A 224073-nucleotide genomic window follows, 5' to 3' on the forward strand; every position below is an offset into this window, starting at 1 on the left:
GCCGATGATCACCACGTCATAGGCGGACTTCGGTTCGGGATCGCGCCAGACCGGTGCCCAGCCCCGGTTGCCGGTCAGCGCCTCGCGTATGATCCGCCAGCCCGAGTAGCGCATGGTCCCTCCGGCGGCATCCGGCGCCGCAGCGACAGTGAACCGGCCCCGGACGCGAAATGCAACGCATGGCCCGCCGCGGCGCGGCCCGTCCGCGACATCCTGCAGCCGCCGCGCCGCCCTGGGCCGTTTTCCGCTGCACCCGGCGGCGCCCGGCTGCTACATCTGCGGCCGACGCAGACGAAGGACCCGCCATGACCCGCCTTCCCCTTGCCCTCCTCCTTTCCGCCGCCCTCTCCGGATGCGGCGGCGGCGCGCCCTCCGGGATCGCGGGCGACAGGGCGGTCGTCTCCGGGGCCGGCGCGGACCTCCTGAAACTCCGCGCCGGGCCCGGCCTCGGCTACGAGGTGCGCCTCGGCCTGCCCGACGGCACCGCGCTCCTCCGCCGCGACTGCGTGACCGAACTGGGTCAGACCTGGTGCCGCGTCGCCCTGGCCGGAGCGCCCAACCTCACCGGCTACGTCGCCGCCGACTACCTCGTCCCCCGCTGACGGCGCCCGGCGGGTCGCCGCGCCCCTGCCTTCGACCTTTTCTGGCCGGAAATATCCCGGGGGAGTCGGCCGCAGGCCGGCGGGGGCAGCGCCCCCGGATCGCCGCGTGCAGCGCGGCGACACCCTTTCTCCCCGCCGCACCCGGCCGGGCCGGGCGCGCAGCCCCCGGCGGGTCGCCCCGGCGCAGCCGGGGCGAAACCGTTACAGCCCCTTCGCCCGGTAGCTCGCCGCGACGCGCTCGATCGCCACGATATAGGCCGCGGTCCGCAGGTCGCCGACATCGTCGCGGCGGCGCCAGACCTCGGCCATGGACTGGTAGGCGCCGCGCATCGTGTCGTCGAGACCCGAGCGCACCAGTTCGAGCTCGCCCGCGCCGCGCAGGTATTTGCCCTTGAAATCGGGCGAGAGCGTCCACTTGATCGACGCGTCCGAGGAGATCCGCTCCAGTTCGTCCACGATCAGCTGGTGGCGCGACTCCTCCTGCCGGCGCTGCATCCGGCCGAAGCGGATATGGCTCAGGTTCTTGACCCATTCGAAATAGCTGACGGTCACGCCGCCGGCATTGGCATACATGTCGGGAATGATCACGCAGCCGCGCTGGCGCAGGATCTCGTCGGCGCCCGCCGTCACCGGGCCGTTCGCCGCCTCGATGATCAGCGGCGCCCTGATGCGCGCGGCGTTGCCGAGGTGGATCACGCCTTCCATCGCCGCCGGGATCAGGATGTCGCAGTCCGACTCCAGCACCGCCGCCGGGTCGGCCCTGCACCCGGCCTCGGGATAGTCCGTGACCCCGCCGTGGCGCGTGATCCAGTCCTTGACCGACCGGACGTCGAGCCCCGCCTCGTCGAAGAGCGCGCCGTCGTGCTCGATGATGCCGGTGATCCGCGCGCCGTCCTCCTGCGCGAGGAACAGCGCCGCGTGATAGCCGACGTTGCCCAGCCCCTGCACGATCACGCGCTTGCCGTCGAGCGTGCCCGACAGCCCCGCCTTCGCCACGTCCTCCCGGTGGCGAAAGAACTCCTGCAGCGCGTATTGCACCCCGCGACCGGTCGCCTCGACCCGGCCCTGGATGCCCCCCGCGTGGGTCGGCTTTCCCGTGACGCAGGCATTGGCGTTGATGTCGGTGGTGTTCATCCGCCGGTACTGGTCCGCGATCCAGGCCATCTCGCGCTCGGACGTGCCCATGTCCGGGGCGGGCACGTTCTGCGCGGGGTGGATCAGGTCGCGCTTGGCGAGCTCGTAGGCGAAGCGGCGGGTGATCTGCTCGATCTCGTGCTCCTCCCAGGCGCGCGGGTCGATGCAGAGCCCGCCTTTGGCGCCGCCGAAGGGCGTCTCCACCAGCGCGCACTTGTAGGTCATCAGCGCGGCAAGCGCCTCCACCTCGTCCTGGTTCACGGCAAGCGAATAGCGGATGCCGCCCTTGACCGGCTCCATGTGTTCGGAATGGTTCGACCGGTAGCCGGTGAACGTGTGGATCGCCCCCCTGAGCCGCACGCCGAAGCGCACCGTGTAGGTCGCGTTGCAGACCCGGATCTTCTCCTCGAGTCCGGGCGAGAGATCCATCAGGGCCATGGCCCGGTTGACCATGATGTTGACGCTCTCGCGGAAGCTGGGTTCGCCGTCTGGGCGCAGGGTGGCGGTCATTGGAACCTCGGATATCGCATTGGTCTGTGCTCCGACCCTAACCGGGAATTGCAAACGATATAGCCGCAGCGCGGTTTTTTTTGGCATGACCCCGCGCCGTCTCCGGCTGAGGGACGCAGCGTCGCGTCCACCCGGACAGGAGCGGCGTCGGTTTCCCATCGCGTGACAATACCGGCTCCCATAGGAAGATTGCGCCGCCATTGCATTGCAATGATTGAAAGAATTTCGATCTCTGCCCTAACGTCGCCATATTCCGGTGATCAAAGATGCAACGCGGGATTCCGTGACGCGCGCCGACCTGCTCCGGCCGGGCGACGCGGACGTCCGAGGTCGAAAGGTGATCCGATGTGCGAGCTGCCACTTGCCACATGTCCCGCACTGTGGGGCCCTCGGGGTGATCCTGCCGCCCCGCGGCCGCGTGCGGACATGACCTGCCGACTCCTGGTGCTGCGCCGCGACGAGAGCGGCGGGTTCGTCATCTTCGGTCTCTTCCTCTTCGTTGCCATGCTCATCGTCACCGGCCTCGCGGTGGACATGATGCGCACGGAAAACACGCGCTCCAAGCTGCAGAATGCGCTGGACCGCGCGGTCATCGCCGCCGCCGACCTGGACCAGATGCTCGATCCCGAGGCGGTGGTCGAGGACTACATGACGAAGGCCGGCCTCGCCTCGAACCTCGTGAGCGTCTCGGTCACCGATACGGCCACGAGCCGGATCGTGTCGGCCGAGGCAAAGGCCGATGTCCCGATGTTCTTCATTCGCATGGTCGGGATCGACCGGATAAGCGCGCCCGCGGCCTCCGTCGCGACGGAGGCGATCTCGGACCTCGAGGTCAGCCTCGTCGTCGATGTCTCCGGGTCCATGAGCGGCTCCAAGATCGCGGCGCTGCAGGACGCGGCCAACTCCTTTGCGACCGTCCTGCTCGAGACGATGGGCCCGGAGCGCATCTCGATCAACATCGTCCCCTACTCGACCCAGGTTGCGGCGCCCGCCGGGCTGCTGGACCTGATGCCGGGCTTCGCGCGGGACCACGGCCGGTCGAACTGCATCTCCTTCGACGGCGCCGATTTCGGCGACGTGCCCTTCGCCGGCTCCGCCGACCTCGCCCAGGCGGCCCATTTCGACCCCTTCTACAGCTGGGGTCCGCTCAGCAACGAGACCCGCCGGGCCTTCGTCTGCAATCCGCAGGACTGGGCGGAACTCGCGCTGATGCAGAACGATCTGGACGACATCGAGGCGTTCATCGGCAGGCTGGAGGCCGGGGGGAACACCTCCATCGACGTGGGCCTCAAATGGGGCGCGGCCCTTCTGGATCCGTCCATGGGTCCGATCCTGTCGCTCCACGAGAACGGCGTCTCGGGCCTCGTCAATCCCGTCGCGGCCTATGACGATCCCGAGGCGGACAAGATCATCGTGCTGATGACGGACGGAATGAACACGGTGGAACACCGGCTCCGCGGCATCGACATGTCCGCCCTGTCGGACGTCTACATCGACGACTCGCGCAACGAGCTCTGGGTTCGGGAAGTCGACACCTTCGACGCAGACGGCGACGGCCGCCGCTCCTCGGACGAGTGGTTCAACCCCCGGTTCCGCATCAACAACTGGGCGAATTTCTGGCGCCGTGACACCGAATGGCCCTACGGCAGCGGCCGGATCTCCGAGAACGTCCGCCAGCTCACCTACGAAGAACTCTTCAGCCGGGTCTCGGTCTACTACAATGCCTATTACCACCACTACATTCAGGAATACCGCTACGACGACTGGTACGACTGGTATCACGGCATTCTCGACTCGAGCATCGGCACCACCGAGAAGAACGCCCGCCTCTCCCGCATCTGCGACGAGACCAAGGAAAAGGGCATCCGGATCTTCTCCGTGGGATTCGAGGTGAACGACGACGCCGCCCTCGTCATGGCCGATTGCGCCTCGTCCGACAGCCATTTCTACCGGGTCGCGGGCAACGACCTGATCACCACCTTCGAACAGATCGCCCGAACGATCACTGAACTGAGGCTGACGCAATGATACTGAAGCTCCTGGCGCGTCTGCGCCGTCTGCGCCGCTCCGAACGCGGCAGCGCCACCGTCGAATTCGTGATCCTGTTCCCGCTGTTCTTCACCCTGCTGCTGTCGTCCGTCGAAAGCGGGGTGGTGATGGTTCGTCAGATGATGCTCGAGCGCGGGCTCGACATTTCGGTGCGGGCGGTCCGTCTCGGCACCAGCCACCAGGTGTCCGACGAGGAACTGCGCGAGATGATCTGCAGGGTCACGGGCGTGATCCCGAACTGCATGTCGGAACTCAAGGTGGAGATGATCATCCTCAATCCCTGGGCCTTCAACCAGCCGGATCCCAATGCCGATTGCGTGAACCGCAGCGAAGAGGTGCAGGTGAACCGGAACTTCCAGAACGGCGCGAGCCACCAGGTGATGATGCTCCGGGCCTGTGCGCTCTTCGATACGATGCTGCCCAACATCGGGCTGGGAAAGCGTCTGTCGGACGATGGCGAGAAGCCCTATGCGCTCGTCTCGACCTCGATCTTCGTGATGGAACCCGGCTGATCACCGAAGGACAGTCGCGCCGGTCCCGGGGCCGCGCTCCGCAGGGGGCGCGGCCCCGCCGCCTTATTGCCATTCTTCCGCCGCGACTTGTCTCCTCCGCTCCCAATTCGCGCCGCGAAGTCCGGGCATCTTCACAGGTCAATTGGACGTGGAAGGGAACATGGGATGGCGGTGCGTATGCGGTCCATGTCAGTCGGAGCGGTGGCCGGTTTCCGCAGCCGTGAAGACGGTGGTTTTGCCATCTTCAGCCTGTTCCTCTTCATCGCGATGATGGCCGTCACGGGGATGGCCGTGGATCTCATGCGGCTCGAGACCCAGCGGACGCGGCTGCAGGCCACGCTCGACCGCGCCGCTCTGGCGGCGGCCGACCTCGATCAGACGCTCGATCCGCGGGCGGTCGCCGAGGACTATCTCGATAGGGCGGGTCTGTCGCACCAGCTCCTGAGCGTGGCCGTCGAGGAGGGCCTCAACTTCCGGACGGTGACCCTCGAGGGCAAGGTGGACATGGGGGGACCCTTCTTCAACATCCTCAATACCGCCAACATGATCCAGCCGGCCTCGGCAACGGCGACAGAACGCGTGGACAACCTCGAGATCAGCCTCGTGGTCGACATTTCCGCGTCGATGGGCGGCTCGAAACTGACCGAGCTGAAGAACGCGGCGACCGCGTTCGTCAACACGATCTTCGCCAAGGCCGAATGGGGCGACGTGACGATCTCGCTGGTGCCCTATTCGACCCAGGTCGCGCTGCCCGCCGAGATGGCCGATCTCTATGCCGGCTTCAACCGCATCCACGGTTACACGAGCTGCGTGGATTTCAACGCGTCCGATTTCACCACCACGGCCATCAGCCCGGCGGCGAACAACCCGCTCAGGCAGAGCCAGCATTTCGACCCCTTCGCGACCTGGGGCGAGCTCGACAGCTCGAACGAGCGGCTCTTCGTCTGCCCCGAAGGCTCCCAGGCCGAGATCCTGCCCTATGCGGACAATGCCGCCGCGCTGCTGACGGCGATCTCCCAACTGGAGATCGAGTCGAACACGTCCATCGATATCGGAATGAAATGGGGCGCGGCGATGCTCGACCCGAGCTTCGGGCCCGTGCTCGACGGCCTGATCGCCGAGGGGACGGTCGACGCGGGATTCAGCGACCGTCCCTTCGCCTTCGACGACGACGAGGCGATCAAGGTCATCGTCCTGATGACCGACGGCGAGAACACGACCGAGTTCCGGGTCGATGACTCGCTCCGGGGGATGTCCAACATCTACCGGGAGAACAACGGCGAGATCTGGGTCCATGCGACCGAACACCGCCGGAACGGCACGGACGGCGACAACAACCACCACGAACGCTGGTTCAACTCCAAGCGGGAGCGCTACGGCTGGTCCAACTTCTGGCGCTATACCTGGCATTTCTCCCAGAGCTGGAACCTCGGCTATGACGACATTCCACGGGAATTCACCCGACTGTCCTGGGCCGAGGTCTTCGACTTCACCTCGCTCTATTACAACGCGTGGTATTATCAGTACGCGCGGGAGTGGAACGCCAACGACTTCTGGCGCCACAGGGACTGGGCCTACCAGAACGTCTCCGGCTCCGAGAAGGACAGCCGTCTTGCCGCGATCTGCAACGCGTCCAAGGCGCAGGGGATCATCATCTACGCGGTCGGTTTCGAAGTGAGCAACCACGCCGCGAACGTGATGGGACAATGCGCGTCCTCGCCCGCCCATTTCTTCCGCGTCGCCGGAGCCGAACTGACCCAGGCCTTCAATGCCATCGCCCGGAACATCACCGACCTGCGTCTGACCCAATAATGCCACATTTCGGGTTTACGCAACGTCCTGACGTGTCTAGCAGGGGATCACCGCGATGAGTAGTCGCAGAAAGCTGGTTCCGCGCCTCCGCCGGTTCGGATCTTCCGAAACCGGAAGCCTGACCGTCGAGGCCGTTCTCGTGCTGCCCCTTCTGCTCTGGGTCTACCTGGCGAGCTTCATCTTCTTCGACGCCTTCCGCGCGCAGTCGCTCAACGACAAGGCGGCGTTCGCCATCGCCGACGCCATGAGCCGCGAGACCCGCTCGATCAACGCCGCCTACATCAGCTCCATGCGCGACATTCACCGGGCCATGACCTTCGCCCGGTTGCCCACCAAGCTCCGCATCTCGGTGCTGCGCTACGACGGCGCGGCGGACCGGCACCACGTCGTCTGGTCGCAGGCGCGCGGGCCGAACCTGTCCATCCTCAAGGATACCGACCTCACAGGGTCCTCCGGCGTCCGGGAGTCCATCCCGATGATGTCCGACGGCGAGCGGATCATCCTGGTCGAGGCGGGCCTGCCCTACGAGCCGATCTTCAATGTGGGCGTCGATGCGATCACGATGCAGGCGATCACGCCGATCAGCCCGCGCTACGCCTCGCAGCTCTGCTGGGACGTGAACAACGACTCGAACCCGACGAATGACGCCTGCTAGTCCGGCCTGATCCCGGTCCCTGGCCGTCGTCCTTCGATTGCCGATCCGGCGCCGCGGCCGTCACTGCCCGGTCTCCAGCAACAGGCTCAGGCGGTCCGCCATGGCCCGCGCCTCCGCCCCGGCGACGACCCCGCCGATGCCCACGCGCCGCCCGATGCGCCACCACAGGCCGGGCGACCAGACAGCGGGCGCCGAACCCGACAGATGCACGAGAAAGCCGTTCGTCGGCTTGAAGGCAAAGAGGCTCCGGTCGACCCGCAGCATCTCCGCGCGCCGCGCGATCACCCGGCCTCCGCTCTCGAAGAGTCCCTCTCCGGTCAGGACCACCGCGACCGCCGTCCCCCGCCGCATCCGCTCCGCCTGCCAGAGGATCAGGCCCCCCAGCCCCAGAAGCGCCAGCCGCGCGGCCAGCCCCGGCACCGGGCCGAAGGCGAGAAGCAGCACCAGCGCGCCGAGCCCGTAGAGCACGCCCAGCGCGAAGAGCCGCCGCGGGGGCGAGGACTCGAGCCGCAAGAGCTCGCCGGGAAGGGGGGCGGAGGATCGCATGGCCGGTCCATATCGCCGGGCGACCGGACGCACCACCGGCTTTCGCGCGCGGCGCGGGCGGCCTAGGATGCCTCAGCCCTGCCCGCCTTACGGAGCCCCGCCATGGCCCCCCCCGCCCGCGCCCGTCCCGGCGGAGCCGCCGCCGTCCTCGCCGCCCTCCTTGCCCTGGCGGCCTGCGCCGCGCCGCCCGGCGTGGCGATCCCGGTCCCTCCCGCCGAGGCCCTCGGTCCGCCGCCCGATCTCGTGCCCCTGTCCCCGCTTCTCGCCGCCGCCGACGCGCAGCAGGCAGCCGCGCGCACCGCGCCCGGGGTCTCCTCGGCCCTCGAGGCTCGGGCCGCCGCGCTGCGCGCCCGCGCCGCCGGCCTGCGCGGCGACGTGGTGCCCGCGCCTCTGCGCGACCGTCTCGACGCCGGGGTGCCTCGCGCCGCGTTGCCCTGAGGCCGCTTTCCGGCTAAGGCCGCCACGGCCCCGCCACAGGAGACCTCGCGCCCCATGACCGACACCGCCGCATCCTCCGCCGAACCCGCGCCGCTCCGCCTCGGCATCGCCGGTCTCGGGACGGTGGGCGCGGGCGTGCTCAAGATCCTGCGCGACCAGTCCGACCTGATCGCCGCCCGCGCCGGCCGTCCGGTCACCGTCTCGGCGGTCTCCGCCCGTTCGCGCGAGCGGGACCGCGGCGTCGACATCTCCGCCTTCGCCTGGGAGGACGATCCCGTGGCGCTCGCCACCCGGGACGACATCGACGTCTTCGTGGAGCTCATGGGCGGCACCGACGGTCCCGCCAAGGCCGGCACCGAGGCCGCCATCGCCGCGGGCAAGGACGTGGTCACCGCCAACAAGGCCATGCTCGCCCATCACGGCCAGGCCCTCGCCGAGGCCGCCGAGGCCCGGGGCCACGTCATCCGCTTCGAGGCCGCCGTCGCCGGCGGCATCCCGGTGATCAAGACGCTGACCGAGGGCCTGTCGGCCAACCGGGTGGAGCGGGTGATGGGCGTGATGAACGGCACCTGCAACTACATCCTGACCCGGATGCAGTCCTCGGGCCTGCCCTACGAGACCGTCTTCGACGAGGCCGACAAGCTCGGCTATCTCGAGGCCGACCCCGAGCTCGACGTGGGCGGCATCGACGCCGGCCACAAGCTCGCGCTGCTGTCGTCCATCGCCTTCGGCTGCCAGGTCGATTTCGACGGCGTCGCGCTCGAGGGGATCGGCAGCGTGACCATCGACGACATCCGCCAGGCCGCCGACATGGGCTTCCGGATCAAGCTTCTGGGCGTGGCGCAGCTCACGGGCCGCGGGCTCGAGCAGCGGATGCAGCCCTGCCTCGTGCCCGCGGCCTCGCCGCTGGGGCAGCTCGAGGGCGGCACCAACATGGTGGTGATCGAGGGCGATGCCGTGGGCCAGATCGTGCTGCGCGGAGCCGGCGCCGGAGAGGGGCCGACCGCCTCGGCGGTGCTCGCCGATGTCATCGACATCGCCCGCGGCATCCGCGTGTCCACCTTCGGCCAGCCCGCCGCCAGCCTGCGGGCGGTGCGCCCCGCGCAATCGGCGGTGCCCGCGCCCTACTACCTCAGGATGGCGCTCGTCGACCGCCCCGGCGCTCTCGCCAAGGTCGCGGCGGCGCTCGGCGATGCCGGCGTGTCGATCGACCGGATGCGCCAGTACGGCCACGAGGACACGACCGCGCCCGTGCTGATCGTGACCCACCGCACCACCCGCTCCGCGATCGACGCCGCCGTCGAGGGCATGTCGGCCACCGGGGTCGTCGCCGGGCAGCCCGTCGTCCTGCGCATCGAGCAGGTCTGACCGCCCGCCGCCCCCCGGCGCCCCGGCCCGGCGGACAGGCCCCGCCTTCCCCTTTTCTGGCCGGAAATATCCCGGGGGGAGGCGGCCGCAGGCCGCCCGGGGGGCAGCGCCCCCCGGCGGGTCGCCGCGCGGCACGCGCGGCGAAACCGCATGGCCCCGTTAGCGCCCCCAGTCTTGTTCCCGTCATCGTGACGGTCCAAGAACCGGGGCATACCGCACAAAGGACCCTGCCCATGACCCACCCGGTGCCCGAGTTCCACGACCGCATGCTCTCCCTGGGCCTCGCCCGGGTTTCCGAGGCCGCCGCCATCGCCTGCACCGATCTGATCGGCCGCGGAGACGAGAAGGCCGCGGACCAGGCGGCGGTGGACGCCATGCGCCGGCAGCTCAACCAGCTCGAGATCCGCGGCGTCGTGGTCATCGGCGAGGGCGAGCGCGACGAGGCGCCCATGCTCTACATCGGCGAGGAAGTGGGCACCGGCGAGGGGCCGGAGGTCGACATCGCCCTCGACCCGCTCGAGGGCACCACGCTGACCGCCAAGGACATGCCCAACGCCCTCGCGGTGATCGCCATGGGCCCGCGCGGCACGATGCTCCACGCCCCCGACGTCTACATGGAGAAGCTCGCCATCGGCCCCGGCTTCAAGCCCGGGACGGTGACGCTGGCCATGTCGCCCGCCGAGCGGGTCTCGGCGCTTGCCGCGGCCAAGGGCTGCTCGGTGACCGACATCACCGTCTGCGTCCTCGAACGGCCCCGCCACGAGGAGATGATCGCCGAGATCCGCTCCACCGGCGCCGCGATCCGGCTGATCACCGACGGCGACGTGGCGGGCGTGATGCACTGCGCCCAGCCCGAGGTCACGGGGATCGACATGTACATGGGCTCGGGCGGCGCGCCGGAGGGCGTGCTGGCCGCCGCGGCGCTGAAATGCATGGGCGGGCAGATCTACGGCAAGCTTCTCTTCCGCAACGATGACGAGAAGGCCCGGGCGAAGAAGGCCGGGATCACCAATCTCGACCGCGTCTACACCCGCGACGACATGGTGACCGGCGACGTGATCTTCTCGGCCACCGGCGTGACCGACGGCAGCCTCGTTCCCGGGCTGAAGCGCGAGCCGGAGCACATCACAGCGGAGACCATCCTGATGCGCTCGAAGACCGGTTCGGTCCGGCGCATGATCTACCGCAACCCCATGAGCCAGATCCGCAAGTAGGCCCCGAGCCTCCGCCCGCGGCGGAGCCTGCAGGCCCGCCCCGCGCCCGATCGGCCCTGGACCGCGCGGGGCCTCTCTCGCGCCGGCCCCGAAAGACGGCGGCCCCGGAGACAGGTCCCCGGGGCCGCTCCCCGAAATCCGCCGGATCACCGTGTGGGTGGGTGGGTATGGCGGCAACCCTGCGTTTCCCGGGATCTCGGGACGGCCTCGGCGTCAGCCTCCGCCGCGCGCCAGAGCGCCTTCGGCCTGTCCGGACCCCGCCCCCTTCCGGGCGGCCTCCGGGGCCGTTTGCCGGGGCGGGCGGGCGTGGGCCCGCGACGCCACGGCGTCGTCGTCGAGCCATTCCCCGAGGTTCGAGGTCTGGAACACCGACGACGCGCGCAGCCAGAGCCAAGGGGTCATCCGCCCCTCCGGCCCGGCGCTCCGAACGGGGAGACCGTGCGCGCGAGGGTGCGCAGGATTCCCTCGTAGCGCTGGATCTCCTCCGAAAGATGACGCCGGTCGGCCGCCAGCTGCTGCAGCGTGGCGAGGTCGGGCACCGCGCGGGACTGCTCGAGCCGCGTCGTGCGCTCCGCAGACCGCATCTGATGGCGCAGTGCCGCGAGCCGCGCCTCGGTCGACTGGATGAACGGGTCCTGTTGCATGGTCTCGGTCTCCCCCCTGCCCCTGCGCACCATAGGTGGGATGTCCCGGGCCAAAGGAGAAGCCTAACCGATCTTTCATTTCGATAGGAAAAACCTATAGTGGGTTCCATGGCCGTCCCCCCGCTCACCCTGCGCCAGATCCGGTACTTCGTGACCCTCGCGGAAACCGGTCATTTCGGCCGCGCGGCAGAGCGCGAGGGGGTCAGCCAGCCCTCCCTCAGCCAACAGATCTCCCTCCTCGAATCGGCGCTCGGCGTGACTCTCGTCGAAAGGGGACGCGCCGGCGCGATGCTCACCCCGGCGGGGCGGGAGGCCCTCGCCCGCGGGCAGCGCCTGCTCGACGAGGCCGAGGGACTGGCCGATCTCCGGGCCGGTTTCCGCGCCGGCCTCGGCGGGACGGTGCGGCTCGGCTCCACCGGCACGCTCGGTCCCTACGTCCTGCCCCAGGCCGTCCGGCGGCTGCACGCCGCCCATCCGGAACTCAAGCTGGTGATCCGGGACGGCGCTCCGCGGGATCTCGTCGACGGGTTGAGGACCGGAGTCCATGACCTCGTGCTCACCCAGCTTCCGGTCACCGCTCCGGATGTCGCGGTGGAGCGTCTGTTCCGCGAACCGCTGTTCCTGGCCGTCTCGCGCGAGCACATCCTCGCCGACCGTGCCGAAGTGACCGACGCCGACCTCGCGGGCGAGGGCGTCCTGTCGCTGAACCCCGCCTACATGCTGCACCGCCAGATCGGCGCGCTCGCCGACGAGGTGGGCGCGCGGCTCCTGCCCGAGTACGAGGGCACCAGTCTCGACGCCCTGCGCCAGATGGTGGCAATGAACATGGGCGTGACCTTTCTGCCCGCCCTCTACGCGCGCTCTGAGATCACCGGCAAGGGCGACGACGTCCGGCTGATCCCGTTCCGCCGGGGGCGCCTGATGCGCGACATCGGCCTCCTCGCGCGCCGCTCCTCGGGAGGGCGCACCGGCCTCGGCCGGCTCGCCGACGTGCTGCGCTCGGTGGTCGCCGAGGAATTCTCGGGCCTCGTCATCCCCCTGCCCGGCAGCGGCGGCCGGTCAGGCTAGGACGGCAGGAGGGCCGGCAGCCTCAGCGCAACCCGGCGAAGAAGGCCCTCAGCAGGGCCTCCGCTTCCTCCGCCGCGATCCCGCCATAGACCTCGGGCGCGTGATGCGCCTGGGGATGGGCGAAGATGCGCGGCCCGTGGGCCACCCCGCCCGATTTCGGGTCCTCGGCTCCATAGTAGAGACGGGCGATCCGCGCCGCGGCGATGGCGGCGGCGCACATCGGACAGGGTTCCAGCGTCACCGTCAGCGCGTATCCCGGGAGCCGCTCGGACCCGGCGGCGCGGCAGGCCTCGCGCAGCGCGAGGATTTCCGCATGCGCCGTGGGATCGGCGCGTTCCCGCGTGCGGTTGCCCGCCGTCGCGACGACGGCGCCTCCGGGCGCCGAGACCACCGCCCCCACGGGCACCTCGCCCCGGGCAGCGGCGGCCCGCGCCTCGGCAAGGGCAAGGTCCATGTGACTGCGAAAGCTCATGCCCCTTCCTGTCCCCCCGCCGTGGCCGTGACAAGCGCGGACGCTCGCGGTCCGGTGCGGGGATCCCGCCTGTCGCCCGTGCCGCGGAAGGTATCTTCTTGAGCCACGGGGAGGTTTCAACTACCAGCGCCCCCCACAGCCTTCTCTACCGACGCAGGTTCATGACAGTGCAGCGACGCGTCCTTCGGGCGCTGGAATCCGGACGACAGCACGCCGTGCCCCGGTTCGAAGGCCAGGAGTCGCACCGGCACGAGCGCCGGGATCTGCTGCACCTCGCGATCTCTGCGGAGCGCGCGGCCCTGACCCGTGGCAGCTGGGGCAAGGCCGACACTCTGGTGCTCTTCGTCGGGTTTCCGCGGTCGGGACACTCGCTCGTCGGGGCCGCCCTCGACTCGCATCCCGCCGCGGTCGTCTCCCATGAACTCGATGCCTTCGGCCTCTTCCAGGCGGGGTTCTCTCCGCGGCAGATCGCGGCGCTGATCCGGCTCTATGCCGAGGCCTTCCGGGACAGCGGACAGGTCTGGAACGGGCAGTCCTATGCCGTGCCGGACCGGCCACCGAAGAGGGAGGCGCGCGTTCTCGGCGACAAGAAGGGCGACTGGATGGCACGCCGGGCGCTGTCCGATCCCGATCTCGTGGCGCGGCTTCGGGCGCGTCTCGCGCCGCGCCGCCTCGCGATCGTCAACGTGGTCCGCAATCCCTACGACAACATCGCCACGATGAGCCTGCGCAAGGGGGGCCACTACGACCGGCTGAGGATCCGCGCGCGCGCGGAAGGCGGGCCGACGGACGCCGCCGCGCTGTTCGCCGCCGACCGGGACGGGCGCATCCCGCGGCAGGTCCTGCCCGAGATGGTCGAGGATTACGCGCAGCTCTGCCGCGGGATCGAGACCGTCCGCGATGCGGTGCCGCCCCGGGACTGGGCCGAACTGCGCCACGAAGACCTCGTCGCCGATCCCGAGCGCGAGTTCACCCGTCTCTTCGGGTTCCTTGGTCTGGATCCTGCCGCGGACCCCGCTCGCCGGGCGGCGGCGATCGTCAGTCGCGAGAGCAGGCCGACCCGGCATGTCGTGGACTGGACAGCGGAGGCCCGCGACCGCGTCGCGGCGCTGACCGAAGAGCACGCCTTCCTGGCGGGGTACCGTTTCGAGACCCCGCGTGCCCGGCGCGCGGGGCCGGCCCCGGCGCCTCTGGGAAATGTCCATCTCGTGACCGCCGTCGGCGTCACCGGGGATCTCGCGCTTCTTCCCCACTTTCTCGACCATTACACCGGGCTCGGCATCCCGGCAGCCAATATCCACGCGATCCTGAACGCGCCGGTGGCTTCCGTGCCGGAGCTCGACGCCGCGCGCGCCTGCCTTGCGGGCCGGGGCTGCGCCGACCCCGCGATCTGGATCGGGCCCTATTCGAGCCGCGAGATGTGGCAGCGGCGGCGTGCGCTGCAAGGCGCGCGGACGGGGGCCGGCGACTGGCTCGTGAGCGCCGATGTCGACGAGCTGCACGTCTATCCGGACGGCCTGTCCCCCGTGATCGACACGATGGAGGCCGAGGCGGCGGACGTGCTGCAGGGGCCGATGATCGACCGGCTGGCGCCGCACGGCCGGCTGGCTCCGGTTGCGGCGACGCCGGGCCTGTTCGAACAGTTCCCGCTGGAGGGCGACCTGATGTGCCAGGTCAGCCGTCGTCCGGAGCTGGCGGACCACGGCGGGACGGTGAAGGTCATGCTGTGCTCCGCGGCGGTGCTGCCCGGGCTTGGCGGACACGGGATCGAGCGGCCGGAGACCGTCGCCCGGGCGAAGGCGCTGGCCGCGCACGAGGGGCCCGACCCCGCGGCGCCTGGGCCGTCCCCCGATGCCGGCCCGGCCCGGCGGCTCGCGCGCCTGGCGGCGGGCGACATCCGGCAGCTTGTGCCGTTTCTCGGGGATCCGCGGATCAAGGACCCGGCCTTCAGGCTGTCGTTTCCGGTTCATGTGGCGCATTTCAAGTGGCATGCCGGGCTTCCGGCGGAGCTCGACCGGCGGCGGGCCAGCGGCCTGCAGACCGCCGCCGCGGAACGCTACAGCGACGCTCTGCAGGCGATGCTGTATCGGGACGGCGGCGGGCCGCGCGTCGATCTCGGCCTATTCGCCCCGCTCCGTCCCTGGCACCGGACGCGGCTCTGGCACAGCCATCTGGCCGAGCTGCAGGCCCGGGCCTCGGCGCGCGTGGCCCGTCGCCGGCGCGGGCCCGGCCCGGGCGCCGGGACGGCCGTGGCCGAACCCGGCTGGCGCCTGCGCCAGCTCACCTTCGGGTCGGCCACGGGGACGGGGCACTTCCACAGCTATTACGATATTCCCGTCCTCGACGCCGCTGCCGCGCGGATCGCGGCCGTCCGCTGCGACACCCCGGCCCGCGCCCTGACCCCCGACGACAAGGTCGCGGTCGGAGTCATCGATGCCGAATCCGGCGGCTTTCGCCCCGTCGCGGAGACGCAGGCCTGGTCCTGGCAGCAGGGGCCGATGCTGCAATGGCTGCGTGACGGGGACACCGAAAGTCTGGTCTGGAACGATCGCGAGGGGGACCGCTTCGTCGCCCGGATCGCAGACCCCGCCGGCGATTCCGACGCAGCCCGCGTCCTCGACCGTCCGGTCTACGCGATCGCTCCCGGCGGCCGGGTGGCCCTCAGCCTGAACTTCAGCCGGCTCGACCGGCTGCGCCCCGGCTACGGCTATGCCGGCGGAGGCGCCCCCGGCCTCGAGGAGGCGGCTCCCGCGGATGACGGCATCTGGTCGATCGACCTCGGGACCGGCCGGAGCCGGCTGACGCTGTCGCTCGCAGAGGGGGTCGAGGTGCTGAACCGGGTGCTCACGCCCGACGAACGGCGCGACCATGCCGAACAGCGCTACCTGTACTGGTTCAACCATTGCAAGATCGCGCCCGACGGCCGCCGCTTCACCGTGAAGCTGCGCTGGCGCCGCGAGGACGGACCCTGGACCGGACTGATGGGGGTGTCGCTGACCTGCGGGATGGACGGACGCGCGCCGCGGGTCATCGCCCGTGCCGCGAGCCATGTGATGTGGCACGACGCGGGACATCTCTACTTCTGGAACCAGCGGGACGGGTACCTCGCGCGCAAGCCCGATGTCGAGGTGACCGAACCGCCCGGAGGCGAACGGCTCGCGCCTTCGGAGTTCGTCAGCAACGTGCACCTTCGGCACCTGCCCTCGGCGCCGTCCCGGATGATCTACGACGTGCCCTACAAGCCGGTCGTCGCGCTCCGCGAGATCGATCTGGAGACGGGGATCGTCGCACCCGTCGCGACCTTCCCGAACCACGAACCGGCGCGCGGGATGTTCCGCTGCGACCTCCATCCGGTGCCCGACGACGACGGCCGCCGGATCGTCGTGAGTTCGCTCTCGGACGGCGCGCGGCAGGTCTATGTGCTCGACCGGGAGGACCCGGCATGAGCGGCCCGCGCATCGTCATGACGCTTCTCGTGCGGGACGAGGTCGACATCGTCTTCGACACGCTCGCCTGGCATCTCGGTCAGGGTGTCGACCACGTCATCGCGACGGACAACGGGTCGAGCGACGGGACCACGGAGATCCTCGAGGATTTCGCCGCGGCGGGCGCGCTGACGCTGCTCCACGAGCCCTCGTCCGACTACCGGCAGGGGATCTGGCACACCCGGATGGCCGAGCTGGCCCGCGACAGGCACGGCGCCGACTGGGTGCTGCCGACCGATGCCGACGAGTTCTGGATGACGACCGGGGACCGACCGCTGCGCGCGGCGCTCGCGGCCATCCCGGCCGACGTCGATCTCGTCCGGTGCGGCCGCCGCAACCTGATGGGCTCGCGCGAGGACGTCGCGGCGATGGACTGGCCCGACGCCCTCGTCTGGCGCGCCGATCCGGTGCTCGAGCTTGCCGAGCCGCGCAAGCTCGACCCGGCACCCCTCGATCCGCCGCTCCTCTACTACGGGCTTCCGTCGAAGCTGATCCTCAACCCCGCCCGGCTCGTGGAGATCGGACGCGGCGCCCACGAGGCGGATGTCGCAGGCGAGGCCCGCGGCATCCGGACCGACGAGATCGTTCTCTATCATGCGCCGTTCCGCGACCGGGCAGAGTTCGAGGCTTCCAACGCCCGGATCGCGGACGCCGTCGAGCGCGATCCGGCTGCAGGCCGCATGACCTCGTGGAAGTCGCGGCGCTGGCAGAAGATGAGCCCGGAAGAGGCCTTCGCCGAGGCGCTTCCGGATGCCGGGACGCTCTCCCGCGATATCCGGTCGGGGCGGGTCCGGCTCGATACCCGCCTGCGGGACGCGGTGGCCGCCGGACGCGCCGGAAACGAGGGCCGGCTCGCGGTCTATGGCGTCGAGCGGCATCCGGAACCGCTGCGGCGCGATCCCCTGGCGCCGCCGGTGCCCGTTCTCGTCGCCGGAGGCGATGCAGGGGAGACCGCCGCCGTGGCGGAGCGCCTGCGGCGGCTCGGCTGCAGGCGGCCCCCGCCGGCCGACGGGTCCGATCCGGGGGTCCGCATCGCCGCGTTGCACCGGGCGCGGCTTGCCGCGCCGGACGACCCGGTGACGGCCCGGACGATCGCCGCGGAACTGCGGTCGGTGCTCGAGCGCTACGGGTCGGGCGGACACGGCGCGCTGATCGCCGATCCCGGTCTCGGCGCGAACCTCGATCTGTGGCGAGCGCTGTCGGAGGCCGGCGACCTCGCGCCGGTCCTCGTCCGGCTGACGCCACGGGGCGCGCCGCAGGAGCTGGGCGACGAGACAGGCGGCTTGCCGACGCTCGCCATGAGCGCGGAGCGGCTGCTGGCCGCTTCCCCTGTGGCGCTGCACAGCGGGCTCGCCCGCCTCGGCCTGTGGCTGCCGCTCCATCTCGTCGCGGAGGACGCGGCGCCTCAGTCCTAGCCCGCGCTTCCGGCAGGGCCGAGGCCGCACCCGGTGCGAGGCGGAACGGGAATTTTCTGGCAGGACCGGGTCGGTTGATGCTAGGCGCGTTTCATGGACAGGCGGCAGTTTTTGGCTTTGGCGTGCGGCGCTCTGGTGACACCGGGCGGCAAGGCCATGGGCCAGACGGGCCCCGGGCCCGCGGCGCTCGACGCGGCCCGGACCTACCTCGAAGGGCGGACCGTCCGCGCCATCATCCCCTCGGCGGCCGGGTCGGGCACCGACCGCAGCTCGCGCCTCTTCATCTCCGCGCTGGAGCCGCTCCTGCCGCGCACGCGCTTCAGGGTCGAGAACAACGACCGGGCCGGCGGCCAGATCGGCGCCTCGGAACTCTGGCGCGGGCGCGCCGACGGCACGGTCATAGGCTTTCCGCGCAACAACCTCTTCTATGCCCAGTTGATGGAGCGCGACACGCTCGATTTCAGCTTCTCCGACTTCACCTTCTTCGGCTCCGTGACCCGCGGGCACCGGGTCCTCGTCCTCGGAACCGGGAGCAGCATCGACGGGGTGGAGGAGATTCTCGCAGGCCGCAGGATCGTCCTCAAGTCGGCGGATTCCGTCACGTCCAGCCACTTCGTCGAGGCCATGCTGATGAATGCGCTGAGCGGCAGCCGGATCCGGCCGGTGCCCGGTTTCTCCGGCGGATCGCGGAACATGGCGGTGATCTCCGGCGAGGTCGATTGCCAGATCGGCTCGATAGAGGCCGTGCAGCCGATCGTCGAATCGGGCGCCGGGCGGATCGTGTTCCGCCTGACTTCCGATCCGCTGCCCGAGGGCCTGCCCGAGGTCCCGCGCCTTGCCGATCACCTGCGCGATCCCGGTCTCGAGTGGGCCGTCGGCATCATAGATGCCGCGGCCGATCTCGGCCGCCCGTTCGCCGGGCCGCCCGGCATGGCGCCCGAGGTGGCGGCGCACTGGACGGCCCTCTTCGAGGCCGTGGTGGGCGACGCGGGGTTCAGGGAAAAGGCCTTCGCGGAAGAAGGCGTGGTCATCGACCCCGCCCCGGCCGGCGCGATCGCCGCCCGCCTCGGCCGGCTCTCGAGCCTCGGCGACGGCCTTCGGGACGAGGTGGACGCGCTGCTCGGATGCGGCAGGCTGCTGGCCGAGAGCACAGAAGGAACCTGCGGCTAGCGGGCCCGACCACCGCGCGTCCGGCCGCCCGAACACATCGCGATGGCTGGCATTCCCGACGCATTCCTTCCCGCGATCGAATTCGGCCCGGTGCTCCTGGCGGGGCTCCTCTTCGGTCTGGTCGGAGGGCTGATTCCCGGCATCAGCGGCCGCATCGGCCTGCTGATCGCCCTCCCCGTCGCGCTCTGGTTCGAACCGGCCTCCGCAGCGGTGTTCCTCATCGCCATGCATGCGGTCGTCCACACCACCGGGTCCGTTCCGGCGGTTCTCATGGGCCTTCCGACCTCCAGTTCCGAGGCGGCGACGGTCATCGACGGCTGGCCGATGATGCAGAAGGGCCGTGGCGGCGAGGCCGTCGGCGCGATCCTGGCGGCCTCGCTCGCGGGGGGCGTCCTGGGCGCGATCGCCCTGCTCGCGCTGGCCCCGCTCGGCGGCCTCATCGCCCGGCAGTTCACCTCCGCCGAAGTGGCGGCGCTCTCGGCTTCGGGCCTCGTCGCCATTGCGGCGCTGTCGGGCAGGAGCTTCGCGCTGGGGCTCGTGGTCGCCGCGCTGGGTCTGCTTGCGGCGACCGTGGGCGTGGACGATCATACCGCGGCCCGGCGCTTCACGCTCGGCTCGCTCGAACTCTGGGACGGCCTGAACATCGCCGCGGTGGTCGCCGGGCTCTTCGTGGTGCCGGAGATGCTGCGCGGGGACGGATCGGACATCGCCACCCGCAGCGGCGGCACGCCCCGCGCGGAGCGGCCGCGGGTCCGGATGGCGGACGTCCTCGCCGGGTGCAGGGAGACGGTCCGCAACGGATGGCTCACCCTGCGGTCGGCCGTGCTCGGCATCGTCGTGGGGTTCGTGCCGGGCCTCGGGGCGAGCGTGGCGGTGTGGCTCGCCTACGGCCACGCCAGCGCCTCGACCCGCTCCCGGATCCCCTTCGGAGAAGGCGCGGTCGAGGGCGTCATCGCGCCGGAGGCCGCCAACAATTCCAAGGAGGGCGGGGCGATGCTGCCCACGCTCCTCTTCGCGGTTCCGGGGACGACGAGCATGGCCATCCTTCTCGGCGCCTTCGCCCTGATCGGGATCGAGGTCGGGCCGGGCATGGCGGCACGGGATCCCTGGATCATCGAGACCGCCGGCTGGGTGATCCTGATCGCAAACCTGCTCGCCTTTCCGCTCTGCCTGCTCATCGCGCCCTTCGTGACCCATCTTGCGACGCTGCACCGGGCGCTGGTCATCCCTTTCGCCCTGATGGCGGCGACGGTCGCGGCTCTCGCGCTCTCGGGCAGCGCCGAAACGCTCGTCCAGATCGTCGTCTTCGGGCTGCTGGGCACCGCCCTCGCCCGGCTGAACTGGCCGCGCGCGCCCTTCGTGCTTGGCTTCGTGATCGGACCGATCCTCGAGGGCGCCCTGTCGCGCACGATGCTTACCGTGGGCGTCGAGGCGCTCTGGCGGCCCATGGTTCTTGTCATCCTCGGGCTGACGGTCGCGGCTGCCGTCCTTCCCCATCTGCGTCCGGGACGGCGCGGGGCGCGCCGCGGCGAGTCGCGGGCGGCGGCCGGGCCGGAGGGGGCGGACCCGTCCGCCAACCGCGCCTTCTTCGTCTTTCTGATCGCCCTCTTTCTGGCGGCGCTGGCCATGGGCTCCCGCTTCCCGGGACAGGCGGCCACGATGCCCCTGCTGGCCGCGGCCGTGGGGCTCGTCGCGACCCTTGCCGCCATGGCGACGGTCCGGCGCCAGCGACGGCTGACGGGGTCGGGCCTGCCGCACCGGGCGCTGGTCTATGGCGCCTATCTCGCCGCGATCTGGCTCGTCGGCCCGCCCCTCGCCTCGGCCGCCTATGCGATCGCCGCCTACAGCCTGTTCACCCCCCTCCGGCGTCGGTGGCTTCTGCCGGCCGGCCTCGGGTTCGCCGCTTTCGCCGGCTTCCTGGCCGGCGAGGCGCCCGGCCTCTGGCGCCCCCTGACCCTGCTCAGCGACCTTTACTTTCTCTGGCTTTCATGACGCGGGCCACGCGCTCCGCGACGCGCCTGGCCAGCGGATACCCCCAGAGCGCGCGACCGATGTCCTGGAACGGCGCCGGCGGGCACAGGTCATGGCTGAAGCGCCTCGGAAGGCGGATCTCTATCGGGTTGTCCTTCGCCAGCGGGGTGTCGACCGCGGACAGCGCGTCGATCAGCCGGCCGCGGACGATGGACCGGCGATCCTGGCGCGCGTCCTGACGGTCGGGGCCGGGAAAGGACGGGTTGGAATTGATCTCGAAGACGACGATCCGCCCGCCGAGCACCGCATAGTCGATCCGCCCGAAATCCGCCCCGCCCAGGTCCATGATGCCGAGGAGCGCCTCCCGGTGCGGGTTGTCGCGGACATAGGCCTCCTCCTCCGCGACATGCGCCGGCGTCACCTGCTTGAACCGGCTCTTCACGATCCAGTCCCGCGAGATCTGGATGTGCTGCGGGAGGATCTGCGCGCCGACCCGGAACGCCCCGTACTTGCGGTAGAGACCCTCAGCGTCGCGGCAGTCGCAGTATTCCACCGCGAGCCTGCCGCGGAGGGGGATGCCCCGGTCCCGCAGCCCCGCAATGCTCGCGTGGAGCTCGTCGGGGGTCTGCAGGAGCCCCGTCTCGGGCCCCCGCGCGTCGCCCTCGCGTCGCAGGAAGACGGGAAACCTGAGTTCGGGAAGCGGCAGGTCCAGCCGCGCGGAGCGGAACGGGTTCAGGCCCCTGCTCCAGAGCAACTCGAGCAGCTCGTGGCGCTGCAGGAAGCGGGCGGGATGATTGAGGACCCGGGCGTCGGGATGCGTCTCGTGCAGCGACTGGGCGACGGAGGCGGCGATCTCGAGCTCGAACGGCGACAGCCTGTCGAAATCGGTGAAGATCATGTGCGACGGGGAAAGCTCCCGCGTCGCGAACAGCTCCTCGTAGGTGAGGATCTGCAGCATCCCGCGCTTGTCCGGAGGCAGCGTCGTCAGGAAGCGGTCCATCGTGTATCGGTGCCAGGCCCGGCAGATGTAACGGATCACCCGGTCCGGCCCTTCCGCGCCACGACGAGCGCCCCCGACCCGTCCCGGCTCACGGGTGCCCCGTCCCGGCCGAAGCCGCTGCCCCGCCGGAGATCCCGCATCGTCTCCAGCTCGAGCCCCGCCTCCGCGAGCCACCGGCACAGCCCCTCGCGGTCCGGAAAGGGGCTGGCGCGGCGCGACCGTTGCCGCGCGTAGTCGTCAAGAAGAACGCCGAACGCCGCCTCGCTCTCCGGAAGCGCGATCGACGCCGCCGCGAAGCGTGAGAGGGAATGACGGCCGAAGGTATCGGCGTCGAAGGACGGTGCCGCGCGTCCGAGTCCCGTCGTCAGGACGAGACGCCCGCCCGGCAACAGGCTCTCGCCCAGCGCCGCCCCCGCCGCGGCGAGGTCGGAGGCCGGAAGGAAGGAGAGCACGGAATGGGCCACGATCAGATCGGCATCGGGCGCTTCGGGCGCGACGCAGATCGACCCGCGGCGCGTGGTCAGGCCGCCCCGGGCCCGCCCGTGCAGCAGCGTTTCGCACTGCAGGAGGGGCGTCGCGCATAGGTCCATCACCGTGAGGGCGATCGCCCTCTCCCCGGCGATCTCCAGCACGCAATCCGCAAGCCCGGCATCCGCGCTTCCGGCCAGCAGGACCCGGGCGCCGTCGAAGAGCAGCGGATCGAGAACTGCCTCGAGGACGGGCCGGTCCGCGTCGACGCCGCGGGGCGGGTCGAGCAGCCGCAGGTAGGGCCAGACGGCATGATAGGACAGGCAGGCTCCGCAATGGGATCGCGCCAGGACGTGCCCGACCCCGGCCGCCATCGCCGATCGGGTCCTGAGTGTCTCGACCAAGGTCGCCCGCGCTCCTCTTGTCTGCCGGACGAAACCTAGTCCCGGGACAGTCGCCGACGCAATCGGGAGAAGGAGCGATTCCGCATGTCCTTGCCAACCCCTTCCGTGCGCCCGCGACCGGCTGGCCCTCGATGGGCCGAGGCGCTAGAGAAACGGCGACGCAGTACAGGACGACCATGGCCCGCCACCTGATCACCTCCGCGATTCCCTATATCAACGGGATCAAGCACCTCGGGAACCTCGTGGGCAGCCAGCTGCCCGCGGATGTCTACGCGCGCTACCTGCGCGCACGCGGCCATGAGGTGCTGTTTCTTTGCGCCACGGACGAACACGGCACGCCCGCCGAACTCGCCGCCGCCAAGGCGGGAAAGCCCGTGGCCGAGTACTGCGCCGAGATGTGGGCCGTCCAGCGCGACCTCGCCGAGGGGTTCGGGCTCTCGTTCGACCATTTCGGGCGGTCCTCCTCGCCCCAGAACCACCGGCTCACGCAGCATTTCGCGGGGGTTCTGGCGGACAACGGCCTGATCCGCGAGGTGACGGAAAAACAGATGTACTCGCCCGCCGACGGCCGCTTCCTGCCCGACCGGTACATCGAGGGCACCTGTCCCAACTGCGGCTTCGACAGCGCCCGCGGCGACCAGTGCGACAACTGCACGAAACAGCTCGACCCGGTGGACCTGATCGACCCGCGCTCGACCATCTCGGGCTCCACGGAACTCGAACTTCGCGAGACGACCCATCTCTACCTGCGCCAGTCCGCCATGCGCGACCGGCTCGAGAAGTGGATCGACACGCGCGAGGGCTGGCCGGTGCTGACCACCTCCATCGCCAAGAAATGGCTGACGGATGGCGACGGGCTTCAGGACCGGGGGATCACCCGCGATCTCGACTGGGGCATCCCGGTGAAGCGCGGGACCGAGGACTGGCCCGGGATGGAGGGCAAGGTCTTCTACGTCTGGTTCGACGCGCCCGTCGAATACATCGCCTGCGCGCAGGAATGGGTGGACACGGGCAAGGGCGACGACTGGGAACGCTGGTGGCGCACCGACAAGGGGGCCGCGGACGTGCGCTACACGCAGTTCATGGGCAAGGACAACGTGCCCTTCCACACCCTCAGCTTTCCCGCCACGATCCTCGGATCGGGCGAGCCGTGGAAACTCGTCGACTACATCAAGTCGTTCAATTACCTCAACTACGACGGCGGCCAGTTCTCCACGTCGCGCGGGCGCGGGGTGTTCATGGACCAGGCCCTGGCGCTCCTGCCCGCCGATTACTGGCGCTGGTGGCTCCTGTCCCATGTCCCCGAGACCTCGGACGCCGAATTCACCTGGGAGAGCTTCCAGTCCGGCGTGAACAAGGACCTCGCCGACGTGCTGGGCAATTTCGTCAGCCGGGTGACGAAGTTCTGCCGCTCGAAATTCGGCGACACCCTTCCCGAGGGCGGCGAGGACATTCCTGTCGAGGCCGACGCGCTGGCCGAGTTCGAGGCGAAGCTGCGCGCCTATGAGGCCGCCATGGAGGCGGTGGAGATCCGCCGCGCCGCGACCGCGCTTCGGGCGCTCTGGGTCTGGGGCAACGAATACCTCCAGTCCGCGGCGCCGTGGTCCACGATCAAGGAGGACGAGGCGAAGGCCGCCGGCCAGATCCGCTTCGCGCTGAACCTGATCCGGGTCTACGCGGTGCTGTCGACGCCCTTCATTCCGATGACCTCGGCACGGATGCTCTCGGCGCTGAACACGCTCGACACGGACTGGCCCGACAATCTCTCCGCGGCCCTGACCGCTCTGCCCGCGGGCCATGCCTTCTCCGTGCCCGACAACCTGTTCCGCAAGATCACCGACGAGGAGCGGGAGGACTGGCAGGCGCGCTTCGCCGGCACGAGGGACTGACGGCGCGCGCTCAGGCGGTCCGCGGTTCGGCGTCCGCCCGTTCGAGGCAGACCGCGTCCAGCCCCTCGTGCGTGGTCTGGTCCGACAGGAACAGCGCCAGCGACCGGGTCGGACCCATATGCGCCGCGCCCACGGTTACCGCGATCATCACCGGCACGCCGAGGATGGCCCCCAGGGCGCCCCACATCCAGCCGAAGAGCAGGACCGACACGAGGATCACGATGGGCGCCAGCGACACCTGGTTTCCCTGGACATGCGGATCGACGAAATTGCCAAGGACCTGCTCGATGACCACGAGCCCGCCGAAGATCACCAGCGGGTTCGCCCCGTCGCCGGTCAGCGCGGCATAGCTCACCGGCAGAAGCGACGAGATCACCGAGCCGATGTTGGGCACGAAGCTGAAGAGAAAGGTCATCAGCGCCCAGACAAGCACGAGGTCGACGTCGCACCACCAGAGCCACGCCGTGTAGAGGCTCGAGGTCAGCAGGCCCAGCGCCGCCCGCGCCAGCAGGTAGAGCCGGAGCTTCCGCGCGATCTGGCGCACGGCGCTGCGCCAGCGGCTGCTGTCCTCCTCGTCGCTGACCGCCCGCAGCTTCGCGACCGCCCGCGGCGCCTCGGTCAGCATCAGCAGCGTCAGGAAGAGCGTGATGATCAGCGTCAGCACCGTGCTCGCCGACTGGTTGATCACCTGGGTCAGGGTGGAGGACAGCATGTTGACGCCGCGGTCCCCCACGAGGTTCAGCAACTGCTCGATGTCCCGGCCGAAGACCGACCAGTCCGAGAGATCGGCCTCGCCCACCAGCGCGTCGATCCGCCGCGACATCGCCCCGATGGCGCCGGCGATCCGTCGGGCGCCGACCCAGAAGGCCCCCAGAAACAGCGCGAAGACCGCGACGATCACCAGCATCGCCGCGAGGATGCCGGGCCAGCGGATATGGCGCGGCACGAGATCGGCGATCCGCCGCTCCACGGGTGAGACCACCAGCGTGATGAAGAGCGCGAGGAAGACCGGCACGATGACCGGCCGCATCATGATCAGCGCGAAGCCCACGAGCACCAGCGCGACGATCCCCAGGAACCAGGTGCGCAGGGTCGAAAGGGAGACCTGCCGGTCGTCGGCCGGAGGTATCTGCATCGTCCGCTCCTCTTCGGTCCTGCCCGCCTGTCTCCCGGGCCCGGACATCTGGCCATGACGAGGCGACCCCTGCAAGACGCTCCCGGAGCGGACGTGACTGCCCGTGACCGCCTGCGCGCCTCTCCGGCGGCGCGAGCCCGGCCCGGCGGCCGGCGATCCGGAAGACGGCCATGCGGCGGTGACCCGGCACAGGCGGACGGCGGAGAGCTCCGGGCTATTCCTCCGCGCGCAGACCGGAGTGCGGCCGCTCCTAGATCGTCCGTTCCAGCTCGATGGACAGCGCGCGCTCCTCGCGTCCCCGGCGGAGCATGAGCCGGACGACATCGCCCTCTGCGCGCCGGTCGAACTGCGCCAGAAGGTCGTCCACCGTCCGCACCGGCTCGCCATCGACCGAGACGATCACATCCCCCGGCACGATCCGCCCCGCCCGGTCGATCCGCGCCGGCTCGAGCCCGGCCCGAGCGGCGGGGCCGCCGGGCCGCAGGCCGAGGATCAGCACGCCGTCGAGCCCCTGCCGGTTCACCGCCGCGTTCACCCGCGCATCCACCTCGATCCCGATGCCGGGCGGACGATAGCGCCCGGTCTCGATCAGCTGCGGCACCACCCGCCGCACCGTGCCCACGGGCACGGCGAAACCGATCCCGGCGCTGGCCCCCGACGGCGAGAAGATCGCCGTGTTGACCCCGATGATCCGCCCCGCGCTGTCGAGAAGCGGACCGCCGGAATTGCCCGGGTTGATGGCGGCATCGGTCTGGATCAGCCCCCGGATCGTGCCGCGCTCACCCGGCAGTTCGCGGTCGAGCGCCGAGACGATGCCCGTGGTCAGCGTCCAGTCCAGCCCGAAGGGATTGCCGATCGCCAGCACCTCCTGCCCCACCTGCAGATCGCGGGAATGGCCCATGGGCAGGGGCGCCGGCAGCTCCCTCCCCTCGATCCGGAGCACCGCGAGATCGTTGGCCGGATCCCGCCCAACGAGTCGCGCCGGAAAGCTCCTCCCGTCGGCCAGCGCGACGGTGGCGGAGGAGCGCCCGCGGATCACATGATCGTTGGTGACGATGTGGCCCGCCGTGTCGTAGATGAAGCCCGACCCGGTGCCGGCCGGCTGGTCGTAGCTGCGCCGTGTCCAGGGATCGACGACCCGGTCGGCCGTGGAGATCGCGACCACCGCCTCCCGCGCCGCCTGGAAAAGCTGGATGGTCGAGCGTTCCTCCTCCGTCAGGACGAGCGGCGGCGGCGTTTCCTCCGCGGTGGCCTGGCCGAAGAGGTAGCCCGCGACCCCGCTCGCGCCGAGCCCCACCGCTCCCGCAGCGCCCAGCCGCAGGATGCCGCGGCGTCCGATCCTGAAACCCTCCTGTCGCATTGCGCGTACACATGGGTATGCTGGATCGAGGCGCCAACCCATGCTAGCGTCCGATGATTTCGTATGACTGGAGACCACAATGCGAAAAGCCGCCATCGCCATTGCCCTGATATCCGCATCCGCCGCGGGGGCGGCACCCTGCATCACCAGCCAGGGTCAGTTCGGGGCCTACAAGCAGGCCCTGAGGCAGGAGGCGGCAGCGGCAGGCATTGGCCCGAGCGGGCTGCAGGCGCTCGATGCGGCACAGCTTTCGGGCATCACCTGGCGGTTCGAGAGCGATCCGTCGTCCCAGTCCGGCACCCGCTATCGCAGCCCCGAGCAGTTCCTCACCGCGCGCTTCGCCAGCGTCAATTCCTTCGTCTCCAGCGCGCAGCAGCGCCTGAACCAGAACCGCGCCTTCTTCGACGCGATCGAGCGTCAATATGGCGTGCCGGGCTCGATCCTCGTGTCGATCTGGGGCTACGAGACCTCCTGGGGCGGCTTCACCGGCGACACGCCCATCGTCGGCGGTGCGGTCACCCTCGCCTCCTACTGCCGCCGTCACCCCCGGTTCGAGGACGACGCGCTCGCCGCGCTCCAGCTCGTCGACCAGGGCGTGATCACCGGCAACAGCCGCGGCGGCCCGTCCGGCGAGCTCGGCCACATGCAGTTCCTCGCCGGGAACTGGGTCCGCTTCGGCGTCGATGCCAACGGCGACGGCCGCAGGGACCCCAACAACGTCGCCGACGCGCTGGCGACCGCCGCGAACATGCTGCGGGCGAACGGCTGGCGCGCGGGCCAGCCCTACAGCGAAGGCACGGCGAACTTCGGCGTCCTGTCGGCCTGGAACGACAGCGGCAACTACCAGCGCGCCATCGCCTATGCCGCCGGCCTGATCGACGGCGGGTCCTGACCCCCGGCCCCGCAGGCCGGGCTTCAGCCCGGCCAACCTCACTGTAGGCCGGGCCTCGGCCCGGCACGCCCCATGGCCCGCAAGCCGGGGACAAGCCCGGCAAACCTCACTGTAGGCCGGGCCTCGGCCCGGCACGCCCCATGGCCCGCAAGCCGGGGACAAGCCCGGCAAACCTCACTGTAGGCCGGGCCTCGGCCCGGCACGCCCACGGCCCGCAAGCCGGGGACAAGCCCGGCAAACCTCACTGTAGGCCGGGCCTCGGCCCGGCACGCCCCATGGCCCGCAAGCCGGGGACAAGCCCGGCAATCCCCATTCGCAATGACCCTAGGCCCAGTCGGATTCGAACCGACACTGTAGGGAGTTTAAGTCCCTTCTCTCTACCGGTTGGAGTATGGGCCCGGGTGCCGCCTCTCTAGCGCCTCGGGCACCGGGCGGGCAAGGCGATCACTCGGCATCCGGATCCGGGATCGGCGTGCCGCGCAGCACGACCCGGCCACCCGACAGCATCTGCAGCACCCCCTCCGACACGAGCCCCGCTGCCTGTGCGGACTCGAGTGCCGCGAAGAGTGCCTGCTCCTGCGCCATCAGCGGGTCGGAGCAGGCCATCATCGTGGACGCGAGCGGCCCGATCTCGACCCGTGCGTCGGCCTCGACGGTGATCTGGCCCATGAACCGGTTGCAGCCGCTGCTGCCCGCGATGCGCCCGTCCTCCGTCAGGGTCAGATGAGGCAACCGACCCTCGAACGACGGGATCGTCGGCGCGCCGTCGATCTGGTCGATCTGCCAGGTTCCGGCGGTCGGGGCCTCGAAGGGCTCGGACGTGGCGCGCAGCTCTGCGCTCCACAGGACAGAGGCCGCGGCTGCGGCGGCAAGGGCGGTCAGGGCGGTACGACGGATCATGGCGGGGTCCTCGGCGGTTTCGGGTGTGGTCGCTTGCCTTGACGCACGGGGCCGCCCCCTCCTTGGCAGAATTACGCCACGTCATCCTTCAGATCGGCTCACCCGGGGGCTCCCGCAGCAAGGCGCGTTCGGACAGCCAGGGGTTCAGCGCCAGGGCCGCCCGCAGCGCCGCCTGCCCCTCCTCCATCCGCCCCATGCCGAGCAGCGTCAGCGCCTTGCCCGACAGCGCCCCCACATGGCGCGGGTTCAGCTCCAGCGTCCGCTCGAGATCCCACAGGGCGGCGCCATAGTCCCGGCGGAGGAAGCTCGCGAAGGCCCTCTGGTTGTAGCCCTCCGCGTAGTCCGGACAGTAGTCCACGAGGAGGTCGAACACCTCCCGCGCCTCGAGAAAGGCATGGCTCTCCCGCAGCGCCATCCCCCGGTCCAGCAGCTCCTGCGCCTCAGCGTCCGGCGCGTCGGTCCAGAGCGCCCAGAGATCGTCCGACAGGATCCGCGCGGTGCGCTCGTCGGGCGCGGCCTGAATCTCGGCGAGGATCGACTCGAGTTCCGCGGCATGATCCGGCGGATCGGGACAAGTCTCCTGGGCCGCCGCGAGGCCGGCGCCCAGGGCGAAGACGGGGACAAGCAGCAGGACCGGTTTCATGGGACGCAGCGTGACAGCCGCCCTGCGCCCCCGCCAAGTCACGTCGCCGTGAACCCCTCCTCCTTCACCGCCTGCATCGCCACGTAGGTCGAGGTCTGCGCCAGGTGCGGCAGCGCCGAGATCCGCTCCGCCAGGACCCGCCGGTAGTCCGCCATCGAGCGCGTCCGTACCTTCAGCAGGTAGTCGAAATTCCCCGCGATCAGGTGGCACTGCTCCACCTCGGGGATCGCCAGGACCCCCGCGTTGAACGCCGCCAGCGCCGCCTCCCGCGTGTCCGTCAGCTTCACCTCGACGAAGGCCACGTGATCCCGCCCCAGCCGGATCGGATCCATCAGCGCCCGGTATCCGCGGATCACCCCCGCCGCCTCCAGCCGCTTCAGCCGCGCCTGTGCCGGCGATTTCGTCAGGCCCACCCGGCGCCCAAGTTCCGTGAGGCTGATCCGCCCCTCCACCGCCAGCACCTCGAGAATCGCCCTGTCGAACCGGTCGAGCCCGCTCCCGTCATCCATCGTCCCGCTCCATGCCGCCAATCAAGGACATCGTCCTTCGAATACCTTGCTTCCCGTCGAATGTCCCGCCGGTTCCGGTGTAGAGTCACGCAACCCCCACAGGAGCCCGCCATGCCCCGCGACGACAGCCCCGACCTCCGCACGCGCCTCGACGCCGCCACCTACGCGGACGAGCGCGCCACGCTCGAGCGCCTCGCCGCCGAGGCCGCCCTGTCCCCCGAGGACCGCGCCCGCATCGCGGACCGCGGCGCGGATCTCGTCCGCCGCATCCGCGCGACGTCCCGCCCCGGCCTGATGGAGGTGTTCCTCGCCGAATACGGCCTCTCCACCGACGAGGGCATCGCCCTCATGTGCCTCGCCGAGGCGCTGCTGCGCGTGCCCGACGCCCCCACGATCGACGCCCTCATCGAGGACAAGATCGCGCCCTCGGACTGGGGCCGCCACCTCGGCCACTCCTCCTCCAGCCTCGTCAATGCCTCCACCTGGGCGCTGATGCTGACGGGCCGCGTGCTGGACGAGGACCGCCCAGCGCCCTTCCGCGCCCTCCGCGGCGCCGTCAAACGCCTCGGAGAGCCCGTGATCCGCAGCGCCGTGGGCCGGGCGATGCGCGAGATGGGCCGCCAGTTCGTCCTCGGCCAGGACATCGAGGCCGCCATGGACCGCGCCTCGAAGATTGAGGCGAAGGGCTACACCTACAGCTACGACATGCTGGGCGAGGCCGCGCGCAGCTGGGCCGATGCCCACCGCTACGCCGCCGATTACGCCCGCGCCATCGACGCGATCTCCGCCGCCGCGACCCACGGCGACATCGCCGCGAACCCCGGCATCTCGGTGAAGCTCTCCGCGCTCCACCCCCGCTACGAGGAGGCCCGCCGCACCCGCGTGGTGACAGAACTCTCCCCCCGCCTCGCCGATCTCTGCGCCGCCGCCGCAGAGGCCGGCATGGGTCTCAACGTGGACGCAGAGGAGGCCGACCGCCTCGCCCTGTCCCTCGACGTGATCGAGGCGGCCCTCGCCGATCCCCGCCTTGCAGGCTGGCAGGGCTTCGGCATCGTGGTGCAGGCCTATGGCCAGCGCGCCGGCCACACCATCGACTGGGCCGCGGACCTTGCCCGGCGGCAGGACCGCCGCATCATGGTCCGCCTCGTCAAGGGCGCCTACTGGGACACCGAGATCAAGCGCGCCCAGGTCATGGGGCTCGACGCCTTCCCGGTCTTCACCGACAAGGCCGCCACGGATGTCAGCTACATCGCCTGCGCGAAGAAGCTGCTCGGCCTCACGGACCGGCTCTATCCGCAGTTCGCCACCCACAACGCCCATACCATGGCGGCCGTGCTGCACATGGCCGAGGGCCTGCCCCCCACGGCCTGGGAATTCCAGCGCCTGCACGGCATGGGCGAGACCCTGCACGAGATCGTCCGCAAGGATCACGGTACGCGGCACCGCATCTACGCCCCCGTGGGCGCCCATGCCGATCTTCTCGCCTATCTCGTCCGCCGCCTTCTCGAGAACGGCGCCAATTCCTCCTTCGTCAACCAGATCGTGGACGAGACCGTCCCGCCGGAGACCGTCGCCGCCGATCCCTTCGACGCCCTCGGCCGGGCCGCGCCCCTGCGGAGGGGCACCGACCTCTTCCACCCCGAACGCCCCAACTCCCGGGGCTGGGACCTGACCCACCGCCCGACGCTCGAGGCCCTCGACGCCGCCCGGGGCGCCCACCGCCGGACCCGGTGGACCGCCGCCCCCTCCTCATCTGGCCAAAAATACTCAAGAAAAGATGAACACGCGCCGCTCGAGGTGAAAAACCCCGCCGATCCCTCCGACATCGTCGGACAGGTCCGCTGGGCCGACGAAGCCGACGTGCAACGCGCCCTCGACGCCGCGACCCCCTGGTCAGCCCCGCCCGAAACCCGCCGCGCCACCCTCGACGCCGTGGCCGACGCCTACGAGGCCCATGCCGGCGAGCTCTTCGCCATCCTCCACCGCGAGGCGGGCAAGTCCCTCCCCGATGCCGTGGCCGAACTGCGCGAGGCCGTCGATTTCCTGCGCTACTACGCCGTTCGCGCCAGCGACGACGGCGGCGCGCCGGGCACATGGGCCTGCATCAGCCCCTGGAACTTCCCGCTCGCCATCTTCACCGGCCAGATCGCCGCGGCCCTCGCCACGGGCAACGCGGTCCTGTCGAAACCCGCCGAACAGACGCCCCTCGTCGCCGCCCGCGCCATCGCGCTGATGCACGGGGCGGGCGTGCCCGACACCGCTCTTCAGCTCCTGCCCGGGGACGGCACCGTGGGCGCCGCCCTCACCGGCTCGGGCCGCCTCTCGGGGGTCGCCTTCACCGGCTCGACGGACACCGCCCGGCGCATCCGCACCAGCCTTGCCGAAACCCATCCCCCCGGCACGCCGCTCGTGGCCGAAACCGGCGGGCTCAATGCGATGATCGTCGATTCCACCGCCCTGCCCGAACATGCGGTGCGCGACATCCTCGCCTCCTCCTTCCAGTCCGCGGGCCAGCGCTGTTCCGCCCTGCGCTGCCTCTATGTGCAGAAGGACATCGCGCCGGCCCTGATCGAGCTTCTCAAGGGCGCCATGGACACGCTGATCGCCGGCGATCCCTGGGAGCACGAGACCGACCTCGGCCCGGTGATCGACGCCGAGGCGCAGGAGGGCATCCGCGCGCATGTGGACGCCGCCCGCGCCGAGGGCCGCCTCCTGCACGAGACCCCCGTCCCCGGCACCGGCACCTTCGTCGCCCCGGCCCTGATAAGGGTCGGCGGCATAGGGGATCTCGAGCGGGAGATCTTCGGCCCCGTGCTCCATGTGGCCACCTTCGGGGCGCACGAGGTCGACGCCGTCATCGACCGGATCAACGCCACCGGCTACGGGCTCACCTTCGGCCTGCACACCCGCATCGACGACCGCGTGCAGCAGGTCATGGACCGGATCGAGGTGGGGAACGCCTATGTGAACCGCAACCAGATCGGCGCCATCGTGGGCAGTCAGCCCTTCGGTGGCGAGGGTCTCTCCGGCACCGGGCCCAAGGCGGGCGGTCCGCACTACCTCGCCCGCTTCCGCCCCGCGCCCGCGCCGATGCAGGGCGAGGCCTGGACCCGCCCGGACGATCCGGACCGCCTTGCCGAAGCCCTCGTCGCCACGCGGCCCCAGGGCAAGGGGCCGGTGCTGGACCTGCCCGGTCCCACGGGCGAATCGAACCGCCTCACGCTCGCCGCCCGCGGACCGCTTCTCTGCCTCGGCCCGGGGGCGGAGGCCGCCAATGCCCAGGCCACCGCGATCCGCGCCCTGGGAGGCATCGCGGTGGCGGCGGAGGGCCATCTGGCCCCCGAGGCCCTGACCCGCCTTCCGTCCCTTGCAGGCGTGCTCTGGTGGGGGCCGGAGGCCGAGGCCCGCGCCATGGAGCGCGCCCTCGCCGCCCGGCCCGGTCCCCTCGTACCGCTCGTGACCGGTGCGCCCGACACGGGACACGCCTGCCACGAGCGTCACGTCTGCATCGACACGACCGCCGCCGGCGGCAACGCCCAGCTCCTCGCCGAGGTCTCCACCCGTCCCCCCGCCGCCGCCTGAGGCCGCCCGCCTCGCACCGCGCGCCGCGCACCCGAAAAGTCGCTCTCTAAATAAATTATTCAAATCAATAGCTTACGAAGCGTTACATCGTGTAACGCCGCCACGCCCGGCCAATCCCCCTTGACCCGGCCCGCCGGCCCGGCACCTATCGGGCATGTTTCCGATCCGAGACCACAACCCGTCAGAGAAGACCCCCGTCGTCGTCTTCGCCCTCATCGCGATCAACGTGGCGGTCTTTCTCTACGATTTCCTCCTCGTCCCCGACGGGATGCCCCAGGGCCAGTTCTACTACGACTACGCCCTCGTCCCGGCCCTCGTCTCGAACGGCGAGGGCCTCACCGGCCTTCTCACCCACATGTTCCTCCACGGCGGCCCGCTCCACCTCGCCGGAAACATGCTCTTCCTCTGGGTCTTCGGCGACAACCTCGAGGAGGAGATGGGCCACGTCGGCTTCATCGTCTTCTACCTTCTCGCCGGTTTCGGCGCCGCCTTCTTCCAGTATATCGCCGAACCCTTCAGCCAGATCCCCATGGTCGGCGCCTCGGGCGCGATCGCGGGCGTCATGGGCGGCTATCTCCTGATGTTCCCCAAGGCGCGGGTCGACGTGCTGATCTGGATCATCTTCTTCATCCGCATCATCCCGATCCCCGCCTGGATCATGCTGATGATCTGGTTCGCCCTGCAGATCGGGGGCGGCCTCGGCACGCCGCTCGACGGCGGCGGGGTGGCCTACTGGGCCCATGCCGGCGGCTTCGTCGCGGGGCTCGCCATGGTCGTCCCGCTCTGGCTGCGTCGCGGCGGGCCGCGCTACTGGGACGCCGTGAACGGCCATCCGCCCCACCCCGAGGCCCGCTACCGGTTCGAGTCGAGCCGCGTCCCGACGGTCCGCCGGCGCCGCTGACCCCGGTCAGCCGTTCCGGATGACGGCCGCGAACTTCGAGAACACCCCGTCGCCCGCGCAGATCAGCGTGCCGTCCTCGAAGACGTCCGCATCGGGCGTGATCGCCTCCACGAACCCGCCCGCCTCGCGCACGATCACGATGCCTGCGGCACTGTCCCAGGGGTTCAGGCGCCGCTCCCAGTAGCCGTCGAACCGCCCCGCCGCGACATAGGCGAGGTCGAGCGCCGCCGAGCCCCAGCGCCGCACCCCGGCGGTGGCGGGCAGGAGCCGCGCAAGGTCCTGCAGGCTCTCGGGCAGGTCCGTGCGCCCGCCAAAGGGAAGACCCGTGGCGAACAGGCTCTCGATCAGACGCGTCCGCCCCGAAACCCGCAGGCGCGCGCGGTTCATCCAGGCCCCCTCGCCCTTCTCGGCATGGAACATCTCGTCCTTCACCGGGTCGTAGACCACGCCCGAGACGATCTGCCCCTTGTGCTCCAGCGCGATGGAGATCGACCAGTGCGGCAGGCCGTGCAGGTAGTTCGAGGTCCCGTCCAGCGGATCGACGATCCAGCGCCGGGTCGGGTCCTCGCCCGGCTCCTCGCCGCCCTCCTCGCCGAAGAACCCGTAGGTCGGCCGCGCCGCCTTCAGCGCCTCGCGGATCAGCTTCTCGGCCTGCCGGTCGGCGCGGGTGACGAAATCGCCGGGCCCCTTGGCCGAGACCTGGAGGTTCTCCACCTCGGCGAAATCCTTGAGCAGCCCCCGCGCGGCCTTGCGGGCGGTCTGCTGCATCACGGTCATGTTCGCGGAAAAGGCCATGGGGTGGCTCCTGACAGGCGGGGCGGGCGGGTTCCTCTAACGGCGCAAGGCCGGACTGGCAAGGGGCGGGCGCCGAGGCGTCCACACGTGGACGCCCCATCAAGCCATTGAAATAATTATGAAAGACAAGATAAGCCCATATTGCGCCCCGCCCCCTGCTCATCTGGCCGGGAATACTCCGGGGAGGTCCGGAGGGGCGGAGCCCCTCCGGCGGGTCGCCGGGCCGAAGGCCCGGCGAAACCTCTCAGCCGCGCTGGAGCTTGACTGCCTCCTGGCGGGCGAGGCGGATCAGGTGGGCCATGTAGGGCTTCGGGACATCCTCCGTCCGCGTCGCCGCATAGAGCCGCTTCGTGACGCCCGTCGCCGTGAGCGGGCGGGTAACATAATCGGAATTGTACCGCACCTCGCGCACGACCCAGTCCGGCAGAACCGCGACGCCACGGTTCGAGGCCACGAGGAGCAGGATCACCGCCGTCAATTCCGCCTGGCGCACCGCGGCGGGCTCCACCCGCGCCGGGGTCAGAAGCTCTGTGAAGACGTCGAGACGGGAACGGTCCACGGGGTAGGTGATCAGCGTCTGGTCGCGGAAATCCTCCGCCTCCACGAAGGACTTCGCGGCCAGTGGATTGGCGGACGAGCAGACGAAGACCGGCGCGTAGTCGAAGAGCGGCGTGAAGGTGATCCCCGGCAGGTTCTCTGGGTCCGAGGAGACCACGAGATCGACCTTCTCCCGATCGAGCGCCGGCAGCGCGTCGAAGGCGAGGCCCGGGCGGATGTCCACATCCACGTCGGGCCAGGCCTTGCGGAAGCCCTCGAGCACAGGGAACAGCCATTCGAAACAGGCATGGCACTCGATGGCGATATGGAGCCGTCCCGCCGAGCCCTGCACCAGCCCTGCGAATTCCGCTTCGAGCGCCGCGACCCGGGGCAGGATGTCTTCGGCGGCGGCCAGGAGGCGCTGGCCCGCGGCCGACAGTTTCAGCGGCTTCGAGCGGCGCACGAAAAGCTCGACCCCGGCCTGCTCCTCGATCCCCTTGATCTGGTGGCTCAGCGCCGACTGGGTGATGTTGAGCCTCTCGGCGGCGCGCGCGAGGCCTCCGGTGTCGTTGATCGCCTTGATCGTGCGGAGGTGTCGGAACTCGATATGCATTTCCCGAACCGAACTCATGATCGTCGTGAAGAACATGAGTTTGTCTCACGTCGCGGACCATGAGACAAGGGAGGGCAAGACAGAGATCCCGCAGCATCCCTTCGCCCGAGGTGCCCCATGCCCGCCCCAGCCGTCTCCTTCGAGTTCTTCCCGCCCAAGACGCTCGAGGCGTCGTTCCGGCTCTGGGAAACCGTTCAGACCCTGGCGCCGCTCGATCCGCGCTTCGTGTCGGTGACCTATGGCGCGGGCGGCACCACGCGCAAGCTGACCCACGAGGCGGTCTCCGCGATCCACAAGACCTCGGGCCTGCCGGTTGCGGCGCATCTCACCTGCGTCGACGCCTCCCGCGAAGAGACGCTGGAGATCGCGCGCGGCTATGCCGAGGCGGGGGTGAAGGGCATCGTGGCGCTGCGCGGCGACCCGCCGAAGGGCTCCGGCGGGTTTACCGCCCATCGCGACGGCTTCGCGAGCTCGGTGGAGCTGATCGAGGCGCTGGCGGAGATGAACGCCTTCGACCTGCATGTGGGCGCCTATCCCGAGAAGCATCCGGAGGCCGCCGATACCACGGCCGATGTCGCCTGGCTCAAGCGCAAGATCGACGCGGGAGCGACCAGCGCGATCACCCAGTTCTTCTTCGAGGCGGACACGTTCTTCCGGTTCCGGGACGCCTGCGTCGCGGCGGGCATCGACGCGCCCATCGTGCCGGGCATCCTGCCGGTGGAGAACTGGAAGGGGGTGCAGAAATTCGCTGCCTCCTGCGGCACATCGATCCCTGCGGAGCTGTGCGACTCCTTCGAGAAGGCGGCGCGCGACGGGCGGACGGATCTGCTCGCCACGGTGGTGGCGACGGAACTCTGCGACGAACTGATCCGCGGCGGCGTGGAGCAGCTCCATTTCTACACGCTGAACAAGCCCGAACTGACCCGTGACGTGTGCCACGCGCTCGGCGTCACGCCGAAATCGCAGCTTCAGGAAGTCGCCTGAGGCGACACGGCGCCTCGCCTCAGGCGGCGGCGTTCCCACCGGGGTGGGCCGGGACCGACGTGTCGGGGTCCGGCTTGGGGGCATGGAACCGTTCCGAAGGATCCCGTCCGATGACGCGCGCATGGCGCGACACGAGCACCTTGGACCAGCCGCGCCAGAGACCCAGGGACGGCGCCTCGGGATCGGCGGGGAATCGTTCGCGCCATCCGGCCGGCAGCGGCAGGCCCGCGCCCTCGAGCCGGTCGAGCATCCAGACCAGCGACACGTTCGCCAGGGGCCGCGCCGGGGCATAGCCTTCGAGCTGGCCGCCGATGTCGCCATGGGTGCCGCGGAACCAGACCTGTTCGAGATGGCCCCGGAAGCCCGGCGGCGTGTGCCACAGGACCGGCGCATAGGCGTCGCGGGTCTCGTCCCGGGCGAGGGCGTGAAAGTTGTGGCGCGCGACGGCGGTTGGAAACTGGTTGTGCATCCGGTGCTTGGGGTCGATCCATGTCCCGAGACCCGGCAGGCGAAGGCCCAGCGTCTTGACGGTGTCCCAGACCCCCACCGCCTCGATCCGGACTTCGGGATGGCAGAAGCGCCGCCGGAACGCCTCGGCCACGGGACCGCGCGCGCCGGAGCGGTAGTGGCGACAGGCCTGCCGGATCGTGCGGACGGTCGCATGTTCGGTGCGGACGAGGCCCACGAGGTCGATCACCCCCGCCAGCGCCCGAACCGCGTAGGCGCCGCGGGAGAAGCCCAGAAGGAAGATCCGGTCGCCGGGCCGGTAGCGGGAGGCGAGCACACCGTAGGCCCGCTCGATCTGCCGGTTGATACCGCGGCCCGCCGCCACGTCGAGGGCCGAGGACCAGTCGCGCCACTGCACGCCCGCCTCGTAATGGACGGTCAGATTGGCCGAAAGACCGGCCTCGCGGAGCAGCAGGTACGTCAGCCCGGCGTTGCTCTCGAAGCCCGGCGCGAGGGACGACATGGTCCCGTCGAGGACCACCACATGGACCGCGGCGCCCCGGTGGCGCCCGCGCCCCTCGGCCCGGACGGGCCGGCGTCCGAGGAGCGCAAGGAGGCGGTCACGCAGCGGCACCCGGGCGTGTCTCCTGCAGCATCCGCCAGACCCGTTCCGGCGTGAAGGGCGCCTGCACCCCGCGCACGCCGAGGTCCCAGAGCGCATCCTGCACCGCATTCGACACCGCGGCGAGCGCGCCCACGGTTCCGGCCTCGCCGCAGCCCTTCATGCCCATGGGGTTGTTCACGGAGGGCGTGGGTTCCGAATGGAACGTGATCCACGGCATGTCGTAGGCCCGCGGCATGGCGTAATCCATGTAGCTCGCGGTCAGGAGCTGGCCGGTCTCGTCGTGGACCACGCGTTCGGTGATGGTCTGGCCGATGCCCTGGGCCACGCCGCCATGGACCTGGCCCTCGGCCAGCATGGGGTTGATGAGATTGCCGAAATCGTCGACCACCGTGTACCGGACCACCTTCGTGACGCCTGTCTCCGGGTCGATCTCGACCTCGGCGACATGGCAACCGTTGGGGAAGGACATCTGTTCCAGCTCGCCGGTCTCGGCGATGGTCAGGAGATCCTCGCGGCCTTTCCCGCGGGCAAGTTCCGCCACCTCGAGCATGGTGGGCGTCTGGTTCGAGCCCGGGATGCGGAAGGTCTCGTCGTCGAAGCTCACCTCGGCGGCATCGACGCCGTTCTCCTCGGCGAGGAATGCGGCGAAGCGGGTCTTCATGGTGCCGACGGCCACCAGCGTGGCGTTGTTCTGCGTGGTCACCGAGCGGGAGCCGCCGGTGCCGCCGCCGCGCGCGATGAGGTCGCTGTCGCCCTGCACGACGCGGATGCGGTCGGCGGGGATGCCGGTGTGGTCGGCGAGGAACTGGGCATAGACCGTCTCGTGCCCCTGCCCGTTCGACTGGGTGCCGACGTAGAGCGCGACGCCGCCGTCCTCCTCGAAGACGACCTTCACCCGCTCGTCCTTGTCGCCGAGAATGCTCTCGATGTAGTAGCAGAGCCCAAGGCCGCGCAGGAGGCCCTGCGCCTGCGAGGCCTCGCGGCGGGCGGCGAAACCCGCGAGATCGGCCTCGGCCTCGGTCCGGGTCAGGACCTTGTCGAAATCGCCCACGTCGTAGGTGACGCCGGTCGCGGAGGTGTAGGGAAACTTCGCGGGCGGGATGAAGTTGCGGCGGCGGAGATCGCGCGGATCGACACCGAGTTCGCGGGCGGCGTGGTCCATGGCGCGTTCGAGCACGAAGATCGCCTCGGGCCGGCCTGCGCCGCGATAGGCGTCGGTCTGGGTGGTGTTGGTGTAGATGCCCTTCACATGGAGCCATGCGGTGGGGATGTCGTAGACCCCCGGCATGACCTTGGAGAAGAGCTCGGTCTGGATGTGCTGGCTGAATTCGGAGTTGTAGGCGCCCTGGTTGGCCATGCTCTCCACCCTGTAGGCGGTCAGCCGCAGATCGGCGTCGAAGGCGAGCGTCGCGGTGGAGACAAGGTCGCGGCCCGCGTTGTCCGACAGCATCGACTCGGTCCGGTCGGCGGTCCAGCGGACGGGCTTGCCCAGCATCCGCGTGGCCTGGGCGGTGAGGATATACTCGGGGTAGTCGAAGCCCTTCATCCCGAAACCGCCGCCCACGTCGGGCGTCGTCACCCGCACGTCCGCGCGGTCGAGGCCCAGCATCCGCGCCAGCCGCTTCTTCGTGCCCCAGACCCCCTGCCCGTTCACGCAGAAATGCAGGCGGTTGCCGTCGAGCTCGGCAAAGCAGCCGCGCGGCTCCATGGAATTGACGATGACCCGGTTGTCCTCGACGTCGACGGTCACGACATGGGTCGCGGCAGCAATGGCGGCCTCGGTCGCCTCCCGGTCGCCCTTGCCGTATTCGAAGGCCAGATTGCCGGGCGCCTCGGGGTGGATCGCCTCGCCGCCCTCGACCAGCGCCATGTGAACGGGCAGGTCGTCGATCTCGACCTCGATCAGTTCGGCCGCGTCCTTGGCCTGCGCCAGCGTCTCGGCCACGATGAAGGCGATGGGCTCTCCGACGAAGCGGACGCGATCGCGCGCGAGGATCGGGCGTTCGGGCTGCGCGCCCTCACCGCCATCCACGGTGTCGATGGGGTCGCTGTCCATGCCGACCTCGATGCCCTCGGCCTCGAGGTCCGCCAGCGTCAGCACCAGGTGCACGCCCTCGGCCTCGCGCGCGGCGGAGACATCGAGCGTCGTGATCTCGCCATGGGCGACGGTCGAGCGCAGGACGTAGCCGAAGAGCGCGCCCTTCGGGGCGATGTCATCGACATACCGCCCGTGACCCGTCAGGAAACGCTGATCCTCGAACCGCTTCACCGGCTGGGACTTGCCGAACTTCTCCATCGCGGGACTCCCTTGTTCTGCGTTGCGCATAGGGTAGCCGGTGCGCAGGGCTTGTCCAAGGGCGCGCGGTCGTCTGCCGCGCTCAATGCGGGGCGAGCTCCGCCTCCGTCTCGGGGGCGAAGAGATGCGCCTCGGCGGGATCGAAGTCGAAGCCCACGGGCTGGCCGCGCTCGAAGACCTTGTCCTCTGCCACGGTGGCGATGAGCTTCGAGCCGTCGCGGAGCGTGACGTCGATCACCGTTTCGGCCCCCAGCCGTTCGGTCAGCGCGACGGTGCCGTGGAGCATCCCTTCCTCGTCCCGGGTGGGATGGAGGTATTGGGGCCGTACGCCGAGGATGCCCTTGCCGCCGGCGACGAGATCGCGGCCCTTCGTGGCGACGGTGATGGGCTCCAGCGCAGGCGCGGAGACACGGGCCATGCCGTTCGAGACCTCGGTCACCGAGACCTCGATGAAATTCATCGAGGGCGAACCGAGAAAACCCGCGACGAAGAGGTTCGCCGGCTGGTGGTAGAGGTCCATGGGGGAGCCCACCTGCATCACCTCCCCTCCCCTCAGCACGACGATCTTGTCGGCGAGCGTCATCGCCTCGACCTGGTCGTGGGTGACGTAGACCATGGTGGCGCCCAGCGTCTGGTGCAGCTTGCCGATCTCCATGCGCATGTCCATGCGCAGCGCCGCGTCCAGGTTCGACAGCGGTTCGTCGAACAGGAACACGGTGGGGTCGCGCACGATGGCGCGGCCGATGGCGACGCGCTGGCGCTGGCCACCCGAGAGCTGCGAGGGGCGGCGGTCCAGAAGATGCTCCATCTGCAGGATGCGCGCGGCCTCGGCGACCTTCTTCTCCTTTTCCGCCCTGGAGGCCCCGGCGATGGTCAGCCCGAATGCCACGTTCTCGCGCACGGTCATGTGCGGGAAGATGGCGTAGGACTGGAAGACCATGGCCACGCCCCGCTCGCGCGGCTGGATGTCGTTCACGACCCGGCCCCCGATCTCGAGCGTGCCAGCGGTGATGTCCTCGAGCCCCGCGATCATCCGCAGGAGCGTGGACTTCCCGCAGCCCGAGGGGCCGACGAAGACGACGAATTCGCCGTCCTCGATGTCGATGTCGACGCCCTTGATCACCTCGACCGTGCCGAAGCTCTTCGTCACGTTCTTCAGCCTGACGTCCGCCATTGTGCTACTCCGCTGCCTGTCGCGCGGGGACGACCCGCAGGAGACCGTCTCCGGTCAGCTCCACCGGTTCGGGGTCCATCACATGCCCCACGAAGGTCGTGCCGTCGGGATGGTCGGCGAAGCCCATGATCACCATGCCGTCGTCGGTCTGCACGATCCGCCCGGCATAGCGGCGGCAGGGCAGCGCTCCGTCGAGAAAGCCGGGTGCTATGCGCCACGGCCCGCGCGGACTGTCGGCCATGAGGTAATGGTTGCCGGTGACGGGGCCGCCCTCGGTGGCCTCGGCCTGCTCCTTCGAGAAATGCTCGGCCGCGGTGCAGAAGAGGCAGAACCACTTGCCGCCGGCCTGGAACACCTGCGGCACCTCGAGCTGACCGTAGCCGCCGGTGAAGACGGGGGGCTGGAGCGTCCACTCGAAAAGGTCGGGCGAGGTGGCGAAGCCGATGGCGCCGCCGGCGTTGGCCTCGGCGATCCCGGGCGCGCGGGCGGTGAAGAACATCAGCCAGCCCTCGCCCTCGGGGTCCTTCATGACCCAGGGGTCGCGCATGGCGCGGTCGTGCCACACGCTGGTGGCGTGGTCGGCCTCGTAGTGCTCCGCCGTCGGCCCCACGAGGTCGAGGCAGAGGCCGTCGCCCACGCGGGTCCAGTCGTGCAGGTTCTCCGAGGTGGCGTGGCCGATGCGCTGGTAGAGCCCCTCCTCCGATTTCCGCGCGCCCGTGTAGAAGAGATGCCAGAGCCCGTCCGGGCCCTTCACGATGGAGCCGGTCCAGGTGGTGTAGTCGTCCCAGGCGGGGCCTTCCACGGGCTGGAAGGTCGTGCCCAGATGCTCCCAGGTCACGAGGTCATGGCTGGTGGCGTGGCCGTAGCTCACATTGAAGTGTCGCAGGTGCGGATCGCCGAGGGATTTCGGTGCCTTGAGGAAGAACCCGTGCCAGAGATCGCGATCGCGGACGTACCACGAATCCCAGATCCAGTCGTGTTCGAGGGCGAGAACCATGTGATTTATCCTTTCACGCCGGTCGAGGCGATGGAGGCGATGAAGGCCCGTTGCAGGACCAGGTAGAAGGCGAGCACCGGGACGGTGATCATGGTGAGGTAGGCCATGATCTCCCCCCAGGCGGTATCGAGCTGGAAGAAGTACTGCAGGCCGACCATCACGGGACGGTACTGTTCCTGCTGCACCACGATGAGCGGCCAGAGGTACTGGTTGTACATGACGAGAAACTTCAGGATCGCGGCGGTGGCGATGACGGGGCCGGCGAGCGGCATGACCACGCGCCAGTAGATCTGGAACCAGGAGGCGCCCTCCACCCGGCTGGCCTCGATCAGTTCGCCGGGCAGGTCCTTGAAATACTGCACGAAGAGGAAGATCGTCAGCCCGTCCGCGACCCAGGGGATGATCTGCACCCGGTAGGTGTTGAGCCAGGTCGTCTCGATGCCGTCGAGGCCGATCCACGGCAGTTGCGAGACGAGCAGCAGGAGCGGGATGGCGATGGTCTCGAAGGGCACGATGAGGGTGGCGAGGATGATCGACAGGATCAGCTCGCGGCCCCTCCAGCGCAGGTAGACGAAGCTGAAGGCGGCGAGCGAGCAGACGACAAGGCTGAGGAGCACGGTGACGCCCGTGACGAGGACCGAGTTGAAGACGAAGAGCCCCACCGGCGCGCGCTGGAAGGCGGCACGGTAGTTGTCGAGGCTGAGGTCGCCCACCGGCAGGAAGGCGCGCAGCGACGAGGTGTGGGACAGCAGTTGCCCCGTCGGCTTGAAGCTCGACATCACCATGAAGAGGAGCGGCAGGACGAAGATCGCCGCGATGAGGATCAGGACCGCATAGCGCACCGCGAGGCGCAGGCCGTGGTTGTCGGGGTTGATGGTGGCCATGGCTCAGCGCTCCCGGGTCAGCCAGCGCTGGATCAGCGAGATCGTCAGCACCAGAAGGAAGAGGATGACGGAGATCGTGGACCCGCCGGAGATGTCCTGTCTGCCGTAGCCCCGTTCCACCGCCTGGAAGACCAGCGTCTGGGTGGAGTCGAGCGGCCCGCCGTTGGTCATCACGTCAATCTGCGCAAAAAGCGCGAAGGCCTGCATGGTGATCACGATCAGGATCAGGACGGCCGTGTTCCTGAGGCCGGGCCAGGTCACATAGCGGAACTTCTGCCACGCCGACGCGCCCTCGATGTCGGCGGCCTCGTAGAGTGTGGGGCTGATGGTCTGCAGCCCGGCGAGCCAGATCACCATGTGAAAGCCCACGGCCTGCCAGATCGACATGGCCATGATCGCGCCCAGCGCCGTGTCGGGGTTTCCGAGCCAGTCCCGACCCTCGAAGGCGCCGAAGGTCAGGAAGGCGAGCATGTTGTTCAGAAGTCCGTCGTCGCCGTCGTAGATGAACCGCCAGAGCAGCGACACCACGACGATGGAGACCACGACGGGCATGAAGTAGATCGCGCGGAAGACGTTTATGCCGCGCAGTTTCTGGTTGATCAGCAGCGCGAGGCACAGGGCGAGGCCCGCCTGTGTGGGAGCCACGATCAGCACGAAGAGGAGCGTGTTCGTCAGCGCCTTCCAGAACACCACGTCCGAGGCGACGACGACGCGGGCGGTGTCGCCCGACTGCCAGCGGAACCATTCGCGCATGCCGCGATACTGGGGAAAGTCGTCGGAGCGGGTGATGTCGCGGACGCGGGGGTACTGGATGGCGCCCGTGTCGTCGCGGAGGATGTCGCCGGCCTCGTCCCGCTCGGGGTCGAGGTCGATGACCGCTAGGCTGAGCATGTCGCTGTAGTTCTGGAGGCCCACGAACTCGGTGGGATTGGGCGAGATCAGCCGCTGGTTCGTGAGCGACAGCCCGAAGGCGAAGAAGAAGGGCAGGATGATGAAGGTCGCGATCAGCAGGAACCCGGGGCCGGCGAAGAGCCAGCCGGCGCGGTTCGATGTCGTGAGCTTGCTGGCCATGCCGCATTCCCTCCCCTTCTGGCGCCGCGCGTTTCGTCCGCGGACCGGACGCAGGTGACCGGGGCCCCGGGCGCGCCGGGGCCCCGACCGCGATCACTCGTGACCGTAGCCCTGGTTGTTGGCGATATCGGCCTCGATCTCGTCCACCGCCGCGTCGAGCGTGTCCACGACATCGGCGCCGTTGGCGATGTCGGCCATCGCCTTGGTGAAGATCTCCGACTGCACGACGTAGCCGGGTGTCACCGGCCGCAGGCGCGCCTGCTCGTTCGACAGATCGAAGAAGACAGCGAGCGCCCCGCCTTCACCGTAGTTCTCGGTCATTTCCGCCGCGCTCGGGGTCGAGGGGATCAGGCCGATGCCGTCGGAGAAGGCGGCGAGATACTCGTCCTGCAGCGCGTGCTCGATGAAGGCATTGGCGCCCTCGGGGGTTTCGCAGGTCGCAGAGACGCCGAACTGCCAGGAGCCGCCGCCGATGTAGTTGCCGGCGCCGAAATCGGGGGCGGGCAGGAAGATCACGTCATCGACCTCTTCCATCGTCGCCACGGCGCGCCAGTTGCCGTTCCACTGGAACGCGAAGTCGCCCTCGATGAAGCCCCGCTGCTGGGAAGCGGGGTCCTGGCTCGTGCCCGGCGCATAGCCCTCGGTGAAGAGCGACTGCCACCACTGCCCGAAGGCGATCCCGGCCTCGCCGTTCAGCGCACCCTCGGCGGAGGTGTAGCTCTCGCGGTCGACGAGGCTGCCGCCATGGGACCACAGGAACGGCAGGAAGGCATAGGGATACCATTCGCCCTGATCGTTCATGCCGAGGTCGAGCGGATACTCGAAATCGCCGCTGGCCTTGGCCGCATCGAGAGCGGCCATGAATTCCTCGCCGGTCCATGGCTCTTCCAGCGTCGGACGGCGCAGGCCGAGCGCCTCGAGCGTCGACTCCCGCGCATAGAGCGCAACGGCGGCATCCCAGAGACCGATCGAATAGAGTTCGCCGTCCCAGATGCCCTTGGTGCCGGGCAGGAAGTCCTCGATCAGGCTTTCGTCGATATCGAGCGGCTGCATGTAGCCGGACCAGGCCCAGTTGGGCATGATCGGGCCGTCCACGTCGAGGATGCAGGGCAGGTTTCCGGCCAGCGCCGCGGCGACGACGGAGGCGTTGTAGCTCGATTGCGGGAAGCTCTCGATGGTCACGGCCCAGTCGGACTGGCTGGCGTTGAAGTCGTCCACGATCTGGTTGATGATCCGGCTTTCGACCTCGTTGCCGGCGCCGTGATACCACATCGAAACCTCGGTCTGGGCATGGGCGCCCGTTCCGGCAAGTGCCGTGGCGCAGGCGAGCAGTGTCGTGCGTGTCATCTGATGGTCCTCCCTGATGACGGTGAGTTCTCGGGGTTGGCGGACAGGTCGGCGACGCTGTCGCGCCAGTACACCTCGCCGCCGACCAGGATCGGGTCGGGCGGCGGGGATGCGTCGGACCCGCGCGTCATCGACACGAGCAGCCGGGCCGCCTCCTCGCCCATGCGGGCGTAGGGCAGCTCGACCGACGAGAGCGCGGGGTCGAGGGTTTCGGCGATGAGCCGGTAGTTGTCGAACCCGGCGACGGAGATGTCGCCGGGTACCGAGAGGCCGCGGTCGCGCAGCATGGAATAAAGGCGGATCGCCATGCGGTCGTTGCCGCAGAGGAGCACGGTCGGGGGCCGCGGCAGCGCCAGCACCCGGTCGAGCGCTGCTGAGAGCGCGGCCAGTTCGCGGTCGGAGTCATCCGCGAGGACATCGGCCTCGAGAATGAGCTCGGGATCGGCGGCGAGGCCCGCCTGCGCGAGCGCGGCGCGGTAGCCCTCGACGCGCAGGGGCGTCGCGGCCATGCCCCTGGCCAGGGTCAGGTAGGCGATGCGCCGGTGGCCGCTGGCGATCACGCGCTCGGTCACGGCGCGCTGAAGGGCGGCCTCGTCGGGCAGGATCGCGGGCGAGGCGCCGCCGTCGTGACAGTTGACCAGCACCACCGGCAGGCCCGGCGCCGGGGGGCGCTCGACCACCTGGTGATAGCTGGAGACGAAGAGCACGCCCTCCACCCGGTGTTCGGCGAAGGTGCGCATCAGGCCGGGGGCCGCGTCCTGCCGGCCGCCGGTATCGGCGATCAGAACGGTGAGCCCCGCATCGGCCAGCGCCTTCTGGACCCCGCGCACGATGACGATTTCCGGCAGACCGGCGGGGCCGCTTTCCTGAAGTCCCTCGGAGATGGCCCCGGTGATCAGGCCGACGAGGCCGGAGCGGTTCGAGCGCATGGCGCGGGCCGCCGACGAGGGGACGTAGCCAAGTTCGGCGATGGCCTTGCGCACGGTCTCGCGGGTCGGTTCCCGGACGGCGGCATCGCCGTTCAGGACCCGGCTCACGGTCTTCGGCGACACGCCGGCCGCACGGGCGACATCGTAGATCGTCGACATGGTCCTCCCCTGCACCGAGGTGGCTCGAACCGCCATGACATCGGTGTCATCCACGAGGGTGCCCGATTCTGCAGCATCATGTCAACGATGTCATACGCTGCAGCGCGGAAAACGGGCAGCTTCAGGACGGGTGACGCCAGGGGCGTGCGAGCGCGTTTCAGGCGGCGCACGCCCCCGTCCAGCGGCGTGAGGAGTGCAGCTCAAGATCCGGAAATGTCGGGATTTTCGGGCCGGTTATCCGGGCGTCAGAAAGGCGTCTCGACGGGGGCGAAGGGGGCAAGGTCCTGCGCCTCGACCTGTCGCAGCAGCGCGATCATGTCGGCGACCATCTTGTCGGCGGCCCGCGCGCCCTTCTCGGCCGTGGCGAGATGCGCCTCGCCGGACACGCCGTGCGGGTTCACATCCGAGGCGATCCAGCCGTAGGCCACGGGGCCGATTGGCTGGATGGCCCGGGTTTCGGCGGTGGAGCGGAAATCCTCGGCGGCCTCCATGTCCACCGTCTCGGGGCGGAAGTGGAGCACCAGCGACGTTTCCGCGTCTCCGCCATGGATGCCGTGTTTCGCCTCCTGCTCGCTCCAGAGCCCCTCGGGCGGGCCGAAGGCGCCCCAGCCGAGGCGGACGCAGAACATGCCCGCCCGGACCCGCAGTTCGCGCGAGACGATGGAGATGAGATCGACGTTGCCGCCGTGGCTGTTGACGATGACCATCTTGCGGATGCCGGCGCGGGCGACCGATAGGCCGATTTCCGTCCAGGCCTTCAGCGCGGTTTCCGCAGTGAGGGTCACGGTGCCCGCGGCCCAGAGGTGCTCGTTCGACTTGCCCACGGCCATCACGGGCAGGATACGCAGGTCCATGTCCTCGGGCGCGCGCTCTTTCAGCAGCGCCAGCAGACCCTCGTTGATGATCGTGTCGGTGCCCACCGGCAGGTGCGGCCCGTGCTGCTCGATGGCGGCGGTGGGCAGGATGGCGATGGTCTTGTCGGGGTCGATCGCGCGGAACTCGGGGGCGCGGTAGTCTTTCCAGTCGCGTCTCATGCCTTGGATTCCTTCATCGGGGCGGCGGGGGCGCGGGCGCCAGTGAGACGGTCCATCCGGGCGGCCACGCGAGAGAGGTGTTTCGCGCGGCTTTCGGGCGTGGAGCTGTCCATCAGGTAATGGGCGGCGAAGACCTTTCTCGCCCGGGGATGCAGCAGGAGGCCCACGCCGCGGATCAGCGTGCGGCGGCCCGGCGCGCCGATCATGCGGGTGAGCCACCACGAGGCTCCGCAGGTGGTGAAGACACCGAGCCGGGTGATGTGGTGCAGGCCGGGGCGGATCGTCCTGTTCTGGCCGTCGGGCATCAGGAAGGCCACGTCGGGCAGGAGCACACGGTCGAGCCAGCCCTTCAGCATGGCGGGCAGACCGTACCACCACGTCGGATAGACGAAGATCAGCGTGTCGCACCATTCGATGTCGGCGCAATGCGCCTCGACCGGCGCGCGGTTGGCGGGGCTGTCGAGATAGGCCTGGAGTTCGGGACCGGTGAGGCAGGCCTGGAAACCTTCGGCATAGAGGTCGCGGAGGCGGATCTCGGCGCCGGCCGCGCGCAGCTTGTCGAGCACGAGGTCGCGGATGGCGGCGTTGAAGCTGCCCGCGACGGGATGGGCGTAGACGACGAGGGCGCGCATCAGAACCGCTCCATTTCCTTGCCGACCTTCGCGAGGAAGGCCTTACGCCGGGCCTCGGTGACGTTGTTCATGTCGTTGAGGGCGAGGTACTTGACCTTGGCGAATTTCGTCACGCCCCAGACCGCGCGGGTGATCAGCTTGCGCGGGGGGTCGCCGATGAGGAAAGCGCGCCATTTCGTGGAGCCGTAGGTGGTGACGGCGGCGAGCTTGCGGATGTTGTCGAGGCTCCCGGTGAGCGTGCCGTCCTTGAGGTCGAAGGAGACGCCGGGCAGGAAGACGCGGTCGAAGAACCCCTTGAGGATCGCGGGATAGCCGAAGTTCCAGACGGGGAAGACGAAGACCACCGCATCCGCGGCGCGGAGCCGGTCGACGTAGCCCTGGACGGGGGCGGTGTTGATGGCCGTGTCGTGGTAATCACGCCGCTCCTGCGCAGTCAGGACGGGATCGAAGCCTTCGGCGTAGAGGTCGCAGTCGTCCACCTCCCAGCCGCCGCGGGTCAGCGCGGCGACGGTTTCCCGGTGCAGGGCGGCGTTGAAGCTCTCCTCGCAGGGATGGGCGTAGACGACGAGCGCGCGTGGCATCTATTCCGCGGCCTTCGTCATCCCCGGCCAGGCGTACATGCGGTCGTAGGTCCAGTCGGGATCGTCCCAGGCGATCATCTTGCCGGGGTTCAGGAGGCCCTTGGGATCGGCCTGGCGCTTGAATTCGAGCTGGCGGGCATCGACGGACTGCCGCCCGCCCTCCTCCAGCGTGTAGCGGTGCGGGTTGAAGTTTGGCGCGCCCATCGCCTCGTGGATGCGGACGATCTCGTCGAGCCGCTCCTCGGTGGTGAACTTCACGAGGGAGAGGCTGCCGAAGCCGACCTTGCCGTTCTGGCGCGTGACCTCGATGTGCAGCAGGACCTCGGGGCTGAATTCCTCGCGCAACCTCAACGCGCGGCCCACGGGGTCCTCGGTGCCGATGCCCACCTGCAGGTAGGTGATCGAGGGATCGACCTTGAGCGCGCGCAGCGTGGTGTGGTTCCAGCCGTATTCGAAGATCAGGCCCGGATCCCGAGGCCAGTCGGTATGGCCCTTTCGGTAGATCACCTCGCCCGACCAGTGCGCCAGATGGGTCTCGAAGCCGGGCATGGACTGCGGCGCGACCATCAGCGCCAGCACGGTCTTTTCCGGCGTCACATGGGGTTTGACGCGCTGGAAGTAATCGTGAGCGATGGGCGGCTCGAACAGCGTCACGAGCTTCAGCAGGAGGCCGTCGCAGGAGGCGAGATCGTAGGAATAGCGCAGGGCCTCCTCGAAATCGTCGAAGGTGACGAAAAGCTCTTCCCAGTCGTAGGCGGCGGCCAGCGGGATCTCGAGTTCGGTGATGATCCCGTTGGTGCCGTAGGCATGGCTGACGCGGTGCAGGTCCTCGCCGGTGATCTCGATGATCTGGGGCTCCTCCTCCATGGTCACGACGCGCAAGCGGATGATGTTGCCCACGTCGCGCAGAGCGCCCCAGTGGACCGAGCCCACACCGCCCGATCCGCCGGCGATGAAGCCGCCGATGGTCGCGGTGGCCCAGGTGGAGGAGAACATGCGCAGCTCCTGCCCGGAATGCGCCTTCGTGGCGGCGTCGATGTCCTTCAGGAGCGCGCCGGGTTCGACCACGAGGCGGCCGGGGGAGATATCCTTGATGGCGTTCATCTGGTTCAGGTGCAGCACGCAGCCGCCGGCCAGCGGCATGGCCTGGCCGTAGTTGCCGGTGCCGGTGCCGCGGGCGGTGACGGGCACGTCGTGGGCATAGCAGACCTTCAGAACCTCGATCACCTCCGCCTCGGATTTCGGAGAGACGGCGAAATCGGCCATGACGTGATCGAGCCGGTCCTTCAGCACCGGCGAATACCAGAAGAAATCGCGGCTGCGCGCCTTGAGGGAGGCAGGCTTGGTGTCGATGTCGAGATGGCTCAGCGCCGAGATGGCGGCCTCGATGTTCGCGGTCATGCGGTCCTCATCAGCGGGTCGAGTTCGGAATAATCGGGCAAGGTCCGGTTGATCGCCCTGCCCTTTCGGATCACGATGCGGTCGGCCTGCGGACGCGACAGGAATTCCGACCAGCTGCGGGCGTTGCAGATCACGAGATCGGCGGGCGCGCCCGGGTCGAGCGACGGCGGCGCGAAGCCGCAGGCGACGGCGGGATTGGTGACGAATGACAGGGGCCAGTCGATGTCGGAATGGTCGAGATGGCCGATGCGGGTCGCCTCCCGCCAGACCTCGATCATGTCCATGTCGCCATAGGCATAAAAGGGATCGCGGTTGTTGTCCGAGGCGAAGCTGATGGAAATGCCGCGGGCGGCCATCTCGTGCACCAGCGTGATGCCGCGGTTGCGCGGGGTGCGGGCCGCGTGGCGGTCCTGCAGGTAGAGGTTGCACATGGGCAGGCTGACGACGTTCAGTCCCGCACGAGCCACCAGATCGAGCGTCGCCAGAGCCTCGTCCTCCGGCATGGTCGAAAGCGAGCAGAGGTGGCCCACGGTCACGGGCCGCTCGAACCCGCGGTCGATCACCGTCTGCGCGATGCTGCGCAGAGTGTTGGAGGCCGGATCCAGCGTTTCGTCCACATGGAAATCCACGTCGAGGCCCCGCGCCTCGGCGGCGGTGAAGAAGGCCTGAAGCTGCATCGGCAGTTCGTCGTTCGGATAGGTCACCATGCCGAGAACGCCGCGCAGGCTCGCCACGATGTCGGCGGTGCGCAGGAATTCGGGGGTCGTCGCATGGTCGCAGGAGACGAGGCAGGCGGCCTGAAGGTCGATCCGCCCGGCCCACTCGTCCCGGACCTCGGCGAAGACGGGCCAGGAGATGGCATCCTGCGGCGGGTGGCTGTCGAGATGGGTGCGGATGGCGCGGGTGCCGTTGGCCCAGGCGCACCGGAGGGAGAAGTCCATCCGCGTGCGGACGTCCTCGGCGGCCCAGCGCGCGGCGGTGTCGCCCCGCACCGCCTCGATGGCGCCGTCGAAGGTGCCGTCGGGATTGGGGGTGCGCGGCCAGATATGGCTCTTGTCGAGATGGGTGTGCATGTCGACCAGCGCCGGCAGCACCATGGCGCCTTTCATGTCGAGCACAGTGTCGGCGGCGCCCGCCCCGATCGTTTCTCCCGAGAGGGTCAGGTCGATGGTCGTCATCTTGTCCGCGAGGCCCATGAGGCAGCCCGGCACGGTCAGGTTCTCCAGACGGACGGGCCCGTCCGGGATCTTCGGCAGCGGCATTCGGTTATTCTCTTTTCAGGGCACTCTCATGCCATTTCCGAAGGGCGAGATGGGCGATCAGCGAGGTTGTCGCAAAGATGATCACGCCCGTGAGCGCGATCAGAAACAGCGCCGCGAACATCCGCGGGATCTGCAGCCGGTAGCCCGCCTCGAGGATGCGGAAGGCGAGACCCGACCCGATGCCGCCCGTGCCCGCCACATATTCCGCGACGACGGCGCCGATCAGCGCGAGGCCCCCTGCGATCTTGAGCCCGCCGAGGAAATAGGGCAGCGCCGAGGGGATCTGCAGGTAGCGCAATCGCTGCCAGCGGTTCGCGCGGTAGATCGTCATGAGATCGCTCAGGTTGTGATCGGCCGACTTCAGACCCAGCGTCGTGTTGGCGAGGATCGGGAAGAAGGCCACGATCCACGCGCACATCAAGAGGCCCACGAGCCGGCTTTCGACATAGATGAAGATCAGCGGCGCGATGGCCACGATGGGCGTCACCTGCAGGATCACGGCGAAGGGCGAGAAGGACATCTCGGCGAAGCGCGAGAGCGAAAAGATGATGGCGAGCCCCACGCCGCCGATCACGGCGACGGCAAGGGCCATGCCGGTGATCTGGAGCGTCACCAGGAGAGACTGGGAGAGCGTGCCCCAGTCCTCGAACAGCGTCCGCATGACCAGGCCCGGCCGGGGCAGGATGTAGGGCTCGATCCCGTTCCACACCACGATCCGGTCCCAGTACCAGATCGCAATGGCCATGACCGTGATCGGGATGACCCACTGTGCGATGGCCTCCACCCGTTTCTTGCGGGCGCGGCGTTCCTCGTCGGCGTCGTACATGGGACCTGAGCCGGTCTCGGCGCGGGTGGAGGCTGAGGTTTCGGAGACGGTCATTCGGCGGCCTCTCTGGTGTACAGGGTGCCTTGCAGGGCGTCGGAGGTCTGACGCGCAATGCGGCCGTATTCGGGAGCGGTGCGCCACGCGATGCCGCGCGGATAGGGCTCGTCCACGACGATCTCCTGCACCACGCGTCCGGGCCGGGCGGCCATCACGAGGATGCGGTCGCTGAGGAACACGCTTTCGAAGACGGAGTGGGTGACGAAGATCACCGTCGCGCCGATCTGTGCCTTGAGCTCCAGCAGGTCGTCGTTGAGCTTCTGGCGGGTGATCTCGTCGAGCGCGGCGAACGGCTCGTCCATCAGGATCAGGCGGGGGTTCGTGACCAGCGCGCGGGCGATGGAAACGCGCATCTTCATGCCACCCGAAAGCTCCCTCGGGTAGGCGTTCCCGAATTTCTCGAGCCCGACCATGGCGAGGGCTTCCTCGATCCTGTCCCGGACCGACCGGTAGCTGTGGCCCCGCAGGCGGAACGGCAGCCAGACATTCTTGGCCACCGTCGCCCATGGCATCAGCGTGGGTTCCTGGAACACCACGCCGAGGTCGTCGGCCCCCTGCCCGCCTTCCCACTCGATGCGGCCGACCGTGGGCGGCATGAGCCCCGCGATCAGCCGCAGCGCCGTGGACTTGCCGCAGCCCGACGGCCCGAGAAGCGAGATGAAGTCGCCCTCGTTGACTGTCAGGGACATCCGGCGCAGCGCCACCACCTCCCCGCCGAAGGTCTTGTCGACCTCCCGCATGTGCAGGATCGGCGCGCGTTCGGCCAGGCGGGCGACCCTCATTCCGGCGTCATTCCGGCCGCAGGTCGAGGCCGACGCCCTGGTTGATGAACTGGGTCGTGTAGGCCCGGGTGTAGTCGAGCCCTTCGGGAAGCACGCCCGCCTCGACCATGGAGGTGTAGAACTCCTCCATCCGGGCGTCGGTCATGGCGCCGATGCCGAGCTCCAGCGTGTCGCCCGAATCGACGATGCCGTTCTCGATCATTGCGGCGATGGCGAAGTCGATCTTGTCCTGGGTCATGTCCGGATTGTCGCTGAGGATCAGCTCGTTCGCGGCCGAGTTGTCGCCGTAGAGGTAGTTGTACCAGCCAAGAATCGAGCCGTTCACGAAGCATTCCACGACCTCGGGGCTCTCCTCCACTGTCTGGCGCAGGGTCTGGATCGTGGTCGAATAGGGGGAGTGGCCCGCGTCGGCGATCAGCCAGACGTCGGGTTTCCACCCGGTTTCCAGTTCCACAGCATAGGGTTCGGAGGACAGGTAGCCCTGCATCGCGCTGTCCTCGTTCACGATGAAGGGCGCGGCGTTGAACGTGTACGGTTGCCGCTGCTCGTCGGTGAAGCCGTAGGCCGCTTTCATCCAGTCATAGTAGGTGGCGGCGTCCTGGACGATCATCGTCAGCTCTTTCATGCCTTCGAAGCTGTCGACACGGCCGGGATGGGTCAGCAGAACCTGCGGGCCCTTCTGGAAGGAGGCGGCCACGTCGATCAGCGGCAGGTCCTCCTGCACGGCGAACATCGCGCTGAGCGTGCCGCCCATGTAGAAGTCGATGCGACCCGCGAGCAGCAGCGCCTGGTTGTTCACCTGCGGTCCGCCCGGGAGGATCGTGACGTCGAGACCGCATTCGGCATAGGTGCCGTTGGCAACCGACTGGTAGAAACCGCCGTGCTCGGCCTGGGCGACCCAGTTGGTGCCGAAGGTCACCTCGGTCAGGTCCTGTGCGAAGGCGGGAGCGGCGGCCGCCGGAAGGGCGGCGAGGATCGTCGCGCAACGGGCAGCGCGCATCGAGACGAGGTTCATGGGTGGATCTCCTGACAAACTGACCGGATTGTCGCGTGAACTTCCCGGGATGGGAAATCTCGCGCGGGGATTGCTGCGGCTGCACGGATGATCGCACAGAAAAGCGCCGGAACCAAAGCATGAATGCCGCGTTCCTGTGCGCTCTGCGGGTCCGCGAGGTCGCACGCGCCGCGCGCTCTGGACGGGGCGTCCGGCCGGTGGGACAGAATGGCGCGGCCAAGGGAGACGACCATGCTGACCCGCGTGACCTGCGACCGCATCCACCCGTCCTTCGGCGCCTATGCGCAGGGCATCTCGGTACCCGCCGGGGCGCGGCTCGTGATGACCTCGGGCCAGCTCGGCATCGCTCCGGACGGCTCGGTGCCGGGCTCGGTCTACGACCAGGCGGGACTGTGCCTCGCCAACGCGCTCGCCATCGTCGAGGCGGCCGGCCTCGGGATCGCGAACGTGGTCCGGCTGAACACCTTCGTCACCGACCGCGCCCACATGGCCGAGTACATGCGCGCCCGGGACGACTGGCTGGCCGGATCGGACCACCTGCCGGCCTCGACTCTCGTCATCGTCTCGGGCTTCACGAGGCCCGAGTTCCTCGTCGAGGTCGAGATGACCGCCGCGGGCTGACCGCTCCCACCGGGTCCCGCCCCGCATCGGCGCAATCCGTCCCCTGCCCGCCACCGTTCGGGGAACGCGGGAGCAAGTCGCCCCCGTGCGCGCCTCTTGCGGCCCCGGCACAGGCGCCAGGCATTTCGCCTTGTGGCCCGGTCGCAGGCGCGGTTATACCCGTCGGCGGAGACGTGGCCGAGTGGTCGAAGGCGCTCCCCTGCTAAGGGAGTAGGCGGGAAACCGTCTCGAGGGTTCGAATCCCTTCGTCTCCGCCACTTCTGTCACACAGGGCGCCGTGTCCATGCCTGAGACCGTGATCTCGGGTGGATCATGTCGGCACCGGTTCGCGGGTTGGGCCGCTGCTGCACCGCCCCGTCACGGACGAAACCGGCGTTCTCGCGCTCCGTGAGGTGGGATTGGAGCGCGTCGTTCCGGACCATCATGGCGATGCCTCGGGCGCTCGGTTCCGCGTGGGTCACGTCGCGGCCGCCTTGCCCGATGGTGCCCTGCCCTGCAGGACCCAGATGGTGGGGACCACCTGGGGCGGAGAACGGACGGGGACGGCATGGCGGAACCGGGCGGGCAGCAGCAGGGCAAGGCGAAGACCGCTGCCAGAGCGACATTCACCCGATCCGGTTCATCGATCCGCCGAAGGTCCGCGGGTCGACATGCCCGGGCCACTGGCGATCATCGGCTACGACAACGGGCCTGCGGCGGGCTATCCGATGATCTGCCTCTCGAGCATCGAACGGCACGGCGACCAGCTCGGGCGCCGCGCCGCAGAAGCGTTGCTGTCGCGCATTGGCGGAGGCCGTGCAGCCGATCATGGCATGTTGAGACCGGACCTTGTCCTGCGCGCGAGCACCTGACCAGCCTTGGCGTGACCGGTTGGCCGGCTTCCCGGCTGCCGCTACGGGATGGCCGGATCTGCGGGCACCCGGTCCGCACGGCGAGCAACTAGGGCTTGGACACGCGGATCATCGCAACTATCAGTTTGTCTGATAAAGCTGTGCGAAGATGATGCGAACCGGAACCAACATCAAGTCTGAGCTCTCGGGGCGGATCGAGGTTCGCGGCATTCTCGGGGGCGCCGTCAACGAGCTCGGAGCCCGCATCGTGAGCGGAGAATGGCCCGAGGGAGGGGTGATCTCGCGCGAAGCGGACCTCGTCGAGGAGATGAAGGTCAGCCGTTCCGTCGTGCGTGAGGCGGTGCGCATACTGTCGGCCAAGGGGATGCTGCGCTCGCGCACCTCGGACGGAACGCGCGTTCAGCCGAGAGCCGCCTGGCGGCTGCTCGATCCCGACGTCATGGAATGGCGCATCCGGGCGGGCGACCGGAAGGGCCTGCTTCAGGATCTGCTGCGTCTGCGGCTGGTCATCGAGCCGGGGGTCGCCTATGCCGCGACGCTGGAGGCGACGGAGGCCGCACGCGCCCGGATGTCGGAGGCCTGGGCCGCGAAGCGGGAAGTCTTCGCGGATTCGGATCTTCCGCGCGATCTCAGGCGCCGGCGCTTCATCGAGACCGACCTCGATTTTCATCGGGCGTTGATCGGGGCCGTGCGGTCGCAGCTTCTCGACCAGCTGTTCTCCGTCATCGAGGCCGCGCTGGAGTTGCTGATCGATCTGCAGATGCGCGCGCGTGGGTATACCAGCGACATGATCGGGATGGATGAGAGCCAGGCGATGCACGAGGCGGTCTTCGACGCCTTCATTGCCCGGGACGCCGAAGGCGCGGAGCGGGCCATGCGGCGGCTCATCCAGCGCGCGATCGACGACGCCCACGACGGGTTCGCGTTGCTCCGGGAGGACTGACGGGCGCCCCGGCTCACTCGTACATCCTGATCGACACGCCGCCGTCGATGACCACGTTCTCTCCGATCATGAACCGCGCCTCATGGCTGGCCAGAAGCGCCGCGATCGCAGCGATCTCGTCGGGGTAGCAGAGGCGGCCCACGGGCTGTTTCGCCTCTGTCTCCGCCCGGGCGCGAACCGGGTCCTCCGCCCTGGCGAACTCGGCCTCCGCGAGAGCGGTATCGGTATAGCCGGGCGAGATCGCGTTGATAGCGATACCGGCAGACGCGTATTCCAGCGCCAGCGCCCGCGTGAGCCCGAGCAGCCCGTGCTTTGCCACCGGGTAAGGGAAGGTGCCCGGAATCACCGAGAAACTGTGGTTCGAGATGATGTTTATGATGGCGCCGTCGCCTGCGGCGACCATCGCCGGGAGCACCGCCCGACAACAGATCCAGGCCCCGTCCAGATCCACCGCGAAACAGCGTCGCCAGTCCTCGTCCGTCAGGTCGAGCGGCCTGTGAAACACGTTGATCCCGGCATTGTTCACGAGGACCGAAGCGTGGCCGAACCGCCGTTCGGTGGCCGCCGCCATGCGCGCGACGCTGTCGGGGTCCGAGACATCTGTGGCGACGAAACATGTCTCGGCGCCGGTCTCCTCGGCGATCTCCCCGGCGGCCTTGTCCCCGGTCTCGCGGTCCAGTTCCGCGATCACCACCCGCGCTCCCTCCTGTGCAAAACGGCGGGCGATCGCCCGTCCGATCCCCTGCCCCGCCCCCGTGACGATGGCTGTCTGCCGCTCCAGTCGGCGCATGTGGTTCTCCCTCTCGTCAGCCGGTTGACTTAATAAGATAAACAGATGATCAACGTCAGGCCAGCCTGCCCGAGGAGGGGCACAGGCACCATAGGGAGGACACCATGAGGAAACTGAGGACAGTCAGCCTGGCCGCCGTCGCGCTCGGGCTGTGGGGAGGCGCCGCCGCCGCGCAGGAGATCGTGGCGATCTACAAGAGCGGCACTCAGCAGTATTTCATCGACCAGGCCGAAGGGTTTCAGGCCGCGGCAGAGGCTCGGGGCTACGACAGCCGCGTGATCAACGTCGAGCTCGACTCCAACCTCGCGATCAGTGCCATGTCCGACGCCATCGCCGGCGGGGCCTCCGGCATCGCGATCACCGCGCCGGACCAGGCGCTCGGTCCGGCGCTCGCCACCGCGGCCGCCGATGCGGGCATCCCGCTCATTGCCACGGACGACCCCCTGATGGACGAGGGCGGCAACCCCGTGCCCTTTGCCGGCTTCGACGGCGTGGCCATGGGGACGAGCGTGGGCGAGAAGGCCGCCGAACTGCTGGTCGAAAGCGGGTGGCTCGATGGCGAAAGCTACGGCATTCTCAGCGTCGAGGTTCAGACCCTGTCGGTCTGCGAAGACCGCACCAATGCCGCGAAGGAGCAACTGACTGCGGCAGGCGCGTCGCCCGACGCCATCGTGCAGGTCCCCTATGATGGCACGACCGATGCCTCCCTGACCGCGGCGGGGCCGCTCATCACCGCCAATCCGCAGGTCGATCGCTGGGTCGTCGTGGCCTGCAACGACGAGGGCGTTCTCGGCGCTGTCAACGCGCTTGGCAACGCCGGCTTCCAGCCCGACGAGATCATCGCCGTGGGTCTCGGCGCCTACGAGGCCTGTCGTCCCTGGGCCGCCGGACTGCCCACCGGCTTCAAGGCCGCGCTCTACCTGAGCGGCACCGATGTGGGCGCGGCGGCGGCGAACGCCCTGATCGACTCCATCGAGTCGGGCGAGCCGCTGCCGCTCAACACGGTGGCCGACACCACGATCGTCGATCCCACGACCTATGCAGACGTCATGCCCTGCGAGTGACGCAAGGCCGTGACCGCGCGGGCCGCTTCTCCCAGCGGCGGCCCGCGTCCCTTCCGACGTCCCGAACCAGGTCTCCATGTCCGTTCATCTGAGCATCAAGTCGGTGGGAAAGTCCTTCCCCGGCGTCCGCGCCCTGGGCAACGTCTCGGTCGAGCTCAAGGGCGGCGAGATCGTCGCCATCGTGGGCGAGAACGGGGCCGGCAAGTCCACCCTGCTGAAGATCCTGTCCGGCGATTACGCGCTCGACGAGGGGCATGTGTCCCTGGACGGCACCTCGCTCGACGGCGGGACGCCGCTCGAGGCGCGGGAGGCCGGGTTCCGGCTGGTGCGGCAGGAACCGGAGATCGTGCCCTTCGTCAGCGTGCTGGAGAACATCTACATCGGCGAGATGCCCGCCGGCCGCGGCGGACGGGTGGATTTCGCCCGGATGCGCCGCGAGGCGACGGCGATGCTCGCACGGTACGGGTTCGCCGGGCTCATCGACCTCGATCAGGAAGGACGCACGCTGTCCCCGGCGCAGATGCAGCTCGTGGAGATCCTGCGCGCGCTGAAACCGGGCGCCAAGGTCGTGGCCTTCGACGAACCGACCTCCTCTCTGACCCAGCGCGAGACGGAGCGACTCTTCGACCTGATCCGCCAGCTCAAGGCCGATGGCCTCGCGGTGATCTACGTCAGTCACCGCCTGCACGAGATCATGGAAATCGCCGAACGGGTCTTCATCCTCAAGGACGGCGCGCCCACGGGCGACCTGCAGATCGACGCCACTTCGGAGGAGGAGATCGTCCGTCTGATGGTCGGCCGGGACCTCGACGCCCACGGCATGCGCCGCAAGCCTGTGGAGCCGGGCGAGGTCGTGCTCGAGGTCGAAGGGCTCTCGAGCCGCTGGCATCGCGACATCAGCTTCTCGATCCGCGCCGGAGAGATCGTCGGCTTCGCCGGTCTCGTCGGCGCCGGGCGCACTGAACTCGCGAAGGTGATCTTCGGCGAGTATCCCCGAACCTCGGGCACGATCCGCATCGACGGCGAGACCCGCACCATCCGCACCCCTTCGGACGCGATCCGCGCCAACATGGGCCTCGCCCCCGAGGACCGGAAGGGCGAGGGGCTGATCCTCGTCCGCTCGGTGATGGAGAACGCGAGCATGGCGGTGTTTCACAAGCTGTCGCGATGGGGCATCCTGCGGCAGGCGGAAATGCTGGAGACCGTCGAACCGCTGGTGCGCCGGCTCGATATCAAGACGCCCTCGCTCGAGACCGAGGTGGGCAAGCTGTCGGGCGGCAACCAGCAGAAGGTCGTCCTCGCCCGCTGGCTCGCCGCCTCCCCGCGCCTGCTGATCCTCGACGAGCCCACCCGCGCGGTGGACGTGGGCGCCAAGGCCGAAATCTATCGCCTGATCGACGATCTCGCCCGCTCGGGCCTCGCCATCATGATGATCTCCTCGGAGATGCCCGAGCTTCTGTCGATGTCCGACCGGATCATCGTGATGAAGGACGGCCGCATCTCCGAGCCGGTCCCCAGACACGAAGCCACCGAGGAGCGGATCGTCAATCTCGCCCTCGGAACGGCCGCATGACGACACAAGAGAGGTTTCCGTGACCACCACCGATACTCCGAGACCGCCGTCGCAGGACGGGGCGCTGAAACGGATCACCGCCTTCGTGGGGGCCGAGAACCTGTCGCTGATCATCGCTCTGATCATCCTCGTGGCCCTGATCGCCTCGCAGTCGGAGTTCTTCTTCTCCGCCCGCAACATCCTGAACATCGGGCAGAACATGGCGGTGGTGGGCCTGCTCGCCGTGGGCATGACCCTGGTCATCGTCTCCGCCGGCCTCGACATTTCCGTGGGCTCCATGGCGGGGGCGGCCTCCGTCGTGTGCGCTCTGGTCGTGAACGCCACGGACATGGTGGGCCTCGGCATCGCCGGGGGCATGGCCCTCGGAACGGTCCTGGGGCTGGTGAACGCCACGATCATCACCGTGCTGCGCGTCAACCCGGTCGTGGCCACGCTCGCGACGTTCTCGGCCTTCCGCGGCCTGGCCTTCCTGATCGCGCCCGGAGGCCGCCCCGTCGGCGTGCTCGATCCCGAACTGCGCTTCCTCGGCTCGGGCCGCGTCTTCGAGACCGAGGGCTTTCCGGGCATCCCCGTGTCCTTCCTGATCCTGCTCTTCGTGGCCGTCGTCGCCCATATCGTGATGAAGACCACGGTCTTCGGCCGCTCCATCTATTCCATGGGCGGCAATCCCGCTGCGGCGCGGCTCGCCGGGATCAACCTCACGTCGATGAAGTTCCGCATCTATGCCATCTCCGGTGCGCTGGCGGGGCTCGCCGGCGTGATCGTCACCGCCCGCACCAGCTCGGGCCAGCCCGCCTCCGGGACACAGGGGCTGGAGCTCGAGGCGATCACCGCGGTGTTCCTCGGCGGCGCGCTGCTGTCGGGCGGCAAGGGCACGATCGTGGGCACGATGCTCGCCGTCATGCTGATCGCGGTGCTGGCCAACGGGATGAACCTCCTCGGCATCCCCACCTTCTACCAGCTCGTCGCCAAGGGCCTTCTCCTCGTCGCGGCGGTCGCCATCGGCCAGTGGCGCCTCGCCCGGTCCGAGCGCCAGCAGGCGCAGGCCGCCGCGGCGGGCTCGCAGTGACGCCCGAAGCGACAGGAGCCCCCGCATGAAGATCACCGCGCTCAGGACCTTCGCCGTCCCGCCCCGCTGGCTGTTCCTGAAGATCGAGACCGACGAGGGCATCTCGGGCTGGGGCGAGCCGGTGCTCGAGGGCCATGCCGCAACCCTCGCCGCCAAGATCGCGGAATACGCGCCCATGCTGATCGGTCGCGACCCGGGCCGGATCACCGACATCTGGCAGATGCTCTACCGCAACGGCTGCTATCGGGACGGCCCGGTCCTGATGAGCGCGATCTCGGGCATCGACATGGCGCTCTGGGACATCAAGGGGAAGGCGCTGGGCCAGCCTGTCCACGCCCTTCTGGGCGGGCGGGTCCGCGACCGCATCCGCGCCTATACCTGGATCGGCGGCGACCGGGCCGAGACCCTGATCGAGGATGCCCACCGCGCGCGCGCCCAAGGATATACCGCGGCGAAGTTCAACGTCGCGGGCGAAGTGCCGATGATCGCCTCCCATGCCCAGGTCGACGCGATCCTCGCCAACATCGGCGCGCTGCGCGACGCCGTCGGCCCCGACTTCGACCTCGCCGTCGACTTTCATGGCCGGGTCAGCGTGCCGATGGCCCGGGTCCTGCTGGCGGAGCTGACGCCGATCCGCCCGCTCTTCGTCGAGGACCCCGTTTTGCCTGGCCAGCTCCCCGCCATGGCGGACCTGGCGCGCGGCACGCCGATCACCCTGGCCTGCGGCGAGCGGATGCACAGCCGCGCCGAATTCCGACAGCTCTTCGAGCTGCGCGCCGCAGGGATCGTCAACCCCGACACCGCCCATGTCGGCGGCATCTCCGAGATGCTGCGCATCGGCGCGCAGGCGGAGGCCCATGACGTAGCGCTGGCCCCCCATTGCCCGCTGGGGCCCATCGCGTTCGCCGCCTGCCTGCAGATCGACGCGCTCTGCCACAACGCCGTGCTGCAGGAGCACGCCACGGCCATCCATTACAACGGCACCATCGGCCAGCACGATTACGTTGCGGACCGGGCAGCGGTGGCTCTCGAGGACGGCTACCTGGCCATTCCCGAGGGACCGGGGCTTTCCGTCGAGGTGGACGAAGAGGCGGTGATCCGCCTTTCGGAAACCGGCCACGACTGGCGCGCGCCGGTCTGGCGCCACGCGGACGGGTCCGTCGCGGAATGGTAGCCGCCCCGGCGACCCGCGTGCAGGGCGTTCACTGCGTCCTCTACGCCTTCTTCGACGCGCGCGGCCAACTCGACCGGGGCGCGATGCGCGCGCAGGTGGAGGCCGTTCTGGCGTGCGGCGTGGACGGGATCACGGTTCTCGGCCTCGCCACCGAAGGCCCGAAGCTTTCCGTCGAAGAGGCACGAGACGTCGTCGACTGGGCGGCGGAGGACATCGCCGACCGGTGCCCGCTGTCCGTCACGATCATGGGCGACACCGTCGCCGACCAACGCGCGGCGCTGCATCACGCCATCGACCGAGGCGCGGCCTTCGCGGTTCTGCAGCCGCCCCGGGCCGGAGCGGCGGACCTGCTCGACTTCTTCGCCCGTGTTGGCGAGGGTATCGACCTGCCCCTCGGCATTCAGAACGCGCCGCAATACCTGGGCCGGTCCCTCTCTGCCGAGGATGTGGCCTGGCTGCGCGGACGGCTCGTCCGGCTGGAGCTCATGAAGGCCGAAAGCTCCGCCGTGGACATGGCGGCGCTGATCGAGCGGTGCGGCCCGGACATCGCCTGCCTCGGAGGGCGCGGCGGGCTGGAGATGACCGACTGCCTGCGCGTCGGCGCCTCGGGTTTCGTGCTCGCCCCCGATGCCGTGGACCATGCCTGCCGGGTCCACGACCTGTGGCTCGCCGGAGAGACCGAAGCGGCCGAGGCGGCCCATGCGGAGGTGCTGCCGGCGCTCGTCTTCATGATGCAGTCCGTCGATCATCTGATCTGCTACGGCAAACGCATATTCGGCCAGCGAGCCGGACTTGCCGTTCGAGACCGACAGCCGGCACAGACCCCGACAGACGCCGGGCTGCGCCTTGCCATGCGATGGGCAGAACGTCTCGGCCCCCTGCGTCAGCGGGGATCGTGACAGGACGCCGGGAGCCTTCGGCGTCCCGAAGGCTGGTCCGACGGCGGCCGGCGGCACGGAACAGGCCCGACCGTTCCTCCGTTTGGTGGACGACGCGCACGTCCGCACATGGTTATCCGAATGAAGTTCTCATCGACCCGGCCTCGACCGCCGGACGAGACGACATCCTGCGCCCCGGATCATCCGCCACCTCGCGAGGAGGCCGGGAGCGCGGCACGCGGGGGCGAGACGGAGGGGACCGCGGCCGGGACGGGGGACGAGGATCCCCAGCCGGCCGCCGGGTCGACCGACGTCTCCCACGAGGCCGTCCGGCGCGGCGAGCAGCCCGCCGCGGCCTGGTCCTCGGAACGCGCGTTCGTCCTGTCGACGGCCGCCGCCGGGGTGGGGCTCGGTAACCTCTGGCGGTTTCCGACACTGGCCGGCGAGAACGGCGGCGGCGCGTTCCTCATGGCCTATGCCGTGGCCGTCCTGTGTTTCGCCCTGCCCTTCGCCGCCCTCGAGATCGTCGCCGGCCGCCAGGCGCACGGGTCGGTCGTTGCCAGTTTCCGCAAGCTCGGCCGCCGCTTCGTCCCCGTGGGGATCGGCGTCGTCCTGCTGACGCTCGCCATCGACAGCTACTACTTCGTCATCACGGGCTGGACCCTGGGCTTCGCCGTGGAAGCCACGGTCTCCGCCACGCCGGACTTCGCGGAGTTCACCTCCGGATACGAGTCCGTCTGGTGGCTCCTGGCGACATCCGCTCTCGTCGGGGGAATTCTCGCCCTGGGACTCTCCGGGATCGAACGGGCGGCGCAGTTCCTGATGCCGGTACTGGGTCTCGTGATCGTCGGCATCGCCGTCTACGGCCTGACGGACGGCGCGGCGGGAGAGGCTCTCGAATTCCTCTTCCGCCCGGATTTCACCCGGATGTCCGACCTCGACCTGTGGCGCGCCGCTTTCGGCCAGGCCTTCTTCTCGATGACGATCGGCCAGGGCTACCTGATCACCTACGGAAGCTACCTGCCGCAGCATGTGAACGTGCCGAGGGCGATCGCCTCCATCGCCGCGATCAACTCCTCGGTCGCGATCCTCGCGGGGCTCGCGATCTTTCCCTTCGTCTTCGCGGCCGGGCTCGATCCTGGGGCCGGCTCCGAGCTTGCCTTCGTCGCGATGCCCACGGCCTTCGAGGAGATGGCCGGGGGCGGCCTCCTCGCGCCGGCCTTCTTCTGGCTCCTCTTCCTCGCGGCCCTGTCGTCCTGCATAGGAGGCGCAAAGGTCGTGACGGCGGCCCTGCGCGAGCAGTGGTCCCGTTTCGACAGTGTCCGGGCCGTCATCGCCGGGATCGGAGCCATCACGCTTCTCGGGGTGCCGTCCGCGCTGTCCTACGCCGCCCCGGAATGGCAGATCGCGGGGCGTCCCGTGCTCGACGCCCTGAACGAGGCAGTCGGCTCGAACGGAACCGTTCTCGCGGCTCTCGCGACCTCCATGATCCTCGGCTGGAAGTTCCCGCCGTCCCGCCTGAGTCGGGCGTTCAACCTCCGGCGCCGGACCGCAACCGCGCTCGGGTGGCTCCTCCGCATCGCGCCGATCGGCCTCGCGGCGGTCTTCGGACTGAGCCTTCTCGCCTGAGCCGCGACCGGGCACCGGCCCCGGTCGGCGGAGGCCCGCGCGCCGAACTCTTCCCCGCAAGCCGCTCCTCCAGCGCCGGACCGGACGCAAGGGCAGCGGGCGCCAGTCATCCTGTCGCTACACTGGGCAGGTAGCTGCGAGGCAATCGACCTGTGCAGGAGACCGAGAATGGCGAACACCACCACGATCATCAGCATGACCCTTGCGGCCGCGATGCTGTCCACCGCGGCCAGCGCCGAGTTCGCGCTCGACGCCCGCTATACCGACGCCGACGGGGACATGATCGCGGACATCCCGACGGATGCCTCCGAACTCACGGACCCCGACACCCTGATCTTCGCCTACACGCCCGTGGAGGACCCCTCCGTCTACGCCGCGGCCTGGGCCGACTTCCTGACGCATATGGAAGAGGCGACCGGCAAGACGGTCCAGTTCTTCCCGGTGCAGTCGAACGCGGCGCAGATCGAGGCGATGCGGGCCGGCCGTCTGCACATCGCCGGCTTCAACACCGGCTCGAACCCGCTGGCCGTCGCCTGCGCCGGCTTCCGTCCCTTCGCGATGATGGCCGCCGCGGACGGCTCGTTCGGCTACGAGATGGAGATCATCACCCATCCCGGGTCGGGCATCGAGGAAGTGGCCGATCTCGCCGGAAGCCAGCTCGCCTTCACCTCCGAAACGTCCAACTCGGGCTTCAAGGCTCCCTCGGCCCTGCTCTCTTCCGAGTTCGGGCTGGTGGCCGGCACCGATTTCGAGCCGGTCTTCTCCGGGGCGCACGACGCCTCGATCCTCGGCGTGGCCAACATGGACTATCCCGCCGCCGCCATCGCCAATTCTGTCAAGGCCCGCATGCTGGATCGGGACGTGGTCTCCGAGGATCAGCTCACGGTGATCTACACCTCGCAGACCTTTCCGACCACGGGCTACGGCACCGCGCACAACCTGACCCCGGAACTGCAGGAGACGATCCGCGAGGCGTTCTTCAGCTTCGAATGGGAAGGCACGACGCTGGAGGAGGAATTCTCCAAGTCGGGCGAAGCGCAGTTCATCCCGATCACCTTCGCCGAGGACTGGGCGGTCATCCGCCAGATCGACGAGGCGAACGGCGTGTCCTACGCCTGCCAGTAACCTGTTCTTGATCTGGGCGGGATGCGGGCGAGAGATCGCCCGCATCCGTCGCGTTTCGGCGAAAGGCTCATCATGCTCGAACTCCGGGGCCTGACGAAGGTCTACAGGACCGGCGACAAGGCGTTGACCGACGTGTCCCTGACAGTGCCCAAGGGCCAGGTCGTCGGGCTGATCGGTCCCTCGGGCGCCGGCAAGTCGACGCTGATCCGGTGCATCAACCGGCTCGTGGAGCCCTCGTCGGGCCGGATCCTGCTCGGTGAGGTCGATCTCGCCCGCCTGCCGCCGAGGGCGCTCCGCCGGGAACGCCGGCGGATCGGCATGATCTTCCAGGAATACGCGCTGGTCGAACGGCTGACGGTGATGGAGAACGTCCTGTCCGGGCGGCTCGGCTATGTCGGCTTCTGGCAGAGCTTCATGCGGCGCTTTCCCGGCAGCGACATCGAGCGCGCCTATCGCCTGCTCGACCGCGTCGGGCTGATCGACCAGGCCGACAAGCGGGCCGATGCCCTGTCGGGCGGGCAGCGCCAGCGCGTCGGGATCGCCCGGGCGCTGAGTCAGGAACCCGAGCTCTTGCTGGTGGACGAGCCGACCGCGAGCCTCGATCCGAAGACGAGCCGCCAGATCATGCGCCTGCTGATCGAGGTCTGCGGAGAGCGCGGGCTGCCGGCCATCGTCAACATCCACGACGTGCCGCTGGCACAGCAGTTCATGCAGCGCATCGTCGGGCTGCGCGCGGGACGCGTCGTGTTCGATGGCTCACCGGAAGAGCTGACCGAGGCCGAGCTGACCACGATCTACGGCGAAGAAGACTGGACCGCGATGCGCAAGGACGGCGAGGACGACCGCGAGGCCGAGGCCGAGACGGCCCGCAGGCTCGCCGCGCTGTCCGCATGACGGCCTATCCCACCACCTGGCGCCGCCCGCCGCAGATCCTGACCCACCGGGGATGGCGCTACGCCATCCAGCTGGGTGTTCTCGTCTACCTGATCCTCGCCATCGGTACCGTCGAGGTGAACTGGGCGCGCGTCTCGGTCGGCATGGAGCGCGGGCTGAGGTTCGTGCAGGGGTTCCTGCAACCGGATTTCATCTCGCGTTGGACCGATATCTCGCGGGGGCTCGTCGAAAGCCTGACGATGACACTGACCTCCACGGTGGTGGGTGTCGCCCTGTCGGTTCCCATCGGCATCGGCGCCGCGCGCAATTTCGCGCCGGCCTGGGTCTATTACATCTGCCGCAGCATCATCGCCGTCAGCCGCGCATTGCAGGAGGTGATCATCGCGATCTTCTTCGTCGCGATGTTCGGCTTCGGCCCGTTCGCGGGCTTCCTCACGCTCAGCTTCGCGACCATCGGGTTCATCGGCAAGCTTCTTGCCGAGGACATCGAGGACATCGACGAGGCGCAGGCCGAGGCGATCCGGTCCACGGGCGGGTCGTGGATGCAGGTGCTAAACTACGGCATCCAGCCACAGGTGATGCCGCGGCTGATCGGCCTCTCGCTCTACCGGCTCGACATCAACTTCCGCGAAAGCGCGGTGATCGGCATCGTCGGCGCGGGCGGCATCGGCGCCACGCTCAACACCGCGATGGACCGCTACGAATACGACAGTGCGGGGGCGATCCTGCTGATCATCATCGGCTGCGTGATGGTGGCCGAATACGGCTCGTCCTACCTGCGAAAGTTCCTGCAATGACCGAGACCGCTTTCCCGGCCCGATGGGAGCACCGCAGCCGCGGGGCCCGGCTGGCGCTCTGGTTCGGCTGGCTCGGGCTGGTGGCGCTGTTCGTGTGGTGCTGGCAGGTGATGACCGAGACGACGATCTGGACTTTCGTCGCAGACGCCCCCCGGCAGGCCGCCGACATCGGGGACCGCATGTTCCCGCCGCGCTTGTCCTACCTGCCCGAACTTCTGGTGCCGCTCTGGGACACCCTGAACATGGCGACCCTCGGAACGCTGCTCGGCGTGATCCTCGCCGTTCCGACGGCCTTCCTTGCGGCCCGCAACACCACGCCCTCGGCCCTCCTCCTGCGGCCCGTCGCCCTCTTCGTCATCGTGGCGTCGCGCTCGATCAACTCGCTGATCTGGGCGCTGCTTCTCGTGGCGATCCTCGGTCCCGGCATCCTCGCCGGGATCGTCGCGATCGGGCTGCGGTCGGTCGGCTTCATCGGCAAGCTGCTCTACGAGGCGATCGAGGAGACCGATGTCCGGCAGATCGAGGCCGTCCGCGCGACGGGGGCGTCGCCGTCCCAGGTGCTCGACTACGGGATCGTGCCGCAGATCCTCCCGGCCTTCTGGGGCATCACCGTCTTCCGATGGGACATCAACATCCGCGAGAGCGCGATCCTCGGGCTCGTCGGGGCCGGCGGCCTCGGGCTGAAGCTCAACGCATCGCTCAACGTGCTCGCATGGCCGCAGGTCACGATGATCCTGCTCGTGATCCTCGCGACCGTCGTGCTGTCCGAATGGGTGTCGGCACGGGTCAGGGCGGCGGTCATCTGACCGCGCCGCCCCGTCCGCGCGATCCGCACCGATCCGTTCTCGAGCCGCTCCGAGGACCGCGGCCGCTCTCCTAGAAATAGGCGAGGCGCTCGGCGGTGTGCCGGTCGACCGCTTCCCGATAAAGGTCGACATCCTCCGCACAAAGGCCGAAGACCTTCTTTCGGTGGCTTTCGGTCACGTCAATGAAGGACGTGTTGGCCCTCAGACTGGCTTCCCGATTCGCTCTGGTGTTCACGCGTGGCGCCCTGACCGAAAAATCGAAACTGAACTTGGCCGTGAACGCCTTCATGGACTCGTGCAGCCGCTCGGTCAGAAAGACATGATCCATATCCCTGATAGATACGCCATCCAGATGCACTTTCTGGGCGTTCCCAATGTTGTCGCTTCGCGCGAAATCCACGACGTCCATTCGCCCCTCCTGAATCGCCCTGCCCTGCCAGGAGCGCCCATCGGCCGCCAGATGATAATACTGGCTGACCACGCGATCGACAGGATGACGAATGCACGTCAGGTAAACGGCATCGGGCAGCAGAGTCCTGTACTTCGTCACGAAGAAGTGGCCGAAAATGACCCTGTAATAGCTTCCGATGAAACCGATATTCTCTGAAATCTCCGGCTGGACAGCCCTTGCGTAGCGATACTCCGGGTCATAATCCCAGAAAACCCGCCGCGCCGAAGAGAAATCGAAGGCATGTCCGAGCGCCGTTCCAGCGGTCTTGGGAATATGGGCGAATACAAACATCACACGAGATCCCGACTTTCAAGCTGATCCGCCGTCTCCGCGCAGACCGCTCTCCAGCTGTGCGATCCGGCAACGAAGACCCCGGCACGACGTGCTTCCAGATCCTCCACGCGGTCGAAGGCCGAATGAAGACCTCTGACGATATCGTCGAGACGGAGATCCACCGGAATGAGGTTCGGCGATACCCGTGACAGCCGCTCCGCACTCCGATTATGGAAGGTATTGGTGATGACGAGAGCGCCCGCCGAAAGAAGCTCATAGGGTACGACGCTGGGATGCGGCGCATACATCAGGCTCAGCCCTATATCGACATTCCTGACCGTCTCCATATACTCGGAGAACGGCAACCGATTCCGGACAGTCAAGCTGTGATCGGGACCGAGGCTGATCGACTGCACTTCCGACAGAGACCCCAGGCCCAAGAAACTCCATGGCTTCTCGAGCTGCCGTTCCCTCAGGAACTGGCGAAGCGCCAGAACATTGATCTCGAAGATATTTCTACCTGCATGTGACTCGGGCCGCGCATACATGAAGAACAGCCCGTTCTGCCGGGCCTCGATCGTCACCGGATCGAACCTCGGAACCACATGATCGAAGACGTGGAAGTCCGGCGTCTCGCCCGCGTCCATCCTCGAGAAGGCGCCGATTCTGTTGTCCCGGAAGAAATCTGCGAGAGGCTGAGAATTGAAGATCGGAAAGTAATCAAACGAATAACTCTGATCGCAGAGAAATCTCACCGAGTTGTACTCATAGAAGACCGGTTCATACTCCTGGATCAGAAAGCTGAAGCGTTTCTCGGTCGTCTGCGAAGCGATTTTCTTCGCAATGTACGTGTCCCAGGTGCTATAGGCCATGACCCGGTCGTTTCGGCCGACGTGAACCGCAGAATTCACGCTCTGGCTGGTGATCTTCCTGAAAATTGCGGTCGTCTCGGGGTCGTCTCTGTTGTGGTAGAGGAAGTAATCCAGGCCATCGTAGGCGCTGTTTCCCTTGACGATATTTATCGCCTTGCCCCGTCGCCCGAGCTCCTTGACGAGTTCAATCAGGCTCTTGTAGCCGGCGAACTCGATATCGGGATTGAGGTCGGGCAAGACGACGTGAATGACACGGTCGTTGCCGCTGCGTTCGACTATCCTCGCCCCCCTGATCTTGCTCTCGAGCTCGTCCACCCGACGTACCAGATCGGGAGCGGTGAGGTTCGGGACGCGAACCTCTATCGCTGATCGGAGCTTGTGGCGTCCCAGACGGCCTTCCGATTGACCGGTAATGTAGTAATGATGAAAACCGCACAGCAGGTCGCCGTTCCTGACAGCGTTCCGAACGTCGTCATAGAACGCGAGATAGAAGGCCTCGTCAAAATCCCGAACCGGTGAAAGACCGTTTCTCATTCCGTGGTTGAAGTAATCGACCAGGGCTTCGGAGCGCCTCGACTCTCGCAACTCCGGCCTCTGCTCCAGGTAGAAATCATGGTCGAAGACCAGAGAAACCATCTTGTAGAAATTCTCGGCCTGTTCCTCCTCCACACCATCAAGGACGATATAGCGCCTGGCGAGTTCATCGACGCTGAACTGGGGGAAGTACTCGATAAATCTTGCGAAATACCGTCCTTCCCTACCATGAATATGCAACCGGGCAGCTGGTGATTGATAGCAGACCGCCAGGTCGGTGTTTGGCAGCCGTCCTTCCTGACACCCGTAAAGCAGAAAGTGGACAAAACCCGAGACGAGATCTCCTGCCTCGATGGCTTCCCTGACATCCGTGTTCCGGGCCCGATAGCCGAGCTCGCTGAAGACGGGATTGGGGCTGCATGTCTGGAGCTCGGGGGTGCTCATGTACGTTTCCGCCAGCTCCAGAGCAGTGAGCTTCTCAGGCAGGGTCATGCCGGACTGCGCCTGAAGGGTCCTGCGGTCAAGCGACGGTGCTATGAGCGAAGCCACCTGATCCTGATCGCCAAGAAACGTGCTTATTGCCTTCGTGACGCTTCGGATGATGTGAGGAGACTTCATCGTTTTTCTCTTCCTTGGACGACAACCGGCTGAGCGCCATGGATGCCGGCGTTCAAAGCATGTGAGAAATGCCGTTTTCGTTCGCGAAATGGACGACGTCATCGTAATTCTCGATGACGCTCGACAGATCGTCGCTCGTGATCTTCAGGTAGGTATCGCCCGCTTCCCAGGCTGACGCATCGACCCCGATGTGTTCCATGACGCGGCCGACGACAGAATCCCGGTCCGAGGCATAATCCTCGTAGGTGATGTCGAGCCGGCCTTCGAACCTCTCGGCGATCTTGTCCAGATAGCTGTAGTTGCGGTCTATGCCCTTCATCAGCTGGCGCAGTTCTTCGATGTTGACCTTGAAGCTTTCCTCTCTGAACGCCTTCAAAATCCCCGCGTCTTCCGCCGTCACATGCGCGGAGCTACTGCCCGGTTTCATCATGGCCGAGTACTCACGAAGCCGCCGCGCATTCAAGGCCGAGAGAGCCTGTTTCAATCTGTTCTGACGCCGCAGGCAGATGACTGCAGGCCGGTATTCATTGGCGACCTTGGCGAATCGCATCGGGGCAGTGAACTGCTCGCCCGTCCGGGTGACCTGAAACTTGAAGCCGCGTGACAGTCCGTCGGGCGGCTGCCCACCGTTCTTGAAGTGACCCCAGTAACGGCGCAGGAACTTGATCCTGTTATCGTCGGTCTGCTCCATTTCGCCGGGCAGGAACTTGTTCCCGAAGACCTCCGCTCGCATGAAGACCTGCGGATGAGACTTGAGATTTCCATAGAGCGCAGTCGACCCGCTCCGCGCCGTGAAGATCACTACGAAGGGCCTGGGCAAGTTCTCGGTCTCCTTGTTCGGCGGTGCGTGGCGCGCCGGGGCGCATTGAAGTTGACTCCGAAGTCGGCGCGGACAGTATCCGACGATCCGTGGTCAAGGGACTAGACTGCAGCCCTGCTGACTTTTCTCACGAGCCGCTCGGCACGCTGGACCAACGGGCTCAAATTGCGATTTTCCACAGCGGCAGCCGAGAGAGCCGTCATTGCCACCTCGATCTCTTCGGGTGGCGGACGCCCGCTGATATCGAGGAACGGCAGATCCTTGGTCCTGCTGTGCCGAATGACTTCAAATGACTCGCCGAACATCTTGACGAGATTTTCATTGCCCTTCTCGAACCGCGGCGTGATCTGGGCAATCTGGGCGGTCGACAGGTAGGAGGCCGGCCTGCTTCGATCCCCGAAATCGATCGCTTTCAGCGTCGCCAGAAGAAGGTCGTTCTCTGCCACGGTCGGCTTGGTCCGGTTCAGAAAGTTCTTCATCCGTATGCTGCGCGCCGAGAGAGACGGGTTTCTGTCGGACGTTCCCGGTTCGACAGGGGTTTTCTGCTCCGCGCCGACCAACGACGCCAGGGTCGCGAACAGATCGCAACCTATATCGCCTCCGACAAGCGCGGTCCGATCGTAGGCGCGAAACACGACCGTCTTGAAGGGGTGCCCCTTCAACGTGGTCAAAAGCCAGTCGTAATCGAGAAATCGTTTCCCTTCGGTCGCCCGCACGAAGAAGCTATCCGGATTGACCCGCTGACCGCGCTTGACGCTTTGTCCAAGCGCGGACTGAACCTGGTCTACCTGGTTACGGACATAGAAGATGACCGAGACATCGTAACGATCTGGGGGAAACTCCGCGAAGAGACGCTGCCAGCTCCTGGTGCCGAAACCCGAGAAGAACTCGGAAGACAGGACCACGCCCTGCTCCGGCGGCAGACTGGCGATCTCTTCCAGCAGCCTTCTGTGCCGCAGGCGGAAAATGCCCTCTTTCGGATGGATGCGGTCGCCGGCCTCGGACGACAGGGCCCGCGCTGTGGCGGCCCCGTTCCCCGTCAACCGGTCCGGATTCGTGAAGACGCTGGCTCCCCCCGGATAGCTGAGGTGCAAGCTCTCGAGGGCCCTCGTTTCGAAGAACAACGCGTTCTGCGCCGCTGTCGTCCCGGTCTTCGGCGTGCCCGCGTGAATGATCAGCGGCGTCCGCTTCATGTCCCGCCCAATCACCTGAGAGAGACGGTCACTCGGTCGCTCTGTTTCTCGAGCTTGGAGATCGTCTTCAATGCCACGCGCTTCATGAATGCCTTGTCCGAAATCATCAACCGGATCTCCGCCGGGATATTGCCCTCTTCGTCCTGGCTGACGTGCTTGAATGCCTTGCGCATTGCCTTGGCAAGCTCGTTCGCAATGTAGCCCTGGCCGTCTGCGCCAGTCTCGTCAGCGTCGGTGCCGGACAGATCGTGTTCGGACATTCCCTAGCCTTTCGTGAAGGATCCCTGCGCGCCCTCGTGCCGCTTCCGCCCGCCCGTAATGCCGAGCCTCGAACTCTGTTACCCAGTCGCCACATGCGGCACAAGCGTCCTGGGCCGTCGCAACGTTCGCCTTGCCGGGAAGCGGGTCCTGTATGTGACGGCCCGGCCCCGCCGCCGGCTCGCGGCACCGCCATCGAACCGGCCCTGGCGCTATTCCGCCGCGACCCTGGCGGCGGTTCGCGGGTTGTAGTTCAGGATCGGTGCGAGCCAGCGCTCGGCGTCCTCGAGCGGCATGCCCTTGCGCGCGGCATAGTCGGCCACCTGGTCGCGCTCGACCTTGGCCACGCCGAAGTAATAGGCGCCGGGGTGACCGATATAGAGGCCCGAGACCGAGGATCCGGGCCACATCGCCATGCTCTCCGTCAGGGTCACGCCCGTTGCCGTCTCGGCATCGAGCAACCGGAACAGCGTCCTCTTCTCGGTATGGTCGGGCTGGGCCGGATAGCCCGGCGCGGGCCGGATGCCGCGGTAGGGCTCTCCGATCAGTTCGGCGGGTTCGAATGCCTCGTCGGGGGCATAGCCCCAGAGATGTCGGCGCACGCGCTGGTGCAGCATCTCGGCCATGGCCTCGGCATAGCGGTCGGCCAGAGCCTTCACGAGAATCGCCGAGTAATTGTCGTTCGCCCGGTCGAAGCGGTCGGCAATCTCGGTCTCCTCCGGCCCCGCCGTCACGACGAAACCGCCGATGTAGTCGGCGACCCCCTCGGGCGCGACGAAATCGGCCAGCGCCAGGTTGGGCCGCCCCTGCCGTTTCGCATGTTGCTGGCGCAGGGTGTGGAGCGTCGCCCGAACCGTCCGCCGGTCCTCGCTGGCGAAGAGCCGGATATCGTCGCCCGAGGCATTGGCGGGCCAGAAGCCCACGACCGCCCTGGGCCCGAACCAGCGCTCGTCGATGATCCGCTTCAGCATGGCCTGCGCATCGTCAAACAGCGCGCGCGCCGCCGCGCCCTGTTTCCCGTCGTCGAGGATCGCGGGATAGACCCCCTTCATCTCCCAGGTCTGGAAGAAGGGAGTCCAGTCGATGTAGCGGGCGATCTCGGCGAGATCCCAGTCGTCGATGACCTTCGGACCGAGGAACTCCGGCGCCGGCACGCTGTAGCCTGTCCAGTCGATCTTCAGCGCATTGGCCCGCGCCTGCGCCAGCGGCAGCCGTTCCTTGGCGCGCTCGGCCCGTTCGTGGCGGTCGGCAACCCCGGCATACTCGTTGCGGAGATCCGCGACGAACCCGTCGCGCTGTTTTGCCGACAGGAGGTTACCCACAACCCCCACGGCCCGGCTCGCGTCGAGCACATGGACGGCGGGACCCGAATAACAGGGCGCGATCTTCACGGCGGTATGCACCTTCGAGGTGGTGGCCCCCCCGATCAGCAGCGGGATCGAGAAGCCTTCGCGCTCCATCTCCGAGGCCATATGCACCATTTCGTCGAGGCTCGGCGTGATGAGGCCCGAGAGCCCTATGGCGTCGACCTTCTCCTCCCGCGCGACCTCAAGGATCTTCTGCGGCGGGACCATGACCCCCAGGTCGACGATGTCGTAGTTGTTGCAGGCCAGAACGACGCCGACGATGTTCTTGCCGATGTCGTGGACGTCGCCCTTGACCGTCGCCATCAGCACCTTGCCGGCCGACTGCCGCCCGGTGCCGCCCGAAAGGCGCTTCTCCTCTTCCATGTAGGGCAGCAACACCGCGACCGCCTGCTTCATGACCCGGGCCGACTTCACCACCTGGGGCAGGAACATCTTGCCCGCGCCGAAGAGATCGCCCACGACGTTCATCCCCGCCATCAGCGGACCCTCGATCACGTCGAGCGGGCGGTCGGCGGTCTGCCGGGCGGCCTCGGTATCCGCTTCGATGAATTCGGTGATGCCGTTGACCAGCGCGTGTTCCAGCCGCTTCTCCACCGGCCAGTCGCGCCAGGCGAGATCGCGGACCTTCTCCTCCCGCGCGCCGCCCTTGAACCGCTCGGCGATCTCCAGAAGCCGGTCCGTCGCGTCGTTGCGGCGGTTGAGGACCACGTCCTCGCAGGCCTCGCGCAGCTCCGCGTCGATCTGGTCGTAGACCGCAAGCTGGCCCGCGTTGACGATGCCCATGTCCATGCCCGCCTTGATGGCATAATAGAGGAACACCGCATGCATCGCCTCGCGCACGGTGTCGTTGCCACGGAAGCTGAACGACAGGTTCGACACGCCGCCCGAGACATGGGCATGGGCCAGGTTCTGCCGGATCCAGCGCGTGGCCTCGATGAAGTCGACGCCGTAGTTGTTGTGCTCCTCGATCCCCGTCGCGACGGCAAAGATGTTGGGATCGAAGATGATGTCCTCGGGCGGGAACCCCACGTCCTCGGTCATGATGCGATAGGCGCGGGCGCAGATCTCGGTCTTGCGCTCGAAGGTGTCCGCCTGCCCCGCCTCGTCGAAGGCCATGACCACGACCGCCGCGCCATAGGCGAGGCAGAGGCCCGCCTGGTGGCGAAACGCCTCCTCGCCCTCCTTGAGGCTGATGGAATTGACGACCGCCTTGCCCTGGACGCATTTCAGACCGGCCTCGATCACCTCCCATTTCGAGGAATCGATCATGATCGGCACCCGGGCGATGTCGGGCTCGGCCGCGAGCAGGTTCAGGAACTCCACCATCGCGGCCTTCGAATCGATCAGGCCCTCGTCCATGTTCACGTCGATGATCTGCGCGCCGTTCTCCACCTGGTCGCGCGCGACCTCGAGCGCCGCCGCGTAGTCGCGGTTCACGATCAGCTTGCGGAAACGCGCCGAGCCGGTCACGTTCGTGCGCTCCCCGATGTTCACGAAGGGGATGTCAGGCGTCAGGACAAAGGGCTCGAGCCCCGAAAGGCGCAGGTAGCGTGTCATGCGAATCTCCTCGGCGCGAAGCCCGCCACCGCCTCGGCGATGGCGCGGATATGGTCGGGCGTCGTGCCGCAGCAGCCGCCGACGACGTTGACCAGCCCCTCGCGGGCGAACTCGGCCACCTGCCGCGCGGTGTCCTCGGGGCCCTCGTCGTATTCGCCAAAGGCATTGGGCAGGCCCGCGTTCGGATAGGCGCAGATCGCCACGGGCGCGACACCCGCCAGTTCCGCGAGATGCGGACGCATGGCGCTCGCCCCCAGCGCGCAGTTCAGCCCCACGGTGAAGGGCCGCGCATGGGCGACCGAATGCCAGAAGGCCGTGGGCGTCTGCCCCGACAGCGTGCGCCCCGAGGCATCGGTGATCGTGCCGGAGATCATCAGCGGAAGCCGCTGCCCGGCCTCTGCGAAGGCCTCGAAACAGGCAAAGATCGCGGCTTTGGCGTTCAGCGTGTCGAAGATTGTCTCGATCAGGATCAGGTCCGCGCCCCCGGCGATCAGCCCGCGCACCTGCTGGCCGTAGGCGACGCGCAGATCGTCGAAGGTCACGGCGCGGAAGCCCGGATCGTTCACATCCGGCGACAGTGACGCGGTGCGGTTGGTCGGCCCGATGGCCCCGGCCACGAACCGGGGCCTGCCGTCCTCGGCGGTGGCGCGGTCGAGCGCGCGGCGCACGACCCGCGCCCCCTCGGCGTTGAGGTCGTGCACGGCCTCCTCCATCCCGTAGTCGGCCTGGGCGATGGTGGTGGAGGAAAACGTGTTGGTCTCGACGATATCCGCCCCCGCCATGGCATAGGCGAAATGGATCTCCTCCAGCGCCTTTGGCTGGGTCAGGATCAGAAGGTCGTTGTTGCCCTTCTGCGGGTGGTCCGAATGATGGCGGCAGACGTGGCCCGAACCCTTGCCGGTATAGTCCTCCTCCGAGAGGCCCAGCGACTGGATCTGCGTGCCCATCGCCCCGTCGAGGATCAGGATACGCTCCTTCACGAGGGCGCGCAGCTCTTCGGTTGCGGGGGAGAACGGAAGGGAGAAGGGATGCATCGGCCGGCCTTGTCGGGGTGAAGCGGCACCATAGCAGGACGAAACCCGGCGAAAAGTTCATAATCCTGCAGATGAACATGAGCGGCGTTCATGCCCCCCGCGCGACCCCGGCGCGGGGGATGGGCCGCGGGGCAAGCCGGGCCCATGGCGCTGGTGGCGCCGCCAAAGCCCGGCTCACGTGCCTCGCGTCGCCAGTGTCGCCCGGACCAATCGCGCTCCAATGGCGACCGGCCAGCCCGCCGCCCGTTCACCGCACCTGCGCGGAATCAAGGCCGCAGGCCGCCGCGCATCGCCGGGCCGCCCCGACGGCCCGGCGAGACGCCTTCCCGACGACTTGCGACCCTGACCGATCCGCCTCCGACCGGGACCAGGGTCACACCCGCCTTGCCGCCGCACCGGGCCTGGCCCAAGACTGCCACCCATGACCGGCAGAGGGAGGGCAAACCCATGGAGAAACGGCAGATCGGAGGCACCGGGATCACGGTCACGCCGCTCGGCTTCGGCGCGTCGGGCCTCGGCAGCATGCCCGACACCTACGGCTATGCCGTGGACGAGACCCGCGCCGCCGAGACCCTCGCCGCGATCTTCGACGGTCCGGCAACCCTGCTCGACACGTCGAACGCCTATGGCTTCGGCCGCAGCGAGGAGCGGATCGGCGCCGCCCTCCGCGAGCGCGGCGGGCTGCCCGAGGGCTTCGTGCTCTCGACGAAGCTCGACCGGGACATGGAGACCGGCCGCTTCGACGGCGACCGCGCCCTGCGCTCCTTTAAGGAAAGTCTTGCGCGTCTCGGGCTCGACCGGGTGCCACTCCTGCATCTGCACGATCCCGAATATGGCCGCGACCTGTCGGAGATCACCGGCAAGGGCGGCGCGCTCGATACGCTCTTCCGGCTGAAGGAAGAGGGCCTCGCCGGGGCGGTCGGCCTCGCCATGGGGCGGCTCGACCTGATGGGGCAGCTCCTTCCGGACTGGCCGTTCGACGCGCTCATCAGCCACAACCGCTGGACGCTCCTGAACCGCTCTGCGGATGCTCTCCTTGACGCCGCCCAGGCCCGCGGGATCGCGGTCTTCAACGCCGCGCCCTATGCGGGCGGCGTGCTCGCCAAGGGCAGCGCCGAGATGCCCCGCGTGACCTATCAGGAAGCGGACGACCGGACGCTGGCCCCCGTCCGCGAGATCGAGAGGATCTGCGCCCGCCACGGCGTGGCGCCCGGGGCGGCGGCGCTGCAGTTCTCCCTGCGCGATCCGCGCGTGACCGCGACCATCGTCGGCGTCACGAAACCCGAACGCGTGCATCAGTCCCTCGCCTGGGCGGAGACCCCCATACCCCAGGCCTTCTGGGACGACCTCGCGGCCTTCCGCCCCGCCCTCGACGATCCCGAGGCCAACCGGGACTACAAGCCCGGCTGACCCTCTCCGGGCACGGGCCTCACGACCGGGCGAGGATCTCCCTCAGGTCCTCGTCGTGCAGCTCCGCCGGATTGGCGGCATAGGACGAGGAGCCCCGGGCATCTGCCGCCACGCGGGCATGATCCTCCGCGCGCAGCCCCAGATCCGACAGGCGTCTCAGCCCCAGATCGCGCGCCCAGGCCTCGAAGCCGCCGAGATCGCCATGGACCTCCGCGATCTGGCCGATCACCCAGTCGAGCCGCGCGCGCGCGGGCGATCCGGGCCGCACCCTCTCCCGGTTCACCCGCAGCACCGCCGGCAGGAGCGTGCCGCAGATCGCGCCATGGGCGGCCCCGGTCAGGCCGCCGATCACCCCGGCGAAGCCGTGCACCGCGCCAAGCCCCGCATTGGCAAGGGCGATGCCCCCGACGAGGCTGGTCAGCGCCATGTCCTCCTCCCCGCCCTCGCCCGCCATCAGCCGCTTCAGCGCCGAAAGGACCCGGGGGATCGCCTCCCGACACAACGCATCGGTCACCGGATTGGCGCGGGTGCAGACGAAGGGCTCGATCACCTGCGTGACCGCATCGAGGCCCGAGGCCAGCAGCACCGGGCGGGGACAGGAGGCAAGAAGGTCCGGATCGACGATCGCCAGCGCCGGGTACAGGCGCGGATCCCGCAGGCTGACCTTGCGCGCGGCCTCGGGGACCTGGATCACCGCGTTGCGCGTGACCTCGGACCCTGTTCCGGCGGTGGTCGGGAGGGCCACGACCGGCAGCGGCGGCGCGTCGAGCGGCTTGCCCTCGCCCACCACCTCGAGATGGCGCAGCGCGCCATGGGGCGCGGGAAGGAGCGCCGCCAGCGCCTTGCCGTGGTCGATCACCGCGCCGCCGCCGATGGCGACGACAAGCTCCGGCGCGAAGGGTCGCGCAGCGTCGCAATCCCTCGTCAAACCCGGCAGATCGGGCTCGCCCCGCGCCACGATCTCCAGCACCTCGGCTCCCTGCCCCAGCGACCGAACAAGGGTGTCCGCAGCCGCCACCGAGGCGCTGCGCACCACGAGAACCCGCTCCGCCCGCGCCAGCGCAAAAGGGGCGGCCTCCGCCACCGTGCCGCGCCCGAACCGGATCGCGCCCGCGGTGGCGAAGCCGAAGGGCGCTATCGTCATACGCCCAGCACCGCCGTCACGGCCCGCTTCCAGCGCCCGTAGCGCGCGTCCCGCGCGCCCTCGTCCATCCCGGGCGTGAACTGCCGCTCCATCGCCCAGGTCTTGGCGAACTCGTCCCGGCCGGGCCAGACACCGGCCTGGGTGCCCGCCAGCCATGCCGCACCCAGCGCGGTGGTCTCCAGCACCTCGGGCCGGTCCACCGGCGCACCGATGATGTCCGACAGGAACTGCATGGCATAGTCGTTCGCGGCCATCCCGCCATCCACGCGCAGCGAGGGCTGCGCCCCCTCCCGCGCCCAGTCGGCCTGCATCGCCTCCAGGAGATCGCGCGTCTGGTAGCCCACCGACTCGAGCGCCGCCCGCGCGAATTCGGCAGGCCCCGAATTGCGCGTCATGCCGAAGACCGCTCCTCGCGCCTCGGGCTTCCAGTAGGGCGCACCGAGGCCCACGAAGGCGGGCACCAGCACCAGGTCCTGCGCGGGATCGGCGCTCTCGGCCAGCCCCTGCGTCTCGGGCGCGGCGCGGATCACCTTGAGCCCGTCGCGCAGCCACTGCACCACGGCGCCCGCGATGAAGATCGAGCCTTCGAGCGCATAGGTCGGCCGCCCGCCGAGCTGGTAGGCGATGGTCGTCAGAAGCTTGTTCGTCGAGGCCACGGGCGCGTCGCCCGTGTTCAGCACCGCGAAACAGCCCGTGCCGTAGGTGGACTTGACCATGCCGGGCTCGAAACAGGCCTGCCCGAGCGTGGCCGCCTGCTGGTCGCCCGCCACGCCGAGGATCGGGATTTCCCGCCCGAAGAGATCGGCGCGCGTCATGCCGAACTCGGCGGCGCAGTCGCGCACCTCGGGCAGCATCTCCACGGGGATGTCGAAGAGATCGCAGATCGTGCGGCTCCAGCGGCCCTTGTGGATGTCGTAGAGCATCGTCCGGGCGGCATTGGTGGCATCCGTCACATGGGCACGCCCGCCCGTCAGATTCCAGATCAGCCAGCTGTCGACCGTGCCGAAGGCCAGTTCCCCGCGCCGCGCACGCTCGCGGGCGCCCTCGACATTGTCCAGCAGCCACTTGACCTTGGTCGATGAAAAATAGGGATCGGCCAGAAGGCCCGTCCGCTCGGTGATCATCGCCTCCTGGCCGTCCTCGCGCAGCTGCGCGCAGAACCCGGCGGTGCGGCGGTCCTGCCAGACGATGGCGTTATGGATCGGCTTTCCGGTCTTGCGGTCCCAGACCAACGCCGTCTCGCGCTGGTTGGTGATGCCGATGGCGGCGATGTCCGAGGCGTGGAGGCCGGCCTTCTCGATGGCCGAGCGGGCGGTGGCCGCCGTGGTGGCCCAGAGGTCGGAGGGATCGTGCTCCACCCAGCCGGAAGCGGGATAGTGCTGCGGGAATTCCTCCTGCGCGACCGCGACGATCCGCATGGACCCGTCGAAAACGATGCCGCGGCTCGAGGTCGTGCCCTGATCGAGCGCCAGAATGTACCCCATGACCCTTCTCCTCCAGTCCGGTCCGATTAGTCCTTGCCTGACGGGTCTGCCCCATCCGGGGGGCAGTCGTCAAAACGGGCGGAGCCGGTCCGCGCGGCTCCGCCCGTAGAGCCCGGGGCCGCGCGCAGCGGCCCCGGTCGGGTCAGCTCATTCCGTCCAGCGGCGGATCAGCTCGTCATAGGCCACGGTCATGGGCTCGCCGCGCTCGTCCTCCAGCGCCGGCCAGGGGGCGCCGGGCTGGCTCAGCCAGTACTCCGGGTCCTGCTCCTCGTTGAGGGCCGGGCCGAACTCGCCCTGGATGCCGGCGCGCTCGAGGCGCTCCATCACGGCTTCCTGCTCGGCGCAGAGACCGTCCAGCGCCTCCTGCGCCGTGCTGGCACCCGAGGACGCGTCCCCGATGTACTGCCACCACAGCTGCGCGAGTCGCGGGTAGTCGGGCACGTTGAACCCGGTATCGGTCCACAGATCCCGCTCGGGCGAGCGGTAGAACTCCACGAGCCCGCCGAGACGCGGCGCGCGCTCGGTGAAGCTCTCGTGGTTGATCGTGGAATCCCGGATGAACGTCAGTCCGTAGTGCGACTTGGCCACATCCACGGTCATCGAGCTGATGAACTGGGCGTAGAGCCATGCGGCCTGGGCACGGTCCACCGGGGTGGATTCGAGGATCGTGGCGGAGCCCACGTCCTGGTAGCCGACCTTCATCCCGTCCTGCCAGTAGACGCCGTGCGGCGAGGGGGCCATGCGCCACTTGGGCGTGCCGTCCTCGTTCACCACCGGCAGGCCGTCCGCGACCATGTCGGCGGTAAAGGCGGTGTACCAGAAGATCTGCTGGGCGATGTTGCCCTGCGCCGGCACCGGCCCCGATTCCGAGAAGTTCATGCCAGCCGCTTCCGGCGGGGCGTAGTTGTTCAGCCAGTCGACGTATTTCTCGATCGAGTAGACCGCCGCCGGGCTGTTGGTGGCGCCGCCGCGGTCCATGCAGGACCCGACCGGCTGGAAGTTGTCGTTGACGCGGATGCCCCATTCGTCGACCGGAACGCCGTTAGGCAGGCCAAGATCGGAGGCGCCAGCCATCGACAGCCACGCATCGGTGAAGCGCCAGCCGAGCGACGGGTCGCGGCGGCCGTAGTCCATGTGACCGTAGACCGTCTCGCCGTCGATCTCGCGCCCGGTGAAGAAGGCCGCGATATCCTCGTAGGCCGACCAGTTCACCGGCACGCCAAGCGGATAGCCGTATTCCTCCTCGAAAGCGGCCTGGATCTCGGGATCGTTGAACCAGTCGTAGCGGAACCAGTAGAGGTTCGCGAACTGCTGCACCGGAAGCTGGTACAGGAGCCCGTCGGGCCCCGTGGCCGAGGCAAGACCGATGTAATCGTCGAGGTTCAGGTTGGGGTTGGTGAAGTCGGCGCCGTCGCCTTCCATCCACTCGGTCAGGTTGCGGGTCTGGCCGTAGCGCCAGTGCGTCCCGATCAGGTCGGCGTCGTTGATGTACATGTCAAAGACATTCTCGCCGGTCTGGAACTGCGTCTGCAGCCGCTCGACCACGTCGCCCTCGCCGATCAGCGTGTGGGTCACGTTGATCCCGGTGATCGCGCTGAAGGCGGGGGCGAGCACGTTGCTCTCCCACTCGTGGGTGGTGATCGTCTCCGAGACGACGTTGATCGACATGCCGGCATGGGGCGCCGCCGCGTCGATGAACCACTGCATCTCGGCTTCCTGCTCCTCGCGGGTCAGGGCCGACAGCTCACCGATATGCTCGTCGAGGAACGCGCGCGCGGCGTCCATGTCGGCGAAGGCGGGGCTCGCCCCCATCACCGTCAGCGCCATGGCGAGCGCGGTGGATGGTCTTGTCATTCGGTTCATGTTGATCCTCCCTGGATTGAACCTCGGTTTTCGTTCCGCGCCCGACCCGCCCCGGAAGCCTCCCCGGGGCGGTCACGCGCGTCTTTGCGCCGTCACACCCAGCGGAAGACCGCTGCGGCATAGACCGCGCAAATTCCCAGCGCCCACCATTGCGGCAGGCCGGTCAGGGCCAGCCATCCCGCGTTGATGAAGGCCGACCCCAGAAGCGTGATGAAGAGCCGGTCGCCCCGCGTCGTCTCAATCCGCAGGATGCCCGTGCGGGGCGTCTCGGGATACCGGATCGCGAGGATGGTGAAGAGCACGAGTAGGCTCGCGATCACCCCGAAGAAGATCGCCGTCGGCAACGTCCATGCCATCCACTGCAGATTCATGGTCTCTGCCCTCCTGTCAGACGCGGCCCAGGGCAAAGCCCTTGGCGATGTAGTTGCGGACGAAGTAGATCACGAGCGCGCCGGGGATGATCGTGAGCACCCCCGCCGCGCAGAGCACGCCCCAGTCGAGTCCCGACGCGGACACGGTTCGCGTCATGATCGAGGCGATGGGCTGCGCGTTCACCGCCGTCAGGGTGCGCGACAGCAGAAGCTCCACCCACGAGAACATGAAGCAGAAGAAGGCCGCCACGCCGATGCCCGATGCGATCAGCGGCATGAAGATCTTCACGAAGAAGCGCGGGAATGAATAGCCGTCGATATAGGCCGTCTCGTCGATCTCCTTGGGCACGCCGCGCATGAAGCCCTCGAGGATCCACACTGCCAGCGGCACGTTGAAGAGCGTATGCGCCAGCGCCACCGCGATATGCGTGTCGAAGAGCCCGACCGACGAATAGAGCTGGAAGAACGGCAGCGCAAAGACAGCCGGCGGCGCCATCCGGTTGGTCAGCAGCCAGAAGAAGAGGTGCTTGTCCCCGATGAACTTGTACCGGCTGAAGGCATAGGCGGCGGGCAGCGCCACGGCCAGCGACAGCACCGTGTTCATCACGACGTAGATGATCGAGTTGACGTAGCCCATGTACCAGGAGGGATCGGTCAGGATCACCCGGTAGTTGTTCAGCGTCGGGTTCTGCGGCCAGAGCGTGAAGCCGCCCAGGATCTCCCGGTTCGTCTGGAAGCTCATCTTCACCAGCCAGTAGATCGGCAGGAGCATGAAGACGAGGTAGAGCACCATCACCACATGCCGGGTCTGGATGCGCGGCAGGGACATGCCGCGCGTCGCGACGGCGGGGGTATCGGTTTCGGTCGTCGCGGCCATCACCTGCCCTCCGCCTTGTCGAGATTGGTCATCACCGTGTAGAACACCCAGCTCACTAGCAGGATCACGAGGAAATACATGATCGAGAAGGCCGCCGCGGGTCCGAGGTCGAACTGCCCCAGCGCCGTCTTCACGAGGTCGATCGACAGGAAGCTGGTGGAGCTCCCCGGACCGCCCCCTGTGACCACGAAGGGCTCGGTGTAGATCATGAAGCTGTCCATGAACCGCAGCAGGATCGCGATCAGCAGCACGCCCTGCATCTTCGGCAGCTCGATGTAGCGGAACACCTTCCAGCGGCTGGCCTGGTCGATCTTGGCGGCCTGGTAATAGGCCTGCGGGATCGACTGGAGCCCGGCATAGGCCAGGAGCGCCACGAGCGAGGTCCAGTGCCAGACATCCATCACCACGACCGTGATCCAGGCATGGACCGGGTTGCGGGCGTAGTTCCAGGTGATCCCGAGACCTTCGAGCGCGTAGCCCAGAAGGCCGATGTCGGTACGGCCGAGGATCTGCCAGATCGTGCCGACCACGTTCCACGGGATCAGCAGCGGCAGCGCCATCAGCACCAGACAGACCGAGGCCCAGACCCCGCGCTTGGGCATGCAGAGCGCGATCGCGATGCCGAGGGGGATCTGGATCGCGAGGATGATCGCCGAGAAGGCGAGCTGCCGCCCGAAGGCCGCGTGGACGCGCGAGGAGGTGAGCACGTCCTCGAACCAGCCCAGCCCCTCCCAGAAGAAGACGTTGTTCCCGAACGTGTCCTGGAGCGAGTAGTTCACCACCGTCATCAGCGGGATCACCGCCGAGAAGGCCACCAGCACCAGCACCGGCAGCACGAGGAACCACGCGCGGTTGTTCTGCACCTTGTCCATCAGACGGCTTCCTTCCGAAGGTCGGCGACCGGATGCAGCGGCGTCACGCGCCAGTCGTCGACATAGACGTTGATCCGGTCGGGATCGAACCTGAGACGGTCGGCGCCCGCGGGCACCGGCATGCTCTCGGGCAGGATGGCCGTGACCGGCGTGCCCGCGAACTCCGCGCGGAGGATCTGATGGCGGCCCACGTCCTCGACCCGGCGGATCGTGACCGGCAGGCCGTCGCCGCCCTCGGCCAGCGTCACGAACTCCGGGCGGATGCCGATCTGCACGCGGCCCTGAAGCGTCTTGTAGGCGCCGCCCAGCGGCACCTCGTGACCGGCGCAGCGCGCGGTGCTGCCCGACACCTCCGCCTCGATCAGGTTCATCCCGGGCGAGCCGATGAAATAGCCCACGAAGGTATGCTCCGGGGTCTCGAACAGCTCCTCGGGCGTGCCGAGCTGCACCACGCGCCCATCGTGCATGACCACCACCTTGTCGGCAAAGGTCAGCGCCTCGGTCTGGTCGTGGGTCACATAGATCATCGTGTGACCGAACTCGTTGTGCAGCGCCTTGAGCTGCGTGCGGAGCTCCCATTTCATGTGCGGGTCGATGACCGTCAGCGGCTCGTCGAAGAGGATCGCGTTCACGTCCTCCCGCACCATGCCGCGCCCGAGGCTTATCTTCTGCTTGGCATCCGCCGTCAGCCCGCGCGCCTTGCGGTGCAGGACGTCCTCCATCCCGATCATGCGCGCGATCTTCTGCACCTGGGTCGCGATGAAGGCCGGGTCCATGCCCCGGTTGCGCAGCGGAAAGGCCAGGTTATCGCCCACGGTCATCGTGTCGTAGACGACCGGGAACTGGAACACCTGCGCGATGTTGCGCTGCACGGTGTCCTGGCGGGTCACGTCCCTGTCGTCGAACAGCACCCGCCCCCGCGAGGGCACCAGCAGCCCCGAGATGATGTTCAGCAGGGTGGACTTGCCGCAGCCCGACGCCCCGAGGAGCGCATAGGCCTCGCCGTCCTTCCAGACATGGTCGAGCTGCTTCAGCGCGAAATCGTCATCGGCCTTCGGGTCCCGCAGGTAGGAATGCGCGAGGTTGTCCAGCGTGATCTGTGCCATCGTTCCTCCTCAGGCCGCGGTCGCGTAGGACGCGGGGGCGACGAGATCGCCGGCCTCGGCGAAGACGTAGACATGGGCGGCATCGAGCCAGACCTCGATCGGCGCGCCGAACTCCAGCTCGTGGACCCCGTGCACCAGCCCGACCCAATGGTCGCCCGCATGCTCCAGATGCAGGAAGGTCTCCGAGCCGGTGATCTCCGTCACCTTGAGCCGGCACTGGAAATGCAGCCCGTCGCCGCCCTGCGCCGCGAGGTGCAGGTGATCGGGCCGGAACCCGGCCTGGTAGGTCCCGTCCGCCAGATCGGCGAGCGCACCTGCGGCGGGCGCCGTCTGCCCCTCGCCGAAGCTGATCCGGTCTCCCGCCTTCACGATGCGGGTGAAGTTCATCGGCGGATCGGAGAAGACCCGGGCCGTGACCGCATCCCCCGGCTGACGGTAGACCTGCGGCGTCGGGCCGAACTGGGTCACCCGGCCTTCCCACATGGTCGCCACGTTGCCGCCCAGCAGCAGCGCCTCCTCGGGCTCGGTCGTGGCATAGACGAAGATGGCGCCCGATTCCTCGAAGATGCGCGGGATCTCGGCCCGCAGCTCCTCGCGCAGCTTGTAGTCGAGGTTCGCCAGCGGCTCGTCGAGCAGCACCAGCCCCGCACCCTTGACCAGCGCCCGCGCCAGCGCGCAGCGCTGCTGCTGCCCGCCCGACAGCTCCAGCGGTCTGCGGTCGAGGAACGGCACCAGCTTCATCAGCTCGGCGGCCTCCCGGACCCGGGTGTCGATCTCCGCCTTCGACACGCCCATCAGGCGCAGCGGCGAGGCGATGTTGTCGTAGACCGTCATCGAGGGGTAGTTGATGAACTGCTGGTAGACCATCGCCACCTTGCGGTCCTGCACCCGCATCCCGGTGACGTCCTTGTCCTCCCACAGGATGCGCCCCGTCGCGGGCGCGTCGAGACCGGCCATCAGCCGCATCAGCGTCGTCTTGCCCGACAGCGTGGGACCCAGAAGCACGTTCATCGTGCCCCGCTCCAGCGTCAGGTCCGTCGGATAGATGTGGGTCTTTCCGTCATAGACCTTTGAGACACCGTCCAGCACCAGCGACATGTCCCGTCCTCCCCAGTTCGGCCCCTACTCCGCCGCGCGTGCGGCGTCGATTCCGTATGTCTTCATCCAGTCGTCGAGCGCCCGCGCCTCGGCGTCGCCCATCCGCAGTCCCAGCTTGCTGCGGCGCCACAGGACGTCCTCCGCCGTGCGGGCCCATTCCCTCTGCATCAGCCAGACAACCTCGGCTTCCGTCAGTGTCGCTCCGAAATCGCGCCCGAGGTCGGCGGCCTCCGCCGCCCCTCCCAGAACCTCGCGCGCCTCCGTACCGTAGGCGCGGATCAACCGCCTTGCCCAGAACTCCGTGAGGAAGGGGTGATCCCGCATCAGGTCGCGTGCCAGCGCCTCTGCCCCGTCGTGGGGGAAATCCCCCCCCGGCAACGGCACGCCGGCGGTCCAGGCCTTCTTCGCCACAGGCAGAACGCCCGCGATCTCCTCCAGCGCCGACTCGGCGAGCCGGCGGTAGGTGGTGATCTTGCCGCCGAACACGTTCAGCACCGCCGCGCCCGCGGAACGGTCCACCTTCAGCGTGTAGTCGCGCGTCGCGGCCGTCGCCGAACTGGCCCCGTCGTCATAGAGCGGCCGCACGCCGGAATAGCTCCAGACCACGTCCTCGGGCGTCACCGGGCGACGGAAATAGTCGCTGGCAAAGGCGCAGAGGTAATCCCGCTCCGCATCGGTGCAGACCGGCGGCTTCGACGGATCGTCGTGTTCCGCGTCGGTGGTGCCGATCAGCGTGAAATCCTGCTCGTAGGGGATCGCGAAGATGATCCGCCCGTCGGTGCCCTGGAAGAAATAGCACTTGTCGTGATCGTAGAGCTTGCGGGTCACGATATGGCTGCCCCGCACGAGCCGGACGTTCTCGCGACTGTTGAGCCGGAGCTTGCCGTGGATCACGTCCCCGACCCAGGGACCCGCCGCATTGACGAGCATTTTCGCGCCGATCGTCTTCCTTTCGCCGTCGCGGTCGATCGTGACCGACCACTGCCCCTCCCGGACCTCGGCGGAGACGACCTTGCTCCCGGTCAGGATCGTGGCGCCCCGCGCCTCGGCATCCCGGGCGTTCAGCGCCACGAGGCGGCTGTCCTCGACCCAGCAATCGGAATACTCATAGGCCTTCTCGAACCGCTCCTGCAGCGGCGCGCCCTCGGGCGTCCCCTTCAGCGACACCGTCGATGTCGCGGGCAGGATCTTCCGCCCGCCGAGGTGGTCGTAGAGAAAGAGCCCCAGACGGATAAGCCAGGCCGGCCGGCGCCCCTTCATCCACGGCATGAAGAACGACAGGAGCTTCGAGGTCGGCGTCTCGCTCTCGAAGCGCATGTCCCTGTGATAGGGCAGCACGAAGCGCATGGGCCAGCTGATGTGCGGCATGGCGCGCAGCAGCGTCTCGCGCTCGATCAGCGCCTCGCGCACCAGGCGGAACTCGAAATACTCGAGATACCGCAGGCCGCCGTGAAAGAGCTTGGTCGAGGCCGAAGAGGTCGCGCCGGCAAGGTCGCCCTTCTCCGCCAGCACCACGGTCAGACCACGTCCCGCGGCATCGCGGGCGATACCGCACCCGTTGATCCCGCCCCCGATGACGAAGAGGTCACAGGGCTCACGGTCGGCGTGAAGCGGATCATGCTGCGGCACCAGCGACGCCCTCCCCAAGCGTGTGGTCGACTTCCGATGTGCGGTATCCTGCCGAAACGAACACCAGCGCGCAAGTCTGACGGATTGTTTTCAAGAATTTTTTCGTTTTTTGGTAAAAGGAAGATTTCAAAGCGCTTTGTTGGCCCTTTGTTCCGCCTTGCCTGTTCGCCGCTGCGGCTGATACCCTTCAAACGAACATCACGGACATCCGCGGAGGCTCGCCCGTGTCCCAGAGCATGCGTCTGCCCGAGATTCTCACCATCGCCCGCCGCGACGGACGGGTGTCGGTGGAGGGCCTCGCCGCCCATTTCGACGTTACACTCCAGACCATCCGCCGGGACCTCGCGGAGCTCGCCGCCCAGGGCAAGCTCGAGCGCGTGCACGGCGGCGCGGTGCTGCACTCGACGATCACGAACATCGGATACGAGGATCGCCGTGGCCTGAACGACGAGGCGAAGGCCGCGATCGCCGCCCGCTGCGCCCGCGACATCCCGAACGGCTGCTCGCTTTTCCTCAACATCGGGACGACGACCGAGGCCGTCGCCCATGCCCTCATGCAGCACCGGGAGATCATGGTGCTGACCAACAACATGAACGTCGCCAACATCCTCGTGGAAAATCCCGCCTGCGAGATCATCGTCGTGGGCGGGCTGCTGCGGCGGTCGGACGGGGGGCTCGTCGGCGCCGTCACGACGCAGGCGATCCAGCAGTTCAAGTTCGACCTCGCCGTGATCAGCTGCTCCGCCCTCGATCCGGACGGCGACATGCTCGATTACGACATCCAGGAAGTCGGGGTGAGCCAGACCATTCTCAAACAGTCGCGCAGGAGCTTTCTGGTCGCGGACCAGTCCAAGTTCCAGCGCCGGGCCCCCGCGCGCATCGGCTCCCTGTCGCAGATCGACACCTTCTACACCGACAGGCCGCCGCCGCCGTCGCTGAGCGACTCCTGCCGGAACTGGGGCACGGAGGTCGTGATCGCGCCGGAGCGGAACTGACCGCCCTTCAGAACCCCCGCAGACCGATCCGCCGCGCCAATAGCCGGAACAGCACGATCAGCACCGACAGGATCAGCACCGTGATCAGCGCGATGGCTGCGAGCACGCTGACGCTTCCGTTGCGGCTGAGGTCGAACATGAAGACCGCCATGGGCCGGGTCGAGGACCCCGAGAGCAGAAGCGATGCGGGCAGCTCCTTGAACGACCAGATCAGGATGTAGAGCACGCTGGCGAAGACCGCCGGCGCCAGCAGCGGCAGGGCGATCTGAACCATGATCCGGATCTCCCGCGCACCGCACAGCCGCGGCGCCTCGAAGAGTTCGCCGTTGATCTGCCCGAACTGCGTCAGGACATTCTGGCTCACCACCGGCAGGAACAGGGTCACATAGGCAAGCACCAGCACGACGTAGCTTTGCGAGGTCTGGACCCCGATCAGCATGTAGATCCAGAGAAACGCGAGGCCGACCACGATGTTGGGCAGGGCGACGGGCAGGAAGCAGAGCGTTCGCGCGATGCCCGACCCCCTGGCCCCGCTCACGATCGAGACCCAGCCGACGAGCACGGACAGGGCCACGAGCGCGGCCGAGGCACCGAGGCCGATGACGAAACTCGACATCACGGCCTTGCCGAGACCCTCGGCCACGAAGACCCGTTCCCAGGACCCGAGGCTGACGGCCGACAGCGCCTCCAGCGACGGCGGGCGATAGAAGGGGACGAGCGAGAGCCAGACCAGCATCAGGAACGGCAGCAGGATGCCGAAGGTCACCACGAGGAGCGTGACCGCCGCCACCGCCACCCGCGCGACACCCGTCAGCCGCAGCCTGCGGAGCGGCGCGGGCTTGCCCGAGATGACCGCATAGCGCGCGCTGCGGGACGACACGCGCCGGTGCGCCCAGACCATCAGCCCGGCGAGCAGGATCATCGGCACCGCGTAGGCCGAGATGATGCCGGTGTCGCTGGGCGGCGTCACCGTGTCCCAGTAGATTCGCGTGGCATAGGTCATGATCCGCTCCCGGAGACCGAGGACCCATGGCACCTCGAACGCCTCCCAGGCACGCATGAAGGCGATGATCCATGTCGCCACCAGTGCCGGCGCGATGAGCGGGACCGAGATGGACTTCATGGACCGCCAGTGCCCCGCCCCCGACATGGCCGCCGCATCCTCGAGGGAGCCGTCGAGCGCCGAGAAGGCCGGTACGGCAAAGAGATAGATCAACGGCACGAGGATCATGCTCTCGACCAGCACCATGCCGCCCAGAGAATAGACGTCGAAGAGCGGCGCCTCCGCCCCCGTAAGCGCCGCCCAACCCTGGTTGAAGAGCCCGAGGTCCGGCCCGAGAAGAAAGGTCCAGCTGATCGCGACGAGCAGTTCGGGGATCGTCAGTTGCAGCAGCACCAGCGTCGCCACCAGCCAGCCGAAGGGCAGATCGCTGCGCACCGTGACGAACGCGAGGAGGCTGCCCACCACCAGCGCGATGGTGGAGGACAGGAAGGCGAAGACGAAGGTCGTGCTGGTCACCCGCCAGAGCCCGCCCGACGCGATGATCTCGCCGAAGTTCCCCAGGACCAGGGGCGAGGTCAGGAACCCGTCGTCGAGCGGGCGCAGGTCCTTGAGGCTGGCCACGAAGACGCCCGCGATCGGCATGGCCACCTGCCACGCCAGGAAAAGAAGGAGCCCCCAGACCACGAGGCGTGACCCTGCCGGCACCGCCCGTCCCATGCGGCGCGTCACCGCGCTTGCCTCGTCGATCAGCGCCATCGGGGGCCCCTCCCTGCCGTTACTGCACGAAGAGCGACTGGAAGAGGTCGATCCGGCCTTCGAAATCGCCCCAGTTCTGGCTCGTGACGAAGAACTTCTCGACCTCGGGCCCCAGCGCCTCTTCCAGATGCGGCGGCTGCGCGACACCGGGAACCACCGGGTTCTTGTAGACCTCTTGGGCCAGGATCTCCTGCGCCTCGGGGGTGAACAGGAACTCGAAGAAGAGCGCCGTGGAGGCCGGGTTGTTCGAATTCGCGACGCCGATGTAGAGGTCGGGCTGGGCGATCACGAAGGGACTGACCGCGATGCCGATGGGGGCGCCGCGCTCGATGTAGTCCACCGTGAGGGCGGAGAAGGTGTTGGCTACCACCGGCAGGCCCCCGGCGGCCATCTGCTCGTAACCCTGCGCGCCCGCGAACAGCACCGGATCGTTGGCGGCGAGGGCCTCGAATATCTCGATCCCCCGCTCCTCGCCGTAATAGGCGAGCATCCCCGCGAACCAGTCGATCTGCTCGAGATCGATACCGAAGCGGCCCGCCCACTCGGGCTCTGTCAGCTCCTCGAGGGTCAGCGGCGCGTCCTCGGCCGACACGAGGTTGGTGTTGTAGGCGATGTGGAAGGTGAAATAGTCGGGCACGATGTACTCGCCCGGGAACTTGAATTCCTCGGGGACATCCACCTCCGCCCGGGGCCGGGTGAAGCCGCCGATGCCGTTCTGGACGTTGATGATCCCGTCCTCCATGGGCCCGCCCTGAAGGATGTCGGCGATGGGCTGGCCCGAGGCGTTCTCGTTCAATATCTTCTCGACCAGTGACAGCGGATCGCCGCCGGTCACCTCGAAGTCGATGAAGGGGAACTGTGCGCTGAACGCATCGTAGAGCGGGCGGTTCGCTTCGGCGCCGAGGATGAAGTAATACGAGATCGTGCCGTCCTCCGCCTGCGCGGCCTCGACGAGGGCAGGATCGTAGGTTTCGGCCTGCGCCAGCGCGGCGGCGAGCGCGAGCGGGCCCGCGAGCAGGGTTCGCTGGATAGTCGACGTCATGGCAGTGTCTCCGTTTTCCGGTTGAAGAGCGTGGCGAATCGTCCTTTCGGGCGCGGTGCCACGGGGCCGCGCTTCAGGGGCTCGGTCGTCCCGGCATGCTCCGGGCCTCGCGTCGGGGAGGCGGCCGAACGCTCGACGGCGACCGCGAGACCCGGGGGAATCGTCAGCCGGACGCTGTCGCCCGGCCCCAGATCGAGCGGTCTCTGGATGCGGGCGAGGAGAGTCACCGCGCCCGGCAGTTCCAGCGCGAGCTCGGTCATCATGCCGCGGAACACCACGCTCCGGATCGTCGCCCGCGCCCTCGGCAGTGACAGGTCGGCAGGCGGCTCCCCGGGCCAGATATCGATCCACTCGGGCCTGAGCAGGACCGCGGTCTCCCGCGCAGCGCTCTCTGCCGGGCAGCGCAACGGCGGATCGAAAAGCCGGCACACCGCGTCCCCCGCCTCGATCTCCGCGGGCAGGAAATTCGCCTCCCCGACCGAAAGCGCGCCCCGATCCGTCCGCGGCCGTCCGTAGAGCCCGACCGGCGTCCCGCCGTCGGCCATCCGCCCATGGGACATCACCACGATCCGGTCCGACAGCGTCAGCGCCTCGTCCCGATCATGGGTCACGTAGACCACCGTCAGTTTCAGCCGCTGCTGCAACTCCCGCAGCTGCGCGCCGAGCTGGCGGCGCAGATGGGCATCGAGGTTCGACATGGGCTCGTCGAGGAGCAGCAGCGACGGCCGGTTCACGACCGCCCGGGCAATCGCCACGCGTTGCTGCTGTCCTCCGCTGAGGTCGGAGGACGAGCGGCGCTCGAGGCCGGACAGCCCGACCATCTCCAGCACTTCACGGACCGCGCCGAAGATGTCGGCATCGGTGTCCCCCCGCACCTTCAGCGGATAGCCCACGTTCTGCGCCACGGTCATGTGCGGCCAGATCGCGTAGGACTGGAACACCATGCCGATCCCGCGCCTGTGGGCCGGCACGACGATGCCCCGGTCCGCATCCACGAGCGGTCGGTCGTTCAGGGTCACCGAGCCGCCGTCCGGAGCCTCGAGCCCCGCGATGCAGCGCAGCAGGGTCGATTTCCCGCAGCCGCTCGGGCCGAGGAGCGTGGTGAAGGAGCCGTCAGCGCAGTCGACCGAAACGTCATCCAACGCCGGGATCTCCGCGCCCTCGTAGGTTTTCGTGATCCGGGAAATTCGCAGCATGGTCACCTCTCGTCCCGACGCTGAGCCCGGATCGGCCGTCAATCATATATAATATAGCTTTCCTGTCCGCCGCGCCGGCGCCATGGGCCGATTGCGCACGCCCTTCATGCAGCGATGCTCAAAAACTGGACGGCTTCGGGACGGAGACCGGGCACGACGAGCCGAATCACCTAGCGGAAGGCCGGTTTTCCGAAGTGCCGTACAAACCCGCATCCCGCTACTTAAAAGAGCAAATCGGCGAAGCTTCGGGGCCGGGTTCATGCATCGCTCAAGGCATTCTCGACGGTATCGTGCGCGGGAAGGACCGCCCCGGACCGAGGAAACACCTCCCCTGCCCGGCAGCAGGCCGCCACTGCATTCGCTTGACAGGCCCGGCGCCGCCAAAAATATATAATGCATGAAAAGGGAATGCGCCGAGCCATCGAGGAGAGACGCCATGGCACCAGACACCGCCCCCGCCACCACCGGCTTTCGGCTGGAAGAGGCGACCATCGCCCAGATGCACGCCGCGATCGCCGCGGGCCAGGTGACCTGCGTCCAGATCGTCGAGCACTACATCGCGCGCGCCCGCGCTATGAACGGCGTGGCGAGCCGCCTCGTGACCGCGGATGGCGCCCCCGTCGCCCCCGTGAAAGGCACCGTCCGCGCCGGAGCGCCGCTCGACTTCCCGACCGAAACCGTCCCCGTCTCCGACATCTATCCCGATCTCGACGCCTACGAGGGCACGCCGCTGGAACTGGGCCGGATGGAGCCGACGATGTCGGACCCCGGCGTCATGCAGCAGTACGGCATGATCGTGGGCATCCCCGAGGGCACGCAGGTCAACGCGCTCTCGACCCTGAACATCCGGGGCGAGCGGTCCGTCGTCTGCCGCGGCGACTACGACCGCCATCCCGACGACGGGCCCCTGCCCGAGGGCGCCCCCGCGGTCTGCGAGATCTTCCGCCGTCATCCCGACGCGCTGGAGCAGGCGGCGGAACTGGATGACAGGTACGGCAGCAATCCCGATTTCGAGGCGAAGCCGCTCTACGGCGTCGTCTTCTCCTTCAAGGATCCCTTCGACTGCAAGGACATGCGGTCCATGGGCGGCGCCGATGCCGCCTATGACATCGACTTCCCGGCGCGCGACCACATCCTCGTCGAGCAACTCCGCAAGAAGGGCGCGATCATCTACGCCAAGGCCGTGAGCACCGAATACAACGGCCGCGCCGGCGATCCGGGCGGTGATCACCGCCCGGAGAAGATCCTGCCCTCGACCCTCGGCTACCAGCGCACGACCTGGGGCGGGAACCCGGCGAACCCCTATGACACCACCCGGTCCGCCTCGCTGGGGTCAAGCTCTGGCTCGGCCCTGTCGGTCTCCACCAATCTCGTGATGGCCAGTCTCGGCGAGGAGACGCGCGCGTCCTGCCGGGGGCCGTCGAACCACAATTCCGTGGCGCTGATCCTGCCGCACAAGGCGATGATCGGCTTCGACGGCGGCGCCATCGGCGCCGATATCTACACCGACCGCACCGGCGTGATCTGCCGCTCGGTCCTGGACTGCGCCCGCGTCATCGACGCGCTCACCGATGCCGAGAACGGCCCCTACGACCCGCGCGATCCCTTCACCACCGTGCCGCGCGCCTCGGTGCTGCCGACCCCCTATGCGAGCCATCTGGTCACCGACGCCACCGAAGGAATGCTCGAGGGCACGCGGATCGGTCTTGTCAGGGAATCCCTCATCGTCCCCGAGGGTTCGCTCGCCGAAGTGCCCATCGTCACGGCCGCCGAAAAGGAGATCAAGACGATCCTGCGCGATCACCTCGGCGCCACCATCGTGCAGTCCAGCGATCCGCTGAGCGCGCCCGACCCAGACTACGAGGACATGACCGTCGATTTCCGCAAGGCCCTGACGCGGCTCGTCCCGGTCTTCATGCCCGACATCCTGTTCCGCCTCGGCCCCGACGGCACCCCCGTCTACAAGGAGGTGGCGGAAGCCGTGCAGCCCACGCCCTTCGTTGCCGGCGGCATGCCTAGCCTCGCCTCGCCCACCGTCGCCGCGGGGGCGGAGGCTACCTACCAGCCGCCCAAGATCTTCGGCAGCGGCACGATGAAGCCCATCGACTACTGCGTGGCGCTCGCCGAGGGCCGCATCGCGCCGCCGAAGAACCTCGACATCCACACGGTGCAGGAACAGGAGCTGGCCACCACGTTCCGCTTCCACATCCAGCAGTATCTCATGCGCCGCGCCGCGGACTGGGCCGAGCTCGGCTTCGAGGAGACGCTGACCGATTTCGCCGCCCTCAACGCGCGCTCGAAATTCTGGGGCGACGATCAGCGGTCCGCCTTCCTCAACTGGGATGCGCTCTCCGACATGCGCAACAGGCTCGACGGGCGGCAGGGCGTGAACGAGCGGATCATGCTGCGCGAGCTTCTGCGCCGGGTGGACATGATGGTGCTCTACGAGAACCGGCTCGACGCCTTCGTGCGGCTGCATTCTCCCTGGGTGCCGGGCAAGATCGGCCACGCGAACCAGCCGCGGGGGGGGATGCACAACATCACGCTCGAATCCTTCTACGGGCCGAACGCGGGGCTGACGGAAATCCTGATTCCGGCCGGCTATGTGGACACCGCCTACGATCCCGTCTTCAAGCTGTCGGAGGACCGCAAGCGCTACGTCCCCGCGCCCGCCACCGATCCGGTCAAGCTGGCCGCCCCCGGCCTGCCCTTCTCTCTCGTCTTCCGCAGCGAGCCCGGCAACGAGGACGCCATCGTCCGGATCGCCTCGGCCTACGAGTCGGCCTCCCGCCGCCGGGTCGAACCCCCGCGCTTCGGACCCATCCCGGCGGCCTTCTGAAGGATCTCTCTCCCGTCCGGACTGCCGCAGGTGCCGGCGGGACTGCGCTTCGGTCCCGCCGGCTTCGTCTCGGCCTCCCGAGCCGAGCGTGCCCGAACCGGGATCGCGTCACATGCAGGTGGCGGTCCCTGAAGGACTCGAACCCTCAACCTGCCGATTAGAAGTCGGCTGCTCTATCCAGTTGAGCTAAGGGACCGCAGCCCGTTCGGGCTACCCCAGCGCGCCCTCTCCCGCAAGCCGGAGAGCGTCAGCCTCGGCCCCGGATGTCGCCGATGTCGAGCACCGGCGAGGCGTCCATGTCGTCGGCGTCGAGCATCGCCGCCACCCGTTCGAGCGAGGCCACGATCTGGGCCTGCTCCCAATCCTTCATCGCCTCGAACCGCCGCACGTAGCGCTGCTGGAGCGCGTCGGGCGCGCGCTCGAGCACGTCGCGCCCGGCCTCGGTGATGCGGATGTCGATCATCCGCCGGTCATGGGCCGATTTCTCCCGGGTCACGAGATCATGGCTCACCAGCTTGTCCACCAGCGAGGTGACCGTGGCCTGGGTGATCCCCATGCGGACGGCGATCTGCTTTGCGGTCGTCTCGCCGGTCTCCGCGACCAGCTGCAGCACACGGAACTGTGCAGCCGTGAGCCCCGAGGCCTGGGCCAGCGCGCGGCCGAACTGCTCGGTCTTCCGCAGGATGCGCCGGAGCGCGATGAGGCTTTCGTCGGTGCGGTCCATCGGCTCGTCAGGAAAGAGGCCCGGTTTCCGTAGGACAGTGGCAGAGCTTGACCCGCCATTCAATTGCACACGCATCGTCATAGTTTTACAAACTAAGCACTTATGACCCGCGATCAAGGCAAAACGACGCTCATAGCGCCTTGACTTGAACTTTTCCTTGTATATTTAGTTAGCCAACCGAAGCAGTCTGGATGAAGTTAGTTAGCCATGCCTAAGGATGTCTCCGACGAACCCGCAAGTACCAGCCTGACGCGGCTGCAGGGGCGCCCGCGCCTGCGCAAGCCCGGGCGCGACGATGGCTCCGACATCTGGGAGCTCGTGCGCGCCTGCGCGCCGCTCGACGAGAACTCGATGTACTGCAATCTGCTGCAGTGCGATCATTTCCGGGATACCTGCGTTCTGGCGGAGATCGACGGCCGCACCCTGGGCTGGATCTCGGGCTACATCCCGCCGGCGGAGCCGGACACGATCTTCGTCTGGCAGGTCGCCGTCCATGCGGACGCGCGCGGCCACGGCCTCGGCAAGCGGATGCTGGCCGCCCTTCTCGACCGCCCGGAATGCCGGAGTGTCACGCGGATGCGCACCACGATCACCCGTGACAACGCCGCCTCCTGGGCGCTCTTCCGCAGCTTCGCGCAATCCCGCGGCGCACGTCTCAGCGACGCGCCCCATTTCGAACGCGACGACCATTTCGGCGGCAGGCACGCCACCGAGCACATGGTCACCATCGACCTCGAGGAGGCCGCGCGCCGGGCCGCCTGAGCTCCGCCGCAGCCCCTCTCACATTCCTCCGAAAGGACATCCCATGCCCAAGGACGCCACCGTCCCGCACTCGATCTTTGACCGTCGCGAATCCGAGGTGCGCAGCTATTGCCGCAGCTTCGACACCACCTTCACGACGGCCAGGGGTTCCATCCTCACCGACGAGACCGGTCGCGAGTACATCGACTTTCTCGCCGGCTGCTCCTCGCTCAACTACGGCCACAACGACCCCGACATGAAGGCCGCGCTGGTGGATCACATCACCTCGGACGGCATCGCCCACGCGCTCGACATGTATACGGTCGAGAAGCGCCGCTTTCTCGAGACGTTCGAAGAGACGATCCTGAAGCCGCGCGGCATGGACCACAAGGTGATGATGACCGGTCCCACCGGCACCAACGCCGTCGAGGCCGCGCTGAAGCTCGCGCGGAAGGTCACGGGCCGTGCCAACGTCATCGCTTTCACCAACGGCTTTCATGGCATGACCTACGGCGCCCTCGCTGCCACCGGCAACGCAGGCAAGCGCGCGGGCGGCGCCACGCCGCTGTCGAACGTCAGCCGGATGCCCTTCGAGGGCTCCCTCGGCGACGTCGACACGCTCGCCGTGATCGAGCAGATGCTCGACAACCCCTCCTCGGGCATCGACGCCCCCGCCGCCTTCCTGATCGAGCCGGTGCAGGGCGAGGGCGGTCTCAACGCCGCCTCCGCCGAATGGCTGCGCGGGATCGAGAAGATCGCCCGCAAGCACGGCGCGCTCCTGATCCTCGATGACATCCAGGCGGGCATCGGCCGCACCGGCACCTTCTTCTCCTTCGAGGAGATGGGGGTGACCCCCGACCTCGTGCCGCTGGCGAAATCGCTCTCTGGCTTCGGCCTGCCCTTCGCGGCGCTCCTCGTGCGCCCCGAGCTCGACATCTGGAAGCCGGCCGAGCACAACGGCACCTTCCGCGGCAACACCCACGCCTTCGTGACAGCCCGCCTGGCGTTGGAGAAGTTCTGGGCCGACGACCGCTTCCAGCAGGAGATCGCGGCGAAATCCACGATCCTGACCACCGCCCTGTCCGACATCGCGGACATGATCCCGGGCGCGACCCTCAAGGGCCGCGGCATGATGCAGGGCGTCGACGTGGGCTCGGGCGAGCTTGCCGGCGACATCTGCGCCCGCGCCTTCGAGAAAGGGCTCGTGATCGAGACCTCGGGTGCCCATGACGAGGTGGTCAAGGTGCTCGCGCCGCTGACCACGCCGGACGAGACCTTCCGCAAGGGTCTTGGTATCCTCGCAGAGGCCGCGCGCGAGGCGATCGCAGCGCAGCCGCAGCCCATCGCAGCGGAGTGACGCCATGATCGTACGCGACTACAACAGGATCATCGAGGACGAGCGGGACCGCGTGGTCTCGGATGCCAACTGGACCAGCGTGCGAATGTTGCTGGCGGGCGACGGGATGGGGTTCTCCTTTCACATCACCTTCCTCGAGGCGGGCTCGGAGCACACGTTCCACTACAAGAACCACTTCGAGAGCGTCTACTGCATGGAAGGCAAGGGCCGGATCACCGACCTCGCCACGGGCGAGACCCACGAGATCAGGCCCGGCGTGATGTACGCCCTCGACCAGCATGACAAGCACACCGTTGTGGCGGATGAGCAGCTGGTGCTGGCCTGCGTGTTCAACCCGCCCGTCACCGGAAACGAAGTTCACCAGGCGGATGGAAGTTATGCTCTTGAAGACAGTTAACGACGCCGAACGAACCGACCTCCGGTTTTCCGGCCATACGGTCGAGAAGATCGGCGGCACCTCCATGAGCCGGATCGCGGACCTCGTGCCGACGCTCTTCGCGCGCGAGGGCACCGATCCCTACAACCGCATCTTCGTGGTCTCGGCCTTCGGCGGCATCACCGACCGACTGCTCGAGCACAAGAAGTCGGGTCAGCCGGGGGTCTACGCCGCCTTCGCCTCCGACCAGGACGACGCGGGCTGGCTGACCGCGCTGAAGACCGTGGCCGAGGCCATGGGCGAGGCGCACCGCGCCGTGCTCGACCACCCGGCCGACATCGCCCAGGCGGACGAGTTCGTGCGCGAGCGGGTCGAGGGCGCGCGGTCCTGCCTCTTCGACCTGCAGCGCCTCTGCTCCTACGGCCATTTCCGCCTGTCGGAGCACATGCTGAACGTGCGCGAGCTGCTCTCGGGCATCGGCGAATCGCATTCGGCCTTCGTCACCGTGCTGCTGCTCCAGCGTCGCGGGCTCAACGCGCGGCTGGTGGATCTCTCGGGCTGGCGCGACGAGGGCGGCGCCACCCTCGACGAACGTCTCCGCGCCGGCCTGTCCTCGGTCGATCTGGCCGAGGAGCTGCCCATCGTCACCGGCTATGCCCAGTGCAGGGGCGGGCTCATGCGCGAATACGATCGCGGCTATTCCGAGGTGACCTTCGCCACGATCGCTGCCCTGACGGGCGCGCGCGAGGCGATCATCCACAAGGAATTCCACCTCTCCTCCGCCGATCCGAAGCTCGTCGGCGAGGACAAGGTGAAGAAGCTCGGCCACACCAACTACGACGTGGCCGACCAGCTCTCGAACATGGGCATGGAGGCGATCCATCCCAAGGCCGCCAAGACCCTGCGCCAGGCCGACGTGCCGCTGCGGGTGACCAACGCCTTCGAGCCCGACGACCCGGGCACGCTGATCGACGACAAGCCCGCCGAAACGCCGGGCGTCGAGATCGTCTGCGGCCTGAACGTCGTGGCGCTCGAGCTCTTCGAGCAGGACATGGTGGGGGTGAAGGGCTATGACGCCGCCATCCTCGAGGCGCTCAAGCGCCACAAGGTCTGGATCGTGTCGAAGACCTCGAACGCCAACACCATCACCCACTATGTGCAGGCCTCGCTCAAGACCGCCCGCCGCGTGATCGCGGACCTGTCCGAGCAGTTCCCCTCGGCCGAGGTCGGCGCGCGCTCGGTCGCCATCGTCTCCGCCATCGGCCGCGACCTGAGAAGCCTGCGCGGCGTCCGCCGCTCGCTCGCGGCGCTCGAGGACGCGGGCATCGAGGTGATCGCCCAGCATCAGACGCCGCGGCATGTGAACCTCGATTTCGTCGTGCCCGCGGAGGAGCGCGACGCCGCCGTCGCCACGCTGCACAAGGCGCTGATCGAGGAGGCGGCGGCCCCCGCCGGAACCAAGGCCGAGGCCGCTTGACGGCCCGCGCTCACCGGCCGCCCACCACGACGTGATGAGCGCGGCCGCCGCACCTGTTGCGGCGGCCGCGCCGGCGCGTATAGGGTCCCCGCCATGCGGACGATCTTCACGCGACGGGCGGCACTGGCCCTCCTTGCCGGCTCGGCCGGAACGGCCGCTCTCGCCGAGGCGCCGCTGACCTCTCTGCGGCCGCGCCCGCGTCCCGGTCCCGCCTCCGCCGAGGAGATCGCCCGCCTCGCTCCCCGCGCCCGGCCGAGCCTTGCCGACATCATCTCCTCGGCCAATCTCGGCGGCTCCGTCAGCGTCGCCGTGGCCGACGTGGAAACCGGCGAGATCATCGAGGAACAGGACGCCGCCACCGCGCTCCCCCCCGCCTCCGTCACCAAGGCCCTGACCGCGCTCTACGCGCTCGAGACGGTGGGCCCGCGCCACCGCTTCGCCACGCGGCTCCTCGCCACCGGTCCGGTCGCGGACGGCAGGCTCGACGGGGACCTGATCCTCGCGGGCGGCGGCGATCCCCTGCTGCAGACCGACGAACTGGCCGCGCTTGCCGTGGACCTGCGCGCGGCGGGCGTGACCGAGATCACCGGCCGGTTCCTCGTCTGGGGCGGCGCCCTGCCCTACGAGGACGAGATCGACGACAGCCAGCTCGACCACCTCGGCTACAACCCCGCGGTCTCGGGCCTCAACCTCAACTTCAACCGCGTCCATTTCGAATGGGCGCGGACCGGATCGGACTACCGCGTCACCCTCGACGCCCGCAGCGCCGCGCACAGCCCGGTGGTGAGCGTGGCGCGGATGCGCGTCGAGAACCGCTCCGTGCCGATCTACACCTATGCCGCCGACGGCGAGATCGACGACTGGACCGTGGCCCGGGCCGCCCTCGGCGACGGCGGCGCGCGCTGGCTGCCCGTCCGCCGCCCGGCGCTCTACGCGGGCGACGTGTTCCGCACCCTGGCCCAGGCCCAGGGCGTGACGCTGCCCGCGGCCGGGCGCCTCGAGGAGACGCCCGGCGGCATCGAGCTCGCCCGCCACGACAGCCCGGAGATGGAGCCCATCATCCGCGACATGCTGCGCTATTCGACGAATCTCACCGCCGAGGTCGTGGGGCTTACCGCCACGGGCGCGCTCTCCGGACGGCCCGACGACATTCCCTCCTCGGCCCGCGCCATGAACGACTGGCTCGCCCGCACCCACGGCGTCTCGACCGCCGTCGTGGACCATTCCGGCCTCGGCGACGCCTCGCGCGTCGCCGCCCGCGACATGGTCGCCCTCCTGTCCGCGCCCGGGGTGATGGGCCGCCTGTCGCCGGTCCTGAAGGAGCATGACCTGCGCGACGCCGAGGGCGCGCCGATGACCACCTATCCGGCCAGCGTGCGCGCCAAGACCGGGACCCTGAACTTCGTGAGCGCCCTCGCCGGTTACATCCGCACCGCCCAGGACCGCGACGTGGCCTTTGCCATCTTCTGCGGCAATCTCGAGCGCCGCGAGGTCGCGAAGGCCACCGGAGAGGAGATCCCCGACGGCGCGCGCCCCTATGCCGCCCGGGCGCGCAACCTCCAGCAGGTCCTCCTGCGCCGCTGGGGCCTCGTCCACACCGGCTGACCCGCCCCTCCCCTTGGGCCGTCCGATCCCTCCCCCGGCCGTCCCGCCCCGCGCCGCTCTCCGTGCCACGCCCCTCGTTCTTCTGGCCGGAAATATCCCGGGGGAGTCCGGCGCAGCCGGACGGGGGGCAGCGCCCCCGTCGCGCCGAAGGCGCGCCTCTTTGACCGCGCCGCAGGCGCGCGGATCGCCACGGGCGCAGCCCGTGGCGAAATCCCTCTCAGAGCGTCATGTGGCGCGCCCGCGCGCCCCGCTCGATGGCTGCCGCATGGAGCCGGTCGATATCGAGCTCGTAGCGGATCTCCTCGAGGATGCGGCTCTCAGGCTGCGCCACCACCCCGTCAGCGGCGGCCACGTCGCAGGCCAGCGCATAGGCGGTCTCGTTCAGCCGGTCGGGCAGCGCGCTGCGCACCAGACCGAAGAGCGCGTCGAGACCGTCCTCCTGATCCAGCAGGTCGAAGACCGTCCGCGACACCCTCTGCATGTTGTCGGTGTCGTAATCGGCAAAGACCGGGAGGTTGTTGATGATGTTGGTGATCTGCACCAGCTCCGCGGTCCGGATCGTCTCGTCGGCGCAGGAGACCGTGACCATCAGCGCCACCAGCGCGTCCTGGGGCGAGAGGGTAAGGCTGTCGGTCATCGCGGCGGCTCCTGTGCGGGGTCGGGGCCAACTTATTGACGCCCCCCGCCCCCCGCAATAGGACGCGGGGCCGGACCCCGACCGCCCTCGAAGGACAGAGCATGACCGACCTCACCGACGCCGCCATGGGCTCCAGGGCCTGGCCCTTCGAGGAGGCAAGGCGCCTGCTCGCGCGCTACGAGGCCGATCCCGCGAAGAAGGGCCATGTCCTATTCGAGACCGGCTACGGCCCCTCGGGCCTCCCGCATATCGGCACCTTCGGCGAGGTCCTGCGCACCACCATGATCCGCCGCGCCTTCGAGGTGATCTCGGACGTGCCCACCCGGCTCATCTGCTTTTCCGACGACATGGACGGGATGCGCAAGGTCCCCGACAACGTGCCCGACCGCGACGCCCTGCGCGGTCACCTGCAGAAGCCGCTCACCAGTGTGCCCGACCCCTTCGGCACGCACGAGAGCTTCGGCCACCACAACAACGCCATGCTGCGGCGCTTCCTCGATACCTTCGGCTTCGACTACGAGTTCATCTCCGCCACCGAGTTCTACCGCTCCGGCCAGTTCGACGACGTGCTCCGCCGCGCCGTCGAGCGTTACGACGACCTGATGGCGGTGATGCTCAAGTCCCTCCGCGAGGAGCGCCAGCAGACCTATTCCATCTTCCTGCCCGTCCATCCCGAAACCGGCCGCGTGCTCTACGTCCCGATGAAGGAGGTGAACGCGGCCGACCACACGATCACCTTCGACGACGAGGACGGCCGCGAATGGACACTGCCCGTGACGGGCGGCAACGTGAAGCTCCAGTGGAAGCCGGATTTCGGAGCCCGCTGGGCGGCACTCGGCGTCGATTTCGAGATGTACGGCAAGGACCATTCCACCAACACGCCGATCTACGACCGCATCTGCGAGATCCTGGGCGGACGCGCGCCCGAGCATTTCACCTACGAGCTCTTCCTCGACGACCAGGGTCAGAAGATCTCCAAGTCCAAGGGCAACGGCCTCTCGATCGACGAGTGGCTGACCTATGCCGCGACGGAGTCCTTGAGCTACTACATGTTCCTCAAGCCCAAGACGGCGAAGCGGCTGCATTTCGACGTGATCCCCAAGGCCGTGGACGAATACCACCAGCAGCTCCGCGCCTATCCGGACCAGGACGCGGCGGGCCGGCTCGCCAACCCGGTGTTCCACATCCACGGGCATGACGTGCCCGCCTCCACCATGGTGGTCAGCTTCTCGATGCTCCTGAACCTCGCCTCCGTCGCCGGCGCCGAGGACAAGGAAACGCTCTGGGGCTTCATCCGCCGCTACGCGCCCGAGGCGACGCCCGAGGCGAACCCTGATCTCGACGCCGCGGCGGGCTTCGCCGTGCGCTATTACAACGACTTCGTGAAGCCCGGCAAAACCTTCCGCGCCCCCACGGAGACCGAGCGCGCCGCGCTCGGGGACCTGCGCGCCCGGCTCGCCGCCTGGGACGGCCCGCTCGATGCGGAGGCGCTTCAGTCGGAAGTCTTCGCCGTCGGCAAGGCGCACGGGTTCGAGCCCCTGCGCGACTGGTTCTCCGCCCTTTACGAGGTGCTTCTGGGTGCCACTCAGGGTCCCCGCTTTGGCGGCTTCGTGGCGCTCTACGGCGTGGCCGAGACCGTGGCGCTTATCGACCGCGCCCTGGCCGGCGAGCTCGCTCAGGCCTGATCGCGCAGGGCGTACCAGCGGCCCCAGCGGCGGGCGAGCGCCTTCGGCCTGTCCGCGAGCAGCCGCCCCCCCGCAACCTGCGCCAGCCCGTCGAGCCGCGCCCGCTCCGCCGCGATCACCTCGCGCAGCGCCAGCAGCGTGTCTCCGTGGATATCTGCCGCGGCCACCCGCGGCTCCAGCACGTCGAGGTCATGCCGGTCGCCCAGGATGTCCGACAGCCTGCTGGCCTCCGCGGCATGGCCCGACATGCCCCGGGGCCAGACCGGCGCGAGCAGTCGCGCATGATAGCCATGATATTTCGACCGCTTGCGCCAGTCGTGGAGCGTGTCCGTCTGCGGATCCTCCCGCGCCGACTCCATCGACTTGCGCGCGCGGGCATAGGTCTGCGTCAGCCCGCCTTCGAAAGCGTCCCAGCCCGCGGCTTCCAGGGTCCAGTCCGGGGCCTCCTCGCGCAGCGCCGTCAGCCCCGACGCCACCACGGCAAGCCTGTCGCCCAGGTCGCGGGCCTCTTCCGCCCGGTCCCTCTCCGCCTCGAGCCCCCGCACAAGCGGCGCGATCCGCCGCCCGTCGATCCCCGCCGCGGTCTGCCGGTCGAGAAGCCTGTCCAGTGCCTCGAGCACGGCGGCCCTGTCGCGAACGTCAGAGAGCACCCGCGCCGTGTCGCGCAGCGTCGCGTTGATCCGGCCGTAGTCCCCGAAGGCGCCCCGCACGAGCCGCACGAGCCCGCGCAGCTTCTTCATCCGCTTGCGCACCGAGTGGACGCCCGCCCGGGTCTCGCCCCTCCGAGCCGCCTCCAGATCGGCCAGTCCCTTGTCGAGTTGCTCCGCCGCCACACGCCGCAGAAACGGTCCGGCCTCCGTGTCGCTGGATTCGAGAGCATATCCCATATCACGGCAATATCAGCGCGACGCCCGCGGTTCCATGGGGTCCTCGGGATGACAGACCGGCGCGACAGGCTAGATGAGTGCAATCAAACCAGATCGGAGGGCATCTTGTTCCGCATCCTCGCACTCCTTCTTCTGCTGACCGTCCCCGCGGACCGGGCCATGGCCCAGGACGCGCCCGCCGATGCCATCGCGGCGGTGATCTCGGACCAGCTGGCCAATTTCAACGAGCGCGACGCCAACGCCGCCTTCGAGCACGCCTCCCCCACCATTCAGGGCATCTTCGGCAACGCCGCCAATTTCGGCATGATGGTCCAGCGCGGATATCCGATGGTCTGGACCAACGGGTCCACCCGGTTTCTCGACCTCGAGATGCGCCGCGGCGCCTGGTTCCAGACGGTCCAGATCGAGGATGCTCAGGGCGTGTTCCACCTGCTCGAATACAAGATGATCGAGACGCCGGACGGCTGGCGGATCGACGGCGTCCGCATCCTGCCCAATCCCGACCTCGGCGTCTGATCTCCCCCCGGCCGGCCGCCCGCCGCGCCGGCAACCCCCTCCGCGCGCCGGCCTCAAGGGCCGTTAAGCGTCGGCCGATACCCCTTCGCGCCATTGCGGTCAGAGCCCCGGCGCCGCCCACGGCCAGGGGGCGGAGAGGGGATAGCATGAACAAGGCGATAACCGATGGGGTGGTGTTCGATCCGCCGCCCTTTGCCTCGGGTCTCGACATCTGGTCGTCCGGCGACGGCACGCCCGGCTCGCCCACCTACGCGGGCTCGGGCCCCGGGGTGTTCGTTCCCGCGGACCAGGATTTCGCGGGCTGTCTCGAAATCGTGACCGCCGCGAGCCCCCAGCGGGTGCGCCACATGGGCCAGACGCCGATCTTCCCGGGCTGCTACCTGCGCGTGACCGCCCGGGTAAAGGCCGTGGCGGGTCCCTTCCCCGCCGTGCGCATCGCGGGATATCCCGCGCGCCCCAACGGCAGCCGCCTGCCGAACGTGACCGAAACCGGCCCCTCGACCCAGCTCGACACCTACGGCGAGGTCGTGGAGATCAGCGCCATCGTCGGCACCGGCAACCGCGGCGGCGTCGACATGGTCTGGCCCTTCGCCTCCTACGGGCATTTCGGCCTCGACGTGACCGGACCGAATTCGGCCGTGGTGCGCATCGACGACATTCGCATCGAGGACGTGACCTCCATCTTCCTGCGCGACATCCTCGCCTTCGTCGACGTGCGCGACTACGGCGCGCGCGGCGACGGCATCACCGACGACAGCGCCGCCTTCGAGGCCGCCGACGCCGCCGCGGGCGGGCGGACGGTGAACGTGCCCGCGGGGACCTATTTCCTCGGCGATCACGTCACCATGGACAACCGCGTGACCTTCGAGGGCACGGTGGTCCAGCCCGAGGCCTTCAGCTTCGTCATGCGTGAAAACTTCAACTTCCCGAGCTATCTCGCCGCCTTCAAGGACGAGGAGATCGCATTCCGGAAAGCCTTCCAGGCGCTGCTGGCCCCCTCGGATCACGAGAGCCTCGACCTCGGCGGCCGCCGTATCGCCGTCTTCGGCCCCATCGACATGGCCGCCGCCGCCGGCGTCACCAGCTTCGAGCAGCGCCGCGCGATCCGCAACGGCCAGCTCATCGCCGCCACGACCGGCGACTGGAACGACACCGTGGTGACCGCTCAGGGCAGCTATTCCGCCTCGAACCCCAGGCAGCTCACCAATGTCACGAACGTGGGCGCCATCACGCGCGGGATGCTGGTGACGGGCGCCGGCGTCGGGCGCGAGGTCTACGTCGTCAGCCGCAACCTCGCCAACAGCAGCGTGACCCTGAGCCAGCCGCTCTACGACGCCGAGGGCCGGCAGGGCTTCACCTTCCGCCGCTTCAGGTACCTGCTGGATTTCTCAGGCTTCGCGAAGCTCTCGCTCCTGCATTTCGACAATATCGAATTCCAGCTCCAGGGCGTGGCCTCGGGCGTCATGCTGCCCCAGGACGGCGTGTCCAACCAGTTCCGCGAGTGCTTCTTCACCCGGCCCAAGGACCGGGCGATCACCTCCTTCGGAACGGCCTGCCAGGGACTCCAGGTCGACGGCTGTCAGTTCCTGTCCAATGAAAGCCAGCTCACCGCGCAGAACCGCAAGTCCATCGTCCTCAACAGCAACAACAACGACCTGAAGATCCGCGGCAACCGCGTCGTGCATTTCCGGCATTTCGCCGTGCTGTCGGGCTCCGGCAACCTGATCGTCGGCAATCACTACTTCCACGGCGACGGGACCGCCCAGGGCGTCCGGACCGGCGGGATCGTCTTCACGCAGCCCAACTGCCAGTCGGTCCTCACCGGCAACTACGTCGACAACGCCTTCACGGAATGGACCAACGAACACAGCGTCTCGCCCGCGCTGGGACAGCAATTCTCCTTCGGCGGCCTCACCCTCACGGGAAACACCTTCATCGTGTCGAACCCCGCGCCGTGGTTCTCGTGGATCGTCATCAAGCCCTACGGGCCGGGCCATTTCGTGCATGGCTTCTCGGTGACCGGAAACGTCTTCCGGACGCTCAACGGCTCGATCGACAAGATCGAAAGGGTCGATACCACCTTCGCCGATCTCAACTATTCCCGGATGCGCAACATCCTCTTCCAGGGCAATGCCTTCGCGGGGGTCAACAGGGAGACGTTCAACCCCGCCTCGATCCGCTTCACCCGGGACAGCCCCGCAAAGAACTGGGATCTGAGCGTGGGCGACCTCCTGCCCTTCGAAGGTCGGCCGCGCTTCATCGAATCCGTGATCCCGGAGGGCCGCATCCTCAACGGCGCGGGCAACACGAACTTCGACTTCTTTTATACCAACGCGGATTCGAACCCGGCGCAGAAGGGGTTCCGCATCGTCTGGTCCGAACAGGTGACGGGCGCGGTGCGCGTCGTGGTGCGGACCGACAACCCCACCTGACGGCCCCGGGCGGGAGGGGCGCGCCGCCTCTCCCGTCGCGCCCTCCCTCCCCGCGCGCGCAGAGCCCGGACGAAATCGCACAGGCGCGTCGCGGCCCCTTTCCTCGCCCCCCGCGCTGGTCTATCTGCCCCGCGTCATGACAGAGCATTATGAAACCCCCGGCCCCGTCGAACAGGACTGGTCCGATGCGATCTCGCCGATCGAGGAGATCATCGAGGACGCCCGCAACGGCCGGATGTTCATCCTGGTCGACCACGAGGACCGGGAGAACGAGGGCGACCTCGTCATCCCCGCGCAGATGGCGACGCCCGACGCGATCAACTTCATGGCCAAGGAGGGCCGCGGGCTGATCTGTCTCGCGCTCCCGGGCGAGCGGATCGACGCGCTGGGCCTCAGCCTGATGTCCTCGAACAACTCGAGCCGGCACGAAACCGCCTTCACCATCTCCATCGAAGCCCGCGACGGCGTGACCACCGGCATTTCCGCCGCGGACCGCGCCCGCACCGTGGCCGTGGCCATCGACCCGACCCGCGGTGCCGCCGACATCGCCACGCCGGGCCATGTCTTCCCGCTCCGCGCCCGCGACGGCGGCGTGCTCGTCCGCGCCGGCCATACGGAGGCCGCGGTCGACATCTCCCGCCTCGCCGGCCTCAACCCCTCCGGCGTGATCTGCGAGGTGATGAACGACGACGGCTCCATGGCCCGCCTGCCGGACCTCGTGGCCTTCGCCCAGCGCCACAACATCCGGATCGGCACGATCTCCGACCTGATCGCCTACCGCCGCCGCAACGACAACCTCGTGCGCGTCCAGTCCGAGACCGAGATCGAGAGCGAGTTCGGCGGAACCTGGGCGATGCGGATCTATTCCGACACCACCCATGGCGACGAACATATCGTCCTCACGAAGGGCGACATATCGGGCCCCGAGCCGGTGCTGGTGCGGATGCACTCACTCGACCCGATGCTCGACATCGTGGGCACCGGCCCCCGGGGCCGCGCGGCGGAATTCTCCGAGGCGATGAAGCTCGTGTCGGCCGAGGGCCGCGGCGCCGTGGTCCTGTTGCGCGACACCTCGATGAAGATGACGCTCGCGGGCGACGTCTCGCCACAGACCCTGCGCCAGTACGGCCTCGGCGCTCAGATCCTGTCGTCGCTCGGCCTGTCGAAGATCGTGCTCCTGACGAACTCCCCCCGGCCCAAGGTCGTGGGGCTCGAGGCCTACGGGCTCGAGATCGTCGGCACCCGCAAGATCTCGGACCTCGGCTGATGGCCGGCCCGACCCATCACGAGCTGCCGCTGCCGTCCTTCGAGACCGCGCCGAAACTGCTGATCGTGGTCGCGCCCTATTACCGCGAGATCGCCGACCAGCTCATCGCCGGCGCCCGCGCCACGATCGAGGCGGCGGGGGGCACCCATGACCTCGTCGAGGTTCCCGGCGCGCTCGAGATCCCCACCGCCATCGGTATCGCGGGCCGCATGTCGAACTTCGACGGTTATGTCGCGCTCGGCTGCGTGATCCGGGGGGAGACCAGCCACTACGACACCGTCTGCAACGACAGCTCCCGCGGTCTGACGCTTCTCGGCCTCTCGGGCCACTGCATCGGCAACGGCATCCTGACCGTCGAAACCTACGAACAGGCCGCCGTCCGCGCCGAGGCCGCGGGCCAGAACAAGGGCGGCGGCGCCGCCGCGGCTGCGCTGCACCTCATCGCGCTGGCCCGCAAATGGGGCGGTCCCAGAGAAAGCGTGGGCTTCGGCCGTCCCGTCCGCCTCGCCGGTGACACCGACACGGGGGGCACCGCGTGACCGCGCCCCGTGCCTCCTCCGACAGTCGGCGCCGGATGCGCTCCGCCTCGCGACTCTACGCCGTGCAGGCCCTCTTCCAGATGGAGGCCCAGGGTCAGGGCGCGGCGTCGGTGATCTCGGAATTCGAGACCTGGCGCTTCGGCGCCACCTACGAGGAAGGCGAAATGGCCGAGGGCGACGTGGACATGTTCCGCGCTCTCGTCGAGGGCGCCGTGGACGAGCAGGTGCGGATAGACCAGCTCACCGACCGGGCGCTGGTGGCGAAATGGCCCATCGCCCGCATCGACCCCACCCTTCGCGCCCTCTTCCGCGCGGCAGGCGCCGAACTCGTCGCCGGCAAGACGCCGCCCCGCGTGGTGATCACCGAATATCTCGACATCGCCCAGGCCTTCTTTCCCTCGGGCCGTGAGGGCGCCTTCGTCAACGCCGTCCTCGACCACATGGCCCGCGAGGCCCGCCCCGAGGCCTTCTGAGCCGCACCGACGCGCCGCGCCTCGGTCGTCTGCGGGCAGCCGACCCCCGCCTTCCCCCGGCGCTCCTGCTTGGACAAGGTGCCGGCCGGCGTCTAGCGTGGCGCAGCAGCCTCCGGGGACGGCCCAGATTCCATGATGTCACCCTTCGGTCCGGAGCTCTGGCTCTTCGACGGCCCTGCGGTCACCGGGTCGGCCGGCTTCCGGTTTCCCACGCGCATGGCCGTCATCCGGCTGCCTCGAGAGGCCGGGCTCTGGATCTGGTCGCCGGTCGACCTGACGGCCGAGGTTGTCCGCGCCGTCGACTCCCTCGGCCCCGTGGGTCATCTCGTGGCCCCCAACACCCTGCACCACATGTTTCTTGCGCAATGGGCCGCGCACTATCCGGAGGCCCGCGTCCACGCCGCTCCCGGTCTGACGGAGCAGGTCGCGGCAACCCGGATCGACGCCCGTCTCGACGATGCACCGGACCCGGCATGGGCCGGCGCCATGGATCAGGTCATCCTGCGCGGGAACCGGCTCACGACGGAAGTCGTGTTCTTCCACCGGGCATCCTCCACAGTGCTCGTGACGGACCTCGTGCAGCATATCCCGCGGGGTTGGTACCGCGGCTGGCGCGCGGTCGTCGCCCGGCTCGATCTGATGACCGCAAGCGCGCCCTCGGTGCCCCGCAAGTTCAGGATGGCGATGCGGGACAGACCGGCTGCTCGGGCCGCCGTCGGCCGCATCCTCGACTGGCCGGCCGAGCGCCTCGTCATGGCGCATGGCACACCGGTTCCATCTGACGGGCAGGACGTGCTGCGGCAGGCGTTCCGCTGGCTCATCCGGTGACCCGCCTCGCGGACCGGCGGACACGCCTGCCGTGACACGCCGCCGCGCCGCCCGATCTCTCCTCCGCCATTGCCAACCGCGCCCCGCCGCTCCATCTCTTCCCCAAGGGGACCGCAAGCCATGGAGGTCGCGATGACCACGCCCGCCCACCCGGCCAAGCTCACCACGCTCTACATCCGCAGCTGCGCCATCGGCTTCGCCGCCTCGGCGGTGTTCGTCGGCCTGCTGATCTGGGGCGACGTCGCCCGCCTCGGCCATCTCGTCACGCACAGCGCCGACGGACTGCTCGCCCTCGGCCTCCTGTGGCTTTTCAACGGCATCGTCTTTGCCGGGGTGCAGTTCGGCATCGCGATCATGGCGCTGAAGTCCGAGGACGAGCACGACGGCGGCCAGCGCCAGCCCGAACCCGTCGCCGCCCCCGTCCTGATCCCCGTCCGGACGGACGACCGCCGCTGATCCCCCTCCGGAGGCCCCCATGCCCCGCCCGCCCGACGAGGTCCTCGCCGCCATCCGCGCGCACCGCGGCCGCTTCCGCTGGCTCGGCCTGCTCCTCGCGGTCGCCGGGGTTCTGGCCATCCTCTTCCCGTTCGTCGCCTCCATCGCCGCCAAGGTGATGATCGGGTGGTTCCTGCTGATCGCCGGCGCCGTCACCCTCTGGCACGCCTTCCAGGCCCGCGGCTGGGGCGACGCGCTCCTCTCCGCGCTGATCGGCGTCCTGCAACTGGCCGCCGGCGTCTACCTCGCCTTCTTTCCGCTCACCGGCCTCGTCGGCCTGACGATCCTCCTCGGCGCGCTCTTCGCCGCCCAGGGCGTGATCGAGGGGGCCATGGCGCTCCGCAGCCGTCCCCCCATTCCGGCTGGGGCTGGATGGCCGCCTCGGGCGTCGCCTCCCTCGCGCTGGGGCTTCTGCTGATCCTCGGCCTGCCGGGCATGGCGCTCTGGGCGCTGGGGCTGATGCTGGGGATCAACTTCCTGACCTCGGGGCTGATGTTCCTCGCCCTGTCGCGCAACGCCTGACCGGGCGGGGAAATGTGGCGGGAACCGCGGCATCCGTGGGGGTAAGAATTCCCGAGGACCTGTATATACAGGTGGGCGCCAGATAACCGGACCAGGGCCCGGACAGAGCCAGCTCCCTCGGAGTTGCTTAAGGCCACTGGAATTATCCCGTTCACGAGAAGCGCAGAAGCCCGCCGCATGAACACCTAGGCCGCCCCGCGCCCCTTCTCAAGAGCCCCGCACACGAGGAACGACAACTCCGCCGTATACATCGCCCCCCGAACGCGCTATCGGGGCGCTTTCCCGCCTGCCCCGGGGCAGGCCGCGGGACCGCCCGCAGCTCTCAGAACGGTTTCCAGATGATCCAGACCCTCTCCGATGCGCTTGCCGAGCGCGGCTACGACGCGCTTACCCCCGTGCAGGAGGCCGTCACCGACCCCGCCCTGCGGGACGCGGACCTCCTCGTCTCCGCGCAGACGGGCTCGGGCAAGACGGTGGGCTTCGGCCTCGCCATCGGCCCCACGCTCCTCGGAGAGGAGGCCACCCTCGGACCCGCCGCCGCCCCCCTCGCGCTGATCGTGGCGCCCACGCGGGAACTCGCTTTCCAGGTCATGCGCGAGCTCGCCTGGCTCTATGCCAAGGCCGGCGCGCAGGTCGCGTCCTGCGTGGGCGGCATGGACATGCGCGACGAGCGCCGGGCGCTGGAGCGCGGCGCTCATATCGTCGTCGGCACGCCGGGCCGCCTGCGCGACCACATCCAGCGCGGCTCGCTCGACATGAGCGCGCTCCGCGCCGTGGTCCTCGACGAGGCCGACGAGATGCTCGACCTCGGTTTTCGCGAGGATCTGGAGTTCATGCTTGGAGAGGCCCCGCCCGACCGCCGCACGCTGCTCTTTTCGGCCACCGTCCCGCCGATGATCGCCACGCTCGCCAAGCACTACCAGCGCGACGCCGTGCGCGTGACGACGCTCTCGGACCGCAGCCAGCACGCGGATATCGCCTACCAGGCCCTCCGCGTGGCCCAGCACGACGCCGAGAACGCGATCATGAACGTCCTGCGCTATCACGAGGCGCGGAACGCCATCGTCTTCGCCAACACCCGCGCCGCCGTGAACCGCCTCGCCGCACGCTTTTCCAACCGCGGCTTTTCCGTGGTCAGCCTCTCGGGCGAGCTCAGCCAGACCGAACGCAGCCACGCGCTTCAGGCCATGCGCGACGGCCGCGCCCGGGTCTGCGTCGCCACCGACGTGGCCGCCCGCGGCATCGACCTGCCGAACCTCGAGCTCGTGATCCACGCCGAGCTTCCGACCAATGCCGAGGGCCTGCTGCACCGCTCCGGCCGCACGGGCCGCGCCGGGCGCAAGGGGATCTCCGCTCTCATCGTGACGCCCAAGGCCCTGCGCCGGGCCGAGCGCCTTCTCGCCTCCGCCCATGTCACCGCCGACTGGACCACCGCCCCCGGCGCCGACGAGATCCGCCAGCGGGACGAGGAGAGGCTCCTCGCCGATCCGCTCTGGTCGGAGGAGATCTCCGAGGAACAGGCCACCTTCGCCGCGAAGCTCCTCTCGCTTCACACGCCCGAGACCATCGCCGCCGCCTATCTCAAGCTCTACCAGTCCCGCCATTCCGCGCCCGAGGACCTCGCCCCGCCAGATGCGCCGATGCCGGAAAAGCCCCGCGGCCCCTTCGGCCCCGGAGTGTGGTTCCGCCTCTCGGTCGGCCGCGACGACCGCGCCGAGGCGCGCTGGCTCCTGCCGCTCCTCTGCCGCGCGGGCCGGCTCGACAAGACCGACATCGGCGCGATCCGGGTGCAGCAGTCCGAGACCTTCGTCGAACTGCTCGAGACCAGCGTGCCGGGGTTCCTCAAGGCCCTCGGCCCCGAGGGTCTGCTGGAAAAGGGCGTGACCGCCCGACGCATGGACGCGGCCCCGGATACCGGCCCCGCGCCCGCCCGACCCCGACCCGAGCCGCGCGCACCCCGCCCCGCACCCGAAGCCGCCGCGCCCACCGCCGCCCCCGTGGCCGCGCCGCCCGCCCCCGAGGCAGAGGCAAAGGCGCCCGCCGCCGAGCCCGCGCGCGCCGACACGCCGCGCCGGGACAAAGCGCGCACCGACACGCCCCGGACGGACAAACCCCACCGCGACAAGCCGCGCTCCGACAAACCCCGCTCCGACAAACCGCCCCGCTCCGGCGACAAGCCGAAGAAGCCGTGGTCGAAAGACCGCCCCGCGGCCGACGGAGGCCCGCAATCCCACGCCCCGCGCAGGGGCCCGGGCAAGCCGAAGACGGACGCCAGGCCCCCCTACGCCAGCCCGAAACCCGCAGCACCCCGGGCCGACGCCTCCGACACCTCCAAACGCTTCGTCCCCCCGGGCGCCAAACCGGCGGGCAAGCCCGGCAAACCGAGGCAGGAGGGCGGCAGGTCGCCGGTCGGAAAACCAGGCTACGGCAAGGCCCCGGGCGGAAAACCCCGCAGCGGCAAGCCGGGCGGACCTAAACGCGGAGCGGGCGGCGGCCAGCCCCCGAAGCGCCGCTCCTGAGCGTCGGGGACTGCCGGGGTGAAGCCCGGCCTACGCCGCCTCCACCGCCCGCCCTCTTCCCGCCGTAGGCCGGGGCTTCAGCCCGGCTCAGGCGCCCCCATCCTACCCCTTCTCCGCCGCCGCCACGTTCGCCTTCACCGCCCGGAACGCATCGGGCGTCACGGAAATCGAATCGATCCCGTACTCCACCAGCAACCTTGCGAAATCGGGATCGTTCGACGGCGCCTGCCCGCAGAAGCCGACCTTGGCGCCCACGGCATGCGCGCGCTCGATCACGGACCGGATCATCCACTGCACCGCCGGATCGCGCTCCTTGAAGACATCCGCCAGCGCCTCGTTGTCCCGGTCCACCCCCAGCGTCAGCTGCGTCAGATCGTTCGACCCGATGGAGAACCCGTCGAACCGCTTGGCGAACTCCTCGGCGAGGATCACGTTCGACGGCACCTCGCACATCACATAGACCTCGAGGCCGTTCTCCCCGCGCTTCAGCCCGTTCTCCTCGATCACCGCGAGCACCCTGTCCGCCTCCTCGGGCGAGCGGCAGAACGGGATCATCATGATGAGGTTGTCGAAGCCCCGCGTCTCCCGCACCTGCCGGATCGCCCGGCATTCCAGCGCGAAGCCGTCCTTGTAGCCCTCCGAGTAATAGCGCGACGCCCCGCGCCAGCCGATCATCGGGTTCTCCTCGTGCGGCTCGAACCCCGACCCACCCAGCAGCGCCGCGTATTCGTTCGTCTTGAAATCCGACATCCGCACGATGACCGGGTTCGGATAGTGCACCGCCGCGATCCGCGCCAAACCGTAGGCCAGCGTATCGACGAAGAAATCCGGCTTCTCCGCATAGCCCCGCGTGAGCGCCTCGATCTCCTCGCGCGCGGCCTCGTCCGTCAGCTCGTCGAACCGCGTCAGCGCCAAGGGATGCACCTTGATCGCGTTGTTGATCACGAACTCCATCCGCGCGAGGCCCACGCCGTCGGCGGGCAACTGCCACCAGCGCGAGGCGGCCGTGGGATTGGCCATGTTGAACATGACCTTCGTCTTCGTCTCCGGCATGTCGCCGAGGTCGATATCCTCCACCTCGTACTCGGCGATGCCCTCGTAGACATAGCCCTCCTCGCCCTCGCAGCAGGAGACGGTGACCTCCTGCTCGTCATGGAGTACATGGGTCGCATCCCCGCAGCCCACGATCGCCGGCAGGCCAAGCTCCCGGCTCACGATGGCGGCATGGCTCGTCCGCCCGCCGTGGTCCGTGACGATGGCCGAGGCGCGCTTCATGATCGGCACCCAGTCGGGGTCCGTGGTCCCCGTCACCAGAACCGCGCCGTCCACGAACTTGTCGATCTCCGAGGCATGTTCGATGAGGCAGACCGGCCCCGTCGCCACAGCACCCCCGACCGACAGCCCCGACAGGAGCCGCTTGCCCTTGTCCCTGATCTCGTAGGACTTCACCGCGCCCTTCTCGGCCCGGCTCTGCACCGTCTCGGGCCGCGCCTGCACGATGTAGAGCTTGCCCGTGTCGCCGTCGCGCGCCCATTCCATGTCCATCGGGCAGCCGTAGTGATCCTCGATGGTCACCGCCATCCGCGCGAGATCGCAGATCTCCTCCTCCGACAGCACGAACTTGCCCCGCTCCGCCTTCGAGGTCTTCACGTTCTTCGTGGCCTGCCCGCCCTGGGCGTAGATCATCTTGATCTCCTTCGCCCCCAGCGTCCGCTCCACGATGGGCACGAGGCCGTCCTTCTTCAGGAACGGCTTGTAGACCATGTACTCGTCCGGCGTGACCGCGCCCTGCACGACGTTCTCGCCCAGGCCCCAGGCCGCGTTGATCAGCACCACCTTGTCGAAGCCCGATTCGGTGTCGAGCGAGAACATCACCCCCGAGCCGCCGATATCGGAGCGCACCATCAGCTGCACGCCCACCGACAGCGCCACCTGCATGTGGTCGAAGCCCTTGTTCTCGCGATAGGAAATCGCCCGGTCCGTGAACAGCGAGGCATAGCACCGCTTGCAGGCCGCCAGAAGCGCCCGCTCCCCTTCCACGTTCAGGAAGGTCTCCTGCTGGCCTGCGAAGCTGGCGTCCGGCAGGTCCTCGGCCGTGGCCGAGGAGCGCACCGCGCAGGAGGTGTCCGTCTTGCCCGACCGGCGGTCCATCTCGCGGTAGGCTGCCTTGATGTCCTCCAGCAGGTCCTCGGGCCAATACCCCTCCACGATCATCTGCCGCACCTTCTGACCCGCCTGCTGCAGGGTCATGCGATGTTCGTTCAGGGCGTCCATCGTGTCCTTGATGCGCGACTCGAGGTCATTCGCCGCGATGAAGGCGCGATAGGCGTCGGCGGTCGTGGCAAAGCCCATGGGCACGTCGATGCCCCGCTCCGCCAGCGTCGAGACCATCTCGCCCAGCGACGAGTTCTTGCCCCCCACCAGGGCGACATCGCCGCGCTTGAGATCCTCGAACCAGATGACGTTGCCGGACATGTGTGCCTCCCTTGAACCGAAATCGCGGCCACCATCGCCCCCATGGATCGCGCCTGCTTTGACGCAAGTCATGTTTTCCGCCGCTTTCCGGGTGGAGACTGAAGGTCCGTAGCCAACGGAGACCGACGATGGGACAGTTCCAACGCTTTCCGGCTGTCGCCGGACAGGCCGTCGCCCGGGGGGAGAGTCAGGCCGACCCCCGCAGGCCCATGCGCCCGCCCGAGGGCGAGCGCTCCCCATGGGCCGACCCCGACCCCTCCGACGCAGCAGAGAGACGCCCACCCGACCTCGGCGCGGCTTTCCTCGCCGCGGTCCTCGCCCGGGTCGCCGCCAACCTTTGCGGCCCCGACCGCAAGGGCCCTCAGGCGTAGGGGGCCATCAGCACCGACAGCTCCACCCGCGCGCCCAGCCGCGCGACCAGAAGGTACGTCCCCGCGACCTTGCGCTGCAAAAGAAGCACGTCCACCGGCGGAACGGTGGCGAAATCCCCCGCCAGCCCGATCTCCATGCCTTTGGCGCGCAGCCGCGCCACGAGGTCCGACGCCCCGAAATCGAACGCCCCCGCCTGCCTGAGCGGCGCCGAGGCCATCCGCGCCATCTCCACCATCGTGCCAACGTGATGCGGCGGCGTAGCGGCATCGGTCAGCCCGAGCGGGGCGAAACTCTCCCGGATCGCCCCGCCATCGTCGGCCAGCGCCGCCCGCAGCAGCTCCCGCAGCTGCGCAGCCCGGGCCGGAGCGATCTCCTGAACCGCGCCGAAATCCAGCAGCACGATCCGGCCCGTCCCCGGATCGTAACGGTAGTTGGCGAAATTCGGGTCGGTCTGCATCAGACCCAGCTCGAAGGTCTCCCTGAGCACCAATCGGATCAGCGCCGCCGCCACCCGGTCGCGGACCTCCGCCGCCTCCCGGGCCAGCGCCTCGACGGGCTCCCCCGGCAGGAAATCCATGGCGAGGATGCGCCGCGTCGAGAACTCCTCCGCCACGGCCGGCACGGCGAACTCCGGATCCTCCGCCAGAAGCCCGCCGAAGCGGGCCAGGGCCGCCGCCTCCCGCCGGTAATCCGCCTCCTCGTGCAACTGCACCCGCGCCGCCTCCAGAAGCGGCCCCATGTCGAGCCCCTTCGGCACTGCCCCCGACCAGCGCATGAGCCCGGCGAGGTTGCGGATATCGCTGTCGATGGCCTGGGCCACGCCCGGGTACTGCACCTTGATCGCCAGAACCCGCCCGTCCCTCGTCTCCGCCCGGTGCACCTGCCCGATCGAGGCCGCGGCGATGGGCGTGGTCTCGAAGCTGCGGAACCGGCGCAGGAAATCCCCGCCCCATTCCGCGCTCAGAACCTCCTTCAGCTGGCGCGGCGGCATCGTGTCGGCGGTCTCCCTCAGCCGCCCGAGGATCTCCGCCAGCTCCGGCGCCAGCAGATCCCCCGCCTCCATCGACAGAAGCTGCCCCACCTTCATCGCCGCGCCCCTCATGGTGGCGAGCTCCCGCGCCAGCCGCGCGGCATTGCCGGGCGTCAGCGCCATCCCGGGCAGCCGCGGCCGCTCGCCCCGGGCAAGGCTGCGCGCGCCCTCTGCGGCCATGCCCCCCGCCAGCCCCGCGCCGAGCGAGCCCAGCCGCGCCAGCCTCCCGATCCGCGTGCGCGGCACCGGAACCGATCGCCTGCCTGTCATGATCTCTCCCCCGACCTCGAGCCTGCCAGATAGGCCGCCCGCGCGGGTTGACACGCCTCGCCCATCCGGTAAGAGGCGGTCTTCAACCGATTGCCCCGGGCGCGCGCGCCCGGCCCGCCCGAGAGGAGCCCGCCATGGCGAAACCGACGACCATCAAGATCCGCCTGAACTCCACCGCGGGGACCGGCCATTTCTATGTGACGAAGAAGAACGCCCGCACCATGACCGAAAAGATGGCCGTGCGGAAATACGATCCCGTCGCGCGCAAGCACGTCGAATACAAGGAAGGCAAGATCAAGTAATCTTGCCTTTCCCCACCACGACCCGAGGCCGCGCCCGCAAGGACCGCGGCCTTTTCGTTTCGCCCCGGCCTCCTCCGCTTTCCCGCAGGCCGCGCCTCCAATGCGCACCACCTCACCGCGCCCCACACGCCCCGCCACGCCGGTAGGGTGGGTTTCCAACCCACCACACCTGTCCGGTCGCGCCCTCCCCGCACGCCCTCATGGACAGGCGCCGTCGCGCCCAGGGCCCCCCACATCCCTGCCCTGTCCCACCCCGCAGATCCGCCCTATACTTCGCGCCAGACAGCGAAGCCCATGCTCACGATCCGCCCCGCCACGCGCGGCGACCTCGCCGCCCTCGATGCGCTTCTCGCGCGCAGTTACCCGCGCCTGCTGAAGGCCGACTATCCGCCCTCCGTGCTCGTGACCGCCCTGCCCCTCATTTCCCGCGCCAATCCGGCGCTTCTCGGAACCGGCACCTATTTCGTGGCAGAGGATGCGACCGGCACGCTCCTCGGCGCCGGAGGCTGGACCCGGGGTCGGCCCGCCCCGGGACAGGCCCGGCAGCGGCGCGGCAACGTCCGCCACGTGGTCACCGACGACCGCACGCTGCGCCAGGGGATCGGCCGCGCGATCATGGAACGCACCTTCGACAGCGCCCGCGCCGCCGGGGCGACCTGCCTCCACTGCCTCTCCACCCGCACCGCCCAGCCGTTCTACGCGGCCCTCGGCTTCACTCCCCTCGGCGAGACGGAAATCTCCCTCGCCCCCGGTATCGGCTTTCCCGCGATCGCCATGCTGAAAGAGTTGACGCCGGGCGGCGCTTTTCCCGGAAGGTCAAGGAAAACAATGACTTGACCAGGCGTCCACATGTGGACGCCCAGTGCGGTCAAGGCTCTGCCGGGGATGGTACCGCCTCCCTGGCTTGAACAGGGGACCTCCGGATCCACAATCCGGCGCTCTAACCAACTGAGCTAAGGCGGCACTGGCGGGCGATCTAGCCCCGGTCCCGGGCGAATGCAACCCTCACTGAAGCTCGATCTCCCAGGCCTGCTCGATCAGGTCCACCCCGAAGGACCGGACCGGCCGCGCCTCCGTCAGCCGCCAGCCGAACTTCTGATAGAGCGCGCAGGCCGCCCGGTGGCTCTCGTGGGTCCAGAGCTCCATCCGCCGGTACCCCGCCTCCCTCGCGAAGCTCATGCACTGGTCGAGCAGCCGGTGCCCCAGTCCCTGCCCCCGCGCCTCCGGCACGATCAGGAAGAGCCGCAGCTTCGCCGTATCCCGCGCCTTGCCGTGACAGCAGAAGATCGACCCGATGCGCCGTCCGTCCTGCTCCGCGATCCACGCCCTCTCCCGCACGGGGTCGGCATGGTCGATGTAATCCGCGACCAGCCCGGCAACCAGCGGCCCGAAGCTGCCGTCGAACCCCTCCGCCTCGGCATAGAGCGTGGCGTGCCGCTCCACGATCCACTCGGCGTCGGTCTCCTCGAAGGGACGGATGATGATCTCTTCCATGCCCCATCCTCGCCGCCGCCCCCTTGCCAATCAAGCCCCGGCGGAGGATAGGCTTCGCCCGCATATCAGGAGCCGGACCATGGGGATCGACAGCGAACGCGACATCGAGGCAAACCTGCAGATCGGTCCCACCGACCGCGGCATGGTCCGCCTCTACGTGGAGGCCGCCGGCGCCGAGATCCCCATGGATTTCGAGCCCGAGGAAGCCGAGGAGATCGCCGAGGAGATCCGCGCCGCGGCCGCCGCCGCGCGCAAGCTCACCTCCCGGAAAGGCTGAGCCCCGGATCCCGCGCCAGCTGCGCCCGCAGCGCCGCCGTGCGCGCGAACCGCGCCACCATCGCCTTCCTGCGCGCCGGCGCCAGCTTCTCCTCCGGCGCCATCCGCAGGATCTCGGCGTCATAGGCGTCGGCCACGATCAGCCCCGTTTCCCCGGGCAGCAGATCCACCGGGAACGCCTCGTCCACCGCCCAGAAATAGCGGTCGCAGTAGGGCAGATATCCCCGCCATTTGCCGTCCGACATGAAATCCGCCCGGCTCGACTTGCACTCCACGATCCAGACCTCGCCCTTCGGCCCCAGCGCCATCACGTCGACCCTGAGGCCACGCTCCGGCACCAGCTCCTCGACCGTGACGAAATCGAGCGACAACAGATGCCGGCACACCCCCCGCGCCAGAAGCTGGCCGGGCCGCGGGTCGGAAAGAAGGAGATCGTCGGGCATGGCCACAACCATGAACAAACCGGAAACATAATCAACCCCCGACGCCGCGTTCCGGCCTGGTGACAGCCCGCCTTGGCTCCTCATCTGGCCGGAAATACCTCCCGCCGGAGGCAAACCGGGCCCCGCGGCCGCCCCGCGGCCGTGGGGAGAAAGCGGTGCGCGCATCGCGCGCTCCGCCGGATCGCCCCTGGCCATGAAACGCGCGGATGGCCTGTAAGCCGGATTCTGTCTGCCGCGCCGAGGCGCGGGAGATGGCCATTCCTCTGGACGACGCGTTGCCGCGCCGCCTCCAGCTGCCTACCCGGGCCTCTCGGGGCAGGCTCCCCTGCCGTTTCCGGCGCGAGACCCCTATTCGGCATTGCTCCCGGTGGGGCTTGCCATGACCGGCGCTGTTGCCAGCTCCGTGGTGGGCTCTTACCCCACCGTTTCACCCTTGCCCGGGGCGCAGCCCGGGCGGTCTGTTCTCTGTGGCGCTTTCCCTAGGGTTGCCCCCGCCGGGCGTTACCCGGCACCGTGCCTTCTTGGAGTCCGGACTTTCCTCGACGGCCTTGGCCGAAACCTCCGCCGCCGCGGCCATCCGGCCATCCGCGCCCCCGCTACATGGGCGCCCCGGCCGCGCGCGTCAATCGCGGGATCGGCGCCCGGCGGCCGATCCGCCCGGATCAGTCCGGCCGGACCGGCCAGCGCGCGGCCAGCTCCTCGGCCACGGCGAGGTCCGCCGCGTCGAACGCCCCCGCCCCCGGCCGGAAGCGCTGGCGGAAGGCGTCGAAGAGCACGAGCGCCTGGCTGCCGCGATAGCCGAACCCCGTCAGCGCCGCCACCAGCCGTGCGAGCCGCTCGGGGCTGGCCTCGAGCGGCTCGCCCTCCTGCGCTCCGGCCTCCGGCCAGACGGAGAGACCCGCCGCCGCAAGCCGCGCCCAGGGGAAGAACGGCCCCGGGTCGCCCTTGCGCCCCGGCGCCATGTCCGAATGGCCGATCACCCGCTCGGGCGGGATGGCGTGGCGGCTCAGGACATCCTCCATCAGCCTCTGGAGCGCCGCGATCTGCCGATCCGGAAAGGGCCGCGCGCCATCGTTGTAAAGCTCGATCCCGATGGAGCGCGAATTGACATCCGTCACCGCACCCCAGGCGCCATGCCCCGCGTGCCAGGCTCGGTCCGCCTCCTCCACCAGCTGCAGGAGCGTGCCGTCCTCGTCGATCAGGTAATGCGCCGAAACCTGGTGCTCGGGCGCGCAGAGCCGGTCCCGGGCCGCCGCGCAGCTGTCCATCGCCGTGTAATGCAACACGACGAGGTCCGGAACCGCCCCGCCGCGCCGCTCGCCGAAGTTCGGACTGGGGTGCCAGAGCGCCCCGGGGTGCCGCATCAGCCGCCCCGAAGCGCCCGGAACGGCGCGGGATCCCAGCGGCAGGCGAAGCCGTCGCCGTCGGGGTCGATCCCCAGACGGTCCCGCTCCGGCCCGCCCTGCGCGAGGAAATCGCGCTGCGCCGCCTCGGCGGAGGGATAGAGCGCGCAGGTCCGCGCCGCGCGATTGGCATTCGGCGCGAAGCGGCGGTGCACCTGCTGGCCGACCGCGTTCGTGGTCTGCAGCGCATAGGCCACGATGTTCGGCCCCGCATCGCCCGCCGCGCGGTCAGGCAGGGCGCCAGGGGTCACCACCTGGTAGCTCGCCGCAAGACGGGCCTGGCGCTCTGCGTCGCTCTCGATGGTGCGCTGGGCCGAGACCGCGTCGAAATCCTGTTCGTTGGACAGGCCGGTGTTGCCCACGAGGACCGGAGCCGCATTGGTCGGCGAGGCCTCGAGCCCGCCGATCCGGCCCGCGGCGAGCGCAGGGTCCACGGCCCGCGGAGGAAAGCCCGGAGGCATCCCGTCCGCCGCCCCCGTGGCGTTGAGCGGCGCCCCGGGGGCCGCCGCCGTCTGCATCTCCGCCCCGGCACGGCTCGGCTGGGCGCCGATGCCCAGCGCCGACAGTTCGTCGAGGGTGATCGCGCCATCCGCGGTCGCAGGTCCGGTCTGGAGCTGGCGCGCCCGCTCGGCCCGCACCGCAGCCGATTCGCCGGGCTCGCCGAATCCCACGCCCTGGGGGGGATTGCTCACCGGGGCCTGCTGCGCGCAGGCCGCGAGCGCCAGACAGGCCGCGCCGATCACAAACATCCGCATGGGGTCCATCCTCCGGTCATGCCGGAGGGCGCATTACCACCACTTTCGGGGTTTGGAAACGAATCCCGCCGCACGTTCCAGTGCGTAGGCGGTGCTCAGCAGATCGGCCTCTTCCCAGGGCCGCCCGATCAGCTGCAGGCCCAGCGGCAGGCCAGCCCTGTCCACGCCCGCCGGAACCGAGATCCCCGGCAGACCGGCGAGGTTCACCGTCACCGTGAAGACGTCGTTGAGATACATCTGCACCGGATCGGCCTCGGCCATCTCGCCCAGACCGAAGGCCGCCGAGGGGGTGGCCGGCGTCAGGATCGCGTCGACACCCTCTGCGAAAGCGTCGTCGAAGTCCTTCTTTATAAGGGCGCGGACCTTGCGGGCGCGGTTGTAGTAGGCGTCGTAGAACCCGGCCGACAGCACATAGGTCCCCACCATCACCCGCCGTTTCACCTCCGCGCCGAATCCCTCGGCCCGGGTCTTCTCGTACATGTCGACGATGCCGTCGCCCTGCGCCAGCTTCGCGCGGTGGCCGTAGCGGACGCCGTCGTAGCGCGCGAGGTTCGACGAGGCCTCGGCGGGCGCGATCACGTAATATGTCGGAAGCGCATATTTCGTGTGCGGCAGCGAGATGTCGACGATTCGCGCGCCCGCGTCCTCGAGCATCTGCCGCCCCTCGGCCCACAGCGCCTCGATCTCCTCGGGCATGCCGTCCATGCGGTATTCCCGCGGGATACCGATGGTCTTGCCGCGGATGTCGCCCGTCAGCGCCGCCTCGAAATCCGGCACCGGCAGATCGGCCGAGGTCGAATCCTTCGGGTCATGCCCCGCCATGGCCTTGAGCAGGATGGCGCAGTCGCGCACGTCCTTCGCCATGGGGCCCGCCTGGTCGAGCGACGAGGCGAAGGCCACGATCCCCCAGCGCGAGCAGCGGCCGTAGGTGGGCTTCAGCCCCGCGATCCCGGTAAAGGCAGCGGGCTGGCGGATCGACCCGCCCGTGTCCGTGCCCGTGGCGCCGAGGCAGAGATCGGCGGCCACCGCCGCGGCCGATCCGCCCGACGATCCGCCGGGCGTCAGCTGCCGGTCGTCCACCTTCCACGGGTTCACCACGGGGCCATAGACGCTGGTCTCGTTGCTCGAACCCATGGCGAATTCGTCCATGTTCAGCTTGCCGAGCATCACCGCGCCCGCGTCGCGCAGCTGCGCGGTCACGGTCGATTCGTATTCGGGGCGGAACCCTTCGAGAATGCGGCTCGCGGCCTGGCTCGGCACGCCCTCGGTGCAGAAGAGGTCCTTGATGCCCAGGGGGATGCCGCACAGGTCCGGCGCGCCGCCCGCCTTCAGCCGCTCGTCCGCGGCGCGCGCCCGCTCCAGCGCCAGCTCCGGCGTCCTGTGCACGAAGGCGCCCAGCGCCTCGGCGCCGTCGATGGCGGCAAGACAGGCCTCGGTCAGCTCCACGCTCGTCACCTCGCCCTTGCGGAGCGCGTCGCGGGCGGCGGCGATGGTCAGTTTCGGCAGGTCGGACATGCTCACTCCACCACCTTCGGCACGGCAAAGAACCCCTCTCGGGCGTCGGGCGCATTGGCGAGCACCCTGGCCTGCTGGTTGCCGTCGGTCACCACGTCCTCGCGCCGCTTCAGCCGCATCGGCGTGACCGAGACCATGGGCTCCACCCCTTCGACATCCACCTCCTGCAACTGCTCGATGAACCCGAGGATCGTGTTGAACTCGGAGGCGAGCGCGTCGAGATCGCCCTCCTCGACCCGGATCCGGGCGAGATGGGCCACCTTGCGGGCGGTATCGCGGTCGATCGACATGGGCGGGACCCCTTGCTGCGGATGCCGCCCGGCCTTAGCCCCTCGCCGCCCGGCCTTCAAGCGCGCGGGACCGGCGCAGATCGCCGAGATAGACGAGGATCATCCAGCCCAGCATCACGCCGTTCAGGATGTGCCACATGAAATGCGTCCCCAGCGGCAGCGCCTCGCAGACGCCCATGTCCAACGACCGGAAGACGAGACTTGCGCAGAGGATGCCCGCCCCGATGGCAAGCCCCCTCGCCGTCTCGGGCCTGCGGTGGCGCAAGGCGACTGCATAGGCGGCGATCAGCATGGGCACCGGCCAGTAGAAGGCCGAGATGCCGAAGAACGGCAGCCGCTCGATCAGCGGCGTGGCCACGATTGTCAGCGGAACGAAACCCGCCGCGCCCAGCGCCGCGAGAGGCCAGCCAAGGCCCCAGAACTGCCGGTTGGCGGCGTAGATGTAGACGAGGATGTAGAGCAGGATCGGCGTCGTGTCGGCGGTCGCTGCCCAGGCCGTCGCATGGGTGTGGAACAGGTAGCTCCCGACTCCGATGGCGGCGAGGATCACCGCCAGCAACCGCGCGAGCGGCGCGCCCTTGGTGCGCGGCCAGACATAGGCCGCGGCGATCAGGAAGGCCGCGTTGGTCAGCGCGTTCACCGGCTCGGACCAGTAGGAGAAGTCCGTCCTCTCGCAATAGATGTCGATCTGCTCCATCCAGTCCATGTTAGCCTTCCCCCGACTCACCTGTCCGACACGGGAGATAGACCATGAAGATCGTCTGGCTTGGCCATTCCGCCTTCCGCATCGAAATCGGCGGCGAGGTGCTGCTGATCGACCCCTGGCTCGAGGGCAATCCCGCCTTCCCGTCCGATCGCCGGGCCGAGGCCATCTCGGGCGCCACGCACATCCTGCTGACCCATGCCCATGGCGATCATGCCTCCGAGGTGCCGTCCGTCGCCGCCGACACCAGCGCGCCGGTCTGCTGCGTGCACGAACTGGCGGAACTCTGGCTGAAACCCGCCGGGGTCGAGGCGAGGGCCTTCGGCAAGGGCGGCACCCTCGCGCTCGACGGCTGCACGGTCACCATGGTCACCGCCGCCCATTCCTCCTCGCTCGACTTCCTCGAGAACCCGCCCCCCGCCGGCGGCGAAGCGGGATTCGTCATCAGGGGCGAGGGCCGGTCGGTCTATGTTTCCGGCGATACCGACGTGATGGCCGACATGGCCCAGATCGCCGCGCGCCACGCGCCGGACGTCGGCATCCTCTGCTGCGGCGGGCATTACACGATGGACATGGAGGGCGCGGCCTTCGCGGCGAAGACCTACTTCGACTTCCGGACCGTGATTCCCTGCCACTACGGCACCTTTCCGATCCTCGCCCAGTCCGCCGATCCCCTGGTGCAGGCCCTGCCCGGCGTCGACGTGCGCACGCCCGCCGTGATGGAGGCCGTGACGCTCTGATCCCCGTGCCTCTCGATTTGCCGATGGAAACCGGAGCCCCCCTTGGGTAGTGTCCGCTCATGGTGGCCCTACAAGATATCGCGGCGGCAGCCTTTCTCGGGGTCGAATCCTCCCTCGGCGGCCGCCGCTGGGTCGGCCCAGGCATCGAACAGGAGCGCGCCGCAGAGGCCCTGGCCCAGACCACGGGCCTGCCCGCCCCCGTCTGCGCCCTCCTCGCCCGCCGCGGCATCCTCGCCGAGGCCGCCGAGGGCTTCATGGCCCCCGCCCTGCGCGACCTGCTGCCCGATCCCCTCTCCTTGCGCGACATGGCCCCCGCCGCCGCCCGCCTGGTCGCGGCGACCCTCCGGCGCGAACGCATCGCGGTCTTCGGCGACTACGACGTCGACGGCGCCTGCTCCGCCGCCCTGCTCCATGCCTGGCTGAAACCCTTCGGGCTGACCCCCACCCTCTACATCCCCGACCGGATCGACGAGGGCTACGGGCCCAACGCGCCCGCCATGGCCGAGCTCGCCAGGGGCCACGATCTGATCCTCTGCGTCGACTGCGGCACCCTCTCCCATGACGCCCTCGCCGCCGCGCGCGGCGCGGATGTCGTCGTCCTCGACCACCACCTCGGCGGAGAGACCCTGCCCCCCGCCCTCGCCGTGGTGAACCCCAACCGCCAGGACGAGACCGGCGATCTCGGCCATCTCTGCGCCGCCGCCGTGGTGTTCCTGACGCTGGTGGAGGCGAACCGTCTTCTGCGCGCGCAGGGCACCAGCGGCCCCGATCTCATCTCCCTTCTCGACCTCGTCGCGCTGGCCACAGTGGCCGATGTCGCCCCCCTGACCGGCGTCAACCGCGCCTTCGTGCGTCAGGGCCTCGCCGTCATGGCCCGGCGCGAGCGTACCGGCCTCACGGCCCTCGCCGACGCAGCGCGACTCGACACCGCCCCCGTGGCCTATCACCTGGGCTATGTCCTCGGCCCCCGCATCAACGCGGGCGGGCGCATCGGCGCCGCAGACCTCGGCGCGCGGCTCCTGTCCACCTCCGACCCGCACGAGGCCGCGGCGCTCGCCGAGCGGCTCGAAAAGCTCAACGAGGAACGCCGCGAGATCGAGGCCGCCGTCCGCGATGCGGCCCTCGAGCAGGCCGAGGCGCGCGGCACCTCCGGACCGCTGGTCTGGGCCGCGGGCGAAGGCTGGCACCCGGGCGTCGTCGGCATCGTCGCGGCGCGCCTCAAGGAGGCCACGAACCGCCCCGCCGTGGTCATCGGCCTCGACGGGGACATCGGCAAGGGCTCGGCCCGCTCCGTCGCGGGCGTCGATCTCGGCGCGGCGGTGCAGCGCGTCGCCGCAGAGGGCCTGCTCCTGAAGGGCGGCGGTCACCGGATGGCCGCGGGCCTCACCGTCGACCGTGCGCGGCTCGAGTCCGCCATGGCCCGCCTTGCCGAACTCCTGGCCCGGCAGGGGGCCGGCGCCGGCGGGCCGCGCGATCTCGCCGTCGACGGCCTGCTGATGCCGGGCGCCGCGACGCGCGACCTCTGCGCCGCCCTCGACCGCTGCGGCCCCTTCGGCCAGGGCGCCCCCGCGCCGCGCTTCGCCTTTCCCGACCTCGCCGTGGCGCAGGCCCGCGAGGTCGGTCAGGGCCATCTCAAGGTGAGGTTCCGAGACGGCCTCGGCGGCAGCCTCGAGACCATCGCCTTCGGTGGGCTCGACACGCCCATGGGTCACGCCCTGATGACCCACGGCGGCGGGCGGTTCCACGTCGCCGGCCGCCTCGAGGTCAACGTCTGGCAGGGCCGCGAGAGCGTCCAGATGAAGCTCGAGGACGCCGCCCCCGCCTGACCCGGCGGCCGGACCAAATTTTCCCAGACAGCCCTTGCGCCCCGAAATCGCTTTGGCTAAAGCACGCCTCACCGCCAGCGTGGCCCGTTCGTCTATCGGTTAGGACGCCAGGTTTTCAACCTGGAAAGAGGGGTTCGATTCCCCTACGGGCTGCCACTTCCCTCCACTCTCAAGCTGGCGCGACACCTCCCTCCGCGGGGGCCCTCGTGCATTGGCTAGCGTTACTCGGGCCGATGTCGACGGTGCCGCCAAGGCGCCTGTGATCATCGCGCTTCGGAACCGGGGGATCCGCGCCGGGGCAGGAAGGCGGGAGCGCATCGCGATCCGAGAGCCCCGCAGTGGGGGCGTCCTGCTGCGTCGAAGTTCCGACCGCCTCGCCGGACACTCCGCGCCGTCCCGGGGTCGCGCGGCCCGGTGCAGGGGATGCGCCACCCCGGAGAGGCGACGCAGAGCGGGTCACTCCCGGGCCCGCGCGACCTCCTCGGCCGTCACCGCGCCGAAATCGCCTTCGACGAAATCGTTGCCGAAGTGCGACCTGATATAGTTGACCAGGTCCGCGATCTGCTGATCGTCGAGGAGGCTTCCAAAGGGCGGCATCCCGGCCTGGCCGTGCACCACGACGTTCACCGGATAGGCCGGTGCCTCGAGGAGCGGATTGTCGGCAAGGGCGGGGTATTCGCCCGCACCCACGGCGCCCTCTCCGTCCGGCATGTGGCACCCGGCGCAGACGGCGTTGTAAACCGCCTCGCCGCCCTCGTGCGGGATGTTCCCGTCACCGCGGAAGGTCCGGAACTCCTCTTCGGTCGGCGTGAAGGTGCGGAAGTCCGACGCGGGGTCTCCCTCGGATGTCTCCACAGGGGGCGGTGCCTCCTGCGCCGCGGCAAAGCCGGCGGTGAGCAGGGCGAAAGGCAGGATCGTCTTCGTCAGGGTCATCTCCGGTCTCCTCAGCGCTGCGCCGTGGCGCGTTCGTGAAGCTGCTGGATGGCGTCAAGCGCCGAGAGGATCGCCCCCTCCTGCCAGGCCGGCAGGTAGGACAGATGCTCGCCGGCCAGCGCGATCCGGTCGCCCTCGCCCATGCGCACCGTCTCCTCGTAGTCGCGCTCCTTGTCCTCCCAGATGCCGTAACAGCCGAGCACCCAGGGCACCTTGTGCCAGGGCACGCTGACGGCGGTCTTGAACTCGTCGGGGTATTGCGGGTGGATTCGCGCACCGTATTCCAGGACCCAGCGCGTGCGTTCGTCGGGCTGCATCGCGTTGAACTGGTAGGCGGGCGCCCCCCAGCAATAGGCGCCGAGCAGGACCCCGCCGCCGGACTTCAGATAGTCGTTCGACGGATAGCTTATGAGCGAGATCGGCAGATCGGTATAGGTGATCCCCCCGTAGATGTGCTCGTCCTCCTCCCAGAAGCGGCGGCGGAACTCGAGCCCGGCCTTGAAGCCGTCGGCGTAGTACATCGTCTCGATGGCGCGGGCGCGCGTGCCGGAAAAGCCGTGGTCCATCTGCCCGAGGATCGAGAACGGGATCGTGCAGACGCACCAGTCGGCGGTGATCTCCGTCACCTCGCCGGGCGCGGCCGCGTCGACATAGCCCGCCGTGACGCCGGTCTCGTCCTGACGCAGGCTCACGACCTTGGCGTTGTAGGTGATGACGTCGCCCACTTCCCGCTCGAAGGCCCGCGCGATCATGTCCATCCCGCCCACGGGCTGGAAGATCGCCTGCTGGTGGTGGACGGTCTCGGCATCCGGCAGCCAGCGCCAGAGGCGGCTGTCGAGCAGCGTCTCGAGATCCATGGGCTCCGACGGCACGCCCTTGGCGTTGCGCCCGCCGCCCGGCCAGCGCTCAAAGCCGCGATAATCGGACGTCTCCTCGCTCATGACATAGGCGTAATCCTCGGTGAGCGTGCCATAATCCCGAAGCGCCTCGAGAAGCAGCGCGCGATCCTCCTCGGTCAGCTCCTCGTCGAGCGCGCCGCTGTTGGTGGCCTTCGCCAGAAGCTCCGCCACATGGCCGCGGAAATCCGTGGCCACCTCGCGATACCGTTGCGGCGCGCCGCCGAACGCCTCGCTCCGATGGAGATAGGCGTTGTGATTCTCCTGGATGAAGGGCTGAAGCTCGACTCCGAGCCTGCGGCAGTAGTCGAGGATGGCATAGTGATTGTACGGGATTCGCCAGGGACCGGGGTTGAAATAGTTCCCCTCATCGAAGTCCACGGACTGCGTCGCGCCGCCCATCTCGGTGTAGGCGTCGCCGCCCCGCAGAGTCCAGCAGCGCCCGCCGGCCTTCTCGCGGTATTCGAGGATCTGCACCTCGTAGCCCGCGGCCCTCAGCTCCAGCGCCGCCGTCAGCCCCGCGAGACCCGCACCAAGGATCAGGACCCGCTGCCCGCCGCCGTCGCCGGTCAGCTCGATCGGTCCGGTGTAGGTCGATTCCTGTGCGAAGCCGATGCTCGCCATCGCGGAATACATCGCCGCCGTGCCGGCCGTCGTCCCGATCGTCGTGAGCAGCTCACGTCGTGTCATTGCCATGGCCTCTCTCCCTTCCTTGCAAGTGGGAGGGCCTCCCGGCCTGAGTGACGAAGAAGCACCGCCCGCAGACGACCAACCGCACCGCACCGGGCGTGTTCCGGGAAAGGCCGGTCGACGGACCCGGACCAGGGCGCTCCCGTCGACTCCCGCCGGCCCTCAGCCCGGGGCGCGGCTCCCCCCGCTCGCCAGCAGGAAGAAGTAGGGAGCGGAGCGCCGCATCTCCATCAGCCCGAGGACGCGCCTTGCGTCGATGCGCCGGAAATGGTCGACGATCGGCTGCCGGTCATAGATCATGGCGGCGCTCGCCGTGCCGCGGAAACCGACGGTCGCGAGACGGGCCGCCGGCCTGCGGGTCCGAAAGACGGGCAGAACGAGCCGGAACGCCCCGCATGTCACGCCACTGCCGGCGAGTCGCGGCCAGCGCAGCGCGAGGCCGAGGGGCATCCGGCGCGGGTCGAGCGCGATCCCGGGACCGAAAATCAGCGGGTCGACGTCGTCGCAACTCCGGAAACGCTTGCCCTGCCAGCCGAGACGTTCGAGCAGGCCGTCGAACGGATGGTCTGTCGGCAGTCCGACGCCGCTCCAGTCGCCAAGCATCTCCTCGGGCAGGACGGGCGGAAGGCCGTCGAACCGCGCGAGCGCCGCCTCCCGCGACAGGCCGTCCCGGCGCCAGCGGCGGACCCAGTTCGGCTCCGGACTCCTGCGCGATCCGGCCCGGGCCCTGGGCGAGTCCGGGTCGAGCACCTCCGCCAGTTCTGCGGCCAACGCGCCCGGCCGGTCGCCGTATCGGGCCGAGTGATGAAAGGCCGTGACGCGCCGTGCGCCCGCGGTCCGCGCGATCTCCCCCGCGGCGCGGGCCGTAAGATGCGCCGTCTGGGCAGCGAGGTGCCGGTCGGCATCGAGAAACGGGGTCTCGATGAAGAGATGGTCGGCCCCGGAGGCCAGGCGCACGATCCGGTCTCGGTTCGCCGCGGTATCGGCGGCGTCCGTGACATAGACCACCCGCTGGCCGCGCTGGGTCCTGAAGACCCGCCCGCGCAGGTCGCCCAGTGGCACCGGGCCGCGGCCTGGAACCTCGACCCGATGCTCGTCCGGCGCCTCCCCGCGGATCGCCCGCTTGGCCTCGTCGAGCCAGGGCCCGACCGACAGGCCCTGCTCCTCGAGCGCGGTCTTCCAGACGTTGACGCGAATGCTCTCCTGGAGGGCGAAAGCGAGGGACGGAATGCCGTGGTCGAGCGCCACGCCTTCCACGGCGAGATCGTCCTCGGCGAGTACAGTGCCCTCGGGATGGACCGGCGGCGGCAGGTCGCGGCGACGGAACGCCTCCCGGGCGCGGAACTCGACGGCCCGCGCGATGCGGCGCCCATCGAAGTCGCTGACGGAGAGGCGGAAATCGACCGAGGTTTCGTCGAGAAGATTCCAGGTGAAGGCGCCGAGACGGTTCTCCACCTGCTCCACGAAGCCCTCGGGGCCGAGGATGCCGAGCGGATGCGGGCGATGCAGTCGCAATCGCAGAAGACGGTCGAAGCCCGCCACATGGTCCATGTGGGCATGGGAAACGAAGACATGGCTGACCCGCAGAAGCTCCCTAGGACTGAGCCGCGCGAGGTCGCCCATGTCGAAGAGCATGGCACGCCGACCGAAGCGGAAATCGAGATAGACGCCGGGATCGCCGTCCGGCGGATTGACGAGGCGTGGCTGCACGAGCTGGGTCATGGAGGACATCTAGCAGAGATGGATCGAACAGGCCCGCCGTTCGCCCGCCGGATTGCCCGCGTGCCAGCCCCTGGTCCCGCTCTTCGGCATCGTTCGGGACGGCTGTCGCGCTCATGCGCCTGAAATCGCCCGCCCCCGCGCGGCGGAGGCCGTCGCCCCCGGGTTCCGCTCGGCGCAGGCTCGGGCCGGTTCGGGGCCCGCCGGGCACGATCCCGGCGGGAGCGCCCGCACGCGCCGGCGTGCAGCGCCTCGCGCCCGGGCGGGGCGTCACGTCGGCCGGAGCGCCGGGGCGGAAACCGCGTCGCCACGCTTTCGCCTGTCCCTCCCGCGCCGCGTCGGCCCCATCCGGATCGCGCCCGGCGGTCGGCGGCCCCGGCGCGGCTCGCCGTGAATGCCCATGCCGATCTCCATCTCCCCCTCGGGCAGGTCGGAATTCGGGCGCCCCGTCGGCGGCAGCGTGCAGGCCGACAGCGCCACGCCCATGGTCCGCGTCGCGCGCCGCCGCGGTCTCCACCGCCTCGGGGGACAGGCCCAGGGCACGGACGGGCCGGATGGGCCGACACCATGCCCGCGATCAGCTCCCCGATCAGCCGGTCCGCCGCGTCGATCAGCCTTCTCTTCGGTCCCGTCCCTCCTGCCCCGCCCCGACGAGGATGCCCCGATCCCCCTCCCGCCGGAGGGTCATGCCGTGGCGCCGCCTCAGAAGCTCCGCCAGGGCCTCGAGCTCCTCGGCCTGACGGTCCTCTCCCCAGCCCAGAACCTCTCCCGCCAGGGCGCAGATGCGCCGGGCCAGCCCCGCGTCGATCCGGCCGGTGATCGCAAGGTCCGTCCGCCGCAGGACGATGTCCTCGAGCCGTCCCACCCGTTCCGCCCGCGCGATCCACCGGATCTCCGCCTCGCTGTAGCCGGCCCCGAGCCAGACCGGCTCCGCCCCTTCCGCCTCGGCGACCGCCGCCGCCGTCGTCCCGTAGCGTGCCAGAAGCTGCAGCGCCCGCTCCTCGTCCACCCCCGTCTTCGTGGCGCAGCCCCTCGCCCAGGCAGCCCTCGCCTCGGCCCCGTCCGGCATGTCCCTTCCCCCGCCGATCGGCATCAGGTCCGTGGCGCAGCGCCGCGCCCGGCCCAGCCCGGCCAGCACCACGTCCGCTACCTCCGCCGCGAAGGCGCGGTAGGTCGTCCACTTGCCGCCGACGAGCGAGATGACCGGGAACGGCCTCTCCCCCGACGCCGCCGCGACCGGCGCGGAATGATCCCGCGAGATCAGCCCCGGCGCGACACCCTCCGAGGCCGGCAGGGGCCGCACCCCCGCATAGGCATGGACGATCTGGCTCTCCCGGAACTCGAGCCCCGGCAGAAGGTCCCTCAGCGCGCCGAGAAAATAGGCCACCTCCGCTTCGGTGCAGTGCGCGGCATCCGGATCGTCGTCCGGAATGTCGGTCGATCCCACCAGCGCCCGCCCCGCATGGGGAAAGACCAGCAGGATCCGCCCGTCCTCCCCCTCGAAATAGATCATCCGCCCGTCGAGCTGCCGCAGCAACTCCGGATGGTCGAGCAGGATGTGCGAGCCCTTCGTGCCCCCGATCAGCCGCGTCTCGAGCCCCAGACAGGCGTTGACCCCGTCGATCCAGGGCCCCGCCGCGTTCACAACCACCTTCGGGCGAAAGCGCCGCGCAGGGCCGCGCTGCGGCGCCACCGTCACCACGCCCGCCTCCTGTCCCGTCACCGGCGCCCAGGTCAGCGCCTCGGAGCCCGGCGCATCTCTCAGACCGTCCTGCACCAGCTCCAGCACCAGCCGCTCCGGCGCGGTGATCGCCGCATCGTAATAGGTGCCCGCCGCCTTGATCCGCGGCGTCAATGCGGGCAGCCCGGCAAGCGCCTTCCTGCGCGACAGGAACCCGTGCCCCGGCATCACCCGCGCCCTCGCGCCGAAGCGGTCGTAAAGCACCAGACCCGCCTTGATCAGCACCGCCCCCCGGCTGCGCTGCGACGAAGGACGCCCGAAGAAAGTCCGGATCGCGGGCCAGATGCCCTTGGCCCAGGACTGGATCGGAATGAGCGTCGGCAGCGGCCGCACCAGATGCGGCGCGTTCCTCAGCAGCAGGTTCCGCTCGTAGGTCGCCTCCGCCACCAGCCGGAACTCCCCGGTCTCGAGATATTTGAGCCCGCCATGGATCAGCCGAGACGGCGCGGCGCTGGTGCCCGAGCCGAAATCGCCCTTGTCCACTATCGCACAGTTCAGCCCCTGCGCGCAGAGATCGCGAAAGAGCCCGGCGCCGTTGATGCCCGCGCCGACGATCAACACGTCGAGCTCGGTCACCTCGTCAGCCATCCCCCGGCGTCCTGCCCTGCACGTCAAGCGCATTGACCGCGCCCCAGGTCCCCTCCAGCGCCGCGGCGGAGGCAAGGTAGGTCCGATAGCGCCCCTCGTAATGCGCCCGCCGCCCCCCGTCCGGCACATACCGCACCGACGCCGCCGCCAGATCGCGCGGGTCGGCGTCGAACCGCGAAAAGAGCCCCACCGCCGCCCCCGCGCAAAGCGCCGCGCCCCAGGCCGCCGCCTCGTCGGTCTCGGTGACCGTGACGGGCATCCCCAGCACGTCGGCAAAGAGCTGCGCCACGGCGGGGTTGCGCGAGGCGCCCCCGGTCAGCCGCGCCTCCTCCGCCGGGAAGGCGCCGCGCAACAGGTCCACATGCTCCCGGTGGTTGAAGACGATCCCCTCCATCAGCGCCGCCAGCACGTCGCCCCGGTCGTGCCAGCCGCGCAGACCGATCAGGCTCGCGCTCGGCTCCGCCCCCCGGGGCGAACCGAAGAGATAGGGGTGGTAGATCACCGAAGAGGCCCGGCTCAGCCCCCGTTTCAGCTCCCCCGAGAGCGCCTCATGGATGCTGCGCCCCTCCCTCTCGGCCAGGATGCGATCCGCGCCGCAGAAGGTGCCGAGGAACCAGTCGTAATTCGTCGTCGAGGCGGGCGAGATCGACATGGTGTTCCACAGACCCGGCTCGATCGCCGAGCGGCAGAACCAGCCGGGATCGACCGCGGGCGCGGCAGAGACGCATTCGTTGATCGAATAGGTCCCTGCGACGATCCCCACGATGCCCGGTTGATGGGCGCCGATCCCCAGCGCCGAGGCGGTCACGTCATGGAGCCCCGCCGCCACCGGCGTGCCCTCGGCCAGCCCCGTCAGCGCCGCCGCCTCCGCCGTCACCGCGCCCACGACTTGCGCCGAATGGCCCACCTCGGGCAGCGCGTCCCTTAGCGCCCCGAGCCCGAAGAGCGCGAGCGCCTCCTCGGACCAGGCCTGCGTGCCCACATCGGCAAAGGAGGTGCTGGCCTCGGTCCGGTCCGTCCCGATGGTCCCCGTCAGCCGCGCCCTCAGCCAGTCCTTGCAGGCCAGCAGATGCCCGATCCGGGCAAAGCGTTCCGGCTCCCGGTCCCTTATCCAGCGCAGCAGCGCCGAGGGGGCCGAGGCATGGGGCACCTGCCCGGTGATCCGCAGACTGTCCGCGCCCGTCCCGTCCGCCTGCCAGTCCCGGACGACCTCCGCCGCGCGGCTGTCGAGCGACAGGACCCCCCGTCCCAGCGGCGCCGCCTCCCGGTCCAGCAGGTAGACCCCGTCACCATGGGCCGTGGCCGCCACCGCGGCGATCCCGCCCGGCGCCGTGCCGCTCGCCGCCATCGCCTCCCGGATCGCCGAGGCGGTCTGCCGCCACAGGTCGTCCATGTCCCGCTCCACATGGCGCGGAGCGGGCATCGACTGCCGCACGTTGCGCCGGGCGACGGCGACCTGACGGCCTTCGGTGTCGAAGATCACCGCCTTCGTCACCGTGAGCCCGCTGTCGATGGCCAGGATCCGGCTCATCCCCGCGCCCCCTCCGGCGCCGGCACGGCCGCCTAGTCCTTCCGGTGGCGCGCGTCGACCGCGTCGATGGCGTTCACGTTCCCGGCCGACCGCCCCTCGGGATCGAAGCTGGCCCCCAGAAAGGCGTCCGCGATGTCCTTGGCCAGCTCCGCCCCGATGACCCGAGCGCCCATGGTGATGATCTGCGCGTTGTTCGAGGTCGCGGCCTTTCCCGCCGAATAGGTGTCATGGCATTGCGCGGCGCGGATGCCCGGCACCTTGTTCGCCGCCATCTGCACGCCGATGCCGGTCCCGCAGACGAGGATCGCCCGCTCGTACTCCCCCGCCATCACCGCCGAGGCCACGCGCTCGGACATGTCGGCATAGAACTTGTCCGGCCCGTCTCCGGTGCGCGAGACCTCCGATACCTCGTGCCTCTCCGCAAGATACTCCGCCAGAACCTTGGCAAGGCCCTCTCCGGCGCTGTCGCCGGCCACTGCGATCTTCATGATGACCCCTTCCTTTCAGAGTGCGGCGGCACAGCGGTCCAGAATGTCGAGGTAGCCCTCGACCCTCCAGGCCGACCGCCCGATGAACAGCCCGTCCACATGCGGGCAGGCAATCAGCTCTTCGCAATTCTCCGGGGTGACCGACCCGCCGTAAAGGCAGGGCACCCGCCGCCCCAGAACCTCCTCCGCGAACGCGCCGATCTCCGCCTGCCGCGCGTCGGCATAATCCGCAGAGGCGGGCGTGCCGTGCTCGCCGATGGCCCAGACGGGCTCATAGGCCAGCAGGATCGGCGCGCCGCTGCCCGCCGCCCCCGCCAGCGCCCCGCGCACCTGCGCCGCGAGGATGTCGCCGGCGCGCCCGCTCTCGCGGTCCTCCAGCGTTTCCCCGATGCAGATGAGAGGGGTCAGCCCATGCCGCAGCGCGGCGGCGACCTTCAGCCCGACCGTCTCGTCCGTCTCGCCGAAATGCGCGCGCCGCTCCGAATGGCCAAGCTCCACGAGGTCGAGCCCGCAATCGGTGAGCATCGGCGCGGAGATCTCCCCGGTCCAGGCGCCCGCATCGGCCCAGTGCATGTTCTGCGCGCCCACCTTGACGCTCGTGTCCTTCAGCCGCGCCTTGACCTGCCGCGCGGCCGTGAACGGCGGCACGACGAACCGCTGGATGCGCGCGTCCCGCTCCCCGTCCGCCTCGGCGAGTACCGCGGCAAAGGCCTCGGCCTCCGCCAGCGTCTTGTTCATCTTCCAGCTCGTGCCGATCCAGATGTCGGGCGTGCTCATGCGGCGGCCTCCTGTGCCCGTGCGATGGTCAGGGACAGCCCCGCGCCCTCCAGCTCCGCGCGAACCTCGGGCGGCGGGGCGCCGTCGGTGATGATGTGCCGGAACTCGCTCAGCGCCGCGAGCCGGTAGAGCGCGGCCTGCCCGAACCGCCCATGGTTCACGGCAAGACAGCACTCATCCGCCTGCCGGATCATCGCCCTTTTGCAACGGGCCACACTGTCATCCATGTGGAACACCTCGAGCCCCGCCACCGCCGGCGAGGACAGAAAGGCCAGGTCCGCCCTCAGCCCCGCCAGCGCCTCCTCGGCCAGCGAGCCGAGATAGGCGTTGTACTTCTGCGAATAGACGCCGCCGATGGCGATGAGCGTGATCCCCGCCTCGCCCTGCAGCGCCTCGAGGATGGCGACGTTGTTGGTGATCACCGTCAGCGGCCGCTTCCCGGGCACCATCCGCCCCAGCACCGCCGCCATCGAGCCGTCGTTGATCATCACCGTCATGCCCGGCTCGATCAGCTCAAGCGCCGCCCGCGCCATCGCGGCCTTGGCCTCCGCGCCCTGCCGTTCGCGGAACCGGAAATCGCTCTCGAACCGGGTCCCCGACCGGATCGTCGCGCCGCCCCGGATCTTCCGCAGAACCCCCGCCGCCTCCAGCTCGTCCAGATCGCGGTGAATGGTCATGCGCGAAACGTCGAACCGCAGCGCAAGCGCCTCGAGCTGGACCTCTCCGTCCGCCACGAGCACGTCCATGATGCAGTGCTGCCGCTCGTCGCGCTTCATCGAGCCTCCGTCTAACGTCACACTATGCATCACAAGCTAACAGGTCAATGATGTGACATTGAGTCATGACCTGTGACAAACCCCGACCGGCTCACCGCGCCAGCAACTGCTGCGCCGTCCGCTCGTCCGTGATCAGCCCCGACAGATGCCCGCTCCTCAGGATCGCCTGCAGCGGCCCCACCTTCTCCTCGCCGCCCGCGATCGCGATGATCCGGTCGCCGCGCCCCTTCTCCAGCGGCACGGTCACCGTCCGCGCGGTCAGCGGCGTATCGACAAGGGCGCCCTCCCGGTCGAAGAAATGCCCCAGCATCTCCCCAACGCCGCCCGACTTCGAGATCTCCTCGATCTCCCCCGGCCGGATCAGCCCCGAGACCACGAGCTGCGCCGAGGACCCGGCGGAGCCGACGCCCACCACCTTCACCGGCGCCGACCGCGCGATCTCCAGCACCTCCGAGACGCCGCGCTGGGCCAGCAGCACCTTCCGGTCCTCGATCGAATTGGCGAAGAACGGGACCGGCAGGACATAGGAACTGGCGCCGGTCTTCACGGCCAGCATGTACATCACGTCATGGGGGTTCGCCGCATAGCTGCGCGTCAGCCCCCCCATCAGCGACACGAACCGCCGGTCCGGCATCGACAGGTTGGGCATCGCCTGCACCATCGCGGCGAGCGTCCGGCCATGGCTGATCCCGATGGTCGTCACCTCGCCAAGCTCCAGCAGGCGCCGCAGGAACGACGCCCCCGCCCGCCCCAGCGTCCGCAGCGGCAGCCCGCCCTCGTCGAGATCCGGCGCGACCTCGCAGACATCCAGCCCATAGCGCCGCCGCAAGGCCTCCTCGAGCTCGATGCAGGCGACGATCTCGCCCTCGATGCTGACCTTGACCGCGCCCTCCGCGACCGCCTTCTGGATCAGCCGATGCGCCTTCACCGAGGGCACGCCCAGCCGCTTGGCCACCTCCGCCTGCCGCAGCCCGCCGACGTAATGCAGCCAGGCGGCCCGCAGCGACAATGAGGTTTCGGCATCCGGCGAGCGATCCTTTGCCATGTCCTGCCCTCTGTTCCTCTCCCGTCAGACGCCCAGCGCCGCGACCATCCTCACCGCGGCGGCGGCCTCCGCGCCCTTCCTCACGAAATGCGCGCGGAAGAAGGCCCGGTGCTCCTCCGAGGGCTGGAAATGATGCGGCATCAGCGAGACCGAAAAGGTGGGAACCCCGGTGGCCAGCTGCGCCTGCATCAGCCCGTCCACGACCGCCGCCGCGACGAAATCATGCCGGTAAATGCCGCCGTCCACCACCAGTGCGGCACAGACGATGGCGTCATGCCCGCCCGCGCGGCCGAGTTTCTGCGCCAGAAGCGGCATCTCGAAGGCGCCGGGCACGTCGAAGACCGACATCTCCACCGGCGTGCCCGCCTCGGCCATGTCGGTCTCGAATCCGACAAGGGCCTGATCCACGATATCCGCATGCCAGCGGGCCTTGATGAAGGCGATCCTCAGCGTTTCAGTCATTCTCGATTTCCGTTGTGGAGACATGAACATAGGGCGCCCCGCGACCGGGCAAGGCGCCTTCCCCGGGGCGGCCCGCGCGCCTCAGAGCTTCAGATCCCGCGCGCCGCTGTCGATATGAGGCGCCCAGAAGGCGACGCTCTCGGCGATCTGCGCGATCACCTGCCGGTCGTTCGGCTCGCGCTCCTTGAACGACAGCTCGAGGCATATCTCGTTGTCCTCCGCCCCGCCCTCGGCCAGCGCCGCCAGCAGCGGGCCGGGCTGGACGGAGCCCTTGGCGTTGTATTCGGCGGTGAAGGGCCGGTGCCCCGACTTGTCCAGCATCGACTGCTTGATATGGATGATCGGGCTCAGCTTCGGCACCGCGCGCGCCCAGGCATAGGGATCGGTGTCGTCGGGATCGGGACTGGTCACGTCGCCGTGGTCGATATCGGCCATCATCCACATGGGGATCGCCATGTCCGCGGCACTCAGCCGCTCCTGAAGGTCGAGACAGGCGCGGATCGTCTCCCCGAACTCCCGCCCCACGCTCATCGGCTCCCAGAACACATGGTCGAGCCCCGCCGCACTGCCGTGCTCCGCCACCTCCGCCCAGCAGTCGATGGCGATGCGAATGAGGTCCTCCCGCCGGGCCGGATCGTCGAAATCCCGGTAGGTCAGGATCGCGAACTGCGTGCCCACCGACCGGCCGCCCAGATCGCTGATGATGTCGGCGAAGGTCTTGAACCAGTCCACGTAGTAGCGCCGCACCTCCGGGTCCGGATGCCCGAAATGGTTGAGCCGCCCGTAGGGCCCCGTCATCCCGGATGTCACCCGGCACCCGCTGCGCCCCAGCGCGCGGTCCATCTCGCGCGTCAGCCTCCGGATCACCGGGGCGGGCCAGCTCGGGTTGATGAATTCATGCGTCAGCTGGATGTCGCGGATGCGGATGTCCCGCGCGATCGCCTGGATCAGGTCGTCCGGCTCGGCAAAGCGGTTCACCAGCGGATTGGTATTCAGCGACAGCGTCAGGCCCATGTCACGCGGCCTCGGCATGGGTGCGCCGGAACCAGTCGGCAAAGGCCGCCTGCTCCGCCTCGGTCAGATGCAGCCTGTGCTTGGTGCGCCGCCACAGGATGTCCTCGGGCGTCTGCGCCCACTCGTGCGTCATCAGGTAGCGCACCTCCGCCTCGTAGAGCTCGCCGCCGAAATGCCGCCCGAGCCCGGCGAGGGACGTGGCCTCGCCCACGATCAGCGCCACCCGCGTCCCGTAGAGCCGTCCGTAATGCCGCCGCAGGCCACGGGGCATCCACGGGTAATCCCGCTTCATCTGCCCGCTGAAGCTCTCGTAATCCGCCTTCGGCATGTCGCCGCCCGGCAGCGGGGCGGAGGCCGTCCAGTCCCGCGCCATCCCCGGAAAGAACTTCGCCAGACGGTGCATCCCCCGCTCCGCCAGCTCGCGGTAGGTGGTGATCTTGCCGCCGAAGATGTTCAGGAGCGGCGCGCCCCCCACCTCGTCGAGATCGAACACGTAGTCGCGCGTCACCGCCGAGGGATTGCCCTGCCCGTCGTCGAAGAGCGGGCGCACGCCCGAAAAACTTGTCTCCACGTCCTCGGGCGTCAGCTCCTCCTTGAAATAGCGGTTCACCGCGTCGATCAGGTAGCGGATCTCGCCCTCGTCCGCGGCCACGCTTTCGGCCTCGCCGTCATAGGCGATGTCGGTGGTGCCGATCAGCGCCTTGTCGCCCTCGTAGGGATTGATGAAGATCACCCGCTTGTCGGTATTCTGCACCAGATAGGCCTGCTCGCCCTTCCAGAACTTCGGCACGATGATGTGGCTGCCCTTCACCAGACGCACGTTCCGGGCCGAATTCGACCGCGCGACCCGGCGGACCACATCCGTCACCCAGGGCCCCGCCGCGTTCACCAGCACACGCGCGCGGAAATTGCGCCGCTCGCCCGTCCCGCTGTCCGCCACGGTCACGTGCCAGGCTCCGTTCTCGCGGCTCGCGGACACACACGGACTGCGCGTCAACACCACCGCCCCCCGTTCGGCCGCATCCACCGCGTTCAGGATCACCAGCCGCGCGTCGTCGACCCAGCAGTCGGAATACTCGAAACCCCTGGTGTAGCGGTCCTTCAGCGGCGCCCCCTCGGGGTCGCGCCGCAGGTTCAGGCTTCTTGTACCCGGAAGCCGCACCCGCCCGCCGAGATGGTCATAGAGGAACAGCCCCAGCCGGATCAGCCAGGCCGGCCGGTCCTGCGGGCTGTGCGGCAGCACGAACCGCATCGGCCAGATGATGTGCGGCGCGTTGCGCATCAGCACCTCCCGCTCGATCAGCGCCTCCCGCACCAGCCGGAACTCCCGGTACTCGAGATACCTCAGCCCGCCATGCACCAGCTTGCCCGACCGCGACGAGGTCCCCTCCGCCAGGTCGCCCTTCTCGCACAGCGCGACCTTCAGCCCGCGCCCCGCCGCATCCCGCGCGATCCCCGCGCCATTGATGCCGCCCCCGATCACGAACAGGTCGACTTCGGTCAGGTCACTCATGTCGCTGCTCCCTCGATGAACCGCCGCACCTCGGCCATGCGGCCCCAGACCGGGGCGAGGCCCTCGCGCGCGGCGCGGTAGGACGTGAAAAGCCTGTCGTAAAGCGGCACCAGCGCCCGGTCCGGCAGTTCCGCCTCCTGCAACAGCGGCGTCACCCAGTCGGCGATGCAGGCATCCATGTCCCGGTAGGCGCCGATCGCCACCGCCGCCATCATCGCGCAGCCCGCCGCCCCCGCCTCGTCCCGGGCCGAAACCCTGACCTTCGTGTCGAGCGTCGCCGCCAGCACGCCCCTGAGCGCCGCCGACCGCGCCGCGCCCCCGGTCAGCCGCAGCTCTCCGGGCATGTCGCCCATGACGCCGTAGCAATCCCGCGCCGCCATCCCGATCCCCTCGATCACCGCCCGCACGAGATCGGGAAAGCGGTGCCCCGCATGGAGCCCCACGACAGACGCCCGCGCCGCCGCATCGACGAAGGGCCCCCTCTCCCCCGCCTCCGAGATGTAGGGATGATAGACGAGCGCCCCCGGCGCGGACCGCGCCATCCAGCCGTCGATCCGCTGCACGATCTCGCCATGGTCCGGCGCCGAGCCGAACTCCGCCACCAGATCGGCCGCCAGCGCCAGCACCCAGTCGATGTTCAGCGTCGCCGCCATGTTCGACTGCACCTGCGTCACGACCCCCTGAACCGGCAGGCAGATCACATAGCCCGTCCCCTCGGCGTTCAGATGCACCCCCTCGGCGCCGACCGCCCGCATGTGCACGCCCGTCGAGCCCACGGTCGAGCAGGCCGCGCCCGCGTCCCCCGTATGCACCCCCGCCCCCAGCGCGGTCATCGCCATGTCCACATAGCCAAGGCTGACCGGCGTGCCCTCGAGCAGCCCCGTCGCCTCCGCCGCCGCCGCCGTCAGCGGAAAGACGACCTCCGATCCGTCCACGATCTCCGGCAGCAGATGCCTGTGCGCCTCGAGCCCCAGCGCCCCGATCACCGCGTCGCTGTACCGCCGGGTTCGGAAATCCCCGAAGGTGAAACCGGCCTCCGAAGGGTCGGTCGCCCGGACCCCCGTCAGGTTCAGAAAGAGCCAGTCCTTGCAATGGAGCGCCACCTCCGCCCGCTCCAGCAGCCCGGGCGCCGTCGCCGCCATATGCGCCATCTGGCTGCCCTGCTGGCAGGTGTTCAGCCCGGTGCCCGTCGCCTCGAACCGCGCCCGCTCGCCCGCTCCCTTCACGAGCCGCGACACCGTGGGCGCCGCCCTCGCATCGAGCCAGAGCCACGCATCCGCAACCGGTGCATTGCCCTTGCCCACAAGCCAGGTCCCGTCGCCTTGCCCGGTCACCGCCACCGCCGCCGTGCGCCGCGCCAGCCCCTCGACCCGCTCTCCGAGCGCCCGGAGCGCGCGGGCGCAATCCGCCCATGTCCGCTCCAGCGACTGGGTGACCGCGCCCTCCGCGCCCGTTTCGTAGCCGTTGCGCACCGAGGCGACGGCAAGCTGCCGCCCGCCCATGTCAAAGGCCACGGCCTTCATGACCGACGTGCCCGCATCCACCCCGATCACCAGGTCCGGCGATGCCGTCATGAGACTCCCCTTCCGTCGATCGGTCCGCGTCGTGCCCCCGGGCGGCGTCGGGCCCCGTGGGAATGACGACCTAGCACAGAACTTTCGCCCGAACTGATTTTTTTTGCAGACAGAGCAATTTTTTTCACTTAACGTCCCTCCACGGTCAAGAAAACCAGAAGGTTCAGGGCCGGGACGTTCTGCGGGCCATCGCCGCAGGCGTCGAAAAGGGGGGAATCCGCTCGGGACTCGCAAGGTCTGGAAGGCCCTCCCGGCCGCGTCGGTTCCGGCGCGGAGTTGCGTAGGGGTGCCGCGCTCGACGGCGCCCGATCGAAGGGTCGTGCGGACAATCTGCTGGGGCGCCATGTCAACCACCGACACCGAAACCACTCCTGCCCGCCGCGGCCTTCCGCGGCGGCTGATCGTCGCCGCCCTTGCCGCGGCGCTCGTCGCCGCCATGGCGCTCGACACCACCGTCGTGCGCGTGGGCTCCGAGGAGGACCTGCGCGAGCAGGCCTTCGACGCGGACAGCTTCGGTCAGGCGGAATTTCCCCGGATCCGCGATCTCGTGATCGAAAAGGCCCCAGATGCCGTGACCCTTGCCACCGAACTCGCCGCCGACCGCAACGCCGCCATCGCGGCCTACGGCACATCGGGCGGCACCTTCCCGGTCCTGACCGTCGCCTTCACCGGAACCGCTCTCGAGGGCGCCTCGGGCATCTTCGGCGTCGACGTCGACGGCATGCCCGAGGGCACGGCGATACGCGTGCAGACCGGCCCCGCGATCAACGGCACCGACCTGCGCGACGTGCCCGGCGACATCCAGTTCGGCATGTTCACGAATCAGATCGAGTATCAGGACGTCGGCTCCGCCATCAACCGCGCCATGTCCGCCGAAGTGCTCTCCGATCTCGACCGCGATGCGCTGACCGGCAAGACCGTCACCGTCGTTGGCGCCTTCACCCTGATCAACCCGGCGAACTGGCTGGTCACCCCCGTGCGCTTCGAGGTCTCCGAATGACCCTCGGACCCGTGCGCGAGGCGGGCGGCATCGCCCCCGATGTCGTGCTCGCCGCGCGCAACATCGAGAAATCCTTCGGCGCGGTCCGCGCGCTGCGCAGCGTCAACTTCGACGTCCACCGCGGACAGGTCACCACCCTCTTCGGCGAGAACGGGGCGGGCAAGTCCACCCTGATGAAGATTCTCGCCGGCGTGCTCACCCCCACCGCCGGAGAGCTGATCCTCGACGGTCGACCCGTGGAGATCCGGTCCACCATCGAGGCCCGCGCCCTCGGCATCTCGATCATCCATCAGGAGCTCAGCCTCGCGCCCAACATGAACGTGCGCGACAACATCTTCCTCGGCCGCGAGATCATGGGCCGGACCGGCGTCTACTACGCCGAGGAGGAACGCCGGACCCGCGCCCTGATGAAGGAGCTGGTCGAGGATATCGACCCCCTCGCACTCGTTGGCGACCTGCGGCTCGGCCAGCAGCAGATCGTGGAGATCGCCCGCGCGCTGTCGATCAATTCCCGCATCCTGATCATGGACGAGCCGACATCCGCCCTCTCGGCCTCAGAGGTGACGGTGCTCTTCAAGGTGATCCGCGACCTCAAGGCCCGCGGCGTCTCCATCGTCTACATCTCCCACCACCTCGAGGAGGCGCTGACCATCACCGATCACGCCGTGGTGCTGCGCGACGCGGTGATGACGGCCGCCGCGCCCCGGGCCGAGATCGACCTCGAATGGATCGTCCGCAACATGGTGGGCGAGAATTTCGACCTCGGCCAGCCGCCCACGGGCCACGAGATCGGCGCCCCCGCGCTCGAGGTGAAACGCCTGACGGTCGATACCGCCGGCGGCGCCGTGCGCGCCGTCGACGGGCTCGACCTCACCGTGCGCGCGGGCGAGGTCGTGTGCATCTACGGCCTGATGGGCGCCGGGCGCACCGAGCTCATGGAATGCGTGGCCGGCCGAATCCCGGCCGCCTCGGGGCAGGTCCTGCTCCACGGCCGCGACATCGGCGGGCTGTCGATCGCGGACCGCATCGCCGCGGGGCTTGCCCTCGTGCCCGAGGACCGCCAGCGCGACGGCCTCGTGCAGACCATCAGCGTCGGGCAGAACCTCTCGCTTGCCTCCATCGGCAATTTCACCCGGCGGCTCCTGACGGACCGCCGCGCCGAACGGGCGATCGTCGACAGCTCGATCCGCGAGGTGACGGTCAAGACCGACGGCCCCGACGCGCCCATCGGCTCGCTCTCGGGCGGCAACCAGCAGAAGGTCGTGATCGGCAAGATGCTGGCCACCAACCCCTCGGTGCTCCTCCTCGACGAGCCCAGCCGCGGCATCGACATCGGCGCCAAGGGCGAGGTCTTCCGCATCCTCGCCGATCACGCCCGGCAGGGGATGGCGGTCGTCTACACAACCTCCGAGGTCGGCGAATGCCTGGCCATCGCCCATCGCATCATCGTCATGCGCCGGGGCCGGATCGTCGCGGAATTCACCCACGACACCACGAAGGAAGCGATCATGGCCGCCTCGGGCGAGAGCCTGGTCGCCTGAGCGAAGTCTAGGGAGACACCCATGTCGGAGACGACATCATCCACCGCCGCCAAGGCGACCGGCAAGAAGAAGGCCGCCTCCGGCCCCCTGGGCTGGATTCTCGACGGCCGGGCCTTCTTCGCCCTCATCGCGATCATCGTGGTCTTCTCGATCCTGTCGCCGAACTATTTCACCGTGTCGAACTTCCTCATCATGGGCTCGCAGGTGGCGATCTTCGGCCTTCTGGCCGTCGGCATGCTGCTGGTGATCCTCTCGGGCGGCATCGACCTCTCGGTCGGCTCGACCCTCGCGCTCTGCGGCGTCTTCGCGGGCTGGCTCCTGCAGGGCGTCGAACTTGAGGCGCTCGGCGTCATCCTCTACCTGCCCGTCTGGGCGGTCGTGGTCTGCACGCTCGGCATGGGCGCCCTCGTCGGCCTCATCAACGGGCTCCTCGTGGCCCACTTCAAGGTCCCCGCCTTCGTCGCCACCCTCGGCACGCTCTACGTCGCGCGCGGCGTCGCGCTCCTGATGACCAACGGCCTCACGTTCAACCGCCTGCAGGGCGACCCGGCCCTGGGCAACACCGGCTGGGAATGGCTCGGCTTCAACCGCCTCTGGGGCGTGCCCTTCAGCATCTACGTCCTCGTGGCCGTGGCCCTCGCCGTGCACTTCCTGCTCACCCGCACCCCCTTCGGCCGCTGGCTCTACTCCACCGGCGGCAACCCCAACGCGGCGCAGCTCTCGGGCGTCCCGGTGCGGGCGGTCTACATCTGGGTCTATGTCCTGTCGGGCCTCTGCGCCGCCGTCGCCGGGATCGTCCTCAGCTCCCAGCTCACCTCCGCCGGCCCCACCGCGGGCAACACCTACGAGCTCACCGCGATCGCCGCCGTCGTCGTGGGCGGCGCCTCCCTCATGGGCGGACGCGGCACCGTGGGCGGCACCCTTCTGGGCGCCCTCGTCATCGTGTTCCTCGGCGCCGGGCTCATCATCATCGGCGTCAGCTCCTACTGGCAGACCGTCTTCACCGGCGCCGTGATCGTGCTCGCCGTCATGCTCAACTCCATCGAGTACGGCACCCGGGGACGCCGCATCTGACCATCCGAAATTCGCGAAACCGAGGAGAGTTCTTCGCGGACAACCGGGCCCTCGACCGGCCCACCACCAAGGGAGAGACCCCATGCTGAAGACCACCAAACGCGCGCTGCTCGCGGCGGCCCTGTCGGTGCCGTTCCTCGCCGGCAGCGTCTGGGCCGAGGGCCTGATCTCGATCATCGTCAACGACCCGGCGAACCCCTACTGGTTCACCGAGGGCGAGGTCGCCCGCGCCACCGCCGAGGAGCTGGGCTACGAGGCCACCGTCTCCGCCCACCGCGGCGACACCAATGTCGAGGCCAACCTCGTCGACGCCGCCATCACCAACGGCGCCGTGGCGATCATCCTCGATCCGGCCAATGCCGACGGCTCCATCGGCGTGGTGCGCCGCGCCAGCGAGGCCGGCATCCCCGTCTTCCTCGTGAACGCCGAGATCAACGAGAGCGGCATCGCCATCGCCCAGCTCGTGTCCAACAACGCCCAGGGCGCGGCCATGGGCGCGATCCAGTGGCAGTCCATCGTCGGCGACACCGCCAAGTATGTCGAGTTCTTCGGCAACCCCGCCGACAACAACGCCGCCACCCGCTCGAACGGCTACGAGACCATGCTGTCCCAGTATCCGGGGCTGGAGCGCGTGGCCCAGGAAGTGGCCAACTGGGACCGCACCCAGGGCTACACCAGCATGCAGTCCATCATGCAGGCCCAGCCCGAGATCGACGCGGTGATCGCCGGGAACGACGAGATGGCCCTCGGCGCCATCGCGGCGCTGAAGGAGGCGGGCCGCCTCGAGGGCACGATCATCGGCGGCTTCGACGGCTCTCCCGATGCGGTCGAGGCGATCAGGGCCGGCGAGATGGCCTACACCGTCCTTCAGCCCGTCGCGGTCTTCTCCCGCGAGGCGGTGATCCAGGCCGATCACTACATCAAGAACGGCGAGCCGATGGTGGCCGAGGAGAAGCAGCTCTTCGACTGCCTCCTGATCACGCCCGAGAACGTGGACCAGTACACGGCGCCCTTCGTGCTGTCCCAGTAAGCGGACGGCCCCCGTCAGCGAAAGGCGCCCTGCGGGGCGCCTTTTTTGTGGGTGAGGAGTGGCTGCGAGGGGCGGGGACCGGTCTGAAGGCATCGTAGCATTGCGAGCGTGGCGATGCGAGGGAAGCGGTCACTCAGCCGCCGCACAACAAAGTAGCTGCGCATTGGTACCGAGGCCGGAGACCTGAGCCCCGCAGCAACCAGAATCATTGGCTCCTAGTGGCTGTCGTGTTATCGCCCGTTGGGTTAACACCCCGGAAAGTTGCCTAAGGCATTGACTCTTGAGCCGTTTAGTGCCTTTCGCGCTTGCTCCCAATTCGTGCGCAGGCTACACTTCGTTCTTACGCGGAGGAAGAACTTGAAGTTGCCCAAGACCCTAGATCGTGAACCGCTGGTCGATGCGGTCTTCGAGGTGCGCATGGGCGGCGCGCCGCAACTAGCAGACCTGTTGCCGGGTGCGCTCTTTGGCCAGTTGACGCCGAAGCCGACACTCCAGAGGCTGCCAGCGGCCGAGATACCTCAGCCGATCAGAGACCAAGACCCGAATCTAGCTTTCTCGCCTGTCATTCGACTCGACTGGGGCGAGTTCACGATTTCGTTCGGGGATCGGAACCTAGTCATCGCGTGCAAGCTGCCCTACCCGAAGTGGCCTGCTTTCAAAGACGCAATTCTGGGCATCGTCGCGAAGGTGGCGCAAGTCGGCATCGCGGGGCCAGTCGAGCGCTACTCGGTAAAGTATGTCAATTTGATACAGGCGCCGACACTCGCGGACCAGATCGCGAAGATCAACTTGGCCGTCAGAGTGGGTGACGTAGAGGCGCAGGACGACCATGTTTCGGTTCAGGTCCACCGCAATGAGGGCGAAACACTGCACATCATGTCTGTCGTGACCGGCGCGCGGGTAAAGTTGCCAGACAACAAGATTGTCTTCGGGGCCGTCGTGGATATCGACTCGATCCGCACGGTACACTTTTCTGACTTTAGCGCGTTCGCTGCGAAACTCGATCCGGCAGTCGAAAGCCTCCGCCAGGCGAACAAGATCAAGTTTTTCAGTTGCCTTACCGAAGAAACGATCAATGAAATGGGACCCAAGTATGATTGAGCTGGCAGCGACCAGACCAACCTCCAATACCTTCGCGGTCGCCGTTGGTGCGGCGATGCTTGCGGGCCAGTTCCATTATCCTCCCCGCGTCGAAGCGTATGAGGTGCAGCAGGTGCGCGGCACCTACAGCGACTTCATGGAAAGCCTCGCAAAGCCTGACGGCGTCGATCACTTTGCGCAGCAAATCGCCGCGATTTACAATAGCTTTGCCGAGCGTCAGGGGCGCCTGGGGGCTGAGTTTGAAGCCGCGATCTTTAGCGACCTCGAGAGTCTCTATGAGGGTTGATCCGCAGGATGACCTTTGACGCAGACGACCTCCGCCAGCACATTCCTTACTACCTGACGGCTGCTCCGGATCAAAAGGTTCTTCTGACCGAACTCAAGAAACTAATTGAGGGGGCTGATAGAGGCTATTTCGTTCCTGCGGGCTATGACGGCTACACAGCAGAGATGCTTCAAGGCGATGGCTGGCGCGGTTTCCAGATATTCTCGTTCAAGTCGGGCAATCTGAAGATGGCGCGCGGCATCGTGCTATCCAACTCCTGCGACGTTTCAGACGAGAATACCCGCGTTTTGCCACCTAACGTGACCTTCGCGCCCATTGTCAAGCTATCCAAGATCGTTGAGCGGTTCGAGGCGCACGGCTTGGATGGCGAGAAAGTCGCTTCTCGCCTGACGGACATAAAGGCGCAGCGAGTGACTAATATGTTCTATATTCCGGCAGACGGTCCGTTGGACGAGGATCACGTCGCGCTACTCGACGACTTGCACTCGATGCCGATTGAGGTCCATCGTAGTGAAGCCGAGAAACTGTTCACACTCAGCATGGCGGGGTTCTACCTGTTCGTCTTCAAGCTGTCTGTCCACTTCTGTCGCCTTCATGAGAAGGTCAATCGAAAGCCCACACAGGTTGCCGGCTGACGCCGTTTTCATGTAGGCCCGGCCCGCGCGCGCCCATCACAACAATCTCGAAAGCAATTTGATCATCGCTTCAGCGAGGGTTAGGGTGGTCTTCATCTTCGCCATGGTCATAACAGACTTTCTCCGTCGAGTTTGGAGGACCTCCTTGGAGAATGTGGCCCTTGCGGAATGAAGAGAAGTCGACTGCAGCAGCCCGTGGCAGTTGATCGTCCGACCAAGCTCCCTGCATTCGCTGAGAGGACCAACCGACCTCCCTTCCCTAGCCCCCACTGCACCTTTTCCCACATTACACAACAATCTTAACCACTTAACCCCCCGTTACATCGTGTAACGCCCCCTCACCGCAGGTCCATCCGCGTGTACCCGGCCCGGAGCGCCTGGGGGGTCAGCCCGTAGGCCGCCTTGAAATGCACGTAGAACTGGCTGATCGAGGTGAAGCCCGATTGCTCGGCCACGCTCGAGATCGCCATCGAGCTCTCCATCAGCAGCGCCCGCGCCCGCAGGAGCCGCATCCGGATCACGAACCGCTTCACCGGCAGCCGCATCTTCTGCGTGAAGATCGACAGCGCATAGTTCCGGTGCAGCCCCGTCACCGCCGCCACGTCCGCGTTGCTGATCGGCCGGTCGAGGTTCTCCATGATGAACCGCACCATCTCCACCACGTGCCGCACATGGACCGAGCTCAGCCCCCGCCCCTCCCCCGGCTCCGCCACGGGCGCCAGCAGGTACTCGAGCGGCTCCAGCTGCGCCCGCCGGATCATCGCGTTCATCTCGACCTTCAGCACCTCCGTCCGCTCCACGTCCCCCGAGCGGTAGTCCCGGTACCACCCCTCCACCCGCTCCCCGTCGCAGAGCCGCCCCGGCAGCGCCACCACCGCCCCCCCGAGGAGCGCCACCTGGAACCGCGAGATGTGCGGCATCACCAGAAAGCTGTCGACCGGCAGGTAGATGTTCGCCAGCCGCACCGCCCCCTCCCCCAGCGGCGTGATCCGCGTGAGCTGATGCGGGATGCCCGCCCAGAACATCACCAGCCGGTCCGGCCCCACCTCGATCTCGGTCCCGTCGACATCGTAGGTCATCGAGGCACCAGACAGGAAGTTCGCCTCGATATGCCCGTGCCGGTGCGGCGCCTCCATCGCCACCGGCGCGAAGAGCCGGATCCCGAACCGCCCGATCGCCTTGTCCGTCGCATAGAACCGCCGCTCGTGGGCCGGCGCCGCCCGGCCCTCCACGTCACGCCACGCGGTCCTCGGGGCCGGTCTCATCACAAGCTCTCCCGATCTTGAATTCCCGGAAAAGAATGTCGCGTTCCAGTATTGCTGGCAACGGCTCCCGCGCCCCAATCTGACCGAACCGCCGGCCGGAGGAGGAGACCGCGCCCGGCGGACAAAGAGCCACTGGGACGGAAGAGAACCGGGCTCCGCGGGAGCCCCAGGGAGGATTCAGAATGAGACACTATCCCCGCGCCGCGACGGCGGCGCTCCTGCTCGGCGTGTCGCCGCTGGCGCTGCAGGCGGAGGTGGTCGGCCCCACGACGCCGCCCCCCGCGCCCGTGTTCGACGCCCAGGGCGAGCCCGTCTTCGTCGACCGGGCGGACATCTTCACCTATCGCGCGCTCGACAGCTACAACGAGCCGGACTTCGTCACCGCCTTCGTCGAGGCAGGCCTTCTGCCCCCCGTCGAGGAGCGCCTGCCCGCGGAGCCGCTGGTCTATTCCTCGGCCAACATGACAGACGGGGTCGGCACCTACGGCGACGTGATGCGCCACGTGATCGGCGGCCGGCCCGAGGGCTGGAACTACATCGCCGGGCAGAGCCAGGGCTGGGGCGGCATCGACATCGGCCTGTCGGAATGCCTCACACGGACCGGACCGCTCTTCATGGTCAACCCGGGCGATCTCGCCCCGCTGCCGAACCTCGCCCGGTCCTGGGAATGGTCCGAGGACGGGATGCAGCTCGTCGTGAACCTGATCGAGGGCGCGAAATGGTCCGACGGCGATCCCTTCGACGCCGATGACGCCATGTTCTACTGGGACCACCATGTGATGGACCCGGAGATCACGCCCCTGAACGGCGCGACGCAGGAGACCTTCGGCGCGGGCACCACGCTCGAGAAGACCGGCGACTACCAGATCACCTTCACCTTCACGACCGCGCGGCCCGAGGGCGTGCTCTATGCCATGGCCTACGGCACCTTCTGCCCCGGCCCGAGCCATATCCTGCAGCCGGAGCACCCGGCCTTCTCGGACAACACCTACGAGGAATACCGCAACGCCTTCCCGCCCGAATACCTGAGCATGCCGGTGATGGGCGCCTGGGTGCCCGTGGAATACCGCGCCGACGACATCGTCGTGATGCGCCGCAACCCCTACTACTGGAAGGTGGACGACGCGGGGAACCAGCTCCCCTACCTCAACGAGATGCATTACCGGCTGTCCACCTGGGCGGACCGCGACGTGCAGGCGGTGGCCGGGACGGGCGATTTCTCGAACCTCGAGCAGGCCGAGAACTATGTCGAGGCCCTGCGCCGGTCGGCCGAGGACGACGCGCCCGCGCGGCTTGCCTTCGGCCCCCGGACCATCGGCTATTCGCTCTACCCCAACATGTCGGCCAACGGCTGGGGCGAGCCCGACGCGCGCGGCCAGGCGATCCGCGAGCTGAACCGCGATCTGAATTTCCGCATCGGCGTCACCCAGGCGCTGGACCGCGTCCGGCTGGGCGAGAGCCTCGTGCGCGGGCCGTTCACGGCGCAGTACCCCGGCGGTCTCTATGCCGGCACGGCCTATTACGACGCGGACTCGACGGTGTTCTATCCCTACTCCCTCGAGAGCGCCCGCGCGCATTTCGAGGCGGCGGGGCTGACGGATACCGACGGCAACGGGTTCCTGAACCATCCCGCCGACGTGCTGGGCGGGGCGGACGTGCAGATGACCCTGCTCGCCAACGCCGACTACCAGACCGACCGCAACCTCGCCGAGGGGGTGATCGCGATGATGGAGGAGGCGGGCATCCGCGTGTCGCTCAACCTCCTGAGCGGGAATGACCGCGACGCGGCGATGAACTCCGGCCGCTATGACTGGATGGTCTTCCGCAACGCCTCCGAGCTGATCACGGTGGTGCAGAACACGCCCCAGCTCGCGGCCACCGGCCCGCGCACCCTGCGCCATCACATGGCCAACGACGCGGGAGAGCTGGACCTTCTGCCCTTCGAGCAGGAACTTGCCGACATCGTCAACGCGGTGATCGCCACCAACGACGCGGGAGAGCGGACGGAGCTGATGAAACAGTTCCAGCGCATCTACACCGAGAACGTCTACGGGCCGGGCCTGACCGCCTATCCCGGCGCGCTGATCATCAACAAGCGCTTCGCCAACATCCCGCCGGGCGCCCCGATCTTCATGTTCAACTGGGCCGAGGACAACATCATCCGCGAGCGGGTGTTCGTCCCCGCGGAGGCCCAGCAGGACCATGAGCTGCATCCGGGCACGCTGCCCGGGGCGCCGGGCTCGGACGGGCCGATCACCGCAGGCTGACGGCTCCCCGCATCGACCCGGCCGGGGGCGGCGCGCCCGCCCCCGGCCCCCGAACCCGCCAGGCGACCCCGTTTCCCGACCTCGAGAAAGAGGCTGCTCATGCTGCGTTTCATAGGCTTCCGGCTCTTGCAGGCGATCCCGGTGCTGTTCGCCATGAGCGTCATCACCTTCGTGATCATCCAGGCGCCGCCGGGCGACTACGGCGATTTCATCCGCAGCCAGATGATCACCCAGGGCAATGCCTCGATCGCGGCCGCCGAGGCCGCTGCGGAGCGCTACCGCGAGGAACACGGGCTGAACGATCCACTGCCGGTCCAGTATGTGCGCTGGGTCTGGGGCATCCTCAGCGAGGGCGATTTCGGCCATTCCTACTTCTACAACAAGCCGGTGGCCGACGTGGTGGGCGAGCGCCTGCCCCGCACCATCATGCTCGCGCTCGCCTGTCATCTTCTGGCGACGCTCTTCGGCATCTCCTTCGGGATCATCGCCGCGACCCGGCAATACAGCTGGACCGACACAGTGCTGTCCTTCGTCGCCTTCATGGGCATGACGATCCCGCGGTTCCTGCTGGCGCTGATCATCCTCTACGTGCTGGCCTTCCAGCTCGACGTGCAGGGGCTCGGCAGCTTCTATTCCTCGCGCTACGGCGGGCAGCCCTACTGGCTGGGGCCGTTCCAGTTCAACTGGGCGAAGCTCTGGAACCTGATCCAGCATGTCTGGCCGGTCGTGTTCATCGCCACCCTGGGCGGGCTCGCCTACAACATGCGCGTGATGCGGGCGAACCTGCTCGACACGCTGAACCAGCAATATGTCGAGACCGCACGCGCCAAGGGCCTGTCCGAAGGCCGCGTCATCATGCGCCACGCGGTCCCGAACGCGCTCCATCCGCTGGTGGCCTATCAGGGCGTGATCATGCCCTACATGCTCACCGGCGAGATCGAGGTGGCCATCGTCTTCGCCCTCGCCACCGTCGGGCCCGCCATCGTGGCCTCCATGGGAATCGGCGATGTCTACGTCACCGCAACGCTGCTTCTGGTGCTTGGCGCCACGCTGATCATCGGCAACATCATCGCCGACATCCTTCTTGCGGTGCTCGATCCGCGCATCCGGGTGGGGAACGACGGATGACCGTGACACCCGACCCCCGCGACCCCGCCGACGCCCTGATCCGGGCCCACGGCGACATGCTCGCCCCGCAGCCCGAGGAGGAGGGCGAGGATACCCGCGTCTCCACCGTCTCGAGCGAAGGGCAGAGCTACGGCAAGCTCGTCTGGCGCCGCCTGCGTCGCTCCGTACCTGGAATGCTGGGCCTGACGCTGGTCAGCCTCCTGCTGCTGATTGCCCTCTTCGCGCCCTTCATGGCGCCGATGGACCCCAAGCAACCGACCATCCCCTTCGCGCCACCCGACCGGATCAGCTGGCATGTCCCCGGCGACGGGCCCGAAGCGGGATGGCGGCTCCTGCCCGTCACGTTCGCGACGGTGGAGACCGGAGAGTTCGACCCTGTCACCTTCCAGCCCCTCTTCGGGCCGGACTACGACAATCCGCGCCGCATCGTGCTCTTCGCCAGGGGGTGGGAGTATTCCTTCCTCGGGATGACCTGGGACCGGCACCTCTTCGGCGCCGAGGACGGAAGCCCGGTCCACATCCTCGGGACCGACAAGCTGGGCCGGGACATCCTCTCGCGCGGGATCATCGGCAGTCAGATCAGCCTCGCCATCGCGCTGTCCTCCATCTCCCTGATCACCATCATCGGAACGCTGGTGGGCATCACCTCGGGCTATGTCGGCGGGCGGTTCGACCAGTGGTTCCAGCGCTTCGTGGAGATCATCCTCGCCTTCCCGCAACTGCCGCTCTATCTCGCGCTCGCCTCGCTCATTCCCGTCACCGCGCCCTCGGGCCTGTTCCTGACCTTCGTCGTGGCGGTGATCGTGGGCCTCGGCTGGGCGCAGCTGAGCCGGGAGGTGCGCTCGAAGACGCTGGCGCTGCGGCAGGTCGACTATGTCCGCGCGGCCCTCGCCGTGGGGGCGAGCGACGGGCGGATCGTCACGCGCCACATCCTGCCCAACGTGATGAGCCATGTGATCGTCGCCGTCACCCTCGGCATTCCCACCATCGTGCTTCTGGAGAGCTTCCTCGGCTTTCTGGGCTTCGCCGTGAAGCCGCCGATGATCTCCTGGGGGCTGATGCTGCAGGACGCGGGCACCTTCTCGGTGATCGGCTCCTACCCGTGGATCCTCTCGCCCGTGGGCTTCGTGCTGCTGAACGTCTTCGCCTTCAACGCGCTCGGCGACGGGCTGCGCGACGCCATCGACCCCTATTGAGGCCGCCCGTGACCGATCCCGCCGCCCTTCAGCCCCTGATCGACGCACGCAACATCGGCGTGACCTTCACAGTCGACGGCGGCGAGGTGGAGGCCGTGCGCGACGTCTCCTTCACCGTCTACCCCGGCCGCACCACGGCGCTGGTGGGCGAAAGCGGGTCGGGCAAGTCCGTCACGGCGCGGGCCGTCATGCGCCTTCTGTCGAAACGCGCCCGCGTGGCCGACCGCACCCGCATCTTCTACGCCGGCAAGGACATGGCGCACCTCAAGGACGCCGAGATGCGGCGCCTGCGCGGCAACCGCATCAGCATGATCTTCCAGGAGCCGATGTCCTCGCTCAACCCGGTCTACCGGGTCGGCAGCCAGATCGTCGAAGGGCTGGTGCTGCACCAGCGGATGGGCAAGCGCGCGGCCTGGGCGCGGGCCATCGAGCTTCTGCGCGAGGTGCGCATCCCCGACCCCGAAAGCCGGGTGAACCAGTATCCGCACCAGCTTTCCGGCGGGCAGCGCCAGCGCGTGATGATCGCCATGGCGCTGGCCAACCAGCCCGACGTGCTGATCGCGGACGAGCCCACCACCGCCCTCGACGTGACCGTGCAGGCCGAGATCCTGCACCTGATCGACGACCTGAAGCGCAAGCACGGCATGGGGGTCATCCTGATCACCCACGACCTGACCGTGGTCCGCCAGTTCGCCGACCAGGTCCATGTCATGCAGCACGGCGAGGTGCGCGAGGCCGGCCCGACGGAGGAAATCTTCTCCGCCCCGAAACACCCCTACACCCGCCGTCTCCTCGCCTCCGACCCCAAGGGCGTCGCGGCCCCCCTCACCGGCAATCCGCCCCTCGTTCTACAGGGCGAGGACGTGCGCGTCAGCTTCACCCTGCGCCGGGGCGGCGCGTTCCGCGGCACCTATTACGATCTCCACGCCGTCGACGGGCTGAACCTTGACCTGAAGCGCGGCGAAACCCTCGGCCTGGTGGGCGAGAGCGGGTCGGGCAAGACCACCTTCGGTCAGTCCCTGATCCGGCTCATCCGGATGAACCAGGGCCGCGTGACCTTTCAGGGCGACCGGATCGAGACGAAGTCCCGCAAGGAGATGCAGCCCTACCGCAGCCGCATGCAGATCGTCTTCCAGGACCCGTTCTCCAGCCTCAATCCGCGCATGTCGGTGCGCCAGATCATCGAGGAGGGTCTGATCGTCAACGGCCTCGGCGCCACCGCGCGCGACCGCTTCGGACGGGTCCAGCAGGCATTGCGCGACGCAGGCCTGCCCGACAACATCGCGCACCGCTTCCCGCACGAATTCTCCGGCGGGCAGCGCCAGCGCCTTGCCATCGCGCGGGCCATCGCGCTCGAGCCCGAATTCATCCTGCTGGACGAGCCGACCTCGGCCCTCGACCTCAGCGTCCAGGCCCAGATCATCGAACTGCTCCGCAAGTTGCAGCGGGAGAAGGGGTTGAGTTACCTGTTCATCAGTCACGACCTCAAGGTCGTCCGAGCCCTCTGTCACCGCGTGATGGTGATGCAGAACGGCAGAATCGTCGAGGAGGGGCCGGTGAGCGACGTGCTCGTGAACCCCAAGACCGACTACACAAGGCGGCTCGTCCGCGCAGCATTCGAGATTGCGACATGACAACGATCACCTTCATCGGGGCGGGCAGCACCGTCTTCACCAAGAACATCGCGGGCGACGTGCTGCAGCGGCCGTCTCTGGCGGGTGCCACGATCCGGCTCATGGACATCAACCCCAAGCGGCTCGAGGAATCGGAGATCGTGGTCGCCAAGCTCATTCAGACCCTGGACGTGCCCGCGACGGTGGAGACCTACACCGACCGGCGCCGCGCTCTGGATGGTGCGGATTTCGTCGTCGTCTGCTTCCAGATCGGTGGCTACGATCCCTGCACGATCACGGATTTCGAGGTCCCGAAGAAATTCGGCCTGCGCCAGACCATCGCCGACACGCTGGGGATCGGCGGCATCATGCGCGGTCTGCGCACCGTGCCCGTGCTCTGGGATCTCTGCGCCGACATGACCGAAGTCTGCCCGGACGCGATCATGCTGCAATACGTCAACCCCATGGCGATCAACACCTGGGCCATCGGCGCGAAATACCCCGCGATCCGGCAGGTGGGCCTCTGCCATTCCGTGCAGGGCACCGCGTCGGAACTGGCGCGCGATCTCGACATCCCGGTTTCGGAAATCCGCTACCGCGTGGGCGGCATCAACCACATGGCCTTCTTCCTGCAGTTCGAGCACCGTCAACCCGACGGCAGCTACCGCGATCTCTACCCCGCGCTGCAACAGGGCTATGCCGAGGGCCGCTTCCCCAAGCCCAGCTCCTGGAACCCGCGCTGCCCCAACAAGGTGCGCTACGAGATGCTGAAGCGCCTCGGCTATTTCGTCACCGAAAGCTCCGAGCATTTCGCCGAATACACGCCCTGGTTCATCAAGCGCGACCGCCCGGATCTCATCGAGAAATTCGGCATCCCCCTCGACGAGTATCCCAAGCGCTGCGTCGAGCAGATCGCCCGCTGGGAAAAGCAGGCAAAGGAATATCGCGAGGCCAACGAGATCACCGTGGCCCCCAGCGACGAATACGCCAGCCAGATCATGCATTCCGTCGTGACCGGAGAGCCGGGCGTGATCTACGGCAACATCCCCAACCGCGGCTACATCCCGCAGCTGCCCGAGGGATCGGCGGTGGAGGTGCCCACGCTCGTCGATGCCTCCGGCCTTCAGCCCACGGTCGTGCGCGATATCCCGCCCCAGCTCATTGGCCTCATCCGCACCAACCTCAACGTGCAGGAACTGACCGTGGCCGCCCTCGTGCAAGAGAACCGCGAGCATATCTACCACGCCGCCATGCTCGATCCCCACACGGCCGCCGAGCTCGATCTCGAGCAGATCTGGGCGCTCGTGGACGATCTTCTGGTGGCCCATGACGACTGGCTGCCCGAATTCGCCCGCATGGGCGTGCGCCGCGCGTCATGACCTCCTGGCCCGGCCATATCGTGGTCGTCGGCGGCGGCACCGCCGGCTGGCTGGCGGCCATGATGCTGACCGACGCGGCCCGCCGCGCCGGTCAGGCCAGCCGGGTGACGGTCATCGAAAGCTCGCGCCTCGGCACCATCGGCGTCGGAGAAGGCACCACCGCCGTCTTCCGCCAGATGCTGAAACACTTCGGCATCGACGAGCTGGAGTTCCTGCGCGAGACCGGGGCCACGATCAAATACGGCATCCGTCACAGGGACTGGCGCAGGCTCGGCCACCACTACGACGGGCCGATCGACGATCCGCACCTCCTGACGCCCGGACTGCCGCTCCACACCTATGCGGTGGCGGCGGGCCGGCCCGTGGGCGAGGCGCATCTCTTCCAGGCCCTGATCGACGCCCGCCGCGCGCCCTTTGCCTCCCGCGAGGGGCGGCTCATCCCGGCGGGTCCCTTTCACCACGCCTATCATTTCGACCAGGCCCTTGCCGGCGCTTTCCTGAAACGCCGCGCCCGGGGCGTGACGCTGATCGACGACCAGGTCGCGGGGGTGGAGACGGGAGAGGCCGGGATCGCGGCGCTCACCCTCGAAAGCGGCCAACGGATCGAGGGGGATTTCTTCCTCGACTGCACCGGCTTCCGGCGCGCCCTCGTCGGCGCGCTCGGGGCGGACTGGATCAGCTATGCCGATGTGCTCCCGGTCAACCGGGCCATGCCCTTCTGGCTCGACCTCGCCGAGGGAGAGGAGATCGACCCCGTGACCCTCGCCTGGGCGCAGGGCGCGGGCTGGATGTGGCGCATCCCGACGCAAGGCCGCCTCGGCTGCGGCTATGTCTATTCCGACGCCCATACCACGCCCGAGGCCGCACAGAGAGAGATCGAGGCCGCCCTCGGACGCCCCATCGAGCCCCGCCGCGACATCCGCATCGACGCGGGCCGCCTTCGCGACGCCTGGCGCGGCAACTGCGTGGCCCTCGGGCTCTCGTCGTCCTTCCTCGAACCTCTCGAGGCGACCTCGATCCACGGCACCGTCGTGCAGCTCATGATGCTGACGGACTGGCTGGGCGATCCCGCCGCCCCCGCCCGCTACAATGCCGCCGTGGCCCGGCAGGTGGACGACTTCCGCGACTTCATCCGCCTGCACTACGTCAGCGAGCGCCGCGATACCCCCTTCTGGCGCGACGTCGCCGCCAGCCACCCGCCCGAGGTGACCGACCGCCTCGCCCTCTGGCAGACCCGCCTGCCGGAGCGGGCGGATTTCGCCCCCTTTCCCCTCGGCCTCGCCCATGTGGAAGAGCAGCTCTACCGCCCCGTCCTCGACGGACTGGGCCTTCTGGACCGCAAGGTCGCGCAGGCCGCCATGGCAAGCGACACCGCCCGCCGCGACCGCACCCGCGCGGCCCATGGAACCCTTGTCCGGGACTACCGACAGGCCGCCGCGCGCTGCCTGCCGCACCGCCACTTCCTCAAATCGCTGACCACGGAGACAGCAGCATGAGCGCGTTCAAGATCTGCATCATCGGCGCGGGCAGCGTCGGCTTCACCAAGAAGCTCTGTTCCGACATCCTCAAGGTCGCGGAATTCGAGGACATCGAGATCGCGCTGACGGACATCAACGCCCACAACCTCGACATGATCCGCCAGATCATCGAGCGGATCGTGGCGGTCAACGGCCTCGCCACCCGGATCACCGCCACCACCGACCGTCGCCGCGCGCTGGAGGGAGCGCGCTACGTCATGAACTGCGTGCGCATCGGCGGGCTCGAGGCCTTCGCAGACGACATCCGCATCCCCCTGAAATACGGCGTCGACCAATGCGTGGGCGACACGATCTGCGCGGGCGGCATCCTCTACGGCCAGCGCGGCATCCCGGCCATGCAGGACTTCTGCCGCGACATCCTCGCCGTAGCCGAGCCGGGCGCGCTTTTGCTGAACTACGCCAATCCAATGGTGATGATGACCTGGGCCGCGCTCGACATGGGCGTGAACACCGTCGGCCTCTGCCATGGCGTCCAGAACGGCCACCGCCAGATCGCCCGCGTGCTGAAGCTGCCGATGGAGGAGGTCGATATCGTCTGCTCCGGCATCAACCACCAGACCTGGTATCTCGACATCCGCCACAAGGGCCGCGTGATCGGCCGGGGCGAGCTCATCGCCGCCTTCGAGGCCCATCCCGTCTTCAGCCGTCAGGAAAAGGTGCGCATCGACGTGCTGAAACGCTTCGGCGTCTATTCCACCGAAAGCAACGGCCACCTGTCCGAATACCTGCCCTGGTACCGCAAGCGCCCGGACGAGGTGGTCAACTGGATCTCCACCGACGAATGGATCCACGGGGAGACCGGCGGCTACCTGCGCTACTGCACCGAGAACCGGAACTGGTTCGAGGAGGATTTTCCCGTCTTCCTGGACGAGGCCGGAAAGCCCCTGTCCCAGCATGAGCGCACGGACGAGCACGCCAGCCACATCCTCGAGGCGCTGGAAACGGGCCGCGTCTACCGCGGTCATTTCAACGTTCGCAACAACGGCGTGATCCCCTCCCTGCCCGCCGACTGCATCATCGAAAGCCCCGGCTTCGTGGATCGCTTCGGGATCAACATGGTGGAGGGTATCGACCTGCCGCTGGCCTGCGCCGCCACCTGCTCGGCCAGCGTCCATGTCCAGCGCATGGCGGTACGCGCGGCCCAGACCGGCGACGTGGAGCTTCTGAAACAGGCGGTGCTGCACGATCCGCTCGTGGGCGCGATCTGCACCCCCGAGGAAGTCTGGCAGATGGTCGACGAGATGCTGGTCGCCCAGGCCGAATGGCTGCCGCAATATGCCGAGGCGATCCCTGCGGCGCGCGAGCGGCTGAAGTCGCCGAAGGTCCGCACCCGCGACTGGTCCGGCGCGGCGAGGCTCGACGTGCGCAGCGTCGAGGAACTGCGCGCCGCGAAGGCCGCCCCCGCGAACCCCGCCGCACCTCTCGGAACGACCGTGTCCTAGGGGGTCCTCACCGCGGTGCCCCGGGCCCCCTCCTCCCGGGGTACCGCCCCCTCCATCGCCTGCTCCCCCACCCGCCCTCGTCTCGTGGCGCCCGGAACGCAGCCGACCCGCGCGCGTTGATCCCGCCAAGGGACGAGACGGGCCGGCCTCGACGCGGGCCCGGGAGCGAAAACGACAGGACGACAGGAGGAGCACTCATGAAGACCCCCATCACGACACCCCGCGCAGGTCTGGCGATCACGGCGCTGCTGGGCAGCGCCGCACTGGCGGCGACGCCCGCCCTCGCGCAGTCGACCGGACAGAACACGACCAGCATCGAGTCCGAGCTGGTCCTCGGCGGTCAGGACAACATCTGGGACATGGCCTTTCTCGACGACGGCACCATGCTCTTCACCGAGATCTGCCACGGTCTCTCGGTCATGATGCCGAATGGCGACGTGACCGAGCTCCTCGGCATGGGCGCCAACGATGAGGACGTCTCGGGTTACGCGACCGTGGCCGACGACCTCTTCTGCGACGGTCAGGCGGGCATGAACGGCGTCGCCTTCGATCCGGACTTCGAGGAGAACCGCCGGATCTACGTCTTCTCTGCCTCCGAAATGTCCGATCCGCCCACCAACCGGGTGATGCGCTTCACGCTCGACGAGGACTTCTCGAACGTCGCGGACCGCACCGACATCATCGAGGACATTCCCTACAAGACCGAGGCCACCGACCATCCCTTCGGCGAGACCGGCGCCCATAATGGCGGGCGCATCCGGTTCGGCCCCGAAGGAAATCTCTGGGTGGTGACCGGGGACAACCACAACCCCGAACTGCCGCAGAGCCCCACGGAACTCGGCAGCAAGGTGCTTCGCATCGACACCGACGGCAACGCGGTAGAGGGCAATGCGCCGCCCGAGGGCTTCGATCCCCGGACCTACACCTACGGCCACCGCAACACGCAGGCGATCGCCTTCCATCCCGAAACGGGCGACGCGATCATCGGCGAGCACGGGCCCTGGCATTCCGACGAGATCACCGTGCTCGAGAACGGCGGCAACGGCGGCTGGGATCCGCGCGACAACATGGCCGGCCGCGGCGACTGCCCGGACGGTTATTGCGGCTACATGCCGAACCAGATGGAGGGCATGAACCGGTTCGAGCGGGCGGCCTTCATGCCGATGACCGACTTCGAGACCTATCCCGACGCGATGGCGCCGATCTGGACCAACAACGGCTGGTCGCAAGGGATCTCCTCCGTGGCATTCCTCGAAGGCGAGCAATGGGGTGACTGGGAGAACAACATGGTGGTCAGCTACATGGGCATCGGCTTCGGCGGCACGCCCATGGGTCAGCGGATCGACGTGATGGACCTCACGGTCAGCGACGCCGGCGAGATCTCGGTCAACGACGTCACCGAGATGACCCTGCCGATGGAGCCCGGCCGGTTCCGCGCCCTGGTGCAGGGGCCGGACGGCAACCTCTACGTGGCGATCAGCGAGGGTGAGGTGCACCGCTTCACCCCCGGCTGAGGCCTGAGCTGACAGGATACAAAGGGGGGGTCCCGGCCCGGGACCTCCCCTTATCTTTTTGATATAAGTATATCTCTCACGGAAACGCCTTGCAGGCCCTGCAATCAGGAACGGCCTGCCACCCGCCGGCCCTCGTGCGCGGCAGTCGGGACGTCATGCGCCGTGCGCCGGGGTTGAGCCCGGCCGACAGCACGCCCCACTCATGCGCCGTAGGCCGGGCTTCAGCCCGGCCCTGCCCCTCCGTCCGCCGCGCCGAGCGCCAGAACCCGGTCCGCGCTCCGCGTCTCCGCAACCCGGTGCGAGGCTGTCACGATCGCCGCCTCCGGCAGCGCCGCGCGCAGACCCTTCAGAACCCGCTCCGCCGTCGCCTCGTCGAGCCCCTCGGTCGGCTCGTCCAGCAACAGCACCCGGGGCCGCCGCAGGAGCCCCCGCGCCAGCACAAGCCGCCGCGCCTCTCCGCCAGAGAGCCCTGAACCGCCCTCGCCCAGCGTCCCGTCGAGGCCGCCGAGCGCCCGGACCCGCGCCGCCAGCGCCACGGCTTCGAGCGCCCGCCAGAGGTCCGCCTCCTCAGCCCCCGGATCGGCGAGGTGCAGGTTCTCGCGGATCGAGCCGCCCACGAGCGCCGCCCGCTGGGGCACCAGCGTCACCCGCGCCCGAAGGTCCCCGTCGAACGCGACGATATCCCGCCCGTCGAGCCGGACCGTCCCCGAGGTCGGGTCCAGCACCCCGGCGATCATGCCCAGCACCGTCGACTTGCCCCCGCCCGACGGCGCGGTCAGCGCCAGGGTCTCGCCGGCCCGAACGTCGAAGCTCAGCCCCTCCACCACGGCCCTCAGAGCCCCGGGCCTGCGAAAGCCCAGCCCCTCCACGGAGAGCCGCGCCGCCCCGGGCCGGTCCGGAACAGCCGCCCGCGTCTCCGCTCCGTCCTCTTCCCGGGCCAGCACCCGTCCCGCGGCGTCGCGCATCCGGCCAAGCTCCGCCATGCCCCGGCGCAGGGGCTGCAGCGTCTCCGACAGGGCCAGCGCCACGAAGACGCCGATCGCCGCCTCCGCCGCGCCGATCCCGCCCGCCGAGACGGCCCAGCCCCCCAGCGCCAGCGCCGCCCCCGCCGCCAGCGTCACCGCAAAGGCGAGCCATGCGCCTGCCCGCCTCTCGGCGGCATCGACGGCGCGCGCCGCCGCATCGGCCTCGTCTCCCTGCGCAACGAGAGCCGCCCGTGCCTCCGCGAGCCGTCCGTAGACCAGCAGGTCCTCCTGCCCCCGCAGCATGTCCACCGCGCCTCGGCGCAGCGCCTGCGCCGCCCGCTCCCCGGCCACCGAGGGTCGTGCCGCGCGCCGTGCGAGCCACAGCAGCACGAACCCGCCGCCCGCAACGTAAAACACCACCACAGCCCCCGCGGTGGCCCATGTCGTGAGCCAACCCAGCGCCACGAAGGCGAACGCATGGGTCACCAGCGCCGCCACCACCGGCAGCGCCAGCCGCAGCGCCACCCCGTCGAGCGCATCCACATCCGCCGTGATCCGGGTCAGCGCCAGCGGCGCGCGGGCGCGGGCCATGGCCTCGAACCCCCGCGCCAGCTGCCGGCGCATCAGGTCCACCCTGAGGGCGGCGAGCGCCCTCAGCGTCGCGTCATGGGTGGCCAGCCGTTCGCCATAGCGGGCACCGGCCCGTCCCACCGCCAGAAATCGGATGCCGGACGACGGCGTGAACACGTCGAAGACCGCGCCCGCCATGGCGGCCATGCCGGTGGCGGTGATGAACCAGCCCGAAAGGCCCAGCAGCGCCGCCCCCATGACGAGGACCAGCACCGACAGGAGCGTCCCGAGGAGCATCGCGCCGGGAGCGGCGGCCATGACCAGCCGCAGGGTGTCGGCCAGCGGCCTCATGCCGCCCGAGCCGCGCCGGGCATCGGCACGATCCTGTCCATCTCGCGCACCAGCACGGGATCGTGCGTCGCCACGATCACCAGCGCGCCGCCCTCGGCCAGCCTGCGCAGCGCCGCGCGGACGGCGGCGGCGGTGGCGGCGTCGAGATCGGCGGTGGGCTCGTCGGCCAGCACCACGTCGGGCCGCGCCAGAAGCGCCCGCGCCAGCATCAGCCGTCGCGCCTCCCCGCCCGATACGCCCGCGCCATTCTCTCCGAGCCGGGTCGCGAGCCCCTCGGGCAGGCCCGCCACCACCGCCCCGGCCCGCGCGGCGGCAAGCGCCTCTGCCGGATCGGCGCCGGTGCCGCGCGGATCGAGAGCCTCGGCCAGCGTGGCGTCGGGAACATGGACGCGCTGCGGCACCCAGGCCAGCCGCGCCCGCCAGGCGTCGGCCGTCGCGTCGTCGAGGACGCGGCCCGCCACCTCGATCCGGCCCGCCGCAACGGGCACCAGACCCGCGATGGCGAGGAGGGCCGAGCTCTTGCCCGTTCCGGACGACCCGGTCAGGGCAACCGCCTGGCCGGGAGACAGGGCCATGTCCGGCAGCGGCACCTTCTCGGCCCCGCGCAGCACAGAGGCCCCCGAGACGCGCAGCGTCGCGGGCCCCGGAAGCGGGGCCGCGCGCGCGCCCGCGCCCAGCGCCCGGGGGCCGGGATCGGCATGGACCTCGGCGAGGTCGCGCGCCACGGCCTCCGCCGTCGCCTTGTCGTGCCAGGCGGCCGACACCTCGCGCAGGGGCTGGAACACCTCGGGTGCCAGCATCAGCACGAAGATCCCCTGCGCCAGCGTCAGCGCCTGGCCCCAGTCACCGAAGCCGATCCAGTCGAGCATGTTGAAGCCGACATAGACGGCCACCAGCGCCACCCCGAGCGCCGAGAAGAACTCCAGCACCGTGGACGACAGGAACGCCACCCGCAGCACCGCCATGGTGCGCCTGCGCAGCGCCTCTGCGCGGACGGCGAACCCCGAGAGCGCGCGGCCGCCCGCGTCTAGGAGGTGCAGATCCGGCAGGGCCGACAGGCGCTCCGACAGGAGCCCGTTCAGATCGGCGATCTCGTCCATCTGCTTCGCGCTCGCATCCCGCGCGGCAATGCCGACGAGGGCCTGGAAGAGCGGAATCAGCGGGATCGCCACGAGGAGAACCAGCGCCACGGCCCAGCTCACCGGCAGGGTCAGCGCCACCAGCGTCAGCGGCACCACCGTGGCCCGCAGGAAGGCCGGGCGGTAGCGCACCAGATAGGGGACCATCAGCGGCAGTTTCTGGGTCAACAGCGCGGCGAAGGCCGCGGAATTGGTGCCCCGATCGACGCGGGCGGCCTCGGCGGCGATGAGCCTCTCCCGCTCGGCGGCCATCAGTGCCTCCGCCGCCCGGTGGGCGATGCCGCCCGCCCGGGCCTCCAGCAGCGCCCGCGCGGCCCCTGCCGTCACGAAGAGCGCCACGAGCCACAGGCCAGGGACGGGGTTCCACGTCCCGACCGCCCAGAGGTGCACCGAGGCCGCGACGGCATAGGCCTGTACCGGCCAGAGCAGGGCCGCCACGATCCCCAGCGCCCCGGCACGGGCCAGGGCCGCGCGCGCGGGCGCCTCGAAGGCGGCAAGGGCCTCGGCAGGGGACGGACGGGGAGCGTCGGGGGATGGATCGGGCGTCATTGCGCCGTATCAAGGGCCTGCCGCGCCCGGATGCCATGCATCCGAGTGTCGCGCCCCGGTCAATGGGCCAGGGCGGCGACCTCGGAGACGGGGCCGAGAAAGGACCAGTCCGCGTCGAGCCGCATCAGGTCGCCCGCGGCCCGGCCCTCGATGCGGGCGAGGTCCGGACGGTCCATCAGCCGCGCGGGCACCGAGACGGCCATGCGCAAGGCAATCTCGGGCGCCACCTTCAGCACCCGCACCAGTCGCGCCACCGACTGCGCGAGGGTCACATGCGCGCCTGCGAGCGAGCCCTCGGCATTCACCAGCCGCCCGCCCTCGAGCCGGATCTCGCGGCCGTAGAGGACGAAGCGGTCCGATCCGCCCACCGTGGGCATGGCGTCGGAGACGAGGAAGGTCGTGTCGGGCTCGGGCCGGGCGCGCAGGGCGAGCGCCACCATCTCGTCGGCCACATGGATGCCGTCGCAGATGATGCCCGCCGCGGCGGTGGAATTGATCGCCGCCCCCACGACACCGGGCGCGCGGTTCTGCATCTGCGACATCGCGTTGAAAAGATGAGTGAAACAGCGCGCTCCGGCGGCCAGCGCAGCCCGCGCCTCTTCTGCCGTGGCGTCGGTGTGGCCCAGCGAGACGACCGCGCCCGTGCCGGCGAGTTCGCCGATCTGGGCGGCCGTCGCGGCCTCTGGGGCGAGGGTGATCATGACCGGCAGGCCCGCGCCCCGCAACAGCCGCACCACCTCCATCGTCCGCGCGTCCATGGGGCGGATATGGGCCGGCGCATGGGTGCCCTTGCGCGGCAGGGCGATATGCGGCCCCTCGATATGCAGGCCGATCAGCCCCTCCCGGCCCCGCGCCTCAAGCGCCGCCGCCGCAGCGCGGTCCAGCACCTCGGGCGCGTCGGTGATCACCGTGGGCAGGATCGCCACGGTCCCGAGCCCGCGATGGGCAGCCGCCATGCGCGCCATGCCCTCGGGCGTTGGATCGGCGTTCAGAAGCACGTCGCCGCCGCCGTTCACCTGCAGATCGACGAAGCCCGGCGTGACCGTGCCGCGCAGGCGCAGCGCCTCGCCCACCTCCTCGCGCGGGGCGATGTCCGACACCCGCCCGTTCAGCAGCCTGAGCGCAAGACCGGAGCGCAGGCGCACCCCGTCGAAGAGGCGGTCGGGGGCGATCCAGCTCATGACGCGGCCTCCTGGAAATAGGGATCGAGCGCGCGCGCCACCTCGGCCGCCACCAGCCGCCGTGCCTGCGGGCCGTCGAAGCTTTCCGCTCTCGACAGGGTCCGAGCGTCGAAGACCTGCGCCAGCATCGGCGCGGGCAGCTCCACCCCCTCGAGATCGCGGAACAGCCGGTCCACCGACTTTCGCGCCGCGGGCTGCGGCCAGTAGTAGCGGATGCGGTCGGCCAGCCCGAAATGCCGCGCCAGCCGCTGCGCGCGGGGGCTTCCGTGGTAATGCCCGGCCCAGTGGCCGGGATCGTTCATCATCAGCCATTCCATCACGCCGGGCACGGTATCCTCTTCGGGCGCCAGCCCCGCGAGACCGCGCAGGACGTCGAGGCCATAAACCGCCTGCCGCCAGGCAAAGGTCAGCGCGGGCCCGACCTTCTGAAAGCCGAAGCCCAGTTCGGCCAGCCGCCGGTAGGCCTCCGGGTGCTGGTAATCGGTCGAATGGGCCTCGAGCGTCACGCCCGCCCAGCCCTCCAGCGCCGCCCGCAGGCCCGGGTCGCGGTCCATCGGCAAATGATGCACGGCCATGGGCGAGAATTCCACGCCGGGCTGCACCACCAGCCCCGCGATCAGCGGCACGAGATCGCCCGCACCCGCCGCCTCGAAGGCCGCGCGGTGGGCGTCGAGCGTGGCCCGCGCCGCCTCGGGCGTGGTGGCGGGAATGTCCCCCGCCTCGTCGAGCCGCGCGCCGCCGGGCGGCGGCACCTCGGTGCCCACGACGAAGATCAGCGCGCCGGGATCGGGCGCCGCGTCCCGCGCGACCTTCGCCAGCCGGGCAGAGCGGTCCGCGGTCACCGCGTCGGGCAATTGCGCGGGCTCGCCCTCGCAGCCCTCGGAACAGTCGAGGTGGATCTTGGTGAAGCCCGCCCGAACATAGGCCGCGATCATCGTCTCGGCCTCCGCCATGGCGGCCTCCGCCGGCCCCTTGCGCCAGGCCTGGGGGCCGAGGTGATCGCCTCCCAGGACGATCTCGCAGCCTGCCTCCCCGGCCATCCTCCGCGCCCTCTCGGCGAAGTCGGCCGGAGACAGCCCGGTATATCCGCCCTCGTGGTTCACCTGGTTCGAGGTCGCCTCCACCGCCAGCGGCTCACCCCGCCCCGCGGCGGTCTCGAGGCAGATCGCGAGAACCTCCTCATGGGCGGTGCAGACGGAGCAGAGCGCCACGGCCTCCCCGGCATGGTTGCGCGCGGCGATGCGGCGGGCGAGCTCAGCCATGGGCCACCTGCCAGGCGGCATAGGCCGCGCCCCGCGCGCCGGTGGCATCGCCGCCCTCGGCGATGGCTATGCGGGGCACGGGAAAACCCGAGAGCTGCGCCCCGTGCAGCGCGGCTGTCAGATCCTCGGCCAGGCCCTCGATCTTCGACAGCCCGCCGCCGATCACCACCACGGCAGGGTCCACGACGCAGACGAGCGTCATCAAAAGCTCCGCCGCGAACCGGCACCAGAGACCCCAGACTCGCGCCGCCTCCGGGTCGGTCGCCTTCGCCGCCGCGATCTCGGGCGGGGTCATGGCGCGCCCCGTCAGCGCCTCTGCGATCCGCGTCATGCCGGGGCCCGCCACATAGGTCTCCACGCAGCCCAGGCGCCCGCAGCCGCAGCGCACGACCGGCAGGCCATGCTCCGCCACCAGATGCGCGGGCGCCGCCATGTGGCCGAACTCGCCGCCCACGCCCGAGGGGCCTTCCACCAGTCGGCCCTCCACCGCCACGCCGCCGCCCACGCCCGTCCCGAGGATCAGCCCCACGGCCGGCGAGGCGCCGCGCGCCGCGCCGAAGACGGCCTCCGACAGGGCCAGCGCGCGGCAATCGTTGACATAGGTGACGGGCCGCCCCGCAGCCGCCGCGATATCGGCGGGAAAGGGCCGCCCGGTAACGGGCAGGTTCGCCGCCAGCGCCTCTCCGGTGCCCAGGTTGATCAGCCCCGCGCCGCCCACGCCCACCGGTCCCGCGCCTGTCCTGCCGGAGGCCCAGCGCACATGCTCGGCCACCAGCGCCACCAGAGCGTCATAGTCCTTGGGCGTGTCGTCACGGCGGCCTTCGACCCGACGCCATCCCGCGTCGAACACCTGCGTCTCGATCTTCGTGCCCCCGAGATCGAGCCCCGCGGCGATCATCGCGGGGCCACCGGATAGAGCGTGACGCCCGACACGACGCGGCTCAGCGTGCCCTCCCCCGCGAAGGGATCGTCCACGTCGAGCCCCATGCGCGCGGACCAGGCCGCGCCCAGCACCTGCGCCAGCGCCACCGACAGCGGCACGCACCAGACATCCGCCAGATCGAGGCCCGGATCATGCTCCGCCTCCGGTCCCACGGTGGCGAGACCCGCGCCGGGATACTGCCGGGCCAGCTCGTCGATCAGGTCCGCCTCGTACTCCTGCGCGGGGGTCTCGCGGCTGGTGAAGAGCACGATCCGCGTGCCCGGGGTGACGAAGCTCTTGGGCCCGTGGCGGAACCCGAGGGTGGAATCCCACAGCGCCGCCGTCTGCCCGGCGGTCAGTTCCATCACCTTCAGCGCGGCCTCGCGTGCGGCATAGGCCATGGCGCCGGTGCCGAGGAAGACGATCCGCTCGGGCGGCGCTGTGTCACGGGCCAGCGCGGCATAGGCCGGCAGCATCCGCTCCAGCGCCTCGGCCAGCTTTGGCAGGGGGTTCTCGGGTGGACGCGCGTCGAAGAGGGCGAGCGCCGTCAGGAGCATCGTGGAAAAGCTCGAGGTCATGGCGAAGCCCGCATCGTGCGTGGCCTCGGGCAGGACGACGACACCACAGGGCCCCGGCGCCTCGCGTTTCGCCAGCGCGCCCTTCGGGTTGCAGGTGATGTTGAGCCGGGGCGCATCGGGTGCCAGCACGTCGAGCGCGTCGAGCGCGCCCAGAGTCTCGGGGCTGCCGCCGGAGCGGCCGAAATTCACCACGAGCGGCGTGATCCCCTCGCGCAGGAAGGCATGAGGCCGGCTCACGAGGTCCGTGGTGGGCACCGACCGCAGCCGCAGGCCGCCCTGCCCCTCGAGCCCGGCGCAGATAATGTCGCCGAGAAAGGCCGAGGTGCCGGCGCCGCAGAGCCAGACCTCCTCCACCTCCAGCGTGGCGATCCAGTCGCGCACCTCCCTCGGGTCGAATTCGTCAGCCCAGTCGCGCCAGATGCCGGGCTGGGCGTGGATTTCGCGCCAGGTCGCCCAGCGGGCCAGGGTCTCGCCATCGGCACTCATGTGGTCTGTGTCACTTTCGCCAGGGTTTCGGGCGTGTCCGGGTCGAGGCCCAGCGCGAGGGCGGTCTCCAGCGCGACGGGATAAAGCAGCGCCAGCAGCACCGCGGCGGCGGCCGCGGGGGCCAGCCCGCTCAGGCCGACATCCGAGGGCCGGATGCGGATCACCTCGGCCCGGCCTTCGCGCAGCCGCGCCTCGGCGGTGTCGAGGCTCGATTGCACGCTCTCGAGCCCGGTGTCGAGCAGCAGCACCGTCAGGGGCTTCGTCACCAGTTGCAGGGGGCCGTGCAGGACCTCCGAGGCGGAATAGGCCTCGGCATGGACGGCGCAGCATTCCTTGAGCTTCAGCGCGATCTCGTGGGCCGCGCCATAGCCCGTGTCCCGCCCGATCACATAGACATGGGGGCTGCGCAGCAGCGCCGCGCGGATCGCCGCCGCCTGCGGATGGGGCGGAAGGCCCCCCGTCACTGCCTCCGCCGAGGCGCGGGCGCGGTCGGCGTAGGAGGGCGACAGCGCGGCGAGGAGCGCCATGCCCGCGCCGATGGAGCCGATCACCGTCTTGGTGGCCGGGACCGCGCGCTCCTCCCCCGCGCCGATGGGGAGGGTGGCATGGGCCTCCGCCTCCACCGGGGAGCCTGCGCGATTGGTCAGCGCCACCACCGTGGCCCCCCGCGCCTTCGCCCCTCGGGCGGAGCGGACGAGATCCTCGGAGGCGCCCGACTGGGAGATCATCAGCACGCCGCAGCCCTCCAGATCCACGCCCTCGCCGATGGAAAAGACCGAGGGCGGAAGCGAGGTCATCGCCCGCCCCGTTTCGCGCATCACCTCGTAGGACAGGACGTTCGCCGCCGCATCGGACGAACCGCGCGCCACCGTGTAGAAGGCCCGCGCCCCGTCGAGCCCGAGGCCCGCCAGCGCCGCGCGATGGTCCGCCCCCGCCGCGCGGGCGAAGACGCCCGCGGCCTCGGCGGCCTCGGCGGCCATCAGCGCGCCCGGCTGTTTGCCCGCATCGCCCATCAGCGTGCTCCCTGTCCGTCGAAATCGGCCCAGATCGGCGCGAGGTCCACCACCTGCCCTGTCTCCCGCGCCGTGTCGAGCGCCAGCGCCGCCACGCCCGCCACCAGCGCATCGGTGATCGAGACGGGCAAGGCGTCCGTCTCCTCGCGCAGGAAGGCCGCAAGATCCTCGCACATCAGGTGATCCGCCCCGTAGTGATGCCCCTGCCCCGCGCGGGGGCCTTTCGTATAGTCGTGGTCGGCGTGGCGTGTTCCGTTCCGGCGGGTGATCTTCAGGAATCCGCGCACGAAATCGCCCTCGGCCATGCCGTGGGTGCCCATGACGCAGAACCGCCGGTGTTCATCCGGCACGTTGAGATTGGTGTGAAAGGCGAGGCTCGCGCCGGTCTCGTAGCTCAGCAGAGCGGTCTGCCAGTCGATGATGTCCCCGTCCGATCGGAACGGATCGTCGGTCGACTCCCAGACGCTCTTCTTGACGTGGAAGATCTCCGCCTCCTCGTTCGAGGCGGGCGCGTTCGCCGGCACGAAGGATTTCCGCCCGCCGAAGCTGGCGACCCTGGAAGGCCGCGATCCGGTGATCATGTTGTAGAGGTCCAGATCGTGGCAGCATTTCTCCAGCATGAAGCCGCCCGAATGCCCGGTCTTGCGCCGCCAGTCGCGCATGAAGAAGGCGCCATGGTAGGGCCCGATATGCTCGTTCGCCTCGAGCGAGACGACATCGCCCAGCACACCTTCGGCCAGCGCCGTGCGCAGGTCGACCATGTGCTGCGAATAGCGCAGCACGAGACCCACCATGACGCGTTCAGGCCCGTGTTTCGCCAGCAGCGCCGCCAGCTCCATGGTCTCGGCGATGGACACGACAACGGGCTTCTCGGTGAAGATGCGCGGCACGCCCGCTTCCAGCCCCTCGCGGATCTGCGCGAGGTGGAACTCGTTGGGCGAGCCGACGAAGAAAAGGTCGGGCTGCGTCTCCGCCAGCATCTCCCTCACCGAGGGATAGCGCGGCATCTCGGGCAGCTTGTCGAGGAAGGTGGGCTGCGGGTCGAAATACCCGACCAGCTCCGCCTCCGGCATGATCTCGAGAAGCGTGTTCAGCACCATGGCGGAGCGCAGGCCCGCGCCGGAAAGGGCGATCTTCATGGGTGTCTTTCTTGGGTCCTGGAGGTTCGGGCGATGAGCGCGAAGCCCTGGCGGGGCTCCTGGGCCTTACCAGCGCGGCAATGGCCTGTCGTGGGCGGAAGCGCGACGTAACGACGGGCAACCCCCGGCCGCGGCTGGGGGTGAAGCCCCCGCCGTCGGGCCGCAGGCCCGCCTCCGGCGGGACGGGGACGGTCGGGGGCTGCCCGGCGTGCCGCCGGGCGGGACATATGGCCGGTGCTGTGCGCCCCCATCACGCCACCAGCGCCGGCGCCTCGCGCCGCCGCGCCACGCGGCCCCGCGCGTCGAAGAGATGGCAGTCCTTGGGATCGGCGATCAGTTCCACCTGCATCCCCGTCCGCACCGCCGCATCCCCGTCGAGCGCCGCGCAGACCTTCGGCACCGGGCCGAGCCGGCCGTAGGTCATGCAATGCCCGCCCAGCCGCTCCAGCACGGTGATGTCGAGCCTCAGCCCCCCCGGCCCCAGCGCCAGGTCCTCGGGCCTGATGCCCACCTCCACCCGGTCGCCCGCCGAGAGCCCCGCACCCTCTACCGGCAGGGCCAGCACCGGCCCGCCGTCGATCTCCACCCCCACCCCGGTACCGTCGGCACCCTTCACGACGCCGGGCAGGAAGTTCATGTTCGGCTGGCCGATGAAGCCCGCCACGAATTTCGTCGCCGGATGGTGGTAAAGCTCCATCGGCGCGCCGAACTGTTCGACCCTTCCGCCGTTCAGCACCACGATCCGGTCGGCCATGGTCATCGCCTCCACCTGGTCGTGGGTGACATAGACCATGGTGGCGTCGAGCTGCTTGTGCAGCTGGCTCAGCTCCACCCGCATGTCCCCCCGCAGGGCGGCGTCGAGGTTCGAGAGGGGTTCGTCGAAGAGGAATATCCGCGGCTCGCGCACGATGGACCGGCCGATGGCCACGCGCTGCCTCTGCCCGCCGGAGAGCTGCCCCGGCTTCAGCTTCAGCTTGTCCGTCAGCTGCAGGATGCCCGCCGCCTTCTCCACCTTGGCGCGCAGCTCGGGGTCGGGCAGCTTCGCCACCCGCAGCGGAAAGGCGATGTTCTCGAACACGCTCAGATGCGGGTAGAGCGCGTAGGACTGGAACACCATGGAGATGCCCCGATCGAGCGGATGGGCGTCGCTGACATCCGCGCCGTCGATGACGATGCGGCCCTTGGTGGCCTCCTCCAGCCCCGCGATGATCCGCAGGAGCGTGGACTTGCCGCAGCCCGAAGGCCCGACGAAGACCACGAACTCGCGGTCGCGCACGCTCAGGTGAATGTCGTGGAGCACCCGCGCGGAACCGAAGCTCTTGTCGATATGCTCGAGATCGAGAGTGGCCATCCCCGCCTCCTTCTGGGTGGGGACGGGCCAGAGCGGCCCGCCCCCAAGCTTCGCTCAGAGCGCCGCGTCGAGTTCCTCGCCGGCGATCGTCACCAGATTGTCGACCGTGTCTTCCTGCAGAAGGATGCCCTGCACCATGTTGGTGAAGACCGACTGCAGCGACTTGAAGTCCTCCACCAGCGGCTCCGGGCCGCCGGCCTCGATGCCTGCGACGAAGACCTGCCAGAACTCGTCGCCCTCGTAGAAGGGCGCGTCGAAGCCCAGCGCGGCATAGTCGAAGATCGGCGTCAGCCCCCAGGTCAGGTCGAGGTCGTACTGCGCCTCGCCAGAGGCCAGCGCCCGGGCCAGCTCGTGTGCAAGCTCCTCGTGGCCGGAGCCGGAGAAGACGACGAGGCTGTCGGTGATCAGGATCGTGCCGCTGTCGCCGTTCGGACCCGCGGGCACGGGGGCGACAAGCTGGGTGATGTCCTCGTTGTGCTGCCCGCGGCCCCAGGGGCCCTGGACATACATGCCGATCTGACCGTCATTGAAGAGGTCGCGCAGCTGGTCGCGCTCCCAGGCGGTCGGGCCCTCCTGCGCCACCTCGGCCAGACGGCCGTAGAACTCCAGCGTCTGCCGCGTGGCCTCGCTGTCGAGCATGTTCTCGCCGGTCTCGGTGTCGATGACGACGCCGCCGTTCGAGTAGAGGTAGTTCAGGAACTGGTGCATCGTGTTGTCGAAGTCTTTGCCGGCCAACCCGATGCCTGCCGCGTCGGTGTTGTCGTCGATCATCTTCGCCATCTCGTACATCTCGTCCCAGGTGCCGGGCGCGGTGCACTCGCCGCCCGCTTCCTCCACGAGGTCGCAATTGATGTAGAGCGCCTTCGTCGAGAAGGCGTGCGGATAGCCCCAGCGCGTGCCCTCGATGGTCACGGTGTCGAGAACGCCGGGCCAGTAGGCGCCTTCCAGCTCCTCGGGGATCTCGGCGGGCACGATCAGCCCGTTGTTGGCAAGCTGGCGCAGGGTGCGGCTGCCCATGTAGGCGATGGACGGCGGATCGCCCGCGGCCGCGAGCGTCAGCGACTTGTCCTGGCAGGTGCCCCACGGCACGGCTTCCATGTTGACGGTGACGCCCTCGCGCTCGGCCACGAAGGCGTCGATCACCGCCTGGTCGGCCTCGCGCACCTCGCCGCCGCACATGATGAAATGGATCTCGGTCTCCTGGGCCAGGGCCGGCAGCGCCGTGCCCCCCAGAAGGATCGCCCCGATCCCCAGCGTCTTAAGTCCGTTCATCGCTTTAGCTCCCTGTTGGTGGACTGGTTATTCCTTGACCGCGCCCGCGGTCAGACCCGCGACGAGGTATTTCTGCAGAAAGAGGAAGATGATCATCACCGGCAGCACGCCCGTGAGGGATGCGGCCATCATCTCGTTCCAGGTCACGTCCTGATAGCCGATGAACTCGAAGAGCCCCGCCGGCAGCGGCTGGTATTCCCGCACCTGGTTGAAGGTGATGGCGAAAAGGAACTGCTGGGCATAGGCGCCGATGAACACGGCGACGCCCACCACGATCAGCCCTGGCACCGCGAGCGGCAGCACGACCCGCCGCAGCGTATAAAGGCGGCTGGCGCCGTCCACATACGCGGCCTCCTCGAGCTCGCGCGGGATCTTCTCGAGGTAGGAGCGCAGCAGCCAGATGCCCGTCGGGATCAGGAAGGCCACGCCCGGCACGATCATCGCCCAGTAGGTGTTCAGAAGCCCGAGCGTGCGAAGCACCCTGTAAAGGGGGATGAGCAGGACCGCCCCGGTGAACATGTTCACGCCCAGAAACAGGCCGAGGCTCAGCGACTTGAACGGAAACTGGAGCCGCGCATAGGCATAGGCCGCCGGGATCACGAAGATCATCGTCAGAGCCGTGACCATTCCGGCGATGTAGACCGAGTTGAGGATGTAGCGCCCCAGGAGCGGCACCGTCTCCCACATCCGGCTGTAGGCGCCGAAATTGAACTCCTCGCTCCAGAACCGGTAGGGCGTGGAGCGCAGATGATCGAGCGGCCTGAGGCTGACCATGAACATCTCGACGAAGGGCAGAAGGATGAAGGTCAGGAAGACGGCCATCGCGGCGTAGATGCCGACGAGCTGCCACGGGGTATAGCGATCCATCATTCCTTGCCGCTCCCGTAATGGCGGTTCACCTTGTTGAGGAAGAAGAGGTAGATCAGGCTGAAGAGCGCCAGGAGGATCACGATCACCACCGCCCGCGCCGCGCCCTCGCCGAACTTGAAGTTGGCGATGGCGACCTTGTAGGTGTCGATGATCAGCGTCGTGGTGGCGCCGCGCGGGCCGCCCTCGGTGAGGATCCAGATGATCTCGAAGCTGTTGAAGGTCCAGATCGCGGATAGCAGCGCCATGGAGACGATCACCGGCATGATCTGCGGGATGGTGATGCGGCGGAACCGGTACCAGCGTCCCGCCCCGTCGACCCAGGCCGCCTCGTAGAGGTCCTTCGGCACGCCCTGCATGGCGGCGAGGAAGAACAGCGTCACCATGGGCGTTCCCACCCAGACGTCGGCGACGATGGCGGAATAGAAGGCCGAGTTCCGGTAGGCGAGGAATTCGAACGGCCCGTCCAGCAGCCCGATTTGCTGCGCCACGCCCGACAGCAGGCCGAAATGCCCGTTGTAGAGCCAGAGCCAGCCGATCATCCCGATGGCGATCGGGATCACCCAGGGCGGCATCACGAGGATGCGGAACAGCGCCCGCCCCGGCACGGCAGCATTGAGCAACGTGGCGCCCGCAAGGCCGAGGATCAGCTTCAGCGACACCGAAAGCACCATCCAGAAGAAGGTCCGCCCCACAGTCTCGGCAAAGCGGCTGCTCTCCCAGAGGTCGCGGTAGTTCTCGAGCCCGACATAGCTTTCGCCGCCCAGGTTGGCGTCGGTGAGCGACAGGCGGAACGTCTCCACCAGTGGCCAGGCGACGATCACTCCGATGAAGATCATCGCCGGCGCGATCAGCGCCCAGGCGAACCAGCTTTCCGGCAGCCGCACCGCCCGCCGGGGCACGGCCCGGGGCGCGGCGTCGCTGGCGCGGTCTGCGATGTCGGCCATGGCGGTCTCCCGGGCGATGCGAATCCCTGCTTCCGAAGACGATACCAACGTCGCGCAAAAAAGCTACCAAAATAATACCACTTTAATGGTATCCGCATTTATCATTCGAAAACAGTGTATTGGTCGCGCCAACAAAGGTAGAGCTTGCACGGAACGTCGGGATTGGTATGATACCTCAAGACCAGTGGGCCTGGGCCATTGAACGCGGAGGAGAGCGATGGACGGATCGGACGCGGCAGCCCTGTTCGATCCCGCGAACTGGTACCGCGAGGGTCAGGGCCCCCGCTATCGCCAGCTTCACGCCTACCTCACCGAGGCGATCCGCGACGGCCGGCTGCCCGTGGGCAGCCAGCTCCCCCCGGAACGCGACCTCGCCGAATTCGCCGATGTCAGCCGGGTGACGGTGCGCCGTGCCGTCTCGCAGCTCGCCATGGACGGGCTGATCGACCAGCGCCGAGGATCGGGCAGCTATGTGCGCCCCGGCGCGCCGAGGCTCGAACAATCGCTCTCGCGGCTGATGTCCTTCACCGAGCTGATGCAGGCCCGCGGCATGTCCTCCACGAGTCGCATCCTAGCCCGAGGCCTCTTTGCGCCACTTCCGGCAGAGACCATGGCGCTGGGCCTCGGCACCGGCGAGATGGTGGCCCGGGTCGAGCGCCTGCGCTCGGCGGACGGGGTGCCCATGGCGCTCGAACGGTCCTGCCTGCCGCCCGACGTGCTGCCCGATCCGGACGCGGTGGAGGTGTCGCTCTATGCGGTGCTGCGCGCCCGCGGCCTTGCGCCCACCCGGGCGATCCAGCGCGTCTCGGCGGTTAACATCACCCCCCGCGAGGCCGAGATCATGGCGCTGGCCGAGGGCACCGCGGCGCTGCAGATCGACCGCACCGCCTATCTCGCCTCGGGCCGCCCGGTGGAATTCACGCGCGGCGTCTACCGCTCTGACATCTACGATTTCGTCACCGAGCTGCGGCTGGACAGCTGAGGGATGGAACGCCTGTCGCCGGTCCCGGCATGGCGGGTTGGAACCCCGCCCTACCCGGATACCGAACCCGGGCGATCGCCGTAGGGGGGTTCGCCCCGCCTGCCACAGACGACAGGACGCCACGCACGGCCCCCGCTGAACCACCCATCAGGAAGGCTCGCCCATGAAGCTCGACGCCCACATCGACGGCCCCGACATCGCCGTCACCCTGACTGCCGACCGGCCGCTCTCCGCCCCGGTTCTCTGCTTTTCCCTCATGGCCCCGGCGGAGGTCGTCACCGGCGGCACGCTCGCCCACGCCTGCGCCGGATATTGCGAGGTTGCCCTGCCCGACCTCGCCCCCGGCATGCCCCATGCCCTGCGCCTGAGACATGTCGCGGGCTTCCAACCCGCCAACCGCGCCTGGCTGCCCCTCGGCGCCCACCTGCGCGCGGGCGGCGAGACGATCCCGCTCCCGGCCCTGCCCTCCGGCCGCCGCCCCGCCCCGCTCATGGACGGCCCGGCGGCGGAGCTGCGGATCGTCCCGCCGGTGGCCGGCTTCGCCCCCACGGGCGAGACCGCCGTCGCCACCGCCTTTCACGCCGACCCCAAAGCCTTTGCCCCCGTGGAGGCGCTGGCGCGGCGCACCGGCCTCGGCCCCTTCCTCGACCCGGCGGGCCTGCCCCTGCGCGTCGCCGTCGACGGTCAGGTCGGCCCCGAGGCCTATCTCCTCGACATCGCCCCGGACGGCGTCGTCCTGACCGCGAGCTCCCGCACCGGGCGCTTCTACGGTGCGGTCACCCTCCTGACCCTCCGCCATACGCACGCGGGCCGACTGCCCTGTGGCCGGATCGAGGACGCCCCCCGCTTCGCCTGGCGCGGCCAGCATCTCGACTGCGCGCGGCATTTCTTCGAGCCCGACACCATCGCCCGCCTGATGGACCTGATGGCCCTGCTGAAGCTCAACCGCTTTCACTGGCATTTCGCCGATGACGAGGCCTTCCGGCTGGAGATCGAGAGCCTGCCGGAGCTCTGGCAAAGGACCGCCTTCCGCGGCGCGGGCGAGCTGGTGCCCGGCGTCTTCGGCGGCGGTATCCGGGCGGGCGGCAGCTATTCGCTCGACGACGCGCGAACCCTCATCGCCCACGGGGAGGCGCTCGAGATCGGCATCCTGCCCGAGATCGAGGCCCCCGCCCATGCCTTCACCCTCGCCAAGGTCTTCCCGGAGACGCGCGATCCGGGGGATAAAGGCACCGAGGCCAGCGTGCAGGGCTATCCCGAGAATGTCCTCAACCCTGCCATGCCCGAAACCTGGCGCGTTCTCGAGGCGATGGCGCAGGAGGTGGCGCAGCTTTTCCCGCTGGGACTGCTGCATCTCGGCTGCGACGAACTGCCCGAGGGCGCCTGGGAGGGCTCCCCCGCCGCCGACGCGCTGAAGGCGCGGGAGAACCTCGTCACCCGCGACGACCTGCAGGGCTGGACCATGCACCGGCTCGCCGGAGCCATCGCCCCCGTCCGCCCCGCCGCCTGGGAAGAGGCCGCGCGGGGCCGCAACGGCGGCATCGGGCATGACGCCCTCCTCTTCTCCTGGTCCGGTCAGGGACCCGGCATCGAGGCCGCGCGGGCGGGCTACGACGTCGTGATGTGCCCCGCCCAGCACGTCTATCTCGACATGGCCCACAGCGCCGACCCGGACGACTGGGGCGCCTCCTGGGCCGCCGTCTTGCCGCTCGAGGAGACGCTGACGTGGTCGCCCGTCCCCGCCGACGCCCCGGACATCGCCCCCCGCGTGGTCGGCGTCGAGGGCACGTTCTGGAGCGAATTCACCACCCGCGACAAGGAGATGGAGGCCATGGTCGCGCCCCGGATCCTCGGCGTCGCGACCAAGGCCTGGGACCGCACCGACCGTCTGACAGGGCCGGAGCTGCACGCGCTCGCGCGGGCCTACCTGCCGATCCTCGACGCCATGGGCTGGGAGAGCGGCTACCGCTGAAGCCGCGCGGCGAGCGGCTTCAGCAGCAGCGGCGCCACCGCCACCAGCACCGCGATCCGCACGATGTGGTGGGCCGTGACATAGGCCACGTCGGCCCCCATCGCGAGCGCCACGAGCCCCATCTCGGTCAGCCCGCCCGGCGCGAAGGCGAGCACCACCTGCGCGACCGGCTGGCCGATCAATTCGGCAAAGGCAAAGGCCACCGCGATGCACAGCGCCAGCGCCACGCTCGTCGCCCCGACGCTCAGCGCCAGCGCCCGGAGCACCAGGTCCCGCCCGGCGCCCAGGAAACGGCAGCCCATGATCGTGCCGAGAAACACTTGCGCCGCTGCCACCAGCCAGCCCGGGGGCGCGCCGTCCGTCCAGCCGACGAGGTGAACGGCGGCGCTCAGCAGCATCGGCCCCAGCAGCGTCGGCGCGGGCAGCTTCAGCCGCGGGCCCAGCCAGACCCCCGCCACCCCGCTCATGCAGAGCAGGACGACGTCCCCGGGGCCCAGCGCCATGCCCTCGGCAAAGGCACCGCCCGACACGTCGAGCCCGAGGCCCCAGCGGAACACCAGCGCGATCACCGCCACCGTGATCACGATGCGCGCGGCATGGGTGAGCACGATACGCCGCCCGTCGCCGCCCATGTCCTCGCCCAGCATCATCATCTCCACCATGCCGCCCGGCATGGCCGAGAAGAACGCGGTGACGGTGTCCATGCGTCCCACACGGATGTAGAACGGCACCAGAACCGCCGCGGCCACCGCCACATAGCCCAGCAGGATCGCCAGCGAGAGCGCCCAGCCCGCGATGTCGCCCAGAAGGTCCGGACTGAAGGCCGCGCCCAGCATCACGCCGATCACCGCCGTCACCAGCGTCCGCGCGCCGGCGGGCGGCTTCAGCCCCGCTCCCGCCAGCACCGCCGCCAGCGTGGCGAGCATCGAGCCCAGCATCCACGGCAGCGGCAGGTCCAGCGCCCAGCAGAGCGTGCCCCCCGCGGCCCCCAGTGCCAGCGTCGCCGCGATGCGGGCGGCCTCGACGGCGGGAAACGGGGCGGAGGAGGCGGGCATGTCGCCCCCGTTACGACCCCGCCCTGCCGGGCGCAAGCACCGGCCCTTCCCCTTGGCCTGCCTTCCCGCTATCCCGGCCCCGATCCCGAAGGAGGCCCCGACGATGCCCATGGAAAAGACCTTCGACGCGAGCGAAGCCGAACCGCGCCTCTACGCCGCCTGGGAAGAGGCCGGCTGCTTCCGCGCCGGCGCAGGAAAACGCCGCGACGAGAGCTTCTGCATCATGATCCCGCCGCCCAACGTGACGGGCGCGCTTCATGTGGGCCACGCCTTCAACAACACGCTCCAGGACATCCTCGTCCGCTGGCACCGGATGCGCGGGTTCGACACGCTCTGGCAGCCGGGGCAGGACCACGCGGGCATCGCCACCCAGCTTCAGGTCGAGAAGAAGCTGAAGGCCGAGGAGGGCAAGCGCCGCACCGACCTCACCCGGGAGGAGTTCATCGCCCGCGTCTGGGACTGGAAGGGCGCCTCCGGCTCGACCATCATCAACCAGCTGAAACGGCTGGGCTCCTCCTGCGACTGGTCGCGCAACGCCTTCACCATGGCCGGCGCGCCGGGAGACCCGCGCACCGGCCACGAGAACTCGCCCGATTTCCACGACGCTGTCATCCGCACCTTCGTCGAGATGTACGAAAAGGGCCTGATCTACCGCGGCAAGCGGCTGGTGAACTGGGACCCCCATTTCGAGACCGCGATCTCCGACCTCGAGGTCGAGAACCGCGAGACGCCCGGCCACATGTGGCACTTCAAGTATCCCCTCGCCGGCGGCGAGACCTACACCTACGTCGAGAAGGACGCGGACGGCACGATCATCCTCGAAGAGGAGCGCGACTACATCGCCATCGCCACGACCCGGCCCGAGACGATGCTGGGCGACGGCGCCGTCGCGGTTCATCCGTCCGATGATCGCTATGCCCCGATCGTCGGGAAGCTCTGCGAGATCCCCGTGGGCCCCAGGGCGCACCGCCGCCTGATCCCGATCATCACCGACCCCTACCCCGACCCGGCCTTCGGCTCCGGCGCGGTGAAGATCACCGGCGCGCACGACTTCAACGACTACGCGGTCGCGCAGCGCGCGGGCATCCCGATGTACCGCCTGATGGACACCGCGGGCCGGATGCGGGACGACGGTCTGTCCTACGAGGACGCCGCCCACCGCGCCCAGTCCATCGCGGCTGGCTCTGCCTTCACCATCGAGGAGGTCGATACCTTCAACCTCGTTCCCGAGCACCTGCGCGGCCTCGACCGGTTCGAGGCCCGGGCGAAGGTGGTCGAGGAGATCACCGCCGAGGGCCTCGCGGTGATGACGCAGCCCGACGACCCCCGCCTCGGCACGGCGGCGCGGAAACCCGCCGAGCCCGAGGAAGGCGCCGAGGAGCGCGCCCTCGTGCCGCTCGTCGAGGCCAAGCCCATCATGCAGCCCTTCGGCGACCGCTCCCAGGTGGTGATCGAGCCGATGCTCACCGACCAGTGGTTCGTCGATGCCGAGAAGATCGTGGGCGCGGCACTCGACGCCGTCCGCGACGGGCGCACGAGAATCCTGCCCGAAAGCGGCGAGAAGACCTATTACCACTGGCTCGAGAACATCGAGCCCTGGTGCATCTCGCGCCAGCTCTGGTGGGGGCACCAGATCCCCGTGTGGTACGGTCTCGACCTCGGCGCGCCCGGCTTCCGCGACGACGAGGGCGATGGGCGGCTCGACGATGTGGAACTGATGCGCCTGCTGGGCGAGGGCGGGATGCTGCACCTGGGCGACGTCCATCGCTGCGCCGCCGATTTCGAGGGGGTGCGCGAGGGCTTCTTCGACGAGATCGCCGACCTTCCCACGCCGCTCAACCACGCCCGCGTGGTCGAGGTCGCGGACAAGCAGGAGGCGATGGAGGCGCTGGCCGCCAGCCTCGCCGCCTACAACCTCTCGGAGGACCCGACAGAGCTGGTCTACCCGGTCTGGCGCGACGCGGACGTGCTCGACACCTGGTTCTCCTCCGGCCTCTGGCCCGTGGGCACCCTCGGCTGGCCCGAGGAGACCGAGGAACTGGCCCGCTACTTCCCCACGAGCGTGCTGGTCACCGGCTTCGACATCCTGTTCTTCTGGGTCGCCCGGATGATGATGATGCAGCTTGCCGTGGTCGGTCAGGTGCCCTTCCACACCGTCTATCTTCACCAGCTCGTCCGCGACGAGAAGGGCCAGAAGATGTCGAAGACGAAGGGCAACGTCATCGACCCGCTGGAGATCGTCGACACCTACGGCGCCGACGCCCTGCGCTTCGCCAACGCCTCCATGGCGGCCCTGGGCGGCGTGCTGAAACTTTCCGAGGACCGGATCAAGGGCACGCGCAACTTCGGCACCAAGCTCTGGAACGCCTGCCGCTTCGCCGAAATGAACGGCGTGTTCGAAAACCACAAGCAAGGCGCCGGAATCCCGGCAAATCCCGCCGCCCCGGTCAACAGATGGATACTGGGCGAAACCGCCCGCACCCGCGAGGCGGTCGATGCGGCGCTCTCGGGCTACCGGTTCAACGAGGCCGCGCAGGTGCTCTACGGCTTTGTCTGGAACAAGGTCTGCGACTGGTACTTGGAATTCTCCAAACCGCTCCTGATGGACGGCACCGAGGCCGAGAAGGCCGAGACCCGCGCCACCATGGCCTGGGTGCTCGACCAGTGCCTGATCCTGCTGCACCCGATCATGCCCTTCGTGACCGAGGAACTCTGGCAGAAACTGGGGCAACGGGACGGCTTTCTCGCCCTCGCCCCCTGGCCCGAATACGATGCAGCAGGCCTCGCCGACGCGAAGGCCGATGCCGAGATGGGCTGGGTCATCGGGCTGATCGAGGACATCCGCTCGGCGCGCGCGCAGGTCAACGTGCCCGTCGGCCTCTACGTGCCGCTGGTGCAGACCTCCGCCGACGCCGCCGCCCGCGCCGCGTGGTCCGCCAACGAGACGCTCATCAAGCGCCTCGCGCGGATCGACAGCCTCACCGAAGGCGCCGAGACGCCCAAGGGGGCCATCTCCATCGCCGCCCCCGGCGCCAGCTTCGCCCTGCCGCTCGCCGACATCATCGACGTGGCGGCCGAAAAGACCCGGCTGGAGAAAAGCCATGCCAAGCTGCAAAAGGAGATCGGGGGCCTGAAAGGCCGGCTCGACAACCCGAGATTCGCGGAAAGCGCCCCCGAGGAGGTGGTCGAGGAGGCCCGGACGAACCTCGCCCTGCGCGAGGAGGAAGCGGCCAAGATCGAGGCGGCGCTCATGCGCCTGAAGGAACTGGCCTGATCCTCATCTGGCCACAAATACTCCCTGCCGCGGCCCGCCCCGGGCGCGCGGCAGGAGAAGGTGACCATGTCGACAGCCCTCGCCCGCATCGCCCAGCGCCTGATCGACGCCTTTCAGGAGGAGGGCAAGCTCGATCACCTCAAGGGCGCGGGACAGCCCCTCCCCGCGCGGTCGACCAACCCCAATCTCGACGCCGCGACCGAGATCGGTCATCGCGTGATGGCGGAGAATGGCGCCGTCCCGCCGGAGGTCGCCATGCGCAAGGCCCTGTCGGAGGCCCGCGCGGCCTTCAAGGCCGCCGGAACCGACGACGAGAAGCGCGCGGCGATGGGACGGATCGCGGACCTCGAACTCCGGATCAACATGGCCGCGGAATTCAGGATGCGCCGCCGCTAGCGGCAGTCGCGCGCCGCGCCTATGTTGCAGCCATGTCCAGATCGCTCCGTTCCCTGACCGAAGCCCAGATCCGCAAGGCGGAGGCCGAGGGACAGCTCTCGGGCCTCGAGGGCGAGGGCCGGCCCCTGCCGGACCGCTCGGGCGAGGCCTTCCTCGACGAAGGCACCCGCGTCGCCCACCGGATCATGGCCGAGGCCGGCGTGCGCCCGCAGGAATTCGACCTCAAGGAAAAGCTCTCCGCCGCCCGTCGTGCCCATGCCGCCGCCCGGACGGAGGACGCGCGCCGGGAGGCGATGGCCGCGATCGCCAAGGCCGAGATGGCCTATGCCATGGCCGTAGAGGCCCGCCGCCGCTTCATGCGCTGAGCGTGTGGCGTATGCCGGATGGGTCGCCCTGACCCCTTTCCGGACATCAGCCCGCCCGCACCGCCGGGCGGCTGCGCTCGGCCAGGACCTTGTGGAATTCCTCCAGCACCTGCGCCTCGCCATAGCCGCGCGCGAGGCGCCGCAGGCCGAAATGGACGTGGGCCATCTCGACGTAATAGTCGATGAAGGCATAGTTGGTCCCAGCCCCCGCCGCCGCCCCGATGAGCGGCACCGCCCCCGCCGCGAGCTTCTGGCCCAGCACAGCGGCGAAGCGCGGCGCCACGGCGGCGATGAGCCGGTGTACCGCCGGCCCCGTCAGCGACAGCCGCGCACCGAGAAAGGACGTGTCGATCCCGTCGTCCTCTTCCCCCGGCCCGCCCGAGCCGAAGACGCGCAGGCATTCCAGCCGCGTCTCCACGCTCCTCGGGTCCTCGCCGTTCTGCGCCGCGACGCCCTGCACGGCGCGGAAGATCACCGTGGTCGCCACCGGCAGTTCCGCCAGCGCAGTAGGGAGGCCCCCAAGGCCGCCCAGCGCGCCCGATAGCGCGGCAAAGGCCTTGTTCGCCCGGTCCCCCTCCCAGCGCCCGCCGGTACCAGAGGCCACCTCGTAGGACCGCTCGAGCGCTGTGCGGGCAACCTCGTTGATCCGCCCGCGCGCGCCCTTGGGAAGCCGCTTCATCGCGTCCTCCACCTGACCGCCGGCAAAGGTGATGACCTGCATCAGCAGCCCGCGGGCGCGGCGCTGCCGGTCCACGAGCGCGGCGATCTCGGCGCGCGCGGCCTCGTCGAGCGGCACCGGCGGCGGCTCGGGATTGATCTCGCGGAGGGGATTCGGCTCGTCCATGGAAGAAGAAATGGGGAGCCCCGCCCCCCTGGTCAATCCACCGCACGCGTCACGGCGCCCGAAACACCCATCCAGGCACCGGGCCGCAGCGCCAGCCCCAGGACCCGCTCGGGATTGGTGGGCGGCGGCATCTCCACCTCCTCGAGCCGCCGGAAGCCGAACCGCCCGTAATAGGGCGCATCCCCCACCAGCATGAGCCGCGCCTCCCCCGCCTGGGCCGCGCGTTCCACCACGGAGCGAATGAGAAAGGCGCCCAGCCCCTCGCCCTGCCGGGTCGGATGCACCGCGATCGGCCCCACCAGCAGCGCCCGCGCCGCGCCCACCTTCACCGGCCAGACCCGGATCGCGCCGCCCAGCGCGCCGTCCTCGTCGCGCCACAGAAGGCAGAGCCGGCCCTCCGGCGGCACGCCCTCGCGCAGCCGGTAGGAGGAGAGCGCGGTGCGGCCGGGCGCGAAGCAGAGGTCGTAGAGCGCCTCCACCTCCCACCAGTCCTCCGCCCGCTCCTCCGATATGCCCATCGTCCGCCCCGCCGCCGTGCTGGCGGCGCGCCTAGCATGGGGCTAGGTCGGGGGCAAACCGGAGGAATCGCGATGTTCTACCGCCCAGAGGATGGCCACGGCCTGCCGCGCAACCCGTTCAACGCCATCGTCACGCCCCGCCCCATCGGCTGGATCTCCACCCGCGGCGCCGACGGGCGCGACAACCTCGCGCCCTACAGCTTCTTCAACGCGGTGGCCTACACGCCGCCCATGGTGATGTTCGCCTCCACCTCCGCCAAGGAGGACCGCGACGATACCAAGGACAGCGCCGCCAACATCCGCGACACCGGCGTCTTTGCCGTCAACATCGTCAGCTACGCCCTGCGCGACGCGATGAACGCCAGCTCCGCCGGCCTGCCCCGCGAGGCGGACGAATTCGCCCACGCGGGCCTTGCCAAGGCGCAATGCCGGACCGTCGACTGCCCCTTCGTCGCCGAGGCCCCCGCCGTGCTCGAATGCCGCCTGGTGGAGCAGGTCCGTCTGCCCGGAGAGGCCAACCTCGTCAGTTTCGGCGAGGTCACCGGCGTGCATATCCGCGACGAATTCCTGAAGGACGGCCGGCTCGACCTGACTCTCTACCAGCCGCTCACCCGCCTCGGGTACCAGGATTACAGCCGCATCACCGAGCTCTTCCCGCTCAGGCGGCCGGACTGACGGCGCGGCTTCCCATGGGCGATGCTATCGCATAGGTTGTGCCCGACACGGCCAGGGGACAGGACACATGGGCAGGATCGGGGTCATCGGCGGATCGGGGGTCTACGACATCGACGGGCTCGAGGAGGCGGCCTGGCACCCCGTGGACACACCGTGGGGGGCACCCTCGGACGAGGTCCTGACCGGGCGCTTCGGCGAGACGGAGCTCGCCTTCCTGCCCCGCCACGGGCGCGGGCACGTCCATTCCCCCACCGAGGTGCCCTATCGCGCGAATATCGACGCGCTGAAGCGGCTCGGCTGCACGGAGGTCGTCTCCGTCTCGGCCTGCGGATCATTCCGCGAGGAGATGGCGCCGGGCCATTTCGTGATCGTCTCGGATTTCATCGACCGCACCTTCGCGCGGGCCAAATCCTTCTTCGGAACGGGCTGCGTCGCCCATGTCTCGGTCGCGCATCCCGTCTGCGCGCGCCTCGGCGACCGGCTGGAGGCGGCGGCGCGGGAGGCCGGCGTGACCTGCCACCGTGGCGGGACGTACCTCGCCATGGAGGGGCCGCAGTTCTCCTCGGTGGCCGAAAGCCGGATGTACCGCGACCACTGGGGCGCCGACGTGATCGGCATGACGAACATGCCCGAGGCGAAACTCGCCCGCGAGGCGGAGCTCTGCTACGCCTCCGTCGCCATGGTCACCGATTACGACAGCTGGCACCCGGACCACGACACTGTGCAGATCAGCGACATCATCGCCACGCTGAAGGCCAATTCGCAGAACGCCCGCGCGCTGATCGGGCGGCTCGCAGCCTCTGGAGCGGCGTCCGGTCCCTGCCCCCACGGCTGCGACCGGGCGCTCGACCACGCCATCCTCACCGCGCCCGACCGGCGGGACCCGGCCGTTCTGGCCAGGCTCGACGCGGTGGCGGGGAGGGTCCTGTAGGCCGGGCCGTAGGCCGGGCTTGAAGCCCGGCAGATCCCGTGACCCCAATCAATCGTCCCCGGTGCCGGTCCATAAGCCCGGCCTTCACCCGCGTCACCGCCCCCCCTCCGTAGGGCGGGCGTATGACCCGGCTGACCCGGCAAACCCCATCCATCGTTCTCGGGGCCGGACACAAGCCCGGCCGATACCCGCGTCAACGAACCGCCGCCGCAGGCCCGGCACATCCCGCGGAAGGCCCCGCCTCACTCCTGTCCGTGCTCGGCGAGGAACGCCCGGATGAACCGGCGCACCTCGCGCGCGGCGGAGGTGTCGAGGTCCTTGCAGAGCGAAATGAAGGCGTCGCGCTCTTCCTTGTCGAGCCTCAGGATCAGCTGGCTGTCCTTCTTCGACTTCTTCCTGTCGTCCTTCTTGCCCACGCCATAGTCCCGCTGTCGCCCCGGTGCTCTTGCCTTTGGCATAGCAAATGTATATACATGCACTATACCGATGATCGACGCAGGCTTACCCCTCCGACAGAAGAAAGGGAACAGGAAATGGGACTTCACACGGCACGGACGCTGTTCACCGAAGACCGGCTCGACTGGAACCGGCCCCACCTCCGCTGGCTTCCGGCACGGCTCTACCGCCTCGCCCGGGAGGCCGTGCGCCCCCGGCGCTGAGGACGGTCGCTGACGGAACAGGCAGGGAGCACGGCCAGACGCCCCGCCCCTCCTGCCCGCCGCAGTCGGCGCTTGCATGGCCCGTCGCGGCGCGCAGAATGGCGCGCGACCCGACCGGAGACCGGCCATGCCAGACACCCGAGCCGCCAAGGCGCTCAAGGATTACATCCGCACCATTCCGGACTTCCCGAAGCCGGGGATCCAGTTCCGCGACGTGACGACGCTCTTCGCGGACCCGCGGGGGCTCCGGCTCGCCGTGGACCTGATGCTGCATCCCTATGCCGGCACGCGCATCGACAAGGTGGCCGGGCTCGAGGCGCGCGGCTTCGTGCTCGGCGGGGCGGTGGCCCATCAGCTCGGCCGCGGCTTCGTGCCGATCCGCAAGGCGGGCAAGCTGCCCGGCGCGGTGCTGAGCGAACGCTACACGCTCGAATACGGCGAGGCGGTGGTCGAAGTGCACGACGACGCCCTCCAGCCCGGGGAACGCGTCCTTCTGGTGGATGACCTTCTGGCCACCGGCGGCACGGCCGAGGCGGGCGTGCGCCTGATCGAACGGCTCGGCGCCGAGGTTGCAAGCTGCGTCTTCGTCATCGACCTGCCGGCTCTCGGCGGCCGGGCGCGGCTGGAGGCCATGGGCCTCGACGTGGTGACCCTCTGCGAATTCGAGGGCGACTGACCGCGCCGGCCTATCCGCCGGGCACGTCGCTGCCCAGCATCAGGTCCAGCGCCTTCAGGCGCGGCGCCTGCTCTGCAATGGTCTTGATCACCAGCAGGACCGGCACCGCGAGAAAGGCGCCGATCGCTCCCCAGAGCCAGACCCAGGTGATCACCGTCAGGAAGACGGCGACGGTGTTGATCGCCAGCCTCCGGCCCACGAGCATCGGTGTCACGAAATTGCCCTCGATCGAGGTGAGCACGAGATAGACCGCCGGACACAGCAGCGCGTAGCCCACCGTGTCGAAGGTCACGAGCGCCACCACGCCCACCCCCGCGGCGCCGACCACCGCGCCGATGAAGGGCAGGAAGTTCAGCAGAAAGGCCGCGAGCCCCCAGACCGCGGGATCCGGCAGTCCCAGAAGCCACATGGCGAGCCCGATGGCGACGCCCAGACCCGCGTTGATGACGGTGATCGCGCCCAGGTACCGCGAGATCCGCCCTTCCACGTCATGGATCAGCGCCAGCGCGTCCGGCCCCCGGTCCACCGGCTTCGTCGCCGCCACGAGCCGCCGCGACATGACCTCGCCCGAGGCCAGAAGGAAGGTCGCCAGAACCAGCGCCACGGCAAAGGCGCTCCCCGCCCCCGCCAGCGAGGACAGCGCCCATCCCATGACGCCCGCCTCCTCCAGCACGACGCGCTGCGCGTCGTCGTCGCCTTCGGTCATCGACTCGATCTCCTGGGAGGCCGCCCGCGCCTCCTCGACCTGCGCCAGCACGTCCCGCAGCTTCCAGCGCAGTTCCGCGCTGATCACGGGCGCCCGCTGCACGAGGTCCGACACCGGCCCGCTCGCCGCATAGGCCCCCGCCACCGTGCCGCCCGCCACCACGAGGATCATCAGCGGCCCGCCCAGGGCATCGGGCACGCCGCGCCGCGCCAGCCACCGGGTCGCCGGCCGCAGCACCAGCGCCAGCAGCACTGCCAGAACGACGGGCAGCAGCAGCGCCCGCGCCACATAGATCGTGGCGAGGCAGGCGAGGAAGAAGAACCCCGTCAGGATCTTGCGAATGGCCCCCAGGTCGGCGCCCGGGTCGGGAGACTGTGTCATGCGCATGAACAAGCACCGATCCGCGCCTTGGTTCCGCCCCCCGCCGCCGATTGCACCCCGCGCGCCCGCCGCGTAAGAGCGGAGAGACCGATTTCACCCCATGACCGGAGCGCGACCGATGGCCAGCTACCAGTATGTCTACCACATGGACGGCGTCTCGAAGACCTATCCGGGCGGCAAGAAGACCTTCGAGAACATCCGCCTGTCGTTTCTGCCGGGCGTGAAGATCGGAGTCGTGGGCGTCAACGGCTCGGGCAAGTCGACGCTCATGCGCATCATGGCCGGCATCGACCAGGATTTCACCGGCGAGGCCTGGGCCGCGGCGGGCGCGCGCGTGGGCTACCTGCCCCAGGAGCCGCAGCTCGACGAGACGAAGACCGTCCGCGAGAACGTCATGGAAGGGGTCGCCGCCAAGCAGGCCAAGCTCGACCGCTACAACGAACTCGCCATGAACTACTCCGACGAGACCGCCGAGGAGATGGCGCAGCTTCAGGACGAGATCGACGCCGAGAACCTCTGGGATCTCGATGCCCAGATCGACGTCGCAATGGAGGCCCTCCGCTGCCCGCCCGACGACGCCATGCCCGCGCATCTGTCGGGCGGCGAGGCGCGGCGCGTCGCGCTCTGCAAGCTCCTGCTCGAGGCGCCGGACATGCTGCTCCTCGACGAGCCCACCAACCACCTCGACGCCGAGACCATCGCCTGGCTGCAGAACCACCTGATCGAGTACAAGGGCACCTGCCTGATCGTCACCCACGACCGCTACTTCCTCGACGAGATCACCGGCTGGATCCTCGAACTCGACCGCGGCCGCGGCATTCCCTACGAGGGCAACTATTCCGCCTGGCTCGAACAGAAGGCCAAGCGGCTGGAGCAGGAGGCGCGCGAGGACAAGTCGCGTCAGAAGACGCTCGAGCGCGAGCTCGAATGGATGCGCCAGGGCCAGAAGGCGCGGCAGGCGAAATCGAAGGCCCGGATCGCCGCCTACGAGGAGATGGCAGGCCAGTCCGAGCGAGAGAAGATCGGCCGCGCGCAGATCATCATCCCGAACGGCCCCCGCCTCGGCGGCAAGGTGATCGAGGTGGAAGGCCTGACGAAGGCCTATGGCGACAAGCTCCTGATCGAGAACCTGTCGTTTTCCCTGCCCCCGGGCGGCATCGTCGGCGTGATCGGCCCCAATGGCGCGGGCAAGTCCACCCTCTTCCGGATGCTGACCGGTCAGGAACAGCCGGACGAGGGCACGATCGAGTACGGCGACACGGTTCAGCTCTCCTATGTGGACCAGTCCCGCGACGCGCTCGACGCCGATGCGACCGTCTGGGAAGAGATTTCCGGCGGCGGCGAGATCATCCAGCTTGGCGACGCGCAGATGAACTCCCGCGCCTATTGCGGCGCCTTCAACTTCAAGGGCGGCGACCAGCAGAAGAAGGTCGGGCTTCTCTCGGGCGGCGAGCGCAACCGGGTGCACATGGCCAAGCTCCTGAAATCCGGCGGCAACGTGCTGCTCCTCGACGAGCCGACGAACGATCTCGACGTGGAGACCCTGCGCGCCCTCGAGGACGCGCTGGTGGATTTCGCGGGCTGCGCCGTGGTCATCTCCCACGACCGCTTCTTCCTCGACCGCATCTGCACCCACATCCTCGCCTTCGAGGGCGAGGCCCATGTGGAGTGGTTCCAGGGCAATTTCGAGGATTACGAGGAAGACAAGAAGCGGAGACTGGGCGTGGACGCGCTGGAGCCGAAACGGGTGAAGTTCAAGAAGTTCTCGCGGTAGGGGGCGAAAAGATGCGTGAACTCGTGCCTTCATACGAAATCATGACTGCGCCCTCTCCCGAGACTCTGGAGGCCCGGATCAACGATTCCTTGGAGGCCGGCTACACCCTCCAAGGGGGCGTCTGTGTCGTCTACCGACCCGACAATCCAGACGCTCCTTATGTATACTATCAGGCGTTAATCGGGAAACGCTGAAAGTAACCGGACATAGGGTGGGTTTCCAACCCACCCGGCCCCGCCGATCCCGGAGGGCGCCGTTGGCCTTCCACCCCATCACCCGCCCTTCCGCGCCGAAAGGTGGGTTGAAAACCCACCCTACGCCCGTTCTGGCGCGAGGGCACGCGCCGCGTCCCGATCCGCCGCTGCCCACCGCCCCTCCCGGATATCCCGGTGGATCGACGAGAACAGCCAGTCCTCCGGCCGCTCGACCAGCCCGTGCTTGACGGGGTTCATCAGGCAATAGCGAACGTGGGCCTCGTAGTCCTCCGGACCCCGGATATGGTGCTCCCAGAAGCGGCGTTGCCAGACTGCCGCCTCCCGTTTCTCCGTCCGTAGGCCGGGCTTCAGCCCGGCATACCGCCCGGACCGCACGACGGGCAGATCGGTGGGGAAGATTGGAGGCGGGGTAAGCCGGGCTGAAGCCCGGCCTACAGCCCGGCCTACACGCCGGTCGTCCGCCGCCGCGTCGCATCGCACCTTGAGCGCCATGGTGAAGCGCGCCTTGATGGCGCCCCATCGCCGGCCATGGTCTCGGTCCTCTGCCGGAAGCGTCCAGATCGCGTGGATGTGATCCGGCAGCACCACCCAGGCGTCGATCCGGGCCGGTCTCTCCAGGAGCGTTCGCCAGACAGCCGCCCGCAACAGGTCCACATGATCGACAAGAAGACCCGACCCGCGCTCGGCCAGAGTAACAGTGAAAAATGCGGTGGCCCCGGTCACCTTCGGGCGGAGATAGACGGACATGCCCCCGTCTCGCACGTCTCAGGTTAAGGGCCGGTGAACGCGACAAGATGTAGGCCGGGCTTCAGCCCGGCTGCCCGCTCCTCCAAAGGCCGCCCCCGAATTTCCTTGCGCCGACTCGCCAGACCTGTCACAGGCGCCTTGCGACCGATCTTCTATTCGACCCTTCTGTTTTCCGCGACCCGGCTCACAGTCCTCGAACCTAGACGTGACCGAGCCGGGCTGCCGCACCCCTGCGGGCAGCGACAACATGAAGGATATCACGATGGCCAGTGGCACCGTGAAGTGGTTCAACGCAACCAAAGGCTTCGGCTTCATCGCCCCCGACACCGGCGGCAAGGACGTCTTCGTCCACATCTCCGCCGTGGAGCGGGCCGGCCTGACCGGGCTCAAGGACGACCAGAAGGTGACGTTCGACATCGAATCCGGCCGCGACGGCCGCGAGAGCGCGTCGAACCTGCAGCTCGCCTGACCACGACCGCCGGTCCCTCTGCGCGGGGGACGGCACGGAAAGGGTTAACGCCACGCGGCGTTGACCCTTTTTCTTTTTGAATACCAATGACTTGAACATGCGTCCACGTGTGGACGCCCCGCCCCTGCCCGATGGAACAAGGCCGCCTCCCCGGGCTTCCTCCCCCGAACCCAGGACCCGAGGAGGCCCCATGCCCAAGATCACCGATGCGAAGATCCTGATCCTCGCCACCCACGGCTTCGAGCAGTCCGAGCTCGAGGTGCCCCGCGACCAGCTCCGCGAGAAGGGCGCCACCGTCCATGTCGCCAGCCCCGGCGGCGAGGACATCAAGGGCTGGGACACCGACGACTGGGGCCGCACCGTGGCCCACGACATGGCGCTGGAACACGTCCGGATGACCGAGTACGACGCCCTCGTGCTGCCCGGCGGCCAGATCAATCCCGACCTCCTGCGGGTGAACCCGGACGCGATCCGCCTGATCCGCGACTTCGTCGAAGCCGGACGCCCCGTCGCCGCCGTCTGCCACGCGCCCTGGCTCCTGATCGAGGCCGGCGTCGCCCGCGGCCGCGAAATGACCTCCTACGCCTCGATCCGCACCGACCTCGAGAACGCCGGCGCCCGGGTCGTTGATCGCGAGGTGGTGGTATCGGACGGCATCGTCACCAGCCGCAACCCAGGCGATCTCGACGCCTTCGTGTCCGGGATCGTCGAGGCGGTCGAGGACGACAGCCGCAGGCGGGATGCGGCCTGAGGGGCCAGGGTCGCGCGGAGGTCCCCCTGCGACACCCGCGCACCCCCGCTTGCTTGCCTCTTGCAGCCCGACGTGATCGCTGGCATTTTCCGTTTGGCGACCGATCTTCTATTCGACCCTCTCTGCCGCTATCGGTCCAGAGCTCTCGAACAAGACACCGCCGCAGCTGCCGCACGTTCGCGGGCAGCGACACTTGAGAGCGAAAGGATACTCTCACATGGCAACTGGCACCGTGAAGTGGTTCAACACGACCAAAGGCTACGGCTTCATCGCGCCCGATGGCGGCGGCAAGGATGTCTTCGTCCATATCTCCGCCGTCGAACGGGCCGGCCTGACCGGGCTGAAGGACGACCAGAAGGTCACCTTCGACCTCGAGTCCGGACGTGACGGCCGGCAGAGCGCGACAAACATCGCCCTCGCCTGACCTCATCGGGCTGCGCGCCCGATCCGCCGCATCCCCGGTCGTCGCCCCTCCCAGGCGGCGGCCTTTTTTTGGGTCAGATGGTCCGGACGAAGGACCTCCGGCCGCCTCGGCGCGTTGGCTCCTCGACCAATGAGGATGTTATGCCCGAGCGCAAGAAGACCCGCCACAGCCAGCCCCCGCCCGAGCCTCTGCCGATCCCCCGGCCGGAGCCGCGGAAATGCGACAGCTTCGATTTCCAGGACTGGGCCCTGATCTGAGGCCAGCGGGCGCTGTCCGGGCTCACTCGACGCTCTCGACAAGCGCCAGCACCGACGGGCCCATGGCCTCCACGATGAGCGCCACGCCCTCCCCGTTGGGATGGATGCCGTCCGGCTGCATCAGCCTCCGCGCGGCACCCGCAGTGTCCTCACCCACCTCCAGCCCCTCGAAGAAGGCGTCATAGAGCGGCACGCCGTAGGCCTCCGCCAGTTCGGGATACATGGCGTCGAACGCCTGCTTGAACTCTGCGCCGTAGTTCGACGAGGCGATCATCCCCACCAGCAGCACCTTGACGCCCTTGTCCTCGGCCGCCTTCAGGATGCCGTCGAGATTGGCGCGGCTCACCGCCGGATCGACCCCCCGCAGGAAATCGTTGCCGCCCAGCGCCACGATCATCGCGTCCACCTCGGGCGTCAGCGTCCATTCGACCCGGGACAGCCCGCCCGCCGTGGTATCGCCCGAGACGCCCGCGTTGATCATCTCCACATCCGCGCCCCGGTCCCGGAGCCAGGCCTCCATCTGCGGAACGAAGCCGTCCTCGGGCGGCAAGCCGTAGCCCTGCGTCAGGCTGTCGCCCAGGGCGGCCACGGTCACGGTCTCGGCGGCGGCCGCCCCGGCGAGCATCATGTTGCAGGCGCAGAGAACCGCCCCATATCGCAGGGCAGAGAAGGCAGACCCGAGGCACCCCATGACCGATCCCGTCCTGTCGCTCCGCGACGTTTCACTCACGCTCGACGGCAACGCGGGACCGGTGGAGATCCTTCGCGGCATCTCGCTCGACGTGGGCCGGGGGGAGACATTGGGGCTCGTGGGGCCTAGCGGATCGGGCAAGTCGTCGCTCCTCATGCTCTTGGGCGGGCTCGAGAGCGTGTCGTCGGGCACCGTGACCGCCCTCGGGCAGGACCTGACGCGGATGGACGAGGACGCGCTCGCGCGGTTTCGCAGGGACAATATGGGCGTGGTCTTCCAGTCCTTCCACCTGATCCCGACGATGACGGCGCTGGAGAATGTCGCCACTCCTCTGGAACTGGCCGGACACCGCGACGCCTTCGACCGGGCCGAAGCGGAACTGGAGGCGGTGGGCCTCGGTCATCGTGCCGGGCATTACCCCGGTCAGATGTCGGGCGGAGAGCAGCAGCGCGTGGCGCTGGCGCGCGCCTCCGCGCCGCGCCCGGCAATCCTGCTCGCGGACGAGCCCACCGGCAACCTCGACGAGACCAGCGGCGCGGCGATCGTGGACCTGCTCTTCGGCCTGCGCGACCGGCATGGCGCGACGCTGGTCATGGTCACCCACGCGATGGAACTCGCCCGCCGCTGTGACCGCATGGTGCGCCTGCGCGACGGCCGGATCGAGGCGCCGGCAGAGGCGCGGGCCGCGGAATGAGCTGGCAGGTCTCCGCCCGCATCGCCCGGCGCGAATTGCGCGGGGGACTGCGGGGCTTTCGCATCTTCCTCGCCTGCCTCGCCCTCGGCGTCGCGGCCATCGCGGCGGTGGGCACCGTCCGCGCCTCGATCCAGGCCGGGCTGGAGCGCGAAGGCGCGGCGCTCCTGGGCGGCGATGCCGAGGCGCAGTTCACCTACCGCTTCGCCCGGGAGGCGGAGCTTGCCTGGATGGAGAGCGTCGCCGAGGCGGTGTCGGAGACCGTCGATTTCCGCTCCATGGCCGTGGTCCCCCGGGCGGAGGGGGCCGAGCGGGCGCTGACGCAGGTGAAGGCGGTGGACGATCTCTACCCTCTCGTCGGCGCCGTGCGGCTGGACCCGGACATGCCGCTGGCCGAAGCCTTCGCGGGCGACGGCACCCTGCCCGGCGGGGTGATGCAGCGGACGCTGACCGATCGGCTGGCTCTGAGCCCCGGCGAGACCTTCCGTCTCGGCGACCAGGAGTTCGTGCTCTCGGCCATCCTCGACAGCTATCCCGACAATTCGGGCGGCGGATTCGGCCTCGGCCCCCGGACGATGGTGCGGACCGAGGACCTCGCAGGCAGCGGCCTGATCCAGGAGGGCACGCTTTTCGACACGCAATACCGGCTGGACCTGCCCGAGGGCGCGGACCTCGCGGCGCTCGAGGCCGAGGCCCGGAGGCTCTGGCGCGATGCCGGGCTGCGCTGGCGCGATGCGCGGGCGGGGGCGCCCGGGATCGCGGAATTCGTCGACCGGCTCGGGGCCTTCCTGATCCTCGTCGGGCTCTCGGGTCTCGCCGTGGGCGGCGTGGGCGTGTCGGCGGCGGTGCGCGCCTATCTCGCCGGCAAGACCGAGGTCATCGCCACGCTGAAGACGCTCGGCGCGCCGCGCGCGGTGATCTTCCAGACCTATTTCCTGCAGATCGGCGCGCTGGCCGTGCTCGGGATCGCGCTCGGGCTGGCGTTGGGGGCGAGCGTGCCGCTCCTTCTCGCCCCCGTGATCGAGGCCAGGCTGCCGATCCCGGCCGTCTTCGCGCTCTATCCGGGGCCGCTGCTCGAGGCGGCGCTCTACGGCACGCTCGCGGCGGCGGCCTTCACCCTCTGGCCGCTCGCGCGGGCGGAGGAAGTGCGGGCGGCGACGCTCTTCCGCGATGCTCTCTCGGGCGGGAGCACCCTGCCCCGCGCACGCTACCTCGTCGCCACCGGGCTTCTGGTGGCGACGCTCCTCGGCGCGGCGTCGGCCTTCTCGCGCACGGTCGAGCTGACGCTCTGGACAGCGGGCGGCATCGCCGGGGCGCTCGCGCTCCTCGCGCTGGCGGCGGGCCTGGCGCGGGTCCTCGCGCGCCGCTCGGGCCGGGCGGCGCGGGGGCGGCCCGCCCTGCGCCTCGCGCTCGGCGCCATCGGCGCGCGGGGGGGAGAGGCGACGAGCGTGGTGCTCTCGCTGGGCCTCGGCCTGTCGGTCCTCGCGGGCATCGGCCAGATCGACGGCAACATCCGCCAGTCGATCACCACGGACCTGCCCGCCGTCGCGCCCTCCTATTTCTTCGTGGACATCCAGCCCGGCCAGATCGACGGCTTCCGCGAGAGGGTGGAGACCGACCCGGCGGTCAGCCGCGTCGACAGCGCGCCCATGCTGCGCGGGATCATCACCCGCATCAACGGCCTGCCCGCGATGGAGGCCGCGGGCGGGCACTGGGTGGTGCAGGGCGACCGCGGCGTGACCTATTCCGAAACCCTGCCCGCCGAGGCGGAGCTGACCGCCGGCGAATGGTGGCCCGAGGGCTATGACGGCCCGCCCCTCGTCAGCTTCGCCGCCGAAGAAGCCGCCGAGATCGGCCTCAGCCTCGGCGACGAGATCACGGTCAACATCCTCGGGCGGGACATCACCGCGACCATCGCGAGCTTCCGGGAGGTCGATTTCGAGACCGCGGGCATCGGCTTCATCCTGTCGATGAACCCGGCGGCGCTGGCGGGCGCGCCGCACAGCTGGATCTCCACCGTCTATGCCGAGCGCACGGCCGAGGCCGCCATCGTCCGCGACATCGCCGAGGCCTATCCCAACGTCACCGCGATCCGCGTGGGCGACGCGATCGAGCGGGTGATGGAGCTGCTCGCGGGCATCTCGGCCGCCACGCGCTATGGCGCGGCGGCGACGCTGCTCACGGGCTTTCTGGTGCTGATCGGGGCTGCTGCGGCGGGCGAGCGGTCCCGCATATACGAATCGGCGGTGCTGAAGACGCTGGGCGCCTCCCGCGGGCGCATCCTCGGCAGCTTCGCGCTGCGTTCGCTACTCCTCGGCCTCGCCGCGGGCGGAGTGGCGCTGGCGGCCGGGATCGCGGGGGGCTGGGCGGTCTCCACCTTCGTGATGGAGACCGATTACGCGGTGATCTGGCCCAACGCGCTGGCCATCATCCTCGGCGGCATGGCGGCCACCCTCGCGGCGGGGCTGATGTTCGCCCTGCGCCCGCTCGCCGCCCGCCCGGCGCGCGTGCTGCGGGCGCGGGAGTAGAGGGGTTTCGGCGCCTGCGGCGCCGATCCGCCGGGGGGCTCCGCCCCCCGGACCCCCGGGAGTATTTCCGGCCAGATGAGGAGGGGGCGGGGCGCCAGGGGGCGATCCGCGGGCGGACCGCCGGAAGGGCGCCCTCAGAGGCGCGGCTTGACCTGCATCAGGCGCATCACGTCGGCCATCTCCGGGCCGCGGTCCATGCCCGTGACCGCGCGGCGGAGGGGCATGAAGAGCGCCTTGCCCTTGCGGCCTGTCTCCTCCCGCACGGCGGCGGTCCACTCGCCCCAGGCCTCGGGGCCGTAGGGCGGATCGCCGAGCAGGGTCAGCGCCTCTTCCACGAAGTCGCGATCCTCCTCCTCGACCTTCGCCTCGCCGCCCTCGTAGAAGAGCCGCCACCAGCCGGCCATGTCCGCCAGCGTGTCGATGTTCTCGCGCACAACCTCCCAGAACACGGGCGCGAGGGCGTCGGGCACACCCAGCGCGCGCACGTCCTCGGCCACCTCCTCGAACGGGCGGGCGACGAGCCAGCGGTGGGTGAGCGGCACGAGGTCCTCGCTATCGAACTTGGTCGGCGCGGACCCGAAGGAAGAGAGATCGAAGCCCGCGGTCACCTCCTCCACGCTGCCGCGCAGTTCCACCGGCTGCGACGAGCCGAGGCGCGCCATCAGCGACAGCACCGCCAGCGGCGCGATCCCCCGCGCGCGCAGGTCGCGCAGGCTGAGCGTGCCGAGGCGCTTCGACAGGGCCTCGCCCTGGGGGCCGGTCAGCAGCGAATGATGGGCAAAGCGCGGCACCGCGCCGCCGAGCGCCTCGATGATCTGGATCTGCGTTGCCGTGTTCGTCACATGGTCCGAGCCGCGCACCACGTCGGTGATCCCCATTTCGGTATCGTCCACAACCGAGGCGAGGGTATAGAGCACCTGTCCGTCCGCGCGGATCAGCACCGGGTCCGACACGCTGGCCGCGTCGATGGAGATGGGGCCGAGGATGCCGTCCTCCCACTCGATCCGCTCGTGGTCGAGCTTGAAGCGCCAGTAGCCGCCCCGCTCCGCGCGCAGGCGGTCCTTCTCCGCCTCGGAGAGCGCCAGCGCGGCGCGGTCGTAGACCGGCGGACGGCCCATGTTGAGCTGCTTCTTCCGCTTGAGGTCGAGCTCGGTCGGCGTCTCGAAGCATTCGTAGAGCCGCCCCATGGCGATCAGCCGATCCCTCGCCTCCATGTAGCGCTCGAGGCGGAGGGACTGCCGCTCCTCCCGGTCCCAGGAGAGGCCGAGCCAGGTCAGGTCCTCGCGGATCGCCTCGACATAGCGTTCTTCCGACCGTTCGGGATCGGTGTCGTCGATCCGCAGGATGAAGGTCCCCCCGCCCTGCCGCGCGATGGCGTGGTTGAAGAGCGCGGCGCGCAGGTTGCCGATGTGCAGGTATCCCGTGGGCGACGGGGCGAAGCGGGTGACGGTCATGGGGGCCTCCTGTCGCCGGGCGCTCTTCCACAGGCGGGCCGCTTTGTCCATATGGAGCCAATGGACCGCACCGCCCCCACCGCCGACGAGATCGAGGAGATCGCCCGCGAGGCCGTGGAGGCCCTGCCCGAGGCGTTCCGGCCGGCGGCCCGCGCCGTCGCCCTGCGGGTGGTGGATTTCCCGCCGGACGATATCCTGCGCGACATGGAGGCGGAGCCCTTCGAACTGACCGGCCTCTACGACGGCGTGCCGATGACGGAAAAGTCGGTGATGGACGTGGCGTTGCGGCCCGACACGGTCTGGCTCTTCCGCCGGCCGATCCTGGACGAATGGGCCGAGCGCGGGAACGTGACGCTGACCGAGCTTGTCACGCATATCACCGTCCACGAATTCGCCCATCATTTCGGCTGGTCCGACGAGGATATCGCCGCAATCGACGAATGGTGGACGTAGACGGACAGGCGACGCCGGGCTGCAGCCCGGCCCGTGCACCCGCCCCTTCACCCGGCGCGCCGCCCGTGTTAGCGCCAACGGCGATCCGGTCCCGAACGAGGAACCCAGAGCCATGCGTGACATCCTGACCGTCACCCTGAACCCCGCCCTCGACCTCGCCACCGCGGTCGCGGGCGTGCAGCCCAACGTCAAGCTGCGCTGCAGCCCGCCCGACACCGACCCGGGCGGCGGCGGGCTCAACGTCGCGCGCGCGGTCAAGCAGCTCCGCGGGTCCGCGCGCTGCTTCGTGGCGCTCGGCGGCGATACAGGCCACGCCCTGCTGACGCTGCTCGAGGCGGCCGGGCTTACGCCCGTGGTACATCCCGCCCCGGGCGAGACGCGGCAGAGCCTTGCGGTGACGGATCTCTCCTCGGGCGACCAGTTCCGCTTCATGTTGCCCGGCCCCGACTGGTCGCGCGCGGATATCGACGCGGCGCGGGCGGCGCTGAAGAGCGCGGCGACGGGGGACGGCTATCTCGTGCTTTCGGGCAGCGGGCCGTCGGGGGCCGCGCCCGATCTCTATGCCCGGATCTGCAGCGATTTCGCGGATACCGACGAGGACGTCATCCTCGACACGTCCGGCCCCACCCTCGCCCATCTCGCGGCGGGGCAGGAGAAGCCGCCCTTCGTCCTGCGCATGGACCAGCACGAGGGCGAGGAGCTGGCCCGCCGCCCCCTCGCCCGGCGCGAGGACAGTGCCGCCTTCGCCCGGTCACTGGTGGAGCGGGGCGCGGCGCGGGTGGTGATCATCGCGCGCGGCGCGGACGGATCGGTCATGGCCACGCGGGACAGCCGGGTCCATGTCTCCGCGGCGCCCGTGCGGGTGGATTCCGTCGTCGGCGCGGGCGACAGCTTCGTCGGCGGGTTCACCATGGGCCTCGCCCAGGGCGAGACGCTCGAGGAGGCGCTGCGCTTCGGCGCCGCCGCGGCGAGTGCCGCGGTGACCACGCCGGGCACCCAGCTCTGCCACCGCGAGGATTTCGACCGGCTGCTGCCCGCCTGCGTGATCACCGCTCTCTGAGGCGCGTCACGACGGCGTGACGGGGTAGCGCGCGGCAAGATCCTCAAGACCCCGGCGCAGGATCGCCTCGAGCACGTCCATGTCGATGTCGGAAAGCTTCGTCACATGGAGACAGGCCTTGCCCATTCGGTGCTTGCCGAGGCGGGCGAGGAGATCGTCCATCCGGGCATAGCCCGGCATGACGTAGATCGAGAGCGCCGCCTTGCGCGGGCTGAACCCGGTGGCGAGCATGTCGCCCTCCCGGCCGCTTTCGTAGGTGTAGCGATAGCTGCCGTAGCCCACGAGGGACGCGCCCCAGAGGCGCGGAGTCCAGCCGGTGACCCTGCGAAACAAGCGGTCGAGAGCGAGCCCGTCTGTGCGCCGGACGGGATGCTCGACCGCCTCCAGAAAGGCGGCGACATCCGCCCCTGTCGGTCGGGTCACATTGCCGGTCATGGCGCGATCTCCTTGCAGCCCTAACTGATCGGCAGACTAGCCGAGCGGAGGCCTTGCATGAAACGATGGAGTCTCGGTGGTGCGGTTGCCCTGCTGCTGACCTGCACCTCCGCGCTTGCGCAGGATCGGATCGTCGTGCTGGGCGACAGCGTCATGACCTGGAATGCGCTGCGGCGGGGCGCAGTCGCCGATGTCCTCGCCCGGACGCTCGATCGCCCCGTCGAGAACCGGGCCGTGTCAGGCGCCCGTTTTTCTCACGACACAGGGATTGCGCGCCTCTTCGGCCTCGACATTCGCACCCAGTTCGACTTCGCGCCGACCGAGTGGGTGGTCATGACCGGCGGCGCTAACGACCTGCGCGCCGAGTGCGGGTGCGTCTCCTGTTCGGAGACCCTCGACGGCCTGATTTCCGCCGACGGCCGGACCGGCGAGGTGCCGGAGTTCGTGGCACGGGTTGCGGCGAGCGGTGCCCGGATCGTCTGGGTGCTCTACTACGACAGTCCCGAAGGCCCGCCGACGCCCTTCACCGCCTGCCGGGGCGCGTTCGACGAGCTTGACGCGCGCCTTGACCGGCTCGCCCGCATCGTGCCGGCCCTGACCCTCGCCGATGCCGGACCGTTGATCGATCCGGCAACGGCGGCGGACTACGCGCCCGACCGCATCCACCCTTCGGTCGATGCGTCCCGGCGCATCGGTCGTCTCGTCGCCGGGATCATCGCGGCGAGCCCGTAGGCCGGCGCCTCTGCCCCGGCCTACGGACAGGCGATCGGTTACGCAGCGTCCCGCTCCGCGTCGAGCAGGGGCACGAGCCGGCGCGCGACGGTCACGAGCCGCTTGGCCTGATGCGCGATGGAGCGTTCGGCCATCTCGTCCACCTTGCCGGCGACGGTCGAGAACCCGTAGGGATTGCCCCCGTCCTCGAATTTCACCGCGTCGGTGTAGCCCGGAGGCACGAGCACCGCGCCCCAGTGCATGGCGGTGATGTAGAGGCCCTGCAGCGTCGTCTCCTGCCCGCCGTTGGGGTTCTGGGCGGAGGTCACGGCGGTGAAGGCCTTGTCGGCCAGCTTGCCCTGCTGCCACAGCGGGCCCAGCGTGTCGATGAAGGCGCGCATCTGGCTCGCCACCTGACCGAAACGGGTGGGGGCGGAGAAGAAGTAGGCGTCGGCCCACTCCATGTCCTCCAGCGTCGCCTCGGGGACGTCGGACTGCTTCTCGGCGGCGGCGGCCCAGGCGTCCTGGCCGGCGACCACCTCGGCCGGAGCGGTCTCGCGCACCCGGCGCAGGCGGACTTCGGCACCCGCGGCCCGCGCCGCCTCGGCGGCGATCTCGGCCATGCGGTGATTGGTGCCATAAGTCGAATAGTAGACGATCGCGATCTTGGGCGTGGTCATTCCAGCCTCCGGTTACTGTTGCCACACTGACCTATTCGCTGTGTCGTCTGAACCAATCCGGCAAAACCTCTCCGCTCCTGCGCGCCTGCGCACAGGGTTCAGCGAAAGGCCGACCCATGCGCCCAGACGGTCAGGGAATGGCGCGTCCCCTCGGTCACGGGCGTGACGCGGTGCAGCAGAAAGGCGGGAAAGGCTGTCGCCGCCCCCTGCGCGCGCTCGGCGGAATGGACCTGCGCCGAAGGCATCACTTCGAGAACGCCGCCCGCATAATCGGCGGGGTCGGACAGCTGTACCACCAGCGTCAGCTTGCGCCGCGCGGCCAGCGGCCCGTCTCCGATATCGGCATGCCAGTCGAAATGGCCCGCCTTCTCGGCCCGGTAGGTGGCGACCTGCGCGCTTTCCTCGAAAGCCTCGAGATCGAAGCCGAAGACCTCCCGGTTGACCCGTGCCGTGACCTCCACGATGCGGGACATCACCCATTCCGCCCCCGGCAGGTCGTCGATCCAGACAAGATCGGCGCGGCGCAGGTTGTGGTCGCGCTGGCGCCCCACAAGCCGCGCCTCCGCCGCCGGGGCGGCTTCGGTCAGGGACAGGATGCGAAGGCAGTCCGCCTTTGAGAAGGAGTCGGGGATCGTTGCAGGTGTCAGCATGGGCCGTCTCTGCCCATGGCCGGCGGCCGCTGCATCGCCAGCAGCGACGCGGTGGGCGGAAAGCGACCTCAGCCGGGGTCGCGCCAGCGGTTCACGATCGGATAGCGCCGATCGAGCCAGAACGCGCGCATCGACAGCCTGGTGCCCGGAGCGGCCTGGAAGCGCTTGTATTCGCTTATGTAGAGGAGGTGCTCCACCTTCTTCACCGTGTCCCGGTCGTGGCCCGCCGCGACGCAGTCCGAGACGCTGGCCTCCTCGTCCACCAGACGACGCAGGATGTCGTCCAGCACCTCGTAGGGTGGCAGGCTGTCCTCGTCCTTCTGGTCCGGCTTCAGCTCCGCCGAAGGCGGCTTCGCGATCACCCGCTCGGGAATCACCTCGCCCGCCGGCCCCTCCATCCACGGGCGGTGACAGCCGTTCCGCCAGCGGCAGATCTCGAAGACCCGGGTCTTGTAGAGATCCTTGATCGGGTTGTAGCCGCCCGACATGTCGCCATAGATCGTGGCATAGCCCACGGCGACCTCGGACTTGTTGCCCGTGGTCAGCAGCATCTCCCCGAACTTGTTGGATTGCGCCATGAGCAGCATCCCGCGGATGCGGCTCTGCAGGTTCTCCTCGGTGATATCCTCGGCGAGCCCCTGGAACAGGGGCGCCAGCGCCGCAGTCGCCGCCGCGCGCACGCCCGCGATGGGTACCGTGTCGAGCCGCATACCGAGGTTCGCCGCCACCGCCCGCGCATCGTCCAGCGAGGTCTCGGACGTGTATTCGGAGGGCAGCATAACGCCGCGCACGTTGTCCGGCCCCAGCGCATCCACCGCCACAGCCGCCACCGCCGCACTGTCGATGCCGCCCGAGAGGCCCAGCAGCACCTTCGAGAACCCGGTCTTCTTCAGGTAATCCCTCAGCGACAGGACCATGGCGTGCCAGTCCTGCTCGAGGCTCATCGGGAACGGCGCCTCCTCGCCCGCCTCGGCGTGCCAGCCCTCGCCGTTATGGACGAAATCGACGTGCCTGAGCGCCTCCTCGAACACAGGCAGCCGCCCGGCCAGCGCGCCGTGCCGGTTCAGCACGAAGGAGCCGCCATCGAACACCTGGTCGTCCTGCCCGCCAACGAGGTTGAGATAGATCAGCGGGAGCCCGGTTTCCGTCACCCGCGCCACCATCTGGTTGAGTCGGATGTCGAACTTCTCCCGGAAGTAGGGAGAGCCGTTGGGCACGAGAAGGATCTCCGCTCCGCTTTCGGCCATGGTCTCGGCCACATCGGGAAACCAGGCGTCCTCGCAGATCGGCGTGCCGATCCGAGGCCCGCCCGCGGCAAGGCGGTAGGGCCCGGATATCGGACCCGAGGCAAACACCCGCCTCTCGTCGAACACGGTGTAGTTGGGCAGGTGATGTTTGCGCATGACCGCCCGCATCGTCCCCTTCTCCAGCACGACATAGCAGTTGAAGAGTTGGCCGCCCTCGACCATTGGCGCGCCGATCCCCAACGCGGGGCCATCGGCGCAGTCCTGCGCCAGCCGCTCCAGATGCACCCGGCAATCGGCCACGAATGCGGGCTTCATCACCAGATCCTGCGCTTGGTAGCCCGCGAGAAACATCTCGGGCAGCGCCACCATGCCCGCCCCCGCCGCACGCCCGGCTTCCCACGCCTCGCGCGCCTGCGCCGCGTTGCCGGCGAGGTCCCCCACGCAGGCATTCAGTTGTGCGATCGTCAGGCGGAAGTGGTCGGTCATGGGCAGTCCTCTTGCCGGTCAGCCCCATGTAGCAGACCGGGGGGCGAGGGGAAGGTTGGCGGGGGATCGACTGTCAGGCCGCGCTCCCGCGTCGCGGGCGCAGGCCCAGCTCCTCGTGGAACCGCAGCAGATAACCGTCCGGGTCCGCGACCACGAACTGCCTCTGCCCGGCCTTCTGCGGTCCGAGGCGGTACCATTTCTCTTCGACCGGCAGGACGAGCGGGTGGCCGCACCCGGCAAGGGCCGCGACCAGCGGAGCGATCGTGGGCACGCGGATCTGGACGTTGAGCCCCCTGCCGAAGGGATGAGCGTCCGGCCGGTGCCGGCCCCCGAAGGTGCGGCCGAACCCGATCTGGTCGATCATCAGTTCCGCCTCGCCGAGCCGGAGATAGCAGAACCCCTCCTCCGGCCGCTCGTAAAGGCAGTCGAACCCGAGGACATCGCAATAGAATGCCCGCGACGCTTGCCAGTCGGAGACCGCGAACTCCGGAACGAGGGCGTTGCCCAAGGCCCGGTCCTCAGTATTTCGACGGCACGTAGAGCTCCGCAGGCAGGGCCGAGCGTTCGTAATCCGGGTTGTAGACCCGCTCAGGCAGGACGATCTCCTCGTGCGGCACCTCCTCGTAGGGGAAGAGCGACAGCAGGTGATCCATGCAGTTGAGCCGCGCGCGCTTCTTGTCGTTGCCGGGCACCACGTACCACGGCGCCTCGGGGATGTTGGTGCGGGCGAAGGTCTCTTCCTTGGCCTTGGTATAATCCTCCCAGCGCACGCGGCTCTGCAGGTCCATAGGGCTCAGTTTCCACTGCTTCAGCGGATCGTGGATGCGCATGAGAAACCGCATCTGCTGCTCCTCGTCGGTGATCGAGAACCAGTATTTCACCAGCCGGATGCCCGACCGCACCAGCATCCGCTCGAACTCCGGCACGTCCTGGAAGAATTGTTCCACCTGGTCCTCGGTGGCGAAGCCCATCACCCGCTCCACGCCCGAACGATTGTACCACGACCGGTCGAAAAGCACGATTTCACCCCCCGCAGGCAGGTGCGGGACATAACGCTGAAAATACCACTGGGTCTTTTCCCGATCCGACGGCGCGGGCAGCGCGACGGTCCGGACCACGCGCGGGTTGAGCCGCTGGGCGATGCGCTTGATCACGCCGCCCTTCCCGGCGCTGTCGCGGCCCTCGAAGATGATCACGACCTTCTGCCCGGTATGGGTCACCCAGTCCTGCAGCTTGATCAGCTCCGCCTGCAGATGCAGCAGCGCCCGGAAATAGTCGGGCCGCGGGATCGAGGGGCCATGGGCCTTGCGGTATATCTCGCGGATCTTCATCGACAGGACGGCATCCTCGAGCTCGATCTCGTAGTCCTCGTCGAGCGTGTCGGCCAGCTCCGCCTCGAGCCAGTCCTGCGCGCCCTGCCCGGTCTCGTCGTCCATCTGTCCCTCCGGTTGCTGCCCGACCATCTGATCACGTCCCTGTGACGGTTTCATTGACACGAAGCCGCTGCGGCTTGTCAGGCGTCCCATGCTCGGGCATTGTTCCGGCACAGGCAAGATGGCGCAAACCACCCGAAAACGGGGGCGCGGCACGAACAATCGGGCGGCCGGTCGGGGCCGCGAAACGGGCAGGGCCATGCATCGTCTTTTACTCGTTCTGGCGGTTCTCGCGCTTGCATCCTGCGGCGGAGGCGGCAGTCGTCCCACGGGCGAGGTGGGGCAGGCCTGCATGTCCGCTGGCCGCTCCGCCGCCACCCCGCGGCTCTGTTCCTGTATCGACCAGGTGGCGGGCCGGACCCTGAGCCGCGCGGAGCAGCGCGAAACCGCGCGCTACATCCGCGACCCCGAGAAGCTTCAGGAGATGAAGCTCGACGACCGTCCACGCGCCGAAGAGATGTGGCGCACCTACGACCGGTTCGTGAACGCCGCGCGCACGGCCTGCGGCTGACGGCCGGAGTCGAGGGCGCGTCGGTGAACATCGTAATCCTCACCGGGGCGGGCATTTCCGCCGAAAGCGGTCTCGGCACCTTCCGCGACGCGGGCGGCCTCTGGGCGCGCTTCCGCATCGAGGATGTGGCGACCCCCGAGGCCTATGCGCGCGATCCGGCCCGGGTCCATGCCTTCTACGCCATGCGCCGGCACGAAGCTGCAAAGGCGGGACCCAACGCCGCCCACCACGCGATCGCCCGGCTCGAGGCGGATCCCCGCCACAGGGTCACGCTGATCACCCAGAACGTCGACGCGCTGCACGAAGCCGCCGGGAGCCGTCCGCTTCACATGCACGGCACCCTCGCGGGCGCGCTCTGCGCCGCCTGCGGACACCGCTGGACCGCACCCCTCGCCATGGACGAAACCACGCCCTGCCCGGCCTGCGACCGGACCACGTCCCGCCCCGACGTCGTGTGGTTCGGCGAGGTCCCACGGCATCTCGACGAGATCGACGCCGCCCTCTCCGCCGCCGATCTCTTCGTGGCGATCGGCACGAGCGGCGAGGTCTATCCCGCCGCCGGCTTCGTGGAACTTGCCGCCGCTGCGGGCGCCGAGACGCTGGAACTCAACCTCGAGCCCACGTCCAGCAGGTTCGACAGGCGACTGACCGGCCCCGCGACACGCACCGTCCCGGACTGGGTCGAAACCCTTTCCGGGCCCGCGGCCTGAGCCTCACCTGATGTCCCAGTGATCCTCGTCGGCGATCTCACCCACCGCCGTCCAGCCCACCCGCACCCGTGCCACGCGCGTGTCACCCCATGTCCGGAAGACGATCTCGAAGTCTTCGGCCGTCACCTCCTCGGCGGAGACGTCCGCGCGGGCGTTCGCGCCGTCCGCGATGTCCCACATCGTCAGCGAGACACTGACCGCGGGGGGCTCCAGAAAAGCCTCGGAAAAGGCCACGGTCCTCGCGATGCGGCGCGGCCCGTGCCCGGTCCACATCTCGCCGTCGTTCTGGAAATCCGAGAACAGGACCACGTCGCCCTGGTCCACGCCGATGAGATGGTGCCGGAGTTTCTTCATCCTGTGCAGACGTCGTGCCTTCCAGAGCGTTAACGACCCGAATTCCCGAAGACTATGGGTTTTTGAGGGCATCCGCGCGCCCCTCGCGGATCAATCGGGGCAGGAGCGGCAGAATGGCCACGATCAGCAGTGCCGAGAACAGGAACGGCGCCCCGGGCAGATAGGGACCTCTGTCGTCGGCATGGATCTCGAAGATCCGCGTGACCACGAGCGGCGACAGGATTGCCGAGATCGCGGCGAGCGCGGCGATCACCCCCTGCACGAGCCCCTGCCGGTCCTCGCCCACCCGGTTCGCCGTCATGGCGGTCATCGTCGCGGGCGCCATGTCGCTCAGGCAGGCGAAGGCGGTCAGCACGAGCACCATCCAGACCGCGTTGGCGAAACCCAGCCCCACCATGGCAATCAGCCCGCAGATCACGGCCAGCCACAGAGTCCCGCCCTCGCCCAGCGTCCGGATCAGCGGGCGCATCAGCACGCCTTGGGTGAACGCAACGCCGATCCCGTAGAAGGCCAGCGTCGCCCCGATCGCCGCAGGCGTCCAGTCGAAGAGTGCGGTCAGGTAGAAGGCCCAGATCGTCGGGTAGACCATGTTGGCGAACTCGAAGACGAAGAGCAGGACCAGAGGGAGCGCCAGAAGCGGCACCCGGAAGGCGTTCACGATGGTGGCGAAGGGGTTCAGGTCCGACCGCCGGAAGGGCCGCCGATGCTCGGGCTTCAGGCTCTCCGGCAGCGCCACGATGCCGAAGATCGCATTGGCGGCCGACAGCCCCGCCGCGATCCAGAAGGGCGCCGTGACATGGATCGACGCGGCAAGCCCGCCGATGATCGGCCCGAGCACGAAACCGATCCCGAAGGCAGCGCCGATAAGGCCAAAATTTGCGGCCCGGTCCTCCTTCTTCGAGACATCGGCGATATAGGCGGTGGCGGTCACGTAGGTCGCCCCGGACATCCCCGCGAGCGCCCGGCCCAGAAGCAGCAGCCAGAAGGTCCCTGCCAGCGCCATCAGGACATAGTCGAGAGCCAGAAGGACCAGCGCCGCGATCAGGATCGGCTTGCGGCCGTAGGCATCCGACAGTCCTCCCACCACGGGTGCGAAGAAGAACTGCGTGGCGGCATAGGAAGCCATCAGAACGCCGCCCCAGACGGACCCCTGCGCCACGTCTTCGGCACCCACGCGCAGCATCAACTCCGGGAGGATCGGAAAGACGATGCCGATGCCGATCGCGTCGATCAGCAGAGTGGCGAGGATGAAGACCATGGAGCGCGGCATGAACCGGCGAATGCGCCCGCCCGGCCCCAAGGTCAAGCGTCAAGGCTTGACGCCGTGAAGCCTCTCGCGGCCAATGGTCGAAACGGGAGGGCCGTCATGGCGGACGACAGGATCGAGGTGGAGAATCCGAACACACCGGGGCGCACCGAGAGGGTGAATCGCGCCAAGTACGAGGCCATGCGCGCGGCGCTCCTGCCGGTCCTGCCCGACGCGGCACCGGGACTCACCGTGCCGGAAGCCAAGGCAGCGCTGCTGCCCGCCCTTCCCGAGGATCTCTTTCCGGAAGGCAAGACCGCGGGTTGGTGGCTGAAGTGCGTCCAGCTCGACCTCGAGGCCAAGGGCGTGATCGCCCGCGCGCCGAAGCCGCCCGTGCGGCTCTACCGAAGCGCCTGAAGGACCGCGACACCCCTACGTTCCAACGCCTGGCTTGGTCTTCGTCGCGGCCTTCGCGTCGCTTCTGGCGCGGCTCGTGACCGTCGTCCGGATGAGCCGCGGCGGCGGAACCGTGATCGTGGGGCGTGGCCGTCGCGTTCACCCGCCACAGCCCGGAGTGAGGCAGCAGGCACGGCGCTCTGGGTTCTTCTGGCCGGAATTACCCGAGACGCAGGGCCGGAAACGCGAAACGGCCCCCGGAGGGGCCGCCGCCACCGCCGCGCCGGATGGCGATCAGAGGTTCGCCTGGTCCGTCGAAAGGCCGATATGTCCGCCCACCGCAACCATGTCCGACAAGAGCTTCGCCGCGTCGTCGACGAGGCCCGGCTCGTTCTCCCAGGTCTCCTGCGCCTTGCGGTAGGCGTTCTTGGCCTCCTCCAGCATGGCGTTCATGATCTCCTGGGTCATCTCGGCCCGCGGCACTGCCTGCTCGGCAAGCACGGTGACGCCACCGGCGCCGATCTCGGCGAAGCCGCCCGAGACGACGTATTCCGCCATGTCCCCGCCCGAACCCGCGCGCAGGATCCCCGGACGCAGGGTGGTGATCGTCGGGGCGTGGTCGGCCATGGCCGTCATGTCGCCGTCCGCGCCGGGAATCTGGACCTCGGTCACCTCGGTGCGCGCGAGGCGGCGCTCCGGGCTCACGAGGTCGAAGGTGAAGCTGTCAGCCATGCCCGCTCCTTACGCCGCCGACGCGGCCATGCGCTCGGCCTTGGCGATCACGTCCTTGATCCCGCCGACCATGTAGAAGGCCGCCTCGGGCAGATGATCGTACTCGCCCGCCACAACGGCCTTGAAGGACGAGATCGTCTCCTCCAGCGGCACCTGCACGCCGTCGACGCCCGTGAAGACCTTCGCAACGTCGAAGGGCTGCGACAGGAAGCGCTGGATCTTGCGGGCCCGGGCCACGGTCAGCTTGTCCTCTTCGGAAAGCTCGTCCATGCCGAGGATCGCGATGATGTCCTGCAGCGACTTGTAACGCTGGAGGATCCCCTGCACGTCCCGGGCCACCTGGTAGTGCTCCTCGCCCACCACCTGCGGATCGAGGATCCGGGAGGTGGAGTCGAGCGGATCCACCGCCGGGTAGATGCCCAGCTCGGAGATCGCGCGCGACAGAACGGTCGTGGCGTCGAGGTGGGCGAAGGATGTGGCCGGCGCGGGGTCGGTCAGGTCGTCCGCGGGCACGTAGATCGCCTGCACCGAGGTGATGGAGCCCGCGCGGGTCGAGGTGATCCGCTCCTGCAGCGCGCCCATGTCGGTGGCCAGCGTCGGCTGATAGCCCACCGCCGAGGGGATCCGTCCCAGAAGCGCCGACACCTCGGAGCCCGCCTGGGTGAAGCGGAAGATGTTGTCCACGAAGAACAGCACGTCCGTCCCCGACTGGTCGCGGAACTGCTCGGCCAGCGTCAGGCCGGTCAGCGCCACGCGGGCCCGGGCGCCCGGAGGCTCGTTCATCTGGCCGTAGACGAGCGCCACCTTCGATTCCTCGAGGTTTTCCTCGTTGATGACGCCGCCTTCCATCATCTCGTAGTAGAGGTCGTTGCCCTCACGGGTCCGCTCGCCCACACCGGCGAAGACCGAGAAGCCCGAGTGCACCTTGGCGATGTTGTTGATCAGCTCCTGGATCAGAACCGTCTTGCCCACGCCGGCGCCGCCGAAGAGGCCGATCTTGCCGCCCTTGGAATAGGGGGCCAGCAGGTCCACGACCTTGATGCCGGTCACGAGGATCTCGGCCTCGGTGGACTGCTCGCTGAACTCGGGCGCAGGAGCGTGGATCGGACGGGACTCCGTGGCGTTCACCGGGCCCTTCTCGTCGATCGGGTCGCCGGTGACGTTGAGGATCCGTCCCAGGGTCGCGTTGCCAACGGGCACCGAGATGGGCCGGCCCAGATCCTCGACCGGCTGGCCCCGCACGAGGCCCTCGGTCGCGTCCATGGCGATGGTCCGGACCGTCGCCTCGCCCAGGTGCTGGGCGACCTCGAGGGTCAGGAGCTTGCCGTTGTTGTCGGTCGTCAGCGCGTTCAGGATCGCCGGCAGGTGGCCGTCGAACTGCACGTCGACGACGGCGCCGATGACCTGGGTGATCTTTCCGGTGGCAGTGGCCATTATCGTTGTCCTCGTCCTCTAGAGCGCCTCGGCGCCCGAAATAATCTCGATCAGCTCGTTGGTGATCACCGCCTGGCGGGTCCGATTGAACTCGATCGTCAGCTTGTCGATCATTTCCCCGGCGTTCCGTGTGGCGTTGTCCATCGCCGTCATCCGTGCGCCTTGCTCGGACGCGCCGTTCTCGAGAAGCGCCGAGAAGATCTGCGTGGCCACCCCGCGCGGCAGCAGGTCGGCGAGGATCTCCTCCTCGGACGGCTCGTAATCATAGAGCGCGCCGGACCCCGTCGCCTCCTCCTCTTCGGCTTCCCCGTAGGATGCGGGGATCACCTGCTGCGCCGTCGGCTCCTGGGTCACGACGTTGACGAACTTCGAGTAGAAGATCGTCGCCACGTCGAACTCGCCCTCGTCGAACCGGTTCAGCACGTCCTTCGCGATGCCCTGCGCCTCGGCATAGCCGATGCGCTTGACGTCCGAGAGATCCACATGACCGACGAAGTGGTCCGCGTAGCCGCGCTTCAGCACGTCCCGGCCCTTCTTTCCGACGGTGAGGATCTTCACGGTCTTGCCCTCGCCGAGCAGCCGCTCGGCATGGGTCCGCGCCAGCTTGGCGATGTTGGAGTTGAAGCCGCCGCAAAGCCCGCGCTCGGCCGTCATCACCACCAGGAGATGCACGTCCTGCTTGCCGGTTCCGGCCAGCAGCTTCGGCGCGCTTTCGCTGTCGCCCACGGATTTCGCCAGCGTCGCCATCACCGCGTTGAACCGTTCGGCATAGGGACGCGACATCTCCGCCGCCTCCTGCGCCCGGCGCAGCTTGGCGGCAGCGACCATCTGCATCGCCTTGGTGATCTTGCGGGTCGACTTGACCGACGAGATCCGGTTCTTGAGGTCCTTGAGGTTGGCCATCTCTCCGGCCCCTTACGCGAAATCTTTGGCGAACTCGTCGATCGCGGCCTTCAGCTTGTCGGCGGCGTCGCCCTTGATCTTCGGGTCCTCGTTGGTGATCCAGTCGAGGATGTCGGTCCGGTTGTGGCGCAGGTGGTTCAGGAGGCCCTTCTCGAAGGCGCCGACCTTGTTCACCGGCACCTTGTCGAGGAAGCCCTCGGTCCCCGCGAAGATCACGCAGACGATCTCCGCGTTCGTGAGCGGCGAATACTGCGGCTGCTTCATCAGCTCCGTCAGGCGCGCGCCGCGGTTGAGCAGCTTCTGCGTGGCCGCGTCGAGATCGGAGCCGAACTGCGCGAAGGCCGCCATCTCACGGTACTGAGCCAGCTCCAGCTTCACCGGACCTGCGACCGATTTCATCGAGTTGGTCTGCGCGGCGGAGCCCACGCGGCTGACCGACAGACCGGTGTTCACGGCCGGACGAATGCCCTGATAGAAGAGTTCGGTCTCGAGGAAGATCTGGCCATCGGTGATCGAGATGACGTTGGTCGGGATGAAGGCCGACACGTCGCCGCCCTGGGTCTCGATGATCGGCAGTGCCGTCAGAGACCCCGCGCCGTGATCCTCGTTCAGCTTCGCGGACCGCTCCAGCAGGCGCGAGTGGAGGTAAAAGACGTCGCCCGGATAGGCCTCGCGGCCCGGCGGGCGGCGCAGCAGCAGCGACATCTGGCGGTAGGCCACGGCCTGCTTCGACAGGTCGTCGTAGATGATCAGCGCGTGCTTGCCGTTGTCGCGGAAATACTCGGCCATCGCGGTCGCGGCATAGGGGGCCAGGAACTGCATCGGCGCAGGCTCGGAGGCAGTGGCCGCCACGACGATGGAATACTCGATCGCGCCGGTTTCCTCGAGACGCTTCACCAGTTGCGCCACGGTCGAGCGCTTCTGGCCCACGGCGACGTAGATGCAGTAGAGCTTCTGGCTCTCGTCGGTCGCGGCGTCGTTGTAGGACTTCTGGTTCAGGATCGTGTCGAGCGCCACGGCGGTCTTGCCGGTCTGGCGGTCGCCGATGATCAGCTCGCGCTGGCCGCGGCCGATCGGGATCATGGCGTCGATCGCCTTCAGGCCCGTGGCCATGGGCTCATGCACCGATTTGCGCGGGATGATGCCCGGCGCCTTCACGTCCGCGACGCGACGCTCGGAGGCCTTGATCTCGCCCTTGCCGTCGAGCGGGTTGCCGAGACCGTCCACGACACGGCCCAGCAGGGCCTCGCCCGCGGGCACGTCCACGATCGACTTGGTGCGCTTGACCGTGTCGCCCTCGGCGATGTCGCGGTCGGAGCCGAAGATCACGACGCCGACGTTGTCGGTCTCGAGGTTCAGCGCCATACCCATGATGCCGCCCGGGAACTCGACCATCTCGCCCGCCTGGATCTGGTCGAGGCCGTAGACGCGCGCGATGCCGTCGCCGACCGACAGCACCCGACCCACTTCGGAGACTTCGGCCTCCTGGCCGAAGTTCTTGATCTGGTCCTTCAGGATCGCAGAGATTTCCGCAGCTTGGATCGCCATTAGCGTGCCTCTTTCATAACGGTCTGGAGTTGGGCGAGCTTCGACTTGATCGACGTGTCGATCATCCGGCTGCCCACCTTGATGACGAGACCGCCGATGAGGCTTTCATCGACGGACTGGTTGATCTTGACGGTCTTGCCTTCGCCGGCCGTCAGCATCTTCTCGAGCTCGGCGGACTGCGTGTCGGACAGCGGCTTGGCGGAAATCACGTCGGCCTCGACCTCGCCCCGCTCCACCGAAAGCCGGCGACGCAGCGCGCGCAGCATGTGCGGCAGCACGAAAAGACGGCGTTTCTGGGCCATGAGGCCGAGAACGTTGGTGACGGTGGCCGAGAGGCCCATCTTCTGCGCGAGCGCGGTCATCGCGGTGCCCTGCTGGTCGCGGCTGTAGACCGGCGAGGAGATCAGGTCCCGAAGGTCCCCGCTCTCGTCCAGCGCGGTTCCGAGGGCGTCGAGGTCGGCGGATAGCCCGTCGAGCGCGCCTTCCTCCTTCATCAGGTCGAAAACAGCGGTGGCGTACCGCTCGGCGATGCCGGATGAAATCGAAGCTGGTTCGGACACGTCCACCCTTTCGATCGTGCGGAACCTGTTCCGGTCCCCGATTATCGTTCAGCCCGATCCATCCGGCGCCCTCGGGGTGTCGGCTGGGTCAGGCGGTATGTTCGCGTCCCGAAATCCCCCGGGGGCCGCAAAATCAGGGGCGATGTAGCAGAGCGTCCGGGGTGGGGCAACCGCCAAGCGGCGGAGGCCCGCGGGGCGGTCGCCAGCGCGGGAAGGCTCCTGCGAAGGGTGCGACGCTTTGTGCCATTCGCCCGGAGGAACGGCGACACGCGGGCCTGCGCCGCAACGCGGCATGTCCTTCCGGGAATGCGCCGCGCGGCACGATCGTTCCCCATTGCCGCCCAATTGGCGCCGCCTTGGCCCGTCATTGGTTCGGGATCAATCCTGCTGGAGGCCGGGCATTGTCCGGCATGGTCCCCATGGTCTTCGACATCGCCGTCATCGCCCTGTCCCTTGCCGCCCTCGCCTATGTGGGCCGGTCCCTGATGCGCGCCCGCCCGGGTCTCGCGGAAGGGGCGGTCGACGCCTATCGCGACGAGGTCCTCGAAGGCCCGGACGACGGACAGACCCTCGGCCTGTTGCGCAGCGCCCTGACGCTCCGGCGCCGCGAGCCGACGGACGAGGCAGCCGCGCCCGAGGTCGCCCCCGGGGACCAGGACCCGACGCCAGCGCCCCGGGCCGCCGCGCCTCCCGCCGAAGAGCACGATGCGGGATCGGACTCCGCGTCGGCCGCCGGGGACGACGTGCCGGCGGAGCCCGCGGCACCCGCGTCTGCCGACGCTCCCGCGCCGGAGGTGCCGAAGGAGGTCCTGATCGACATCTGCGGCCCGGGTGCGCCCGAGGTCGAAGTGGTGGATCTCTCCGATCCCGAGGAGGTGCTCGCCCTCGAATTCGCCGAGGACCCCACCGGGCACCTGCATCTCCTCCACGGACGCGCCGAGGCCGAGATCGAGGACGGGATCGCCCGCACCGCCTGGCTCGACGTCTACCTGTCGCGCTCGGACTGGCTCGACCGCAGGGACCTCGACGCGGCGGGCGAGTTTCCCGAGACGCTCGCGAGCCACCTCCTGCGCATCGACCTCGGGCGCACGGTGACGCGTCCCGACGGAACGGTCACGGGCGCCATCAACGAGGACCCCGAACTCTATTTCGATCGGGAGATCGCCTCCGAGATCGATTTCAGCGTCTGATCGGACATCCGGACTTCACGGGCCACCGCCCTCGCGCCGCGACGGTTGCGGCGCAGGCTGACCGATGCCCTCGAGCACCTTCAGCGGTCGCGTCACCGCCTCCGGCAGCCCCGGGCGCATGGGCGAGACGACCTGCTTGCTCACCTCGACCATAAGCACGCCGCCCGCCTTGAACACCGGCACATGCCGGCCCACGCTTTCCATCACCGCGGCCGACCGCCGCCACCCCTTTCGTTCCGACGGAGGCTGGTAAAGCGTGGAGATCGCCTGTTCGATCTGGAACCGGTGCGCCTTCAGCTGCGCCTCGAGCTGCCCCAGCGAATAGGGTCGGCCATAGCCGAAGGGCGTACGGTCCGAGCGCGACCACAGCCCCTGGCGATTCGGCACCACGAAGACCGCCCGGCCCTCCGGCGCCAGCACCCGCCAAGCCTCTCCGAGCACCGCAGAGACATGCTCCGAGGTCTCGAGGCCATGCAGCATCACCAGCCGGTCCACGGTCCCCGTGGACACCGGCCAGAGCGTTTCGCGGCAGAGGACGCTGACATTCGGCATGCCCGCTGGCCAGGGCATCACGCCCTGCGGCCCCGGCATCAGCGCCACGACCCGGCGCGCCTCCGCAAGAAACGGGCGCAGCAGCGGCACCGCGAAGCCGAAGCCGAGCACGCTGAGCCCGTCCGGCCTCGGCCACATCCGCACCAGTTCATCGCGGATCACCTTCTGCGCCGCGCGCCCCAGCGGACTGCGATAATAGAACCCCCGCAGGTCCACGACGTCGAGATGCATTGCACCCGGTCCCCGGTCAGGTCACGCTCGGGGTCGAGCATACCAGCAGATTGCGGGAGCGCCATGACCCTCGACCTCGTCACGATTCCCTGCCGCCAGGACAATTACGCCTTTCTCGTGCATGACGCCGCTTCCGGCGCCACGGCCCTGGTCGACGCGCCTGAGGCCGCGCCGATCGAGACCGAGCTGGCACGCCGGGGCTGGCGCCTGTCGGATATCCTGATCACCCATCACCATGGCGATCACGTCGAGGCCGTGGAGGCCCTGCGCCCCGGCGCACGCGTCATCGGCGCCGCGGCCGACGCGCACCGCCTGCCACCCCTCGATCTCTCGGTCGCCGAGGGCGATCCGCTCACGGTCTGCGGCGAGGCGGTGACCGTTCTCGATGTCTCCGGCCACACGGTCGGCCATCTCGCCTTCCACTTCCCCGCCTCGGGTATCGTCTTTACCGCCGACAGCCTGATGGCCCTCGGGTGCGGCCGTCTCTTCGAAGGCACGGCCACGCAGATGTGGGAGAGCCTGCAGAAGCTCGCCGCCCTGCCGCCGGAAACCCTCGTCTGTTCGGGACATGAATACACCGCCTCGAACGCCCGGTTCGCCCTGACCATTGAACCGGACAATCCGAAGCTTATTTCTCGGGCAGACGCCATAGACGCGGCCCGGGCGGAGGGTCGCCCGACCGTTCCCTCGACGCTCAAGGAAGAGCTGGAGACCAACCCCTTCCTGCGCGCCGACGCCCTTCCAGTAAGGACCGGCGTCGGCATGGGCGATGCGCCCGCCGCCGAGGTTTTCGCCGAAGTCCGCGCCCGCAAGGACAGGTTCTGATCCCGCCCGTTTCCGCCGCGGCGGAAATTTCGGCAAGCACCGAGGGATCACGGCCCGGTAACACGCGTTAACATCCGATGTGAGCGCGCATCGACAAAAAAGACCTTGAAGGATCGCGGACGAAAGCGAACTTTAAGACTACGAGGCCACGGTTGCGCGGGGCATCCCCCGCCGACCCCGAAGCGAAAGGAGCACGTCCCGTGCCGTCTTTCTCGACCACGCTAGAGCAGTCCATCCACGCGGCGCTGGCGCTCGCCAATGCCCGCCGTCACGAACTGGCCACGCTCGAACACCTGCTGCTCGCGCTCATCGACGAGCCTGACGCCGCGCGGGTGATGAAGGCATGTTCGGTCGACCTCGACGAGCTGCGCCGCAGCCTCGAGGAATTCATCGAGGACGATCTCGCCACCCTGGTGACAGAGGTCGACGGGTCCGAAGCCGTGCCCACAGCCGCCTTCCAGCGCGTGATCCAGCGCGCCGCCATTCACGTCCAGTCCTCGGGCCGGACCGAGGTGACGGGCGCCAACGTGCTCGTCGCGATCTTCGCCGAGCGCGAGTCCAACGCCGCCTATTTCCTGCAGGCCCAGGACATGACGCGGTACGATGCGGTCAATTTCATCGCCCATGGCGTCGCCAAGGACCCGGCCTACGGCGAAAGCCGCCCGGTCCAGGGCTCCGCCACGGATGCGGAGGACGAAACGGTGGCTCAGGGCTCCGACGGGGACGAGAAGGAAAGCGCGCTCGGGAAGTATTGCGTGGATCTCAACGCCAAGGCCCGCAAGGGCGACGTCGATCCGCTCATCGGCCGTGAGCAGGAAGTGGAACGCTGCGTGCAGGTCCTCTGCCGCCGCCGCAAGAACAACCCGCTCCTCGTGGGCGATCCCGGCGTGGGCAAGA

At 69.0% G+C, this 224073-nt stretch carries 206 protein-coding genes, 5 tRNA genes and 2 other RNA genes (2 of these 213 running past the window's edge); 96 read left to right on the top strand and 117 right to left on the bottom strand.

Annotation, left to right across the window (positions count from 1 at the left end; genetic code table 11):
• Positions 1 to 114: the 5' portion of a sarcosine oxidase subunit beta family protein gene (locus tag EAT49_RS03310; RefSeq protein WP_123640884.1), read on the bottom strand. Its footprint begins 1140 nt before the window's first position; 114 of the gene's 1254 nt are visible here — the first part of the coding sequence; it begins with the start codon at positions 112 to 114; its stop codon lies off the left edge, out of view.
• A gap of 191 nt (positions 115 to 305) precedes the next feature.
• Between EAT49_RS03310 and EAT49_RS03315 the strand changes: the two genes are divergently transcribed.
• Positions 306 to 602, top strand: coding sequence for an SH3 domain-containing protein (locus EAT49_RS03315; RefSeq protein WP_123640885.1), 297 nt, complete (start codon positions 306 to 308; stop codon positions 600 to 602).
• A 201-nt stretch (positions 603 to 803) separates the two neighbouring features.
• On the opposite strand, the gene EAT49_RS03320 is transcribed toward EAT49_RS03315, so the two are convergent.
• Entirely contained in the window at positions 804 to 2246 is a 1443-nt protein-coding gene (locus tag EAT49_RS03320; protein WP_123640886.1) for a Glu/Leu/Phe/Val family dehydrogenase, read from the bottom strand.
• Positions 2247 to 2672: 426 nt separating this feature from the next.
• On the opposite strand from EAT49_RS03320, the gene EAT49_RS03325 reads away from it, so the two are divergent.
• The 4 genes from EAT49_RS03325 to EAT49_RS03340 all read left to right on the top strand — a co-directional run bounded on the left by EAT49_RS03325 (position 2673) and on the right by EAT49_RS03340 (position 7274).
• Positions 2673 to 4274 (top strand): Tad domain-containing protein, encoded by a 1602-nt coding sequence (locus tag EAT49_RS03325; RefSeq protein WP_185020623.1) that lies wholly within the window; start codon positions 2673 to 2675, stop codon positions 4272 to 4274.
• The gene (locus EAT49_RS03330; protein WP_123640888.1) at positions 4271 to 4807 is read left to right on the top strand and encodes a TadE/TadG family type IV pilus assembly protein; all 537 of its coding nucleotides are present in this window, start codon (positions 4271 to 4273) and stop codon (positions 4805 to 4807) included. The genes EAT49_RS03325 and EAT49_RS03330 overlap by 4 nt, the downstream gene beginning before the upstream one ends.
• A gap of 165 nt (positions 4808 to 4972) precedes the next feature.
• On the top strand, positions 4973 to 6619 hold the full coding sequence (locus EAT49_RS03335) for a pilus assembly protein TadG-related protein (protein ID WP_123640889.1): 1647 nt from the start codon (positions 4973 to 4975) through the stop codon (positions 6617 to 6619).
• Between the two features lie 55 nt (positions 6620 to 6674).
• Positions 6675 to 7274, top strand: a complete 600-nt coding sequence (locus tag EAT49_RS03340) for a type 1 periplasmic-binding domain-containing protein (protein ID WP_123640890.1) — start codon at positions 6675 to 6677, stop codon at positions 7272 to 7274.
• A 60-nt stretch (positions 7275 to 7334) separates the two neighbouring features.
• On the opposite strand, the gene EAT49_RS03345 is transcribed toward EAT49_RS03340, so the two are convergent.
• Positions 7335 to 7820, bottom strand: a complete 486-nt coding sequence (locus EAT49_RS03345; RefSeq protein ID WP_123640891.1) for a hypothetical protein — start codon at positions 7818 to 7820, stop codon at positions 7335 to 7337.
• A gap of 102 nt (positions 7821 to 7922) precedes the next feature.
• Between EAT49_RS03345 and EAT49_RS03350 the strand changes: the two genes are divergently transcribed.
• The 3 genes from EAT49_RS03350 (at position 7923) to glpX (ending at position 10840) form a co-directional block, all read left to right on the top strand.
• Positions 7923 to 8258 (top strand): hypothetical protein, encoded by a 336-nt coding sequence (locus EAT49_RS03350; RefSeq protein WP_185020624.1) that lies wholly within the window; start codon positions 7923 to 7925, stop codon positions 8256 to 8258.
• A 54-nt stretch (positions 8259 to 8312) separates the two neighbouring features.
• Complete coding sequence (locus EAT49_RS03355; RefSeq protein WP_123640892.1) at positions 8313 to 9626, top strand: homoserine dehydrogenase; 1314 nt, start codon at positions 8313 to 8315, stop codon at positions 9624 to 9626.
• A 233-nt stretch (positions 9627 to 9859) separates the two neighbouring features.
• The gene (glpX, locus tag EAT49_RS03360; protein ID WP_123640893.1) at positions 9860 to 10840 is read left to right on the top strand and encodes a class II fructose-bisphosphatase; all 981 of its coding nucleotides are present in this window, start codon (positions 9860 to 9862) and stop codon (positions 10838 to 10840) included.
• Between the two features lie 213 nt (positions 10841 to 11053).
• Here glpX and EAT49_RS03365 read toward each other — a convergent pair whose 3' ends face one another.
• Both EAT49_RS03365 and EAT49_RS03370 read right to left on the bottom strand, forming a co-directional pair.
• The gene (locus EAT49_RS03365; RefSeq protein ID WP_123640894.1) at positions 11054 to 11242 is read right to left on the bottom strand and encodes a hypothetical protein; all 189 of its coding nucleotides are present in this window, start codon (positions 11240 to 11242) and stop codon (positions 11054 to 11056) included.
• The gene (locus EAT49_RS03370) at positions 11239 to 11484 is read right to left on the bottom strand and encodes a hypothetical protein (protein ID WP_123640895.1); all 246 of its coding nucleotides are present in this window, start codon (positions 11482 to 11484) and stop codon (positions 11239 to 11241) included. The genes EAT49_RS03365 and EAT49_RS03370 overlap by 4 nt, the downstream gene beginning before the upstream one ends.
• A 108-nt stretch (positions 11485 to 11592) precedes the next feature.
• Between EAT49_RS03370 and EAT49_RS03375 the strand changes: the two genes are divergently transcribed.
• Positions 11593 to 12552, top strand: a complete 960-nt coding sequence (locus EAT49_RS03375) for a hydrogen peroxide-inducible genes activator (protein ID WP_123640896.1) — start codon at positions 11593 to 11595, stop codon at positions 12550 to 12552.
• Between the two features lie 22 nt (positions 12553 to 12574).
• On the opposite strand, the gene EAT49_RS03380 is transcribed toward EAT49_RS03375, so the two are convergent.
• Positions 12575 to 13024, bottom strand: a complete 450-nt coding sequence (locus EAT49_RS03380; RefSeq protein WP_123640897.1) for a nucleoside deaminase — start codon at positions 13022 to 13024, stop codon at positions 12575 to 12577.
• Positions 13025 to 13239: 215 nt separating this feature from the next.
• Between EAT49_RS03380 and EAT49_RS03385 the strand changes: the two genes are divergently transcribed.
• The 4 genes from EAT49_RS03385 to EAT49_RS03400 all read left to right on the top strand — a co-directional run bounded on the left by EAT49_RS03385 (position 13240) and on the right by EAT49_RS03400 (position 21086).
• Positions 13240 to 16470 (top strand): hypothetical protein, encoded by a 3231-nt coding sequence (locus EAT49_RS03385; RefSeq protein WP_185020625.1) that lies wholly within the window; start codon positions 13240 to 13242, stop codon positions 16468 to 16470.
• Positions 16467 to 17924 (top strand): glycosyltransferase family 2 protein, encoded by a 1458-nt coding sequence (locus EAT49_RS03390; RefSeq protein ID WP_123640899.1) that lies wholly within the window; start codon positions 16467 to 16469, stop codon positions 17922 to 17924. Before EAT49_RS03385 ends, EAT49_RS03390 begins: the two co-directional genes overlap by 4 nt.
• 156 nt (positions 17925 to 18080) lie before the next feature.
• Entirely contained in the window at positions 18081 to 19094 is a 1014-nt protein-coding gene (locus EAT49_RS03395) for a tripartite tricarboxylate transporter substrate-binding protein (protein WP_185020626.1), read from the top strand.
• Between the two features lie 42 nt (positions 19095 to 19136).
• Positions 19137 to 21086, top strand: a complete 1950-nt coding sequence (locus EAT49_RS03400) for a tripartite tricarboxylate transporter permease (RefSeq protein WP_123640901.1) — start codon at positions 19137 to 19139, stop codon at positions 21084 to 21086.
• Here EAT49_RS03400 and EAT49_RS03405 read toward each other — a convergent pair.
• Entirely contained in the window at positions 21055 to 22104 is a 1050-nt protein-coding gene (locus tag EAT49_RS03405; RefSeq protein WP_123640902.1) for an ATP-grasp domain-containing protein, read from the bottom strand. The genes EAT49_RS03400 and EAT49_RS03405 overlap by 32 nt on opposite strands.
• Entirely contained in the window at positions 22101 to 22907 is an 807-nt protein-coding gene (locus EAT49_RS03410; RefSeq protein WP_123640903.1) for a hypothetical protein, read from the bottom strand. The genes EAT49_RS03405 and EAT49_RS03410 overlap by 4 nt, the downstream gene beginning before the upstream one ends.
• Positions 22908 to 23113: 206 nt before the next feature.
• On the opposite strand from EAT49_RS03410, the gene metG reads away from it, so the two are divergent.
• Positions 23114 to 24826, top strand: coding sequence for a methionine--tRNA ligase (metG, locus tag EAT49_RS03415; RefSeq protein ID WP_123640904.1), 1713 nt, complete (start codon positions 23114 to 23116; stop codon positions 24824 to 24826).
• A gap of 10 nt (positions 24827 to 24836) precedes the next feature.
• Here the strand turns inward: metG and EAT49_RS03420 are convergent, their stop codons facing one another.
• Together EAT49_RS03420 and EAT49_RS03425 are read right to left on the bottom strand one after the other, a co-directional pair.
• Positions 24837 to 25961 carry an AI-2E family transporter gene (locus EAT49_RS03420; protein ID WP_185020627.1) on the bottom strand — a complete coding sequence of 375 codons (1125 nt, stop codon included), beginning with the start codon at positions 25959 to 25961 and terminating at the stop codon, positions 24837 to 24839.
• A 250-nt stretch (positions 25962 to 26211) separates the two neighbouring features.
• On the bottom strand, positions 26212 to 27321 hold the full coding sequence (locus tag EAT49_RS03425; RefSeq protein ID WP_123640906.1) for a S1C family serine protease: 1110 nt from the start codon (positions 27319 to 27321) through the stop codon (positions 26212 to 26214).
• 79 nt (positions 27322 to 27400) lie between these two features.
• Here EAT49_RS03425 and EAT49_RS03430 point away from each other — a divergent pair, with 79 nt between their 5' ends.
• A complete protein-coding gene (locus EAT49_RS03430) occupies positions 27401 to 28213 on the top strand; it encodes a lytic murein transglycosylase (RefSeq protein WP_123640907.1) in 813 nt (270 codons plus the stop codon).
• A gap of 325 nt (positions 28214 to 28538) precedes the next feature.
• Here the strand turns inward: EAT49_RS03430 and EAT49_RS03435 are convergent.
• From EAT49_RS03435 to EAT49_RS03450, 4 genes are all read right to left on the bottom strand, one after another.
• A tRNA-Leu gene (locus EAT49_RS03435) sits at positions 28539 to 28612 on the bottom strand.
• Between the two features lie 45 nt (positions 28613 to 28657).
• Entirely contained in the window at positions 28658 to 29113 is a 456-nt protein-coding gene (locus EAT49_RS03440) for an META domain-containing protein (protein WP_123640908.1), read from the bottom strand.
• An 88-nt stretch (positions 29114 to 29201) separates the two neighbouring features.
• On the bottom strand, positions 29202 to 29756 hold the full coding sequence (locus EAT49_RS03445) for a tetratricopeptide repeat protein (RefSeq protein WP_246003751.1): 555 nt from the start codon (positions 29754 to 29756) through the stop codon (positions 29202 to 29204).
• 38 nt (positions 29757 to 29794) lie between these two features.
• Complete coding sequence (locus tag EAT49_RS03450; protein ID WP_123640909.1) at positions 29795 to 30265, bottom strand: Lrp/AsnC family transcriptional regulator; 471 nt, start codon at positions 30263 to 30265, stop codon at positions 29795 to 29797.
• A 111-nt stretch (positions 30266 to 30376) separates the two neighbouring features.
• On the opposite strand from EAT49_RS03450, the gene putA reads away from it, so the two are divergent.
• Both putA and EAT49_RS03460 read left to right on the top strand, forming a co-directional pair.
• Positions 30377 to 33847 (top strand): bifunctional proline dehydrogenase/L-glutamate gamma-semialdehyde dehydrogenase PutA, encoded by a 3471-nt coding sequence (gene putA, locus EAT49_RS03455; RefSeq protein ID WP_123640910.1) that lies wholly within the window; start codon positions 30377 to 30379, stop codon positions 33845 to 33847.
• A 154-nt stretch (positions 33848 to 34001) separates the two neighbouring features.
• Positions 34002 to 34748, top strand: a complete 747-nt coding sequence (locus EAT49_RS03460) for a rhomboid family intramembrane serine protease (protein ID WP_123640911.1) — start codon at positions 34002 to 34004, stop codon at positions 34746 to 34748.
• A gap of 6 nt (positions 34749 to 34754) precedes the next feature.
• Here the strand turns inward: EAT49_RS03460 and EAT49_RS03465 are convergent, their stop codons facing one another.
• Both EAT49_RS03465 and EAT49_RS03470 read right to left on the bottom strand, forming a co-directional pair.
• Positions 34755 to 35543, bottom strand: coding sequence for an inositol monophosphatase family protein (locus EAT49_RS03465; protein WP_123640912.1), 789 nt, complete (start codon positions 35541 to 35543; stop codon positions 34755 to 34757).
• 244 nt (positions 35544 to 35787) lie between these two features.
• A complete protein-coding gene (locus EAT49_RS03470; protein ID WP_123641344.1) occupies positions 35788 to 36693 on the bottom strand; it encodes a LysR family transcriptional regulator in 906 nt (301 codons plus the stop codon).
• A 117-nt stretch (positions 36694 to 36810) separates the two neighbouring features.
• Here EAT49_RS03470 and metF point away from each other — a divergent pair, with 117 nt between their 5' ends.
• On the top strand, positions 36811 to 37677 hold the full coding sequence (gene metF / locus EAT49_RS03475; RefSeq protein WP_123640913.1) for a methylenetetrahydrofolate reductase [NAD(P)H]: 867 nt from the start codon (positions 36811 to 36813) through the stop codon (positions 37675 to 37677).
• 19 nt (positions 37678 to 37696) lie between these two features.
• Here metF and EAT49_RS03480 read toward each other — a convergent pair whose 3' ends face one another.
• The 16 genes from EAT49_RS03480 to EAT49_RS03555 all read right to left on the bottom strand — a co-directional run bounded on the left by EAT49_RS03480 (position 37697) and on the right by EAT49_RS03555 (position 55196).
• Positions 37697 to 38758 (bottom strand): DUF2235 domain-containing protein, encoded by a 1062-nt coding sequence (locus EAT49_RS03480; RefSeq protein WP_246003752.1) that lies wholly within the window; start codon positions 38756 to 38758, stop codon positions 37697 to 37699.
• Positions 38745 to 41045 (bottom strand): xanthine dehydrogenase family protein molybdopterin-binding subunit, encoded by a 2301-nt coding sequence (locus EAT49_RS03485; RefSeq protein WP_123640915.1) that lies wholly within the window; start codon positions 41043 to 41045, stop codon positions 38745 to 38747. The genes EAT49_RS03480 and EAT49_RS03485 overlap by 14 nt, the downstream gene beginning before the upstream one ends.
• 82 nt (positions 41046 to 41127) lie before the next feature.
• Positions 41128 to 42219: an ABC transporter ATP-binding protein gene (locus tag EAT49_RS03490; RefSeq protein ID WP_123640916.1), complete on the bottom strand. Its 1092-nt coding sequence runs from the start codon at positions 42217 to 42219 to the stop codon at positions 41128 to 41130.
• A gap of 4 nt (positions 42220 to 42223) precedes the next feature.
• The gene (locus EAT49_RS03495) at positions 42224 to 43216 is read right to left on the bottom strand and encodes a glycoside hydrolase family protein (protein WP_123640917.1); all 993 of its coding nucleotides are present in this window, start codon (positions 43214 to 43216) and stop codon (positions 42224 to 42226) included.
• Between the two features lie 5 nt (positions 43217 to 43221).
• Positions 43222 to 44100 (bottom strand): carbohydrate ABC transporter permease, encoded by an 879-nt coding sequence (locus EAT49_RS03500; protein ID WP_123640918.1) that lies wholly within the window; start codon positions 44098 to 44100, stop codon positions 43222 to 43224.
• A 3-nt stretch (positions 44101 to 44103) separates the two neighbouring features.
• A complete protein-coding gene (locus EAT49_RS03505) occupies positions 44104 to 45171 on the bottom strand; it encodes a carbohydrate ABC transporter permease (RefSeq protein WP_123640919.1) in 1068 nt (355 codons plus the stop codon).
• A 93-nt stretch (positions 45172 to 45264) separates the two neighbouring features.
• On the bottom strand, positions 45265 to 46518 hold the full coding sequence (locus EAT49_RS03510; RefSeq protein WP_123640920.1) for an ABC transporter substrate-binding protein: 1254 nt from the start codon (positions 46516 to 46518) through the stop codon (positions 45265 to 45267).
• A complete protein-coding gene (locus tag EAT49_RS03515; protein WP_123641345.1) occupies positions 46515 to 47606 on the bottom strand; it encodes a LacI family DNA-binding transcriptional regulator in 1092 nt (363 codons plus the stop codon). The genes EAT49_RS03510 and EAT49_RS03515 overlap by 4 nt, the downstream gene beginning before the upstream one ends.
• A gap of 245 nt (positions 47607 to 47851) precedes the next feature.
• The gene (locus EAT49_RS03520; protein ID WP_123640921.1) at positions 47852 to 48640 is read right to left on the bottom strand and encodes a creatininase family protein; all 789 of its coding nucleotides are present in this window, start codon (positions 48638 to 48640) and stop codon (positions 47852 to 47854) included.
• On the bottom strand, positions 48637 to 49272 hold the full coding sequence (locus tag EAT49_RS03525; RefSeq protein ID WP_123640922.1) for an NAD(P)H-dependent oxidoreductase: 636 nt from the start codon (positions 49270 to 49272) through the stop codon (positions 48637 to 48639). The genes EAT49_RS03520 and EAT49_RS03525 overlap by 4 nt, the downstream gene beginning before the upstream one ends.
• On the bottom strand, positions 49272 to 49853 hold the full coding sequence (locus tag EAT49_RS03530) for an NAD(P)H-dependent oxidoreductase (RefSeq protein WP_123640923.1): 582 nt from the start codon (positions 49851 to 49853) through the stop codon (positions 49272 to 49274). Before EAT49_RS03530 ends, EAT49_RS03525 begins: the two co-directional genes overlap by 1 nt.
• Entirely contained in the window at positions 49854 to 51254 is a 1401-nt protein-coding gene (locus tag EAT49_RS03535; protein ID WP_123640924.1) for an FAD-binding oxidoreductase, read from the bottom strand.
• On the bottom strand, positions 51251 to 52516 hold the full coding sequence (locus EAT49_RS03540) for a cytosine deaminase (protein ID WP_123640925.1): 1266 nt from the start codon (positions 52514 to 52516) through the stop codon (positions 51251 to 51253). Before EAT49_RS03540 ends, EAT49_RS03535 begins: the two co-directional genes overlap by 4 nt.
• Positions 52517 to 52520: 4 nt before the next feature.
• Positions 52521 to 53396: an ABC transporter permease gene (locus EAT49_RS03545; RefSeq protein ID WP_123640926.1), complete on the bottom strand. Its 876-nt coding sequence runs from the start codon at positions 53394 to 53396 to the stop codon at positions 52521 to 52523.
• The gene (locus EAT49_RS03550) at positions 53393 to 54181 is read right to left on the bottom strand and encodes an ABC transporter ATP-binding protein (RefSeq protein ID WP_123640927.1); all 789 of its coding nucleotides are present in this window, start codon (positions 54179 to 54181) and stop codon (positions 53393 to 53395) included. The genes EAT49_RS03545 and EAT49_RS03550 overlap by 4 nt, the downstream gene beginning before the upstream one ends.
• Before the next feature lie 7 nt (positions 54182 to 54188).
• Positions 54189 to 55196 carry an ABC transporter substrate-binding protein gene (locus tag EAT49_RS03555; RefSeq protein ID WP_123640928.1) on the bottom strand — a complete coding sequence of 336 codons (1008 nt, stop codon included), beginning with the start codon at positions 55194 to 55196 and terminating at the stop codon, positions 54189 to 54191.
• 231 nt (positions 55197 to 55427) lie between these two features.
• Between EAT49_RS03555 and EAT49_RS03560 the strand changes: the two genes are divergently transcribed.
• The 4 genes from EAT49_RS03560 (at position 55428) to EAT49_RS03575 (ending at position 57611) form a co-directional block, all read left to right on the top strand.
• Positions 55428 to 55817 carry a RidA family protein gene (locus tag EAT49_RS03560; RefSeq protein WP_123640929.1) on the top strand — a complete coding sequence of 130 codons (390 nt, stop codon included), beginning with the start codon at positions 55428 to 55430 and terminating at the stop codon, positions 55815 to 55817.
• 167 nt (positions 55818 to 55984) lie between these two features.
• Positions 55985 to 56074, top strand: a tRNA-Ser gene (locus EAT49_RS03565).
• 393 nt (positions 56075 to 56467) lie between these two features.
• Positions 56468 to 56668, top strand: a complete 201-nt coding sequence (locus EAT49_RS21045) for a substrate-binding domain-containing protein (protein ID WP_185020628.1) — start codon at positions 56468 to 56470, stop codon at positions 56666 to 56668.
• Positions 56669 to 56816: 148 nt separating this feature from the next.
• A complete protein-coding gene (locus tag EAT49_RS03575; protein WP_123640931.1) occupies positions 56817 to 57611 on the top strand; it encodes a FadR/GntR family transcriptional regulator in 795 nt (264 codons plus the stop codon).
• A gap of 13 nt (positions 57612 to 57624) precedes the next feature.
• On the opposite strand, the gene EAT49_RS03580 is transcribed toward EAT49_RS03575, so the two are convergent.
• On the bottom strand, positions 57625 to 58401 hold the full coding sequence (locus EAT49_RS03580; RefSeq protein ID WP_123640932.1) for an SDR family oxidoreductase: 777 nt from the start codon (positions 58399 to 58401) through the stop codon (positions 57625 to 57627).
• A gap of 104 nt (positions 58402 to 58505) precedes the next feature.
• Between EAT49_RS03580 and EAT49_RS03585 the strand changes: the two genes are divergently transcribed.
• The 10 genes from EAT49_RS03585 to phnE (EAT49_RS03630) all read left to right on the top strand — a co-directional run bounded on the left by EAT49_RS03585 (position 58506) and on the right by phnE (EAT49_RS03630) (position 69410).
• Complete coding sequence (locus EAT49_RS03585) at positions 58506 to 59465, top strand: arabinose ABC transporter substrate-binding protein (RefSeq protein WP_123640933.1); 960 nt, start codon at positions 58506 to 58508, stop codon at positions 59463 to 59465.
• A 76-nt stretch (positions 59466 to 59541) separates the two neighbouring features.
• The gene (locus tag EAT49_RS03590; protein WP_123640934.1) at positions 59542 to 61038 is read left to right on the top strand and encodes a sugar ABC transporter ATP-binding protein; all 1497 of its coding nucleotides are present in this window, start codon (positions 59542 to 59544) and stop codon (positions 61036 to 61038) included.
• 19 nt (positions 61039 to 61057) lie between these two features.
• Positions 61058 to 62107: an ABC transporter permease gene (locus tag EAT49_RS03595; protein ID WP_123640935.1), complete on the top strand. Its 1050-nt coding sequence runs from the start codon at positions 61058 to 61060 to the stop codon at positions 62105 to 62107.
• 25 nt (positions 62108 to 62132) lie between these two features.
• Positions 62133 to 63281, top strand: coding sequence for a galactonate dehydratase (gene dgoD / locus EAT49_RS03600; protein ID WP_123640936.1), 1149 nt, complete (start codon positions 62133 to 62135; stop codon positions 63279 to 63281).
• Positions 63275 to 64180, top strand: coding sequence for a dihydrodipicolinate synthase family protein (locus EAT49_RS03605; RefSeq protein ID WP_123640937.1), 906 nt, complete (start codon positions 63275 to 63277; stop codon positions 64178 to 64180). Before dgoD ends, EAT49_RS03605 begins: the two co-directional genes overlap by 7 nt.
• Positions 64181 to 64300: 120 nt before the next feature.
• Positions 64301 to 65788: a sodium-dependent transporter gene (locus EAT49_RS03610; RefSeq protein WP_185020629.1), complete on the top strand. Its 1488-nt coding sequence runs from the start codon at positions 64301 to 64303 to the stop codon at positions 65786 to 65788.
• Positions 65789 to 65983: 195 nt separating this feature from the next.
• Positions 65984 to 66913 (top strand): phosphate/phosphite/phosphonate ABC transporter substrate-binding protein, encoded by a 930-nt coding sequence (phnD, locus tag EAT49_RS03615; protein ID WP_425459510.1) that lies wholly within the window; start codon positions 65984 to 65986, stop codon positions 66911 to 66913.
• A gap of 72 nt (positions 66914 to 66985) precedes the next feature.
• Positions 66986 to 67807, top strand: coding sequence for a phosphonate ABC transporter ATP-binding protein (phnC, locus tag EAT49_RS03620; protein ID WP_123640940.1), 822 nt, complete (start codon positions 66986 to 66988; stop codon positions 67805 to 67807).
• Complete coding sequence (gene phnE / locus EAT49_RS03625; RefSeq protein ID WP_123640941.1) at positions 67804 to 68604, top strand: phosphonate ABC transporter, permease protein PhnE; 801 nt, start codon at positions 67804 to 67806, stop codon at positions 68602 to 68604. Before phnC ends, phnE (EAT49_RS03625) begins: the two co-directional genes overlap by 4 nt.
• The gene (gene phnE, locus EAT49_RS03630; protein ID WP_123640942.1) at positions 68601 to 69410 is read left to right on the top strand and encodes a phosphonate ABC transporter, permease protein PhnE; all 810 of its coding nucleotides are present in this window, start codon (positions 68601 to 68603) and stop codon (positions 69408 to 69410) included. Before phnE (EAT49_RS03625) ends, phnE (EAT49_RS03630) begins: the two co-directional genes overlap by 4 nt.
• Positions 69411 to 69480: 70 nt before the next feature.
• Here phnE (EAT49_RS03630) and EAT49_RS03635 read toward each other — a convergent pair whose 3' ends face one another.
• The 7 genes from EAT49_RS03635 to EAT49_RS03665 all read right to left on the bottom strand — a co-directional run bounded on the left by EAT49_RS03635 (position 69481) and on the right by EAT49_RS03665 (position 78387).
• Entirely contained in the window at positions 69481 to 70152 is a 672-nt protein-coding gene (locus EAT49_RS03635; RefSeq protein WP_123640943.1) for a sulfotransferase family 2 domain-containing protein, read from the bottom strand.
• A complete protein-coding gene (locus EAT49_RS03640) occupies positions 70152 to 72158 on the bottom strand; it encodes a rhamnosyltransferase WsaF family glycosyltransferase (RefSeq protein WP_123640944.1) in 2007 nt (668 codons plus the stop codon). Before EAT49_RS03640 ends, EAT49_RS03635 begins: the two co-directional genes overlap by 1 nt.
• 52 nt (positions 72159 to 72210) lie before the next feature.
• A complete protein-coding gene (locus EAT49_RS03645) occupies positions 72211 to 72978 on the bottom strand; it encodes a hypothetical protein (RefSeq protein WP_123640945.1) in 768 nt (255 codons plus the stop codon).
• A 101-nt stretch (positions 72979 to 73079) separates the two neighbouring features.
• Positions 73080 to 74171, bottom strand: coding sequence for a hypothetical protein (locus tag EAT49_RS03650; RefSeq protein ID WP_123640946.1), 1092 nt, complete (start codon positions 74169 to 74171; stop codon positions 73080 to 73082).
• Between the two features lie 11 nt (positions 74172 to 74182).
• A complete protein-coding gene (locus tag EAT49_RS03655) occupies positions 74183 to 74431 on the bottom strand; it encodes a hypothetical protein (RefSeq protein WP_123640947.1) in 249 nt (82 codons plus the stop codon).
• A 210-nt stretch (positions 74432 to 74641) separates the two neighbouring features.
• The gene (gene metH / locus EAT49_RS03660; RefSeq protein ID WP_123640948.1) at positions 74642 to 77353 is read right to left on the bottom strand and encodes a methionine synthase; all 2712 of its coding nucleotides are present in this window, start codon (positions 77351 to 77353) and stop codon (positions 74642 to 74644) included.
• A complete protein-coding gene (locus tag EAT49_RS03665) occupies positions 77350 to 78387 on the bottom strand; it encodes a homocysteine S-methyltransferase family protein (protein ID WP_123640949.1) in 1038 nt (345 codons plus the stop codon). Before EAT49_RS03665 ends, metH begins: the two co-directional genes overlap by 4 nt.
• Positions 78388 to 78834: 447 nt before the next feature.
• Here EAT49_RS03665 and EAT49_RS03670 point away from each other — a divergent pair, with 447 nt between their 5' ends.
• Entirely contained in the window at positions 78835 to 79797 is a 963-nt protein-coding gene (locus tag EAT49_RS03670) for an aldo/keto reductase (protein ID WP_123640950.1), read from the top strand.
• A 19-nt stretch (positions 79798 to 79816) separates the two neighbouring features.
• Here the strand turns inward: EAT49_RS03670 and EAT49_RS03675 are convergent, their stop codons facing one another.
• From EAT49_RS03675 to glpD, 9 genes are all read right to left on the bottom strand, one after another.
• Positions 79817 to 80935, bottom strand: a complete 1119-nt coding sequence (locus EAT49_RS03675; protein WP_425459511.1) for an iron-containing alcohol dehydrogenase — start codon at positions 80933 to 80935, stop codon at positions 79817 to 79819.
• 2 nt (positions 80936 to 80937) lie between these two features.
• A complete protein-coding gene (glpK, locus tag EAT49_RS03680; RefSeq protein ID WP_123640952.1) occupies positions 80938 to 82425 on the bottom strand; it encodes a glycerol kinase GlpK in 1488 nt (495 codons plus the stop codon).
• 147 nt (positions 82426 to 82572) lie between these two features.
• Complete coding sequence (locus EAT49_RS03685; protein WP_123640953.1) at positions 82573 to 84288, bottom strand: ABC transporter substrate-binding protein; 1716 nt, start codon at positions 84286 to 84288, stop codon at positions 82573 to 82575.
• Between the two features lie 92 nt (positions 84289 to 84380).
• Complete coding sequence (locus tag EAT49_RS03690) at positions 84381 to 84653, bottom strand: DUF2160 domain-containing protein (RefSeq protein WP_123641346.1); 273 nt, start codon at positions 84651 to 84653, stop codon at positions 84381 to 84383.
• 22 nt (positions 84654 to 84675) lie between these two features.
• On the bottom strand, positions 84676 to 85488 hold the full coding sequence (locus tag EAT49_RS03695) for a carbohydrate ABC transporter permease (RefSeq protein WP_246003771.1): 813 nt from the start codon (positions 85486 to 85488) through the stop codon (positions 84676 to 84678).
• Between the two features lie 47 nt (positions 85489 to 85535).
• Entirely contained in the window at positions 85536 to 86408 is an 873-nt protein-coding gene (locus tag EAT49_RS03700) for a carbohydrate ABC transporter permease (protein WP_123640955.1), read from the bottom strand.
• Positions 86408 to 87514, bottom strand: a complete 1107-nt coding sequence (locus EAT49_RS03705) for an ABC transporter ATP-binding protein (RefSeq protein ID WP_123640956.1) — start codon at positions 87512 to 87514, stop codon at positions 86408 to 86410. Before EAT49_RS03705 ends, EAT49_RS03700 begins: the two co-directional genes overlap by 1 nt.
• Before the next feature lie 9 nt (positions 87515 to 87523).
• A complete protein-coding gene (locus tag EAT49_RS03710; RefSeq protein ID WP_123640957.1) occupies positions 87524 to 88612 on the bottom strand; it encodes an ABC transporter ATP-binding protein in 1089 nt (362 codons plus the stop codon).
• Positions 88613 to 88636: 24 nt separating this feature from the next.
• Positions 88637 to 90241, bottom strand: a complete 1605-nt coding sequence (gene glpD / locus EAT49_RS03715; protein WP_123640958.1) for a glycerol-3-phosphate dehydrogenase — start codon at positions 90239 to 90241, stop codon at positions 88637 to 88639.
• Positions 90242 to 90465: 224 nt separating this feature from the next.
• On the opposite strand from glpD, the gene EAT49_RS03720 reads away from it, so the two are divergent.
• On the top strand, positions 90466 to 91236 hold the full coding sequence (locus EAT49_RS03720) for a DeoR/GlpR family DNA-binding transcription regulator (RefSeq protein WP_123640959.1): 771 nt from the start codon (positions 90466 to 90468) through the stop codon (positions 91234 to 91236).
• Positions 91237 to 91243: 7 nt separating this feature from the next.
• Here the strand turns inward: EAT49_RS03720 and EAT49_RS03725 are convergent, their stop codons facing one another.
• The 3 genes from EAT49_RS03725 to EAT49_RS03735 are packed head-to-tail and all read right to left on the bottom strand — an operon-like array spanning position 91244 to position 95233.
• A complete protein-coding gene (locus EAT49_RS03725) occupies positions 91244 to 92995 on the bottom strand; it encodes an ABC transporter permease (protein WP_123640960.1) in 1752 nt (583 codons plus the stop codon).
• A 19-nt stretch (positions 92996 to 93014) separates the two neighbouring features.
• On the bottom strand, positions 93015 to 94037 hold the full coding sequence (locus tag EAT49_RS03730; protein WP_123640961.1) for an ABC transporter substrate-binding protein: 1023 nt from the start codon (positions 94035 to 94037) through the stop codon (positions 93015 to 93017).
• The gene (locus EAT49_RS03735) at positions 94034 to 95233 is read right to left on the bottom strand and encodes an ABC transporter ATP-binding protein (RefSeq protein WP_123640962.1); all 1200 of its coding nucleotides are present in this window, start codon (positions 95231 to 95233) and stop codon (positions 94034 to 94036) included. The genes EAT49_RS03730 and EAT49_RS03735 overlap by 4 nt, the downstream gene beginning before the upstream one ends.
• 436 nt (positions 95234 to 95669) lie before the next feature.
• On the opposite strand from EAT49_RS03735, the gene EAT49_RS03740 reads away from it, so the two are divergent.
• On the top strand, positions 95670 to 98072 hold the full coding sequence (locus EAT49_RS03740; RefSeq protein ID WP_185020630.1) for an amidase family protein: 2403 nt from the start codon (positions 95670 to 95672) through the stop codon (positions 98070 to 98072).
• 119 nt (positions 98073 to 98191) lie between these two features.
• Here the strand turns inward: EAT49_RS03740 and EAT49_RS03745 are convergent.
• Positions 98192 to 98268, bottom strand: a tRNA-Arg gene (locus EAT49_RS03745).
• Between the two features lie 51 nt (positions 98269 to 98319).
• Positions 98320 to 98796, bottom strand: coding sequence for a MarR family winged helix-turn-helix transcriptional regulator (locus EAT49_RS03750; RefSeq protein ID WP_123640964.1), 477 nt, complete (start codon positions 98794 to 98796; stop codon positions 98320 to 98322).
• A gap of 207 nt (positions 98797 to 99003) precedes the next feature.
• Between EAT49_RS03750 and ectA the strand changes: the two genes are divergently transcribed.
• The 5 genes from ectA to dacB all read left to right on the top strand — a co-directional run bounded on the left by ectA (position 99004) and on the right by dacB (position 104352).
• Positions 99004 to 99558: a diaminobutyrate acetyltransferase gene (gene ectA, locus EAT49_RS03755; RefSeq protein WP_123640965.1), complete on the top strand. Its 555-nt coding sequence runs from the start codon at positions 99004 to 99006 to the stop codon at positions 99556 to 99558.
• A 43-nt stretch (positions 99559 to 99601) separates the two neighbouring features.
• On the top strand, positions 99602 to 100894 hold the full coding sequence (ectB, locus tag EAT49_RS03760) for a diaminobutyrate--2-oxoglutarate transaminase (protein WP_123640966.1): 1293 nt from the start codon (positions 99602 to 99604) through the stop codon (positions 100892 to 100894).
• Positions 100895 to 100898: 4 nt separating this feature from the next.
• Positions 100899 to 101291 carry an ectoine synthase gene (locus EAT49_RS03765; protein ID WP_123640967.1) on the top strand — a complete coding sequence of 131 codons (393 nt, stop codon included), beginning with the start codon at positions 100899 to 100901 and terminating at the stop codon, positions 101289 to 101291.
• Positions 101272 to 102747: an aspartate kinase gene (locus EAT49_RS03770; RefSeq protein WP_123640968.1), complete on the top strand. Its 1476-nt coding sequence runs from the start codon at positions 101272 to 101274 to the stop codon at positions 102745 to 102747. The genes EAT49_RS03765 and EAT49_RS03770 overlap by 20 nt, the downstream gene beginning before the upstream one ends.
• Positions 102748 to 102840: 93 nt before the next feature.
• Positions 102841 to 104352 carry a D-alanyl-D-alanine carboxypeptidase/D-alanyl-D-alanine endopeptidase gene (gene dacB, locus EAT49_RS03775; RefSeq protein WP_123640969.1) on the top strand — a complete coding sequence of 504 codons (1512 nt, stop codon included), beginning with the start codon at positions 102841 to 102843 and terminating at the stop codon, positions 104350 to 104352.
• 217 nt (positions 104353 to 104569) lie between these two features.
• Here dacB and EAT49_RS03780 read toward each other — a convergent pair whose 3' ends face one another.
• Positions 104570 to 104989 carry a tellurite resistance TerB family protein gene (locus EAT49_RS03780; protein WP_123640970.1) on the bottom strand — a complete coding sequence of 140 codons (420 nt, stop codon included), beginning with the start codon at positions 104987 to 104989 and terminating at the stop codon, positions 104570 to 104572.
• Between the two features lie 101 nt (positions 104990 to 105090).
• On the opposite strand from EAT49_RS03780, the gene EAT49_RS03785 reads away from it, so the two are divergent.
• Positions 105091 to 106674, top strand: coding sequence for a lysine--tRNA ligase (locus EAT49_RS03785; RefSeq protein ID WP_123640971.1), 1584 nt, complete (start codon positions 105091 to 105093; stop codon positions 106672 to 106674).
• On the opposite strand, the gene EAT49_RS03790 is transcribed toward EAT49_RS03785, so the two are convergent.
• Positions 106665 to 107561, bottom strand: a complete 897-nt coding sequence (locus tag EAT49_RS03790; RefSeq protein WP_123640972.1) for a CHAD domain-containing protein — start codon at positions 107559 to 107561, stop codon at positions 106665 to 106667. The genes EAT49_RS03785 and EAT49_RS03790 overlap by 10 nt on opposite strands.
• A 105-nt stretch (positions 107562 to 107666) precedes the next feature.
• On the opposite strand from EAT49_RS03790, the gene EAT49_RS03795 reads away from it, so the two are divergent.
• The 9 genes from EAT49_RS03795 to EAT49_RS21495 all read left to right on the top strand — a co-directional run bounded on the left by EAT49_RS03795 (position 107667) and on the right by EAT49_RS21495 (position 114633).
• Positions 107667 to 108077, top strand: a complete 411-nt coding sequence (locus EAT49_RS03795) for a DUF4864 domain-containing protein (protein WP_246003753.1) — start codon at positions 107667 to 107669, stop codon at positions 108075 to 108077.
• 146 nt (positions 108078 to 108223) lie between these two features.
• Entirely contained in the window at positions 108224 to 110509 is a 2286-nt protein-coding gene (locus EAT49_RS03800) for a glycosyl hydrolase family 28-related protein (protein ID WP_123640973.1), read from the top strand.
• Positions 110510 to 110645: 136 nt separating this feature from the next.
• Positions 110646 to 111776: a 3,4-dihydroxy-2-butanone-4-phosphate synthase gene (gene ribB / locus EAT49_RS03805; protein ID WP_123640974.1), complete on the top strand. Its 1131-nt coding sequence runs from the start codon at positions 110646 to 110648 to the stop codon at positions 111774 to 111776.
• Positions 111776 to 112315, top strand: a complete 540-nt coding sequence (locus tag EAT49_RS03810; protein WP_123640975.1) for a 6,7-dimethyl-8-ribityllumazine synthase — start codon at positions 111776 to 111778, stop codon at positions 112313 to 112315. Before ribB ends, EAT49_RS03810 begins: the two co-directional genes overlap by 1 nt.
• Positions 112316 to 112350: 35 nt before the next feature.
• Positions 112351 to 112788, top strand: a complete 438-nt coding sequence (gene nusB / locus EAT49_RS03815) for a transcription antitermination factor NusB (protein WP_123641348.1) — start codon at positions 112351 to 112353, stop codon at positions 112786 to 112788.
• A 132-nt stretch (positions 112789 to 112920) separates the two neighbouring features.
• Positions 112921 to 113616, top strand: coding sequence for a DUF4336 domain-containing protein (locus EAT49_RS03820; RefSeq protein ID WP_123640976.1), 696 nt, complete (start codon positions 112921 to 112923; stop codon positions 113614 to 113616).
• A 132-nt stretch (positions 113617 to 113748) separates the two neighbouring features.
• Positions 113749 to 114072, top strand: coding sequence for a hypothetical protein (locus tag EAT49_RS03825; protein WP_123640977.1), 324 nt, complete (start codon positions 113749 to 113751; stop codon positions 114070 to 114072).
• A gap of 19 nt (positions 114073 to 114091) precedes the next feature.
• Positions 114092 to 114529: an HdeD family acid-resistance protein gene (locus EAT49_RS03830; protein ID WP_246003754.1), complete on the top strand. Its 438-nt coding sequence runs from the start codon at positions 114092 to 114094 to the stop codon at positions 114527 to 114529.
• Positions 114484 to 114633, top strand: a complete 150-nt coding sequence (locus tag EAT49_RS21495; protein ID WP_246003755.1) for a hypothetical protein — start codon at positions 114484 to 114486, stop codon at positions 114631 to 114633. Before EAT49_RS03830 ends, EAT49_RS21495 begins: the two co-directional genes overlap by 46 nt.
• Positions 114634 to 114650: 17 nt before the next feature.
• On the opposite strand, the gene ssrS is transcribed toward EAT49_RS21495, so the two are convergent.
• A non-coding RNA gene (gene ssrS, locus EAT49_RS03835) (6S RNA) lies at positions 114651 to 114805 on the bottom strand.
• A 166-nt stretch (positions 114806 to 114971) separates the two neighbouring features.
• Here ssrS and EAT49_RS03840 point away from each other — a divergent pair.
• Entirely contained in the window at positions 114972 to 117152 is a 2181-nt protein-coding gene (locus EAT49_RS03840) for a DEAD/DEAH box helicase (RefSeq protein ID WP_123640978.1), read from the top strand.
• Between the two features lie 102 nt (positions 117153 to 117254).
• On the opposite strand, the gene ppsA is transcribed toward EAT49_RS03840, so the two are convergent.
• Together ppsA and EAT49_RS03850 are read right to left on the bottom strand one after the other, a co-directional pair.
• Entirely contained in the window at positions 117255 to 119627 is a 2373-nt protein-coding gene (gene ppsA / locus EAT49_RS03845) for a phosphoenolpyruvate synthase (RefSeq protein WP_123640979.1), read from the bottom strand.
• A 361-nt stretch (positions 119628 to 119988) separates the two neighbouring features.
• Positions 119989 to 121299, bottom strand: a complete 1311-nt coding sequence (locus EAT49_RS03850; RefSeq protein ID WP_123640980.1) for an ABC1 kinase family protein — start codon at positions 121297 to 121299, stop codon at positions 119989 to 119991.
• Positions 121300 to 121433: 134 nt separating this feature from the next.
• On the opposite strand from EAT49_RS03850, the gene rpmG reads away from it, so the two are divergent.
• Together rpmG and EAT49_RS03860 are read left to right on the top strand one after the other, a co-directional pair.
• Complete coding sequence (gene rpmG / locus EAT49_RS03855) at positions 121434 to 121601, top strand: 50S ribosomal protein L33 (protein ID WP_028093607.1); 168 nt, start codon at positions 121434 to 121436, stop codon at positions 121599 to 121601.
• 294 nt (positions 121602 to 121895) lie between these two features.
• Complete coding sequence (locus EAT49_RS03860) at positions 121896 to 122438, top strand: GNAT family N-acetyltransferase (protein WP_123640981.1); 543 nt, start codon at positions 121896 to 121898, stop codon at positions 122436 to 122438.
• Positions 122439 to 122487: 49 nt separating this feature from the next.
• Here the strand turns inward: EAT49_RS03860 and EAT49_RS03865 are convergent.
• Both EAT49_RS03865 and EAT49_RS03870 read right to left on the bottom strand, forming a co-directional pair.
• Positions 122488 to 122564 (bottom strand) — tRNA-His (locus EAT49_RS03865).
• Between the two features lie 42 nt (positions 122565 to 122606).
• Positions 122607 to 123095 carry a GNAT family N-acetyltransferase gene (locus tag EAT49_RS03870; protein ID WP_123640982.1) on the bottom strand — a complete coding sequence of 163 codons (489 nt, stop codon included), beginning with the start codon at positions 123093 to 123095 and terminating at the stop codon, positions 122607 to 122609.
• 79 nt (positions 123096 to 123174) lie between these two features.
• Here EAT49_RS03870 and EAT49_RS03875 point away from each other — a divergent pair, with 79 nt between their 5' ends.
• The gene (locus tag EAT49_RS03875; RefSeq protein ID WP_123640983.1) at positions 123175 to 123372 is read left to right on the top strand and encodes a DUF6324 family protein; all 198 of its coding nucleotides are present in this window, start codon (positions 123175 to 123177) and stop codon (positions 123370 to 123372) included.
• Here EAT49_RS03875 and EAT49_RS03880 read toward each other — a convergent pair.
• The 7 genes from EAT49_RS03880 to EAT49_RS03910 form a co-directional block, all read right to left on the bottom strand.
• Positions 123353 to 123814 carry an MmcB family DNA repair protein gene (locus EAT49_RS03880; protein WP_123640984.1) on the bottom strand — a complete coding sequence of 154 codons (462 nt, stop codon included), beginning with the start codon at positions 123812 to 123814 and terminating at the stop codon, positions 123353 to 123355. The two genes, EAT49_RS03875 and EAT49_RS03880, sit on opposite strands and share 20 nt — an antisense overlap.
• Positions 123815 to 124012: 198 nt before the next feature.
• An RNA gene (gene rnpB / locus EAT49_RS03885) (RNase P RNA component class A) lies at positions 124013 to 124403 on the bottom strand.
• 73 nt (positions 124404 to 124476) lie between these two features.
• Positions 124477 to 125178, bottom strand: coding sequence for an N-acetylmuramoyl-L-alanine amidase (locus EAT49_RS03890; RefSeq protein ID WP_123640985.1), 702 nt, complete (start codon positions 125176 to 125178; stop codon positions 124477 to 124479).
• A complete protein-coding gene (locus EAT49_RS03895; RefSeq protein ID WP_123640986.1) occupies positions 125178 to 125972 on the bottom strand; it encodes a hypothetical protein in 795 nt (264 codons plus the stop codon). Before EAT49_RS03895 ends, EAT49_RS03890 begins: the two co-directional genes overlap by 1 nt.
• Positions 125973 to 126005: 33 nt before the next feature.
• Complete coding sequence (gene gatA / locus EAT49_RS03900; protein WP_123640987.1) at positions 126006 to 127487, bottom strand: Asp-tRNA(Asn)/Glu-tRNA(Gln) amidotransferase subunit GatA; 1482 nt, start codon at positions 127485 to 127487, stop codon at positions 126006 to 126008.
• Positions 127488 to 127489: 2 nt separating this feature from the next.
• Positions 127490 to 127777 carry an Asp-tRNA(Asn)/Glu-tRNA(Gln) amidotransferase subunit GatC gene (gene gatC, locus EAT49_RS03905; RefSeq protein WP_123640988.1) on the bottom strand — a complete coding sequence of 96 codons (288 nt, stop codon included), beginning with the start codon at positions 127775 to 127777 and terminating at the stop codon, positions 127490 to 127492.
• A gap of 34 nt (positions 127778 to 127811) precedes the next feature.
• Positions 127812 to 128483: a ceramidase domain-containing protein gene (locus tag EAT49_RS03910; protein ID WP_123640989.1), complete on the bottom strand. Its 672-nt coding sequence runs from the start codon at positions 128481 to 128483 to the stop codon at positions 127812 to 127814.
• A 44-nt stretch (positions 128484 to 128527) separates the two neighbouring features.
• Between EAT49_RS03910 and EAT49_RS03915 the strand changes: the two genes are divergently transcribed.
• The 3 genes from EAT49_RS03915 to EAT49_RS03925 all read left to right on the top strand — a co-directional run bounded on the left by EAT49_RS03915 (position 128528) and on the right by EAT49_RS03925 (position 131202).
• Entirely contained in the window at positions 128528 to 129220 is a 693-nt protein-coding gene (locus EAT49_RS03915; RefSeq protein WP_123640990.1) for a metal-dependent hydrolase, read from the top strand.
• Positions 129221 to 129279: 59 nt separating this feature from the next.
• The gene (gene recJ, locus EAT49_RS03920) at positions 129280 to 131046 is read left to right on the top strand and encodes a single-stranded-DNA-specific exonuclease RecJ (RefSeq protein WP_123640991.1); all 1767 of its coding nucleotides are present in this window, start codon (positions 129280 to 129282) and stop codon (positions 131044 to 131046) included.
• A gap of 81 nt (positions 131047 to 131127) precedes the next feature.
• Positions 131128 to 131202 (top strand) — tRNA-Glu (locus EAT49_RS03925).
• A 300-nt stretch (positions 131203 to 131502) separates the two neighbouring features.
• Here EAT49_RS03925 and EAT49_RS03930 read toward each other — a convergent pair.
• The 14 genes from EAT49_RS03930 to EAT49_RS04000 all read right to left on the bottom strand — a co-directional run bounded on the left by EAT49_RS03930 (position 131503) and on the right by EAT49_RS04000 (position 146793).
• Entirely contained in the window at positions 131503 to 131979 is a 477-nt protein-coding gene (locus EAT49_RS03930) for a c-type cytochrome (protein WP_123640992.1), read from the bottom strand.
• A gap of 11 nt (positions 131980 to 131990) precedes the next feature.
• Entirely contained in the window at positions 131991 to 133565 is a 1575-nt protein-coding gene (locus EAT49_RS03935) for a flavin monoamine oxidase family protein (RefSeq protein WP_185020632.1), read from the bottom strand.
• A gap of 162 nt (positions 133566 to 133727) precedes the next feature.
• Positions 133728 to 135287, bottom strand: a complete 1560-nt coding sequence (locus tag EAT49_RS21400; protein WP_221181427.1) for a DUF4334 domain-containing protein — start codon at positions 135285 to 135287, stop codon at positions 133728 to 133730.
• 267 nt (positions 135288 to 135554) lie between these two features.
• Positions 135555 to 135770 (bottom strand): dihydroxyacetone kinase subunit DhaK, encoded by a 216-nt coding sequence (locus tag EAT49_RS03950; RefSeq protein WP_123640993.1) that lies wholly within the window; start codon positions 135768 to 135770, stop codon positions 135555 to 135557.
• 124 nt (positions 135771 to 135894) lie between these two features.
• Positions 135895 to 137613 (bottom strand): glycerol-3-phosphate dehydrogenase/oxidase, encoded by a 1719-nt coding sequence (locus EAT49_RS03955; RefSeq protein ID WP_123640994.1) that lies wholly within the window; start codon positions 137611 to 137613, stop codon positions 135895 to 135897.
• Complete coding sequence (locus EAT49_RS03960; RefSeq protein WP_123640995.1) at positions 137606 to 139144, bottom strand: FGGY-family carbohydrate kinase; 1539 nt, start codon at positions 139142 to 139144, stop codon at positions 137606 to 137608. The genes EAT49_RS03955 and EAT49_RS03960 overlap by 8 nt, the downstream gene beginning before the upstream one ends.
• Before the next feature lie 32 nt (positions 139145 to 139176).
• On the bottom strand, positions 139177 to 139632 hold the full coding sequence (gene derI, locus EAT49_RS03965; RefSeq protein WP_123640996.1) for a D-erythrulose-4-phosphate isomerase: 456 nt from the start codon (positions 139630 to 139632) through the stop codon (positions 139177 to 139179).
• Between the two features lie 15 nt (positions 139633 to 139647).
• Complete coding sequence (locus tag EAT49_RS03970) at positions 139648 to 140409, bottom strand: triose-phosphate isomerase (RefSeq protein ID WP_123640997.1); 762 nt, start codon at positions 140407 to 140409, stop codon at positions 139648 to 139650.
• Complete coding sequence (locus tag EAT49_RS03975; protein WP_123640998.1) at positions 140406 to 141185, bottom strand: DeoR/GlpR family DNA-binding transcription regulator; 780 nt, start codon at positions 141183 to 141185, stop codon at positions 140406 to 140408. Before EAT49_RS03975 ends, EAT49_RS03970 begins: the two co-directional genes overlap by 4 nt.
• 91 nt (positions 141186 to 141276) lie before the next feature.
• Positions 141277 to 142230, bottom strand: coding sequence for a sugar-binding transcriptional regulator (locus EAT49_RS03980; protein ID WP_123640999.1), 954 nt, complete (start codon positions 142228 to 142230; stop codon positions 141277 to 141279).
• A 24-nt stretch (positions 142231 to 142254) separates the two neighbouring features.
• On the bottom strand, positions 142255 to 142692 hold the full coding sequence (locus EAT49_RS03985; protein ID WP_123641000.1) for a 6,7-dimethyl-8-ribityllumazine synthase: 438 nt from the start codon (positions 142690 to 142692) through the stop codon (positions 142255 to 142257).
• A gap of 81 nt (positions 142693 to 142773) precedes the next feature.
• Positions 142774 to 143706, bottom strand: coding sequence for a TIM barrel protein (locus EAT49_RS03990; RefSeq protein WP_123641351.1), 933 nt, complete (start codon positions 143704 to 143706; stop codon positions 142774 to 142776).
• Between the two features lies 1 nt (position 143707).
• The gene (locus EAT49_RS03995; RefSeq protein WP_123641001.1) at positions 143708 to 145219 is read right to left on the bottom strand and encodes a glycerol-3-phosphate dehydrogenase; all 1512 of its coding nucleotides are present in this window, start codon (positions 145217 to 145219) and stop codon (positions 143708 to 143710) included.
• Positions 145216 to 146793, bottom strand: coding sequence for an FGGY-family carbohydrate kinase (locus tag EAT49_RS04000; protein WP_123641002.1), 1578 nt, complete (start codon positions 146791 to 146793; stop codon positions 145216 to 145218). The genes EAT49_RS03995 and EAT49_RS04000 overlap by 4 nt, the downstream gene beginning before the upstream one ends.
• A 343-nt stretch (positions 146794 to 147136) precedes the next feature.
• On the opposite strand from EAT49_RS04000, the gene EAT49_RS04005 reads away from it, so the two are divergent.
• From EAT49_RS04005 to EAT49_RS04035, 7 genes are all read left to right on the top strand, one after another.
• The gene (locus tag EAT49_RS04005) at positions 147137 to 147793 is read left to right on the top strand and encodes a DUF2291 domain-containing protein (protein WP_123641003.1); all 657 of its coding nucleotides are present in this window, start codon (positions 147137 to 147139) and stop codon (positions 147791 to 147793) included.
• Entirely contained in the window at positions 147790 to 149334 is a 1545-nt protein-coding gene (locus EAT49_RS04010) for a sugar ABC transporter ATP-binding protein (protein ID WP_123641004.1), read from the top strand. The genes EAT49_RS04005 and EAT49_RS04010 overlap by 4 nt, the downstream gene beginning before the upstream one ends.
• 21 nt (positions 149335 to 149355) lie before the next feature.
• Complete coding sequence (locus EAT49_RS04015) at positions 149356 to 150408, top strand: ABC transporter permease (protein WP_123641005.1); 1053 nt, start codon at positions 149356 to 149358, stop codon at positions 150406 to 150408.
• Positions 150409 to 150490: 82 nt separating this feature from the next.
• The gene (locus EAT49_RS04020; protein WP_123641006.1) at positions 150491 to 151438 is read left to right on the top strand and encodes a D-ribose ABC transporter substrate-binding protein; all 948 of its coding nucleotides are present in this window, start codon (positions 150491 to 150493) and stop codon (positions 151436 to 151438) included.
• A 357-nt stretch (positions 151439 to 151795) separates the two neighbouring features.
• Positions 151796 to 152539, top strand: coding sequence for a TIGR04255 family protein (locus EAT49_RS04025; RefSeq protein ID WP_123641007.1), 744 nt, complete (start codon positions 151796 to 151798; stop codon positions 152537 to 152539).
• Positions 152532 to 152825, top strand: coding sequence for a hypothetical protein (locus tag EAT49_RS04030; protein ID WP_123641008.1), 294 nt, complete (start codon positions 152532 to 152534; stop codon positions 152823 to 152825). The genes EAT49_RS04025 and EAT49_RS04030 overlap by 8 nt, the downstream gene beginning before the upstream one ends.
• A gap of 8 nt (positions 152826 to 152833) precedes the next feature.
• On the top strand, positions 152834 to 153460 hold the full coding sequence (locus tag EAT49_RS04035; RefSeq protein WP_123641009.1) for a hypothetical protein: 627 nt from the start codon (positions 152834 to 152836) through the stop codon (positions 153458 to 153460).
• A gap of 338 nt (positions 153461 to 153798) precedes the next feature.
• Here EAT49_RS04035 and EAT49_RS04040 read toward each other — a convergent pair whose 3' ends face one another.
• A complete protein-coding gene (locus EAT49_RS04040; RefSeq protein ID WP_123641010.1) occupies positions 153799 to 154725 on the bottom strand; it encodes a helix-turn-helix domain-containing protein in 927 nt (308 codons plus the stop codon).
• A 182-nt stretch (positions 154726 to 154907) separates the two neighbouring features.
• Here EAT49_RS04040 and EAT49_RS04045 point away from each other — a divergent pair, with 182 nt between their 5' ends.
• The 8 genes from EAT49_RS04045 (at position 154908) to EAT49_RS04080 (ending at position 166802) form a co-directional block, all read left to right on the top strand.
• Positions 154908 to 156992, top strand: coding sequence for an ABC transporter substrate-binding protein (locus EAT49_RS04045; protein WP_123641011.1), 2085 nt, complete (start codon positions 154908 to 154910; stop codon positions 156990 to 156992).
• Positions 156993 to 157091: 99 nt separating this feature from the next.
• A complete protein-coding gene (locus EAT49_RS04050; protein ID WP_123641012.1) occupies positions 157092 to 158120 on the top strand; it encodes an ABC transporter permease in 1029 nt (342 codons plus the stop codon).
• Positions 158117 to 159316: an ABC transporter permease gene (locus tag EAT49_RS04055; RefSeq protein ID WP_221181428.1), complete on the top strand. Its 1200-nt coding sequence runs from the start codon at positions 158117 to 158119 to the stop codon at positions 159314 to 159316. The genes EAT49_RS04050 and EAT49_RS04055 overlap by 4 nt, the downstream gene beginning before the upstream one ends.
• An 8-nt stretch (positions 159317 to 159324) precedes the next feature.
• A complete protein-coding gene (locus EAT49_RS04060) occupies positions 159325 to 160950 on the top strand; it encodes an ABC transporter ATP-binding protein (protein WP_221181429.1) in 1626 nt (541 codons plus the stop codon).
• On the top strand, positions 160947 to 162308 hold the full coding sequence (gene melA, locus EAT49_RS04065) for an alpha-glucosidase/alpha-galactosidase (protein WP_123641014.1): 1362 nt from the start codon (positions 160947 to 160949) through the stop codon (positions 162306 to 162308). The genes EAT49_RS04060 and melA (EAT49_RS04065) overlap by 4 nt, the downstream gene beginning before the upstream one ends.
• A complete protein-coding gene (locus EAT49_RS04070; RefSeq protein ID WP_123641015.1) occupies positions 162305 to 163804 on the top strand; it encodes a tryptophan halogenase family protein in 1500 nt (499 codons plus the stop codon). The genes melA (EAT49_RS04065) and EAT49_RS04070 overlap by 4 nt, the downstream gene beginning before the upstream one ends.
• Positions 163801 to 165288 carry an alpha-glucosidase/alpha-galactosidase gene (gene melA / locus EAT49_RS04075; protein ID WP_123641353.1) on the top strand — a complete coding sequence of 496 codons (1488 nt, stop codon included), beginning with the start codon at positions 163801 to 163803 and terminating at the stop codon, positions 165286 to 165288. The genes EAT49_RS04070 and melA (EAT49_RS04075) overlap by 4 nt, the downstream gene beginning before the upstream one ends.
• A gap of 197 nt (positions 165289 to 165485) precedes the next feature.
• The gene (locus EAT49_RS04080) at positions 165486 to 166802 is read left to right on the top strand and encodes a PQQ-dependent sugar dehydrogenase (protein ID WP_123641016.1); all 1317 of its coding nucleotides are present in this window, start codon (positions 165486 to 165488) and stop codon (positions 166800 to 166802) included.
• Between the two features lie 221 nt (positions 166803 to 167023).
• On the opposite strand, the gene cydC is transcribed toward EAT49_RS04080, so the two are convergent.
• The 12 genes from cydC to EAT49_RS04140 form a co-directional block, all read right to left on the bottom strand.
• The gene (cydC, locus tag EAT49_RS04085; RefSeq protein ID WP_123641017.1) at positions 167024 to 168688 is read right to left on the bottom strand and encodes a thiol reductant ABC exporter subunit CydC; all 1665 of its coding nucleotides are present in this window, start codon (positions 168686 to 168688) and stop codon (positions 167024 to 167026) included.
• Positions 168685 to 170376 carry an ABC transporter ATP-binding protein/permease gene (locus EAT49_RS04090; protein ID WP_123641018.1) on the bottom strand — a complete coding sequence of 564 codons (1692 nt, stop codon included), beginning with the start codon at positions 170374 to 170376 and terminating at the stop codon, positions 168685 to 168687. The genes cydC and EAT49_RS04090 overlap by 4 nt, the downstream gene beginning before the upstream one ends.
• 59 nt (positions 170377 to 170435) lie before the next feature.
• A complete protein-coding gene (locus tag EAT49_RS04095; RefSeq protein ID WP_123641019.1) occupies positions 170436 to 171557 on the bottom strand; it encodes an N-acetylglucosamine-6-phosphate deacetylase in 1122 nt (373 codons plus the stop codon).
• The gene (locus EAT49_RS04100) at positions 171554 to 172819 is read right to left on the bottom strand and encodes a class II D-tagatose-bisphosphate aldolase non-catalytic subunit (RefSeq protein ID WP_123641020.1); all 1266 of its coding nucleotides are present in this window, start codon (positions 172817 to 172819) and stop codon (positions 171554 to 171556) included. Before EAT49_RS04100 ends, EAT49_RS04095 begins: the two co-directional genes overlap by 4 nt.
• Positions 172812 to 173717 carry an ROK family protein gene (locus EAT49_RS04105; RefSeq protein WP_123641021.1) on the bottom strand — a complete coding sequence of 302 codons (906 nt, stop codon included), beginning with the start codon at positions 173715 to 173717 and terminating at the stop codon, positions 172812 to 172814. The genes EAT49_RS04100 and EAT49_RS04105 overlap by 8 nt, the downstream gene beginning before the upstream one ends.
• Positions 173714 to 174805, bottom strand: coding sequence for an AgaS family sugar isomerase (locus tag EAT49_RS04110; RefSeq protein WP_123641022.1), 1092 nt, complete (start codon positions 174803 to 174805; stop codon positions 173714 to 173716). Before EAT49_RS04110 ends, EAT49_RS04105 begins: the two co-directional genes overlap by 4 nt.
• On the bottom strand, positions 174802 to 175818 hold the full coding sequence (locus EAT49_RS04115) for an SIS domain-containing protein (protein WP_246003757.1): 1017 nt from the start codon (positions 175816 to 175818) through the stop codon (positions 174802 to 174804). Before EAT49_RS04115 ends, EAT49_RS04110 begins: the two co-directional genes overlap by 4 nt.
• Positions 175818 to 176957 carry a Gfo/Idh/MocA family protein gene (locus tag EAT49_RS04120; RefSeq protein ID WP_123641023.1) on the bottom strand — a complete coding sequence of 380 codons (1140 nt, stop codon included), beginning with the start codon at positions 176955 to 176957 and terminating at the stop codon, positions 175818 to 175820. Before EAT49_RS04120 ends, EAT49_RS04115 begins: the two co-directional genes overlap by 1 nt.
• Before the next feature lie 250 nt (positions 176958 to 177207).
• Positions 177208 to 178308, bottom strand: a complete 1101-nt coding sequence (locus tag EAT49_RS04125) for an ABC transporter ATP-binding protein (RefSeq protein WP_123641024.1) — start codon at positions 178306 to 178308, stop codon at positions 177208 to 177210.
• A gap of 54 nt (positions 178309 to 178362) precedes the next feature.
• Positions 178363 to 179580, bottom strand: a complete 1218-nt coding sequence (locus EAT49_RS04130; protein ID WP_123641025.1) for an ABC transporter substrate-binding protein — start codon at positions 179578 to 179580, stop codon at positions 178363 to 178365.
• 27 nt (positions 179581 to 179607) lie between these two features.
• Positions 179608 to 180450, bottom strand: a complete 843-nt coding sequence (locus EAT49_RS04135; protein ID WP_123641026.1) for a carbohydrate ABC transporter permease — start codon at positions 180448 to 180450, stop codon at positions 179608 to 179610.
• Positions 180447 to 181394 (bottom strand): carbohydrate ABC transporter permease, encoded by a 948-nt coding sequence (locus EAT49_RS04140; RefSeq protein ID WP_123641027.1) that lies wholly within the window; start codon positions 181392 to 181394, stop codon positions 180447 to 180449. Before EAT49_RS04140 ends, EAT49_RS04135 begins: the two co-directional genes overlap by 4 nt.
• Positions 181395 to 181611: 217 nt before the next feature.
• Here EAT49_RS04140 and EAT49_RS04145 point away from each other — a divergent pair, with 217 nt between their 5' ends.
• Positions 181612 to 182376 (top strand): GntR family transcriptional regulator, encoded by a 765-nt coding sequence (locus EAT49_RS04145; protein WP_123641028.1) that lies wholly within the window; start codon positions 181612 to 181614, stop codon positions 182374 to 182376.
• Between the two features lie 163 nt (positions 182377 to 182539).
• Positions 182540 to 184348: a beta-N-acetylhexosaminidase gene (locus EAT49_RS04150; RefSeq protein ID WP_123641029.1), complete on the top strand. Its 1809-nt coding sequence runs from the start codon at positions 182540 to 182542 to the stop codon at positions 184346 to 184348.
• Here the strand turns inward: EAT49_RS04150 and EAT49_RS04155 are convergent.
• A complete protein-coding gene (locus tag EAT49_RS04155; RefSeq protein WP_123641030.1) occupies positions 184339 to 185403 on the bottom strand; it encodes an AbrB family transcriptional regulator in 1065 nt (354 codons plus the stop codon). The two genes, EAT49_RS04150 and EAT49_RS04155, sit on opposite strands and share 10 nt — an antisense overlap.
• A gap of 103 nt (positions 185404 to 185506) precedes the next feature.
• Here EAT49_RS04155 and EAT49_RS04160 point away from each other — a divergent pair, with 103 nt between their 5' ends.
• From EAT49_RS04160 to EAT49_RS04170, 3 genes are all read left to right on the top strand, one after another.
• A complete protein-coding gene (locus EAT49_RS04160) occupies positions 185507 to 188677 on the top strand; it encodes a valine--tRNA ligase (RefSeq protein WP_123641031.1) in 3171 nt (1056 codons plus the stop codon).
• Positions 188678 to 188743: 66 nt separating this feature from the next.
• Positions 188744 to 189073 carry a DnaJ family domain-containing protein gene (locus EAT49_RS04165; RefSeq protein ID WP_123641032.1) on the top strand — a complete coding sequence of 110 codons (330 nt, stop codon included), beginning with the start codon at positions 188744 to 188746 and terminating at the stop codon, positions 189071 to 189073.
• A gap of 32 nt (positions 189074 to 189105) precedes the next feature.
• Complete coding sequence (locus EAT49_RS04170; RefSeq protein WP_123641033.1) at positions 189106 to 189438, top strand: DnaJ family domain-containing protein; 333 nt, start codon at positions 189106 to 189108, stop codon at positions 189436 to 189438.
• 46 nt (positions 189439 to 189484) lie between these two features.
• Here the strand turns inward: EAT49_RS04170 and EAT49_RS04175 are convergent, their stop codons facing one another.
• The gene (locus tag EAT49_RS04175) at positions 189485 to 190282 is read right to left on the bottom strand and encodes an EcsC family protein (protein WP_123641034.1); all 798 of its coding nucleotides are present in this window, start codon (positions 190280 to 190282) and stop codon (positions 189485 to 189487) included.
• Between the two features lie 32 nt (positions 190283 to 190314).
• Positions 190315 to 190800, bottom strand: coding sequence for a GNAT family N-acetyltransferase (locus tag EAT49_RS04180; protein WP_123641035.1), 486 nt, complete (start codon positions 190798 to 190800; stop codon positions 190315 to 190317).
• A 72-nt stretch (positions 190801 to 190872) separates the two neighbouring features.
• Between EAT49_RS04180 and EAT49_RS04185 the strand changes: the two genes are divergently transcribed.
• Both EAT49_RS04185 and EAT49_RS04190 read left to right on the top strand, forming a co-directional pair.
• Positions 190873 to 191475 (top strand): flavin reductase family protein, encoded by a 603-nt coding sequence (locus tag EAT49_RS04185; RefSeq protein ID WP_123641036.1) that lies wholly within the window; start codon positions 190873 to 190875, stop codon positions 191473 to 191475.
• 67 nt (positions 191476 to 191542) lie between these two features.
• The gene (locus EAT49_RS04190; RefSeq protein WP_123641037.1) at positions 191543 to 192406 is read left to right on the top strand and encodes an S-methyl-5'-thioadenosine phosphorylase; all 864 of its coding nucleotides are present in this window, start codon (positions 191543 to 191545) and stop codon (positions 192404 to 192406) included.
• Positions 192407 to 192648: 242 nt separating this feature from the next.
• Here EAT49_RS04190 and EAT49_RS21050 read toward each other — a convergent pair whose 3' ends face one another.
• Positions 192649 to 192822: a hypothetical protein gene (locus EAT49_RS21050; RefSeq protein WP_185020634.1), complete on the bottom strand. Its 174-nt coding sequence runs from the start codon at positions 192820 to 192822 to the stop codon at positions 192649 to 192651.
• A gap of 117 nt (positions 192823 to 192939) precedes the next feature.
• On the opposite strand from EAT49_RS21050, the gene EAT49_RS21695 reads away from it, so the two are divergent.
• Both EAT49_RS21695 and EAT49_RS04200 read left to right on the top strand, forming a co-directional pair.
• Positions 192940 to 193065 (top strand): hypothetical protein, encoded by a 126-nt coding sequence (locus tag EAT49_RS21695; protein ID WP_281274714.1) that lies wholly within the window; start codon positions 192940 to 192942, stop codon positions 193063 to 193065.
• Between the two features lie 127 nt (positions 193066 to 193192).
• Positions 193193 to 193741: an adenine phosphoribosyltransferase gene (locus EAT49_RS04200; protein WP_123641039.1), complete on the top strand. Its 549-nt coding sequence runs from the start codon at positions 193193 to 193195 to the stop codon at positions 193739 to 193741.
• A 10-nt stretch (positions 193742 to 193751) separates the two neighbouring features.
• On the opposite strand, the gene EAT49_RS04205 is transcribed toward EAT49_RS04200, so the two are convergent.
• The gene (locus EAT49_RS04205) at positions 193752 to 194834 is read right to left on the bottom strand and encodes an AI-2E family transporter (protein WP_123641040.1); all 1083 of its coding nucleotides are present in this window, start codon (positions 194832 to 194834) and stop codon (positions 193752 to 193754) included.
• Positions 194835 to 194946: 112 nt separating this feature from the next.
• On the opposite strand from EAT49_RS04205, the gene ettA reads away from it, so the two are divergent.
• A complete protein-coding gene (ettA, locus tag EAT49_RS04210; protein ID WP_123641355.1) occupies positions 194947 to 196602 on the top strand; it encodes an energy-dependent translational throttle protein EttA in 1656 nt (551 codons plus the stop codon).
• 314 nt (positions 196603 to 196916) lie between these two features.
• On the opposite strand, the gene EAT49_RS04220 is transcribed toward ettA, so the two are convergent.
• Complete coding sequence (locus EAT49_RS04220; protein ID WP_123641042.1) at positions 196917 to 197564, bottom strand: transposase; 648 nt, start codon at positions 197562 to 197564, stop codon at positions 196917 to 196919.
• A 262-nt stretch (positions 197565 to 197826) separates the two neighbouring features.
• Here EAT49_RS04220 and EAT49_RS04225 point away from each other — a divergent pair, with 262 nt between their 5' ends.
• The 3 genes from EAT49_RS04225 to EAT49_RS04235 all read left to right on the top strand — a co-directional run bounded on the left by EAT49_RS04225 (position 197827) and on the right by EAT49_RS04235 (position 199208).
• Positions 197827 to 198033, top strand: a complete 207-nt coding sequence (locus EAT49_RS04225) for a cold-shock protein (RefSeq protein ID WP_123641356.1) — start codon at positions 197827 to 197829, stop codon at positions 198031 to 198033.
• A gap of 190 nt (positions 198034 to 198223) precedes the next feature.
• A complete protein-coding gene (locus EAT49_RS04230; RefSeq protein ID WP_123641043.1) occupies positions 198224 to 198784 on the top strand; it encodes a type 1 glutamine amidotransferase domain-containing protein in 561 nt (186 codons plus the stop codon).
• 217 nt (positions 198785 to 199001) lie between these two features.
• A complete protein-coding gene (locus EAT49_RS04235) occupies positions 199002 to 199208 on the top strand; it encodes a cold-shock protein (protein ID WP_123641044.1) in 207 nt (68 codons plus the stop codon).
• 279 nt (positions 199209 to 199487) lie between these two features.
• On the opposite strand, the gene EAT49_RS04240 is transcribed toward EAT49_RS04235, so the two are convergent.
• A complete protein-coding gene (locus EAT49_RS04240) occupies positions 199488 to 200093 on the bottom strand; it encodes an arylesterase (RefSeq protein ID WP_246003758.1) in 606 nt (201 codons plus the stop codon).
• Positions 200094 to 200154: 61 nt separating this feature from the next.
• On the opposite strand from EAT49_RS04240, the gene EAT49_RS04245 reads away from it, so the two are divergent.
• Positions 200155 to 200850, top strand: a complete 696-nt coding sequence (locus EAT49_RS04245) for an ABC transporter ATP-binding protein (protein ID WP_123641046.1) — start codon at positions 200155 to 200157, stop codon at positions 200848 to 200850.
• On the top strand, positions 200847 to 203375 hold the full coding sequence (locus tag EAT49_RS04250) for an ABC transporter permease (protein WP_123641047.1): 2529 nt from the start codon (positions 200847 to 200849) through the stop codon (positions 203373 to 203375). Before EAT49_RS04245 ends, EAT49_RS04250 begins: the two co-directional genes overlap by 4 nt.
• Before the next feature lie 134 nt (positions 203376 to 203509).
• Here EAT49_RS04250 and gltX read toward each other — a convergent pair whose 3' ends face one another.
• Positions 203510 to 204829 carry a glutamate--tRNA ligase gene (gltX, locus tag EAT49_RS04255; RefSeq protein WP_123641048.1) on the bottom strand — a complete coding sequence of 440 codons (1320 nt, stop codon included), beginning with the start codon at positions 204827 to 204829 and terminating at the stop codon, positions 203510 to 203512.
• Between the two features lie 60 nt (positions 204830 to 204889).
• Here gltX and EAT49_RS04260 point away from each other — a divergent pair, with 60 nt between their 5' ends.
• Together EAT49_RS04260 and EAT49_RS04265 are read left to right on the top strand one after the other, a co-directional pair.
• The gene (locus EAT49_RS04260; protein ID WP_123641049.1) at positions 204890 to 205282 is read left to right on the top strand and encodes a metallopeptidase family protein; all 393 of its coding nucleotides are present in this window, start codon (positions 204890 to 204892) and stop codon (positions 205280 to 205282) included.
• Positions 205283 to 205394: 112 nt separating this feature from the next.
• A complete protein-coding gene (locus EAT49_RS04265) occupies positions 205395 to 206342 on the top strand; it encodes a 1-phosphofructokinase family hexose kinase (protein WP_123641050.1) in 948 nt (315 codons plus the stop codon).
• A gap of 6 nt (positions 206343 to 206348) precedes the next feature.
• On the opposite strand, the gene EAT49_RS04270 is transcribed toward EAT49_RS04265, so the two are convergent.
• Positions 206349 to 206777 carry a DUF1801 domain-containing protein gene (locus EAT49_RS04270; RefSeq protein ID WP_123641051.1) on the bottom strand — a complete coding sequence of 143 codons (429 nt, stop codon included), beginning with the start codon at positions 206775 to 206777 and terminating at the stop codon, positions 206349 to 206351.
• A gap of 57 nt (positions 206778 to 206834) precedes the next feature.
• Here EAT49_RS04270 and EAT49_RS04275 point away from each other — a divergent pair, with 57 nt between their 5' ends.
• On the top strand, positions 206835 to 207509 hold the full coding sequence (locus EAT49_RS04275; RefSeq protein ID WP_123641052.1) for an SGNH/GDSL hydrolase family protein: 675 nt from the start codon (positions 206835 to 206837) through the stop codon (positions 207507 to 207509).
• Positions 207510 to 207547: 38 nt separating this feature from the next.
• Here the strand turns inward: EAT49_RS04275 and wrbA are convergent, their stop codons facing one another.
• The 5 genes from wrbA to ppk2 all read right to left on the bottom strand — a co-directional run bounded on the left by wrbA (position 207548) and on the right by ppk2 (position 211987).
• Positions 207548 to 208168 (bottom strand): NAD(P)H:quinone oxidoreductase, encoded by a 621-nt coding sequence (gene wrbA / locus EAT49_RS04280; RefSeq protein WP_123641053.1) that lies wholly within the window; start codon positions 208166 to 208168, stop codon positions 207548 to 207550.
• Between the two features lie 98 nt (positions 208169 to 208266).
• On the bottom strand, positions 208267 to 208818 hold the full coding sequence (locus EAT49_RS04285) for a 2OG-Fe(II) oxygenase (RefSeq protein WP_123641054.1): 552 nt from the start codon (positions 208816 to 208818) through the stop codon (positions 208267 to 208269).
• 68 nt (positions 208819 to 208886) lie between these two features.
• Entirely contained in the window at positions 208887 to 210551 is a 1665-nt protein-coding gene (locus EAT49_RS04290; protein ID WP_123641055.1) for an NAD+ synthase, read from the bottom strand.
• A gap of 73 nt (positions 210552 to 210624) precedes the next feature.
• Entirely contained in the window at positions 210625 to 211059 is a 435-nt protein-coding gene (locus tag EAT49_RS04295) for a bleomycin resistance protein (protein WP_123641056.1), read from the bottom strand.
• 10 nt (positions 211060 to 211069) lie between these two features.
• A complete protein-coding gene (gene ppk2 / locus EAT49_RS04300; RefSeq protein ID WP_123641057.1) occupies positions 211070 to 211987 on the bottom strand; it encodes a polyphosphate kinase 2 in 918 nt (305 codons plus the stop codon).
• 196 nt (positions 211988 to 212183) lie between these two features.
• Between ppk2 and EAT49_RS04305 the strand changes: the two genes are divergently transcribed.
• Positions 212184 to 212495: an arginine transporter gene (locus EAT49_RS04305; protein ID WP_123641058.1), complete on the top strand. Its 312-nt coding sequence runs from the start codon at positions 212184 to 212186 to the stop codon at positions 212493 to 212495.
• Between the two features lie 23 nt (positions 212496 to 212518).
• Positions 212519 to 213205, top strand: coding sequence for an NAD-dependent deacylase (locus EAT49_RS04310; protein WP_123641059.1), 687 nt, complete (start codon positions 212519 to 212521; stop codon positions 213203 to 213205).
• 3 nt (positions 213206 to 213208) lie between these two features.
• On the opposite strand, the gene EAT49_RS04315 is transcribed toward EAT49_RS04310, so the two are convergent.
• Together EAT49_RS04315 and EAT49_RS04320 are read right to left on the bottom strand one after the other, a co-directional pair.
• Positions 213209 to 213559, bottom strand: a complete 351-nt coding sequence (locus EAT49_RS04315; RefSeq protein ID WP_123641060.1) for an H-type lectin domain-containing protein — start codon at positions 213557 to 213559, stop codon at positions 213209 to 213211.
• Positions 213560 to 213611: 52 nt separating this feature from the next.
• On the bottom strand, positions 213612 to 214829 hold the full coding sequence (locus EAT49_RS04320) for an MFS transporter (RefSeq protein WP_123641061.1): 1218 nt from the start codon (positions 214827 to 214829) through the stop codon (positions 213612 to 213614).
• Between the two features lie 96 nt (positions 214830 to 214925).
• On the opposite strand from EAT49_RS04320, the gene EAT49_RS04325 reads away from it, so the two are divergent.
• A complete protein-coding gene (locus EAT49_RS04325) occupies positions 214926 to 215222 on the top strand; it encodes a DUF6958 family protein (protein WP_123641062.1) in 297 nt (98 codons plus the stop codon).
• Positions 215223 to 215495: 273 nt separating this feature from the next.
• On the opposite strand, the gene EAT49_RS04330 is transcribed toward EAT49_RS04325, so the two are convergent.
• The 5 genes from EAT49_RS04330 to EAT49_RS04350 are packed head-to-tail and all read right to left on the bottom strand — an operon-like array spanning position 215496 to position 220384.
• Entirely contained in the window at positions 215496 to 215933 is a 438-nt protein-coding gene (locus tag EAT49_RS04330; protein WP_123641063.1) for a F0F1 ATP synthase subunit epsilon, read from the bottom strand.
• Positions 215934 to 215942: 9 nt separating this feature from the next.
• Positions 215943 to 217367 carry a F0F1 ATP synthase subunit beta gene (gene atpD, locus EAT49_RS04335; protein WP_123641064.1) on the bottom strand — a complete coding sequence of 475 codons (1425 nt, stop codon included), beginning with the start codon at positions 217365 to 217367 and terminating at the stop codon, positions 215943 to 215945.
• 18 nt (positions 217368 to 217385) lie between these two features.
• Complete coding sequence (locus tag EAT49_RS04340; protein ID WP_123641065.1) at positions 217386 to 218270, bottom strand: F0F1 ATP synthase subunit gamma; 885 nt, start codon at positions 218268 to 218270, stop codon at positions 217386 to 217388.
• 12 nt (positions 218271 to 218282) lie between these two features.
• Positions 218283 to 219818, bottom strand: coding sequence for a F0F1 ATP synthase subunit alpha (gene atpA / locus EAT49_RS04345; protein ID WP_123641066.1), 1536 nt, complete (start codon positions 219816 to 219818; stop codon positions 218283 to 218285).
• Positions 219818 to 220384 (bottom strand): F0F1 ATP synthase subunit delta, encoded by a 567-nt coding sequence (locus tag EAT49_RS04350; protein WP_123641067.1) that lies wholly within the window; start codon positions 220382 to 220384, stop codon positions 219818 to 219820. Before EAT49_RS04350 ends, atpA begins: the two co-directional genes overlap by 1 nt.
• Positions 220385 to 220779: 395 nt before the next feature.
• Here EAT49_RS04350 and EAT49_RS04355 point away from each other — a divergent pair, with 395 nt between their 5' ends.
• Complete coding sequence (locus EAT49_RS04355) at positions 220780 to 221568, top strand: hypothetical protein (protein WP_123641068.1); 789 nt, start codon at positions 220780 to 220782, stop codon at positions 221566 to 221568.
• 15 nt (positions 221569 to 221583) lie between these two features.
• On the opposite strand, the gene EAT49_RS04360 is transcribed toward EAT49_RS04355, so the two are convergent.
• Positions 221584 to 222351: a class I SAM-dependent methyltransferase gene (locus tag EAT49_RS04360; protein WP_123641069.1), complete on the bottom strand. Its 768-nt coding sequence runs from the start codon at positions 222349 to 222351 to the stop codon at positions 221584 to 221586.
• Between the two features lie 63 nt (positions 222352 to 222414).
• Between EAT49_RS04360 and gloB the strand changes: the two genes are divergently transcribed.
• Together gloB and clpA are read left to right on the top strand one after the other, a co-directional pair.
• A complete protein-coding gene (gene gloB, locus EAT49_RS04365) occupies positions 222415 to 223176 on the top strand; it encodes a hydroxyacylglutathione hydrolase (protein WP_123641070.1) in 762 nt (253 codons plus the stop codon).
• 200 nt (positions 223177 to 223376) lie between these two features.
• On the top strand, positions 223377 to 224073 hold the start of the coding sequence (clpA, locus tag EAT49_RS04370) for an ATP-dependent Clp protease ATP-binding subunit ClpA (protein ID WP_123641071.1). 1631 nt of this gene lie beyond the right edge of the window; only the first 697 of its 2328 coding nucleotides appear in the window; it begins with the start codon at positions 223377 to 223379; its stop codon lies beyond the right edge, outside the window.

The sequence above is a fragment of the Histidinibacterium lentulum genome, from assembly GCF_003789055.1.
Taxonomy (GTDB): Bacteria; Pseudomonadota; Alphaproteobacteria; order Rhodobacterales; family Rhodobacteraceae; genus Oceanicola; species Oceanicola lentulus.

Excerpts from the sequence above, each read along its gene's own strand:
- EAT49_RS04245 (WP_123641046.1), top strand. The coding sequence starts at position 200,155 with ATGACCGATCCCGTCCTGTCGCTCCGCGACGTTTCACTCACGCTCGAC.
- EAT49_RS04000 (WP_123641002.1), bottom strand. The coding sequence starts at position 146,793 with ATGACGGCATCGCCGGACCTGGTGATCGGGGTGGATGCGGGCACGTCG.
- EAT49_RS04180 (WP_123641035.1), bottom strand. The coding sequence starts at position 190,800 with ATGGGCATATCGGAGGAGCGGGCGGAGGACTGGTGGGAGGTGGAGGCG.
- EAT49_RS03980 (WP_123640999.1), bottom strand. The coding sequence starts at position 142,230 with ATGGCAAAGGATCGCTCGCCGGATGCCGAAACCTCATTGTCGCTGCGG.
- EAT49_RS04100 (WP_123641020.1), bottom strand. The coding sequence starts at position 172,819 with ATGGCTGAGCTCGCCCGCCGCATCGCCGCGCGCAACCATGCCGGGGAG.
- EAT49_RS04130 (WP_123641025.1), bottom strand. The coding sequence starts at position 179,580 with ATGAACGGACTTAAGACGCTGGGGATCGGGGCGATCCTTCTGGGGGGC.
- EAT49_RS03930 (WP_123640992.1), bottom strand. The coding sequence starts at position 131,979 with ATGACCCTGACGAAGACGATCCTGCCTTTCGCCCTGCTCACCGCCGGC.
- EAT49_RS03365 (WP_123640894.1), bottom strand. The coding sequence starts at position 11,242 with ATGACCCCTTGGCTCTGGCTGCGCGCGTCGTCGGTGTTCCAGACCTCG.
- EAT49_RS03670 (WP_123640950.1), top strand. The coding sequence starts at position 78,835 with ATGGAGAAACGGCAGATCGGAGGCACCGGGATCACGGTCACGCCGCTC.
- EAT49_RS04330 (WP_123641063.1), bottom strand. The coding sequence starts at position 215,933 with ATGGCTGACAGCTTCACCTTCGACCTCGTGAGCCCGGAGCGCCGCCTC.
- EAT49_RS03765 (WP_123640967.1), top strand. The coding sequence starts at position 100,899 with ATGATCGTACGCGACTACAACAGGATCATCGAGGACGAGCGGGACCGC.
- EAT49_RS03665 (WP_123640949.1), bottom strand. The coding sequence starts at position 78,387 with ATGCATCCCTTCTCCCTTCCGTTCTCCCCCGCAACCGAAGAGCTGCGC.
- phnE (WP_123640941.1), top strand. The coding sequence starts at position 67,804 with ATGACGGCCTATCCCACCACCTGGCGCCGCCCGCCGCAGATCCTGACC.
- EAT49_RS03810 (WP_123640975.1), top strand. The coding sequence starts at position 111,776 with ATGGCCGGCCCGACCCATCACGAGCTGCCGCTGCCGTCCTTCGAGACC.
- EAT49_RS03870 (WP_123640982.1), bottom strand. The coding sequence starts at position 123,095 with ATGGAAGAGATCATCATCCGTCCCTTCGAGGAGACCGACGCCGAGTGG.
- EAT49_RS03735 (WP_123640962.1), bottom strand. The coding sequence starts at position 95,233 with ATGCTGCGAATTTCCCGGATCACGAAAACCTACGAGGGCGCGGAGATC.
- EAT49_RS03605 (WP_123640937.1), top strand. The coding sequence starts at position 63,275 with ATGGTAGCCGCCCCGGCGACCCGCGTGCAGGGCGTTCACTGCGTCCTC.
- EAT49_RS03910 (WP_123640989.1), bottom strand. The coding sequence starts at position 128,483 with ATGGACTGGATGGAGCAGATCGACATCTATTGCGAGAGGACGGACTTC.
- EAT49_RS03560 (WP_123640929.1), top strand. The coding sequence starts at position 55,428 with ATGCTGACCCGCGTGACCTGCGACCGCATCCACCCGTCCTTCGGCGCC.
- EAT49_RS03590 (WP_123640934.1), top strand. The coding sequence starts at position 59,542 with ATGTCCGTTCATCTGAGCATCAAGTCGGTGGGAAAGTCCTTCCCCGGC.
- EAT49_RS04170 (WP_123641033.1), top strand. The coding sequence starts at position 189,106 with ATGTCCAGATCGCTCCGTTCCCTGACCGAAGCCCAGATCCGCAAGGCG.
- EAT49_RS04315 (WP_123641060.1), bottom strand. The coding sequence starts at position 213,559 with ATGAAGAAACTCCGGCACCATCTCATCGGCGTGGACCAGGGCGACGTG.
- EAT49_RS04090 (WP_123641018.1), bottom strand. The coding sequence starts at position 170,376 with ATGACGCCCGATCCATCCCCCGACGCTCCCCGTCCGTCCCCTGCCGAG.
- EAT49_RS03370 (WP_123640895.1), bottom strand. The coding sequence starts at position 11,484 with ATGCAACAGGACCCGTTCATCCAGTCGACCGAGGCGCGGCTCGCGGCA.
- EAT49_RS04285 (WP_123641054.1), bottom strand. The coding sequence starts at position 208,818 with ATGCTGACACCTGCAACGATCCCCGACTCCTTCTCAAAGGCGGACTGC.
- wrbA (WP_123641053.1), bottom strand. The coding sequence starts at position 208,168 with ATGACCACGCCCAAGATCGCGATCGTCTACTATTCGACTTATGGCACC.
- metG (WP_123640904.1), top strand. The coding sequence starts at position 23,114 with ATGGCCCGCCACCTGATCACCTCCGCGATTCCCTATATCAACGGGATC.
- EAT49_RS03420 (WP_185020627.1), bottom strand. The coding sequence starts at position 25,961 with ATGCAGATACCTCCGGCCGACGACCGGCAGGTCTCCCTTTCGACCCTG.
- EAT49_RS04265 (WP_123641050.1), top strand. The coding sequence starts at position 205,395 with ATGCGTGACATCCTGACCGTCACCCTGAACCCCGCCCTCGACCTCGCC.
- EAT49_RS03840 (WP_123640978.1), top strand. The coding sequence starts at position 114,972 with ATGATCCAGACCCTCTCCGATGCGCTTGCCGAGCGCGGCTACGACGCG.
- EAT49_RS03580 (WP_123640932.1), bottom strand. The coding sequence starts at position 58,401 with ATGCGCCGACTGGAGCGGCAGACAGCCATCGTCACGGGGGCGGGGCAG.
- EAT49_RS04150 (WP_123641029.1), top strand. The coding sequence starts at position 182,540 with ATGAAGCTCGACGCCCACATCGACGGCCCCGACATCGCCGTCACCCTG.
- EAT49_RS03740 (WP_185020630.1), top strand. The coding sequence starts at position 95,670 with ATGGCACCAGACACCGCCCCCGCCACCACCGGCTTTCGGCTGGAAGAG.
- phnE (WP_123640942.1), top strand. The coding sequence starts at position 68,601 with ATGACCGAGACCGCTTTCCCGGCCCGATGGGAGCACCGCAGCCGCGGG.
- dacB (WP_123640969.1), top strand. The coding sequence starts at position 102,841 with ATGCGGACGATCTTCACGCGACGGGCGGCACTGGCCCTCCTTGCCGGC.
- EAT49_RS03730 (WP_123640961.1), bottom strand. The coding sequence starts at position 94,037 with ATGACGTCGACTATCCAGCGAACCCTGCTCGCGGGCCCGCTCGCGCTC.
- EAT49_RS03770 (WP_123640968.1), top strand. The coding sequence starts at position 101,272 with ATGCTCTTGAAGACAGTTAACGACGCCGAACGAACCGACCTCCGGTTT.
- EAT49_RS04325 (WP_123641062.1), top strand. The coding sequence starts at position 214,926 with ATGGCGGACGACAGGATCGAGGTGGAGAATCCGAACACACCGGGGCGC.
- EAT49_RS03650 (WP_123640946.1), bottom strand. The coding sequence starts at position 74,171 with ATGAAGCGGACGCCGCTGATCATTCACGCGGGCACGCCGAAGACCGGG.
- EAT49_RS04185 (WP_123641036.1), top strand. The coding sequence starts at position 190,873 with ATGTTCTACCGCCCAGAGGATGGCCACGGCCTGCCGCGCAACCCGTTC.
- EAT49_RS03850 (WP_123640980.1), bottom strand. The coding sequence starts at position 121,299 with ATGACAGGCAGGCGATCGGTTCCGGTGCCGCGCACGCGGATCGGGAGG.
- EAT49_RS03410 (WP_123640903.1), bottom strand. The coding sequence starts at position 22,907 with ATGGCGGCCGGGGTCGGGCACGTCCTGGCGCGATCCCATTGCGGAGCC.
- recJ (WP_123640991.1), top strand. The coding sequence starts at position 129,280 with ATGGTGGCCCTACAAGATATCGCGGCGGCAGCCTTTCTCGGGGTCGAA.
- EAT49_RS03330 (WP_123640888.1), top strand. The coding sequence starts at position 4,271 with ATGATACTGAAGCTCCTGGCGCGTCTGCGCCGTCTGCGCCGCTCCGAA.
- EAT49_RS04135 (WP_123641026.1), bottom strand. The coding sequence starts at position 180,450 with ATGATGGATCGCTATACCCCGTGGCAGCTCGTCGGCATCTACGCCGCG.
- EAT49_RS03520 (WP_123640921.1), bottom strand. The coding sequence starts at position 48,640 with ATGAGACGCGACTGGAAAGACTACCGCGCCCCCGAGTTCCGCGCGATC.
- EAT49_RS03485 (WP_123640915.1), bottom strand. The coding sequence starts at position 41,045 with ATGGAGAAGTTCGGCAAGTCCCAGCCGGTGAAGCGGTTCGAGGATCAG.
- EAT49_RS03540 (WP_123640925.1), bottom strand. The coding sequence starts at position 52,516 with ATGCCGCTGCCGAAGATCCCGGACGGGCCCGTCCGTCTGGAGAACCTG.
- phnD (WP_425459510.1), top strand. The coding sequence starts at position 65,984 with ATGACCCTTGCGGCCGCGATGCTGTCCACCGCGGCCAGCGCCGAGTTC.
- EAT49_RS04115 (WP_246003757.1), bottom strand. The coding sequence starts at position 175,818 with ATGGGCGATGCGGGCAAACAGCCGGGCGCGCTGATGGCCGCCGAGGCC.
- EAT49_RS04160 (WP_123641031.1), top strand. The coding sequence starts at position 185,507 with ATGCCCATGGAAAAGACCTTCGACGCGAGCGAAGCCGAACCGCGCCTC.
- EAT49_RS04240 (WP_246003758.1), bottom strand. The coding sequence starts at position 200,093 with ATGATGCTCGCCGGGGCGGCCGCCGCCGAGACCGTGACCGTGGCCGCC.
- EAT49_RS03825 (WP_123640977.1), top strand. The coding sequence starts at position 113,749 with ATGACCACGCCCGCCCACCCGGCCAAGCTCACCACGCTCTACATCCGC.
- EAT49_RS03915 (WP_123640990.1), top strand. The coding sequence starts at position 128,528 with ATGAAGATCGTCTGGCTTGGCCATTCCGCCTTCCGCATCGAAATCGGC.
- EAT49_RS03895 (WP_123640986.1), bottom strand. The coding sequence starts at position 125,972 with ATGCGGATGTTTGTGATCGGCGCGGCCTGTCTGGCGCTCGCGGCCTGC.
- EAT49_RS21695 (WP_281274714.1), top strand. The coding sequence starts at position 192,940 with ATGGGACTTCACACGGCACGGACGCTGTTCACCGAAGACCGGCTCGAC.
- EAT49_RS04205 (WP_123641040.1), bottom strand. The coding sequence starts at position 194,834 with ATGCGCATGACACAGTCTCCCGACCCGGGCGCCGACCTGGGGGCCATT.
- EAT49_RS04140 (WP_123641027.1), bottom strand. The coding sequence starts at position 181,394 with ATGGCCGACATCGCAGACCGCGCCAGCGACGCCGCGCCCCGGGCCGTG.
- EAT49_RS03470 (WP_123641344.1), bottom strand. The coding sequence starts at position 36,693 with ATGCATATCGAGTTCCGACACCTCCGCACGATCAAGGCGATCAACGAC.
- ribB (WP_123640974.1), top strand. The coding sequence starts at position 110,646 with ATGACAGAGCATTATGAAACCCCCGGCCCCGTCGAACAGGACTGGTCC.
- EAT49_RS03320 (WP_123640886.1), bottom strand. The coding sequence starts at position 2,246 with ATGACCGCCACCCTGCGCCCAGACGGCGAACCCAGCTTCCGCGAGAGC.
- EAT49_RS03890 (WP_123640985.1), bottom strand. The coding sequence starts at position 125,178 with ATGCGGCACCCCGGGGCGCTCTGGCACCCCAGTCCGAACTTCGGCGAG.
- EAT49_RS03535 (WP_123640924.1), bottom strand. The coding sequence starts at position 51,254 with ATGACCGCGAACATCGAGGCCGCCATCTCGGCGCTGAGCCATCTCGAC.
- EAT49_RS04120 (WP_123641023.1), bottom strand. The coding sequence starts at position 176,957 with ATGAAGATCGCCCTTTCCGGCGCGGGCCTGCGCTCCGCCATGGTGCTG.
- EAT49_RS03515 (WP_123641345.1), bottom strand. The coding sequence starts at position 47,606 with ATGTCGACGATCTACGATGTCGCCCGTGCGGCCGGCGTGTCGCCGAAG.
- metF (WP_123640913.1), top strand. The coding sequence starts at position 36,811 with ATGCCCGCCCCAGCCGTCTCCTTCGAGTTCTTCCCGCCCAAGACGCTC.
- EAT49_RS03585 (WP_123640933.1), top strand. The coding sequence starts at position 58,506 with ATGAGGAAACTGAGGACAGTCAGCCTGGCCGCCGTCGCGCTCGGGCTG.
- EAT49_RS03490 (WP_123640916.1), bottom strand. The coding sequence starts at position 42,219 with ATGGCGGACGTCAGGCTGAAGAACGTGACGAAGAGCTTCGGCACGGTC.
- EAT49_RS21045 (WP_185020628.1), top strand. The coding sequence starts at position 56,468 with ATGCCCGGGCCACTGGCGATCATCGGCTACGACAACGGGCCTGCGGCG.
- EAT49_RS03950 (WP_123640993.1), bottom strand. The coding sequence starts at position 135,770 with ATGGGCGTGGCGCTGTCGGCCTGCACGCTGCCGCCGACGGGGCGCCCG.
- EAT49_RS04045 (WP_123641011.1), top strand. The coding sequence starts at position 154,908 with ATGAGACACTATCCCCGCGCCGCGACGGCGGCGCTCCTGCTCGGCGTG.
- EAT49_RS03340 (WP_123640890.1), top strand. The coding sequence starts at position 6,675 with ATGAGTAGTCGCAGAAAGCTGGTTCCGCGCCTCCGCCGGTTCGGATCT.
- EAT49_RS03780 (WP_123640970.1), bottom strand. The coding sequence starts at position 104,989 with ATGACCGACAGCCTTACCCTCTCGCCCCAGGACGCGCTGGTGGCGCTG.
- EAT49_RS04020 (WP_123641006.1), top strand. The coding sequence starts at position 150,491 with ATGCTGAAGACCACCAAACGCGCGCTGCTCGCGGCGGCCCTGTCGGTG.
- EAT49_RS03510 (WP_123640920.1), bottom strand. The coding sequence starts at position 46,518 with ATGACACGCACGACACTGCTCGCCTGCGCCACGGCACTTGCCGGAACG.
- dgoD (WP_123640936.1), top strand. The coding sequence starts at position 62,133 with ATGAAGATCACCGCGCTCAGGACCTTCGCCGTCCCGCCCCGCTGGCTG.
- EAT49_RS03820 (WP_123640976.1), top strand. The coding sequence starts at position 112,921 with ATGATGTCACCCTTCGGTCCGGAGCTCTGGCTCTTCGACGGCCCTGCG.
- EAT49_RS03495 (WP_123640917.1), bottom strand. The coding sequence starts at position 43,216 with ATGGTTCTCGCCCTCGAACACGACTGGATCTGGGATTCGTGGTACGTC.
- glpX (WP_123640893.1), top strand. The coding sequence starts at position 9,860 with ATGACCCACCCGGTGCCCGAGTTCCACGACCGCATGCTCTCCCTGGGC.
- EAT49_RS04035 (WP_123641009.1), top strand. The coding sequence starts at position 152,834 with ATGACCTTTGACGCAGACGACCTCCGCCAGCACATTCCTTACTACCTG.
- EAT49_RS03345 (WP_123640891.1), bottom strand. The coding sequence starts at position 7,820 with ATGCGATCCTCCGCCCCCCTTCCCGGCGAGCTCTTGCGGCTCGAGTCC.
- EAT49_RS03710 (WP_123640957.1), bottom strand. The coding sequence starts at position 88,612 with ATGTCGCTGGTGCTGGACGGTGTCTCAAAGGTCTATGACGGAAAGACC.
- EAT49_RS04305 (WP_123641058.1), top strand. The coding sequence starts at position 212,184 with ATGCATCGTCTTTTACTCGTTCTGGCGGTTCTCGCGCTTGCATCCTGC.
- EAT49_RS03995 (WP_123641001.1), bottom strand. The coding sequence starts at position 145,219 with ATGAGTGACCTGACCGAAGTCGACCTGTTCGTGATCGGGGGCGGCATC.
- EAT49_RS04055 (WP_221181428.1), top strand. The coding sequence starts at position 158,117 with ATGACCGTGACACCCGACCCCCGCGACCCCGCCGACGCCCTGATCCGG.
- EAT49_RS03525 (WP_123640922.1), bottom strand. The coding sequence starts at position 49,272 with ATGCGCGCCCTCGTCGTCTACGCCCATCCCGTCGCGGGCAGCTTCAAC.
- atpD (WP_123641064.1), bottom strand. The coding sequence starts at position 217,367 with ATGGCCACTGCCACCGGAAAGATCACCCAGGTCATCGGCGCCGTCGTC.
- EAT49_RS04145 (WP_123641028.1), top strand. The coding sequence starts at position 181,612 with ATGGACGGATCGGACGCGGCAGCCCTGTTCGATCCCGCGAACTGGTAC.
- EAT49_RS03550 (WP_123640927.1), bottom strand. The coding sequence starts at position 54,181 with ATGAGGGTCGCCCGCCTGGCCGAACGCGCGCCGATCCTGCACATGCGG.
- EAT49_RS03445 (WP_246003751.1), bottom strand. The coding sequence starts at position 29,756 with ATGAAACCGGTCCTGCTGCTTGTCCCCGTCTTCGCCCTGGGCGCCGGC.
- EAT49_RS03500 (WP_123640918.1), bottom strand. The coding sequence starts at position 44,100 with ATGGCCACCATCAACCCCGACAACCACGGCCTGCGCCTCGCGGTGCGC.
- EAT49_RS04105 (WP_123641021.1), bottom strand. The coding sequence starts at position 173,717 with ATGATCGCCGCGGGGCTCGATCTCGGGGGCACGAAGATCGAGACGCAG.
- EAT49_RS04030 (WP_123641008.1), top strand. The coding sequence starts at position 152,532 with ATGATTGAGCTGGCAGCGACCAGACCAACCTCCAATACCTTCGCGGTC.
- EAT49_RS03700 (WP_123640955.1), bottom strand. The coding sequence starts at position 86,408 with ATGGACAAGGTGCAGAACAACCGCGCGTGGTTCCTCGTGCTGCCGGTG.
- gatA (WP_123640987.1), bottom strand. The coding sequence starts at position 127,487 with ATGTCCGACCTGCCGAAACTGACCATCGCCGCCGCCCGCGACGCGCTC.
- EAT49_RS04050 (WP_123641012.1), top strand. The coding sequence starts at position 157,092 with ATGCTGCGTTTCATAGGCTTCCGGCTCTTGCAGGCGATCCCGGTGCTG.
- phnC (WP_123640940.1), top strand. The coding sequence starts at position 66,986 with ATGCTCGAACTCCGGGGCCTGACGAAGGTCTACAGGACCGGCGACAAG.
- EAT49_RS21495 (WP_246003755.1), top strand. The coding sequence starts at position 114,484 with ATGGCCGCCTCGGGCGTCGCCTCCCTCGCGCTGGGGCTTCTGCTGATC.
- EAT49_RS03350 (WP_185020624.1), top strand. The coding sequence starts at position 7,923 with ATGGCCCCCCCCGCCCGCGCCCGTCCCGGCGGAGCCGCCGCCGTCCTC.
- EAT49_RS03375 (WP_123640896.1), top strand. The coding sequence starts at position 11,593 with ATGGCCGTCCCCCCGCTCACCCTGCGCCAGATCCGGTACTTCGTGACC.
- EAT49_RS03315 (WP_123640885.1), top strand. The coding sequence starts at position 306 with ATGACCCGCCTTCCCCTTGCCCTCCTCCTTTCCGCCGCCCTCTCCGGA.
- EAT49_RS03635 (WP_123640943.1), bottom strand. The coding sequence starts at position 70,152 with ATGTTTGTATTCGCCCATATTCCCAAGACCGCTGGAACGGCGCTCGGA.
- EAT49_RS04225 (WP_123641356.1), top strand. The coding sequence starts at position 197,827 with ATGGCCAGTGGCACCGTGAAGTGGTTCAACGCAACCAAAGGCTTCGGC.
- glpK (WP_123640952.1), bottom strand. The coding sequence starts at position 82,425 with ATGGGGTACATTCTGGCGCTCGATCAGGGCACGACCTCGAGCCGCGGC.
- ppk2 (WP_123641057.1), bottom strand. The coding sequence starts at position 211,987 with ATGGACGACGAGACCGGGCAGGGCGCGCAGGACTGGCTCGAGGCGGAG.
- EAT49_RS04070 (WP_123641015.1), top strand. The coding sequence starts at position 162,305 with ATGACCTCCTGGCCCGGCCATATCGTGGTCGTCGGCGGCGGCACCGCC.
- EAT49_RS03655 (WP_123640947.1), bottom strand. The coding sequence starts at position 74,431 with ATGTCCGAACACGATCTGTCCGGCACCGACGCTGACGAGACTGGCGCA.
- EAT49_RS04175 (WP_123641034.1), bottom strand. The coding sequence starts at position 190,282 with ATGGACGAGCCGAATCCCCTCCGCGAGATCAATCCCGAGCCGCCGCCG.
- EAT49_RS03355 (WP_123640892.1), top strand. The coding sequence starts at position 8,313 with ATGACCGACACCGCCGCATCCTCCGCCGAACCCGCGCCGCTCCGCCTC.
- EAT49_RS03640 (WP_123640944.1), bottom strand. The coding sequence starts at position 72,158 with ATGAAGTCTCCTCACATCATCCGAAGCGTCACGAAGGCAATAAGCACG.
- EAT49_RS03860 (WP_123640981.1), top strand. The coding sequence starts at position 121,896 with ATGCTCACGATCCGCCCCGCCACGCGCGGCGACCTCGCCGCCCTCGAT.
- EAT49_RS04360 (WP_123641069.1), bottom strand. The coding sequence starts at position 222,351 with ATGCATCTCGACGTCGTGGACCTGCGGGGGTTCTATTATCGCAGTCCG.
- EAT49_RS04275 (WP_123641052.1), top strand. The coding sequence starts at position 206,835 with ATGAAACGATGGAGTCTCGGTGGTGCGGTTGCCCTGCTGCTGACCTGC.
- melA (WP_123641014.1), top strand. The coding sequence starts at position 160,947 with ATGACAACGATCACCTTCATCGGGGCGGGCAGCACCGTCTTCACCAAG.
- EAT49_RS03430 (WP_123640907.1), top strand. The coding sequence starts at position 27,401 with ATGCGAAAAGCCGCCATCGCCATTGCCCTGATATCCGCATCCGCCGCG.
- EAT49_RS04340 (WP_123641065.1), bottom strand. The coding sequence starts at position 218,270 with ATGGCCAACCTCAAGGACCTCAAGAACCGGATCTCGTCGGTCAAGTCG.
- EAT49_RS03975 (WP_123640998.1), bottom strand. The coding sequence starts at position 141,185 with ATGAAGCGCGACGAGCGGCAGCACTGCATCATGGACGTGCTCGTGGCG.
- EAT49_RS03400 (WP_123640901.1), top strand. The coding sequence starts at position 19,137 with ATGGCTGGCATTCCCGACGCATTCCTTCCCGCGATCGAATTCGGCCCG.
- EAT49_RS04260 (WP_123641049.1), top strand. The coding sequence starts at position 204,890 with ATGGACCGCACCGCCCCCACCGCCGACGAGATCGAGGAGATCGCCCGC.
- gatC (WP_123640988.1), bottom strand. The coding sequence starts at position 127,777 with ATGTCGATCGACCGCGATACCGCCCGCAAGGTGGCCCATCTCGCCCGG.
- EAT49_RS03460 (WP_123640911.1), top strand. The coding sequence starts at position 34,002 with ATGTTTCCGATCCGAGACCACAACCCGTCAGAGAAGACCCCCGTCGTC.
- EAT49_RS04290 (WP_123641055.1), bottom strand. The coding sequence starts at position 210,551 with ATGACCGACCACTTCCGCCTGACGATCGCACAACTGAATGCCTGCGTG.
- EAT49_RS03990 (WP_123641351.1), bottom strand. The coding sequence starts at position 143,706 with ATGGGCCTGACGCTGTCGCTGAATACCAATCCGCTGGTGAACCGCTTT.
- ectA (WP_123640965.1), top strand. The coding sequence starts at position 99,004 with ATGCCTAAGGATGTCTCCGACGAACCCGCAAGTACCAGCCTGACGCGG.
- atpA (WP_123641066.1), bottom strand. The coding sequence starts at position 219,818 with ATGGCGATCCAAGCTGCGGAAATCTCTGCGATCCTGAAGGACCAGATC.
- melA (WP_123641353.1), top strand. The coding sequence starts at position 163,801 with ATGAGCGCGTTCAAGATCTGCATCATCGGCGCGGGCAGCGTCGGCTTC.
- EAT49_RS04270 (WP_123641051.1), bottom strand. The coding sequence starts at position 206,777 with ATGACCGGCAATGTGACCCGACCGACAGGGGCGGATGTCGCCGCCTTT.
- EAT49_RS03725 (WP_123640960.1), bottom strand. The coding sequence starts at position 92,995 with ATGGCGCTGATCGACGAGGCAAGCGCGGTGACGCGCCGCATGGGACGG.
- EAT49_RS04190 (WP_123641037.1), top strand. The coding sequence starts at position 191,543 with ATGGGCAGGATCGGGGTCATCGGCGGATCGGGGGTCTACGACATCGAC.
- EAT49_RS03450 (WP_123640909.1), bottom strand. The coding sequence starts at position 30,265 with ATGGATGACGGGAGCGGGCTCGACCGGTTCGACAGGGCGATTCTCGAG.
- cydC (WP_123641017.1), bottom strand. The coding sequence starts at position 168,688 with ATGAGGCCGCTGGCCGACACCCTGCGGCTGGTCATGGCCGCCGCTCCC.
- EAT49_RS03610 (WP_185020629.1), top strand. The coding sequence starts at position 64,301 with ATGAAGTTCTCATCGACCCGGCCTCGACCGCCGGACGAGACGACATCC.
- EAT49_RS03545 (WP_123640926.1), bottom strand. The coding sequence starts at position 53,396 with ATGACCGTCTCCGAAACCTCAGCCTCCACCCGCGCCGAGACCGGCTCA.
- EAT49_RS04110 (WP_123641022.1), bottom strand. The coding sequence starts at position 174,805 with ATGAGTGCCGATGGCGAGACCCTGGCCCGCTGGGCGACCTGGCGCGAA.
- EAT49_RS03750 (WP_123640964.1), bottom strand. The coding sequence starts at position 98,796 with ATGGACCGCACCGACGAAAGCCTCATCGCGCTCCGGCGCATCCTGCGG.
- EAT49_RS04015 (WP_123641005.1), top strand. The coding sequence starts at position 149,356 with ATGTCGGAGACGACATCATCCACCGCCGCCAAGGCGACCGGCAAGAAG.
- EAT49_RS03575 (WP_123640931.1), top strand. The coding sequence starts at position 56,817 with ATGATGCGAACCGGAACCAACATCAAGTCTGAGCTCTCGGGGCGGATC.
- EAT49_RS04230 (WP_123641043.1), top strand. The coding sequence starts at position 198,224 with ATGCCCAAGATCACCGATGCGAAGATCCTGATCCTCGCCACCCACGGC.
- EAT49_RS04220 (WP_123641042.1), bottom strand. The coding sequence starts at position 197,564 with ATGTCCGTCTATCTCCGCCCGAAGGTGACCGGGGCCACCGCATTTTTC.
- EAT49_RS21400 (WP_221181427.1), bottom strand. The coding sequence starts at position 135,287 with ATGACCCAGCTCGTGCAGCCACGCCTCGTCAATCCGCCGGACGGCGAT.
- EAT49_RS03785 (WP_123640971.1), top strand. The coding sequence starts at position 105,091 with ATGACCGACCTCACCGACGCCGCCATGGGCTCCAGGGCCTGGCCCTTC.
- EAT49_RS03380 (WP_123640897.1), bottom strand. The coding sequence starts at position 13,024 with ATGAGCTTTCGCAGTCACATGGACCTTGCCCTTGCCGAGGCGCGGGCC.
- EAT49_RS03800 (WP_123640973.1), top strand. The coding sequence starts at position 108,224 with ATGAACAAGGCGATAACCGATGGGGTGGTGTTCGATCCGCCGCCCTTT.
- EAT49_RS04235 (WP_123641044.1), top strand. The coding sequence starts at position 199,002 with ATGGCAACTGGCACCGTGAAGTGGTTCAACACGACCAAAGGCTACGGC.
- EAT49_RS03705 (WP_123640956.1), bottom strand. The coding sequence starts at position 87,514 with ATGGCACAGATCACGCTGGACAACCTCGCGCATTCCTACCTGCGGGAC.
- EAT49_RS03685 (WP_123640953.1), bottom strand. The coding sequence starts at position 84,288 with ATGAACCGAATGACAAGACCATCCACCGCGCTCGCCATGGCGCTGACG.
- EAT49_RS03875 (WP_123640983.1), top strand. The coding sequence starts at position 123,175 with ATGGGGATCGACAGCGAACGCGACATCGAGGCAAACCTGCAGATCGGT.
- EAT49_RS04080 (WP_123641016.1), top strand. The coding sequence starts at position 165,486 with ATGAAGACCCCCATCACGACACCCCGCGCAGGTCTGGCGATCACGGCG.
- EAT49_RS03970 (WP_123640997.1), bottom strand. The coding sequence starts at position 140,409 with ATGAGCACGCCCGACATCTGGATCGGCACGAGCTGGAAGATGAACAAG.
- EAT49_RS03985 (WP_123641000.1), bottom strand. The coding sequence starts at position 142,692 with ATGACTGAAACGCTGAGGATCGCCTTCATCAAGGCCCGCTGGCATGCG.
- metH (WP_123640948.1), bottom strand. The coding sequence starts at position 77,353 with ATGACACGCTACCTGCGCCTTTCGGGGCTCGAGCCCTTTGTCCTGACG.
- EAT49_RS03390 (WP_123640899.1), top strand. The coding sequence starts at position 16,467 with ATGAGCGGCCCGCGCATCGTCATGACGCTTCTCGTGCGGGACGAGGTC.
- EAT49_RS03440 (WP_123640908.1), bottom strand. The coding sequence starts at position 29,113 with ATGATCCGTCGTACCGCCCTGACCGCCCTTGCCGCCGCAGCCGCGGCC.
- EAT49_RS04040 (WP_123641010.1), bottom strand. The coding sequence starts at position 154,725 with ATGAGACCGGCCCCGAGGACCGCGTGGCGTGACGTGGAGGGCCGGGCG.
- ettA (WP_123641355.1), top strand. The coding sequence starts at position 194,947 with ATGGCCAGCTACCAGTATGTCTACCACATGGACGGCGTCTCGAAGACC.
- EAT49_RS03505 (WP_123640919.1), bottom strand. The coding sequence starts at position 45,171 with ATGGCCAGCAAGCTCACGACATCGAACCGCGCCGGCTGGCTCTTCGCC.
- EAT49_RS04010 (WP_123641004.1), top strand. The coding sequence starts at position 147,790 with ATGACCCTCGGACCCGTGCGCGAGGCGGGCGGCATCGCCCCCGATGTC.
- EAT49_RS03880 (WP_123640984.1), bottom strand. The coding sequence starts at position 123,814 with ATGCCCGACGATCTCCTTCTTTCCGACCCGCGGCCCGGCCAGCTTCTG.
- EAT49_RS03790 (WP_123640972.1), bottom strand. The coding sequence starts at position 107,561 with ATGGGATATGCTCTCGAATCCAGCGACACGGAGGCCGGACCGTTTCTG.
- EAT49_RS04155 (WP_123641030.1), bottom strand. The coding sequence starts at position 185,403 with ATGCCCGCCTCCTCCGCCCCGTTTCCCGCCGTCGAGGCCGCCCGCATC.
- EAT49_RS03530 (WP_123640923.1), bottom strand. The coding sequence starts at position 49,853 with ATGCCACGCGCGCTCGTCGTCTACGCCCATCCCTGCGAGGAGAGCTTC.
- nusB (WP_123641348.1), top strand. The coding sequence starts at position 112,351 with ATGCGCTCCGCCTCGCGACTCTACGCCGTGCAGGCCCTCTTCCAGATG.
- EAT49_RS04125 (WP_123641024.1), bottom strand. The coding sequence starts at position 178,308 with ATGGCCACTCTCGATCTCGAGCATATCGACAAGAGCTTCGGTTCCGCG.
- EAT49_RS03395 (WP_185020626.1), top strand. The coding sequence starts at position 18,081 with ATGGGCCAGACGGGCCCCGGGCCCGCGGCGCTCGACGCGGCCCGGACC.
- EAT49_RS03960 (WP_123640995.1), bottom strand. The coding sequence starts at position 139,144 with ATGAGCCGGATCCTGGCCATCGACAGCGGGCTCACGGTGACGAAGGCG.
- EAT49_RS03425 (WP_123640906.1), bottom strand. The coding sequence starts at position 27,321 with ATGCGACAGGAGGGTTTCAGGATCGGACGCCGCGGCATCCTGCGGCTG.
- EAT49_RS03935 (WP_185020632.1), bottom strand. The coding sequence starts at position 133,565 with ATGACACGACGTGAGCTGCTCACGACGATCGGGACGACGGCCGGCACG.
- EAT49_RS04250 (WP_123641047.1), top strand. The coding sequence starts at position 200,847 with ATGAGCTGGCAGGTCTCCGCCCGCATCGCCCGGCGCGAATTGCGCGGG.
- gloB (WP_123641070.1), top strand. The coding sequence starts at position 222,415 with ATGACCCTCGACCTCGTCACGATTCCCTGCCGCCAGGACAATTACGCC.
- EAT49_RS04005 (WP_123641003.1), top strand. The coding sequence starts at position 147,137 with ATGTCAACCACCGACACCGAAACCACTCCTGCCCGCCGCGGCCTTCCG.
- EAT49_RS03325 (WP_185020623.1), top strand. The coding sequence starts at position 2,673 with ATGACCTGCCGACTCCTGGTGCTGCGCCGCGACGAGAGCGGCGGGTTC.
- EAT49_RS04200 (WP_123641039.1), top strand. The coding sequence starts at position 193,193 with ATGCCAGACACCCGAGCCGCCAAGGCGCTCAAGGATTACATCCGCACC.
- derI (WP_123640996.1), bottom strand. The coding sequence starts at position 139,632 with ATGAAGATCGCAGTGGCCGGCGACAGCGCCGGAGAGGGCCTTGCCAAG.
- EAT49_RS03830 (WP_246003754.1), top strand. The coding sequence starts at position 114,092 with ATGCCCCGCCCGCCCGACGAGGTCCTCGCCGCCATCCGCGCGCACCGC.
- putA (WP_123640910.1), top strand. The coding sequence starts at position 30,377 with ATGCCCCGCGACGACAGCCCCGACCTCCGCACGCGCCTCGACGCCGCC.
- EAT49_RS03465 (WP_123640912.1), bottom strand. The coding sequence starts at position 35,543 with ATGGCCTTTTCCGCGAACATGACCGTGATGCAGCAGACCGCCCGCAAG.
- EAT49_RS04320 (WP_123641061.1), bottom strand. The coding sequence starts at position 214,829 with ATGCCGCGCTCCATGGTCTTCATCCTCGCCACTCTGCTGATCGACGCG.
- ppsA (WP_123640979.1), bottom strand. The coding sequence starts at position 119,627 with ATGTCCGGCAACGTCATCTGGTTCGAGGATCTCAAGCGCGGCGATGTC.
- EAT49_RS04165 (WP_123641032.1), top strand. The coding sequence starts at position 188,744 with ATGTCGACAGCCCTCGCCCGCATCGCCCAGCGCCTGATCGACGCCTTT.
- EAT49_RS04095 (WP_123641019.1), bottom strand. The coding sequence starts at position 171,557 with ATGAGCTGGATCGCCCCCGACCGCCTCTTCGACGGGGTGCGCCTGCGC.
- EAT49_RS03955 (WP_123640994.1), bottom strand. The coding sequence starts at position 137,613 with ATGGCTGACGAGGTGACCGAGCTCGACGTGTTGATCGTCGGCGCGGGC.
- rpmG (WP_028093607.1), top strand. The coding sequence starts at position 121,434 with ATGGCGAAACCGACGACCATCAAGATCCGCCTGAACTCCACCGCGGGG.
- EAT49_RS03555 (WP_123640928.1), bottom strand. The coding sequence starts at position 55,196 with ATGAACCTCGTCTCGATGCGCGCTGCCCGTTGCGCGACGATCCTCGCC.
- ectB (WP_123640966.1), top strand. The coding sequence starts at position 99,602 with ATGCCCAAGGACGCCACCGTCCCGCACTCGATCTTTGACCGTCGCGAA.
- gltX (WP_123641048.1), bottom strand. The coding sequence starts at position 204,829 with ATGACCGTCACCCGCTTCGCCCCGTCGCCCACGGGATACCTGCACATC.
- EAT49_RS03695 (WP_246003771.1), bottom strand. The coding sequence starts at position 85,488 with ATGTCCCTGCCGCGCATCCAGACCCGGCATGTGGTGATGGTGCTCTAC.
- EAT49_RS03335 (WP_123640889.1), top strand. The coding sequence starts at position 4,973 with ATGGCGGTGCGTATGCGGTCCATGTCAGTCGGAGCGGTGGCCGGTTTC.